The organism is Streptomyces sp. NPDC097595, from assembly GCF_044761525.1.
Classification (GTDB): Bacteria; Actinomycetota; Actinomycetes; order Streptomycetales; family Streptomycetaceae; genus Streptomyces; species Streptomyces drozdowiczii_A.
This window is the reverse complement of the sequence record NZ_JBIWCN010000008.1, coordinates 1-230,686: the sequence shown is the minus strand read 5'-3', so window position 1 is coordinate 230,686 and position 230,686 is coordinate 1. Positions and strand designations below refer to the sequence as shown.

Below are 230,686 nucleotides of genomic sequence, written 5' to 3'. Positions count from 1 at the left end.
GGTCGCCGATGGTGGGGAGCAGCCCTTCGACGTTCGGTGAGTTCTCGCCGGCGACGTAGAGGAAGTGCAGCCCGGCGTGCTGGTTGAGCCAGATCGCGACGAAGACCACGGCGAGCGCGGCGACCGAGGTGGGCACGTTGAACACGGCGATGGAGACGGCCTGCGAGACCCTGTCCGCCCAGCCGTACTGCCGGGACGCCGTGTAGACGCCCAGGGTGACGCCGATGAGGACGGAGAGGAGTGTCGCCATGACGACCAGTTCGGCGCTGACCAGCGAGCGGTAGCCGATCTCGCCGTTGACCGAGACACCGGTGGGCGACATGCCCCAGTCGAAGCGGGTGACGACGCCGCTGAGCCAGTCCCACCACCGCTGCACGACCGGCACCGACGGGTCCAGGTTGTACGGCGCGAGCGCCCGGTCGATCTGGGCCTCGGTGCGGACGGGCCGCAGTTCCTTGAAGTTCGACCTCGGGTCCAGGAACCAACTGGCCAGGAAATAGGTGGCGTTGGTCGCCACCACGATCATCAGGAGCCAGCCCGCCGCCTTGCGCGTCACATGGCGCAGCACGGGTGGCACCTCCTCGCGCACCGGGGGTGCGCCATGGGGGCGCAGGGTCTGGGGGGCGTATGCATGCGCGGTGGTGCTTTCTGGGGGGTCGGGAAAACGTTGCACAGATGTGCGAACGTCAGTCTGGTGCGGGCTCCGGGGCCGGCACCAGAGCAGGAGCCCTCTCGCCACGACCTCGCAATACCGCTGTAGCAAACGGGCCGGACAGATCATGCTTTGTACGTAGGCGGAAGTGGAGGCAGGGCTGTGCACGGTGAGTACAAGATCCCCGGCGGCAAGCTGGTCGTGGTGGACCTGGAGGTCGAGGGCGGCGCCCTGCGCGATGTCCGGGTGGCCGGTGACTTCTTCCTGGAGCCGGACGAGGCGATCCTCGCGATCGACGCGGCCCTGGAGGGCGCCCCGGCGACCACCGACACGGTGGCCCTCGCGGCCCGGATCGACGCGGCGCTGCCGGAGTCGACGGTGATGCTCGGGCTCACCTCGGAGGGCGTCGCCGTCGCCGTACGCCGGGCGCTGGCGCAGGCCACGGAGTGGAGCGACTACGACTGGCAGCTCATCCACGACGCCCCGCAGTCCCCGGCCCTGCACATGGCCCTGGACGAGGTCATCACGGCGGAGGTCGCGGCGGGCAGGCGGCCGCCGACGCTGCGGGTGTGGGAGTGGGACGCCCCGGCGGTGATCATCGGCAGCTTCCAGTCACTGCGCAACGAGGTGGACGCCGAGGGCGTCGAGCGCCACGGCGTCACGGTCGTCCGGCGGATCTCCGGCGGCGGCGCGATGTTCGCGGAGCCGAGCAGCACCATCACGTACTCCCTCGCCGTGCCGCAGTCCCTGGTCTCCGGGCTCTCCTTCGCGGACAGTTACGCGTATCTGGACGACTGGGTGCTCGAAGCGCTCGGGGACATGGGCATCAAGGCGTGGTACCAGCCGCTCAACGACATCGCCACCGAGGTCGGGAAGATCGCCGGTGCCGCGCAGAAGCGCGTGGTCGGGCCGGACGGCGGCCCGGGCGCGGTGCTGCACCACGTGACCATGTCGTACGACATCGACGCCGACAAGATGCTGGAGGTGCTGCGCATCGGCAAGGAGAAGATGTCGGACAAGGGCACGAAGAGCGCCAAGAAGCGCGTGGACCCGCTCCGTCGGCAGACCGGCCTGCCCCGCCAGGCCGTCATCGAGCGCATGATCGAGTCCTTCCGCAACCGGCACGGCCTGACCCGGGGCGAAGTGACCCCGGAGGAGCTGGCCCGGGCGGAGGAACTGGTCCGTACGAAGTTCTCCAACGACGAGTGGACCGCCCGGGTGCCCTGAGGGTGTCCTGCCCTAGAAGACCGGCCGGTGGTCCTGCCAGCGCAGGTCCGCCTCCAGCTGGGCCGCCAGCGAGACGAGCCGTTCCTCGCCGCGCGACGGGCCGAGGAGCTGCGCGCCGACCGGGAGGCCGTCCGGGGTGAAGCCCGCCGGGACGTTGACGCCGGGCCAGCCCAGCACGTTCCACGGCCAGGCGTACGGGCATGCCTCGGTCATCGCCACATCGGTGCGCCAGGCGCTGAGCCCGTCGAACCGGCCGATCCGGGGCGGCGGCATCGCGGTCGTCGGGGTCAGCAGCACATCGAACCCGGCGCCGCCGCGTCCGTGGTGGAACAGCGCCCCGATCCGCCGGTGCTGGTGCACCTCGCGCGCCCGGGCGGCCCGCACCACCCTGCCGCCAAGCCGGGTGCCGGTGCGCAGGGCGGAGCGGGTGCGCGCGTCCAGGAGCGCGGGTTCGGGGTGCAGGGCGGCGAACTCGGCGATGCCCGCGGTGGCGCGGGGCACGAAGCCGAGGCCGATGAGCCCGTAGCGCGGCCGGGCCTCCACCACGTCGTGGCCGAGCCGGGCCAGCGCCTCCGCGAGCGCGGTGACGGCGCGGCGCACGTCGGGGTGGGGTGCCGTGCCGGTGAGGGTGAGCGGGGGCCGCCAGGCGAGGGCGATGCGCAGTCGGCCCGGGTCGCGGCGGGCGGCGGCCGAGGCGTCGACGGGCGGCGGGCGGTACGGGTCCTCGGGATGCGGCCCGGCGACGGCGTCGAGGAGGAGGGCGGCGTCCTCGACGGTCCTGGCCAGCGGTCCGTTGACGGTGAGGCCCTGGAAGGCGTCGCTGTGCGGGTGCACCGAGATCCGGCCGCGCTGCGGTTTGATGCCGACCAGGTGGGTCCAGGCGGCGGGGATGCGGACGGACCCGGCGCCGTCGGAGCCGAGGGCGGCGGGCACGAGACCGGCGGCCACGGCGGCGGCCGAGCCGCCGGACGAGCCGCCCGGGGTGTGGTCGGTGTGCCAGGGGTTGCGGGTGGCGCCGAACGCGGTGCCCTCGGTGAACGGCCACTGGCCGAGCTCGCAGGAGTTGGTCTTGCCGACGATCACGGCCCCGGCCGCGCGCAGCCTGCGGACGGCCTCGCTGTCGGCGGCCGCCGCCGCCCGCTCCCCGGCGCAGCCGAAATAAGTGGGCATCCCGGCGACGTCCGTGTCGTCCTTCACCGCGACGGGCACCCCGAGCAGCGGCAGCCGCTCCCCCGCCGCGAGTCTGCGGTCGGCCTCGGCGGCCTCGGTGAGCGCGGCCTCGGCGCGCAGGTGGCGGAAGGCGTTGAGGGTGCCCTGGCTCGCCCCGATCCGGGCCAGCGCGGCGGTGACGAGTGCGGTGGAGGTGGTACGGCCGTCCGCGAGGGCCCGCACGCTGTCGGCGAGCCCCAGCGGGACGGGGTCCGGGGCGTCCCGGTCCGGTACGGGTTCTTCGGCCATTCGGGTGGCCGGGGCTGAGGACATGGGCGGCTCGCCTCCTCGTACCGTCAGGTGCGTACGTACACCTGTCCGCGCGAACGGACTTACTGGAGGGTAACGAGTGGGCGCGCCGCCCTCAACCGTTCGGCACGAAGGTCCTTACGGCTGCGAAGGTCTTACGGCTGCGAAGGTCCTTACGGCTGCACGCTGATCCCGCCGATGCCCGTGCCGAGGCCGGCGCAGTGCGCGGTGGACTGGCCGGACTGGCCCGGGGCGAGGGTGACGTGCTCGCCGTCCACGTCGGGCGACCAGCCGCAGACCAGGTGGACCCAGAAGGTCTGGGTGGTGGAGCCGTTGTTCCGGCACAGCGCGTAGCCGGTGTAGTCGTCCACGGCGTGCTTGCCGGTGTCGCAGGACAGGCCGGGCGGCGTGGCGGAGGCCGGGGCCGCGACGGCGAGACCGCCCGCCACGGCGAGGGCCGTGGCCAGGCCGGTGACGGCGGCGCGGCGGGACAGGCTCCCCAGGGTCTTCTTCATGGTGCCCTTTCGGTGGTGACCGCCCGTGACCGCCGGGGGCGGCACGCGCACGGTCGCGTTCGGCTCTGGCGCGGACGGGTGCCGGAGCGGGCCGCCCGCGCTCTGCCTAACCCGGTAACGCCGGGAAACGTCACGCTGTGTAGGTGCCGCCGGCGGGCCTTGCGCCGAACGGGCGGCGTTCACTCCCCCGGCGTACGCTCGACTGGTCCGGACCGCAGTCGTCCGGAAGCCCCACGACCCTTCGCACCGAGGAGGCGACGTGACCGGTTCACTACTCGGCACCCGCCCGGCCGCGTGGGCCGCCGCGTTCCTGATCGGCGCCGGCGGGACCGGCGCCCTCGGCGGCGTGGCCCACGCGGAGGACATCGACCATCTCACCGCCCAGCAGATCGCCGACCGCTCCCGGGACGCGCTGCTCGGTGCGGAATCCCTGCATGTGTCCACGCGCGGCGACCTGGGCAAGGGCACCCCGTCCATGTCCCTGGACCTGGCAGTGGACCGGTCCGGCAACTGCAACGGCTCGGTGGACCTGGGCCGGAGCCAGGGCTCGGTGCTGATCGTCAAGCGCGGGGACGACGTGTGGCTGAAGCCGGACGCGGACTTCTGGAAGAACCAGGTGCCGAACGGCGGTTCGGCCTTCGCGGCGATCGTCGGCGACCGCTATCTGAAGGGCCCCGCCGACAGCCCCCGGCTGCGCGCCCTGACCAAGGCGTGCGACCTCAACACCTTCCAGAAGCTCGTCAGCGACAACGCGAACGACGACACGGGCACCCTCAACAAGGGCCCGAAGACCACCGTCAACGACAAGCCCGTGGTGCCGCTGACCCGGATGCGCGGCGACATGACGCTGACGGTGGACGTGGCGGCGACCGGCAAGCCCTATCCGCTGCGGCTCTCGCTGCACGGCGGGGACGGCACGGACGCGGTGGTGGACCTCTCGGACTTCGGCCGACCGGTACCGAAGAACACCCCGTCGCCCGCCGATTCGTACGACGTCAGCGCCCTGCTGGGGCGGACCTCCGCTCCGTCGTGACGCCCGCCATCAGCGCCACGTACACGACGAGCGAGGCGGCGAGGCCCACCGCCCAGCCGTAATCCGCGAGCGGCTTCAGGAACGGGATGACGCCGTCCGAGGGGAAGGGGCCCTCGCCCGGCTTCGAGTGGGAGCCGCCGACCGCGAGGACACCGCCGACCGCGAAGGCGGTGACGGCCCGCCAGTTCCAGCCGCCCGTGTACCAGTAGCGCCCACCGGGCCGGTAGAGGTCCGCGAGGTGGAGCACGGTGCGGCGGACGATCCAGTAGTCGGCGATCAGGATGCCCGCGACCGTACCGAGCAGCCCGCCGACCAGGCCGAGCCAGGTGAAGATGTACAGCTCGGGCGTCTCGGTGAGCTTCCACGGCATGATGACGACGCCGACGACCCCGGTGATCAGCGCCCCCGTACGGAAGTTGATGAACTTCGGCGCGAGGTTCGCCAGGTCGTACGCGGGTGAGACGACGTTCGCCGCGATGTTGACGGAGATCGTCGCGACCAGGACGGTGATCAGGGCGTAGAGGAGTCCGAAGACGTTGTCGGTGTGGGCGACGAGCTCGACCGGGTCCCAGACGGCCTTGCCGTACACGGCCTGCGAGCCGGAGGTGACGAGCACCGAGAGCAGCGCGAACAGGGTCATCGTGGTGGGAAGTCCGAGCGACTGGCCCCGGATCTGGGCCCGTTGGCCCGCGCCGAAGCGGGTGAAGTCGGGGATGTTCAGGGAGAGCGTGGCCCAGAAGGCGATCATGCCCATCAGGGACGGGAAGAAGACGGGCCAGAAGTCCTTGCCCCAGCCCAGCTCCGACGGCTGGTCGAGCAGCGGCCCGAAGCCGCCGGCCTTCACCGCGATCCACACCAGGAGCACCAGCGCGCCGACGATGACGAACGGCGCCGCCCAGTTCTCGAAGCGGCGCAGGGCGTCCATCCCCCGGTAGATGATGGCCAGTTCCAGCGCCCAGAAGAGGACGAAGCACAGCCAGAGCGTCCAGGGCTGCCCGCCGATCTCGGACGCCTCGGCCCAGCCGCCGAAGACCTTGCCCAGCAGCGTGAAGATGCCGACGCCGCCGATCCAGGTCTGGATGCCGAACCAGGCGCAGGCGACCGCCGCCCGGATCAGGGCCGGGAGGTTGGCGCCGCGCAGCCCGAACGACGCCCGCGCCAGCACCGGGAAAGGGATGCCGTACTTGGGCCCGGCATGGCCGGTGAGCAGCATGGGCCCGAGCACGATCAGGTTGGCGAGCGCGATGGTGAAAACGGCCTGCTTCCAGTCCATGCCGAGGGCGACGAGACCGGAGGCGAGCAGCCAGGACGGGATGTTGTGGGCCATGCCGACCCACAGGGCGGTGAAGTTGTACGTGGTCCACACGCGCCGTGCCAGCGGGACGGGCAGCAGGTCCGCGTTGACGAAGCGGTTGTCGTCCGGGACGGCGCCGGGGGCGAGCTCGACGCGGTCGGAGGGGTCGGCCGGTATGGGTTCCGGCGAGGGGGACGGGGACGGAGGTGCGGTCGATGTCATGGCGGCTGGACCCTTCGCTCGGGGCGGTGCCGTGCGGGGCGGGGCGCGGGGGGTTGGGTACGACCGTCGGGGGGTGCGGGCGGTCAGTCGGTGAGGGCGGGAATGACGGCGGAACCGTAGGCGTCGATGGTGGCTTCGCGGGCGTCGTGCATGTTGTACACCGCGAACTGGTCGACGCCCAGACCCTTGAGGTGTCTCAGCTTCTCGACATGGGCGGCGGCCGGTCCGAGCAGGCAGAAGCGGTCCACGATGGTGTCGGGGACGAAGGCGGTGTCGGGGTTCCCGGCGCGTCCGTGGTGGCTGTAGTCGTAGCCCTGCCGGTCCTTGATGTACGCGGTCAGCTCGTCGGGGACGAGGCCCGAGTGCTCGCCGTACCGGGAGACGAGGTCGGCGACGTGGTTGCCGACCATCCCGCCGAACCAGCGGCACTGGTCGCGGGCGTGGGCCAGGGCCTCGGGCGAGTCGTCGTCGGTGACATAGGCGGGGGCGGCGACGCAGATGGTGACGGAGTCCGGGTCGCGTCCGGCCCCGGCCGCCGCGTCCCGTACCGCCTTGATCATCCACTCGGTGAGATACGGGTCCGCGAGCTGGAGGATGAAGCCGTCGGCCTTCTGCCCGGCGAGCGCGAGGGCCTTGGGGCCGTAGGCGGCCATCCAGACGGGGAGCTTTCCGTCCTTGATCCAGGGGATCCTCAGCGTCTGCCCGCCGATGTCCGCCTCGCGGCCCTCGGCCAGGTCGCGGATGACGTCGATGGCCTCGCCGAGCCGGGCCAGGGTGTTGGGGGCGCGCCCGGCGACGCGCATCGCGGAGTCGCCCCGGCCGATCCCGCACACGGTCCGGTTGCCGTACATGTCGTTGAGGGTGGCGAAGGTCGAGGCGGTGACCTCCCAGGTGCGGGTGCCCGGGTTGGTGACCATGGGGCCGACGGTGAGCCGGTCGGTGTGTTCCAGGATGCTGCTGTAGATGACGAAGGGCTCCTGCCAGAGCACCGCCGAGTCGAAGGTCCAGCCGTGCGTGAACCCGTTGCGTTCGGCGCGGCGCATCAGGCTGATCACGGCCGATGCGGGCGGGTCCGTCTGGAGGACGAGTCCGAAGTCCATTCCCGTTGCTCCTAGTTCAGGTACTGACAGGTGGCGCGTGGGGTGTAGCTGCCGTGGCCTGCGCGGCCGGTGTACGTGCGGTTGTCGATGACCACCTCGCCGCGGGAGAGCACCGTCTCGACCCGGCCCGTGAGTTGTTTCCCCTCGTACGCCGAGTAGTCGACGTTCATGTGATGGGTCTCGGCGGACACGGTCTGCCGGGCGGCCGGATCATAGACGACGATGTCCGCGTCCGCGCCGGGCGCGATCGTGCCCTTCTTCGGGTAGAGGCCGAACATCCTCGCCGGGGACGCGCAGGCGATCTCGATCCAGCGGCGGCGCGAGATGTGCCCGTCCACCACTGCCTGGTGCAACAGGTCCATGCGGTTCTCGACGCCCGGCATGCCGTTGGGGATCTTCGAGAAGTCGCCCCGGCCCATTTCCTTCTGCCCGGAGAAGCAGAAGGGGCAGTGGTCGGTGGAGACGACCTGGAGTTCGTTGTTGCGCAGCCCGCGCCACAGGACCTCTTGGTGCTCCCGGGGCCGCAGCGGGGTGGAGCAGACGTATTTGGCGCCCTCGAAGTCCGGTTCGGCGAGATTGTCCGTGGACAGGAAGAGGTACTGCGGGCAGGTCTCGCCGAAGACGGGCTGCCCCTTGTGGCGGGCGGCGGCGATCTCGGCGACGGCCTCGTCGGCGGAGACGTGCACGACGTACAGCGGCGAGCCGGCGACCCGGGCGAGCTGGATCGCCCGGTGCGTGGCTTCCGCCTCCAGCGCCACCTTGCGTACGTCGCCGTGGTAGCGGGGGTCGGTGCGGCCGGCGGCGAGGGCCTGCTCCACCAGGACGTCGATGGCGATGCCGTTCTCCGCGTGCATCATGATCAGGCCGCCGTTGGACTCGGCCCGCTGCATGGCGCGCAGGATCTGCCCGTCGTCGCTGTAGAAGACACCGGGGTAGGCCATGAACAGCTTGAAGGACGTGATGCCCTCGCCGACCAGGAGGTCCATTTCCTTGAGCGAGGACTCGTTGACGTCCGCGAGGATCATGTGGAAGGCGTAGTCGATGGCGCAGTTGCCGTCCGCCTTGGCGTACCAGCTGTCCAGGCCCTCGCGCAGGGAGCGGCCGACGGACTGGATGGCGAAGTCCACGATGGTGGTGGTGCCGCCCCAGGCCGCGGCGCGGGTGCCGGTCTCGAAGGTGTCGGCCGCGTAGGTGCCGCCGAACGGCATCTCCATGTGGGTGTGCGCGTCGACACCGCCCGGGATGACGTATTTGCCGGTCGCGTCGATGGTCCGGGCGGCGGTCCAGCCGGCCGCCTCGTCGCTGTCGTGGGCGGCGAGCGCGACGATCCGGCCGCCGTCGACGAGGACGTCCGCGTGCATCTCGTCCGACGCGGTGACGACCAGGCCGCCGCGGATGACGGTACGGCTCATGGGTACCCCTCCTCGTTGTACTGGTGGAGCGCGGGTGCGGGGTCCTGCCCCGCACCCGCGTGGTCGCCGGCGCTCAGCCCACCGAGCGCAGCGCGTCGGCGAGGATGTCCGCGCCCTCTTCCGCCTCGGGGATCGCGAGCGAGAGCGGCGGGGCGATGCGCAGCACGCTGGTGTTGTGGCCGCCGCCCTTGCCGATGAGCAGGCCGCCCTCGCGCGCCGCCTCCAGGACGGCCGCGGCCGCTTCCGGGTCGGCCTCGTCGGTGCCGGGCTTCACGAGCTCGACGCCGATCATGAGGCCCCGGCCGCGCACCTCGCGTACCCGCTCCGAGGTGGCGCCGATCGCGCGCAGCCGCTCGATGAGCAGGCCGCCGACCCGGCGGGCGTTGCCCTGGAGGTCGTGTTCCAGGAGGTACGCGAGGTTGGCGAGGCCGGCCGCCATGGTGACCGGTGAACCGCCGAACGTCGAGATGGAGTTGGCGTCCAGGCAGTTCATGACCTCGGCGCGGGCGACCACCCCGCCGATGGACATGCCGTTGCCGATGCCCTTGGCGAAGGTGAGGATGTCCGGCGGCCCGTTCTGGGCGTGGGCCTGCCAGCCCCAGAAGTGTTCGCCGGAGCGCCCCCACCCCGTCTGCACCTCGTCGGAGATCCACAGCACACCATGCCGGTCCAGGACCTCGCGGAACGCGCCGTACAGCCCGTCCGGCGGTGAGGTGAAGCCGCCGACGCCCTGGATGGGTTCGGCGATCAGGGCGGCCGGGGTGCGGGTGTGGCCGAGCAGGTCCTCCAGGTCCGCGACGCAGGCGGCGGTGAACTCCTCGTCGCTCAGGTGCGCGTAGGGGCCCCGGGTGCGGACGCCGCCGTGCACGTACAGGGTCTGCAGCGGTGAGAGGCTGGTGGGCGACCAGGCGTTGTTGCCGGTGATGGAGACCGCGGAGAAGGACCGGCCGTGGTAGCTGTTGCGCATCGCCAGGATCTGGTTCGACCTGCGGTACGTGGTGGCCAGGAGCAGCGCGGTGTCGTTGGCCTCGGTGCCGGAGGTGGTGAAGAAGACCCGGGCGTCCGGGATGCCGGAGAGCGAGGCGACGCGTTCGGCCAGCTCGACCATCGGGCGGTTGAGGTAGAGCGTCGAGGAGTGGATGATCCGGCCGGCCTGCTCGCTGACGGCCTTGGTGACCTCGGGCAGGGCGTGGGCGGTCATGGTGGTGAGGATGCCGCCGAAGAAGTCGAGGTAGCGGTTGCCGTCGGCGTCCCAGACGTGGCGGCCCTCGCCGTGCGTGATCTCCAGCGGGTGGCGGTAGTAGAGGGCCAGCCAGTCGGGGCTGACGGCGAGGTGGCGGTTATGGAGGCTGCTCACGGCTCGACCAGCCCCTCGTACGCGTCGGGCCGTCGGTCCCGGTAGAACGCCCACTGCTGCCTGACCTCTTCGATGAGCCCGAAGTCCAGGTCGCGGACGAGGAGTTCCTCCTCCTTGTCGCTGGCGACGTCGCCGACGAACTGGCCGCGCGGGTCCACGAAGTAGCTGGTGCCGTAGAAGTCGTTGTCGCCGTACTCCTCGTGGCCGACGCGGTTGATCGCGGCGATGAAGTACTCGTTGGCGACGGCGGACGCGGGCTGTTCCAGCTGCCACAGGTGGGCGGAGAGGCCGCGCGAGGTGGCGGACGGGTTGTAGACCAACTGGGCTCCGTTGAGCCCCAGTTGGCGCCAGCCCTCGGGGAAGTGCCGGTCGTAGCAGATGTAGACGCCGACCTTGCCCACAGCGGTGTCGAAGACCGGCCAGCCGGCGTTCCCCGGTTTGAAGTAGTACTTCTCCCAGAAGCCCTTGACCTGCGGGATGTGGTGCTTGCGGTATTTGCCGAGGTAGGAGCCGTCGGCGTCGATCACGGCGGCGGTGTTGTAGTAGAAGCCGGACTGCTCCAGCTCGAAGACCGGGACGACGATCACCATGCCGGTCTCGCGGGCCAGGTCCCGCATGCGCCGTACGGTCGGGCCGTCCGGCACCGCCTCGGCCCAGCGATAGTGCTCGGGCTCCTGCACCTGGCAGAAGTAGGGGGCGTTGAACACCTCCTGGAAGCCGATGATCTTCGCCCCCTGCCGGGCGGCCTCGCGAGCGTGCTCCTCGTGCTTGGCGATCATGGATTCGGTGTCGCCGGTCCAGGTCGCCTGGACGAGTGCGGCGCGTACGACGTGGGACATGAGCTGCTCCTTCGACGCGGCGTCAGAGAGCCTCTTCGTGCTTCTTCTACGCCCGTAGACACGTGCGTACGGGAGAACGTAAGCCCCGTCACACCGCGGGGCAAGACCATCGCCGTGAACCAGCTGAGTCGATCATGTTTCACACCCGTGCGGGCCAGTGCCGGGAGGCGTCCCGGCGCTCAGCCGAGGCCCGCCACCCGCAGCGCGTGCTCGACGCCCCGCTCCTGCGCCTCGGACACCGCCCGGGCGGCGGCCAGCAGTTGCGGTACGAGGCGGGGCGGGTCGATCGAAGCGATCGAGGCCGCCTCCTGGGGCGACCGCGCCCGGACGAAGGCGCCGAGCAGCGTCTGGGCCAGCGGCCCCCGGCCCGCCCGGTCGAGGGCGGTCGCGGCCTCGGCGACCTCGGCGGCCGGACGCGCGACGCCCTGCCGCAGCAGCCGCCCGCAGTCCTCGGTGCGCCCCGCCGCCGCCAGCGCGTCCACGGCGGCCGCGAGCCCGTCCGGGGGCAGCGAGGCGACCTCCCAGAGCAGGGTCGCCCAGTCCGCCCCGAGCCCGGCCAGGTGCAGCTCGACGGCGAGGAGCGGCAGCCGGTGCGCGGGGAGGGCCGCCGCCTCGCAGAGCACCGCGTGCGCCTCGCCGCTGCGGCCCTCGGCCCGCAACCGGAGCAGCGCGCCAACGGCCGCCTGCGCGGACCGGAGTGCGGCCGGGTCCGGCGAGGCCGTGGGCGGCTCGGTGCCCGGTGCGGTGGGCGCCCCGCCGAAGCGGGCTCCGCGCGGTGAGGCGGGGGGTGCGGCGGGCAGCACGGGGCCCTTGTCGGCGTCGCCGTCCTCGGTCTCCAGCCCGGCGAACCGGGCGCCGGTCGGCTTCCGCTTCTGCTTCCGGGTGGGCGGGGTATCGCGGGGCGCGGGCTCCCGTTCCGGTTCCGGTTCGGGGGTTTCGCGGGGCGCGGGCTCCCGTTCCCATTCCGGGGCGGCGGGCCGCGCGGGGGCCGCCGCTGCGGCTCCGAACCGGTCCGGGGCGCGGGAGAGGGCCGACAGGCGGCGGCGGAGTTCGGCGCAGCGGGCCGAGGCGCGGGCGTGGTCGTCGCCCGCCCAGGCCAGCACCCCGGCGGCCTCGTCCCCGTCGCCGCTCTCCCGGGCCGCCCGCAGCCGCTCGGCGGCGTACTCCTGCTCGCGGAGCATCAGGCCGAGCCGTTCCACCAGCCGGGCGCGGCCGCCGGGGCGGCGGTCGAGGCTGAGGGCGCAGTCCGCGTGCAGCCGGGCGGCACGCGCCGACGCCTCCTCCGCGTACGCGGTCCCCCGCACCTCGGCCAGGTCCGAGAAGAGCGCCTCCATCACGTCCCAGGGCGGCAGCTCCGACCCGTCCAGGCAGGCGTCCATGCCCGCCGGGTCGCGTCGGCGAAAGACGCCGTACCAGCCGCGTCCGTGATCGAGCAGCGCCACCAGCTCCCGCAGGTGACGCGCGAAGTCCTGTACCGATACCGCCTCTTGATGCACCGTCACCGTCGCCTTAGGCCGCCGTCGGCTGGAACCCTCCAGTCCGAGGCATTCGACCGCAGGCGTGTTACGGGACGGCTACGCGCGCTTTGCGGGTCCGAGGCGGCCGGGGGCGGGGCCCGGGCCCGGGGCGGGGCTCAGAGGGTGATGGCGATCCCGGTGTGCGGGCGCTTGCCGAGGCGGACGATCATCGCCGGGTAGTCGAGCAGCCAGTACTTCCAGGTGTACTTGCGGCCTATGGCGCGGCGCACGGCGGCCGTCTCCCGCTCGTCGAGCAGCCTGGCGGTGCCCTCGGCGGTCGGGGCGCCCTCCTCGGTCCGGCCGCGCACATCGCAGACGGTGACCCGGACCCGGCTGTCGTTGCGCAGCCGCTTGACCTTCCAGGAGTCCGTCTTGGTCCAGACGAGCAGTTCACCGCCCTCGGCCACCGCCCAGACGGGGGTGGCGACGGGCGTGCCGTCCTTGCGGTACGTGGTCAGACTGACGTACTCGCTGCGCGCGAAGTCCTGGAGGCTCATGGCCCTCAGCCTATGCGCGCGGGCGCAAGCGGGGCGCGAGTGCGGGCGCCTCCGGCGCTATCCGGCGAGCGGTACCGCCGCCGGTTCCGGGGCGCAGCGCAGCAGGAGTTCGTCCATGGAGAGGCCGAGCGCGCCGGCCAGGGCGGCGACGGTGAAGAACGCGGGGGTGGGGGCGCGGCCGGTCTCGATCTTCCGCAGGGTCTCGGCGGAGATCCCGGCCCGGGCGGCGATCCCGGTCATGGAGCGGTCGCCGCGCGCCTCGCGCAGCAGCAGACCGAGCCGTTCGCCGCGCAGGCGCTCTTCGGGGGTCAGGGGGGTACGGACCATGCCGTCATTCTAATACCGCTCGGACCCCGACACCGCGCGGACCGGTATAGTAATTGCGGTATTGTAATTGGCATGGTGCAACTCAAGACGGACACATCCATCGAAGCCATGCGTGCGACCGGCCGCGTCGTCGCCCGTATGCTGACCGCCGCCCGGGAGGCCGCCGAGGTCGGCGTCTCACTGCGCGAACTGGACGAGGTGGCGCACGGGGTGCTGCGCGAGGCGGGCGCGGGCTCGCCGTTCCTGGGCTACCGGCCGCACTTCGCCCCGGTCCCCTTCCCCGCGGTCATCTGCGCGTCGGTCAACGACGCGATCGTGCACGGCATCCCCACCGACTACCGGCTGCGCGACGGCGACCTGGTCAGCATCGACGCGGGTGCGAAGCTGGACGGCTGGGCCGGTGACTCCGCGATCAGCTTCACCGTGGGCCGCGCCCGCCCCGCCGACACCCGGCTGGTCGACACCGCGTACAAGGCCCTGGAAGCGGGCATCGCGGCGGCCACCGTCGGAAACCGGATCGGTGACATCGCGCACGCCATCGGCACCGTCTGCCGCACCGCCGGCTACGGCATCCCCGAGGGGTTCGGCGGGCACGGCGTGGGCCGCGAGATGCACGAGGACCCGGGGGTGCCCAACGAGGGCCGTCCGGGGCGCGGGATGCCGCTGCGCCACGGCATGGTCCTGGCCATCGAGCCGATGCTGATCGGGGGCGGTGTGGACACGTACCGCACGGACCGCGACGGCTGGACCCTGCGCACGACGGACGGCAGCCGGGCCGCGCACGCCGAGCACACGGTGGCGATCACGGACGACGGCCCGCGCATCCTGACCGCGCTCTAGTCGGCCCGTACGAACTCCTCCGCCAGGGCCCGCCCCGTACGCACGGCGGCCTCGTGGTCCTCGATCGGGGACACCCGGGAGTCCTTGAACAGGATGTACGTGACCCCGGAGGGCGCGCCGCCGCTGCCCGGGTCCGGGTCGATGCCGAGCGACTTCGCCGTGGCATACGAGGCTTCGCCGATGATGCGCTCCGGGCCGACGTCGCCGACGACCGCGTACTCCACCTTCTCGCCGTGCACGACGGCGACGACCCCGCCGCCCCGGATGCCGGACTTCGTGTAGTCCCAGGTGCCGGAGGGCGCGGGCACGACCACGTACGGCAGCTTCGCCGCGTCCAGCGGCCGGCCGTCCGAGGCGTGGAAGGCGGTGTCGCCGTGGAAGGAGGGATCGGTGGCGGCGTTGCAGGCGGCGGTCGCCCGGCCGTCGCAGTCGACGTCCAGGTCGGCCTTCCAGAACACCGCACCGCCCGCACCGCACACCGGAACGGTCGCCGGAGCCGCTTCGTCCGTCCGGTACTCGCCCTTCGACACCTGCTCACAGGCCGACACCCTGGCCAGCAGATCGGCCGCCCCGACGCCCGCGCCCTCCCGGTCCCGGGCCGGGGCGGGCGCGGGTCTGGACCGGTGCGCCCGGGCCGGTGCCTGGTGGACCCGCGCCACCAGGGCGAGCGGCACAGTCGGCAGGACCGGCCGGGGCACCGGCGCGGGGGCGGCGAGGGCCGGGTCCGGCTCCCCCACCACCGCGAGGGTGACGGGGGCCGGGGTGCCGGCGGTGAGCAGCGCGGCCCCGGAGGCCGTGACAAGGGCAAGCGTTCGCATACGCACTGGGGGGGGCGCCCTTCTGGCGAGGAGATGGTGGTGCCGTGCCCCCCTGTCCGGTGTGCGCGTCAGGGCCGCCCGCTCGGCCTCACCACCATGGCCGAGCCGCCGCCGCGCCGTTCCTTCTCGGCGGCGGCGAGCCACCGCCCGTCGGGCAGCCGCTGCACGCCGGTCGCCGCGCCGATCTCCGGGTTGAGCTTGAAGACGTGGCCGAGCGATTCCAGCTTCGCCCGCAACGGGCTGTTCCAGAGCGCCGGTTCCAGCTCGGTGGCCGGGGCGTTGCGCTGGCTGGCGCGGGGCGCGGCGATGGCGTCGACCAGCGGGAGCCCCCGGTCCAGCTTGCCGGTCAGTGTCTGGAGCACGGTGGTGATGATGGTCGCGCCGCCGGGCGAGCCGAGGGCGAGGACCGGTTCGCCGTGCCGGAGCACGATGGTCGGCGAGATCGAGGACCGCGGGCGCTTGCCGGGGCCGGGCAGGTTCGGGTCGTGGACGGCCGGGTCGGCCGGTGCGAAGGAGAAGTCGGTCAGCTCGTTGTTGAGCAGGAATCCGCGCCCCGGCACGGTGATCCCGCTGCCGCCGGTCTGCTCGATGGTCAGGGTGTACGCGACGACGTTGCCCCACTTGTCGGCGGTCGTCAGGTGCGTGGTGTTCTCGCCCTCGTACGTGGTCGGCGCGGCCTTCCCCGTGGACCGGCAGGCCCCGGGGTGGCGCGGGTCGCCCGGGGCGAGCGGGCTGGTCAGCACGGCGTCGTCCTTGATCAGGCATTCCCGCGCGTCCGCGAACCGCTGGCCGAGCAGCTGCTTCGTCGGCACGTCCTCGAACGCGGGGTCGCCGACCCAGCGCCCCCGGTCGGCGAACGCGATGCGGCTCGCCTCGATATAACGGTGCAGGTACTGGGCCTCGCTCGCCCGCGAGAGGTCCGTGGACTCCAGGATGTTGAGGGCCTCGCCCACCGTCGTACCGCCCGAGGAGGACGGCGCCATGCCGTACACGTCGAGCCCCCGGTAGTTCACCTTCGTGGGGTCCCGCCGCAGCGCGCGGTAGGAGCGCAGGTCCTTCGCGGTCAGGTCGCCGGGGCGCACCACCCGGTCGGACGCCGGGTCGACGGGCGGGTTGCGTACGGTCCGTACGACGTCCTCGGCGAGCTCGCCCCGGTAGAGCTCGTCCACGCCCTTGCGGCCGACCTCCTCGTAGGTACGCGCCAGGTCCGGGTTCCTGAGGACCGAGCCGACCTCGGGGAGCTTCCCGCCGGGCAGGAACAGCTTGCGGGTGGCCGGGAAGTCCCGGAACCGCTCCTCGTTGCCGGCCGTCTGCGAGCGGAACGTTTCGTCCACGACGAAGCCGTCCCGGGCGATCCGCTCGGCGGGCCGGAGGACCTGACGGAGCGACTTGCTGCCCCAGGTGTGCAGGGCGGTGTCCCAGGTGGCGGGGGTGCCGGGGGTGCCGACACTCAGCCCGCTGGTCACGGCGTCGGCGAAGTCGAGCGGCTTGCCGTTCTCCAGGAAGAGGGAGGAGTCTGCGCTGCGCGGTGCGGTCTCGCGGCCGTCGATGGTGCGGACGGTGTGGCTGCGGGCGTCGTAGTAGACGAAGTAGCCCCCGCCGCCGAGCCCCGCCGAGTACGGCTCGGTGACGCCGAGCGCGGCGGCCGTGGCCACGGCGGCGTCGACCGCGTTGCCGCCCTTGCGCAGCACCTCGATACCGGCGGCCGTGGCGTCCGCGTCGACGCTGGAGACCGCTCCGCCGTATCCCACCGCGACGGGCGACTTGGGCGGTGGCGCCGGGGACCGGGCGGGGTGGGCGGACGAGGAGGGGGCGGCGGCCCCGACCGACACGACGGCGGCCAGAATCGCCGCCAACGACACATTTCGCCTGATGGAACGTCGCATGCGCAACCTCCGGTGAAGGATCGTCCGCGCAGGGTAACGCCGCTCCGGCCACCTCGTCAGGACCGCCTCGGACGTGAGGCCGAATGCCCGCTAACATGCCCGCCCATGACTGACGACGTACGCAACATCGTGCTGGGCGTGATAGCCGCCGGCATCAGTGCCGCCCTCGGCTGGCTCGCGCGCACCTATCTGTGGCGCCGCAAGCTCCGCCGCAAGCAGGCGTTCTTCGGGCTGCCGGGCAACTCCGAGTGCCTGCTCGTCGTCAACCGCGACGCGGGCGGCGACGGTTCGGTGCACCGCTACGACGTGTTCGCCCTGCTGGAACTGTCCGCGCTGATCAAGGACTGCGAGGCGCACGCCCAGATCCTGTCCCACGACATCGCGCAGCAGGGCATCGGGGAGCGGACCGAATTCTGCGTCGGCGGGCCGGTGTCGAACCGTCGGATGGCCGCGCACCTGCACTCCCTGCTCCCCGGTGTGCGGATCAACACCGAACCGGAGCCCGGCCCCGACCGGGGCGCCTTCCAGATCGGCTCGGAGCGCTACCGGGTCGAGAAGGGCGTCAGCGAATACGTGCTGCTCGCCCGGCTGACGACCGGTCAGGATGCCCGACCAGTCTTCCTCTTCTGCGGCCAGCAGGCCATCACCAACCAGGCGGCCACCCGCTACCTGGCCCGCAACCACGAGCGCCTCGCCCGCAAGCACGGCAACAGCACCTTCTGCCTGCTCCTGAAGGTGGTCAACTCCCAGGCATACGGCCCCGACGTGGTCGAGCTCGTCGCCGACGTCACCCGCGCGGCACAGGCCCCGATCCCGGCGCCGCGCACCTCGCACCGCGCGGGGGCCTGAGCGGCCCTTCCCGGCGCGAGCGGTCAGGCACGGGACGAAGAGGCGGCGGCCTCGGTGCGCCGGTCGAGGCCGCCGAGGATGAGCGCGAGGCCCGCCTCGAACGCCTCCTCGTGAGGGAGGACGGGGACGTCGTCCGGCAGGTCCTCGGCGGCCGGCGCCCCCAGGTCCGCCTGCTCCTCCAGCACACAGCCGACCGTGAAGCGCCCGGTGGCCAGCATCGCCGTCTGCGCGTCCCGCTCGGGCACACCGGACGCGACCAGGAAGGCCATCTTGCGGCGGATCCGGTCGAGGTCGCCGGTCGGTGTGCTCCCGGCGTGCAGCCGGGCTCCGTCACGGCGCATCAGCAGCGTGTGGCGGAAGCTCCGTGAGTTCTGCAGGAACCAGGTGCGCCAGTCGTCCCCGGACGACGGCAGCGCCTCGTCGGCATGCGGGGCCATGGCCGCCTCCGCCATGGCCGTGAGGAGGTCCTTCTTGGTCTTGAAGTGGTAGTAGAGCGAGGGCTGCTCGACACCGAGGCGCTTGGCCAGCCGCCGGGTGCTCACCGTATCCAGGCCCACCTCGTCCAGCAGATCCAGCGCTTCGGCGACGACGGTCGCACGGTTCATCTTGGTCACATTGACAATCTATCGGTGATAGAAGACTCTGGAAAGGAATCAATCACTGATAGATTTTGGGTGGCCGACATGACGCACACGCGTGCGAATACTTCGCTGCGGATCCTCGTCGCCGGTGGCGGCGTCGCGGGACAGGCACTGGCCTTCTGGCTCACCCGGGGCGGCCACCGGGTGACGGTCGTGGAGCGCTTCCCGGCGCTGCGCGCCTCGGGCGCCCAGGTGGACCTGCGCGGGCAGGGCATCGAGGCCATCAGGCGCATGGGGCTGCTGGAGACGGTGCGCGGCCGGCTGGTGGACGAGGCGGGCGTGGCCTTCGTCGACTCCCACGGGAAGGCCAGGGCGACGATCATGGCGAACACCTCGGGCAAGGGCCGCCAGACCCTCACCTCGGAGTACGAGATCATGCGCGGAGACCTCGTACGCATCCTGCACAGCGCGACCGAGGACGACACCGAGTACGTCTTCGGCAAGAGCGTCGACGGCTTCGACCAGCACGGGGAGCGGGTCACGGCCCACTTCTCGGACGGGACATCGGGCGAGTACGACCTGCTGATCGGCGCCGACGGACAGGGCTCGCGCACCCGCCGGGCGCTGCTGCCGGAAGGCGTCGACCCCTACTGGCGCACGGGCATCCACATGGCCTACTGGTTCGTCCCGCGCAGCGCGTCCGACAGCAACATCCGCGACACGTACATGGTTCCGGGCGGCCGGCAGATCATGCGGCGCAGCCACAACGCGACCGAGACCCAGGTGTACTTCGTGATGCGCGAGGAGTCGGCGGAGGCGTCCGCTATCCACCGCGCGCCCGTCGAGGAGCAGCGGACGTTCTGGGCCGGGCGGTTCCGGGACGCCGGCTGGCAGACCGACCGGTTCATCGAGGGCATGGCGACGAGTCCGTTCTTCTACTCCCAGGAGGTCGTCCAGGTGCGGATCGGCAGCTGGTCCGAGGGGCGGGTGGTGCTGGCCGGGGACGCGGCGCACTGCGCCTCCCCGTACAGCGGCATGGGCATCTCCGGCGGACTCGTCGGGGCGTACGTCCTGGCCGGGGAGATCAACCGGCACGCGGACGACCTGACGACCGCCCTGGCCGACTACGAGCGGGTCCTGCGGCCCTTCACGGATGCGGTCCAGGGGGAGGTCAACCCCCGCATCCTGCGCGTCGGCATGCCCCTGAACAGGCACGCCATCAGCGTGTTCCAGAACACCACCGCGCTGGCGTGCTTCCTGCGCATCCCCGACCTGGTCGCGCGGCTGTCCAAGGAGGAGCGCGGCGGCGACTGGCGGCTGCCCTCCTACACCGACGCCCTCGCCGCCTGAGCGGGAACGCTCACGGGTCGCGGCCATCGGTAAACTGGCACCCGATGCCGACAAACCGCCAACCCTCGCCGCCGCCCGCCGAGGCGGGGGACCCGATTCTTCAGGGCGGGGCCTGGCTGCCGCACGGTTACCGGCTCGACCCGCACAGCCACCACCAGGGCCAGCTGGTCTACGCCGCCGCCGGAGTGCTGGCCACCACGACGGAGCGCGGCACCTGGGTCGCCCCGGCGGACCGGATCACCTGGACACCCCCGCGCTTCGCCCACGCGCACCGCTTCTACGGGCAGACCGACGTGCGGCTGGTGTCCGTGCCGCGCGATCTGTGCGCCGGCCTCATCGACCACCCCAGCGTCTTCGCGGTGAGCCCGCTGCTGCGCGAGGCCCTGTTGGCGCTCACCGATGAGCCGGAGCGGCGGCCCGGCGCCCACCGGCGTCTTCTCGGCGTGATCGTGGACGAGTTGGTGGATGCCGCGGAGACCTCCCTGCACCTTCCCGAAGCCGGTGACGACCGGCTGCGCGCCGCCACGGATCTGCTGCGCGCGGACCCCGCCCGGCCCGACACACTGGCCGAGCTGGGCCGGGCGGTGGGGGCCGGCGAGCGCACGCTCAGCAGGCTGTTCCACAGCGAGCTGAGCATGAGCTTCCACCGCTGGCGGACCACCCTGCGGATCCACCACGCCCTGGCGCACCTGACCGACGGGATGTCGGTGACGGAGACCGCGGTGGCGTGCGGCTGGTCCAATCCCTCCACCTTCATCGACGCCTTCACCGAAGTCGTGGGCCAGACACCCGGCCGCTACCGGGCCGGGCTCCGCATCCACGGGCGGTAGCCGCCGTCGAGGTTGGCGGGTTTCCGGCATCAGAAGTCGGATGACCGGTGGTTCGCGGTCTGCGGGCCTTTCACAGTGGAGTGCATGACTGAGACACACGAGGACACGACCGTCGTCATCATCGGGGCCGGCGTCGCCGGTCTGACGCTCGGCAACTTCCTGCTGCGTAACGGCGTCGACTGCACCGTGCTGGAGAAGCACCCGCGCGCATACGTCGAACAGCGGCAGCGCGCCGGAACCATCGACACCTACGGAGTGCGCCTGTTCCGCGCGTGGGGCCTCGAAGAGGTCCTGGCGGGCGACCCGATTCCGCACAACGAGGGCGGTTTCCACATCGACGGCCACGCGATGCCGATCGACGTGGACGACGACGAGAACGAAAGCATGTACTGCCCGCAGCAGGTCCTGGTGCGCAACCTCACCGAGGTCTTCCTGCGCGAGGGCGGCGACCTCCGCTACGAAGCCGCCGACGTCGCACTCGAAAACCTCACCGGGGAAGGCCCGGTGGTGCGCTGCCGGGACGCCGACGGCATGGCGCGGGTGGTCCGCGGCGACCGCATCGCCGGCTGCGACGGCTTCCACGGCGTCTCCCGCCGCTCTGTCCCCGCCTCCGAACTGACCGAGTACTCCCACGAGTACGGCTACTCCTGGCTCAGCGTCCTGGCCGCCACCGAGACCGAGCCCTCGGGGATGGCGATCCACGAACGGGGCCTGGCCGGGATGATTCCCCGAGGCCCCGGGGCCAGCCGCGTCTACCTGCAGTGCGCGGTCGACGACACCCCCGAGCAGTGGCCGGACGAGCGCGTCTGGAGCGAGCTGGAGGCCCGCTTCGGCACCCCGCCGGCGCGCGGCGAGATCCTGTCCAAGCAGATCGTCCCGCTGCGCAGCGTGGTGTTCGACCCGATGAGCTACGGCAACCTCTACCTCCTGGGCGACGCCGCCCACATCGTGCCGCCGATGAGCGCCAAGGGCATCCACCTGGCGCTGCACGACGCCGAGGTCTTCGCCCGCGCGGTGATCCGCCATGCCGAGGAGGGCGATGCCGGCCTCCTCGACAGCTACTCGCAGACCTGCCTGGACCACATCTGGAACTACCAGGCGTTCGCCACCTGGATCACCGACCTCATGCACAACGCCGGATTCACCGGCTACGAGGGCGAGTTCAAGAAGAGGATCGCCCGGGCGGAGCTCCAGCGCCAGTTCACCTCGGAGGCGGCGAACAAGCTGTTCGGCGAATTGACCGCCGGCACCAACTAGTCCGCCGGCACGATGCTCTCGGGCCCGGTCCGCTCACCGCCGCGCGGCCGCCGGCGCAGCCCGCCGAGCATCGGCATGGTCAGACCGGCGAAGAGGAAGAGGACGGCGAGCCCGCTCAGTGCCGGGCTCACCGCTTCCTCGACGTCGAGGGACCAGGGGCTGCCGAGTGCGTAACAGACGAGGTACGAGCCCTTGGACATGGTGTAGCCGACGCCCAGCACGGCCGCGAGCGCGCACAGGGCGAACCCCGCACCGGTCCAGGGGCGGGTGGTCCGGGACCGGCGGGCGGTCCGGCCGCACATGAAGACGAGTTCGGCGCAGGTGATCAGGACGTAGAAGAGGTAGACGAGCAGATAGGCGGTCACGGAGGAGTGGTCGGCGTACGCCGTGGTGAACTCGACGTCCTGGCCGTTCGTGACGACGAAGAGCGGGACCATGACGGCCAGCACGACGACCGCCAGGCACACGCGCTGGTACAGGGCGGCCCGCAGGTACTCCGGGCGGTAGGCCAGGTCCACCATCGTCATCTGCAGCGCCGCGCACCAGAGGATGGCGCAGATGTGCGCCACCAGCTTCCCCGCGTTGTCCAGGCCGGTGACCTCCTCGGCCGCCCCGGCGACCGCGGGGACCGCGAAGAGGACGCCCACGGTGCACACGCCGAACGCGACGGCGATCAACCAGGTGAACACGCGCGGGTGGTGAAGGGCTCTCCGGGCGCAGAGCACGGTGACGATCACTCCGGCGACCGTGCAGGCGCCGAATATCATGCCGTCCATCAGAGACCTTCCAATGCATCGGCCGCGTACTGGGCGGCTTCGGTTTCGGTCCTTCGCCTCCGGGCCCTCTTCGGCTTCCCGGCGCCCGGCACGGCGGGGAGGCCGAGCGCTTCGCGCCGGTGTTCCAGGTGCGCGACCACCGCACGGACCTCGCTCTCCGGCAGATCGCCCAGCAGGACGAGCAGGCGGCGGGCGAGAGGGTCCTCGAAGGCTTCGAGTGCCGCGAGGTCGTCGTAGCCGGGGTGCGGCAGCAGGTGGGCCGGCGAGAGGAGCGCCATGTGAGGCAGCACGGCTTACCCGTCCCGGTGATCGACACCGGTCGGCCGCACTCCGCAAGGATCTACGACTACCTGCTCGGCGGCAAGGACAACTACCGGGTGGACCAGCAGGCCGGTGACGAACTCGTCGCCGCCGCGACCCAGGAACGAGCCGGTGCCCGGGCCAACCGCGCCTTCCTGGAACGCGCGGTCCGCCATGTCGTCGGCGCGGGCCTGCGGCAGGTCCTCGACATCGGCACCGGGCTGCCCCATTCCCCCAATGTGCACGAGGTCGCCCTCGATGCGGCGCCCGATGTGCGCGTCGCGTACGTCGACAACGACCCGATCGTCATCGCACACGCGGACGCCCTGCTGCGCGGCTCCGGCGTGGTCGGCGTCGCGCTCGCCGACCCCCGCGACCCGCGGGCCGTCGTGGAGCATCCCCAGGTCCGCGAGGTCATCGACTTCGACCGGCCCCTCGCCCTGCTCCTCACCTCGGTGCTGCACTTCCTCACCGACGCGCAGGAACCCCAACAGGTCGTCGCCCACACGGAGATCGAGAAGTTCTTCGAGGGCTTCGAGCTGCTGACGCCGGGCCTCGTTCCCGTTCCGTCCTGGCGCCCGGACGCACCCGTCGCGGCGCGACCGGCCACGGTCGGCGTCTACGGGGCGGTCGCCCGCAAGGCCGGCTGAACGGCCGGGGCGCGGGTCAGACCGCGCAGCGCGTGGGGCCGATGACTCCGTCGGTGCCGGTCACCGTGACCACCTCCGTACGGTCGGCGGTACTGGCCGTGGCCGCGGTGCAGACGATCTGCTGGCGGGCGGCCTGGGAGAGGCCGGTGACCGGGAGGTTGACGGTGGCCTTCACACCGTCGGCGCTCAGCTCGACGGCCGCTTTCACCTGACCGCTGGGCAGCTCCGAGCGCAGTCCGGCCTCGCGCTCCGACCTGGTGGGCCCTTCGAAGAGCAGGTACAGGGGGGCGGACGCCCCGTTGGGCCGGTTGTCCTCATAGGCGCCGCCCTCGACGCCGTCCGGGGGGATGATGGTCCGGATGACCGGCATCAACCGGGACGCCGAGGACGAGGACACGAAGTACACCAGGGCGCCGCGCTGGCCGGCCGGCGCCACCTCCACGGTCGCCGGTTCACCCGCCTCCACGACGTCCGTCGCACGGATCCCGCACCCGGTGGCGAGCAGCAGTACGGGCAGCAGCGCGCCGAGCACGCGCCGGCCCCTCACCGCTTCCCCGTCGGCAGCTCCACGGTGAACACCGCGCCGCCCACGGGACGGTTCGCCGCGCACACCGTCCCCCCGTGCAGCCGTACGTTCTCCTGGGCGATGGCGAGGCCGAGGCCGCTGCCCGCCGACCGGGTCCGGGCCGCGTCGGCCTTGTAGAACCGGTCGAAGATGTGCGGGAGCACCGCCGCGTCGATGCCCGGGCCGCTGTCCTCCACCTCCACGACGAGCCGGTCGCCTCCGCGTACCCGTACGGTGACGGGCTCCGCGCCGTGCCGCAGGGCGTTGCCGACCAGGTTGGCGACGACCACGTCGAAGCGGCGCGGATCGAGCACTGCCCGTACGCCGTTCGGGAGTTCGGTGGTGACCCGGCCCTCCCAGCGGCGGGCCTGGAGCGTCTTGCGGACGGTCTCGGCGACGTCCACCTCGTCCAGGTGCAGCTCGGCGGCGCGGGCGTCGAAGCGGGATATCTCCATCAAGTCCTCGACCAGGGTGGCCAGTTTGCCGGTCTCCGTGCTGATCAGGCGGACGGCGGCGGCGGTGTCGGGGCGCAGTTCACCGGCGTCCTCGTCCAGGACCTCGGTCACGGCGAGCATACCGGCGAGCGGGGTGCGCAGTTCGTGGGAGACGTCGGACGCGAAACGCCTGGCCCGCTCCTCGGCCCGGCGCAACTCCTCGACGGACTCCTGGAGTTTTTTGGACGACTCGTTGAACGTCCAGGCGAGTTCGGCGAGTTCGTCGGCACCGCGCACCGTGATCCGGGTGTCGAGCTCCCCCCTGCCGATGCCCGCCGCCGCCCGGCGCAGATCGCGGACCGGGCGCAGGACGCTGCGGGCGGCGAGCAGCGCGGGCACCAGGGCGACGAGCAGGGCGGGCAGGGCGCCGTCGCGGGCGGCGGTGACCATGGCGGCCACATTGGCGTCCTCGGTGGACAGCGGCATCACGGCGTAGAGGACGAGGCCGGTGGGCTGTCTGCCGTCGCCCCGGTTGAAGAGGGCGGGCATGCCGACGGTCAGCCAGGGTTTGTCGTCCTTGACGACGCGCTGGAACGAGCCGTGCGTGTTGTCGCGGGTGGCCGTGCGCAGCCCGGCGGTGATCACCCCGGAGGAGGACCGGTCCGATGAGGAGGCCCGCAGCTTCCCGTACTCGGCGAACACGGTCCAGCCGCGCCCGCCGCCCGCACGGGCCAGCTCCAGGCAGACGTGGCGCAGCTGCTCGCTGTCGATGGGGAGGCTGACGGACTGGGCGTTGATCCGGTCGCGGAACTGGGCGACGGCGGAGTCCTGCGCCTGCTGGAGGATCGCGGAACGGGCCTCGCGATAGGTGAGGGCGGCGGTGGTGGCCGCGCTGACGGCCGCCACGAACAGGAACGCCGCGATCAGCCGGGTGCGGAGGCCGAGGCGGGCGGCGAACAGTTTCACGTGAGCGGTCCGAAGCGGTAGCCGAAGCCTCTTACCGTCTGGATGTAGCAGGGGCTGCCCGGGACATCCTCGATCTTCTGGCGGAGGCGGCGGACGCAGGCGTCGACCAGGCGGGCGTCGCCGTGGTAGCTGTGCTCCCACACGTGTTCCAGGAGCTGCTGGCGGCTGAAGACCTGTTCGGGCGAGGCCGAGAGGTGGAGCAGCAGCTTCAGTTCGGAGGGGGCGAGGAGCAGCCGTTCGCCGCCCTTGGCGACGGCGAGGCCCGCGCGGTCGACGGCCAGTGCGCCGTGCGACTCGATGCCGCCGCGCCCGGCGGGGACGGCGAGCCGGCGCAGCACGGCCCGGATGCGGGCCTCGATGACCTCGGTACGGGCGGGCTTGACGATGTAGTCGTCGGCGCCGGCCTCCAGGCCCACGACGACATCGAAGTCGTCGCCGCGCGCGGTCAGCATGATCACGGGGAGCTGGCTGGTCTCGCGGATGCGGCGGCAGACCTGGACGCCGTTCATGCCGGGCAGCATCAGGTCGAGGAGGACCAGGTCCGGCCGGAACTCGCCGAGCGCGGCGAGCCCCGCCTCGCCGGTGCCGACGGCCCGCAGTTCGTGGCCGCGCCTGCGCAGGCCCAGCTCGACCCCTTCGCGTACGGAGGGGTCGTCTTCTATCAGGAGCACGCGAGGCATGGCGTCAGTATCCCAGCGATCAAGGAATGAATTCGAACGGGCGGACGAGCACGGGCCGGTTCAGCCGCGCCGCAGCCGGCCCCGTGCGGCGTTCAGCGCACCGCTCACCTCGGTGAGCCGCAGCGGCCGGGCCAGCCCCGCCACGACCAGCGCGAGGACAACCGTCCCGGCGCCCAGCGCGGCGAAGTCCCCGAGTCCCGAGCCCTCCGTGTCGACGGCGCGGGCCGCCCCGTACGCCAGCGCCCCGGCCGGCACACACGCGACCACCAGCCGCACATGCGCCCACACTCCGGGCGAGCGGCCGAGCGAGGGGCGCGGCGCGCCGCGCGGCGAGAGCCTGCGGTGGAGCACGTACGCGGTGACGGCGAAGCCGGTGAGCAGGGCGACGGAGTACGCGCCCGCCATGCCGGTCACCGCCCAACGCGCGGGCAGCGTCAGATAGGCGACGACCGAGAGCCCGGCGTTGAGGGCCGCGATGACCAGGTTCAACAGGAACGGGGTGCGGGTGTCGCTCATCGCGTAGAACCCGCGCGAGAGCACGTACTGCCCGGAGAACGCGATGAGCCCGGGGGCGAACGCGGCCATCATGCCCGCCATCACCGTGATGTCCGCCGGGCCGGTGCGCCCGTAGCCGAAGACCGCGCCCATCACCCAGGGCGCCAGCGCCAGCAGCAGCGCGGCGGCCGGGACCACCACGGCGGCGGAGGTGCGCAGCGCGTACGAGAGGTCCCGCCGCACCCCGGCGAGGTCACCGCCGGCCGCCGCGCGGCTCATGCGCGGCATCAGCGCGGTCACGAGGCTGACGGTCACGATGCCCTGCGGGACGACCCACAGCTGATAGGCGTAGCTGTACGCGGTGTAGCCGGCGCCGCCCGCGAGGTGCTGGTCCACGGCGTGCTGGCCGCTCGCGGTGGAGAGACGGGTGATCACCCAGTACGCGACCTGATTGGTGAGGACGAGCATCACGAGCCAGCCGGCGGCCCGCAGCGGCCGGGTCAGTCCGCTGCCGCGCCAGTCGAACCGGGGCCGCCAGCGGAACTCGGCTGCGCGCAGCGAGGGCACCAGGGCGAGGCTCTGCACGGCGATGCCCGCCGTGGTGCCCCAGCCGAGCCACTGGGCCTGCGCGGAGCTGAGGGTGCCGCCGGAGCCCGCCGCCGTCCAGAGGTAGAGCCCGAACACAGCGATGATCACGAGGTTGTTGAGGACCGGCGTCCACATCATCGCGCCGAACCGGTCGCGGGCGTTGAGGACTTGGCCGAGGAGCGTGAACAGGCCGTAGAAGAGGATCTGCGGCAGGCAGTAGCGGGCCAGGGCGATGGTGAGTTCGGCCTGGTCGCCGTCGTAGGTGGGGGCGTACACATGGATGATCAGCGGTGCGCCGAGGACCGCGAGCGCGGTGAGGGCGAGGAGGCCGACCGTGCACAGGGTGAGCAGGCGGTCGGTGTACGCGGCCCCGCCGTCGCTGTGTTCCCTGGCGGCGCGGACGAGCTCGGGGACGAACACCGCGTTGAGGGCGCCGCCGATGAGCAGGATGTAGAGGATGTTGGGCACGGTGTTGGCGACCGTGTACCCGTCGGCCCGCAGTCCGGTGCCGAGCGCGGCGACGACGACCGCCGAGCGTATGAACCCCGTGGCCCGCGAGACGATGGACCCGGCGGCCATCACGGCGCCGCTGCGCAGCACCGATCCGGAGCCGCGCGCGCCGCTCTCCTCGGGGGCGGCCGCCTCCGGGGCGGTGCCGGCGGCCGTCACCGGCGTGCCAGGTACGCCTGGAACGCCCGGTACAACGTGTTGTTGGCGGCTCCGCCCACCGATGTCTCCCACTCTCCGAGGGTCTCCACGACCTCCCCGCCGGTGCCCAGCTTCCAGCGCAGCAGCCCGAAGGGCCGGTCGTGGGGATCGAGGGTGGAGGATACCCCGCGCATGTCGTACACCTCCGCGCCGCCGGCGAGGGCGTCGCACATCATCTGCCATTGCAGGGCGTTGCTGGGGCGCACCTCGCGGCGGTGGTCGGCGGAGGCGCCCGTCTGGTACCAGACCCGCCTGCCGGTGCTGATCATGGTGTGGGCGGCCAGGATCTCGCCGTCGTGCACGGCGAGGCAGAGCTTCATCCGGCCCGGCTCCTCGGCGTTGAGCGCGGCGTACTGGCGCTGGTAGTAGCCGAGCGAGCGGCCGAGCCGGAAGCCGTCGCGCTCCTCGGTGATCCTCAGCAGCCGGTGGAACTCGGGCAGTTCGGCGGCGCTCCCGGTCACGATCCGCACCCCCGCCTTCTGCGCGCGGCGGACGTTGCGGCGCCACTCCTGGTTGAGCCCGGACCACAGGTCCTCGGTGGTGCGTCCGGCGAGCGGCACCCGGAACACGTACCGGGGCTGGGCGTCCGCGTCGTCGCCGTCCCCGCCGCAGCGCCGCCAGCCGCGGGCCCGCAGCCGGTCGGCCACGGCGGCCCCGAGCGGGTCGACCTCGCTCGCCAGGACGTCGCCGACGGCGCACCCGGGGCCGGCGGCGGCCTTGAGGCGGGCGCCGGTCCAGCGGCGGTAGGCGGGGCTGGGCCCGATGCGGACGGCGAACGCCCCGGCCGCGCGCAGGTGCGCGAGCAGGGGGCGCAGCCAGCGGTCCATTCCGGGGTCGGCCCAGTCGGCGGCCGGGCCCTCCGGGAGATAGGCGAAGTATTTCCGGGTGCCCGGGAATTGCCGGTAGAGGACGAGTGCGCTGCCGCTCAGGGTGCCGTCGTCGTCGTGCCAGCCGAGGCTTTCCGAGGACCAGCCCTCTTTCACCCCGGCCCAGGAGGGGTGCTGCAGGAAGCTGGCGTCGGCCCGCGTGGCCAGGTGGGCGCGGTGCGCGTCCACGGTGAGGCCGTGGACGCGCAGGTCCCGCTCCCTGCTGCGGTCTCCGGTCGCGAGCAGCGCTGACATGTCGGTGGCCCTCCCCCTCGTGGGCCCCGCGGTCTGCTCTGCGGGGCTGCACAGGATGCTCACAGCGGTCCATGACGGGTCCGCGCGCCGAATGTGACCGGACGATGACCGTTGCGCTGCGCTTCCCGTCACACAAGGAATTCCTGCTTTTCCGCAGATTTACGGAACTTAGGCTCCGGTGCGTTCCTCTTCACCGATGACCGAACACGGCTCTGGAGGCTTTCCGTTGATTCCCGCATTCCTGATACCGGCGCGCCCGCAGCGCCCCGCCCGGCTCGCGCTGATGGCCGGCTGCGCGGTGCTCGGAGTCACCCTCACGGCCTGTTCCGGCGGCGCCGCCGCCTCGGACAAGAACGGTGAGCCCGCTCCCTCGAAGGCGGCGCCGGCCTCCATCTCGGTCAACCTGCGCGGCACCGCGGCCGCCGCGGGGAAGCCGGTGACGGTGACCCTGGCGGCCGGGAAGCTGAGTGAGGTGACCGTCTCGGCCGGGAAGGACGGCATGCTCAGCGGCCGGATATCCGCCGACGGGCGGACCTGGACGTCCGACCGGGCGGCGGCGCCCGGCACCGCGTACCGCGTGGAGGCGCGCGACTCCTCGGGCGGCAGCGACACGGCCTCGTTCACGACGAAGGCGGCCGACAAGGTGAACAAGCTGACGCTGGCGCCCGGCAAGAACACGACGGTGGGCATCGCGCAGCCGCTGTCGATCGTGTTCGACAACCCGGTCAAGGACAAGGCGGCCGTGGAGAAGGCCCTCAAGGTGTCCACCTCGAACCACACCGAGGGCTCCTGGGGCTGGCTGCGCGACTACTCGGGCCGCGACCGCGTCGACTGGCGCCCCAAGGAGTACTGGAAGTCCGGGACGCGCATCACGCTGGACGCCGAGCTCAACGGCGTCGACTCGGGCCAGGGCGGCGGCTTCTTCGTACGGGATTACGCGACGACCTTCACGGTGGGCGCGAGCCAGGTGGTGAAGGTGGACCTGGACCGGCACCGGCTGGCGCTGCAGCGGGACGGCCGGACGGTCATGGACGTGCCGGTGTCGGGCGGCACCCCGGGCGGCGACAAGCGGTCGTGGCGGGGGACGGCCGTGCTGATGGCGAAGGAGGGCACGATCAACATGCGCTCCGAGACGGTGGGCCTGGGCCACACGTACGACAAGATGGTCGACTACTCGATGCGGCTGACCTGGTCGGGCATGTACGCCCACGCGGCGCCGTGGAACGCGGCGTACTTCGGGGTGGCGAACCACAGTTCGGGGTGTGTCGGGATGAGCGACGCGAACGCCGCCGCCCTCTACCGGCAGGCCCACGTCGGCGACCCGTTCGAGATCACGGGCGCGGAGACCAAGGGCACGGTCGCGGAGGGCAACGGCTACGGGGCGTGGAACGTCTCGTGGGACGAGTGGCAGACGAGGAGCGCCCTCGGCTGACCGGTCCGCCGGCGCACAGCTGACCTTCTTCCCGCGTGCGAGAAGTGATCACCGGCTGCTGCCGGGCGGACCCCGCTCCCGTCCTTCTACCGCCCTCCCGGCATCAGCGTGCCGGGCTGTGCCGGTCCGACGCCCACCGCCTCCGTCTTCGGGTTGCGTCGTTGCCGCCTCGCCACCCAGGTGGCGAACCAGGAGAGCAGCATGCACATCCCGATGTAGATCGGTGAGATCACCATCACCACAGGGATGAAAGGCAGATCGTAGTCCAAATTGGAGGCGATGAGCTTGCCCGCGTGGAGGAATTCCTCGTACGTGATGAGGTAGCCGAGCGAGGTGTCCTTCAGGGCCACCACCAGCTGGCTGATGATGGTGGGCAGCATCGCGCGGATCGCCTGCGGTGCCAGGACGAAGGTGGTGACCTGCGTCTTCCGCATGCCCAGCGCGTACGCCGCCTCGCGCTGGCCGCGCTCCACGGAGTTGATGCCGGTACGGAACACCTCGGCGAGCACCGAGCCGTTGTAGAGCATCAGTCCGGCGACCAGCGCGGGGAGCGGCTGCACCTTCAGCGCCACGAAGATGAAGAAGATCATCACCAGGACGGGCATGGCGCGGAAGAACTCGACGAGGATCGTCGCCACCCAGCGCACCGGGCGGTGTTCGGACAGCCGCCCGACCGCGAGGACGGCGCCGAGGGCCAGGGAGAGGACGGCGGCGTACGCGAACGCCTTGAGGGTGTTGCCGAGTCCGCGCAGCAGGAGTTCCTGGATGCCCTTGTACTCGAAGGGCGTCCACTTGGCGCTGGTGAACTGGTCGGTGTCGAAGAGGAGATAGATCACCCAGCCGATCAGGGCGAGGATGAGGACCGTGGAGACGATCCCGTAGAGGCGGTGCCGTTTACGGGTGTGCGGTCCCGGGATGTCGTACAGGGCGTTGGCGGTGGGTGCGGTGTGGGCGGTCATCGGGCGACTCCCCAGCGCTTTTCCATGATGTGGAAGAGCGCGCTGATGGCGAGGGTGATGATCAGGTACCCCACGGCGATCCAGACGAAGGTCCAGATGATGCTGTATCCCAGCTCGTTGAGGGTCTTGTAGGTGCCGAGGAGTTCGGTGACGCTGAACGCCCCGGCGATCGCCGAGTTCTTGGCGAGCGCGATGAGCGTCGAGCCGATCGGCGGGATCACCGAGCGGAACGCCTGCGGCAGCACGATGGAGCCCAGGCTCTGCCCGAAGGTCATCCCGAGGCTCCGGGCCGCCTCGCCCTGCCCGGTGGGCACGGTGTTGATGCCGGAGCGCAGCACCTCGCAGATGAACGCGGAGGTGTAGCAGCCCAGCGCCAGGATCGCGAACACGTTGAACGGCAGGACGAGCCCGAAGCGCGGCAGGCCGAGGAGCACGGCGAAGAAGAGCAGGGTCAGCGGGGTGTTGCGCAGGATCGTCACCCACACCGTGCCGAACACCCGGAGCGAGCCGACGGGCGCCACCCGGAAGGAGGCCATGACGAAGCCGAGGACCAGGGCCAGGATCGAGGCGTAGACGGTGAGTTCGAGGGTGCCGAGGAAGCCCTTGCCGTAGAGCGAGAAGTTGTCGGTGAGTACGTCCATGGGTATGGGCCGTCCTCTCAGTTCGCCGGGTAGCGGTCGATGGGCGGCGGCTTGGGCGCGGGCGCGCCGGACAGACCGAGGGTCGCCTCGAACGCCTTCTTCCAGTTGCCGTTCTTCTCGTTCGCCTCCAGCGCGTCGTTGAGCGCGAAGCGCAGCGCGTTGTCGCCGCGCGGGACCCCGATGCCGTACGGCTCCTCGGAGAAGGGCTTGCCGACGACCTTCATCTCGTCGGGCGCCTTGGCGGCGAAGCCCAGCAGGATCGCGTCGTCGGTGGTGACGACGTCGACCTGGAAGGTCAGCAGGTTGTCGACACAGATCGAGTAGGTGTCGTAAGCGACCAGCTTCGCCTTCGGATAGTCGGCGGCGATCCGCTGGTACGGGGTCGAGCCCGCGGCGGAGCAGACCGTCTTGCCGGCCAGGTCCTGCGGTCCGTGGATGTCGTCCTCGTCGCTGCGCACCAGGAGCCCCTGGCCCGCCATGTAATAGGGACCGGCGAAGCCGACGAGCTTCTTGCGCATGTCGTTGATGGTGTAGGTGCCGACGTAGTAGTCGATCTGCCCGTTCTGGAGGGCGGTCTCGCGGTTGGCGGAGGCGATCGTCTTGAAGCGGATCGTCTTCGGATCGAAGCCCAGCGAGGCGGACATCATGCGGGCGATCTCGATGTCGAAGCCGGAGTAGACACCGGTGGCCGGGTCCTTCTCGCCCAGGTAGGGCTGGTCCTCCTTGGCACCCACCCGGAGGTAGCCGCGCTTCTTCGCGTTCCGCCAGGTCCGGGAGTCCGGCAGCCGGAAGTCCTTGTCGACCCGGTAGACGGGCAGTTGGTCGGCCTTCGGACCCTTGACCGGCGGGCTGCCCTCCTTGCCGCAGGCGGCGGCGAAGAGGGCGAGCAGCAGGCCGGCACAGGCGGCCAGCAGTTTCCTCGTACGCAACTCAGGGCCTCCCGTCAGTGCTTGAGGATCTTGGACAGGAAGTCCTTGGCCCGGTCGCTCTCCGGGGAGGTGAAGAAGTCCTCCGGGGTGCGGTCCTCCACGACGCAGCCGTCGGCCATGAAGACGACCCGGTTGGCGGCGGAGCGGGCGAAGCCCATCTCGTGGGTGACGACGACCATGGTCATGCCCTCGCGGGCGAGCTGGCGCATCACTTCGAGGACTTCGTTGATCATCTCCGGGTCGAGCGCCGATGTCGGCTCGTCGAACAGGAGCGCCTTGGGGTCCATGGCGAGGGCGCGTGCGATGGCGACGCGCTGCTGCTGCCCGCCGGAGAGCTGGGCGGGGAACTTGTCGGCGTGCGCGGCGAGCCCCACCCGGTCCAGGAGTTCGCGGGAGCGCTGGTCCGCCTCGTCCTTCTTCCGCTTGCGCACCTTGACCTGGGCCAGGGAGACGTTGGCCAGGACGGTCTTGTGCGCGAAGAGGTTGAACGACTGGAAGACCATGCCGACTTCGGCCCTCAGCTGGGCCAGTCCCCGGCCCTCCTCGGGGAGGGGTTTGCCGTCGATGGCGATGTGGCCCGACTCGATGGTCTCCAGTCGGTTGATCGCCCGGCAGAGCGTCGACTTCCCGGAGCCGGACGGGCCGATGACCACCACCACCTCCCCGCGGCCGACGGTGAGATTGATGTCCTGCAGTACGTGCAACTTTCCGTAGTGCTTGTTGACGTCTCGCAGCTCGATCAACGGATCGACGGCCATACGCTGCCCTACCCACTTGTCGCTCGGTCGAGGTCAGCGCAAACTAACCAGCCCGGCAAGGGACTTCTCGACCGACACGCACCAATGGGGCAAAAGGATTCTTATCGCTTCGCGCGGTTCGCCGCGCGGAACGCTCAGCCCTCGGCGGACTCCGCGTACACCTGGGACAGCTCGGGGCTGCCGGACATCGCCCAGTCGAGGCCCGCCTCCACCACGTCGATCTCGCGGCCCGAGACGAGCCGCACGACCGGCTGACCGCTGGGCCAGATGTGCCAGTGCGCCCCGGCGACATTGCGCACCAGGACCGTGCCCAGGTAGAGCCCGGCGTCGTTGCCCAGCCAGGGCAGCTCCTCCGGGTCGTCGCGCCAGCGCGGCACCAGCTGGTCGAGGGCCGTCAACGAGGCGGGGCTGTCGTCCAGTTCGATGCCGCGCTCCCCCACCCGGACGCGGAGCAGCTCGCATTCGGCGAGCAGTTCGGCCACGCCCTCAGGATCGGCGTCGGCGACCCCCGCGAGCCCCGCCTCCCGCGTCCCGTCGTGACGTTTACGCCAGTTGTCCAAGAAGGGGATCTTCATCCGATCAGAATCGCATCCCGGCGCGCCCGCGCACCACAGGGCGCGCGGCCTGTCGTTCGAGTGCCGAACACCACACGGTCACCGTGCGTTCACGGAGCGCGGGCGCCGGGGGCCGCTCAGAGGTCGAGGTCGACGACCACCGGGGCGTGGTCGGAGGCGCCCTTGCCCTTGCGCTCCTCGCGGTCCACGTAGCTGTCCCGCACGGCTTCGGTGAAGGGGGCGTTGCCGTAGACGAGGTCGATACGCATGCCCTTGTTCTTCGGGAAGCGCAGCTCGCGGTAGTCCCAGAAGGTGTACGGGCGGTCGTACTTCAGGGGGCGGGGCATGACGTCGGACAGGCCCTCGGCGCGCAGGGCGGCCAGGGCCTCGCGCTCGGCGGGCGTGACATGCGTGGCCCCCTCGAAGAGAGCCGGGTCCCAGACGTCCTCGTCGGTCGGCGCCACGTTGAAGTCGCCGAGCACGGCGAAGGGGGCCGCACCTGCGGCGTCGGCGGCCACCGCCTTGCGCAGCGCCTCCAGCCAGCGCAGCTTGTACGCGTAGTGCTCGTGGGAGACCTCGCGGCCGTTGGGCACGTACACCGACCACAGGCGCACCGGGCCGCAGGTCGCGCTGATCGCGCGGGGCTCCTGCGCGTCCTCGTAGGCCGGCCCGTCGGGCAGCCCGAGCACGACGTCGGAGAGGCCGGCGCGGGAGATCAGCGCGACCCCGTTCCACCGCCCGTTGGCGTTGACCGCGGACTCGTAGCCCGCCTCGCGGAGCGCTTCGGCGGGGAACTGCTCGGCGGTGCACTTGGTCTCCTGGAGGCACAGCACGTCGGTGCCGCTGCTCTCCAGCCAGGCCAGCAGCCTCGGCAGGCGGGCGGTGATCGAGTTGACGTTCCAGGTGGCGATGCGCATGTACGCAAACCTAACGCCTGCCACTGACAGCCGCCGGGGCGGCGGCCGTCACAGGGCCGTCGAGTCGCCCGGTGTCATGCGGCCGTGGTCGGAGCCGCCCAGCTCCCCGATCTGCCGGTCGTAGATCGGCCGGGCCAGGTCGGTGAGGAGCGCGTCGTGGATGTCGATCGCACGACGCGGCTTCACCTCGCGCACGTAGTCGATGACCTCGGAGATCTTGTTCCACGGGGCCATCACCGGGAGCAGGAGCGTGTCGACGGCCCGGCCGGGCACCGTCAGCGCGTCGCCGGGGTGGAAGACCTGGCCGTCGGCGAGGAAGCCGATGTTGGTGACGCGCGGGATGTCCGGGTGGATCACCGCGTGCAGCTCGCCGTGCACCTCGATGTCGAACCCGGCGGCCGAGAAGGTGTCGCCGTGGCCGACCGTATGGACGCGGCCGGGGAAGGCCGGGCTCAGCCGCTCCGCGACGCTGCGCAGCGTCCAGACCCTGGCCTCCGGGTCGGCTTCGAGACCGGCCCGGATACGCCCCTCGTCGAAGTGGTCGGGGTGCTCGTGCGTCACGAGGATCGCCTCGGCGCCGATCGCCGCGTCGCCCTCCGAGAAGCCGCCCGGGTCGATGACGAGCGTGCGCCCGTCCTTCTCCAGGCGGATGCAGGAGTGCGACTGCTTGGTCAGGGTCGGCGCGGTGTTCCCGGTATCGCTGCTCATGGCTCCATCCTGCTACGCGGGCGGCGTCGTTTCCGCCCGAATCACCGACTGCGCGATCGTGAAGGCGGCGCTCGCGGCCGGCACCCCGCAGTACACGGCCGTCTGCATCAGCACCTCCCGGATCTCGGTGGGCGTGAGTCCGTTGCGCAGGGCGGCCCTGGTGTGCGCGGCCAGGCTCTCCATCCGCCCGGAGGCGACGAGCGCGGTGAGGGTGACGGTGGAGCGGGTGCGCCGGTCGAGTCCCTCCCGGTTCCACACCTCGCCCCAGGCGTACCGGGTGACGAGCTCCTGGAATTCCTCGGTGAACTCGTCGGCGGCGGCCAGGACCCCGTCGACCCGCGCGTCGCCCAGCACCTCGCGCCGCAGCCGCATGCCCGGCGTGTACGGGTCGGGGCGCCCGCCGGCCGCCGCCTCGGGGGCCGGTCCGGCGGGGGCGATCTCCGCGACGGGCTGGACGGGGGCGGAGAGCCGGGGCACGGAGTCCGGCATCGGGATGGCCGCCTGGGTGTCCTGCCAGGCGGCGGAGAAGTGGGTGAGCAGGAGGTCGGTGACCGCCCCGGGCTGCTCGACGGGCGCCAGGTGCGAGGCCCCGGGCACCAGGGCGAGCCGGGCGTCCGGTATCCCGGCGACCAGGGTGCGTGCGTCACCGGGCCCGGTCACCCGGTCCTCCGCCCCGACCACGACGAGGGTGGGGACGGGGATGCGGCTCAGTTCCGTACGGACGTCGAACGCGGCCAGGGCCTCGCAGGCGGCGATGTAGCACCCCGGGTCGGTGGTCCGCACCATCTGGACGGCCCACTCCACGATGGCGGGCTGCGCGGCGGCGAAGGCGGGCGTGAACCAGCGCTCGGGCGCGGTGCGCGCCATGGGCTCCAGGCCGTTCGTACGGACGATGACGCCGCGCTGCCGGAACTCGTCCGCGCTGCCGAACCGGGCCGAGGACGCCACGAGCGCGAGCGCGGCCACCCGGTGCGGATACCGCAGCGCCAGATCCGCGCCGATCGCCCCGCCGATGGAGCACCCCACGTACCCGAACCGCTGGACCCCGACCCCGTCGAGCGTCGCGAGCAGCCGGTCCCCCAGCTCGGCCACAGCGGTCGCGGGCCGGGCGGGGGCGCCGCCGTGCCCGGGGAGGTCGTACCGGAAGACTCTCCAGTGCCGGATGAGCTCGGGTATCTGCCGGTCCCACATGTGCCATGTAGTACCCAGTGAGGGGCCGATGACCAGGACCGGGGCGTCTTCCGGGCCGTCAAAGCGGTATTGCAGGGTGTTCGGCGGTGTATCACTCACGCCCCGCACCCTCTCACGTCTCACAAAATCTCACACAGCCGGGGAAGCCGACCGGCCCGATGCATCTGGCGGCTCGGCTCGTCGAGCACTGCCGACGCCTAATACTCCAGTGCGACTTCGTGATCTGGTTCGATGATCTTGCAGGGTAGGCAGCCAGGATTGTTGTGGAGGTGGGGCGGGATGGACGGACGCACAGTCATCCTGAACGAGTTGGCGCAAGGCATCCGTCCGCTCGTCCAAGGCGTCGGCTGGTTCGAGGGCCTCGACGACACTGAGCAGTTCGAAGTCCTGAGTGACCTGGCAGGGTTCTGCATCCAGGCCCGCGCAGCCAGCGATGACGGGCCGGAGAGCATCCGGAAAGCCGGCATCCGGCCCACCCACACCCCGGCCGTGCTGGTCACGCGCGGACGCCTCTCCGAGCAACTGACGAAGATCATCAACCTTCCGCAGGACGAGCGTGTGAAGGCATTCCGGCTGCTGGTCGCACTTCTTGGCGTCGCTGATGAACGGCGGCAGCTCCGCTTCTGTGCCGGCGGGTGCGGGCATGCCTGGCACCACCTGAGAACCGGAGCGGGCACCGAAACGGCCACCGCGTGATCATCGGGGGTTGTGTGGACTCCTGAAGATCGTGCGATGGCCGCGGGCCACAGCAAAGACGCGGCCCGGTGGCGGGCGATGTTCGACCAGGCCATGACCCGGATCGCCGGCCGGTTCACGCGGGCTGAGCCTGGCCGTCGCCTGCAGCACCCGGGTGCGGATCAACCAGGGGAGAACCGCTGCCCGGGCGGATGTCGTCGCCGACCGCCTGCCCGCCTCGGCCTGGCACCGGCAGAGCGCAGGAGCCGGAATGGAGGGACCGCGCCACTACGACTGGGCCTGGATCGAGATCGGCGCCGACGGCCACCGGCATCTGCTGATTCGCCGCAACCCAAGCAGCGGCGAACTCGCCTTCTACCTGTGCTGGTCCCCAAGACGGGTGCCACTGGCCGAACTCGTCAGAGTGGCCGGGACGAGGTGGTGCATCGAGGAGTGCTTCCAGGCCGCGAAGGGCCAGGTCGGACTGGATCACTACCAGGTCCGCCACTGGACCGCCTGGCATCGGCACATCACGCTGGCCATGCTCCCCCTGGCATTCCTGGCCGCCCTCGCTGCCGACGCGAGACCGGTCAGGACCGCACAGCCGAACCGGCCCGCCCACAACCCGGACCCCATTGACCTGACCGTTCCCGCAGGTTCTTGATGAGAAGGAGGAGCGCCACGTCACCGCAGAGGAGCATTCCGAGAAGTGCCCATCCGCCAGCTTTTCCTGCAGCGACGGCGAACAAGCGGAAGATGATGCCGATCACGGAGATGATACCGAATACCCAGAGGTAGCGATAGGTGTGCCCTCTCTGCCTAAGACTCCAGCCGATGCGAGGCATTTAATTCCCCTTCACGGGTTCATGTTGTTAGTAGCACCGCCCGCTTCCAGGGCAGCACAGAAGCAGAAGCCGACCATCGACCGCGCTCCCGCACATACAGCATGTGGATTTTCGCCTGTTGCTGACCAGACCGTCCGAGACGTCCCATGATTCAGCGGTCCCCTGCCTTGTCGGGATGAATATAGGAGACGGTGTGGTAACCCACTCACACCTCTCTGTCCGCCACCCCGGTTCCCTACCGTCGCCCCCGCTCCCCGGGCAGGCGCTTGGAAAATTGGTCGCCCATTCACCTCCGAAGCGCCCGGAGTAAGCTCAGGGTCGGCTTCTCATCTTGTTTCGAATAAAAAGAAAACAGGCGCCCCAGATACAAGCGGCCATTACCAGAAGGATCCACCCTCCCGCATTACCGGAAAGAATAAAAATGAATGACAGGACAACTGCGGCAACTGCAAAGACGTTAGTGAATAGCCAGTAGCGCTTAACGGCCGCTTGCTGCTCGACTGTCCATCCGACGTGAGGCATGAGGCTCCTTATGGTCTCAATTTTGGTGGGCCGAGAGCATTAGCTCTCGGCCCACGTGAGGCAGGTGATTAACTGACGACATTGGAAGCTATCGAGCCCACACTCCAGCCGATTGCGTAGCATTCAAGTGACGCACTGAGCGACACTCCAGCCGTTTCGGATGCACTTGCCACTGCAGCAGATTCGCAGGCCATGCCGGCAAGGCCGCCGAACACAACTCCGGCAACGTCGCCCCAAAGGGCACGTGAGTCTCCGTCAACGAGGTGCTGCACACCCGTGATCGCATCGCCGGCCGCGCCCAGCGCGTCCCCGACGCTGAAAAGTCCGCTGGGGTCGGTGTGGTTGATGGGGTCGCCGGTGGCGTAGAGGTAGGGGTTGGTTTCCTGGCCACTGGGGTCGGGCTGGGTGAAGCGGCCGAGGGTGGGGTCGTAGTAGCGGGCGCCCATTTTGCAGAGGCCGGTGGAGTCGTTGTAGGCGCCGGCGAAGCGGTAGGGCTGGGGGACGGTTTCGGTGGGGGTGGTGCGGGTGGTGCCGGTGGGGGTGTAGGCGTAGGTGTGGGTGCGGGTGCCTGCCTGGTCGACGGCGCCGAGGATGTTGCCGGTGGCGTCGGTGAGGTAGTAGCAGCTCTTCCCGCTGCCGGTCATGGAGTTGAGGGTGCCCCCGGGTTCGCGGACGAATCCCGTGTCCGTTGATCCGGTGGTGGTGGAGGCGAGGCCGAGCTGGGTGTGGTGGAACCAGGTGTCGCCGAGCTTGGTGCGCTCGTCGTTCGTGGTTCCGGCGTGCTTGGCCTGGTAGGTGGTCCCGCCTGCGGTGATGCTGGTGAGCTGGTTGTAGTCCGACCAGGACTCCCCTGTGCGGGCAGTGCCCCCGGCCGGGGCAGCGCTGGTTTCGTTGCCGGCCTTGTCGTAGGACCAGCCGGTGGTCGAACCGCTCTTCGATTCCAGTTCGGAGGCGTCGTCGTAGCCGTAGGTCGGGCCGGTGGGGCAGGAGGTGGCGGTGGTGTCCTGGTGGGTGCGGCACGGTGGCCTGCCATTTGAGCAGGCACCCGCGCACTCAACCGCGAAGATCCCCTACACCACACAGCGGGACGCCATCGAGAGCACGGGGTGCGGCTGCGGCCGACGCGGGCGGCCAGCGGCTCACCTCGGCTCGCGCGGAGGCGAGCCGCAGCGCCTGCCTGTTCAGAGAGGCGGGCGGTGGGTCCACCGATTAGCTGACCATGAGAAGCCCCGCACCGCGCTTGATCGATGCCTGAGCCAGCGGATAGGACGCCCCGCTCAACGCTCGGCGGGGCCTCCTCCTCGCACTCACCCCAGCACGGACGCCAAGCGACTGCCCTCGCACATCCCTCGTTCCCACGAGTGACGCAGGAACTGACCGCGTGAGGAGGTGGACGAGTCTTCCGCGTCCATACGTTCGACCTCACGGCGAAGCCGCACCGGAGCACTCCGGTGCGGCTTCGCCGTCTCACGGATCCGTCCAGCGATTTCGCCAGGGCAGACCTGGATGGCGCCTGCTCGTATCACTCGCGTATCACACAGCAGTCACCGACTGGCCAGACCCTCGCTGACCAGAACCCTCTGACCTGCGGTTTCGCGTCTGCCCTGGACTGGCGAAGACGCCTCTGGACGCTGTCTACAACCTGTGCCAGGTGGTGCCGAGTGAGGGGCCGATGACCAGGACTGGGGCGTCCTCGGGGCCGTCGAAGCGGTATTGCAGGGTGTTCGGTGGTGTCTCGCTCACCCGTCCGACCCTCTCACCCGTCACGAGATGTCACAGCGCCGGGGTGGACCTGGCCTGGAGGGTGGTCCACTTCTGGGCATTCGTGCCGTTGCAATCGAAGAGCTGCAGTTGGGTGCCGTCAGCCGTGGAGGAGGCGGGGTCGTCCAGGCATCGGCCGGACTGCGGGTTCCGGTAGCCGCCGTTGTACGGCTGCCAGACCTGCGCGCCGGTCCCGTTGCAGTCGTACAGCTGGATCTTCGTCCCGTTGGCCGTACCTCCGCCCGCGGCGTCCATGCATTTCCCGAGGACCCGCAGGGTGCCGTCGGTGTGCAGCGTCCACCACTGGGCTTCGGATCCGTCGCAGCCCCACAACTGCACGGGGTTCCCGTTCGCGGTGGAGCTGAAGGCGTCGTCCAGGCATTTGCCGGCGATCCCCGAGTGCACGACGCCGCCGGTCGGCACGGGCGGGGTGAGCCAGCCGGCCGCGTCGGCGGCCTGGATGCCCCGGTTGAACGCCGCGGCCATCTTCGCGTAGCCGCCGTCGTTCGGGTGCAGGGCGTCGGAGAGGTCCGCAGTCGTCAGGGCACTCATGTCGACGAACGCCACGTGCTTGCCCGCGTTCTGCTCGGCCTGGACGATTCCGGGGATGGCCTGGTTGAACGCCGGCCGGTTGGGTTCCTCGACGGCGTTGGTGGAGATGATCACCGAGCCCACGAGCACGGTGGCGTCCGGTGCGGCGGCGGTGATCCGGTCGATCAGTGCGTGCAGCCGGTCGGTGGCCGTCGGCACCTGGTAGTTCTGGTTGAGGTCGTTGGTGCCGATCTCCAGGGTCACCACGTTGGGCCGGAACCGGGCCAGTACGCCGTCGGTGATGCCGGTGATCTGATCGATCCGCCACCCGGAGTGGCCCTCGTTGTCGGGGTCGGCCATGGTGCCGTTGCGGCCGCTTCCGACGAAGTCCACCGCGTGCCCCGCGCCGGTCAGTTCGGTGCCGAGCGCTGCCCGGTAGCTGTTGCCGGTGCTGCTCCCCTCACCCCAGGTGATCGAATCACCGAGCGGCAGGACGCGCAGCGACGTGGAGGACGCCGCCGCCGGATGCGCCGTCGCGTTGTCCGCCACCGCAGGGGCGCCGCCGAGGCACAGGACGGCCGCCGACAGGACCGTACACAGGAGGTATCTCTTCACTTTCGTTCCCCATCTCTCGCAAGTCGGTCAGTGGGCACGCGCGCTGTGCGATGTCGCCTGCGCCTCTAGGGCAGGGTCCATTGCTGCGCTTTGGTGGAGTTGCAGTCGAAGATCTGCAGTTGGGTGCCGTCGGCGGTGCTGGAGTCGGGGATGTCGAGGCAGCGGCCGGACTGCGGGTTGACCAGTGCCTTGGTGCCGGAGTCGTACGTCCACCGCTGGCTGCCGGTGCCGTCACAGCCCCACAACTGCACCAGGGTGTTGTTGCCGGTGCCGCCGAAGGTGACGTCCACGCACTTGCCCAGGATCCGCAGGGTGCCGTCGTCGGCCACCGTGACCTGCTGGGCGGCGGAGTTGTTGCAGGTCCAGGACTGGATGTGCGAGCCGTCGTCCGTCGAGGCGGCGTTGTCGTCCAGGCACTTGCCGGCGATGCCGGAGGTGACCGGGCCGGTACGGGTGACCGGCGGGCCCGGCGGTTTGGCGCCGCCGTCGCCGTTGTAGGACGGCGGGGCGGAGGAGGCCGCCGTGGCCCAGTTGGTGTTGGCGGTGGTACCCAGAGTGAGGTTCAGCGTGCCGCCGCCGGTCGCGAAGTCCCGCGGCAGGTAGGCGTTGTTCCAGTTGGCGCCGTTGAGCGTGGCGCTCTGTATGTAGGGGGCGTTGTCGGCGGCCTGGGGCGCATTGACCACCATGTGACGGCCGTTGCCCAGTGTGACGTCGACGGTGGTGAACAGTGGACTGCCCAGCGCCAGGTCGGAGGTGCCTGGGGTCTCGGGATAGAAACCCATCGCGGACCAGACGTACCAGGCGCTCATCGTGCCGAGGTCGTCGTTGCCGACCCCCCAGTTCGCCGGGTCGTTCGGCCACAGTCGGTCCTGGACCTGGCGGACGATCCTCTGCGTCTTCCAGGGCTGCCCCACGTAGTCGTACTGCCAGGGCAGTTCGATGGACGGCTCGTTGCCGAGGTCGGCGTGCGAGCCGCCGGAGCCGTTGAAGGAGGACAGCACGTTGTCCAGGTAGGTCGCGTACGTGGCGTTGCCGCCCATCGCGTCGGCAAGTCCCCGGACGTTGTGCGGCACCGCACCGGTGTACTGCCAGGACGTGCCCTCGACGAACTGGTCGCTGCTGGTCGGGTCGAAGCCCGCTCTCCAGGTACCGTTCGCCAGCTTGGGCTGCATGAATCCGCTATTGCGGTTGAAGACGTTCTTCCAGTCCTGCGCGCGGTTGGCGAACTGGGACTGTGTCGTGGTGTCGCCCAGCGCGCCCGCGAACGCGGAGGTCGCGAAGTCCTGCGCGCTGTACTCCAGCAGGGTGGCGACCGAGCCGTAGAAGTCCTTCGGGTACGTCCCGTCGGACGGCAGGTAGCCGTATGCGGTCTGGAGGTCCAGGCCCATCCGTATCGGGTTCCGGGTGGTGCCCTCCTTGACCATGTCCGCCTTGGCTGTCGCGGTGTCGAAGCCACGGGCGCCGAAGGCGTAGTAGTCCGCGATGATCGCCGGACCCGGGTCGCCGTTCATCACCTGTGTCTCGGCGGAGTTCAGCGACCACTTCGGGAAGAACCCGGCCTGTGCGTAATCGTTGACGAGCGACTGGGCGCTGTCGCCGGCCTGCTGGGGTGCGACCAGCGCTTCCAATTGAGCCTGGGTGCGGTAGATGTCCCAGCCGGAATACGTACCGTACTGGGCCTTCTGACCGCCCGAAACGGTGTGCACCTGGTGGTCGAAGCCCCAGTAGCGTCCGTCGCTGTCGCTGAGCAGGTTCGGGTGGAGCAGCGAGTGGTACAGCGAGGTGTAGAACACCTTCTGCTGGTCCGGGGTGCCGCCGCTGATCGCGATCTTGTTCAGCACGTTGTTCCACGCGTTGTGCGCGGCGGTTCGGGTGCCGTTGAAGTCCCAACCGCCGTTCTCGGAGACCCGGTTGGCGGTGGCGCCGGCGATCGACACGTACGAGAGGCCGACCTTGGCCTGCACCGTGCGGTTGTGCGTGGTGTCGAAGGTGACCGAATTTCCGCCGTTGAAGGAGCCGTTGGACGTCATCGGCTGATCGAAGACCATGTCGAAATACGCGGTGTACGAGGGTGCCGACGCGCAGAACAGACCGGCGTCCACCGAGCCGCTGACCTCGGTGCTGCTGACCTTGTTGAAGTGCAGGTTGGTGGCCTTGTCCGCGCTGAGCTTGAACAGCAGGTTGGCCTGGGTGGTGGCGGGAAAGGTGAAGCGCGCCATGCCGGAACGGGGGGTGGCGGTCAGCTCGGTGTTGACTCCGTTGCTGAGGTTGACCGAGTACGTGCCCGCGCCGGCCGTCTCGTTGGTGTGGCTGAAACCGACGGTCGCGGTGCCGTCGATCCCGCCGGTCGTCGGCAGGACGGGGATGTCGCCCATCGCGCCGCAGCCCGGCCCGGAGATGTGGTTGAGGCTGAAGCCGGTGACAACGTTGTCAGAGTAGGCGTAGTTACCCCCGGGCGGACGCGAAGGAGTGTCGGGGCTCCAGGAGACCATCCCGAACGGGGTGTCGGCACCCGGAAAGGTATTGCCCCCGTTCGAGGTGCCGAGCAATGGATTGACCAGCGACGCGGGGTCGGTCACCGCAGCCGGCGCGGCGGCGTGCGCGGCGGAACCGGGCGCGGCGAGCCCCAGGACTAACAGGCAGGTCGCGAGAGGGGTGCACCATCGTTTCACTTTTGCGGCTCCAAGGACGGGCGGCTCGACTGTCGCCGGACCGGTGACGGTCGATCGCGGGGCGTGGACCGGGAATGGCGGCTAGCAAAGAGGAGTGCGTCGTCATCTGTCAACGCCCAGGCCCGAACTGGCTCACAGACATGTGCAGTTCACGGAACGGCGGACATACGCCAAGGATTGACGCCGCGTCGCCGACTGGCTAACTTCCAGGGAGAGCGCTCTCCGGAGCGCCCGATGACGCGTCCCCACACGTCGGCCGATGCAGGGAGTACTCCATGCTCGTGACGAGATGCCCACGGGCCGCCGCGCCTCGGCCGGATCCGGCGCCGGACGTCCAGGGCCGCCTGTCGCGCACCTCGGGTCACCACCGCCCCGCTCCGCCGTGTACCGGACAGCGGAGAGCCTGAGTACGACCGGAGCCCCACGACGGGCGTCGATCCATCCGGATCGGCCCGCATGACAGAGCCCCGCCGGAGCACGCCGGCGGGGCTTCGTCGTGCCACCCACCAGCCACACAGCAGTCACCGGCGCACCATCGGCGCAGCGCAAAGAAGACGATGCAAAGGATTAGTTGCAAAGAAGTCCTTGCAGCCGGGTCTTTGCATGGCTAGCGTTGAGGCCATGGAAGAACAGCCCGACGGACTGATCCGCAATCTCGACGCCCGCTCGCTGCGGGGGCTCGCCCATCCGCTGCGCATGCAACTGCTGGACACCCTGCGCTTCGACGGGCCGGCCACCGCTTCCCAGCTCGCCGCGAAACTGGGTGAGTCGAGCGGGTCCACCAGCTACCACCTGCGGCAGCTCGCGGCGCACGGCTTCATCCAGGACGCGCCCGAGCACGGCAAGGGGCGGGAGCGCTGGTGGCAGGCGGCGAACCAGGGGCTGCGATTCGACGAGTCGCTGCTCAACCACTCCAGCCCGGAGGTGCGCGGTGCCGCCGAGATGTATCTGCAGGAGGTCGCGCTCACCCAGGCCCGGGACCTGTCGTCCTGGCTCGGCGAACGCACCAACTGGCCCGAGGAGTGGAACCGCACCTGGGACATGAGCAGCGCGACCCTTCGGCTGACGCCCGCGCTCGCCGGAGAGCTCATCGAGAAGATGCACGCGCTCCTGGACGAGTACCGCGACCGGATCACCGACGAGGACGAGGGCGACAGCGCCCGCGTGCGCGTCCACACCCATGCGTTCCCCCTCACCACCGAGTAAAGGAGAACCACCCATGCATGCCCAGGCCCACCTCGCCCTGCACCAGCTCCGCGCCGCCGAACTCCACGCCGAGGCCGCGGAGTACCGCCTCGCCCGTTCCGCCCGGGCCCCCCGGCCCCTGCGCACCGTCCTCGGGTGGACCCTGATCGAGGTCGGCCTCCGCCTGACCGCCGCGCCCCGCCGCACCGTCGCGCTCCCCTAGGACTGCCCGTCGACCGCCGCCGCGACTGCCGCCCGGCGCGCCGTCCGACCCCTAGCGTGCCGCGTGTGCCGCCCATCCGAGCGGCCGGACCGTGTCCGCATCCAAGGGAGTCCCCATGAAGAAGAACTCGTCCCGGACGGCGGCGGCCACCGCCGCCGTGGCCCTCGTCGCCGCTGGTGTCCTGGTGGCGGGATCGGCCACAGCCACCGCCGCCCCCGTCGAGCGCGTCACCTCGCTGGAGCAGCTGAAGGCGGGCATCCAGCAGGCCGCAGAGCAGGAGTCCGGCGCCGCCCTGGACATCAACCCGACCGGCTACATCACCCAGAACGGCGCGGCCGCCCGGGCCGCCTGCTGACGCGAAGGGGCCGAGGACCGTGGACAAGGACAAGTCCCCGACGAGCTGGTGTCCCAGCGGTGACGCGCACGCGCCCGAGGCGGTCGTCCTGGGTGTGCGGTCCGGGCAGGAGGGCCGGGTCGCCTATCTGGCCGACCCGGTGCCCGCCTCCCAGGTGCTGGGCGACGTGCCCGAGGGCATCGATCCCCGGCGCATCCTGCGGTTCGCCTCGCACTGCGTCAGTGGCTGCGCCAACCGCCGGGGTGACGACTGCGCCCTCGTGGAGCGGGTGGTCGCCGCCGCGCCGAGGGTGGTCGAGGCGGCCGTGCCGCGCTGCCACCTGCGGACGAAGTGCCAGTGGTGGACGCAGAGCGGCGTGGAGGCGTGCCGGCGCTGCCCGGCGGTCTCGACCCGCCATCACGCCGACGACGAACTGGCCGGACTGATCGCGGACCCCACCACCACCCGCGAGCAGCTCGACGCCTGGATCGCCGCCGGGACCGGCTGACCCTTAGGGCCTTTCGTTTGGATCATGCCGGGCTCGCGGGGCCTGGCCCGATCCAAACGAAAGGCCCTAGACCGCCGGTCCGGCGGTGGCCGTCTCCGGGCCCTCGGGGGCGACCGGGTAAGGTGCCCGGCGGCATTCCGGCCGTCCGAGGAGGAAACGTGACCAACACCAGCGAGGCCCGGTCCGCGGACGGCGGGGCGGCAACGGCCCCACCGAGCCGGATCCGGCGCCTGATGCGTTACGTCCCCCTGGTCGCCCCGGTCCTGCTGTGGGCCGTGCCCTGCTGGGTGCTGCTGTACACCGGACAGCACTGGCCGCTGCCCGTCACCGTGGGCGGCACCTGTCTCTTCGTGCTCGGCCTCCTCACCATGCCGGTCGCGATGGTGCGGGGCCACGGCAGGCGGCAGCGGGACCGGGCGGCGATCGTCGGGGACAGCCTGCTCGGTTCCATCTGGGTGCTGTTCACCTGGTCCGTGCTGCTCGGCGTCCTGCTGCGGCTCGCCCTGACCCTGGCCGGGACCGGCGACGGGCAGGACCGGGCCAGGATCGTCACCTGGTCGGTGCTCGGGGCCGCAGCCGTCCTGCTCGGGTGGGGGTACGCCGAGGCGCGCCGGGTGCCGAGGGTGCGCCGGGTCGAGGTGCAACTGCCGCGCCTGGGGCGGGGCCTGGACGGGACGCGGGTCGTCCTCATCACCGATACGCACTACGGGCCGCTGGACCGGGCCCGCTGGTCGGAACGGGTGTGCGAGGAGGTCAACGCGCTGGAGGCGGACGTGGTCTGCCACACCGGCGACATCGCGGACGGCACCGCCGACCGCCGCCGCGCCCAGGCCGCGCCGCTCGGCACGGTGCGCGCCGCCCACGCGCGCGTCTACGTCACCGGGAACCACGAGTACTACAGCGAGGCGCAGGGCTGGGTGGACCTGATGGACGAGCTGGGCTGGCAGCCGCTGCGCAACCGCCATGTGCTGCTCGAACGCGGCGGTGACACCCTCGTGGTCGCCGGTGTGGACGACGTCACCGCCGAGTCCTCCGGCCTGGCCGGTCACCGGGCCCACCTCGCCGGGGCGCTGGACGGCGCCGATCCGGAGCTGCCGGTCCTGCTCCTGGCGCATCAGCCGAAGTTCATCGACCGGGCCGCCGAGGGCGGCGTCGACCTCCAGCTGTCGGGCCACACCCACGGCGGCCAGATCTGGCCCTTCCACTACCTGGTCCGCCTCGACCAGCCGGCCGTCGCCGGGCTGAGCCGCCACGGCGACCGCACACAGCTCTACACCAGCCGGGGCACCGGATTCTGGGGCCCGCCGTTCCGGGTCTTCGCGCCCAGCGAGATCACCCTCCTGGTGCTGCGCTCACCGGACGGAGCGGCCGGCAACGCCGCGTCCTGACCTGCGTCCGGCAACGCTGCGGCCGGCCGGAGCGCCGCTTTTCGCGATCTCGGCCGATCCATCAGACTGCACACGGCCGGAGACCGACTTCCTCCGGCGGCCGAGCGGGCGTGATGGGGGTGCCGACGGTGTGGCAGGAGATGGCGGCGGCCGAGATGGCGCCGGACAACCGGTTCGAGTGGTTCGAGCAGGTGGTGTCCGACGTCCTGCTTCCCACGGAGTTCCGCGCCGCGGACCCGGGGAGTTTCGACGCGCAGGGCGGAATGCTGGGTCTCGGGACCGTGCAGCTCGCCCGCTTCAGCTACGGTCCGCTGCGGTCGCGCAGGACCCCGGCGCTGATCCGGAGGGGGGATCCGGAGCAGTACCAGCTGGCGCTGGTGACCCGTGGCTCGGCGTGGTTCGCGCAGCAGGGCGGTGAGGCCGAACTGGGCGTCGGCGGCATGGCGTTGTGGGACACCTCGCGTCCGTACGAGTCCGGCTCGGGGACGGACGGACGGGATGTCGAGGTGATCGTCCTCCAGATACCGAAGGCCCGGATGCCGTTGCCGTCGCAGCGGATGGACCGGATCCTCGCGCGGAGCGTCCCGGGCGACGCGGGGATGGGCGCGATCCTGGCCGGATTCCTGACGAACCTCGCCGCCACGGGGGCCGACTGCTCGCCCCAACAGCTCGGCGTGCTGGGCGAGATGGCTGTGGACATGGCCGCGTCCTGCCTGGCCGACCGGATCGGCTCGTCCCCGGTGCGGGCACCCGCCGAGCTCCGGACGCACGTCCTGCTGCGCCGCATCAGCGCCTTCGTCGACCATCACATCGGTGACCCCGGGCTGTCCCCGGGCCTCATCGCCGCCCGCCACCACCTCTCGCTGCGGAGCCTGCACGCGCTCTTCCGCGACCAGCCGGAGAGCGTCGCCGCGATGATCCGCCGCCGCCGGCTGGACGGCTGCCGCGCGGACCTGGCCCGCCCCGAGCTGCGCCGGCAGCCCATCGGGGCCGTGGCCGCCCGGTGGGGCTTCACCGACGCGACCGTGTTCAGCCGGGCCTTCCGGGCGGCGTACGGGATGGCTCCGCGCGACTACCGTGCGATGGCCCTGCGCCCGGCGGACGGGGCCGGTCAGGGCGCCGCGTGGTAATAGCGGGTGCAGGACTCCACCATGCCGTCCTCGGCGATGCGGAAGAAGTCCGCGAAGCGCACGCACGTGTCATCGGTGCCCGTGCCGAGGCGGCGGCCCGCGACCACCACGTTGCGGGCGTGCGCGACGATGTGGTCGATCTCGTGCCGGGCGGGTGACCCGAGGTGGTCGCGGTGGGCGTGCAGGAACGCGGTCCGGCCGTGGGCCGTCGGGGCTCCGGGCAGGTCCAGGGCGACATGGTCGTGCAGCAGCGAGGCGCACGCGTCGAGGTCGCCGGCGTCGAGGTATTCGTAGACGAGACGGACGTGGTCGGTCCCCGCCGCGGTGACCAGATCGCCCCCGGTGTACGGGTCGCTGCTCGTCCAGGCGTCGGTGTGCATGGACGCCTCCTTTCTCCTTCACCCGGCACTCTTCCGGGCCGCGCCAACCCCCGCCTATCGCGCCGCTATTCGCTGACCGGTCACGCTGGGCATGCAGGATGGACAGATGCGTGAGGATTGTGAAAACTTTGGGGACGTTGATCCCGGAGTATCAACGCGCTTACGAGCTGGGGGTCTCGGTGGCCGAGGGTACGACGCACACGGTCCAGGATGCCCCCGGCGCGGCGAGACCACCCTTCCAATTGCTGGGCCCGCTCCAGGTGCGGGGCAAGGACGGCCCGCTGCGGGTGCCGCCGGGGCGGCAGGAGGTCATCCTCGCCGCGCTGCTGCTCGAAGCGAACCGGGTGGTGAGCACGCACTATCTGGTGGACCTCATCTGGGAGGACAACCCGCCGGAGACCGCCCGCACCCAGGTGCAGATATGCGTGTCCCGGCTGCGGAAGCTCCTGGCCGGCGCGGACAGCACGGTCTCCATATCGACCCGCCCGCCGGGATACGTCCTGCACGTGGACACCGGGGACGTGGACTCGCTGCTCTTCACCGGCCTGGTCGCGATGGCCAGGCGGCAGCGTGACGAGGGTGAGGCCGAGAAGGCGGTGGCGCTCCTGAAGTCCGCGGTGGCGCTGTGGCAGGGAGACTCCCTGACCGGCCTGGACAGCGGCCCGCTGGCCAACAAGGCGCGCCAGCTCGACGAGGAGCGGCTGAGCGCCGTCGAGCTTCGGATGCAGCTGGAACTGGAGCTCGGCCGGCACGACCGGCTGGTCGGTCAGCTCCAACTCCTCACGCATGAGAACCCGTTGCGGGAACGGCTGCGGGGCCAGCTGATGTGCGCCCTGTACTGGTCGGGCCGGCAGGCGGAGGCGCTGGAGGCGTTCCGGGACGGGCGCCGGATCCTCGACCAGGAGCTGGGGCTCGAACCGGGCCGGGAACTGCGGCGGCTGGAGGCGGCGATCCTCGCCGGTGAACTGCCTCCGCCGGTACGGGGGCAGGAGCCCGGGTCCGCGGGCGGGGGTGCTCCCGAGACCCCCGCACCCCGAGGGCCCGCCGACGCGTCCAAGCACGCCGCGCCCCGTTCCGACACGGCAAGCACCGGCACCCGGAGCCCGCGGCCGGCATCCGGGCCCGGCCAGGACTCCCCCACCCCCGCCGAACCGCAGCCCCACGACGCCCGGCCGCAGCAACTGCCGGCCGCGACCTCGGACTTCGTGGCCGACGAGGCCCAGCTCGCCGCTCTGGAGAAGGCGCTGACCGGTGGCCGGGAGCGCAAGGCGGTCGGTCTCGCCGTGATCACCGGGAAGCCCGGCACCGGGAAGTCCACGCTCGCCGTGAATCTCGCGCACCGGCTCGCGGAGACGGGTTTCCCGGACGGTCAGTTGTACTGCGATCTGCGCGGCACCGGCACCCCGGCCACCACCGCGGAGGTGCTGGGCCGCTTCCTGCGGGCCCTGGGCATCCCGGGCCAGCTGATCCCGGACTCGCTGGACGAGCGGGCGGAGATGTACCGCACCCGGCTCGCCTCCCGGCGCCTCCTGGTGGTCCTGGACGACGCCGCTTCGGAGAGCCAGGTGCAGCCGCTGCTGCCGGGCAGCCGGGACTGCGCGGTGCTGGTCACCAGCCGGGCCCGGCTGACCGCGCTGCCGGGGGCGCACCGCGTGGAGCTGGACGTCCTGGACGAGGAGCGGGCGCTGAGGCTGCTGTCCCGGATCATCGGGGAGGAGCGGGTCGAGGGCGAGGCCGCGTCGGCCGAGGCTCTGGTGCGTACGGTGGGACGGCTGCCGCTGGCGCTGCGGATCGTGGCCGCCCGGCTCGCCGCCCGCCCGCACTGGACGCTCGCGTCGATGGTGCACCGGCTGGCCAACGAGCGTCACCGGCTGGACGAGTTGGCGCACGGCGAGATGACGATGCGCGCCAGTCTGTCGCTCTCGTACAACGGTCTGGCGCCCGAGGACCGGGGGCTGCTGCGGCTGCTGTCCATGGCGCGCACCCCGACGCTGCCGGGCTGGCTGGCGGGCGCGCTCCTTGACGACGACCGGCCCGTGCCGTCGGACCTGCTGGAACCGCTGGTCGACATGCAGATGCTGGACGTGGTCGGGGTGGAGCGGACCGGCGGCTACCGATACCAGTTCCACGAGATCATCCGTGTCTACGCGCGCGAGCAGTTGGCCGCGCAGGACGCACCGGAGCTGCGCCGGGACGCGCTCGTCCGGATGGCGGGCGGCTGGATGTATCTCGCGCAGGAGGCCCATCGCAAGGTGTACGGCGGTGACTTCACCGTGTTGCACGGCGACGCGCCGCGCTGGGCGCCGCCCCCGTCGTGCACGAGTGAGCTGCTCGCCGATCCGCTGGCCTGGTTCGACGCGGAGCAGGGCGCCCTGTGCGGGATGGTGGAGCAGGCGGCCGACGAGGGCCTGCACGACGTCAGCTGGAATCTGGCGACGACCCTGGTCACGTTGTTCGAGGTGCGGGGCCATTACGACCTGTGGGAGCAGACCCACGTACGGGCGCTGGCCGCCGTCCGGAAGGCGGGCAATCTACGGGGCACCGCCGCCGTTCGGGCCTCGCTGGGTTCGCTGTACATGAGCCGCAACGAGTTCGACATGGCGCGCCAGGCGCTGAGTTCAGCGCTCGATGTCTTCCAGGCGCTGGACGAGCCGCAGGGCGAGGCGCTGTGCCGGCGTGACATGGCCCTGATCGCGCGGACGAACGGGGAGGACGACACCGCCCTCGATCTGTACGAGCGGTCGTTGGCGGACTTCGACCGGGCCGGTGACGTGGTCGGGCGGGCGATCGTGCTGACGCAGAGCGCGCACATCCGGATGCGCCGCGGTGATGTGGACGTGGCGCAGGCGCAGTTGGACGAGGCGCTGGAGATATACGACGGGGTCGGCTATCTGGGCGGCAGGGCGCGGACCCTGCGCCGGGTGGGCCAACTTCTTCTGGAGCGGGGGGATCTGGACCTCGCGGTGCTGACGTTCACGGAGGTCCTGGAACTGTGCCGGGATTCCGGTGACGTGATCGGCGAGGGGCATCTGCTGCGCGACCTCGGTCAGGCATTCGTGCTGATGGGGCGGCCCGACCGGGCGAGGTACTTCTTCGACCGGGCTGTCGCGGCCCGGGAGCAGATCATGGATTTCGGCGGTGGCGCGCTGGCCCGCCTGGATCTGGCGCGGCTGCTCGGCGAGGAGGAGCCGGGGCGTTCCCGGGAACTGCTGGCCCCTGCGGTGGAGGTCTTCACGAGCCGGGGTATGAAGCGGGAACTGGCGGAGACTCGGCGGCTGTTGGGCGCCGGCTGAGTCCTGCGGGGGTCAGTCCCAGGGGTTGTTGTCGGTGGAGCCGGTGGCGCCCGGGGTGGGGGTGCTGCTGGTGCCGGTCTGCTGGGTGCCGGTGCCGGAGGTGTCGTCGGCCCAGCCGACCTGGACGCCGATGCCGGTGACGATCACGACGGCGACGGTGGCGAAAGCGGCGCGGAGGGCGTTGCGGGTGGTGGTGTTCCGGTTCATCGGACTGTCCCTTCGTCGGTGTTCCGTTTCCTTCTGGACACCAAGTTAGGAAGGGGCGGATTCACCGCACCGCCCCCGCCCCTATCCCCCCGCTATCACGGCCGGGAGCTCCTATCGCCGTCCCCGGCGGCCGCCCCTATCGCCTTATCCCGAGGGGCCGGCCCGGCCCGTGGCGGCGTTGGCCCCGGGATGCCTCCCGGATAGGGCGCGCGCGGAGGATTCCGGCAGCAGCAAGGCACGACAGCCGTCCCCCGGCACCCCGGACCGCAGCCGCTTCCGGGGCGCCCATCCCCCGACGAGCAGGAGTCCTTCCCATGACGCTCAGCCACCCCCCGCAGGACACCCCGGCCACCACCGCCCCGCTCGGTTCCCTGATACGCGGCCATCGGCTCCGTATCGGCCTGACCCAGCGGGAGTTGGCGGACCTGTCCACCATCAGCGTGCGGGCCATCCGGGACCTGGAGAAGGGGAAGGCCCAGCGGCCGAGGACGGACACGGTGCGGCTGATCGCCGACGCGCTCAGACTCGGCCCCCGGGCCCGTGCCACGCTTGAGGCGGCGGCCCGGCGCGGGTCCCGGGCGGACGGTGAGGTCCGGCGCCTGTCCATGGAGCGGGCCGCCCCGCCCGTGCCGCTGTACCCGCTGGTCGGACGTGACGCGGAGACGGGTGTCCTGGTGGAGGAGCTGCGGTCCGGCACCGAACGGCTGGTCACCGTGGTCGGGCTGAGCGGTGTCGGCAAGACCCGGCTCGCGCTGGAGACGGCCGCCCGGCTGCACGATGCCGGGCTGCCGGTGCTGTGGCATCACGGTGACGGCACCACCGCCGACTGCCTGCGCCCCGACGACGACCCGATGTCCCGACTCGCGGACGACTGCGCGCGTTTCCTGCGGGGCGGCGGTGTGGCCGAGGACGGGCTGCCCGAACTGGCGGACGCGTCGGCCGCCCTCGATGACGACGGCAACTCTTCCGTACGCGGCGCCGCCGTGCTCGTCCTCGACGGTGTCGACACCGCCGCCCTGGACTTCGGCCGCCTGAGCCGGCTCCTGCGTACGTTCCCGGGCCTGCGGCTGCTGATCACCGGCGAGCGGCCCTGGAACGTACCCGGTGAACGCCTGTTCCTGCTCTCCCCGTTGGAGGCTCCGGACCCCGTCGCCGGGCATGCGGACGCGCCCGCCGTACGGTTCTTCCTCAGCCAGCTCCGCCGCGTGCGGCCCGACATCGTGCCCGATGAGCAGGCGCTCGCGGATGTGGCCTGGATCTGCCACCGCCTCGACGGCCACCCGGCGGCGCTCGGTGCCGCAGCTTCCTGGCTCACGGTGTGCGACCTGTCCACCCTGCGGAACATCGTGGACTCCGACCCGGCCCCCCTCCTCGACCACCTTGCGGGCGGCCCGGACGGCTCCCGTCTCCAGGTCCGGGTGAGCCGCACCCTGGCCGCGCTGCCCGCCGCGTACCGGACGCTCATCGGCGACCTGTGCGAGGGGGGCGACGGGGAATTCCTGCTCCAGGACGTCGTGCGGCTCACCGGCCGCCCGCTGCCGGAGTGCGGCCGGCTGATCCGCGAACTGCTGGTCGGCGGGGTGATCCGGACCAGCGCGGACGGCGGGCGCTCGGCGTTCCGCGTGCTGTGCGTGGTGCGGGCGGCGGCGGGGGCGACGGCCGGGGTGTGACGGCTGGGTGTTGCAGCGGCCGCGCGCGGTGGACGGTGCGGGCTGGTGCCACCCGGCGGTGGGCGCTTCCGTGCCTGCCGTTCGACTGCCGCCGGACCGCCGAACTGCTGGCCCTACCGCCGGAACAACTGCCGCTCGGCGCCCGGCCCCGGCGGTTGTATGGCACTGCCCCGCCCCCTCCCGCCGCTTCCCACAGGAGACCTCATGCCGTCCGACGCCACCGTCGCACCCGCTCCGGCCGCCTCCCGGTTGCCGCTCTCGGAGGCCCAGCGCGACATCTGGACGGCGCACACCCTGGACCCCACCGGCCTGAAGTACAACGTCGCCGAGTGCCGGGACATCCTGGGCCCGGTCGACCCGGCGCTGATGGGTACGGCCTGGCGCCGCCTCGTGGAGGAGGCGGACGTCATGCGCACCCGCTGCTTCGAGGACGACGGCGAGCAGGTGTGGCAGCTGATCGACGCCGGCCCGGGCGACCGGGCGCTCGTGTACACCGATGTGAGCGGCGAGGCGGATCCGGAGGGGGCGGCGTGGGGCCTGGTGGACGAAGCGGTCGGGGCGCCCTTCGATCTGACCCGCGAGTCCCCGGTCCGCTGCGCGCTGATCAAGCTCGCCGAGGACCGCTTCTTCTACCTCTACACCTTCCACCACCTGCTCGTGGACGGCGCGAGCGTGTCGATGCTGCTGCACCGGCTGGTCGAGCTGTACGGGCGGGCGGTCGCCGGTGAGCCGTGGGGCGACTCCCCGTTCGGCCGACTGGCCGAGTTGCACGCGGAGGACGCTGCCTTCCGGTCCTCCGAGGAGGCGGCCGCCGAACGGACCGCGTGGCGAGCGCACTTGAGCGGTGCGCCGGAGGCGGCGGCCGGTCTCGTCCGGGGCCCGGGCCGGGCGGCCCCGTCCCGGGGTGCGCTGCCCTTCGCGCGGCGCACGGTCCTGGTCCCGGCGGCGGAGGCGGACCGGCTGCGCACTGTCGCCCGGGCCGAGCGGGTCTCCTGGCCCGTCCTGGTGGTCGCGCTGTTCACGGTGTACCTGCACCGGGTCACCGCCCAGGACGAGCTGATGCTCGCGCTGCCGGTGGCGGGCCGCACCACGAAGACCGCGCGCAGCACCCCGGGCATGGCGTCCAACGTCGTGCCGCTGCGGCTCCGGGTGGGCGCGGGCGAGACGCTGAGCGGCCTGGTCCGTGCGGTGTCCGCCGAGGTCAAGCACGGTCTGCGGCACCAGCTGACCCGGTACGAGGACCTGCGCCGGGACGCCGGCGCGCTCACCGGTGGGCGCAGGCTGACGGGGCCGGTGCTCAACATCATGGGCTTCAACGCGGACCTCACGGTGTGCGGCCACCCCACGGTGAACCACAACGTGAGCAACGGCCCGGTGGACGACCTCAGCGTCGCGGTGTACGACCTGGGCGCGGCGGACGGGCTCCGGATCGACTTCGACACGCCGGTGGACGGCGTCGACCCCGAGGCCGTCGCGGCCCACCAGGACCGCTTCGTCGCCTTCCTCACCGCCGCCGTGCAGGCCGTGGAGCCGGGCGCCCGGAGTGTCGCGGAGTTGGAGGTGTTGTCGGCGGGTGAGCGGGAGGTGCTGCTCGGGGCGTGGGCCGGGGCGGTGGCCGACCGTGACGATGCGTCGCTCGTGCAGCGCTTCGAGGAGCAGGTGGCGCGGGTACCGGACGCGGTCGCGCTGATCGACGGTGAGCGCGGCTTCACCTACGCGGAGCTCAACGCCACCGCCAACCGCTGGGCGCGGCACCTGCGTTCGCGCGGCCTCGGCCGGGGCGACCTCGCCGGCATCCTCCTGGAACGCGACGCCACCTTCGCCGCCGCGCTCATCGCCGTACTCAAGACCGGCGCCGGACATGTGCTGCTCGACCCGGACTTCCCCAACGAGCGGCTGCGGTCGGCGGCGGACGAGGCCTCGATCAGCCACCTGGTCACACGTACGGGACTCGCGGACCGCCTTCGGGGCGACTGGGTTACGTGTGTGGACGGCCCGGACGAGGTGACGGGCCACGATGCGGGCAACCTCGGTGTGCCGATCCGGGGTGACGACCTCGCGTGCGTGATGTTCACCTCGGGCTCCACGGGCCGCCCGAAGGGCATCGTCTCCTCGCACCGCAACCTCGTATCGACGCTGGTCGGACAGACCTATCTGCCGACAGGTGGGGACGAGGTGTACCTCCAGTCCTCGCCCATCTCCTGGGACGCCTTCAGCCTCGAATTCTGGGGGCCGCTGCTCCATGGCGCACGCGTCGTCCTGCAACCCGGGCAGAAGCCGGAACCCTCGCTCATCGCGGAGTTGGCCCCCAAGCACCGCGTAACGACGCTGCTGCTGTCGGCCAGCCTCTTCAACTACCTCACCGACGAGCACCCCGAGACGTTCGACTCGGTCACGACCGCGTACACGGTGGGTGAGGCGGCGTCCCCGGTCCACGTGCACAAACTTCAGACCATCCGGCCGGGTATCGAGGTGGTCAACGGGTACGGGCCGGCGGAGGCGATGATCTACGCCACCACCCACACCATCGAGCCCGCCGACGCCCCGCACACCGCGATACCCATCGGCACCCCACTGGTCAACAAGCCGCTCTACGTCCTCGATACCTCGCTGCGGCTGTGCCCGCCGGGTGCCACCGGTGAGCTGTACGTCTCCGGTGACGGCCTCGCCCACGGCTATCTCAACCGCGCGGACCTCACCGCCTCCAGCTTCGTGCCCAACCCGTACGGCGCACCCGGCTCCCGCCTCTACCGCACCGGCGACCTCGCCCACTTCGACCACGACGGACGGCTGCACTACGAGGGCCGGGCCGACCACCAGATCAAGATCCGGGGCTTCCGCATCGAACCCGCCGAGGTCGAAGCCGCACTGCTATCCCACCCTCACGTCACTCAGGCCGTCGTCACCAAGCACCACGACCAGCTCTCGGCCTACGTAGTGACCAGCGGTGACCCGGTGGGGCTCCGGCGCCACCTGGCCGACCGGCTCCCGGAACACCTCGTCCCCGCCTACCTCACCCCACTCGACCGCTTCCCCCTCATGCCGAACGGGAAGATCGACAAGCGCGCACTGCCCGAGCCGGTCGCGGTGTCCTCGGGCGGTCGCGCCCCGCGCACCCTGCTGGAAGAGACCCTGACCGAGCTCTTCACCGGCACGCTCGACGTACCCGGCACACTGACGATCGATGACGACTTCTTCCAACACGGCGGGCACTCGATCCTCGCGGCCCGCCTCACCAATCGGATCGCGCAGGTCCTCGGCGTCCGGCTGACGATCCGGGACGTGTTCGAGAACCCGACCGTGGCACAGCTCGCGGAGCAGGTCGGTGCGGCGAAGGGCCTGCCGGCACCGCCTCCGCCGGTCGCCGGTGAGGGGCCGGGTGAGGGGTCGGCCCCGATGTCGTTCGCCCAGCGCCGGCTGTGGCTGCTGGCGGACCTGGACGGCGGGAGCACCGCGTACAACGTGCCGATGGCCGTACGCCTGGAAGGCACCCTGGACTCGGACGCCCTGGAAGCCGCGCTCAACGACGTCATCGAGCGCCACGCGCCCCTGCGCACCCTGTACGAAACGGTGGACGGCGAACCGCGTCAGCGCATCCTCCCGGCCACCGAGGCGCGGTCGCGCATACAGCGCCGCGAGGTGACCACCGGGGAGCTGGACGGCGCGGTGGCCGAGTCCGGCCGCCATGTCTTCGATCTCCGCACTGAACTCCCGCTCTCCGTCACGCTGTTCCGGCTGGACGACACCACGCACCACCTGGTCGTCGTACTGCACCACATCGCGACGGACGGCCGGTCGAGCGAGGTGTACGTGACGGACCTGGCCCGTGCGTACGAGGCACGGGTCGCCGGGGCCGCGGGGCGGGTGTTCGAGCCGCTGCCGGTGCAGTACGCGGACTACGCGGTGTGGCAGCAGCGGGTGCTGGGCGCGGCCGACGACGCGGACAGCGTGCTCTCCCGCGAACTCGCCTTCTGGCAGGGCGCCTTGGAGGGGCTTCCGGAGGAGCATGGCCTCAACCTGGACCGACCGCGCCCCGCCCGGGCCTCGCACCGGGGCGGTGAGGTGGCCGTCGATCTCGGTGACGACCTGTTCGCCCGCGTGGGTGAGCTGGCCCGCGCCGAGGGGTGCACCCCGTTCATGGTGGTGCACGCGGCCCTGGCCGCAGCGCTCACCCGACTGGGCGCCGGCAGCGACCTGGCCATCGGCTCACCCGTCGCCGGCCGCACCGATGAGGCCCTGCGCGATCTCGTCGGCTTCTTCGTCAACACCCTCGTCCTGCGCACCGATACGACCGGCAATCCCTCCTTTCGGGAGCTGCTGGAACGCGTCCGTGCCACGGACCTCGACGCCTTCGCCCACCAGGACGCGCCCTTCGACCTCGTCCTCGACACCCTCAACCCCACCCGCACACTCGCCCGCCACCCCCTCTTCCAGATCTGCCTCACCCTGGAAACCGGCACACCGGTGCTGGCGCTGCCCGGGGTGCGGCCGGAAGCTGTGCAGACGTTCGCGAACGGCTCGGCCAAGTTCGACCTGGAATTCCTGCTCCGGACGGACGACGGCGAGGGCCTGCGCGGCATGGTCGTCTTCGCGGAGGACCTGTTCGAGCAGTCCACCGTCGAGCGCATGGTGTCCGTGCTCGGAGCGGTACTGCGCCAGGCGCTCGCCGACCCGGAGGCGCGCATCGGGGACGTCGATGTGCTGTCCGCCGGTGAGCGGGAGGTGCTGCTCGGGGCGTGGGCCGGGGCGGTGGCCGACCGGGACGATGTGTCACTCGTCCAGCGCTTCGAGGAGCAGGTGGCGCGGGTCCCGGACGCGGTCGCACTGATCGACGGCGAGCGCGACTTCACCTACGCGGAGCTCAACGCCAGCGCCAACCGCTGGGCGCGGCACCTGCGTTCGCGCGGCCTCGGCCGGGGCGACCTCGCCGGCATCCTCCTGGAACGCGACGCCACCTTCGCCGCCGCACTCATCGCCGTACTCAAGACCGGCGCCGGACACGTACTGCTCGACCCGGACTTCCCCGACGAGCGGCTGCGCTCCGCCGCGACCGAGACCGCCATCAGCCACCTGGTCACACATGCGGGGCTCGCGGGTCGCCTCGAAGGCGAGTGGGTGACGTGTGTGGAGGGCCCGGACGAGGTGGCCCACCACGATGCGGGCAACCTGGGTCTGCCGATCCAGGGTGACGACCTCGCCTGCGTGATGTTCACCTCCGGCTCCACCGGACGGCCCAAGGGCATCGTCTCCTCGCACCGCAACCTCGTATCGACCCTGGTCGGGCAGATGTACCTGCCCACGGGACCGAACGAGGTATACCTCCAGTCCTCCCCCATCTCCTGGGACGCCTTCAGCCTCGAATTCTGGGGCCCGCTCCTGCACGGCGCACGCGTCGTCCTCCAGCCCGGGCAGAAGCCGGAACCCTCGCTCATCGCGGAGTTGGCCCCCAAGCACCGCGTAACGACGCTGCTGCTGTCGGCCAGCCTCTTCAACTACCTCACCGACGAGCACCCCGAGACCTTCGAATCGGTCACCACGGCCTACACCGTCGGGGAGGCGGCCTCGCCCGTCCACGTACACAAGCTGCACAGCGCCAGGCCGGACATCGAGGTGATCAACGGGTACGGGCCGGCGGAGGCGATGATCTACGCCACCACCCACACCATCGAGCCCGCCGACGAGCCCCACACCGCCATCCCCATCGGCACCCCGCTGGTCAACAAGCCGCTCTACGTCCTCGACACCGCGCTCCGGCTCTGCCCTCCCGGGGCCACCGGTGAGCTGTACATCTCCGGCGACGGCCTCGCCCACGGGTACCTCAACCGCCCCGACCTCACCGCCACCGGCTTCGTACCCAACCCGTACGGCGCACCCGGCTCCCGCCTCTACCGCACCGGCGACCTCGCCCACTTCGACCACGAAGGGCGGCTGCACTACGAGGGCCGGGCCGACCACCAGATCAAGATCCGGGGCTTCCGCATCGAACCCGCCGAGGTCGAGGCCGCACTGCTCACCCACCCTCACGTCACTCAGGCCGTCGTCACCAAGCACCACGACCAGCTCTCCGCCTATGTGGTCACCAGCGGTGACCCGGCAGAGCTCCGACGCCACCTGGCCGACCGGCTCCCGGAACACCTCGTCCCCGCCTACCTCACCCCACTCGACCGCTTCCCCCTCATGCCGAACGGGAAGATCGACAAGCGCGCACTGCCCGAGCCGGTCGCGGCGGTGAACAGCGGGCGTGTGCCGCAGACACAGCTCGAAGAGGTGACGGTTGCCCTCTTCAGCCGGGTGCTGCGCACCTCGGAACCGGTGGGTGTGGACGACAGCTTCTTCGCCCACGGCGGGCACTCGCTGCTGGCGGCCCGCCTGACCAACCACATGGCCGAGGTGCTGGGCGTCCGGCTGACCATCCGGGACGTGTTCCAGCACCCCACGCCCGCGCGCCTCGCGCAGTACATCGCCTCGCTGAAGGGGCGGCCCGCGCTGCCGCCCCTGGTCGGGGGCGAGGCGGGCGACGGCCCGGACAGCCCCGTCTCGTTCGCCCAGCGCCGGCTGTGGCTGCTCGCCGAGCTGGACGGCGGGAGCACCGCGTACAACGTGCCGATGGCCGTACGCCTGGAAGGCACCCCGGACGTCGATGCCCTGGAAGCCGCGCTCAACGATGTGGTGGAGCGCCATGCGCCGCTGCGCACCGTGTTCACGACGGGCGACGGCGAGCCCCGGCAGCGCGTCCAGTCGGCCGATGGGGCCCGGGTCGCCATCGAGCGCCGGGCGTCCACGTCGGCCTCGCTGGACGGCGACCTGGACGGGGCCACCCGGCACCGGTTCGACCTCAGGACCGGGAACCCGCTGCGGGCCATCCTCTTCGACGTCGAGGACGGGCACACCGTCCTGTTCCTGCTCTTCCACCACATCGCGACGGACGGACGCTCGGCCGGTGTCTTCTTCGACGACCTTTCCCGGGCCTACGAGGCGCGGAGCGCGGGCGCGACCGCGAGTGTGCTGGAACCGCTGCCGGTGCACTACGCGGACTACGCGGTGTGGCAGCAGCGGGTGCTGGGCGCGGCCGACGACGCGGACAGCGTGCTCTCCCGCGAGCTCGCCTTCTGGCGGGACGCCTTGGACGCGCTGCCGGAGGAGCATGGACTGAGCCTCGACCGCCCGCGTCCGGCGGTGGCCTCGCACCGGGGCGGTCAGGTCGAAGTCGCCCTGGGAGACGACCTGTTCGAGCGCATCGGCGAGCTGGCCCGGGCCGAGGGGTGCACCCCGTTCATGGTGGTGCACGCGGCCCTGGCCGCCGCCCTCACCCGACTGGGCGCCGGCACCGACCTGGCCATCGGCTCACCCGTCGCAGGGCGCACTGACGAAGCACTCCGCGATCTCGTCGGCTTCTTCGTCAACACCCTCGTCCTGCGCACCGATACGACCGGCAACCCCACCTTCCGCGAGCTGCTGGAACGCGTCCGCGCCACCGATCTCGACGCCTTCGCCCACCAGGACGCCCCCTTCGACCTCGTCCTCGACACCCTCAACCCCACCCGCACACTCGCCCGCCACCCCCTCTTCCAGATCTGCCTGACCGTGGAGGCCGGGGAGGCTCCGGCGCTGGGGCTGAGCGGCCACCTGGCCGAGGTGCAGGGGCTGACCAACGGCTCGGCCAAGTTCGACCTGGAATTCCTGCTCCGGTCGGACGACAGCCGAAGCCTGCACGGGGCGGTGGTCTTCGCGGAGGACGTGTTCGACCGGTCCACCGTCGAGCGCATGGTGACCGTGCTCGGAGCGGTGCTGCGCCAGGTCCTGGACGACCCGGAGGCGCGCCTCGGGGACGTGGAGGTGCTGTCGGCCGGTGAGCGGGGGCTGATCCTCGGGCCGTGGGCCGGGACCGGTGCCGACATCGGCGACGCCTCGCTGGTCGAGCGGTTCGAGGGCCAGGTTTCCCGCACACCGGAGGCCGTGGCACTCATCGACGGCGACGAGCGGATCACGTACGCGGAGCTGAACGCCACCGCCAACCGCTGGGCACATGAGCTGCGCGAGCGCGGCCTCGGCCGGGGCGACCTCGCCGGCATCCTCCTGGAACGCGACGCCACCTTCGCCGCCGCCCTCATCGCCGTACTCAAGACCGGTGCCGGTTACACCCTGCTCGACCCCGATTTCCCGGACGAGCGCCTTCGCTCCGCCGCCCACGATGCGGGCATCGCCCTGCTCGTCACGGACGACGTCCTCGGGCAGCGCGTGGAAGGTCCCTGGGGTGTGGTCTCGTGCTCCGGCGAGGCTCCGGCGGAGAAGCCGGACTGCAACCTGGGTGTGCCGGTCACGGGGGCCGACGTGGCGTGCGTGATGTTCACGTCGGGGTCCACCGGGCGGCCCAAGGGCATCCTGTCCTCGCACCGCAACCTCGTCTCCACGGTCACCGCGCAGACGTACGGGAACTTCGGGCCGGCTGAGGTGTTCCTCCAGTGCTCACCGGTCTCCTGGGACGCCTTCAGCCTCGAATTCTGGGGCGCACTCCTCCACGGCGGCACCACCGTCCTCCAGCCCGGGCAGAAGCCCGAACCCGCCCTGATCGCCGAGCTGTCCCGCCGTCACCGCGTGACGATGCTCCAGCTCTCCGCGAGCCTCTTCAACTACCTCACCGACGAACACCCCGAAGCGTTCGAGTCGGTCACCGTCGCCTACACCGGCGGGGAAGCAGCATCGCCCGCCCACGTGCACAAGCTTCAGCAGCTCTCGCCCCACACCACCGTCGTCAACGGATACGGCCCCGCCGAGTCCATGGGCTTCACGACCACCCACACCGTCGTCCCCACCGACGAGCCCCACCCCACCATCCCCATCGGCTCGCCCCTCACCAACAAGTCCGCCTACATCCTCGACGCCACCCTGCAACCCGTCCCGCCCGGTGTCACCGGCCACCTCTACCTCACCGGCCACGGCCTCGCCCACGGCTACCTCAACCGCCCGGACCTCACCGCCACCACCTTCGTACCGAACCCGTACGGCAAGCCCGGCACCCGCCTCTACCGCACCGGAGACCTCGCCCGGTTCGACCGCGAAGGCCACCTGCACTACGAAGGCCGGGCGGACAGCCAGGTCAAGGTGCGCGGCTTCCGCGTCGAGCCCGCCGAGATCGAGGCAGCACTCCTCACCCACCCCCACCTCACCCAGGCCACCGTCACCACCCACCGCGACCAGCTCGCCGCCTACGTCGTCACCGACACCGACACGGCGACCGAGGACATCCGCCGGCACCTCGCCGACCGGTTGCCCGAGCACATGGTCCCCGCCTACGTCACCGTCCTCGACCGCCTCCCCCTCACCCCCAACGGCAAGATCGACCGACGCGCCCTCCCCGAACCGGCCGCCGTCGTCTCCGTGGGCCGCGCCCCTCGGAGCCAGCTCGAAGAGGTCACGGTGGCCCTGTTCAGCAAGGTGCTGGGCACACCGGGGCCCGTGGGCGTCGAGGACAGCTTCTTCGCCCATGGCGGGCACTCGCTGCTGGCGGCCCGTCTCACCAACCACCTCGCCGATGTGCTGGGCGTCCGGCTGACCATCCGGGACGTGTTCCAGCACCCCACGCCCGCACGCCTCGCCCAGCACATCGCCACCCTTGAAGGCCGCCCCGCGCTCCCGCCGCTCACCGCCGGGGCCTGGTCCGGCGACGGAGACGCGCCCGTGTCCTTCGCCCAGCGCCGGCTGTGGCTGATGGCAGAGCTGGACGGCGGCAGCGCCGCGTACAACGTGCCGATGGCGGTCCGGCTGACCGGTCCGCTGGACGCCGGGGCGCTCGACGCGGCGCTGCACGACGTGGTCGTACGCCACACCCCGCTGCGGACCGTGTTCGCGACAGTCGACGGCGAACCGCGCCAGCACGTCGTACCGGCCGCACACGCCCAGGTGCCCGCCGAGCGCCGCCAGGTGAGCGCCGGCGAACTGGACCGCGTCATGGCCGAGGCCGCACGCCATGTCTTCGATCTCCGTACCGAACTCCCCGTCCGGGCCACCCTGTTCGAGGTCGACGGCGATTCCTGGGTGTTCCTGCTCCTGGTCCACCACATCGCGACGGACGGCCGGTCCACCGGTGTGCTGTTCGATGACCTGTCCCGGGCCTACGAGGCGCGGAGCGCGGGTGCGACCGCGAGTGTCCTGGAACCGCTGCCGGTGCAGTACGCGGACTACGCGGTGTGGCAGCACCGGGTGCTGGGCGCGGCCGACGACGCGGACAGCGTGCTCTCCCAGGAGCTGGCGTTCTGGCACAAGACGCTGGAAGGGCTCCCCGAGGAGCACGCCCTGAACCTGGACCGGCCGCGCCCCGCACGGGCCTCGCACCGGGGCGGTCAGGTCGACGTCGCCCTGGGAGACGACCTGTTCGAGCGCATCGGCCAACTGGCCCGCGCCGAGGGGTGCACCCCCTTCATGGTCGTCCACGCCGCGCTCGCCGCAGCGCTCACCCGACTGGGCGCCGGCACCGACCTGGCCATCGGCTCACCCGTCGCAGGGCGCACCGACGAAGCACTCGGCGATCTCGTCGGCTTCTTCATCAACACCCTCGTCCTGCGCACCCACACCGACGGCAACCCCACCTTCCGCGAGCTGCTCGAACGCGTCCGCACCACCGACCTCGACGCCTTCGCCCACCAGGACGCCCCCTTCGACCTCGTCCTCGACGCCCTCAACCCCACCCGCACACTCGCCCGCCACCCCCTCTTCCAAATCTGCCTCACGCTGGAATCCGGAGGTGTTCCGGAGCTCCGGCTCGGGGACACGACGGTCACCGCGATGCCGGACGTGACGAGCGGTGCGGCCAAGTTCGACGTGGAGTTCCTGCTCCGCACGGACGACGGGCAGGGGCTGCGGGGCACGGTGCTCTATGCGGAGGACCTGTTCGACCGGTCCACCGTCGAGCGCATGGTGACCGTGCTCGGTGAGGTGCTGCGCCAGGCGCTGGCCGATCCCGAGCGGCACATCGGTGAGCTGGACGTGGTGTCGGACGCCGAACGGCGACTGATCCTCGGGCCGTGGGCCGGGACCGGTGCCGACATCGGCGACGCCTCGCTGGTCGAGCGGTTCGAGGAGCAGGTCGCGCACACACCGGAGGCCGTCGCGCTCGTCGACGGCGATCGGGCCATCACGTACGCGGAGCTGAACGCCACCGCCAACCGCGGGGCCCACGACCTCCGCGAACGCGGCCTCGGCCGGGGCGACCTCGCCGGCATCCTCCTGGAACGCGACGCCACCTTCGCCGCCGCCCTCATCGCCGTACTCAAGACCGGCGCCGGACATGTGCTGCTCGACCCGGACTTCCCCGACGAGCGACTGCGGTCCGCCGCGACCGAGGCCGCCATCAGCCACCTGGTCACGAGCAGCGAGCTCGCCGGCCGCCTCCCCGGAGCCTGGACCACCTGCACCAACAGCCCGGACGAGGTGGCCCACCACGACGCGGGCAACCTCGGCATACCGGTCCGGGGCCAGGACGTGGCGTGTGTGATGTTCACCTCCGGCTCGACCGGGCGGCCCAAGGGCATCCTGTCCTCGCACCGCAACCTCGTCTCCACGGTGACCGCGCAGACATACGGGAACTTCGGGCCGGCTGAGGTGTTCCTCCAGTGCTCACCGGTCTCCTGGGACGCCTTCAGCCTCGAATTCTGGGGCGCACTCCTCCACGGCGGCACCACCGTCCTGCAACCGGGCCAGAAGCCGGAGCCGGCTCTGATCGCGGAGCTGTCCCGCCGCCACGGCGTGACGATGCTCCAGCTCTCCGCCAGCCTCTTCAACTACCTGACCGACGAACACCCCGAGGCATTCGCCACCGTCACCGTCGCCTACACCGGCGGCGAGGCAGCCTCCCCCGCCCACGTCCACCGACTCCAACAGCTCTCACCCCACACCACCGTCGTCAACGGATACGGCCCCGCCGAGTCCATGGGGTTCACCACCACCCACGTGGTCACACCCTCCACGGAACCTCACACCACCATCCCCATCGGCTCACCCCTCACCAACAAGGCCGCCTACATCCTCGACGCGGCTCTCCAGCCCGTGCCGCCCGGTGTCACCGGCCACCTCCACCTCACCGGCCACGGCCTCGCCCACGGCTACCTCAACCGCCCCGACCTCACCGCCACCACCTTCATCCCCAACCCCTACGGCGCACCCGGCACCCGTCTCTACCGCACCGGCGACCTCGCCCACTTCGACCACGAAGGCCGCCTGCACTACCACGGCCGCGCCGACAACCAGGTGAAGGTCCGGGGCTTCCGCGTCGAGCCCGCCGAGGTGGAGGCCGCGCTCCTCAGCCACCCCCGCGTCACCCAGGCCACCGTCACCACGCACCGGCGCCAACTCGCCGCCTACGTCGTCACCGACACCGACACGACGACCGAGGACATCCGCCGGCACCTCGCCGAGCGCCTGCCCGAGCACATGGTGCCCACCTACTTCACCGTCCTCGACCGGCTCCCCCTCACCCCCAACGGCAAGATCGACCGGCGCGCCCTCCCCGAACCGGCCGCCGTCGTCTCCCAGGGCCGCGCCCCGCGCAACCCGCTGGAAGAGACCCTGACCGGCCTCTTCGCCCGCACGCTGGGCGCGGAGGAAGCGCTGAGCATCGATGACGACTTCTTCCACCACGGCGGCCACTCCCTCCTGGGCGCCCGCCTCACCAACCACATCGCGGTCTCCCTGGACGTCCGGCTCACCGTCCGCGACGTCTTCGAGCACCCGACACCGGCCCGGCTCGCCGAGCACATCACCGCGCTGAAGTCCGCGCCGGCCGCCAAGAAGGCCCGGCCCACCCTCCGCCGTCGTACCGAGACAGATCGGATCAGCTCATGACCTCCGTGTCCCCCGCCCCCGAAGACGTCGTCTGGGACCTTCCCGGTGACGGCCCGCACCGCCTGTCGCTGCTGGTGCTGCCGCACGCCGGGGGCAACGCCCACGCCTACGGCGGCTGGCGCGAGCACCTGCCGGCCGATGTGCGGCTGCTGATCGGCCAGTACCCCGGCCGTGGCGCCCGCTACTGCGAGGACCTGCCGCTGTCCGTGGACGACCTGGCGCAGCCCGTGGTGGACTCGCTGCCCGCCGACACCGGTGAGCTGGTGGTGCTGGGGCACAGCATGGGGTCGCTGGTCGCCTTCGAGGTGGTACGCGCCCTGCGGGCCGCCGGCCGCACTCCGCGGTTGCTGATCGCGTCCGCGTGCCGGGCGCCGGTGCTGCCGAACCAGTGCCCTGTGCACCCGGAGCGGCTGGACGACGACGAGCTGGTCGCGGCCCTCAAGGAGCGCGGCGGCACCGACGACGGCATCCTCGACGACCCGGAGCTGAGGGAGATCGTCCTGCCGTCCATCCGGGCCGACTTCGCGATCGACGACGCGTACCGGTGCACCGCCCCGGACGCCCGACTCGACTGCCCGGTGGCCGTGTTCGGCGGGTCCGAGGACCCGATCGTCCCGGCGGAGCTGCTCGCCGGCTGGTCGCTGGTGACCGGCCACGAGGTCGTACCGCAGCTGCTGCCCGGTGACCACTTCTACTTCCAGCAGGACCTGCCGGGCTTCTTCGCCCGCCTGAACCCGGTGTTGGACGCCCTCCGCGACTCCGCCGCGGCGTCCGCGTAACCACCCACCCGACTTCGCTCAGACCAAGCCCAGGAAGAGGAACCCATCGTGACCGCTCTCGCCCAGCCGCCCGCCGCCGCCATCGCCCCCGTCCGGGAGCCCGGCAAGCCGGTGATCGTCCACGCGCCGGAGTTCGGCACCATGGCGGAGGCCACCGCGTGGCTGTCCGCCCAGCGGCCCGCGATCCAGGCCGAGTTGCACAGGTCCGGCGCGGTCATGCTGCGCGGCCTGCCCGTGCGCGACGCGGCGACGTTCGCCGAGGCGCGGGACGCGCTGGTCGCGGAGCGGGCCGGCTACAAGGAGAAGGCCACCCCGCGCACCGACTTCGGTGAGGGCGTGTTCTCGTCCACGGACCTGCCGGCCGTCCAGCCGATCCGGCTGCACAACGAGAACAGCTACACGCTGGACTTCCCCGGTGTGCTGCTCTTCGGCTGCGTCACCGCCCCCGAGACCGGCGGTGCGACGACGGTCGGTGACATGCGGGCGGCGCTCGCCAAGTTGCCGCCGGAGCTGACCGCGCGGTTCGCGGAGGCCGGCTGGCTGCTCGTACGCAACTACTCGGACCTGGCGGGCATGCCGTGGCGCAAGGCGTTCTCCTCGGAGGACCCGGCCGGTGCCGAGGAGTACTGCGACGCGCACGCCATCGGCTACGACTGGCTGGACGAGGACACCCTGCGTACGCGGCAGAGGCGTTCGGCGATCATCACGCACCCGGTGACCGGTGAGCGGGTCTGGTTCAACCACTTCGCGTTCTGGAACGCCCGCAGCCTGGACGAGGACGTCCGCGACGTGCTGGTCGAGACGTTCGGCGCGGACGGGCTGCCGTTCAACACCTTCCTCGGGGACGGCACCGCCCTCACCGACGCGGAGGTGGACGCGATCAACGACGCGTACCAGGCGGTCACCGTACGGGAGACCTGGCAGGCCGGTGACGTGATGCTCGTGGACAACATCCTCTGCGCGCACGGCCGCGAGGCGTTCACCGGCGACCGGAAGATCCTCGTCGCGATGGGTGAGCCGGTGCCGCTGTCCGACTGCTCCCCCGCCTCCGCCCCCTCGACCGACCTGTACGGAAAGTGAGCCCCGCCATGACCGCCGTACTCCCCGAGCGCGCGACCGCCCCCGCCCTCGCCCACCCGGCCGGCTGCCCCTGCGAGACGTGCACGGCCGCCGGGACCGGCGCGGCCGACCTGATGGCCCGGCTCGCGACCGTGCCCGGCAACCGCACCGCCGTGGTCGCCGGGGACCGAAAGCTGACATTTCATCAACTACGTATGCGCGCAGCCTCGTTCGCGGACGGGATCGCCCGGCTGGGTGCCGGTCCGGAGAGCGTCGTGGCGCTCTGCCTGCCGCGCGGGGCCGACCTGGTCACCGCCATCGTCGGCACCCTCACGGCGGGCGCCGCCTACCTGCCCGTGGACCCGGCGCTCCCCGAGGAGCGGCAGCGGCTGCTCCTCCAGGACTCCGGAGCCGACCTGGTGGTCACCGACGGCACCGGTCCCGCGCTTTCCGGTCCCCGGGCGGTCACGGTCGGCGAGCTGACCGGGCTCCCGGGCGGGGCGTTCGCGCCGGTACCGGTGGGGCCGGGGGCACTCGCGTACGTCATCTACACGTCCGGCTCCACGGGCCGGCCCAAGGGTGTGGAGATCGCGCGCGGTTCGGCCTCGCTGCTGCTGCGGGAGCTGGAGGACGCGGGTGCGGCGAGCGGTGAGGCGCGCCGGGTCGGGTGGAACGCGTCGCCGTCCTTCGACGCGTCGGTGCAGCAGTGGGTGCGGCTGTCGCGCGGGGACACGCTGGTGATGATGGACGAGGAGACCCGCCGCGACCCGGCCCTGCTGGCGGCCTTCGTCGACAAGCAGGGGCTCACGGATCTCGACATCACCCCGTCGCACGCCGAACCGCTCCTGGACCTGCTCACCCCGGACGGCGGCCCGCGCCCGCTGACGCTGCTCGTCGGCGGCGAGGCGATCGGCCCGACGCTCTGGGACCGGCTGGCCTCCGCGCACCGCACCGGCCTGCTGCGCGCGGTGAACGTGTACGGGCCCACCGAGTGCACGGTCGACGCGACGGCCGGCTGGATCGAGGAGCCGGGCGAGCCGCACATCGGTGCCGTGCTCCCGGGGCTGCGGATGCGGCTGCTCGACGCGCACCTGGCGCCGGTCGGGCCGGGTGAGGCCGGGGAGTTGTATCTCGCCGGGCCCCGGATCGCGCGCGGCTACCGGCGCAGCCCGCAGCTGACCGCCCAGCGGTTCGTCGCCGACCCGTTCGGCGCGCCGGGGGGCCGGATGTACCGCACCGGCGACCGCTGCCGGCTGCTGCCGGACGGGCGCCTCGTGCACCTCGGACGGCTCGACGGGCAGGTGAAGCTACGCGGCCACCGCATCGAGGTGCAGGAGATCGAGGCGACGCTGAGCCGGGCGGGCGCCACCGAGGCGGCGGTGGTCCTGGGCGAGGACGCGGGGGGCACCCCGTGCCTGATCGCCTACCACCGGGGCGGGGACGCCGCCGCGCTGCGCGAGGCCGTGGCGCGGGCGCTGCCCTCGTACATGACGCCGTCCGCGTTCGTCGCGGTCGACCGGTTCGCGACGACGCCCAGCGGCAAGCTGGACCGTGCCGCTCTGCCGGCGAGGATCGAGGCGGCAGAGCCGCCGAACGGAGATGCCGGGCTCGACGGGCGGGCGGAGGAGCTGATCGCCCGGGTGTGGGCGCAGGTCCTGGGTGCCGCGTCGATCGGCCCGGACGACAACTTCTTCAAGCTGGGCGGCCACTCGCTGCTCGCCATCAAGCTGGTCTCCCGCGTACGCGCCGAACTCGCCGTCGCGCTGCCGGTGAAGGCGGTCTACGCCCACCCGAGGCTGCGTGATCTCGCCGCCCACATCGAGGAGTTGACGGCCGCCAAGGATGGCTGACCGCCGCCTGTGCCCCGGCCCGCACTCCCGCCCGCCCCCGTCGTCCCCGAGGAGCAGCAACCGTGATCCCCCTCTCGTACGCCCAGCACCGGCTGTGGTTCCTGAACCGTCTCGAAGGGCCGTCGGCCGCGTACAACGCGCCCGTCGTGCTGCGCCTGGAGGCCACGCCCGACCGGCGTGCCCTGGAGGCGGCGGTCCGTGACGTGGTGGACCGCCACGAAGTGCTCCGCACGGTCTACAAGGCCGTGGACGGGGAGCCGTACCAGGAGGTCGTCGGCGATCCCGGCGTGCGCCTGGAGGTACGGGAGTGCGGGCCGGGCGACGACGTGGACGCGCTGGTCACCTCCTTCGTGCGGCTGCCGTTCGACGTCACGCGTGATCTGCCCCTGCGGGCCCGACTGTTCACGGTGCACGGCGGAAGTGCCGTGCTGGTGCTGCTCGTTCACCACATCGCGACCGACGGCTGGTCCGTCGGCTGCCTGCTCAACGACCTCGACCGCGCCTATACGGCCCGGTGCGAGGGCCGCGCGCCCGGGTGGGAACCCCTGCCCGTGCAGTACGCGGACTACACGCTGTGGCAGCGGGACATGCTCGGCGACCCCGCCGATCCCGAGAGCCTGGCCCACGAACAACTCACCTACTGGCGTGCGACCTTGGACGGCGCACCGGCCGCGACCCGGCTGCCCGCCGACCGCCCCCGCCCCTCCGAGCCGAGCCACCGGGGAGCGCTGGTCACCTCCCGCCTCTCCGCCCGCGCCCACAAGGCGCTCGCCGCGACCGCCCGCGCCCACCGCGCGACGTTCTTCATGACCGCTCGGGCCGCCCTCTGCGCCGCGTTGCAGGCGGCGGGGGCGGGGCCCGACGTGGTGGTGGGCACGCCCGTGGCGGGCCGGCCCGAGGAGGATCTGCACGACCTCGTCGGCTTCTTCGTCAACTCGCTCGCCCTGCGCGCCGATCTGTCCGACGACCCGGACCTCGGCACGCTGCTCGACCGGGTCCGCGAACGGGACCTGGCCGCGATGGCCCACGAGGATCTGCCGTTCGACCTGCTCGTCGAGGACCTCAACCCGGAACGGTCCCTCGGCCTGCACCCCGTCTTCCAGGTCATGCTGACCACGCAGACCGCGCAGGACACCACCTGCACCCTGGGGGCCGTATCCGGCACCCTCGACGCCGCGGACCTGGCCACCGCCAAGTTCGACCTGAGCTTCAACTGTGCCGAGACGTACGGCCCCGCCGGCGATCCCGCCGGGGTACTGCTCGGCCTCCAGTACGCGACCGACCTGTACGACGAGGAGACGGCACGCCTGCTCCTCACCCTGTTCCACCGCGCGCTGACCGCGTACGCGGAACAGCCGGCCGGCACACCCCTCAGCCGGACCGGCCTGCTCACCGCCTCGGACCGCGAGGCGATCGACCGCCGTCACGAGGCCCTGACCCGGGCCGAACAGCGGACCGCCGCCACCCCGGGCGACCGCGACGGCGAGAACCGGCGCGCCTCCACCGCCGACCCCCGGGAGGAGATCCTTCGCGGCCTGTTCGCGGAGGTGCTGGGCCGGGACGACGTCGGCCCGGACGACAGCTTCTTCAAGCTGGGCGGCCACTCGCTGCTGGCCGGGAAGCTGACCAACCGCATCCGCAAGGCGCTCGGCGTCCAGGCCGCCATCCGCGACGTGTTCCTGGCGCCCACCCCCGTCCGGCTGCTGCGGCGCCTCGCGGAACAGGGCGACGGACCGGTCCGGCCGCCGCTGCGCCCGGTGCCCGCCGCGCTGCGCCCGAAGCGGCTCCCGCTGTCCGCTGCGCAGCAACGACTTTGGTTCGTCGGCCAGTTGGAGGGACCGAGTGCGACCTACAACATCCCGGTGGTGACCCGGCTGCGCCGCCCGGTCGAGCCTGCCGCCTTCCGCGCCGCGCTCGCCGATGTCGTACGGCGGCACGAGGTGCTGCGCACGGTGCACCGGTCGGCGGACGGGGAGCCGTACCAGGAGGTGCTGACGCACGCCGAGCCCGTGCTCGATGTGGTGCGGACGGACGGGCCGGAGGAGCTGCGGGCGGCCGTGGACGCCGCCGCCGGGTACGTGTTCGACCTCGCCGCGGAGATCCCGTTCCGGGCGTGGCTCCTGGAGGAGGGTGACGGAGGCCAGGTGCTGGTGCTGCTGGTGCACCACATCGCCGGGGACGGCTGGTCCACCGGCTGCCTGCTCACCGACCTGGACCGGGCCTACCGGGCCAGGTGCGAAGGCCGGGCACCCGGGTGGCAGCCGCTTCCCGTCCAGTACGCCGACTACACCTTGTGGCAGCACGAGTTGCTGGACGGTGAGCACGGGGTGGCCGGTGAGCAGCTGGCGTACTGGCGCACCGCGCTCGACGGGATGCCGCCGCTGCTCGCGCTGCCCACCGACCGGCCGCGCAGGCCGGAGCCGGACGGGCGGGGCGCGCTCGCGCAGTTCGAGGTGGGCGCGGAGACCCACCGGGCGCTGCTGCGGTGTGCCCGGGAGAACGGCGTCACCCTGTTCATGGTGGTGCAAGCCGCGCTCGCCGCGCTGCTGACCCGGCACGGGGCCGGTGACGACCTGGCCATCGGCACCACCGTGGCCGGCCGGGGCGACGAGGCGCTGCACCCGCTCGTCGGGTTCTTCGTGAACACGCTGGTGCTGCGTACGGACACCTCGGGCGACCCGGCCTTCACCGAGCTGGTGCGCCGGGTCCGCGACGGGGGCCTCGGCGCGTACAGCAACCAGGACCTGCCGTTCGACCGGCTCGTGGAGCACCTGAGCCCGCACCGCTCGTCCGCGCACGCCCCGCTCGTCCAGGTGATGCTCCAGGTGCACGCGGCGGGCGCGGCCGACGCCTCCGCGGCCCCGTCCGCGCTGGACGGCGAGCCGGTGGCGTTCCGGGGCGCGGGCGCCAAGTCGGACCTGACGTTCGCGCTCACCGAGACGGTGGGCCCGGACGGCGAGCGGACCGGGCTGCGGGGCGTCCTGGAGTACGCCACGGCCCTGTACGACGCGGAGACCGCCCGGCTGCTGGTCCGGCGCCTCGCGGAGACGCTGGACGCGTGCGCGGCGGACCCGGGCGCGCCGCTCTCCGCGCTGGGCGACGGGCGGCCCGCGCCGGGCGGCCCGGAGGTGGTCCTCGACGCGCAGGGCCGCCGGGCCCCGGTCCGCGTACCGGGCGAGGTGCACGAGCCGGGGCCGGACGGTGGGCTGCGTGCCACCGGGCGGCGGGCGTACCGGGGTGCGGACGGGGCGCTGCGGCCCGTGGCCGTCCAGTCCGTGAACGGTTATCCGGTGGAGCCCGGTCAGGTGGAGGGCGTCCTCACCCGTCATCCGGCGGTGACCGGGGCGCGGGTCCTCGTGCGCGACGGGCGGCTGCTGGTCTTCGTGACCTGCGCCCCGGGGACGCCGCCCGCCGAGAGCGCGTTGCGCGCCTGGGCCGCCGAGCGGCTGCCGGAGTATCTGGCGCCGGCCCGGGTGGTGCGGGCGGCCTGGCTGCCCGCACCGGGCGAGGACCCGGCGGACCTGTCCGAGGAGGACACCGCGACCGCCGCCCCGATGGGCGGGGCGGACGCGGACGGGCGGCTTCTCGGGATCTTCCGGGACGTGCTGGGCGGGCGGGATGTCGGGGCGGACGACAACTTCTTCAAGTCCGGCGGGCACTCGCTGCTGGCGGTGCGTCTGCTGAACCGGATTCGCTCGGAGTTCGGCCAGGACCTGACGTTGCGCGATGTGTTCCGCAACCCGACGGCGGCGACGCTCTCCCGGCGGCTCGCCGGGGCCGTGGCGGACGCGATCGAGCCGGAGGACGCCGGCCCGGTGGCCGCCCCGACGCTGCGCCGCCGGACCCGGGCGGGCGCGCGGCGGGGTTGATCCGGCCGGGCGGGCGGGGGTGCGGAGCGGCAGCTCCGTACCCCCGTTTCTGCCGCCCGGAGCTGCCGGGCGGACTGCCGAGAGGGGCGGTCGGGGGCGCCTAGCGTGAAGGGCACGGAGGCGAGAGGAACCGTTCGCCCCGGTCTCTCGGCGCCCCAGACGGAGGAAACCCCAGGATGCCCCCCATCAGAACGGACGACCTGCTCGACGGCGGCCCCTCTCCCTCGCCCGCCCCGCCGGTGCTCGACCTCATCGCCCACCAGGCGCGCATCCGGCCCGACGCGGTCGCCCTGGTCCATGACACCACCCGGCTGACCTACGCGGAACTCGCGGACGCCGTAAGCGGACGGGCCCTGGTCCTCTCCGCCGAGGGCGCCGCCCCCGGCCGCCTCGTCGCCCTCCACCGCCCGCGCGGGATCGACGCGATCGTCGGTCTGCTCGCGGTCCTGAGCACCGGCGCCGCCTACCTCCCGCTCGACATCCAGGCCCCCGACGCCCGGAACGCGGCCATCCTGGAGGACAGTTGCGGCGACCTGGCGCCCACACCCGCCGAGGTGGCCGCCGCCGGTGAACTGGTCCTGCCCGGTCCGGGCGCACCGGCCGGGGCGGCCTACGTGATCTACACCTCCGGGTCCACGGGCACGCCCAACGGCGTTGTCGTCACCCATGATTCGCTCGCGCACTTCATCGCGGGCGCCGTCCCCGCGTACGGCATCGGCCCCGCATCCCGGGTCCTCCAGTTCTCGCCGCTGCACTTCGACGCGAGCGTGCAGGAGGTGTTCGCCACGCTGGGTGCGGGCGGGACACTGGTGCTGCGTACGGACGACATGCTGGACGTACGCGATCTGCTCGCCGGCTGCGCGCGGCACGGGATCACGGTGCTCGACCTGCCGGCCGCGTACTGGCACGAACTGGTCCACGTCCTCAGTACCGGCGCCGTGAACCTGCCCGGCTGCCTGGACACGGTGATCATCTACGGGGAGGCGGCGCTTCCGGAGCGGGTCGCCCAGTGGCGGGAGCCGGCCGGGGATCGGGTGCGGCTGCTGAACGCGTACGGCCCCACGGAGACCACGGTGGTCGCGACGGTCGCCGACCTGACCCGGCACGGGGACGGTCCGGTGCCGATCGGGCGGCCGCTGCCCGGGGTCCGGGCGGCCGTCGTCGGCGGTGAACTGTGGCTGCTCGGCGGTGGGTTGTCGTACGGCTATCTGAGCAACCCGGCGCTGAACGCCCGCCGCTTCACCGAGCTGGACGGGGAGCGCGCCTACCGGACCGGGGACCTCGTCACGATCGGCGAGGACCGGCAGATCCTGTACCACGGGCGGCTGGACGACGAGGTGAAGATCGGCGGACAGCGCATCGACCCCGCCGCGATCGACTCGGTCCTTTCGGCGCATCCGAAGGTCCGCGAAGCCGCCGTCGTCGCCCAGCAGGACGCGGACGGGGTCAAGCGGCTCGTCGCCTTCGTCGTCACCGAGGGCGGGGTGTCGGCCGAAGAGTTGCGCGGCCTGGTGCGCGAGCGCATGCCGGCCGCCGCCGTGCCCGCGGCCGTGGGGATCGTCGCCGCGCTGCCCCGTACCAGCTCCGGGAAGATCAACCGCAAGGCGCTGCGGACCACGGACCCGCGTCTTTCGGTGGTCCACGAGGAGCCGTTGCCCGCCGAGGACCGGGTGCCGCTCTCGCACGCGCAGCGCCGGCTGTGGCTGCTGGACCAGCTGGACGGCCCGTCCTGCGCGTACAACATGCCGATCGTGCTGGAGCTGGACGGGGTGCCCGACCGAGCGGCGCTGGCCGCCGCGGTCACGGATCTCGCCGAGCGGCACGAGGTGCTGCGGACCGTGTTCCTGGCCCCGGAGGACGAGCCGTACCAGCATGTGCTGGCCGCGTCGGTGGTGCGGGCGCGTACGGTCGAGTGCCCGGCCGGTGAGCTACGGGAACGGGTCGCGGACTTCGTATCCGAGACGTTCGACCTGGCGCGGGAACTGCCGTTGCGCGTCGCGCTGTTCGTGCCGGACGGGGGCGAGGGTCCGGCGGCGGTGCTGGCGGTGCTGCTGCACCATGTGGCGGGCGACGGCTGGTCGCTGGCGCCGCTGATGAACGACCTGGCCACCGCGTACGCCGCCCGTATCGAGGGGCGTACGCCGGGGCAGGAGCCGCTTCCCGTCCAGTACGCCGACTACACCCTCTGGCAGCACGACGTCCTCGGAACGCCGGACGACCCGGACTCCGCCGTGGCGCGCGGGCTCGCCCACTGGCGTGCCGCGCTGGACGGGCTGCCGGCCGTCACCGATCTGCCGCTGGACCGGCCGCGCCCGGCCGTGCCGGATCACCGGGGCGGTGTGGTCGCCACGCGCCTCGGCCCGGACGCGCACACCCGGCTCGCCCTGCTGGCCGACGCGCACGGGGCGAGCATGCTGATGGTGGTCCAGGCCGCGCTGGCCCTCGCGCTGCGGGCGGCGGGCTGCGGGGAGCGGGTGGCCGTGGGCACGCCGGTCGCGGGGCGGGACGACGAGGCGCTGGGCGCGCTCGTCGGCTTCTTCGTCAACACGCTGGTCCTGCCGACCGACACATCGGGTGACCCGGCGTTCGCCGAACTGCTGGAGCGGGTACGCGACACGGACCTGGGCGCCTACGAGCACCAAGGCCTCCCCTTCGACCTGCTGGTGGAGCATCTGAACCCGCCGCGCACACCTGGGGTGCACCCGCTCTTCCAGACGATGCTGACCCTGCGCACCGCGGGACCCGACGACGCCCCCTTCGCGTTCGGCGCGCTCACCGGCCGCTTCCGGGCGGAGGGCCCCGCGACCACCAAGTTCGACCTGACCGCCGCGTGCGTGGAGCACCGCACCGCCGACGGCACGCCCGACGGCCTCGAACTCGGCCTGGAGTACGCGCGTGACGTCCTCGACGAGGACACCGCCCGCCTCCTCCTCGGCGCCCTGGAACGCGCCCTGCGTACGGCCGCCGAACGGCCCGGGGCGCCCGTCTCCGACACCGTGCTGCTGGCCGACGAGGAGCGCCTGGCCCTCGCCGGGCGCCGTGAGCGGGTCGCGGCCCTCGCCGCCCGGCAGGCCGCCGACGCCGAGGCGGCACGGGCGGGCGGCGCACCGGACGCGGAGCACGTGGGCACCCTGCGGGAGATGTTCGCGGAGATCCTGGGGCTGGACGAGGTCGGCCCGGACGAGGGGTTCTTCACCATCGGCGGCCACTCGATGAGCGGGGTGCGGCTCGCCAACCGGATCAGGGCCCGCCTGGGCGTCGACGTCCATGTCCGGGACCTGCTGCTCGCCCCGACCCCGGCCGCCCTGGCCCGCCGCATCGCGGAGCACCGGGCCACCGGGGCCGAGGGGCCCGCGCTGGTCCGCCGCACGGAGCGGCCGGAGCGCCTGCCGCTGTCCCGGGCGCAGCGCCGGCTCTGGTTCATCGACGCGCTGGAGGGGCCCGGCGCCTCGTACAACATCCCGCTGGTACTGCGTCCGGACGAGCCGCTGGACGCCGATGTCCTGGGCCGTGCCCTGGCCGACCTGGTCGAGCGCCACGAGGTGCTGCGGACCCGGTGTCCTTCGGTCGACGGGGAGCCGTACCAGGAGATCGTGGCGGACGCGCGGCCGGTGCTCGACGTACGGACGGTCCCGGCCGGGCGGTTCCGGGCGGCGGTCGCCTCGGCCGCCGGGCATGTCTTCGACCTCGCCGGGGAACTCCCGCTGCGGGCCGCGCTGCTCACCCCGGACGACGGCGGCGGCCAGGTCCTCGTCGTGCTCGTCCACCACATCGCCGCCGACGGCTGGTCGACGGGGCCGCTGCTCGCGGACCTGGGCGCCGCCTACGCCGCCCGCGCCGAGGGCCGCGCGCCGGGCTGGGCGCCGCTTCCCGTCCAGTACGCGGACTACACGCTCTGGCAGCAGGAACTTCTCGACGGAGCGGCGGCGCATGACCACCTCGCCTTCTGGGAACGGGCCCTGGCCGACGCGCCGCCCGTCCTCGAACTGCCCGCCGCCCGGCCCCGCCCCGCCGAGGCCACCCACCGGGGCGGCCACGCGCCGCTCACCGTCGACGCGGCCACCCATGAGGCCCTGGAGGAGCTGGCCCGGCGCCACGGCGCGACGCTGTTCATGGTGCTGCAAGCCGCTCTCGCCGCCGTCCTCACCCGGCACGGGGCCGGCACCGATCTGCCGCTGGCCACCATGACGGCCGGGCGCGACGACGAGGCGCTGAGCGATCTGGTCGGCTTCTTCGTCAACACACTGGTCCTGCGCACCGACACATCGGGTGACCCGGAGTTCACCGAGCTGCTGGGGCGGGTACGCGACACGGACCTCGCGGCCTACGCCCATCAGCGGCTCCCCTTCGACCGGATCGTGGAACACCTCAACCCGGCCCGCTCCACCGCCCATCACCCGCTGGCCCAGTTCGTCGTACAGCTCCACCACGACTACACGGCCGACCATGCCGAGGGGCCGCTGCTCCGGGCCGAACCGGCGCCGCTGGAAAAGCTGTCCACCAAGTTCGACCTGACCCTCGCCCTGTGGGAGCGGAAGGACGGAGCGGGGCGGCCGGCCGGTCTGGCGGGCGGCCTCGAATACGCCACCGACCTGTTCGACGCCGCCACCGCCGGCCTGCTCGCCGCCCACGTCGGCCGTCTGCTGCACACCGTCGCCGCCGATCCGGGGGTACGGATCGGGGCGGTGGACCTGCTCACCGACGCCGAGCGGTTCCGGCTGGTCGCGGAGTACAACGACACGGCCACCGTGACCCGCGACCGGGCCCCCGTCCACGAGGCCATCGCCCGCCGGGCCGCGCTCACGCCGGAGGCGCCCGCGCTGATCACCGGTGCGGAGACCCTCGGCTACGGCGAGCTCGACGCCCGCGCCGACGCGCTGGCCGCCCGGCTGTGCGCGGCCGGGGTGCGCAGGGGCGACACCGTCGGGGTGCTGCTGGAACGCGGTGCGCCGCTGGTGGTCACCGCGCTCGCGGTCCTCAAGTGCGGTGCCGCGTATGTGCCGTTGGACCCGGCGCTGCCCGGGGCCCGGATCGCGCTGATGGTCCAGGACGCGGGCGTCCGCCTCGTCGCGACCGACACCGGGCAGGCGGGCGCGGTGCCGGAGCAGGAGGTCTCCGTACCGGTCCTCCTGACCGACGCGCCCGCCGAGGACGCCCCAGAGGCGGACCGCGCGGCCGTGGCGGTCGACGGGGACGACCTGATGTACGTGATGTTCACGTCCGGGTCGACCGGCCGCCCGAAGGGCGTCGGCGTCACCCACCGCAATGTGACCGAGCTCGCCGCCGACCGCGACACCACCGCCGGCGGCCCCCACCGGATGCTGGTCCACTCCGCGACCGGTTTCGACGCCTCGGTGTTCGAGATGTGGGTGCCGCTCCTCAACGGCGGCAGCCTGGTCCTGATGCGCGGCGACGGCACCGACCTGGCGGAGACCGCCCGCGCGGTCCGCGCACACGGCGTCACCGCCGCCTACTTCACCGTCGGCCTGTTCCATGTGATGGCCGACGAGGCGCTGGACACGCTGCGGCTGCTGCGCGAGGTGTGGACGGGCGGCGATGTCCTCTCGCCCACCGCCGTGCAACGGGTCCTGACGGACTGCCCGGACACCGTCCTCGTCCACTCCTACGGCCCCACCGAGACGACGTTCGCCTCGCACAACCAGTGGCTCACCGGCGGCCGGGGCTCGCTCGGCGGGTCCGGGCTGCACCTGGGCCGCCCCATGGACAACACCCGCAGCCACGTCCTGGACGCGGCGCTGCGGCCCGTGCCGCCGGGCGTGCCCGGTGAGTTGTACATCGCCGGTACGCATGTGGCGCGCGGGTACACCGGGCGCCCGGACCTGACGGCCGAGCGGTTCGTGCCCGATCCGTTCGAGGCGGACGGCAGCCGGATGTACCGGACCGGCGACCGGGTCGTGTGGACGCCGGAGGGCGAACTGCGGTTCCTGGGGCGGGCGGACGGCCAGGTCAAGCTGCGCGGGGTGCGGATCGAGCCGGGTGAGGTGGAGCACGCGCTCGCCGCGCACCCCTCGGTCGGGCAGGCGCTCGCCGTCGTACGCGAGGACCGGCCGGGCGAGCGGAGCCTCGTCGGGTACGTGGTGCCGCGCTCCGGGTCCGAGGCGACCGGGGCGTCCGAGGTCACGGGGGCGGACGTCCTCGCCCTGGCCCGTACCGCGCTGCCCGCCCATCTGGTGCCCTCGGCGGTCATCGTCCTGGACGCCGTGCCGCTGACCGTCAACGGGAAGCCCGACCGCCGGGCGCTGCCCGCGCCGGACCGGCCGGCCGCCGAGCACCGGGCGCCGCGCAACGCCCGGGAAGAGGTGCTGTGCGGGCTGTTCGCCGAGATCCTGGGCGCGTCCCGGGTCGGTCTGGACGACAACTTCTTCACGCTGGGCGGGCATTCGCTGCTCGGTGTGCGCCTGGTGAGCCGGGTGCGCTCGGTCCTCGGCATCGACCGGACGGTCCGGGACCTGTTCCGCGCCCCGACCCCGGCCGGGCTGCTCGGCGCGCAGGACCCGGACGGGACGGCCGGCGCGATGGGCGTCCTGCTGCCGCTGAACACCCGGGGCAGCCGCCGCCCGCTGTTCTGCGTGCACCCGGGGACCGGGGTCGGCTGGTCGTACGCCGGCCTGGCCCGGCACCTCGGGGACGACCAGCCGCTGTACGCCCTCCAGGCCCGTGCGCTGAGCGAGCCCGGCCACCTCCCGCGCACCGTCGAGGAGATGGCCGACGACTACCTGGAGCGCATCCGGCAGGTCCAGCCCTGGGGCCCGTACCGGCTGCTCGGCTGGTCCTTCGGCGGGATCGTCGCCCACACCATGGCCGTCCGGCTCCGCGCGGCCGGTCAGCGCGTCGAACTGCTCGCGCTGATGGACGTCCACCAGACCGGGCCGGGCAGCGTGTCCGTGCTCCCGGCGCCGGAGCGGGAGGCGGCGCCCGACGAGGACGCGCCGCCGGAGGCGGTGGACCCGGTGCTCGACGGTTTCAGCGCCGAGGAGATACGGGCGGTGGCGCGGGCCTCCGAGACCCATGCGGCCCTCATGGCGCGGCACACGCCCGAGGTCGCGGACACCGGCGCGGTCTTCTTCACCGCCCGCCGTCCCGGCGAACCGGAAGGTGCGCTGGCCGCCACCTGGAATCCGTATCTGACCGGCCCGGTCGAGAATCACACCGTTGATTCCACGCATCTCCGGATGGCCGAGGAAGAACCTCTCGCACACATCGGAAATGTCATCGCGGAGAAACTCTCCGCACTACAGGAGAAAAGCCTGCGGGAAATCAGCCTGCGGGAAAACGAGACGAGGAGTTATTCATGAGCGACATCGCGAACCCCTTCGACGACGCCGAGGGCTCCTTCCACGTCGTGGTGAACGACGAGGGCCAGCACTCCCTGTGGCCGGCCTTCGCGAACATCCCGGCAGGCTGGGAGGGTGTCTGGGGGCCCGGTAACCGCTCCGAGGCCCTGGAGTACATCACCGCGCACTGGACCGACATCCGCCCCCGGAGCCTGGTCGCCCAGTACGCCTGACCGGCCGCAGCGCCCCTGCCGTGCCCCCGCAGCTCGTGCGGGGGCACGGCATTTCCGTATGCCCGCCGGCCACCTTTCCCGGAAAGCCCGGAAAGGGGAAACTGCCGCCCGTTCCTGCCGCTCGACTTCCGCCTCTACTTCCGCCCGGAAGGGGTCCGGAAAAATAATATCGAGGCATGAAGATACTCCTGAGCGGAACCGCTTCGGACTCCCATACCTGGAACCTCGTGTATCTCGGGCTGTTCCTGGAGGAGCGGGGGCACGACGTCGTCGCGCTGGGCCCCTGCGTGAGTCCCCGTCTGCTCACGGCCGCCTGTCGCCGGCATGCCCCCGACGCGGTCGTGCTCAGCAGCGTCAACGGCCACGGCTACCGGGACGCGCTCGCCGCCGTGCGCGCGCTGCGGGCCGAACCGGAGCTGGCCGCCCTGCCGGTGGCGGTCGGCGGCAAGCTGGGCACGGCCGGCCACTCCCGGGAGGACGAGGCGGCCCGGCTGCGCGCGGCGGGCTGCGACGCCGTCCTCGGCGACGGGGCCGGCGACCTGGACACCCTGTGCGCGTTCCTCGCGGCCCCCGCCCGGGTGGGGGCATGACCGCCGCCGCGCCGCGCCCGTTCGGTGCGTTCGTCGCGGCATCGGCCGCCGCCGGACGGCTGGTGGTCCAGCCCCGTATGGGCTTCGGCGATCCGCACGCCATGCGTACGGGGCTTGAGCGGACCCGGGCCGCCACGGCCACGACCGTCGGCACGCTCACCATCGACAGCTACACCCGTGTCGGCGACCTCGCGGGCGCCCGTGCCGCGCTCACCGAGGGCGCCGGGCTCAACGGCTACCCGATCGCCACGCACCCGCTCGCCGTCACCCGCGCCCTGCTCGACGGGGTGCACGACGACGGCTTCCCGGTCCAGGTCCGCCACGGCTCCGCCCGCCCGCAGGCCATCGTCCGGGCCCTGCTCGCCGCCGGCCTCGACGCGACCGAGGGCGGGCCCGTCTCCTACTGCCTGCCGTACGGCCGCACCCCGCTGCGCGAGTCCGTCGCCGCCTGGGCCGAGGGCTGCGAACTCCTCGCCGGGCACGCCCGCTCCGGTTCCGTGCCGCATCTCGAAAGCTTCGGCGGCTGCCTGCTCGGCCAGCTCTGCCCGCCCGGTCTGCTCGTCGCGATGAGCGTGCTGGAATGCCTGTTCTTCGCCCAGCACGGGGTGCGCAGCATCTCGTTGAGCTACGCGCAGCAGACGGACCCGGGCCAGGACGAGGAGGCGATACGGGCTCTGCGCCGGCTGGCCGGTGAGCTGCTGCCGGCGGGCGTCGACCACCACGTCGTCCTCTACACCTACATGGGCGTCTACCCGCGCACCGAGCGCGGGGCGACCCGGTTGCTCGAAGCGTCGGCGCGGCTCGCGGTACGGGCCGGTGCGGACCGGCTCCTCGTCAAGACGACCGCCGAGTCCCGCCGTATCCCGACCGTCGCGGAGAACGTCCGCGCCCTGGAGACCGCCGCCGCGGCCGCCGCGCTCGCCGGTCCGCCGCTGCCCATGGACCGCGACGACTCCGAGGTGTACGCGGAAGCCCGGGCCCTGGTGGAGGCCGTGCTCGGGCTCCACCCCGACCTGGCCCGCGCGCTGCCCGCCGCCTTCGAACGCGGCCTGCTCGACGTGCCGTTCTGCCTCCACCCCGACAACGCGGGCCGCTCCCGCAGCGTCATCGGCGCGGACGGGCGGCTGCGCTGGTCGGACACCGGCGCGATGCCGGTCCGCCCCGACGCCCCGGCCGATCTGGCGCCGCTCACCGCGCATGGCCTCCTCACCGCCCTGAACCACATGGCCGACCGCTACGACCGGCCGCCGGACGACCTCGTGACCACGTACCGACCACGCACCGCCACCCCTCACCACCGCCACGAACAGGAGCCCGTCATGGACCACGCCCCGCAGCCCGCAGGACCCGCCCTGCCGCCCCCGCTCGGCGAGCACCTGCGCTCCCCGCGGCTGCGCGCCGCCATGCTCGTCCAGCAGGAGGCGCTGTGGGCGGCCCGCGACTTCCTGCGACGGTCGGGCTTCACGGAGCTGCTGCCCCCGCTCGTCGGACCCGTCACCGACCCGGGGGGCCGGGGTGCCAAGGCGCTGGACGTCGACTACTACGGGCGCCCGTACAAGCTGATGACCAGTGCCATCCTGTACAAGCAGGCTTCGCTGCACGGCTTCCCGAAGCTGTTCTACATCGCGCCCAACGTGCGCGTGGAGCCGGAGGAGACCGCCACCACGGGCCGCCATCTGGTCGAGTTCCACCAGATCGACGTCGAGATCGCCGGGGCGAGCCGCGAGGACGCCCAGGAGGTCGCCGCCGGGCTCCTCACCCATGTCGCCGAGCACGTGTGGACCGCCGCGCCCGGTGTCCTCGCCGAACTGGGCCGCCACGAGGCCGACTTCGCGGACGTCCGCAGCGGCAAGTACGACGTGTGCACCCATCAGGAGGCCGTTTCACGGCTCCTGACGGCCGGTCACCCGCAGAGCCCCGACAGCGAGATCGACTGGACCGGGGAACGGCTCCTCTCCCTGGAGAGCGACCGGCCGTTCTTCATCAACGACTACCCGAAGGGCTCGCGCGGCTTCTACGACCGCGAGGACCCCGAACGCCCGGGAGTGCTCCGCAACTTCGATCTGATCGCCCCGCACGGCTACGGCGAGCTGGTCTCGGGCAGCGAGCGCGAGTCGGACTACGCGACCATCGTCACGCGGATGCGCGAGAGCGGCGAGAACCCCGCCAAGTACGCCTGGTATCTGAAGGAGGCCCGCGAGGGCATCCCGGCCAGCGCCGGCTTCGGGATGGGCCTTCAGCGCCTCGTCCGCTTCCTCACCGGACTGGACTCGCTGTGGCAGGTCAGCGCCTACCCGAAGCTCCCCGGGGTGGTGGCCCCGTGAGCGCCCTGACCTCCCCCGGCCTCCCCGAGCGCGCGATCCGCGCCCGCGCCCGGCGCGGCACCGCCGAGGTGTTTCCCGACCCCGGCTCGTACGGGGGAGAGCTCCACGGCCCCGGGTCCGCCGCCGGTACGGACGCGCTCGACCGGGCCAGGATCGTACCGCCCGTCTTCATGCCGGAGCGGCTGGAGAAGCTGATCGCCCTCGCCCGCGAACCGGAGTTCGGCGATGTCGAACTGGGCGTCAGGACCGGCGGGTTCACCGCCGCGCTGCCCCTGTACCTGTCGGCCTTCGGTTCGACCCGGGCGGGCAGCGGCGATCTGGCCGTGCAGGCGTCCCGGCAGGCCGGCCGCCTCGGCATCCCCATGGTCATCGGCGAGAACATGGTGCCCGTGCACGGCTACCGGCGCGGCGGTGACGCCGCCCGCTCCGCGCTCCTCGCGCGCATCGAGGCGTATCTCGACGCGGCGCCCGAGGGGGTCGGCGGGATCGTCGTCCAGCAGTCCACCGAGGACGCCGACTCGGAGGTCTGGAACCTCCTCTACAGCGACCCCGCCACCCGGCCGCTGCTCGAATCCGGGCGCCTGGCCTTCGAGTTGAAAACCGGCCAGGGCGCCAAGCCGGGGCTGGGCGGCATGACCGTCGTCGGGGGCGCGGAGGCGGCCCGGCTGGCGGACCGCTTCACGGTCACCGAGGCGTTCGGCGCGGACGACGAGCGCCGACTGCGCTGCGCCACGCCGGGCACCTTCACCGACGAGATCCTGCGCCAGCAGCTGCGCTTCATGCGGAACAACTTCCCCAAGGCCCGTACGTGGGTGAAGTTCCACCCGGGCCGCGACATCGCGCACGCCGCCCGCACCGCCTGGGCGGCCGGGGCGGACGCCGTCACCGTGGACGGAGCGGAGGGCGGCACCGGCTGGGCGCCCCGGGTCTTCCTGGACCAGGTCGGTCTGCCGCTCGCGGAGTGCCTGCGCCGGATCGGGCGGCCCGGGGGCTGCCTGCTCGCGAGCGGCGGGATGTGGGAGGGCGGCCGCGCCCTGCGCGCCCTCGCCCTGGGCGCCACGGCGGTCGGTCTCGGCCGCGCCGCGCTGGTCGCCGTGGACGAGGACCCGGAACACGGCCTGGTACGGCTCGCCGAGAGCATCGCGCTCGAACTGCGGCTGCTTGTCAGCGCGTTGGGCAAGTACGAGGTGGGCGCGCTGGGCCCCGAGGACCTGTGGTGGCCGGACGGCGGCCCCTTCGACACCGGAGCCCCGCTGCCCGCCGACCCGGCGGCCGCCGGAGCGACGCCGTGAACGGCCGCGCGATGTCCGCGTCACGGCGGGCCTCCCGGAGCCGGCCCGCCCCGCCCCGGCGGCCCCGCCGCGTCACCGGCCGCCACCGCACCGTCCGGGCCCGGTTCGTACTGCGGGAGACCCCCGGCGTCACCGTCGGACCGGCCGGCCACGGCGTACGCGACGCGGACGGCCGGGACCCCGTGACCGACGGCCCGGACCTCGCGACCGACGGCCGGGACCCCGTGGCCGACGCACCGGACCCCATGGCCCACGCGGCCCGGCTCGCCGCCCAGCGGGCCCTGGCCGAGGCGGGCCGGGGCTACCTCGGCGGCCGTCTGGAACTCCGCGCCCCCGGGCGCACCCGCGCCGCACACGAGCGGAGGGCCCTGCGGCGCGCCGCGTGCCGGGCCGCCGCGCTGGCCGTCGCGGCGACGCTGCGCGGCGACGACACCGGCGTCGACGTCCGCGTCACGCGCCGCTGAACCGCATACGCGGCGCGCCGCACCCGTACCGCACAAAGCCACCCCGGAAAGCCGACCCCAGGAAGCCGAACCCATGACAACGAACCCCACCGCCCCGCCGTCCGAGGCGGGCCCCGCTCCCGACTGGCGGCGCATCGGCAGCTTCGTCACCGGCCAAGCGGCAGTGCAGTGCGGCAGCTTCGCGCTGATCATCGCCATGAACTGGACGGCCGTCCAGCTCGGCGGCCGGTCCGCGGTGACGCTCGTCATCCTCGCCTCCACCCTGCCGCGCGCCCTGATGCTGCTGTTCGGCGGCGCCCTCGCCGACGCCCTCGGCCCGCGCGCGGTCCTCCTCCGGGCCACCGCCACCCGGCTCGTCGTGCTGGTGATCGGCGCCCTGGTCACCGCCGGCGCCCACAGCATCTGGCCGCTGATCGCCGTCGCCGTGGTCGAGGGCTCGCTGCTCGGCCTGACCGGCCCGGCGTCGGGCGTCCTGCTCACCCGGCTGGCTCCGCAGGAGCACCTGGGCCGCGCCAACTCCCTGTTCTCCATGGTGATGCGGCTGGCCCCGATCGCCGGATCACCGCTGGGCGCCTGGCTGGTGGTGGCGGGCAGCCTGTCCGGGGTCATGCTCGTCTCGGCCGCCGGGTGCGCCGTCTGGCTGGTCTGCGCGTTCCAGGTGACCCGGGGCATGACCCGGCCGGAGCGCGGCACCGGGCCGCGTCCGTCGTTGTTCCGGCGCTCCGGAGACGGGCTGCTCCTCCTGGGCGCCCACCCCCGGCTGCGCTGGATGTTCATCGCCTGCTTCTGCATGGACTTCGCGTTCCTCTGGCCGGCCGAGGTGGCCCTTCCGCTGCGCGCGTCCGGCGAGGGCTGGGGCATCGGCTCGGTCGCGGCGGCCCTGACCGCGTTCAGCGCGGGCGCCCTGGCGTCGGCGGCGGCCGGTGCCGCGCTCGCCCACCGCATCCCCGTCCCGGTCAAGCTGATCGTCACCGGCACCGGGCTGGCCGTGGGCATGGGCTCCATGGCCCTGGTGCCGTCGCCGGCGGTCCTCGCGGTCACGGCGTGCGCGGTGGGCCTGTTCTCGGGGCTCAACGGACCCGCCCTGGTCACCGCGTACCAACAGGCCGTGCCCGAAGGAAAGCTGGGCGCCGCGATGTCCACGTTCTCGCTGTCGAGCATCGGGGCCGCGCCCCTGTCCCTGGCCGTCTTCAGTTCGCTCTCCGCGCCCTTGGGCGTGACCGGCACGTGGCTGCTGTGCGCATCCGTCGCACTGTTCTCACCGGTCGCCGCCACGCTCGCCCTGCGCGCCCCCCTGACGCGGAAGGCCCCCGCCCCGAAGGTTTCCGCCACCCCCGAGCCCACCGCCACCGCCGTGTGAGGCAGCCATGTCCCTGCTGGATCCCCGCCCGTCACCCGTCCTCGAATCCGCCGTCCTGGAATCCGCCCTCCTGCCCACCGCGCTGCCGCCGCTGCCCGCCGCACTGCCCCCGCCGGCCGGTCCGGGCCCCGGCCGCCCGCAGCTCTGGCTGGTGGCCACCGCCGCGCACGAGGAGACCGCGACCCGGTACGCCCCGCTCGTGCTCGGCCCCGCCGAACTGGCCCGGGCCGAGGAGTTCCGCCGCCCCACCGACCGCGCCACCTATCTGTGCGCCCACGTCGGGCTGCGCCGGGTCCTCGGCAACCACCTGGGCGTCGCCCCGCGCACGGTGTCGGTGGCCCGGGCGCCCTGCCCGGGCTGCGGCGAACCGCACGGGCGGCCCGTGCTCCCGGACGGGCCCCTGCACTTCTCGCTCTCGCACTGCGAGGGCCTGAGCCTGATCGCCGTCGCCGCCACCCCGGTCGGCGTGGACGTCGAGCCCGTACCGGACCCGCGCACCCTCCTGGAGGCGGCCGATGTCGTCCACCCCTGGGAGGCGGCGGAACTCGCCGCGCTGGCACCCGCGTCGCGGCCGGCCGCCTTCGCCCGGGTGTGGACCAGGAAGGAGGCGTATCTGAAGGGCCTCGGCATCGGTCTGGGCGCGGACCCCTCGGCGGAGTACGTGGGTGCCGGACCGGCACCGGCCGCCCCGGGCGGCTGGCTCCTGGCCGACATCGCCGTCCCGTCCGGCCACCGGGCTGCGGTGGCGCTCCGCCGCGACGAGACGGGCGGCACCGGTCCGGACTGACCCGCTCTGCCCCGTAACGCCCCCGGCGGTGACCACCGCCGGGGGCCTCCGCCTGCCGGACGGGCTGGGCCCGGCACTACGTTGTTCCGGAAAAGGCAACCGACTTCCAATATCCGGAACAACGTCGAAGCGAGGCAGCCCCGTGCACACCGTGACCTTCCTGACCATCGGCCAGTCCCCCCGCCCCGATCTCTCCGTGGCCATCGAGGCGGAGCTGCCGCCCAGCGCCCGGATACGGCATGCGGGGGTCCTCGACGGGCTCGGCCGGGCGGAGGTGGAGGCGCGGTTCGGGGCGGTGGCCGGGCGGGCGACGCTGCTGAGCCGGCTGACCGACGGGACCTCCGTGACCCTGGACGCCGACGCTGTCGGGGCCGGGCTCGCCGCCCTCCTGGAGCGGGTGGAGGCGGAAGGGGCGGACGTCGTGGTGCTCCTGTGCACCGGGGAGTTCCCGGGGCTGCGGACCCGGCGGGCGCGACTGGTCGAGCCGGACGCGCTGCTCACGGGGTACGTGGGCGCGGCGCTGCGGGGCGCCCGGGTCGGGGTCGTCGTGCCGCTGCCGGAGCAGGTGGCGGAGGCCCGGACGAAGTGGCGGGCGCTGGACCCGGCCCCGGCGTTCACCACGGCCCCGCCGTACGCCGACGACGACGGCGCCCTGTGCGCGGCGGCCCGCGCCCACCTGGACGCGGGGGCGGAGGCGCTGGTGCTCGACTGCATGGGATACGGGACCCGGCACCGGGAAGCGCTCCGCGCGGCCGGGATCACCGCCCCGGTGCTGACGCCGGGCGCGGTGGTGGGGGCGATGCTGGGGCCGCTGCTCGCCTGAGCGACTGCCCCGGGCCAGGGCCTACTCGGCCACGTACCGCAGCCAGTACGGATCGCCGATCCGCTTGCCCACGCGCCGGGCGGCGTCGCGCACCGCGCGCCCGAAGCGGGCCTCGTTCTCGTGGCGCAGCTCGGGGGCGGGCAGGGCGATCCCTATGCCGAAGACCTGCCCCGTATCGCTGTCCACGACGGCGGCGGAGATGCCCGCGACGTTGGGCACGAACTCGCCGCGTGAGGACTCCCAGCCGTCGGCGCGCACCCGGGCCAGCGAGGAGACCAGCTCACCGGGGGTGCGGGGGGCCGATCCGGTGGCCTGTTCCAGGCGGGCGTCGACCAGCCGCAGCACCTGCGCGTCGTCCAGGCGGGCCAGCAGGGCGCGGCCCATGGAGCTGGCGTAGGCGGGGGCGCGGGTGCCCGCCGGGGTGTACGCCTGGAGGGCGCCGACGGTGCCGATCCGCATGTGCAGCACCAGCGATTCGGCGCCGTCGAGCACATCCACGTAACCGGTGTAGCCGATGTCGGCGACCAGCCCGGCCAGCTCCTCCTCCAGGAGCGAGGCCGTGGAGCGGGAGGCGCGGAAGTGGTACGAGGCTTCCATGACGAGTTCGCCGGGCCGGTAGGCGCGGCTCACCGGGTCGCGGTCCAGGAAGCCGTAGTCGGCCATCATGCTCAGCGTCCGTGACACGGAGCTCTTCGGCAGGTCGAGGGCGCCCGCCACATCCGTCACGGTCAGGTCGCGCTGAAGGCGCGCCAGCAGCCGCAGGACGTCCCGCGCGTTGGCGAGTGTGCTCACCGTTCTCCTGCCTCCCCCGGGCCCCGGGCCCGTGCGTTCCGATCGTAAGGGGCGCCCACATACCGAGACCGCCGCCCACCCCCTTGACGGGCGGGCGTGCCGCGGAGATGATCCAGCACATCCAGATATTCACACATGGTTCCATATTTTGGAACTCCTGGAGCGGCGGAGACGCCGCCCCGCACGGAAGCACCGGAGATCCATGAGCACCGACGCGACGAACCGGGCCGTCACCGACGCCCCGCACCCCGCGCCCGACGGAGCGCGCCACCCCCGCGCCCTCGCGCCCGGCAACCTGATCCTGACCGTGGTGCTCAGCGTGTTCGGCGCGGTCGTCGGTGTGCAGCTGCTCGCCACCCTCGGCGTCACGCCCAGCACCTCGCTGATCGGCGCGCTGGCCGCGATGACGCTGGCCCGCGTGCCGCTCGTCGCGCTGCGCGGCTTCCGCTCGGTGCACGCGCAGAACCTGGCGCAGACGAGCATCTCCTCGGCCACCTTCGGCGCCGCGAACAGCCTGTTCCTGCCGATCGGCATCCCGTACCTGTTCGGGATGGACGACATGATCATCCCGATGCTGATCGGGGTGTCCGCCGCGATGCTGGTCGACGCCTGGCTGCTGTACCGGATGTACGACACCCCGGCTTTCCCGGCGCGAAACCCCTGGCCGCCGGGGCTGGCCGCCGCCGAGGCGATCAAGGCGGGCGACGAGGGCGGCCGACGCGCCAAGGTGCTCGGTCTCGGTCTGCTGACCGGCCTGGTGGGCGCGGTGTTCGCGCTGCCGATGTCGGCGTTCGGTGTGGCCCTGATCGGCGGTTTCGCCGCGATGGCCGCGTTCGGCGTCGGCCTGCTGTTCAGCCAGTACGCGGACCCGCTGTTCGGCCTCGACCTGAACGGGATGTACCTGCCGCACGGCATGATGATCGGCGCCGGTCTCGTCGCCCTCGTCCAGGTCGGGCGAACCGTCCTCGATGCCCGGCGCGCGAACGCGGCACAGGCCCCCGCGACCGCTGCGGCGGAGGACTCCGGCGAGGGCGCCCGACGGCTGGGCCGCTCGATGCGCCTCGGATTCGGCGCCTACCTCGTCATCTCGGTGCTGCTGGCCTTCGGCACCGGCGCGGCCACGCACATGAGCCCCGGCATGCTGGTCGGCTTCCTGCTGTACGCGACCGTCGCGGCGTTCCTGCACGAGCTGCTGGTGGGCATCGCTTCCATGCACTCCGGCTGGTTCCCGGCCTTCGCCATCGCCCTGATCACGCTGCTGCTCGGCATCCTCATCGGCTTCCCGGCCGAGGCGCTGGTCGTGCTGTCCGGCTTCACCGCCGCGACCGGTCCGGCCTTCGCCGACATGGGCTACGACCTCAAGGCCGGCTATCTGCTGCGTGGCGAGAACGTGGACCCGGCGTTCGAACTGGAGGGCCGCCGCCAGCAGCTGATCGCCGCGATGATCGGCTTCGGCGTCGCGATCGTCGTCGTGCTCGTCTCGTACCGGATCTTCTTCGACAACGGACAGACCGCGCCGATCGACGCCGCGTACGTCGCCGCGATCAAGGCGGGCCCGTCCGTCGAGACCGCGAAGCACCTCGCGCTGTGGGCGGTCCCGGGCGCGATCGTGCAGCTCATCGGCGGCTCGAAGCGCCAGCTCGGCATCCTCCTCGCGACCGGGCTCCTCATCACGACCCCGATGGCCGGCTGGATGGTCGCCGCCGGCATCGCCGTTCGCGTCGTCGCCCCGCGCCTCTTCGGCAAGGACGTCAAGAGCGACCTGGAGGTCCTGGCCGGCGGTGCCATCGCCGGTGACGCCCTCTACTCCTTCGGCAACGGCGTGTTCAAGGCCGCCAAGTAGCCGGACCCCACTCCATCCCCTCGTACCACCCGCACAGCACCACCCTGGGAGAACCCGTGAAGCGACAGCTGACCCATGACGACATCCGCGCGGCCGTGTACGGCGGTGCCGTACTCGGCGGAGGCGGCGGCGGCTTCGTGGAGCGGGGCCTGCGCACCGCCGAGCTGGCCCTCCAGGTCGGCACGCCCGAGCTGTGGAGCGCCGACGAGTTCGCGGACGACGACCTGACCGCGACCGTGGCCCTGGTCGGCGCCCCCGCCGCACCCGACCCGCAGGTGCTGCCGACGCACCTGGTGCGCGCGCTGGAACTGCTGCGCCGCGAGCTGCCGTCCGACCTGGTCGCGCTGCACACCAACGAGAACGGCGCCGAGACCACGATCAACGGCTGGTTCCACTCCGCGCTCACCGGCCTGCCCGTCATCGACCTCGCGTGCAACGGCCGCGCCCACCCCTCCAGCCAGATGGGCGCGATGGGCCTGCACCGCCGCGAGGGCTACCGCTCCAGCCAGGGTTACGCGGGCGGCAAGCCGCACGTCTACGTCGAGGGGGCCGTGTCCGGCCGCCTCGACGCGACGTCGAACGTGGTCCGCCGCGCGTCCGTGGAGGCGGGCGGCTGGGTGGGCGTCGCCCGCAACCCGGTCGAGGTCGGTTACGCCGTCCGCAACGGCGCCCCGGGCGCCATCGGCTTCGCGATCGAGCTGGGGCACCGCTTCCTGGCCGAGGGGCCGGCCGGCGCGGCCGCGCAGCTGGGCGGCGAGATCGCCGCGGCGGGGACCGTGCGCGAGTACCGCTGCGAACAGCGCGAGGGCCTGGACGTGGGCGTCGCCGTGCTGGACGACGCCGACGGCACCACGCTGCACTTCGTCAACGAGTACATGGCGCTCGACCTGTCCGGCGGCCGCCGTGCCGCGTTCCCGGACCTGATCACGACGTTCGACGAGGCGGGGCAGCCGCTCGCCTCCGCCGATGTCGCGGTGGGGCAGCGGATCGAGGTCCTGGTCGCCCCGGCGGAGCACCTGCTGCTGTCGCCGACGATGTACATGCCCGAGGTGTACGCCCCCGTCGAGGCGCTGCTCGGCATCGAGTTCGCGCCCGACGTGAAGGCGCTCACCCATGTCTGAGCCGGTGTCCGAGCCGTTCCTCGCCGACCCCGTCCCCGTACGGGAGTTCTGCGACGCGCAGTGGGAGACCGAGGTGCTTCCGCTGGTCCGGGACCACATCCGGGTCCCGGCGGTCAGTCCCGCGTACGACCCCGAGTGGGAGGCCCGCGGGCACCTGGACCGGGCCGTCGACGCGGCGGCGGCCTGGCTGGGCGCGGTGGAGCTGCCGGGCCTGCGCACCGAGGTCCTGCGCGCCCCCGGCCGTACGCCACTGATCTTCTTCGAGGTCCCCGGCGCGGGCACCCGGTCCGAGGAGACCGTCCTCTTCTACGGCCACCTCGACAAGCAGCCCGAGGGCGAGGGCTGGACCGGGGGACGCACCGCGTGGGAGCCGTCCTTCGACGGCACCCGGCTGTACGGGCGCGGCGGCGCCGACGACGGGTACGCGCTGCCCGCGTCGGTGACCGCGATCCGGGCGCTGGCCGGGCAGGGCGCGGCCCGGCCCCGGTGCGTCGGGGTGTTCGAGGCCGGGGAGGAGTCCGGCAGCCCGGACCTGGACCACTGGTTCGGGGTGCTGGCGGACCGGATCGGCGAGGTGGGCCTCGTGGTCTGCCTGGACTCGGGCGCGGGCGACTACGAACGGCTGTGGCTGGTCACGTCGTTGCGCGGGGCCTGCGGCGGGACACTCGACGTGCGGGTCCTCGGCAACGGCGCGCACTCCGGGGACGCCGGGGGCGTGGTGCCGTCATCGTTCCGGGTGCTGCGGCAGCTGCTCGACCGCGTGGAGGACGGGGCGACGGGCATGCTGCGCCCCACCGTCCTGCACGGCGTGATCCCGCCGGAGCGCCTGGAGCAGACCCTTACGGCCGCAAGGCTCCTCGGCGACCGGGTCCAGGAGCGCTTCGACTGGTACGGGGACACCTCGGCCATGGCCGACGACCCCGGGGAGCTGCTGCTCAACCGGGCGTGGCGCCCCAGCCTGGAGGTCACCGGGGCGGACGGGCTGCCCCCGGTCGCCTCGGCCGGCAACGTGCTGCGCCCGCACACCCGGGTGAAGCTGGCACTGCGGCTGCCGCCGACGGTGGACGCTGCGGCGGCCGTCGCGGAGCTGGGCAGACTCCTGGAGGCGGACCCGCCGTACGGCGCGGCGGTCCGCTTCACGCCCGACCGGGTCCTCGCGGACGGCTGGCAGGCGCCCGCCGAGGAGCCGTGGCTGAGCGCCGCGCTCTCCGGGGCGAGCCGGGCCTGCTTCGAGGGGGCGGACGTCGCCCGGATCGGGCAGGGCGGCACGATCCCGCTGATGGGGAAGCTGTCCCGGCGGTTCCCCGGGGCCCAGTTCCTGGCCTGCGGGGTGCTGGGCCCGGGGGCGAACGCCCACGGCCCGAACGAGTCGCTGCACGTCCCGTACGCGCGGCGGCTCACCGCGAGCCTGTCCCTGGCCCTGAACGCCTTCGCCGTACGGGAGCCGGCGGCGGGGTGAGGGCCCGTCAGGCCTTCTGCTTCATGAGTTCAGGCCTTCTGCTTCTTGAGTGACGTGAGGTGGGCGAAGACGACGACGTTGGCCGCGTAGCCGTCCTTCTTGTTGAAGCGTCCGCCGCACGTCATCAGGCGGAGCTCCGCACGGCCGGTGCTGCCGTACACCTTGTCGTCGGGGAACTTGTCCTTCGTGTACGTCTCGACCGCGTCGACCGTGAAGACCGCGGTCTGCTTGTCGGCCCGGGTGACGGTGACCTTGTCGCCCTTGTGCAGGGCGTTGAGGTTGAGGAAGATCGCCGGTCCGGTCTCCGTGTCGCGGTGGCCGACGATCAGCGAGGTGCCCTTCTCGCCGGGCGAGGGCCCGTCGCGGTACCAGCCCACCTCCCGGGGTCTGCTCATGGGCGGGGCCCCGAGGTGCCCCTTCTTGTCGAGCCCGAGGCCGGTGACCGGCGCCTCGATGAAGATGGCGGGCACCGCGACCTTCACCGGGCGCGACGGCGACAGGGGTGCGTGGGTGACCGGCCGGTCACCGCCGCCCGCGGCGTCGTTGCCGTGGGCGGCGGCGACCGGATCGTCGGGCGAGTCGGAACTCGCCCAGACGATGCCGGCCACCAGCGAGGAGGTCACGCTCAATGTCATCGTGAGACGACACGCCCGGCTCGGGCCCCGTCGGCGTCTTCTGCGCGGGTTATGCCTCGTTGCGGGCACGGCGGCGTGCGGCTCGGCGGACCATGATCAGCCCGGCGGCTCCGGCGGCGCCGGCCGCGAGCGCGGCGGTGGTCCCGACGTTCGAGTCGCTCTCGGAGCTGACACCCTCCATGTCCGGGACGCCGCCGCCACCGGCGGGCACACCGCCGGACGGCTGCTCGTAGCCCGACTCGGAGCCCGAAGCGGCGGAGCCGCGCTCGGCGTTGTTGCCGGAGCCGTTGTTACCGGCCGGCTTGGTGCAGTTGACCTTGAACGCCTTGTTCTTCGGGCCGGACGGAACGATCCACACCAGCTGGTACGTGCCCTCGGGGAGCAGGTACTCCTGGCTGCGCGCCGAGCCGTTCACCAGGGGAAGGGTGCTGGCGAGCGTGTCCCCCGGCGGAACGGTCGGGGGCTGCGCGGTGATGGTCCACGGCACGGCCGGCATGTCACCGAAGTTGCTGGCCTGGAGGACGAACTTGCAGACCTCGTTGCCGTCACCGCCGCGCGCCGCCCAGCCGCCGGAGCGGATGTCGATGTCACCGCTGTCGCCGGGGGCGGCGAATGCGGCCGACGCCCCGCCCAGCGTGGCGGCGGCGGCCGCGACCACGGCGGCCGCGACGGTGCCCGCGCGAACGCTGCGGGCACGGACAGAAGCGGAAATACGCATGCTGAACTCCTTCGAGCCGGGATGATTGTCGTACTGATCAATCGATCGACCTAAGAGATGCCATGACGCACGGGATAAATGCCGCGTAACACTCTGAAAAGTGCGACAAGTACCCTGAGTAGCCGATAGCGGTCCGACCCGAAGAGCCCCCGGACACGCGAACGGGGCGCCCGGTGAGCGCCCCGATTCGTCCGTGTCCCCGCAGGTCAGCCCGGTCCCGCCGCGGCCTCGGCTGCCGCGCGCCGCCTGCGCTGCTCGGCCACGTCCGCCACCGGCGAGGCGAGCAGCAGGGTGCGCGTGTAGGCGTGGCGCGGTGCGGAGGTGACCGTCGCGGCGTCGCCCGACTCCACGATCCCGCCCCGGTGGATGACCGACACGCGGTGGCTCATGAAGCGCACGACGGCCAGGTCGTGCGAGACGAAGAGGTACGCGACCCCCGTCTCCTCCTGGATCTCCAGGAGCAGGTCGAGCACCGTGCGCTGGGTCGTCAGGTCCAGCGCGGACACCGGTTCGTCGCAGATGACCAGCCGGGGCCGCAGGGCCAGCGCCCGGGCGATCGCGACCCGCTGCCGCTGGCCCCCGGAGAACTCCCGGGGCAGCCGGTCCGCCGCGTCGGCCGGCAGATGGACCCGCTCCAGCAGCCCGGCGACCCTCCCCCGGGCCTCCCGCGCCCCCGTGCCCTGCCCGATCAGCGGCTCGGCGAGGGTGTCCCCGATGGTGCGGGACGGGTTCAGGGAGGTGTACGGGTCCTGGAAGATCACCTGGAGGTCGCGGCTGAGGGCCCTGCGGCGGCGGGCGGTGGCGTGCTCGATGCGCTCGCCGTCGAAGGTGACCGTGCCGGAGCGCACCGGGACGAGCCCGAGGACCGCGCGCCCGATGGTGGACTTGCCGGAGCCGGACTCGCCGACCAAACCCAGGGTCTCCCCGGGCCTGACGGAGAGGCCGACGCCCTTGAGGACCTCGGTCTCCGGGGCGCGCCGCCCCTTGCCGGGGAAGGAGACCCGCAGGTCCCGCACGGCGAGCAGGGCGTCCGCGTCGGCGGCGGCGTCGGGCGCTGCGGCGTCTGGGGTCTTCATGCGGTGACGGTCCTTGCTTCTCGGGGCTGCCATGGGGCGCGGGCCGGTTCGTCGTCGAGGACGGCCGCGAGCAGGGTGCGGGTGTACGGGTCCTGCGGGGCTCCGAGGATCTGTTCGGTGGTGCCGGTCTCCACGATGCGGCCGGCGTTCATCACGGCGACCCGGTCGCAGAGGTCGGCGACGACCCCGAGGTTGTGGGTCACCAGGAGGACGCCGAGGCCGCGTTCGTCCCGCAGCCGGCGCAGCAGGGCGAGCACTTCGGCCTGGACGCGGACGTCGAGCGCGGTGGTGGGCTCGTCGGCGATGAGGAGGTCGGGGTCGCAGGACATGGCGCCGGCGATCAGGACGCGCTGGGCCATGCCGCCGGAGATCTCGTGCGGGTAGAGGCGCAGGGTGCGGTCCGGGTCGGGGATCTCGACCAGGCGCAACAACTCGCGGGCGCGCTCGGCGGCCTCCTTGCGGCCGAGTCCGAGGTGGTGGCGTACGGGCTCCATGAGCTGGCTGCCGATGGTGAAGGCGGGGTCGAGATTGCTCATGGGTTCCTGCGGTACGTACGCGAGGGTGCGGCCGCGCAGCGCGCGGTGGTCGCGTTCCCGCAGGCCCGCCGTCTCCCGGCCGTTGACCGTGATGCTGCCGTGCGTGACGCGTCCGCCCTCGGGCAGCAGGCCCAGGACGGAGAACGCGGTCTGGGTCTTCCCGGAGCCGGACTCGCCGACCAGGCCGACGATTTCGCCGGGGCGCACATCGAGGTCGATGCCGTGCACGACCTCCTTGTCGCTGCCGTCGGGCCGGGCGTAGGCGACGGTGAGGCCGCGCACGGAGAGCAGTTCGGCACGCGGGGCGGTGGACTCCGCGACCTGGGCCGGGGCCTCGGCGGGCCCGGTGCGCCGGCGGCGGGCGGGCCGGGGCGCCTGTTCCTCCAGGGCATCGCGTACGGCTCCGGCGAGCAGGACGAGCGCGCAGTTGGTGAGGCCGAGGGCGAGTCCGGGCCAGAGGATGAGCCGGGGCGCGCGCTGGATGTTCTGGAACGCCTCGTTGAGCATGGCGCCCCAGGTCGCGGACGATCCGCTGCCGACGCCGAGGAATTCCAGGCCGGCCTGGAGGGCGATCGCGATGCCGGCGACCAGGGCGATCTGGATGATGATGGGTCCGCGTACGACGGTCAGGACGTGCCGGGCGACGATGCGCGTGTCGGAGAGTCCGGAGACCTTCGCGGCGTCCACGTACAGCTCGCCCCGGACGTTGGCGACGATGCCGCGCACCAGGCGGAAGAAGCTGGGCGCCACCAGGACGCCGAGCACGATCATCAGGACGTGGACGTCCGGGCCGAGGATGGCGCGGGAGGCGAGCAGCACGACCATGGCGGGCAGGGCCATGACGAGGTTGACCGTCCAGTTGGCGGCCGAGTCGAACCAGCCGCCCCGGTACCCCGCGAAGAGCCCCGACGGCACACCGAGCACCAGCGCGATGGCGAGCGCGAGCAGCGCGCCGCCCAGCGTGTTGCGACCGCCGTAGAGCACGCGGGCGAGGATGTCGCGCCCCGCCGAGTCCATGCCGAGGGGGTGCCCGCCAGCCGGTCCGGCGAAGGCCTCGCTCAGTGACGAGGCGCCCGGGTCCTGCGAGGCGATCACGGGCGCGAGGAGGACGGCCGCGACGACGATCAGGAGCAGGGCGGCGGAGAGCCCGCCGAGGGGGTTGCGCAGGACCTTGCGCAGGGTGCGGCCGGTCTTCATGCGACCCTCGCCTTGGGGTTGAGCCAGCCGATCAGGATGTCGACCAGGAGGTTGATCAGGACGACGCCGACGACGGTGAGCATGACGAGCGCCATGATCACGGGGATGTCGCCGCGGGTGGTGTAGGTGACGGTCATGGAGCCGATGCCGGGGAGCCCGAAGATCTGCTCCACGAGGACGGCGCCGCCGAGCAGCCCGACAAACTGCATGCCGAGCACGGAGAGCGCGGGCGCCGAGGCGTTGCGCAGGACGTGCTTGAACACGATCCGGGACGCGGGCAGCCCACGAGCGCGCAGGGTGCGTACGTAGTCCTGCCGCAGGGCGTCGATGACGGCGCCGCGCACCTGCTGCGAGACGCCCGCGACGGAGGCCACGGACAGGGAGAGCACCGGCAGGGTGATGGTGGAGAGCCAGCCGCTGGGCGAGTCGGTGAACCCGGTGTAGCCGATGGCCGGGAACCAGCGGAGCCGTACCGCGAAGACCAGCACCAGGACCAGGGTGAGCAGGAATCCCGGCAGGGCGTACCCCACCACGCCCAGCACCTGCACGAAGCGGTCGGCGGCGCCGCGCCGCACCCCGGCCCACACGCCCAGCAGGAAGGCGAGGACCGTGGTGACGGCGGTGACGCCGAGCATCAGGCTGGCCGTGACGGGGAGGCGGTTGCCGACGGCCTGGCCCACGTCCTCACTCGTGAACCAGGAGGTGCCGAGGTCGCCCCGGACGGCGTGGGCGAGCCAGCTCCCGTACTGCTGGAGCACCGGGTCGTCCAGGCCCAGCGACGCGTTCTTGGCGTCGATGGCGCTCTGGGACGCGCTCTCGCCGAGCAGTTGCCGGCCCACGTCGATGTGCGGGACGGACAGCAGCAGGTAGGTGAGGAAGGAGATCACGACCAGGAGCAGGGCTCCGGCGGCGATCCTGCGGGCGATGAAGTTCAGCATGACACTCGGTATCCGTCGGCGCGGGGCGCTACTTGGCGGGCGCGTAGTTGTAGATCGAGGGGACGGCCATACCGGACTGCGGCGCGATCTTCACGGTGCCGTCCGAGACGTGCAGATAGCTCATCCGGTAGAAGGGGACGAACCACGCGTCCTCGACCAGGTGTTGGTTGAGTTCGCGCGCGGCCGACTTCGCCTCGGCCTCGCTGCCGGCCTTGAGGACGGGCAGCAGCTTCCGCGTCACCTTGTCCGTGGTACCGAACATGTTGAACGCGCCCGGGGTGACGAGCTCGTCGGCGGCCGCCCAGTCCGAGGTGGACTGGCCCATGTTCATGACCATGCCGGAGTACTGGCGGTCCTTGAACACCTTCTGGACGGCCGAGGCGCCGTCGAGCGTGTCCCAGACGAGCTTCACGCCGATGGCCTTGAAGTCGGACTGGAGCGAGGCGGCGAGCGCGTCGTTGACGATCGCCGTGATCCTCGGGAGCTTCAGCGTGAAGCCGTTCCCGTAACCGGCCTGCTTGAGCAGGGACTTGGCCTTGGCGGGGTCGTGCGCGTAGTAGGTGTCCAGCTTCTTGTCGTACGCCTGGGTCTCGGGGCCGAAGACCTGCGAGGTGGTCCGGCCGCGGTTCTGGCGGATGCGGTCGAGCATGGTGTCCCGGTCCAGGGCGTAGTTGAGCGCCTGGCGCACGCGCGGGTCGCGCAGGGCGGGGGTGATCTTGCCGTCGCGGTCGAAGAGCAGCAGCCCCTGGAAGTCGAACTCCTGCTTCTCCGTCTTCACCTTCGGGTCGGACTCGATGGCGATCTGCTGGTCGGCTGTCTGGAGGAGCGCCGCGTTGATCTGCCCGGTCTTGAGGCCGTTGGTGATGGCGGTCTCGTTGTCGAAGAAGCTGATGTTGATGTTCTTGTACGGGAGTTCCTTGCCCCAGTAGTCGGCGTTGCGGGTGTAGGACCACTTGGTGCCGACGGTGGTACGCGTCTTGTCGAGGCGGTACGGGCCGGTGCCGTCCGGGGTGGTCTTGAGGCTGTCGGCCTTCGCGAACTGCTGGGGGTTGGCCATCAGTCCGGGGGCGTCGCTGAGGTAGAACTCCATCGCCGGGTTGGGCTGCTTGAGCTTCAGCGTGACGTGGGCGGCGTCGGTGACGTCGACGGCCTCCAGGTCGTTGAGCCACTTCGCGGAGGCGCCGCCGCCCTTCTGGAAGCGCTCCAGGTTCGCCTTGACCGCCGCGCCGTCGAAGGCGGTCCCGTCGGCGAACTTCACGTCCTTGCGCAGGGTCAGCGCGAGCGCGGTGTGCTCCTTGTCGTACGTCCACTCCGTGGCGAGCATCGGGCTGAAGGTGCCGTCGGGTTCGCGCTTGATGAGGGTGTCGTACACCGCCTGGAAGTACGGCAGGGCGCTGCCGGTGGCGACGGCGGGGTCCAGGCTCTGCGGGAGGGTCATCGTCGCGATGTTCAGCGTGGACGATCCGGCGCCCGCGGTGCCGCCGTTGTCGCCGGCGCATCCGGCGAGGGCGAGCGAGGCCGCGACGCAGGCGGCGACCGTCGCGGTTCGGGCAGTTCTGCTCATGTCTTTCGCTCCGTCTGGAGAGCCGGGGGCACCGCCCCGGCGAAGATTGCCGGTGAGCCTACCCACGGAATTAACCAGTTGGTAGGTTTTTGCTCGGTGGAATTAACCAGCCGGTAAGTTCTGCTGGACGAGGACCGATCGCGGCAGGAGACCGAAGTGACCGACCTTGCGCCCGAGGCGCCCCGGCGGCTGTCGAAGGGTGAGCGCACCCGCGCGCGCATCCTGGACTCCGCGACCGAGCTGTTCGCCCGTTCCGGCTTCCTCGCGGTCTCGCTGCGCGACATCGCGGCCCACGCCGGGCTCACCCACGCCGGGGTGCTGCACCACTTCCCGGGCAAGGACGCCCTGCTCCTGGACGTGCTGAGCCTCCGGGACGAGCTGGACGCGCGCCGCCTCTTCCCCGGTGTGCTCGCGCCGGGCGAACCGGAGCCGGAGCCCGCCGAGCGGCTGCGCCTGCTGCTCGGCGTGGTCGACCGCAACGCCCGGACACCGGGCCTGGTCGCGCTGTACGCGAAGCTGTCGGCGGAGGCGTCCGATCCGGACCACCCCGCCCACCTCTACTTCGTACGGCGCTACCAGGTCCTGCGCCGCGAGGTGACCGGCCTGCTGGCGGAGCTGTTCGCGGCGTCCGGCGTCCGGGAGGACCCGGCCGCCGTGGCGCAGCAGTTGCTGGCCCTGATGGACGGGCTCCAGACGCAGTGGCTGCTGGAACCTGAAGCGGTCGACATGGCGGAGCAGGTCCACGCCTTCCTCCGCCGCTACGGCCTCGCGGCGGAGGGGCGTGACTGAGGCGTCAGTGGCCGAGGGCGGCGAGGACGGCATCGGCCGTGCTCCTGTGTCCGGAGGCGTTCGGGTGGAAGCCGGCGCCCTCGGCGGAGTCGCCCGGTTCGATCCAGCGCACCCCCGCGGACTGGCAGGCGTCGTGCCCGACGGACGGGCCGTAGGTGTCGACGTAACCCGCGCCGCGCGTCCCGGCCCGCTGCGCCATCATCGCGTCGAGCTGCTTCTCCTTGTCCCGGACCCAGCCGAAGTCGCCCTCGGCGAGCGGGATCGTGGCGCGGCAGGCGCTGCCGTCGTCGGGGGTCGCGGCGGACGCCACCAGTGCGACGGCCGCCGCCGCCGCGAGGGCCAGGCGCGGGGCGCGGGCCGGGTGGCCCGGCTCTCGGAGCGCGGGGGTGGTCGACCGACCGGATACCGACATGACCGTTCCTCGATTCAGGGGAGAGCGGAGCCGACGGGACGGACGGCAGCAGCAGGGAGCTCATCGGAGCGGACCGCCCGAGCTCGAAAACCGTACGGTGATCGGTTTCTGGCCGTCAAGAGCCGCGTCCGAAATGAAATCCGGCCGATCGAGGAGGTCCCACACGCCGCGCGCGGGGACCCTTGACACCGAAAACCGATCACCATACGTTTTTGGGTCGCATGCCGTCTTGCCCCGATTCGCTCCGCCGGACGGCCACGGCCCGCCGCTCGCGCCCGGCACCCCGCCCCCTTCACGGAAGCCCGACAGGTATTCGTATGACTCAGCGATCCACCCCCCGCCCCTCCCCCGCCACCGCCCTCCCGCTCGCCGAGAAGGCCGCTCTGACCAGCGGTTCCGGGGATTTCGTCAGTGAGGGGTCCGAGGCGGCGGGGCTGCCCGTCGTCCGGATGTCCGACGGCCCGCACGGGCTGCGGCTGCCCCGGGAGACCGGCGACGGCGGCCAGCTCGACCTGCACAGCGCGGCGCCCGCGACCTGCTTCCCGCCCGCCGTCGCCCTCGGCAGCAGCTGGAATCCGGAGCTGGCCGAGGAGGTCGCCGCCGCCATCGCGGCCGAGGCCGTGGCGCACGGCGTGCACGTGGTGCTCGGGCCGGGCATCAACATCAAGCGGTCACCGCTGTGCGGCCGGAACTTCGAGTACTTCTCCGAGGACCCGCTGGTCTCGTCGGAGCTGGGCGGCGCGATGGTGCGCGGGCTCCAGAAGGCCGGGGTCGGGGCGTCGCTCAAGCACTACGCGGCCAACAACCAGGAGACCGACCGGATGCGGGTCAGCGCCGACATCGACGAGCGCCCGCTGCGCGAGATCTATCTGCGCGCCTTCGAACGCGTCGTCCGCCGCGACAACCCCTGGTCCGTCATGGCCTCCTACAACGGCGTCAACGGCGTGCCCGTGGCGCAGCACACCCGCCTGCTGACCGAGATCCTGCGCGACGAGTGGGACTTCGACGGGATCGTCGTCTCCGACTGGGGCGCGGTACGCGACCGGGTCGCCGCCCTCCGCGCCGGCCTGGACCTCCAGATGCCGGGCCCGGGCGGGCACACCGACCGCGAGGTGGCCGCCGCCGTGGAGTCCGGCGCGCTGGACGAGGCGGTGCTCGACCGGACCGTCGAACGCCTCGCCCTCTTCGCCGACCGCGCGACGGGCGGCGCCGGGGCATCCGTGGCGTTCGACGCGGACGCCTCGCACCGCATCGCCGGGCGGGCCGCCGACCAGTGCGTGGTGCTCCTGAAGAACGACGACGCGCTGCTGCCGCTGGACCCGGCGCGCGGCAGTCTGGCGGTCGTCGGGGAGTTCGCCCGTACGCCCCGCTACCAGGGCGCGGGCAGCTCGCAGGTCACCCCCACCCGGCTCGACGTGCCGCTGGACGGCCTGCGCGAGCTGGCGACGGGCGCGGAGGTGCGGTTCGCCGCCGGATACGCGCTGCCGGGCGCCGAGGACGGGCCGTCGGACGCCGAACTCGCGGACGAGGCAGTGCGGTTGGCGGAGTCGTCCGACACGGCGGTGCTGTTCCTCGGTCTGCCGGCGCAGGACGAGTCCGAAGGCTTCGACCGCGACCATCTGGACCTGCCCGCCGCCCAGACCGAGCTGCTGCGGCGGGTCCTGGACGTCAACCCGCGCACGGTCGTGGTGCTGTCCAACGGCGGGGTCGTCCGCACCGCGCCCTGGCACGACCGGGTGCCCGCGCTCGTGGAGGGCTGGCTGCTCGGCCAGGCGGGCGGCGGCGCGCTCGCCCGCGTCCTGTTCGGCGCTGTCAACCCGTCCGGGAAGCTGACGGAGACCGTCCCGCTGCGCCTGGAGGACTCCCCGAGCCACCTCTCGTTCCCCGGCGAGGAGGGCAGGGCCCGGTACGGCGAGGGGATCTTCGTGGGGTACCGGGGGTACGACGCGCAGCGCCGCGAGGTCGCGTTCCCGTTCGGCCACGGCCTGTCGTACACGACGTTCGGCTACGAGGACCTGGCCGTACGGGAGGACGGGGACGGCTTCCACGTCACGCTGACCGTCACCAACACCGGCACGGTCGCCGGGCGCGAGGTCGTGCAGCTGTACGTGGGCGGGCCGGACGGTTCACGCGTCCTGCGGCCGGTGCGCGAACTGCGGGGCTTCGCCTCGGTGTTCCTGGAGCCGGGCGCGAGCGACGAGGTGGCGGTGCATGTGGCGCGGCACGATCTGGCGTACTTCAGCGAGCGCGAGGGTGGCTGGAAGGTGGAGGACGGGCGCTACCGTTTCGAGGCCGGCGCCTCGTCGCGCGACCTCCGCGCCCAGGTGGAGCTCGACGTGGCGGGCGACCCCTCGGGGCTGCGGCTGACCGGCCGGAACACCCTCGCCGAGTGGTTCGAGCACCCGGTGGGCGGCCCGGTGCTGATGGACGCGTTCGCCAAGGCCCGTACGGACGACTCCGCGAGCGCGCTCGCCGATCCCGTGATGCTGCGCTTCCTCGCCGGGGTGCCGCTCGACGTGATCTGCGAGTTCCCGCAGAGCCCGCTGTCCCCCGAGAGCCTGCCCGCCCTGGCGGACGAGGTGGAGGCGCGCACGGCGGCGCTCTGACCGTACGGGACACGCGAGGAGGAGGGACGGCGCCGTGGAGCGCCGTCCCTCCTCCTTCCGCTGTTCAGGCGCCTTCGGGGGCGGGGCGCGGATCCAGAATCGAGAGCAGGTCCTCGATGGGCTGCTCCATGTCCGTGGAGCGGTCGATCAGCCATTGCAGCTGGATGCCGTCGGCCACGGCGACCAGGAGCACGGCCAGCCGCTCCGGTGGGATCGCGGAGCTGATCCGCCCCTCTTCGATCCCGTCCCGGACGAAGTCCGCGACGCGTTCGCGCACCACCGGATAGCGCTCGGCGAAGTGGGCGTGGGCGGGGTGGGCCGGGTCGCTGGCGGCGGCGGCCATCGAGACGAACAGCTCGACCAGGCCGGGCGTCTTGGCGCCCTCCCGGATGATCTCGCGGTAGCCGTACGGATCGGCGCGCTCCACCTGCCGGGCCCGCGCGGTCTCGTCACGCATCCGCAGGACCTGGGTGAGCAGGTCCTCCTTGGAGTCGAAGTAGTGCATGAGTCCGGGCAGGCTGAGGCTGCACTTCGCCGCCACCTTCCGCAGGGAGGTACCCCGGTACCCCTCGGCGGCGAAGATCTCCAGTGCCGCGTGCAGGATCTCGCTGCGCTTGGCCTCGCCCTTCTCGTACGGGCCCCGTTTCGCCATGCCGGTCACCCTAACGCGAGGAGGGCGCGGTCACCGACCCGAGCGGAGCCCCGGCGGGCAGCCGGCGGTCCCGGGACAGGCCGCCCAGCCAGCGCGCCGACTCCTTGGGCGTGCGGGCGAAGGTGTCACGGTCGACCGCGATCAGCCCGAACGTCGGCCGGTAGCTCCCCCACTCGTAGTTGTCGAGGGCGCTCCAGTGCAGATAGCCGCGTACGTCGACGCCCTCGGCCATCACCTCGGCGAGGCTCGCCAGGGCGCGGGCGGTGTAGGCGGTGCGGCGCTCGTCGTCGTCCGTGGCGATGCCGTTCTCGGTGACCAGGACCGGCACGTGCGGGCCGACGACCTCCGCCGTGTGCCGGACCGCCTCACCGAGCGCCTCGGGATAGAACTCCCAGCCGGTGAGCGTCAGTTCGGCGCCCGGGGGCGGGGGCAGGGTGCCGTCGGGGCCGATGCGGTGGCGGGTGTACGCCTGGACGCCGATCCAGTCGTCCTCGCGGGCGGCCTCCAGGAAGACGTCCTCGCGGGGCCACGCGTAGGCGGTCGCGGCGGACTCGCAGCCCGGCTCGGCCTGGTAGACCTGGTTGGCCACGGTCCAGCCGACCAGGACGCCCGGCACAGTGTCCTTCAGCGCGGCGGTGGCGGCCCGGTGGGCGCGGATCAGGGCCCGGATGACCTCGGGGTCCGGGGCGAAGGAGGCCGGGTCGACGGCGGCGGCCCCGGCCTCGCGGGCGGCGTTCGCCCCGTGCGCGACGCTCTCCCAGCCGTGCTCGGCCGCATGCCGCTTGAGGGCGTACATCAGGGCCATGATGTTGGGCTCGTTGATCGTGGCGACATGGCGGACGCCCTCGCGCAGGATGCCGGCGCAGGTGCGCGCGTAGGCCGCGAACAGCTCGTCCGCGCCGGGGGCCGTCCAGCCGCCGAGGTCGCTGAACCACCGGGGCGAGGTGAAGTGGTGGAGGGTCACGACCGGGGTCAGCCCGCGTTCCAGCGCGCCGCGCACCATGGCCCGGTAGTGCGCGACAGCGGCGCGCGAGATCCGGCCGCGCTCCGGCTCGACGCGGGCCCACTCGATGCTGAACCGGTAGGCGTCGAAACCGAGTTCGCGCAGCAGGTCCATGTCCTCGGGCCAGCGGTGGAAGCTGTCGGCCGCGTCCCCGCTGGGCTCCTGGACGAAGCTCCCCGGGTGGTTCTCCAGGGTCCACCAGTCGCTGGAGACGTTGTTGCCCTCGACTTGGTGGGCCGAGGTCGACGCCCCCATGAGGAAGCCTTCCGGCAGGGCGAAACCGGGTCCGGCCTCGTGCACCATCGGGTTCTCCTTTCGCCCGGAGGCGGGCCGTTCGCCCCCTCCGCAAAAAGCGTTCATTGATCGGTTTTCGTGTTAGCGTACAGGTGGCAGCGGTACGGGAGAAGAGGCGGCCGGTTCGGTCTCACCCCGGCGCCCGCGCCGAATGCCCTGGGGGCCGGGCCCGCCGGAACCTGACGCCGCCGGCTCCGGCCCCCACCGCGTACACCTCAGGGAGAAGCCTGTGAACGCCGTCATTCCGCACGCCGGCGCCCGACCGTCATCCCCCGCCGGCGCCCTGCCCGCCGCCGGCCCCTGGCACGTACGGGCGGCCGATCCGGCGCTCGTGGAGGTGGCCGAAACCGTACGGGCGCTGCTCGCCCCGCACCTGCCGGACGCACCCGGCGGAGCGCCCCTGGAACTGGTCCTCGCCCTGGAGGAGTCGGCGTCCGCGCCGCCCCTCGGCGTGTCCCCCGACGGGGCCGCGCAGCCGGTGGACGAGGGCTACCGGCTGCGCGTGGACGCCGACGGCATCACGTGCCACGGCCGCACCCCGGCCGGGGCGTTCCGGGGCGCGACCACGGCCCTCCAGCTCATCGCCACCGGCCAACTCCCCTACCAGGAAGTCACGGACGCCCCGCGCTACGCCTGGCGCGGCCTCATGGTCGACCCGGCCCGCAGCTTCCTCACGCCGGACGAGGTGCGCCGGATCATCGACCTCGCCGCGCTCTACAAGCTCAACGTCCTGCACCTCCACCTCACCGACAACGAGGGCTGGCGCATCGAACTGCCCGGCACCCCCGCGCTGACGGCATCGGGCACGGACTTCTACACGGCCGCCGAGTACCGGGAACTCCAGGAGTACGCGGCCCGCCGGTTCGTCACGGTCGTCCCCGAGATCGACCTGCCGGGCCACTGCGCGACGCTCCGGGCCGCCGTCCCCGGGCTGCCCCCGGCCCCCGCCCCGGCCGGGCTCGCCGACCGCTTCCCGTTCGTGCCCCCGCTCGACCTGACCGACAAGGCGACCCGCGCAGCCGTCGCCCGTATCCTCACCGAGGTCTGCGCGCTGACGACCGGCCCCCACGTGCACATCGGCGCCGACGAGGCGTTCGGCGCGACCCCGGAGAGCTTCGACGCCTCCGTACGCGAACTGCGCGCCCTCGTCCGCGAACTGGGCAAGCGCCCGGTGGCCTGGCAGGAGTCCTCACGCGCCGGGATCGGCCCCGAGGACATCGCGCAGCACTGGGTGGACGTGGCGATGATGGACCTCCCGGACACGGTGGAGGAGCTGGCAGCCCGCCCCGAACTCGTCGCCGCCGGAAGGACCATGGAGATCATCACGGCCCTGAAGAACTTCTTCGCCCCCACCGACGACGACCTCCGCCGCACCGTCGAGGGCGGCGGGCGCGTACTGCTCTCGCCCCAGTCCCACCTGTACCTGGACCGCCCGTACGCAACGGAGTTCGCCCCGCCCGAGCAGTCCGCCGAGGCCGCCCGGCTCGGCTTCGACGGATACCGGCCGCTGGGCGTCCGGCACACGGCGGAGTGGGACCCGGGCGCCTACGCGGTCCCGGACGCGAACATCGCGGGCGTGGAGGCCACGGTCTTCGCCGAGAAGTTCAAGGGCTTCGAGGACGTCTCCGTACTCCTGCTCCCCCGGCTGGCCTCGGTCGCGGAGGCCGCCTGGTGCGGGCGCGCGCCGGAGTGGGCCGAGTACCGCGAGCGCCTGGCCCACCACGGCCGCGTCTGGACCGACCGGGGGCTGCCCTACTTCGCCTCCACGGAGGTGGACTGGCGCTGAGGGCGGCTCACGCGGCCACGGAGAGGGCGGCCCCTCACGCCTCCACCCCCAGCAGTTCCGCGAACGCCGTGGTTCCCTCCGGCGTCACCTTCACCGCGCGCCCCGAGCCGACGCGGCGGACCCAGCCGCGTTCCAGGGCCGCCGTGCACAGCGCCGCGCCCAGGGCGCCGGCGAGGTGGGAGCGGCGCTCGGTCCAGTCCAGGCAGCTCCGGACGAGGGGGCGGCGGGCCCCGGCGGGCTGCCGGTAGTCCAGGGTGTCGGTCAGCCAGGCGTGGCCCGCCGGGGTGACGGCGATCCCGGAGCCGGTGTCGACCAGGCCGCGCGCGGTCATCGCGTCCGCCAGGTCCACGCCGAGCCGGCCCGCCAGATGGTCGTAGCAGGTGCGCGCCCGGGCCTCGGCGTCCTGGCGGACCGAGGCGCGCAGGGTGCGCGGGCGGGGCGTGCCGGGGGCGTACGCGGCAAGCGCCTCGGTGAGCGCGGCCGCCTCCGGGCCCGCCAGCCGGACATAGCGGTGCCGGCCCTGGCGCTCCTCGGCCAGCAGACCGCCGGAGACGAGGCGAGAGATCTGCTCGCTGGCGGTGGACGCGCTCACGCCCGCGTGCCGGGCCAGCTCGCCGGCCGTCCAGGCCCGCCCGTCGAGCAGCGCCTCGCAGAAGGCGGCACGGGTGCGGTCGGCGAAGAGGGCGGCGGTGTCGGCGAGAGAGGACATGCCTCCATGGTGGCGCAGGGACGGTTCGGCGGGGGCCGAAGTGTTCCGGGCCTACGGTCGGAGCCATGAGCCACGCGACGACGACACATGAGTTCAGCCGGTACACGGAGGTCCGGGCGGCGCTGGCCGACCCCGCGCTCGTCCCTCCGGCGCCGGCCCCCGACGCGGGACCGCCCGGCGCGAGCGTCGCCTGGCTGCGGGCCACGGTGGCGAGGTTCGCCTCCGGCGAGCCGCACCGGCGGCGCCGGGCCCTGGTGGAGGCGGAGCTTGCTCGGCCGGCCCCCGCCGACCTCCATCGGGCGGCATCGGCGGCCGCCGGGGGCGGCGACCTGCGGACCCGTGTGGTGTGCGCCCTCGCCACCGCCCTGGACATGCCGAAGCCCGAACTGATCGCCGGGGAAGTGGCGCAGATGGCGGACGCGTACTTCGGTGGGGACGGAGGGCCCGACGCCGATCGCACCGTGGCCCGGCTCGTGGCGATGCTGGCGCCCGGCCCGGTGGACGAAGCAGGCGGGGAGGCCGTCGCGAACCGCATCGGGCTGCTCGCGCAGGCCTGCGCCGCGACCGCCGCGCTGGTGGAGGCCGCCGGGGACAGCGTGCCGACGGCCCGGGTGCTGCGGGACAGTCCGCCGGTGCGGGTCATGCGCCGGACCGCCGCGCGGGCCACCCGGGTAGCCGGGCGGGACATCGCCGAGGGCGACGAGGTGGTCCTCGACCTGGTGGCCGCCCAGCAGGGGAGCCCCGCCCCGCTCACCTTCGGCGCGCCGCCCCGGGTCTGCCCCGGCAGGGCGCACGCCCTCGCGCTGGCCGAGGGGCTGCTCGGGCGGCCGATGACCCCGTTCGCCCGCCTCCACCACCAGGGGAAGGCCCTGCTGCTGCCCAATGCCTGGGACTACGCCTCGGCCGCCGCGCTGGCTGCCGAGGGGTTCGAGGCGGTGGGGACCACCAGCCTCGGCGTGGCGGCGGGGCTCGGGCTGCCGGACGGGGCGGCGGCGACGAAGGAGGCGACCGTGGACCTGGCCCGGCGGCTAGGGCGAGGGCCGTTCCTGTTCAGCGTGGACGCCGAGGGCGGCTTCAGCGACGACCCGGCCGAGGTCGCGGTGTTCGCGCGCCGGCTGTACGAGGCGGGGGCGGCGGGGATCAATCTGGAGGACGGACGGGCCGACGGCACCCTGGCCCCGGTGGCGCTGCACGCCGCGAAGATCGCCGCCGTGAAGGAGGCCGTGCCCGGGCTCTTCGTCAACGCCCGCACGGACACGTACTGGCTGGGGCGCGACCAGGAGCGGACCGCCGGCCGACTCGCGGTGTACGAGCAGGCCGGGGCGGACGGGGTGTTCGTGCCGGGGCTCTCGGACCGGGCGGGGATCGCCGCGCTGACCCCCGCCCTGGTCACCCCGCTGAACGTGCTGTACAGCCCGGCCGGACCCGGCATCGCCGAGCTGGGCGCCCTGGGGGTGCGCCGGGTCAGCCTGGGTTCGCTGCTGTACCGGGAGGCCCTGACCGGGGCCGTGTCCACGGCTGTCGCGATCCGGGACGGCGGGCCGGTTCGGGGCGGGGCACTCCCGTACGCCGATGTGCAGGCGCTGGCTCCGGGCTACGGGTCAGGGGGTCGCGGCGGAGACGACGTACACGACGGGTGACATCGGGTCCGTCATGTCGACGGTGATGTCCTGGGTGGGGCGCGGGTCCTTGTTGGTGTGGGTGGTGCCCGCCCAGGAGACGCCGTCGCCGAAGTACCAGCCGGCGATCTTCGTGTCGCGCTTGCCGATGGTCACCTTGCCGGGTTCCAGGGCGGCGCGACCGGTGCCGATGTCGGTCAGGAAGGCGTCCAGGCCGTTGGACGTCGTGCGGAACTGCACGTACATCCGGCTGGCCTTCCAGTTGTTCGTCTCGTAGTACTGCACGCCGGACGCGTAACCGGGGATCGGGACCTCGAAGATGCGGCGCAGCATCTTCGACGGCCAGCCGGGGCGCAGCCCCTGCGCGGCGGCCTCGGCGGCCTTGTCCTGGCCGGAGCGGCGGCTCTGGCCCGCCGAGATCAGCAGGTAGCCGGCGGGCACGCCGATGAGCAGCACGATGATCGTCGCCGTGATCAGGCGCCGGCGGATCAGATGGCGGCGGGTCTCGGGGGGCCGCCCGTCGCCCTCGTCCGGCGGCGGCGGGGACTGGCGCGGCACGACGGGGTGCTCGGCTGCGGTCATGGGTGTGGGGCCCCTAGGAAGTGCGGGTGTTGCGGTTGCTGCGGAGGGTGCTCGCCGCTTGGTCGTAGATCTGCGCGTACCGCTCGTACCGCTCGACGCGGCGGCGGTTGGTGCGGCGGAAACGCCGCGCGACCAGCCGGGCGAGGTCCGCCGCGCCGACCATACCGGCCTCCGGCCCGAGCTGCGCCTTGGCGATCCGGGCCTCGGGGCGGTAGCCGCGCCCGGTGAGCTGGCGCTTGAAGGCGTCCCGGGCGGGGCCGATGAGCAGGTCGTCGGCGGCGCTGACCCCGCCGCCGATGACGAAGCAGGAGGGGTCGAGCGCGGCGGCCAGATTGGCGATGCCGACGCCGAGCCACTGGCCGATGTCCTGGAGGAGCTCGACGCACATCGCGTCGCCCTCGCGGGCCAGTTCGGTGATGAGCGGTCCGGTGATGTCCGGGACGTTGCCCTTCACGCGCTCGATGATCCCGTGGGCCACCGGCGAGTCGGCGGCGGCCAGCTCGCGGGCCTCGCGGACCAGCGCGTTGCCGGAGCTGTACTGCTCCCAGCAGCCCCGGTTGCCGCAGGGGCAGCGGTGGCCGCCGGGCACGACCTGCATGTGGCCGAACTCACCGGCGACACCGTACTTGCCGCGCTTGACCTGGCCGTCCTCCAGGATCGCGCCGCCGATGCCGGTACCGAGGGTGATCATGACGAGGTGGTCCTCGCCGCGCCCCGCGCCGAAGCGCCACTCGGCCCAGGCGGCGGTGTTGGCGTCGTTGTCCACCATGACGGGGACGACGAGCCGGGAGGCGAGGGCGTCGCGCAGGGGCTCGTCGCGCCAGGCGAGGTGCGGGGCGAAGAGGACCTTGGAGCGGTCCGCGTCGACCCAGCCGGCCGCGCCGATGCCCACCGCGTGCACGTCGTGCCGGTCGGAGAGGTCGAGGACCAGCTCCACGATGGTGTCCTCGACGACCTTCGGACTCTTGGACTTGTCCGGGGTCTCGGTGCGCACCGTCTCCAGGATCGTGCCGTCGGCGTCCACGACACCGGCCATGACCTTGGTGCCGCCGATGTCGATGCCGACGGTGGGGACCCGGGGCGCCGTGAGGTGCGAGCGCCTTTCCCGGGTGCCCACGGTCCGCAGGACGGTCGCGCGGGCGGAGCCGCGGTGTGCGAAGTCGCGGTACGTGCTCATCGTCCCTGAAAGGTGTGGGGTGACCGGGTCAGGAGTGACCCCGGTGGCGGACGGCGCCCGTCCGTCCCGATTCTGCCACCCCGGAGCCGACGGGGTCGCCGGGCGCCTCCGCTACACGCTGTCCTCGGGGCCGGGTCCGGAGGCGCGCTCCAGCTCGTGGCTCAGCTCCTCCAGCTCGCTGCCGCCCGCCATCTGCCGGGTCAGCTCGTCCAGGGTGACGCTGTCCTTGGTGTGGCTGCCGGCCATGGCACCCCGCTTCAGGAGGACGAACCGGTCACCGACGAGGTACGCGTGGTGCGGGTTGTGCGTGATGAGGACCACGCCGAGGCCGGCGTCCCGGGCGGCCGCGATGTACTTCAGGACGACGCCGGACTGCTTGACGCCGAGCGCGGCCGTCGGCTCGTCCAGGACGAGGACCTTCGCGCCGAAGTGGACGGCGCGCGCGATGGCCACGCACTGCCGCTCGCCGCCGGACAGGGTGCCGATGGGCTGGTCCACGTCGCGCAGGTCGATGCCCATGCGGAGCAGCGCCGAGCGGGTCGTCTCACGCATCAGCCTGACGTCGAGGCGCTTGAAGGGGCCGGCGCCGGTGGTCGGCTCGGAGCCCAGGAAGAAGTTGCGCCAGACCGGCATCAGGGGGACGACCGCGAGGTCCTGGTAGACGGTGGCGATGCCCCGGTCCAGGGCGTCGCGCGGGTTGGCGAGGGTGGTCTCCTCGCCGTCGATGAGGAACCGCCCGGCGTCGTGCCGGTGCAGCCCGGCGATGATCTTGATGAGGGTGGACTTGCCGGCGCCGTTGTCCCCGAGCACGCAGGAGATCTCGCCCGCGTGGACTTCGAGCGAGACGCCTTCGAGCGCCTTGATGTTCCCGTAGTACTTGGCCACGTCGTCCAGCTCGACGAGGGCCTGCCGGCCGGTGTCCTGCGGCCCGTCCTGGGCCTTGGGGGCCGTCATTTCGTCGCCTCCGCGCGCTTGCGTACCCATGCGTTGAGCAGGGTGGCCAGGAGCAGCATCGCTCCCAGGAAGAACTTGAACCAGTCCGGGTTCCACTCCGCGTACACGATGCCCTTGCTGGTCATGCCGAAGATGAAGGCACCGACCGCCGAACCGATCGCGGAGCCGTAACCGCCGGTGATCAGGCAGCCGCCGATGACGGCCGCGATGATGTACGTCAGCTCGTTGCCGACGCCCTCGCCGGACTGCACGACGTCGTAGCTGAAGAGCAGGTGCTGGCCGGAGACCCAGGCGGCGAAGGCGACGCCGAGGTAGAGCCCGATCTTGGTACGGATGACCGGGACGCCGACCGCGCGGGCCGCGTCCGCGCCGCCGCCGACGGCGAAGATCCAGTTGCCGAAGCGGGTGCGGATCAGGATCCAGGTGGCGACGGCCACCAGACCGGCCCACCACAGCAGCGTCACCTTGAGCTCGACGCCGCCGACGGTCCAGTACGAGGCGAAGAGCTTACGGGCGGAGGGGAAGCCCTCCATGTTGCCGATGGCCTTCGTGGAGACGGTCCCGCTGATCAGCTTGGTGAAGCCCAGGTTGAGACCGGTCAGCATCAGGAACGTGCCCAGCGTGATGATGAAGCTGGGCAGTTTCGTACGGGTCAGCATGAAGCCGTTGAACGCGCCGATGGCGAGCGTGACCAGCAACGACACGAAGACGCCGACCCAGACGTTGGCGGTCATCTGGTAGCTGAACATCGAGGAGACCAGCGCGGAGCTGGTGACCATCACACCGGCGGAGAGGTCGAACTCGCCGCCGATCATCAGGAGCGCGACCGGCGCCGCCATGATCCCGATGATGGAGGCCGCGTACAGCACGGTCCCGAAGCTGGTGAGGCGCAGGAAGCTGTCGGCGACGACCGCGAAGAAGAGGAAGACGGCGAGCGCGCCGACGACCGAGCCCAGCTCCGGGCGGCCGAGGAGCTTACGCAGCGGTGAGGTGCGCAGCAGCCGTTCGTCGACGACGGCGGACGATCCGGGCCCGGCGGTCATCGGGTGCCCCGGTCGGCGTACTCGGCGAGCTGGTCGGCGTCCTTCGAGGTGATGATCTGCGGGCCGGTGAGGACCGGGCGGCCGCCGCCGAGGACGTTGCGGTTGTAGCGGTAGAGCCAGAGCAGGTCGACGGCCTCGTAGCCCTGGAGGTAGGGCTGCTGGTCGACGGCGAAGCCGAGGGTCTTGGACTTCAGCCCGGCGGCGACGGAGGCGTTCAGGTCGAAGGTGTCGATCTCGGCCTTGCTGCCGGCGGTCTTCTTCGCCTTGACGGCGGCGTCCGCGAAGGGCGCGCCGAGCGTGACGACCGCGTCGATGTCCTTGTCGGACTGGAGCTTCGCCTCGATGGACGCCTGGACGTCGGGCATGTTGGTGCCCTCCACGTACAGGTTCTGCATCTGGCCGTCGAAGGTCTTCTTCGCGCCGGCGCAGCGCTGCTCGTGGCCCACGTTGCCCTGCTCGTGCAGGATGCAGAGGGCCTTCTTGCGGCCGCGCTTGTTCAGCTCGTCGCCGACGGCCTCACCGGCGATGGACTCGTCCTGGCCGATGTGGGTGAGCGCGCCGTACGCCTTGGACTCGGCGGAGCCGGAGTTCACCGTGATCACGGGGATGCCGGCGCGGACGGCCTTGGCGACGACGTCCTTGAGGGCGTCGGGCTTGGCGAGCGTGACGATCAGCCCGTCGACCTTCTTGTCGATGGCCGCCTGCACCAGCTGGGCCTGCTGCTGGCCCTCGTCGCTCTTCGAGTACAGGAAGTTGATGTTGTCCTTCTTGGCCGCCATGTCGGCGCCCTTCTGGACGATGTCCCAGAAGGTGTCGCCGTCGCCCGAGTGGGTGACCATGGCGAAGGTCCAGCGGGGCGTGTTCACCGCGGCCCGGCCTTCGGCCGCGGCCTTGGCCGCACGCTCCTCCGCCCGCTTGCCGCCGGTGCTGCTGCATCCCATGAGGGACACCCCCAGCACCGCCGCAAGCACGGCGCCCATCGCACGTACCCCTGTCCGAACCCTTGCCACGACGCCGTGCCCTTCTTGTGCTGCTCGCTGTGCTGCTGCCGGTGGAGCCGGGGCCCTGTGGTCCCGGCCCGGCTGGGCAAGTATCCCCGAGCGGGCGCCGCCGCGACCCGGAGGGGCACGAAGAGGACGGCGGCGCGTCGCTCACCAGCGCACCGGCAGGCGGCGCACCCCCCGGATCAGCGTGCCGGGCAGCCAGTCGAAGGGGGCGGCCTGCGGGTCGGCCTCCAGGCCGGGGCAGCGCTCCAGGAGCGCCCGGATCGCGATGCGGCCCTCCATCCGGGCCAGCGGGGCGCCCAGGCAGAAGTGGATGCCGTGTCCGAAGGCGAGGTGGCCGCGGTTGTCACGGCGGATGTCGAAGCGGTCGGGCTCGGGGTAGCGGGCCGGGTCGCGGTCGGAGCCGGCGAGGGAGACCAGGACCGCGTCGCCGGTCGCGATGGTCCGGGAGCCGACCTCGACCGGTTCCCGGGCGAACCGGAGGGTGGCCGTCTCGACGGGTCCGTCGTAGCGCAGCATCTCCTCGACGGCGCCGTCGAGGAGCGAGAGGTCGGCGCGGAGCGCGGCGAGCTGGTCCGGGTGGGCGAGCAGGGCGCGTACGCCGTTGGAGATGAGGTTGACCGTGGTCTCGTGGCCGGCGACGAGCAGCAGGAAGGCCATGCCGACCAGCTCGTCGGGCGAGAGCGCGTCGTCGTCCTCGTGGCGGGTGGCGATCAGGGCGCTGAGCAGGTCGTCGCCGGGTGAGCGGCGCTTGTCCTCGATCAGCTCCGCGAGGTAGGCGCCCATGGCACGGACCGCCTCGCCCTCCTCCTCCTCGTTCACGGGGGCGACGATGCCGTTGGACAGCTTGCGGAAGGCGGACCTGTCCAGGTCGGGGACGCCGAGCAGCTCGCAGATCACGGTCATGGGGAGCGGGAAGGCGAGCGCGTCCACGAGGTCGGCGCGGCCCTCGGGGACCATCAGGTCGAGGAGTTCGCCGGTGATCTCCTCGACCCGGGGGCGCAGCGCCTCGATGCGGCGCGGGGTGAACTCGCGGGCGACGAGCTTGCGCAGCCGGGTGTGGTCGGGGGCGTCGGTCTCCAGCATGTTGGCGTTGATCGGGTCGCCGCCGGTCGCGCCGGGCAGCGCCCGCCAGTCCTTGCCGAAGCGCTGGTCGGCCAGGACGGCCCGGCCCTCTTCGTAGCCGACGACGAGCCAGATCCGGTCGAACTCGTCGGTGCGGACGAGGTGCACGGGTCCGGTCGCGCGCATCCGCTCGTAGTAGGGGTACGGATTCGCGGTGAAATCCGCCAACCCGCTGAGATCCACAACGACTTCGGACATGGGCCCGCCCTCCCGGTCGTGTCGTCCCCGCTGCGAGGACCGGCCCGTTCAGCGTATGCCGGGACGCGGCCGGGGGACGAGGGACTTCAGGCCGGATTCGATCGGCTCTCATCTGGGTAACCGTGGCGGCGGCTACTCGTTGTGTCGAGTAACAGGTGGGCACGGGCGGCGGAGCGGGGGCGGGATGCGAGACCTGGCCGCATCCTTCGACACCGCCCCGTGCGCACCGGAGCGATGCGCACGGGCATCGGACCGTCCAGGCCGCACCAGGTGCCCCAGGGCGTGAGGGACCCCGCCCCCGCATCCCCGGACCACGGACACGATCCGTGCCGCCGGACGCGGCGAGAACGCGGGCAACCAGGACACCCAAACCCGTTCGGGACGTCCGCAGTGAGCAGGAATGGGTCCGAGACCCACATCAGCGCACTGGCTAGGAACGGTACTCCGTACGCGTCATGCCCACGGAGGACGTCTGCCGAGGATAGAGACCGCAAACAGGCGAGCCGCCCCAGGCGGACGCGATCAAGGAGTGAGCCCGGTCAGGGCGCGCCCGGGTCCGCGCTCCGCCGTCCCCAGGCGGTCCCGGCCAGCACCAGCACGGCGCCCGCCGCCCCGGCGACGCCCAGCCGTTCGCCGCCGATCGCGATGCCGGCGGCGGCGGCCCACAGCGGCTCCGTACCGAGCAGCAGGCTGACCCGGGACGGCGAGGTGCGGCGTACGGACCACATCTGCACGAAGAACGCGAAGAGCGTGCAGAACACCGAGAGGAAGAGCAGTCCGGCCCACTCCCGGGCCCCGAATCCGGCGGCGACCGTCCAGGGCGTCTCGCCCGTTCCCGGCGCGGCGGCCAGCAGGGCGAAGACGGCGACGGCGCTGCCGAGCTGCACGGTCGTCAGGGACAGCGAGTCCGCGTCCTGGACGGACTTGATGCGGGCCATGAGCAGCACGTGCAGGGTGCGGGCCAGGGCGGCGGCCAGCATGAGCAGGTCACCGGCCGAGGGGCTGGTGAATCCGCCGCCCTGGGTCAGCAGTACCACCCCGGCCACGGAGAGCCCGGCGGCGGCGAGGAAGGCCCCGGTCGGCCGGGTCCGGGTGACGGCGGCCTCGGCGAGCGGGGTGAAGATCATGGTGAGGCTGATGATGAGCCCGGCGTTGGTCGCCGAGGTGTGCACGATGCCGTACGTCTCCACCAGGAAGATCCCGCTGAGCACGAGGCCCAGCAGCCCGGCGCCCCGCCACTGCGCGGCGCTCAGCGCACGCAGCCGGCGCCATCCGGCGACCGCGAGGACGGGCAGCACGACGGCGAACCGCAGCACGAGCACGGCGACGACGGTCGCCGGGGTGGTGATGCCCTTGGCGGCGAGATAGCTGGACCCCCAGACCACCGCGACCAGCAGGACGGGCAGATCGGTGAGCCAGGCCCGGCGCGGCGGGGCGAGGACGGGGGCGGGGGCGGGGACGGCGGCGGAGGACACCTGGACTCCTGCTCTCTCCACGGGGACGACGTGGAGACGGCACCGGCTCGCACTGGGGAGGGATCACGCTACCGGGCACCCTCCTAGAATGACGAGCCCCGGACGCGCTCGACGCGGGCCGACCGCACCTCAGCCCTCACCCAAGCTCGGACCTCATCGGAGTACGGAGTCACCGGATGGCCGGAACACGCCAGGACGGCAGGGTCGAGCGCGGCAACCGCACCCGGCAGCTGGTCCTCGCCCGGGCGGCGGCGGTCGCCTCGGTGGAAGGGCTCGACGGGCTGTCGCTGGGCCGGCTGGCCACGGATCTCCGGCTGAGCAAGAGCGGGGTGTTCGCGCTCTTCGGCTCCAAGGAGGAGCTTCAGCTGGCGACCGTGCGGGCCGCCGCCGCCGTCCACGACGAGCATGTGGTGGTCCCCACGCGTGGGACGCCCGCCGGTCTCGGCCGGGTGCGGCGGATGTGCGAGTCCTGGATCGCCTACTCGCGGGACCGGGTCTTCCCCGGCGGCTGCTTCTTCTACGCGGCGCTCGCGGAGTTCGACGCCAGGGAGGGCGCGGTGCACGACGCGCTGCTGGCGGCGCAGGCGAGCTGGTTCGCGTTCGTGGAGGCGCGGATCGAGGAGGCCCGGACCCTGGGCGAGATCCGGGACGACTGCGACGCGGCCCAGCTCGCCTTCGAGATCATCGCCTTCCTTGAGCTGGCGAACGGCGACTCGGTGCTGCGCGGCAGCGCCGAGAGCTATACGAGGGCGTGGCGCGCGATCCTGGGCCGGCTCCGGGCGGTGGCGGTGGACGTGTAGCGCCTGCGGGAGCCGGTGCGGCTCGTTCCGGATAAACTAATAGCACGATCGTTCGTCTACTTGTATGGTCGTGGGCATCCGGCCGCGAGGACCTGCGGCGGACCATCCCGCGTGCCAGGAGGAGACCGACCGTGCCGCAGATTCTCTGGAGCACCCGCTGGCAACCGGGCTCCGCCGCCCCGGCCGTGGAGCCCGGCGCCGAAGTCGTCGTCGGGGTCACCGAGTTCGTCACGCACCGCCCGTGGCGCACGTTCTCCGTCGGCGCGGCGGGCATGCGGCTGCGCCGCACCTGGCCCCGGACGCCGGGCGCGGTCGGCATGTGGCTCTGGGTGGACGTGGGCCCCCGGATGAACCGGTCCGGTTCGATCACCGTCTGGACGGCCCAGGAGCACCTGATGGGCTTCGTCGCCCGCCCCGACCACCGTGAGATCGTCCGCGCCCACCGGGACGGGGGCGCCCTGCGCTCGGCGACCTGGACGGCCCCCTTCACCAGCCGCTCGGCGGTGTACGACGCCGCGTGGCGGCTGGTGTCCGGGGCGGCACCGTGGCCCGTGGGCACGCCCTGACCGTGGGCACGCCCTGACCCGCCTTCCGCTGACGAGGAGACCCGCCATGGACATCATCGAGCTGGACCGGATCGCCGTGCTGGAATCGGTGCGCCTCGCCGGCCGCGCGGGACCCGGCGACTGGGACCGCCCCACCCCGTGCGACGCCTGGACGCTGCGCCGCCTGGTGGAGCACATGGGCACCCAGCACCTCGGCTTCGCCGCCGCCGCACGGGGCGAGGGGGCGGACGCCGCCGCCTGGGCGCCCCGGCCGGCCGGGGACGATCCGGCGGCCTGGTACCGGGGGACGGCGCGGACCGTGCTCGACGCGTTCGCGCGGCCGGGCGCTTCGGAGCGGTGGTTCGCGCTGCCGGAGATCGGTGCGGCGACGTTCCCGGGGGCGACCGCGATGGGGTTCCACTTCATCGACTACGTCGTGCACTCCTGGGACGTGGCCGCGACGCTCGGCCTGCCCCTCGCGCTGCCGGACGAGGTGGTGGAGGCCGCCCTGCCCCTGGCCCTGCGCGTCCCGGGCGGGGCGGCGCGCGAGCGCCCCGACGCCGCCTTCCGGCCCGCCCTTCCGGTGGCGGACGGCGGCCCGCTCCCCCGCGTACTGGCGGCGCTCGGCCGTTCGCCGGACTGGCGCTGACCGTCTGACCGTCACGGATTCGGCGTCCAATTCCCGCCGGTTTCCGGGGCGCCGAGCGACTTTCCTGGTTCCTGTCAGCACGACCGGCAACGGACAGGAACGACGATGAACAGCACCCTTCCCACCCCCCGCACCGCGCTCGTCACCGGCGGCAGCCGGGGCATCGGTGCCGCGACCGCGCTGCGGCTCGCCCGGGACGGCGCCGACGTGGCGCTGACCTATGTACGCGACGAGGGCGCCGCCAAGGAGGTCGTCGCCGCGATCGAGGCGACCGGGCGCCGCGCGGTCGCGCTGCGCGCCGACTCGGCCGACCCGGAGGCCGCCGGCTCGGTGGTGCACCGGGCGGCGGAGGAGCTCGGACGGCTGGACATCCTGGTGAACAACGCGGGCATCGGCGTCCTCGGCCCCATCTCCACGCTCACGCCCGCCGATGTGGACCGGGTCCTCGCCGTGAACGTCCGTGCGGTGTTCCTGGCCTGCCGGGCGGCGGCCGAGGTGATGGAGCGCGGGGGCAGGATCATCTCCCTCGGTACGGCCCTGAGCCGGCACGCGGGCGGGCCCGGCGCAACGCTGTACGCGATGAGCAAGTCCGCGCTCTCCGGCCTGACCAAGCCGCTGGCCCGCGAGCTGGGTCCGCGCGGCATCACGGTCAACCTGGTGCAGCCCGGCGCCGTGGACACCGACATGAACCCGGCCGACGGCCCGTTCGCCGAGGGCCAGCGCGCGGCCAACGCGCTGGACCGGTTCGGTACGGCGGCCGAGATCGCCGCGCTGATCTCGTACCTCGCGGGCGCGGAGGCAGCGTTCGTCACCGGGGCCGAACTCGTCGTGGACGGCGGCCACGCCGCCTGACGTCGCGCTGCCGGTCCTCCCCGCCCCGCCTACGCTGGGCGGGGAGGCATGCCCGTAACGGCAGAGGACGAGAAGGGACGATCATGTCCGGTATCCCGGCGCACACCCTGAACGACGGCCGTACGATCCCGGCGGTCGGGCTCGGCACCTATCCGCTGGACGACGACGCGGCGGAGAAGGCCGTCTCCGGGGCCCTGGACCTCGGCTACCGGCTCGTGGACACCGCGCTGAACTACGGCAACGAGACCGGCACGGGGCGCGGCGTCGCCCGCAGCGGGGTACCACGCGAGGAGATCGTCGTCACGACCAAGGTGCCCGGCCGGCACCACGGCTACGAGAAGACGCTCGCCTCGTTCGAGGAGTCCCGGAGCAACCTCGGCCTGGACTACGTGGACCTCTGTCTCATCCACTGGCCGCTGCCCAAGGTGGGTCTCTACGTGGACACCTGGCGGGCCCTCATCAAGCTGCGCGAGGACGGCCTCGTCCGGTCGATCGGGGTCTCCAACTTCACCGCCGAGCACCTGAAGCGGCTGGAGGATGAGACGGGTGTGGTGCCCGTCGTCAACCAGATCGAGCTGCACCCCCGGCTGCCCCAGGAGGAGCTGCGCGCGGTGCACGCGGCGCTGGGGATCGTCACGCAGAGCTGGAGCCCGCTGGGGCGCGGCCGGGACCTGCTGGCCGACCCGGACGTGGTGGCGGTCGCCGAGGCCCACGGTGTCACCCCGGGTCAGGCGGTACTGCGCTGGCACACCCAGCTCGGGGCCGTACCGATCCCGAAGTCGGCCGATCCGGGGCGGCAGCGGGAGAACCTGGACCTGTTCGGGTTCGAGCTGACGCCCGAGGAGCTGGGGCGGATCTCCGGCGGACCCAGGGAGCGGTTCGGCGGGGACCCCGAGGAGCACGAGGAGTTCTGACGCTCCCCGGGGCCCCGGGGCCTCAGCCGCCGAGTTCCGCGTGGCGGGCCGCCAGCCGGGCCGCCCCGCGTTCGGTGAGCGAGCCGAAGAGGCGGAGCCGGGAGATCCCGCCGTCCGGGAAGATATCGATCCGCACCTGGTCGGCGCGGATCGCGTCGGGCAGCACGAAGCGGTGGTCGGTGTCGGGCTGGAGCCGGGTCCGGGGCAGGAATTCGGTCCAGGCGCCCGTCTCCGCGTCCCGGGCGGTGAGCCGGGCCCAGCCGGCCGCGTTGCCCTTGAGGTAGGCGGTGTCGATCTCGACGGCGCGGATGTCCGCCTCTTCCACCAGGTGGTAGTGGATCCAGTCGTTGCCCCGGTCGCGGCGGCGCCGGGTCTCCCAGCCGTCGTCCATCTTGTGGGAGCGGCCGGGCTGGATGGTGTTCGTCGCCGGGGAGTAGAAGCGGTCGGAGGCGTCCTCGACCCGGCCGCCGTTCTCCAGGGCGACGACGTCGAACGTACCGAGCGCGGTCAGCCAGGCGGGGTCCGGGGCGACCTCGCCGTAGACCCTCAGGCGGGCGATGCCGCCGTCCGGGTGCTGATTGAGCCGCAGATGCGTGAAGCGGCGCTCCGCGTCGACGGCGAAGCCGTTGGCCGCGTGGCCGCCGACGGCGGTACGGGGGACGAGCGTCGTCCACTTCACGTCCGGGGCGAGCAGCTCCTGTGGCGAGGGCGAGCCGGGCAGCGAGACGGCCTCGACGGAGACGGCCTGCGGGTAGTTGCCCCGGAAGTGGGCGGTGTCCACGACCAGGCCGCGCACGATGCCGGGGGCGCCGAGCCGGATCAGCGCCCAGTCGTGGTCCTCGTCCACCGGGTGCGGCCGCTCGGCGCTCGCACCGCGCCGACGGCGGGTCTCCCAGCCGTCCATGATCTTGCCCTTGTGCCCGAAGCGCTCCGGGTCGAAGTGGGCGGGCTCCGGCTTGAGCAGGTTCTCGCGCTCGGCGAAGAACTCGTCGTTGGCGGCGATCACGCCCGCGCCGAGCCGCCGGTCGGCGAGGTCCACGAGGTGGGTGAAGGGGTGGTCGGCGGTGCGGTAGTCGGCGTACGGGTCGCCGCCGCCGTACGGGTTCGCGTCGCCGGTGAAGTGCGCTGTCGCCGTCATGCCTGGGGGTCCCTTGTCTGGAGGCGGCCGGTGGGTTCGGAGAGCACGCCGTCGGCGGCGATGCGTACACCGCGCAGCCAGGTGGAGCGCACCACGCCGGACAGGGTGCGGCCGGCGTAGGCGGTGACCTGGTTGCGGTGGAACAGCTCGGCCGGGTCGACGGTGAAGGTGGCGTCGGGCGCCAGGACCGCGAAGTCGGCGTCGCGGCCCGCCTCGATGGCGCCCTTGTGGTGCAGCCCGGCCAGGGCGGCGGGGGCGGCGGACATCCAGCGGGCGACGTCGTCCAGGGTGTGGCCGCGCCGGCGGGCCTCGGTCCAGATGGCGGGCAGGCCGAGCTGGAGGGAGGAGATCCCGCCCCAGGCGGAGGCGAAGTCCGGGGTCTTGAGGTCGGTGGTGCACGGTGAGTGGTCGGAGACGATGCAGTCGATGGTGCCGTCGGCCAGCCCCTCCCACAGCGCGTCCTGGTTGGCGGCCTCCCGGATCGGCGGGCAGCACTTGAACTCGGTGGCCCCGTCCGGGACTTCCTCGGCGGTGAGGGTGAGGAAGTGCGGGCAGGTCTCGACGGTGAGCCGGACGCCCTCGCGCCGGGCGGCGGCGATCAGCGGCAGCGCGTCGCTGGACGAGAGGTGCAGGACGTGGACGCGGGCGTTCAGCCGGCGGGCGTGGGCGATCAGGCCCTCGATCGCGGTGTTCTCGGCGTCGCGCGGCCGGGAGGCGAGGAAGTTCGCGTAGGCGGGGCCGCCCTGCTGGGGCGCGGAGGCCAGGTGGTGCGGGTCCTCGGCGTGCACGATGAGCAGCCCGCCGAAGCCGGCGATCTCGGCCATCGACCGGGCCAGCTGCTCCTGGTCCAGCTCGGGAAACTCCTCGACGCCGGACGGCGACAGGAAGCACTTGAAGCCGAACACCCCGGCCTCGTACAGCGGGCGCAGGTCCTTGACGTTGGTGGGGATCGCACCGCCCCAGAAGCCGGTGTCCACGTGCACCTTGGGCTCGGCGACGCCCTGCTTGACCCGCAGGTTCTCCACCGTGGTGGTGGGCGGCAGCGAGTTGAGGGGCATGTCGAGCAGCGTGGTGATGCCGCCGGCCGCCGCCGCGCGGGTGGCGGTCCAGAAGCCCTCCCACTCGGTGCGGCCGGGGTCGTTCACATGGACGTGGGTGTCCACGAGACCGGGCAGCACGACGTCGTCCCCGAAGTCCTCGACGCGGGCACCGGCCGGCGCCTCGGTGTCGTACGGGAGAACGGCGTCGATGGTCCCGCCGGTGACGGCGACCGACGCGGGCCGGGTCCCCTCGGGGGTGACGACGCGCGTCGAGCGCAGTAGCAGCTTCACGTCCGGACCGGACACCGGTGCTCCTCACTTCGCACTTTCAACGAACTGTTGAAGGAGTCTTCACTCGGGAACGCGACCCGTCAAGACCTCACCCCCGTACCCCGGCCGCCCCCGGAGCCGCGCTGGAGGTTTCCACAAAGTAAAAGGTGAATTTCGGAGTGCGGAACGTAGAATGGGCCAGGTGCCGCGCGGCCGGGCTGCCGCACCACCTGCGGACACCCGGACAAACGGGCGCTGACCGGCCACGACGGCCCCCGTCGACTGTGGGCCGATCGGAAAGGGCCCGGTAGGCTGCTGCCTTGCTCCTCCGCTTCGAAAGGACCGTTGACGTGCCGCCGTCCCACGCCAGCACTTCCGACTCCAAGCCCGCCGGATCCAGCGGTGGTGTGCAGTCCCTTGAGCGCGCCTTCGACCTGCTGGAGCGGATGGCCGACGCGGGGGGCGAGGTCGGCCTGAGCGAGCTCTCCGCGAGCAGCGGACTCCCGCTGCCCACGATCCACCGTCTGATGCGCACGCTGGTCCTGTGCGGCTACGTACGTCAGCAGCCCAACCGGCGTTACGCGCTCGGCCCCCGGCTGATCCGCCTCGGCGAGTCCGCCGCACGGCTGCTCGGCACCTGGGCGCGCCCCTATCTGGCCCGGCTGGTCGAGGAGACGGGCGAGACGGCGAACATGGCGCTGCTCGACGGCGACGAGATCGTGTACGTGGCGCAGGTGCCGTCCAAGCACTCGATGCGGATGTTCACGGAGGTGGGCCGCCGGGTGCTGCCGCACTCCACGGGCGTCGGCAAGGCGCTGCTCGCGCACACCCCGCCGGACGAGGTGCGCGCCCTGCTCGCCCGCACCGGGATGCCCGCCGCGACCGAGAAGACGATCACCACCCCGGACGGCTTCCTGGAGGCGCTGGACCAGGTGCGCCGGGTGGGCTACGCGGTGGACGACAACGAGCAGGAGATAGGGGTCCGCTGCCTGGCGGTCTCGGTCCCCAACTCCCCCACCTCCGCCGCGATCTCGATCTCCGGCCCGGCGGGCCGGGTCACCGAGGCGGCCACGGAGCGGATCGTGCCGATCCTCCAGCAGGCGGCCAAGGAGCTGTCGGACGCGCTGGCGAGCAGCGGCGCGACGGGCTGAGAAGCCGTTGGGGCGGGCCCGGACCTCTTCGGGGGTCCGGGCCCGCTCCCGTTTCAGGTGAGCGCCGGGGCCGTGAGGCGCCCGTCCACCATCGTGACCGTCCGGTCCGCGCGGTCCAGGTGGGCGCGGTCGTGCGTGACCAGGACCGTCGCCGTGGACCGCTGCCGGGTCAGGGTCACCAGCAGGTCCAGGACGGCCGCGCCGCGCTCGTGGTCCAGGGCGCTGGTCGGCTCGTCCACGAGGAGCAGGGCCGGGTCGTTCATCAGGGCCCGGGCGATGTTGATCCGCTGGCGCTGTCCGCCGGAGAGCTGGTGGGGCCTGCGGCCGGCCTGCCCGGCGAGTCCGACCGCGTCGAGCAGATCGAGCGCCCGGGCCCTGGCCGCCCCGGCCCGGCCGCCCGAGAGATGCGTCATGACCTGGAGCTGTTCGACGGCGGTCAGGGACGGGAGCAGGTTGGGCTGCTGGAAGACGATGCCGACGCGCTCCCGCCGCAGCGCCGCCTTCTCCGCGCGCCCGAGCCCCGTGGTGTCCGTACCGGCGACGACGACCGCCCCGTCGTCCGGGGCGACCAGGGTCGCGGCCACCGCGAGGAGGCTGGACTTGCCGGAGCCGGACGGGCCGACGACGGCGGTGAGGGTGCCGGCGGGCACGTCGAGCGCGACGCGGTCCAGGGCGGTGAGCCGCCCGTCGCCGTCCGGGTAGGTGAGGGTGACATCGGTGAGCGTGAGGGTCATCGGGCACTCCCGAGCGCGGTGAGCGGGTCGACGGCGGTGATCCGCCGGATGGACAGGGCAGCCCCGGCCGCGCCGAGGGCGATCAGCACGGCGGCCGGGACGAGGACCGTGGCCGCGTCCAGGACGAACGGCACGGAGCCGCCGGAGACCAGGGCGCCGATGCCGGCGGCGAGGGCGGTGCCCAGACCCGTACCGGCGGCGAGCATCACGACGGCCTGGCCGAGCGCGTCCCGGAGCAGATACGGGGTCGAGGCGCCCAGCGCCTTGAGCACGGCGACGTCGCCGCTGCGCTGGATCGTCCAGACGGTGAAGAACGCGCCGATCACCAGGGCGGAGATGGCGAAGAGGAAGCCGCGCATCAGCTGAAGGGAGCCGTTCTCGGCCTGGTAGGAGCCGATGGCGGTCAGCGAGTCGTCCAGCGCGAGCGTGCGGGTGCCGGCCGCCCGGTCGCCGGCGGCGAGATCGGCGGCCCCGGTGGTGGTCAGGGCGATCACGGTGGCAAGCCCGTCCCCGCTCCCGGACCGCCGCCAGTCGGCGAGGTCCGTCCACACGACCGGGGTGTGGCTGTACGAGGCGTCGCCCGCGACGGCGGCCACGGTGGCCTCCCGGCCGCCGAGCGTGAGCCGGTCGCCGGGGCGTGCGCCCAGCTCGTCGGCACCCCCGCGCGAGAGCACCACCTCGCCGGGGCCGACCCGGGCGGGCGCCAGGCCGCTGCCGGGCTCGACACCGAACGCGGAGACGGCGGCGGTGCGCTCCCCCGTACGGGCGGTGGCGTTCAGGGTGCGGATGCCGAGGGGGTGCGCGGACTCCACGCCGGGCCGCCCGGCCCAGGCGCGTACGGCGTCCTCGCCGACGGACGAGTCGGCGAAGGACACCGACCGGCCGTCCGGCGGGGCGGCGAACGCCAGATGGTCGGCGTCCAGGCCGGTGACGGCCGAGGTGTTCTCCCGGGCCAGCCCGGCGGTCAGGCCGGACAGCAGGCCCACGAGCAGGGTGATCAGCACGATCACCGTGCCCATGAGCGCGAACCGGCCCTTGGCGAACCGTAGGTCTCTCCATGCGACGAACATGGGTCCAGCGTCGTTTTCCCCGGCCCCGGAAACATCGCCCCCGGGCTGGTGACGACATCAACCTTTCGATTGACCGGCCCCGGGCGGCCCGCGCCTACGCTGGAACATCATGGAAACGCGTGTCCATCCCCCGGTCGCCGCCGCGCTGCGGCTGTGTCTGCACGGGCTGATGCTCGGCCTGCTGGCGCTCGCCGTCGTCAAGGCGTACGCCGACGGCGGCCCGCACCCCGGCGCGGTGACGGCGGTGTCCGGTGTGCTGGCGGCGGTGTACGGGGCGGGCGCGGCGGCCACGTCCGTGCGGCCGGGGACCCGGGCGGGCGCCGGGTGGCTCGTGGTGCTCGGGGTGCTGTGGGCGGCGCTGCTCGTGCTGTCGCCGGACGCCCTGTGGGTGGCCTTCCCGCTCTACTTCCTCCAGCTGCATCTGCTGCCGACGCGCTGGGGCCTGCCCGCCGTGGCGGTGACTGCGGGCGCCGCCATCGCGAGCTTCCTGCTGCACGGGCAGGCGGTCACACCGGGCACGTTCATCGGTCCGCTGCTCGGCGCGGCCGTCGCCGTCGCCACGGTCCTCGGTTACGAGGCGCTGTTCCGGGAGAGCGAGCGGCGCCGCGAGCTCATCGAGGAGCTGGTCGCGACCCGTGCGGAGCTGGCCGAGGCGGAGCGCACCGCAGGCACGCTGGCCGAGCGCGAGCGGCTGGCCCGGGAGATCCACGACACCCTCGCCCAGGGCCTGTCCTCCATCCAGCTGCTGCTGCGCGCCGCCGAGCGCACCCTGCCCGAGGGCGCCCCGGCCGCCGCCCATGTGCACCGGGCGCGCGAGGCGGCGCAGGACAACCTCGCCGAGGCGCGCCGCTTCGTCCGCGCGCTGACCCCGCCGGACCTGGCGAACGGCTCGCTGACGGCCGCCCTGGAACGGCTGTCGGCCCGCTCCACGACGCCCGCGCTCACCGTGCGCTTCGCGGTCAGCGGCACACCGGTGGAGCTGCCGACGCCGTACGAGGTGGCGGTGCTGCGGACCGCCCAGTCGGCACTGGCCAACACCGTGCGGCACGCCGGGGCGGAACGGGCGGAGATCACGCTGAGCTTCATGGACACCTCGGTGTCGCTGGACGTGGTGGACGACGGACGCGGCTTCGCGCAGGACGTGCCGGAGGCCGGCGCCACGGAGTCCGGCGGCTTCGGGCTGCCCGCGATGCGCTCCCGGGCCCGGTCGCTCGGCGGCACCCTGAGCGTCGAGTCGGCGCCCGGCCAGGGCACCGCCGTCGCGCTGACCCTGCCGCTGCCGGCGGGCCTGACCGGGCGGGAGGCGGCATGAGCGCGGAGCCGGTCCGGCTGCTGCTGGCCGACGACCATCCGGTGGTCCGGGCGGGGCTGCGGGCCGTCCTGGACACCGAGCCGGACTTCCGGGTCGTCGCGGAGGCCGCCACCGCCGAGGAGGCGGTCGCCCGGGCCGCCGCCGGCGGGCTGGACGTCGTGCTGATGGACCTCCAGTTCGGCGCCGGGATGCACGGCTCGCAGGCGACCGCCGCGATCACGGCGGCGCCGGACGCGCCCCGGGTGCTGATCCTGACGACCTACGACAGCGACGCGGACATCCTGGCGGCGGTCGAGGCGGGGGCGGCGGGCTATCTGCTGAAGGACGCGCCGCCCGAGGAACTGGCGGCGGCGGTCCGTACAGCGGCGGCCGGGCGTTCGGCGCTGGCCCCGGCCGTGGCGCACCGGCTGATGGACCGGATGCGCACCCCCGCCCAGGCGCTCACCAAGCGCGAGCTGGAGGTGCTGCGACTGGTCGGCGAGGGGCTGTCGAACGCGGAGATCAGCAAGCGGCTGTTCCTCAGCCAGGCGACCGTGAAGTCCCATCTGGTGCACATCTACGCGAAGCTCGGCGTGGACTCGCGCACGGCGGCCGTGGCGGCGGCGACGGCCCGCAGGCTCATCCGCCGCTGACCGCATCCGGCCCGGCCCGTTCAGCGCTGCGGCGGCTCGCCGAAGAGGTCCACGGCGACCCGGACGTCCCGCAGGGCCGCGGCCAGTGCGCTGACCGAGCCGATCGCCCCCGCGATCAGCAGCAGCGAGCGGCGCAGCCAGGGGATCTCGGGCGCCCCGCTGCGCGCCATCGCGTCCAGCGCCGCGAGCTCGTCCTCGGCGATGGCGCGGTCGGGGAACTGCCCGGGATGGCCGGCCAGGGCCCGCCGGAGCCGGGAGACCGCGGTACGCAGCTCCGCCACCCTGGGGTCCTCACCGCTGCCGGTCACCCGCTCCTGCCCGACGCTCTTCAACAAAGCTCCCCCTCGCACGTCCTTGTGCCAGTGTCGTTCCGACCCGCCCCCCGACCGTGGTCAAGTGTCCGGGGATGCGGGCAAGTTAACGCCATAAAAGGTGCCGGGCGCCACTCCGCGTACGTAACACACGCCGTAGAGGTACGAGGCGGTGGGCGGGAGCGGCCGCCGTGGGGTATTCAGGCGGCATGACACACGCACAGATCGCCGGACTGCTGCTCGCCGCGGGCGGCGGCCGCCGGCTCGGCGGACGCCCGAAAGCCCTGCTGGAACACCGTGGCGGACTGCTCGTCGAGCACGCGGTGCGCACGCTCCGCGAGGGCGGTTGCGGCCCGGTCCATGTGGTGCTCGGCGCCTCGGCCGACGAGGTGCGGGCGCGGGCCGGGCTGGACGGCTGCGGGGTGAGCGTCAACCCGGAGTGGACCGAGGGCATGGGCTCCTCGCTGCGGACGGGGCTGGACGCGCTCGCGGGGACGGGCGCGGACGCGGCGCTCGTCCTCCTGGTCGACCAGCCGGGGATCGGGGCGGAGGCGGTGGCCCGGGTGGCCGCGGCGTACCGGGACCGGACGAGCTTGGTGGCGGCCTCGTACGCGGGGGAACGCGGGCATCCGGTGCTGTTCGGGGCCGACCGGTGGACGGACATCGCGGCGGGGGCGGTGGGCGACCAGGGGGCGCGGGCCTATCTGCGGGCGCACCGGGAGGCGCTGACGCTGGTGGAGTGCGGGGACGTGGCACAGGCGTTCGATATCGACACCCCGGCGGACCTCTCGCACCTGGAGTGAACACCCTGGCACGCTGCGCCAGCGCGCGGGCGGTTCTGTCGACCCGAAGAATCTCGACATCAACAAACCATTGAACTTCCACCATGAGGAAACTACTATCCACTGTTCAGAAGCCCTCTGCACCTCAGACGGCGGCCACAGCCGTATCCCGGAGCCCTGGCACGCCGTGCCGAATCGGGCGGCCCGGCGGCCGTGACGCCGTCCGCACCGCCCGCTGAAGGAGTGACAGCTCATGTCCGCACCAGCGCCGTCCTCGCTGGCCATCGTCGATGCCGAGCCCCTGCCCCGGCAGGACGAGGTCCTCACCCCCGCGGCCCTCGCGTTCGTGGCCGAGCTGCACCGCCGGTTCACGCCCCGGCGGAACGAGCTGCTCGCCCGCCGCGGTGAGCGCCGTGCCGAGATCGCCCGCACCTCCACGCTGGACTTCCTGCCGGAGACCGCGGCGATCCGGGCGGACGACTCCTGGAAGGTCGCGCCGGCCCCGGCCGCGCTGAACGACCGCCGGGTGGAGATCACCGGTCCGACCGACCGCAAGATGACCATCAACGCCCTGAACTCGGGCGCGAAGGTCTGGCTCGCCGACTTCGAGGACGCCTCCGCCCCCACCTGGGAGAACGTGGTCCTCGGCCAGCTCAACCTGATGGACGCGTACAACCGCGCCATCGACTTCACCGACCCGAGGTCCGGCAAGTCGTACGCGCTGAAGCCGGCCGACGAGCTGGCGACCGTCGTCACCCGCCCGCGCGGCTGGCACCTCGACGAGCGCCACCTCCAGCTCGACGGCACCCCCGTGCCCGGCGCGCTGGTCGACTTCGGCCTGTACTTCTTCCACAACGCCCAGCGCCTGATCGACCTCGGCAAGGGCCCGTACTTCTACCTCCCGAAGACGGAGTCGCACCTGGAGGCCCGCCTCTGGAACGACATCTTCGTCTTCGCGCAGGACGAGCTGGGCATCGCGCAGGGCACCGTCCGGGCCACGGTCCTGATCGAGACGATCACCGCCGCGTACGAGATGGAGGAGATCCTGTACGAGCTGCGCGACCACGCCTCCGGGCTGAACGCGGGCCGCTGGGACTACCTCTTCTCGATCGTCAAGAACTTCCGTGACGGCGGCGCCAAGTTCGTCCTGCCGGACCGCAACGCGGTGACGATGACCGCCCCGTTCATGCGGGCGTACACCGAACTCCTCGTGCGCACCTGCCACAAGCGCGGCGCCCACGCGATCGGCGGCATGGCGGCCTTCATCCCGTCCCGCCGCGACGCCGAGGTCAACAAGGTCGCCTTCGAGAAGGTCAAGGCCGACAAGGACCGCGAGGCGAACGACGGCTTCGACGGCTCCTGGGTCGCCCACCCGGACCTCGTCCCGATCGCCATGGCCTCCTTCGACGCGGTCCTCGGCGAGAAGCCGAACCAGAAGGAGCGCCTGCGCGAGGACGTCTCGGTGGCGGCCGGCGACCTGATCGCCATCGACACCCTGCACGCCAAGCCCACGTACGAGGGCCTGCGCAACGCGGTCGCCGTCGGCATCCGCTACATCGAGGCGTGGCTGCGCGGCATGGGCGCGGTCGCCATCTTCAACCTGATGGAGGACGCGGCCACCGCCGAGATCTCCCGCTCGCAGATCTGGCAGTGGATCAACGCGGACGTGGTCTTCGAGAACGGCGAACACGCCACCGCGGACCTGGCCCGCAAGGTCGCCGCCGAGGAACTGGCCGCGATCCGCGAGGAGATCGGCGAGGAGACCTTCGCCGCCGGCCAGTGGCAGGAGGCCCACGACCTCCTCCTCCAGGTCTCCCTGGACCAGGACTACGCGGACTTCCTGACCCTGCCCGCGTACGAGCGGCTGCGCTGATCCCGCTCGGGCCCACAACCGCTCCCGGTGCCGAGGCGCCGGGAGCGGTCGTGCGTCACGGTATGACGTGTCATCCGCAGCGGCAGCCTTGCGCCAGTGTGACCGGGGCGAGTGCCCGCATCGCCTCCTGCTCGGCCTCCGAGATGCACGGCAGCCGGCGTGCGAGTACGTCGAAGTGCTGGTGCCCACGCCACGCGGAGTGGTCCCCCACGACGAACAACCGTCGACGAGCGCGGCTCACCGCGACGTTCAACAGGTTCGGGGCCGAGGCCGCCCAGGCACGCGGCCCCGCCTTGTCCCCGCCCGCACCGAGGACCAGCAGCACCACGTCCGCTTCCTTTCCCTGAGTCGTGTGCACGGTGCCCACCCTGTCGCGCGGGACCACCTGGCAGAGGCTGCGGCGGAGCCCGGCCACCACATCCCGGAACGGGCTGATGACGAAGAGCCCGCGTGCCGGGTCGAGGCCCCGGTCAACCAGCCGGTGCACGATGACGTTCGCGCACTCCCCCTCTTCCGCCGACCACTTGCCCTGCGAGGCGCGTCCGCCGCTCACTGGCCACCAGACCCCGCGCCGGGCCACCGCGTACTCGTCGTCCCGATGCACCCCGTGCACCATGAGCCCGTCGTAGGCGATTGCGTTGCTGATGGTGAACATCGGGTCGTCGCAACGCCGGTGCACGCGCAGGGGTGATCCCACCCACACCTGGTCGTCCTCGGATCCCTGTGGTGCGGGCAGCCAGGTGCCGTAGCTGTTCAACCGGTCCGCGACGCGCTGCGCCGAGGTCCGGGACGGCTCCCACTCCTCAGCCACCCCATAGGTACGGCGAAGTGCTCGCTGTCCCGTGTGCGGCAGCGTCACCACCGGTTCCAGCTGGAGCGGGTCGCCCACGACAACGCCTCTGCGGGCACGCCACAGGGCACCCACCGGCATCTGGGCGGTCGCCTGGCCGGCCTCGTCGATCAGCATCCAGCCGAGCGACCGGGGCCCCAGGCCGGCGAACATCCGGTCCAGTGAAGCGAACGTGGTAGAGACGACCGGCAGAGCGAGGAACAGGCTTTGCCAGGCCGCCAGCACGACCTCCGGCTTCAGGGTCTTCGGGGCGTCGCCGCACAGAACGTCCATCGCCGCGTCGAGGTTCTTCCGCATACGGTCGGCCGCACCTTCGATGAAAGCCCCGTGCAGATCCATCGCGGCGAGGAAGAGCCGGGTGCGGGCCCGGGTGAACTCCGGATCGGACCAGGGCGAGGACAGTTCCCTGGCATCCTCCTCCGTCCGTTCGCCGCGCTCTTCCTGCCCCGGGACGAAGGTGCCCCAACGGTCGAGGGCGGTCCCCACGGTGGCCCGGACGCTTGCATGGCGTCCTTCCACCGCCCGAAGCGCCCGTCCGGCTTCCTCCAGAACTCCCCTGCGGGCTGCTTCGGCCCGGTCGTAAGCGGCGGCCGCCCGGCTCTCCTCCTCGTACACAACCCGGGCTTCCCGTTCGGCCGCGGCCAACAGCCGGTCTTCGGCCTGCCAGTCGCGCTGCGCCGCGCCGAGCGTGAAGATGCCCGCGGCCATGCCCGGTCGGTGGCGCCGGTGCTCCGCCCGCAGGCCCGCTGGACCGGCGAGGTCCTGCTGCGCCCTGCCACGGGCCGCGCGGGCGTCCGCGGCCGGCTGCCGAAGCGCCTCCAGGTCACGACGGGCGTCGCGCTCGGCCTCCTGGGCAGCGGCGACGGCCGCATGTGATCCGTTGAATTGCAGGAGCGCGTCGTACGCCCGCTGCCGCTCGTCCCGCATGTCCCGGACCGCCTGCCGGGCCTCCCGGAAACGGATGACGGCCTCCCGCCACCCCATCAGGTCGAAGCCGCGCGAAGCGGCCGTCCTCAGGCGGTCCCGCATCCCCTCGCCACGCTCTTCCCGCTCCTCGCTCGGCGGACCGAACCAGTACGCGTTGCGGAAGTCCGAGCGGTTCCCCTTGTTGCCGAGCCTTGCGGCGAGGGTTCCCCACGACGGCGCGCCGTCGAGAAGCAGGCGGCCTTGTTCCGGGAAGAAGGACGCTGCCTCCCGCCACTCCTCAGCGACAGATTCGAGCGCCGGGATCTCGTTGGAGACGTTCTCGACCGCACCGTTGTTGGCCGACGCGATCACCATCTCGTACCCCGTCAGTTCCGCTTTGAGCGTGGCGAGGGACCGCTGGTACGTGCCGGTGCTCCAGCGATGCGGCCGACCGGTGAACGCGTCCTCGGGCCGCTGGAGTTCGGACAGCTGTTCCGCGCGGTTGACCAGCACGGCGGCGATAAGGTCGCGCAGCTGGGTGGTCTTGCCCGTGCCGGGCGGACCGTTGACCGCGTACAGGCCCTCGGTAGCGGCGAGTTGCTCCAGAATCCGGTTCACGGCGAACTGCTGGCTCAGCACCAGCGGATGTTCCGTCTTCGCCGGCCATCGCCCGAGCGGGAAGTCGGCCGGCCGCACGCCTGCCAGTACCACTCCGGGTTCGTGCTTGAGATCGATGCGCGTACGGCCGCGCAGCGCGGCCGAGGCGGTCAGGTAGTCCCGGAGTGCGGGCCCCGGCTCGTCCTCGGCGAGCCGGCCCGCCACCAGGTCGAGGTCCGCCGCGATGAAGCTGTTCAGGAAGTCCGACCCTCCGGACCGGCCGGCCTTCCGCCGCGACACGGTTCTGCACTGGACCCGGATCGTCTCCGGACGCAGGTCGTCGGCGACACCGAACCGTTCGGCGACCCAGCGGGTGAGGGCCGACAGGTCCCGCACGGTGAGCGGCTTCTCGCCCAGTCTCGGCGGGGCGTCGTCGCCGTCATCGGTATCGGCCCCGTCGCCCTCGTCCGGTGGGCCCTCGTCCAGCGACACGCCGCCCTCGGCCACGGAATCGGCCGCGCCGGAGAGGGCACCGGCCGCCAGGTCGCCGAGCACCGGCCCCAGTGCGGCGTTCAGAGCGCCGCCGAGAGCGCCGACCGTGATCTCGCACAGCAATCCGGCGAAGGGCCGCCGCCCCTGTCCCGGCCGGGTGTCCGCGATCGTCACCCTGCCGTCACCGACGCCCAGCACGACGCCCTCGCACGCCTCGGCCTCCGCCTCGAAGCCGTCGAGCCAGTCCCGGGTACCCGGGCCGGGCTTGCGGCTGCGTCCCGTCGCCCAGGCGCAGGCGGAGAAGGTGAGGGAGTCCTGAACCAGCAGGCCCTCGTCGGTGACCTCGAAGGCGAGCAGCGCGCTGTCGCCGTCCACCCGGCCGTCGTGGTCCTCGTCGCTGCCGCCGAACACATCGAGCAGGACGTCGCGGACGGCCGCGACCGGGTACACGCCGCAGTACACGGTGTGCTGCCGGACCATGTTCCGCCCGGGGCTCCGCCGTCGTACGGGATGTCCTTCTTCCCACGGCAGGGGGCGTCCGGTCTCGACGGGGTGCATGCCTTTCGCCGGTGAGTTCTTCTCCACCTTCTGCGGGCTGAACATCTCCACCGCGCGCCAGTACCGCACGATGTCCGACCTGCGCCGCCGCTCACTGCTCGCCGCCATCCGACTCACCCCCATCGTTCCGGACCGCTCGGAACGATCAGCCTAACCAGCCGCGCCGACTCCGAGCCGGCCCAGCCGGTGCAGCTCCGAGATGTCCGCCGTCAGGCAGTCCTTGATCTCCTTGCCCGTCCTGCGCCACCCGAAGAATTCGCATGCCTGCTTGACCAGCTCCTCCTGCGTGCTGCCCGGGCACTCCGCCGCCAGCTCGCACAGCGCCAGGTGACGCTCGGCCGGGGAGATGTGTGCGACCTTGCGGGCGGCCTCCCCGTCCCCGGGGCGCCGGGCCTTCAGCCCGGCCCGCCGGGCCACGTCGAAGAACACGCCGTCGCTCGAGAAGCGCCGCGAGCCGACCATGGCCCGCAGCACCTGCCGGATGTTGTCCTGGATGCGGCTGCCCGCCTTGGTCACACCCCAGGCCGTGCGGGCACGCAGCATCAGCAGATCCTCGTGGATGGGCCCCTCGCACTCGATGATCTGCTCCAGGACCCCCTGCAGCTCGGGCCGGGCCTCCACGGTGTGCATCAAATGGGGCGAACCGACCCGCTGCGAACTGGTGCGGTAGGGAGCGCTCCAGTCACGGTCCGCCTCCACTTCCACGGGCACCCGCTCGTACTCCACGGCGGCGGCCTGTGCGGGCACGGACGCGACCGGAACCGTAAGCACATGACTGTCCGAGCGTGCCACGGCGCTGACCGACGGAACCGACCGAGCGGGAGCGGCGGACGGCTCGTGCACCGGCTCCGGGAGCCGCGGCTCTTGGACCGACGCGGTCAGCGGGCCCTGGGCGACGGCCTGCTCGACCGCCTCCCGCAGCCGCAGTTCCGCTGCCGCTCTTCCCCGGTACCAGTCGGTGCCCCAGATCCGGTACAGCCGCCAGCCCAGGCCGTTCAGCACCTGCTCACGCAGCCGGTCCCGGTCCCGGGCCGTCTTCGAGGAGTGGTACATCGCCCCGTCGCACTCGATGCCGAGGGCGTACGCGCCGGGCAGCTGGGGGTGGCGCAGGCCGAGGTCGATGCGGTAGCCGGCGACGCCGACCTGCGGCTGGACCTGGTAACCCCAGTCGCTCAGCACGGACAGGACGGACTCCTCGAAAGGACTGTCGGGTTCCGCGTCGGACTGCACGACATCACGTGCGAGTACGGCGGGGCCGTTCTCCGCGTACTCCAGGTAGCGCTTGAGGTGCTGGACACTCTCGTTCGGACTGTCGGCGAGGCCGGTGCCTCGGAAGGAGGCGACGACCTCCATGCGATAACGGGCACGGGTGACCGCGACGTTCAGGCGCCGCCATCCCCCTGCCTTGTTGATGGGGCCGAAGTTCAGTCCGAGCTTGCCGTGCTCGTCAGGGCCGTAACCGACGGACATGATCATCACATCGCGCTCGTCGCCCTGCACCGACTCGAGGTTCTTGACGAAGAAGCCGTCGAGGCGGCCCTCGGTGAAGCAGTGTTCGAGGTCGGGGCGCAGCAGGCGGGCCTGCTGCACGGCTTGGTCGATGGCCGATGCCTGGGCCTGGGAGAGGGCGACCACCCCGAGTGTCCTGCCGGGGCGGGTGTCGAAGTGATGGATCACCCTCTCGGCCACATAGCTCGCCTCGGCCTGGTTGTCGCGGCGGCCGCCCCGGTCGTAGACGCCTCCGGCCTTGAGGAAGGCGACGCCGACGTCGTTGCCCTCGTCGAGCGCACCGGGGAACGTGACCATCGAATTCCGGTAGAACGAGTGGTTGCTGAAAGTGATCAGGTTCTCGTGGCGGCTGCGGTAGTGCCAGCGCAGGGGGAGTTCCCGCATGGCCCCTGCCTTGCAGGCGTGCAGCAGCGATTCGAAGGAGTCGGGCACATCCTCCTCGTACTCGTCCGACTCGTCCTCGCCCGCGGAGTCGAAGAACGAGGTCGGGGGCAGCTGCTTGTCGTCACCGGCGACGACGAGCGTACGACCGCGGTAGATGCAGTTGATCGCGTCACTGGGCCGGACCTGGGAAGCCTCGTCGAAGACGACCACATCGAATGTGTAGTCGGAGGGCAGAAATTGACTGACCGTCAGCGGACTCATCATGAAGCACGGCTTGATCGACTGCACGACCTCGCGTGTCCGGCCGAGCAGTTCGCGTACGGGCATGTGCCGGGTCTTCTTCTCCGCCTCACGCTTGATGACGGCGCCGCCCCCACTGCCGAAGCGGCGGGGCCGGCGCTTGTTGCAGGCCTCGATCACGGCCCCGCCCGCGGCGGCGATCAGACGGCGGTCGGCTTCCCGGTAGTCCGCCACGCGTGCGTCCAGGTCGTCCGAGCGCGTCGTACGCAGTCGGGCGTCGGTGGCGAGGATGTCGTCGGCCCAGGAGCGGAGCATCGCCTGCTCGACGATGGGCGGCAACTGCTGCGGATCCACGCCCCGTTCGGCCGCGCTCGCCACGAGGTCGTCGGCGCCGCGCCGGGCCAGGACGTCGAGACCGTCCCGGTACGCGCGCCACTCCTCCGGGCCGTGCGGGTCGGCGAGAAGCGCGTCGACCACCTGTTGTGCCCGGTCGAAGGTGCCCGACAGAAGCGGGGAGAGCTGGGCCTGCCGCGCCGGGTCGAAGAGTTCGAGAAGCCCGGCCACGGACGTGTTCCAGCGTTCGGCCCGACGCGTGGAGGCCGCGCACCAGTCGCCCAGAGATCCCCGTACGCTGTCCGCCAGCAACCCCGGAAGACGGTCCGTCTCGACGCCATGGGCCAACTGCTCGGCCAGCAGGTCCCGTCCGACGGCACCACGGCTCAGCTCGGCGACGCGGTCGGCGGTCGCCAGAGCGCTGTCGAGCGGGTCCAAGGCTCCCTGGTCACGCGGGGTGTAGTCGTCCAGCAGGGTGGCGTGCTCGGCCGCGAGGCGTACGACCTCCGTCGCGGCCGTGTACCAGGCCAGAGCGTCGTCCAGACGGCCGACCAGCGACTTGGTCCACGTGCCGGAGTGGGTGAGTGCCGCGACAGCGGCACGGTCGGTCTTGTACTGCGCGGAGAACCGGGCTTTCAGTCCCCGGTGCTGCTCCGCGAATCGGGCGGTGAGGTCCGGCAGGTCCGCCGCATCGACGACCTTCGCGCCGAAGACGTCCTCGGCGGCCGTACGCGCGGCGGTCTCGGCGTCCAGGGCCTGCCGCAGCTCCTGCGCGGCCGAGTGCGCCCGGCGCAGCGTGTGTTCGTCGAACCAGCCACGCGGCGGTCGGTGTTCGGCCGTGGTCAGATCCGCGAGTTCGCACAGCGCGAAGGCCTCGTCCACGTGTTCCGGCTTGGGCAGGCCGAACAGATCGGCGAGCTGCGCGAGCAGGCCGGGCACGTCTTCCGGCAGAGGTGCTTCCGGCGAGCCCAGGCCGTCCGGAAGACCCGCACGTACCGCGCGCACCGCCTGCTGGAGCTCGCGAACCGATCGAGGGCCCTGCTCCGCGGTGAAGGGACGGCGGCCCCCCGCTGCCCGCACGCCGTCCAGGGCGGCGGACGCCTCAGTGGCGACCTGGTGCGCGGACGTGCCGGTCAGACCCCGCCAGGCGAAGGACTCGCCCTCGGCGACCGGGCGCCAGGCCCTGCTGACGGCCTTCGCGGCGGCGGCGAGTTCCTGCAGGGCGCCGGCGCTCAGGTTCCGGACGGTCTTCGTGTGCCGCGCGGACAGGGCCAGCTGCGGTGTACCCGCCTGCTCCAGCTGGACCAGCCGCCCCAGGACATCGTGGAGCGTCCGCCCGAGGGGTTCCCGGCTCTGGTTCATGCCGGCCGCGTACGCGGAGAGCTCCTCGCGCAGACGGCGGGCCCGTTCCAGTTCGTGCTCGGCCGCTCCGGTGACTCGGGCTTCGGTCGTGAGGACCCGGGCGAGTTCGGTGGCGACGGCCTTCTTGCTCGTATCACCGCTGTGGAGGGCCATGACGAAGTCACCGAGGCCCACTCCGCGCAGCCTGTTGCGTACGACGTCGAGGGCGGCGGCCTTCTCACTCACGAACAGCACGCTGCGGCCCGCGTGCATGAGGGCGGCGATCATGTTGGTGATGGTCTGGCTCTTGCCTGTGCCGGGCGGGCCGCTCATCACGAACGAGCGGTTGTCGAGCGCCGCGGCGATGCACTGACGCTGCGAGGCGTCCGCGTCCAGCACCAGAGGGGTCTTCTCGGGCAGTTGGACCTCGTCGATCCGGTCCAGCTCAGGGGGCTCGAATCCGATGAGGTCGTCGGGCAGGCCCGCGTCGGGGCCGAGGGCGACGGCACGGACCAGTGGATGCCCGAGGATCAGGTCCTCGTTCTGCTGCAGATCCTGGTACATCGCTTCGCGGTGCGACGCGAACAGACCGAGCACGGCACGTTCGTCGATCGTCCAGCCCTGCTGGCCGGCGGCCACCGCACGGGCGGCGGAGAGCAGGGCGGGCAGGTCGGTGACGTCGGTGCCCGTGACCGTGGACCAGTCGACGCCCATCCGCTCCAGCTTCACCGCGAGCGCCGGATTGTGGGCCCGGTCCTGCCCGTCCGCCACGTGGAGCCGGTACCGGCGACGACTGTCCCGGCGCAGCTCCACCGGCACCAGCAGCAGGGGCGCCGAGCTGCTCTCGTGGGCGCCGTCCTCGCGCCAGTCCAGCATGCCGATGCCCAGCCACAGGACCCAGAGTCCGTAGTCGTTGAACATCTGGGCGGACTTCTGCCGCAGTTGGTACAAGGCGCTGTCCAGCGCTGCCTGGGTTGTCTTCTGCGTGACCAGCCCGGAGTCGGGCCGCTGTTCGACGCCCACGCCGTTCAGCTCGTCGGCTTCCTCCGCGGCTTCCGTCACTCGTCCGAACTCCAGGCCCCTGACGAGTGCCGGCGGCAGGGAGATCGCGTCGGGCACGGTGATTTCCAGGGTTGACGTCCTGGTGTGCCGGAAGTTCAGCAGCCGGTTGCGCCCTCCCAGGTCCAGGAGGGAGTTGCGCCAACCCTCAAGTACCGCCTTCAGCCGATCGAGATCCGGATCGCTCGTGGTGGCGGAGAAGGCCTGGGGCTTACGGGGCATGTGGTGTGTACCTCCTGGCAGGGCGCACAGGGGTATGCACACGCGCAGGTCCCCCCTGGAGGTATCTCCCTATCAGCCCACATGGCCCGACACGCCGGAGTTGGTGAACACGATATGTATTTGTTGTGAAGGCCGCCATGAACGAGGTGAAAAGGGTCGCCCGTCGGCCTCATGAACGCCTTTCAGCCGACGCGGATCGAGGTGACCTCGTGGACCATGGCCGCGCTCGTCGACGGGCCGTTGCAGGTGAGTTGGTGTGGTGGGGCGCGGTGTGCGGTGACCTCCACGTCGTACGCGGGTGCGTGGGGTGGGGGGCCGGTGAGGCGGATCAGCCAGTGGGGGTCGGCTCGGGTGGTGCCGGCGACCGTGTAGGCGTGGCGGGCGGCCGGGCCGTTGCGGGCGAGCAGTGCCGCGACGGCCGCCTGCTGGGCCGGGAAGAGGTCGGTGTAGCCGCGCAGGTGCGTGGCGTGGACGCGGCCGGCGAGGTGCTGTTCGACCGCGGTGACGGACGAAGCGGCGTCCAGGCCGCCGTAGTAGACGCCGTCGGGGGCGACGAGCACGTTGGCGGCGAAGCGGTCGCCGCCCACGTGGGTGCACTCCCACACCAGGTCGGGCCACCGCTCGCTCAGCGCGCCGGCCACCGGGCGTCCGCGCACGGCGCAGCACGTGTCGTGGCGGCCGTGGGTGCAGACGAGGACGACGGGCGGGAGCCCCGTCTCCCCGTGCTCCCCGGGCGCTTCGAGTACGTCGGCGATGCGGGCCAGGTCCTCGTCGCGTTCCCAGGTCCCCCACTGCTGGCGGTGGGCGCCCGTGGCGTCGTACCGGAGTACGGCCCAGCGGCGGGGGCCCGGCCGCGGGGCGCGGCGGCCGTGGCGTCTGATCAGGAGGATGCGGGCCCGGACCGCCCGGGCGGCCTCGAAGAGGAGGGACTGGGCGACGGGGTCGAGCGGCAGGCCGTCGTAGCCGTTGGCGGGCCAGGGCGCGTGGTACTCGACGAGGACCCAGACCAGGCCGTACGGGGCGGTGCCCGGGAGCGCGTCGCCGCGGGCCCGGGCGGCGTCGGCGCAGAAGAAGCGTTCCGCTGTCACCGGGGGCGTTCCGCGCTCACCGGGCGGACGGGACGAGGACGCCGGCGCGCAGCAGCCTCCCCGCGCAGGCGAGGCCGAGGTCCCCGGCGGTGCGCACCTCGCCGGCGAGCAGGCGGGCGAGGGCCGGCAGGTCCGTAGCCGGGAAGTCCAGCCAGCCGACCCGGGTGACCAGGCGGTGGCCCTCCAGGCGGGCTTCCAGCGCACCCCGGAGGCGGACCGGGGTGCCGGGGGCGAGGCCGTTGACGGCGGCGAGCTGGGCGAGCGGGCCGAGCGGTGCGGGACGGGACTGGGCGCGCCGGGCGCGGTGGAAGTGCGGGGCGGGGTCGGCGCCGGTGAGGGCCGCCGCGAGTCGTTCGCGTACCGCAGCGGCCTCCTCGTCCGGGTCCGCCATGCCCAGCGGCAGCGCGCCGCGCATCCAGGGGTCGTCGCGCAGCTCCGCGAGCGCGGCGCGCATCAGCTGTTCGGCGAGGGCGTACCGGGTCCAGGTGTGGACGCCGAGCGTCAGGTGGACGGAGACCTCGCCCTGCGCCTCGGCGGCGTGCAGCCAGCCGCGCGGCAGGTAGAGGACGTCGCCCGGTCCGAGCACGGTGTCGAGATACGGCTCGCTCCCGGCGGCCTCGGCGACGGCGTCGCGGTGGTCGGTCCAGGGCTGGTCGCGCAGCGGGTCGGGGTGCACGGGGCGGTGGACGATCCAGCGCTTGGTGCCCTCGGTCTGGAGCACGAAGACGTCGTGGACGTCGTAGTGCGCGTCGAAGCCGCGGTTCTGGGGCGGGGTGACGTAGGCGTTGGCCTGCACCGGGTGGCCGAGTTCGGCGGCGAGCGCGGCGGTGAGGTCGCCGACAGGGGCCCAGGTGCGGTGGAGCGCTTGCAGGACGAGCGTGGCGCCGTCGGCGAACTCCCGCCACAGCGCGGTGTCGTCGGCCTGGTCGCCGATGGTGGCGCCGACCCCGGCGGGCGAGGTGAACGAGGCGTCGGGCAGCGTGGCGCCGTTCTTGGCGACGCGGAGGAACGGCGTACGCAGTCCGCGCCGCGAGACGAGTTCGTCCACGGCGGCGGCCGGGAAGAGGTCGGAGAAGTCACCGGCCCGGCGGGTGAGCAGGGCCTCGCGGCCCCAGAAGTCGCGGGCGAACGTGTCCCGGCTCGTGCCGGGTGTCAGGCGCGATTCCAGGACCCCGGGGGCCGCCGTCGCGGCCGGGGGGTCCTGGGTGCCGGTCGGGGTTGTGCTCAAGAACGGTCCGCGCCGCCGTCGGCCCCGCCGTCCTGGACGCCGGGCGTACCCGCGGCGCCACCGTCGGCCGGACCCTCGGCACCACCGTCCGCGCCGCCGTCGTGGACACCCGGCGTACCGGCCGCGCCACCGTCGGCCGGACCCTCGGCACCGCCATCGGCGCCACCGTCGGCCCCGCCGTCCGCGCCGCCGTCGTGCACACCCGGCGTACCGGACGCGCCGCCGTCCGCGGGGCCCTCGGCCCCTCCGTCGGCGCCGCCGTCGTGGACGCCGGGCGTGCCCGCGGCGCCTCCGTCCGCGGGGCCTTCCTGCTGGTTCGGGTCCTGCTCGGGGCTGGTCATGGTTCCTCCCGCGCATCGAACGGCTGAGGCCGGACCCGTAGCGGAGTCCGGTGGTGAGGCACGGCGGTGCCACGGGGGCACCGCCGCGACCAGCCTACCGCTATGGGCGGTAAGTCTCGATTTGAGGGAAATGAACCGGTGAAGGGCTATTTCAGTCCGTTGTCCAGGGCACCCATCAGCGTGCCCTGGGTGGTGTCGCCCGACATCTCCCAGACCATGACGCCGAGCAGCCCCTTGTCCTTCACATAGTCGGTCTTCTTGCCGATGGACCAGGTGTCGTCGAAGGACCACCACTGGCTGCCGGTATAGCCGTACGTCGAGATGGACTGTTCGTCGTGATGGACCGTCATCGTCGGATAGGCGCCGATGAGGTTCGAGTAGCCCCGGGTGCCCGCCTCCTCGGCGAACTGCCCGGGTGCCGCCCCGCCCGCCGGCTGCCACTCGCCCGCGACGCCGCCGTCGGTGACGCCCTGCCAGCCCCGTCCGTAGAAGGGGATGCCGAGGGTCAGCTTGCGGGGTTCGACGCCCGCGTCGGTGTACGCCTCGATGGCGGTGTCGGCGCTGAAGTGGAAGTCGTACGGGTCCTGCGTGTCGTTGTAGAGGTTGGCCTGGTGGCCGGTGCGGTTGGGCTCCCAGGAGTTGTCGCTGCCGGAGCCGTGGAAGTCGTAGCCCTGGACGTTGGCGGCGTCGAGCGAGTCGAAGACCTTGGACAGGTCCCAGCCCTCGTCGATCTTCTGCGGGTCGGCCGGGGTGAAGGCGGTCAGGAGGCGGTGCCCCCCGCCCAGCGCGTCGAGCTGCTTGCGGAACTCGGCGAGCAGCAGGGTGAGGTTGTCCTTGTCGTCGGGCGAGTAGTGGTTGCCGGGGTGTCCGGTGCCGGTGCCCGGCCACTCCCAGTCGATGTCGAAGCCGTCGAAGATGCCGGCCGCGCTGCCCGGGCCGCCCGCGCCGTTGTACTCGGGCAGATTGCCCTTGATGTACATGTCGATGCAGGAGGAGACGAACTTCTTGCGGGCGGCGTCGGTGGCGGCGACGTCGGAGAAGTACTTGGAGTACGTCCAGCCGCCGAGCGAGACCACGATCTTCAGGTCGGGGTGGAGCTTCTTCAGCTTCTTGAGCTGGTTGAAGTTGCCGCGCAGCTTGCCCCAGCCGTCGTCCGCGACCCCGTCCACGGACTGGGCGGCGCTGAACGGGCGGGCGTAGTCGGCGTCCGCGTCACCCGCGCCGGTGCCCTGCTCGGGGTCCTGGGGGTCGGCGGTGGTGCCCTTGGTGACGCCGTTGAGGCACGTGAGGTTGTTGGGGTCGATGTTGGCGAAGGCGTAGTTGACGATGTCGAGCTTGGCGGCGGCGCCGGAGGTCTCCAGGTTCTTGACGAAGTACTGGCGGCCGTAGATGCCCCACTGGACGAAGTAGCCGACCTTCGCGTAGTTGCCGGCGCCGACGATGTCGTCGGTCTTCACGGTCAGGGCGTTGCTCGCCGGCGAGGCGTTGTCGGCGGCGTCGCGGGCCTTCACGGTGAAGGTGTACGAGGTGGAGGGCGACAGGCCCCCGACCGTCGCGGTGGTCGTGGTGCCGGAGACCGTGGTGGCCAGGGCGGACCCCCGGTAGATGTCGTACGCGGCGACGCGCTGGTTGTCCGTGGACGCGGTCCAGGCCAGCGTCACGGAGGAGGAGTCGGCGGCGGTGGCGTGCAGGGCGCCGGGGGCCGTCGGGGGCGAGGTGTCGGTGGCCGGGTCGACGGTCTTCACGGTCAGCGGGGCGCTCTCGGCGGAGACGTTGCCCCGGGTGTCCTTGGCCCGGACGGTGAACGCGTAGGCGGTGGCCGGGGTCAGGCCGGTGACGGTGGCGGAAGTGGCCGCGGTGGCGGAGCCGACGACCCTGCCGCCCGCCAGGATGTCGTACGAGGCCACGGGGAAGTCGCCCGCCGCGGCGGCCGTCCAGGACAGCGACGCGGTACGCGCGGTGACATCGGTCTGCTTCAGCCCGCCGGGCGCGCCCGGGGGCGCGTCGGCCGAGCCGTCGCACTTGTCGCCGTTGATCCTGCACCCGGTCGGCGCGGTGATCGGGCCGGTGGCGACGAACCAGAAGCTGTACGGCTCGGTGCTGCTGTGCGCGGCGACCGTGCCGTTGTAGTGCGCGTTGACGGCGGTGATGTGGCTGCCCCGGGTGGTGGTGGTCCCGTTGTACGAGGACTGGATCGCGACCCCGGAGGGCAGGTCGAACTCCAGGGTCCAGCCGGTGACGGCGGTGTCCGTGTCGTTGCGCAGGACGTAGGTGCCCTTCCACCAGGGGCCGTTGTCGGCGGACGTGAAGGCAGCCGTGAGCTTGCCCGCCGCGTGCGCGGGGACGGCCTGCAAGGACAGCAGCGCGAGGAGGAGGCCGAGAACGGCGAGCAGGGCGGTCGCCGTTCTCCGTCTGAGTGGCATGTGCTCGAACATGGTTTCTCCCTTACGGCAGGGACCGGTGAGGCGGTCCTCGGGGAGGTGCGGATGTCGTGCCATGGAGCACCCGGGAACGTAATTGGTCTGGACCAAGCCGTCAAGAGGTACAGACCACTTGAGATTCGGGCGCGGCGCCGCCGCCGGTGCCCGCGTGACTGCTGGCGCAGGTGTGCGAATTGATCGCCGTCATGGATAGGATCACCGGCGGCAAGGCTGTAGCGCAGAGGTCGTCGCGCCCTAGCTGCAAGCTGGAGGACGTCGGTTCGAATCCGACCGGTCTTGCCGCCTTTTCGCAGACGGGGGTAAGAGATGTCGCAGCCGATGCCGGTGCGCTGTCCGGCCATTGAACATCCGGACCTGCCCCTCGCCGACCCGGCGTCGCTGGGGCCACTGCTCGACCGGCTGGCGGCGGCGCGGCCCGTCGGGGCCGACGAGGCGTTCCCGCTGGGCGCGCTGCGCGCCGACGGGCGCGTCGATCTCTGCAAGCAGGGCCTCGGCGCGGCCGGCGCCGCCCGGGTCATGCCCGCCGTCGCCCGCTCCCCGCACGCCACCCACGTACTGCTCGGCACCAACTCCCTCGGCGACGAGGGCGCGAGGGCCGTGGCGGCGGCGACGGCCGGGCCCGGGCACGGGCTGCACACCCTCTACCTCGGCTGCAACCGCATCGGCGCCGAAGGGGCCGCCGCCCTCGCCGCCGCCCTGGCCGACGACGCCACCGTCCGGGCCCTCTGGCTCAAGCGCAACCCCCTCGGAGACGCGGGCGTCCGCGCCCTGGTCCCGATGCTGCGCCGCAACACCGCGCTGCGCACCCTCGACCTGGTCAACACCGGGGTCACCGCCGACGGACTCGCCGCCCTGCTGGACGTCCTGAGCACCCGTCCGCGCCCCGTCGAACGGCTCTTCCTCGGCGGCAACGGGCTGGGCGCCGACGCCGCGCCCCTGCTGGCCCGGCTGATCCTGGACGCCGGGGTGCGGGAGCTGTACCTGCCGTCCAACCACCTCGGCGACGCGGGCGCCGCCGTCCTCGCGGGCGCCGCCGACCCGTCCCGCCCCATCCGCCTCGGCCTGGGCGGCAACGGCATCGGACCGGAGGGAGCCCGCGCCCTGGCCGGTGCGCTCGACGGGATCGAGGCGCTCGACCTGGGCCGGCCGCCCTCGGAACGCTCCCTGGGCGCCCCGCCCAACGTCACCGGGGACCCCGGGGCGCACGCGCTGGCCGAGGCGCTGCCCGGCAGCCCGCTGCGCCGCCTAGAACTCAGCCACACCGGGCTCACCGGGCGTGGCGCGAAGACCCTGCTCGCCGCCGTCGCCCCCGGGTCCCGGCTGGAGTACGTGGGCCTGGGCCCCGGCCTGCCGCGCCGGGTGAAGCGCTCCTTCGCGACGCTGCTGCGTCCGGACGGCGGCGCCCACGCCGATCTGCGCGCGGTCAGGAGCCTGTACCGGTGAGCCCGCACGACACCGCCCTGTTCCTATCCCCCCAGGAGGCGGCGAGCTGGCGCCAGGTCCGCCGCTACGCCGTGCCGCGCTCCGTGATCGAGGAGTCGGGCGCGCTGCGGGAGGCCGGCGACTGGCGGGGAGCCTGCGCGGCGGCCGGCTTCGAGGTGCGCGTCGACCCGGACAAGGTCGCCGCCCGGTACGGCGCCGAGACTGCTGAAGCCCTCCTCGCCGACCTCCGGGACCTGGCACCGGACCTGCTGCGCTGGCACCTGCCCAGGATCCTCGCGGGCCGCTCCACCCTGGCGACCGACCGGACCGTCCTCCTCGCGGGCTACGGCTCCGCGCCCGGCGCGTATCTCCAGCTGTCCACCCCGGCCATGGTCGACGGCCCCCAGCGCCTCCCGCTCCGGTTCGGCCCGCCCCGGCGCCGGGTCGCGTACGGCCTCGTCGACGACTGGCGGACGCTCGGGCACCTGTGGCGCGCGAGCCGGGCCGGTGAGCTGCGCGCCCGGGCCGGCGGCGCGGACCGGCTGCCGTTCCTCGCGGCCGACGGCACCCCGCTCCCGGCTCACCTGCTGCCGCCGGACGAGGACCCGGGCAGCGGCGACCCGGTGGCCCGCGCCGAGTGGATCAATCTGCTGTACGCGGACGAGCGGATCGCCGACGCGCTGGCGGCGGCCGGGATCGAGTGGGACCCGAAGCCGCCGGAGATGCCCGAGTACTACCGGACCGGCCCCGAGACGATCATGGCGGGCCTGGCGCTGGACGTGCCCCGGCTCGACGCGGAGGTCCGCCGGTTCGCGGAACTCGTGGGGGCGGAACGGTTCCAGATCGGCCAGGACTGGCGGGCGCGCGTCGTGCTCGACCTCGCCGGCTCCGGCGGCCGGCTGCGGATCGGGGTCGTGAAACGCGAGGCGGCCGAGGGCGCGGTCTTCCTGCCGGAGGCCCTGTGGCGCAGGCTGCCCGACCTGGAGCTGCTGGGCGACGGCGTCCTGACGCCCGCGGACCTGCATCCCCTGGTGGGCCGGTCGCTCTTCCCGGACCACGAGGGGCCGTTCGGACCGCCCGGGATCACGCCGCCCGCCCCGGCCCGGGTGCGCTGCCGTGGCGACTGGCACGAGGTCGGCTTCCGGGACGGCACGCTGACCTCCCCGCACACCGCGCAGGAGCGGCAGCGCGAGAGCGCCCTGCGCGCGTTCGGCGGGGCGGTTTCCGGCTGCTTCGCCGCCGAGCACGCCTGCCTCACCGGGACGGGCCGGCTGCCCGCGGCGCTGGCCGCCCAGCGGCGCGACCTCTTCCTGCGCGCCCAGCACGGGGACACGGCGGGGGTCGTGGCGCTGCTGGACGCGGGCGTCGATCCGCGCGTCCGGGACGGCGGCAAGCACACGCTGCTCCACGTCCTGCCCCTGCTCGACCACACCGTGCTGCTCCCCCGGCTGCTGGCGGCCGGCCTCGACCTGGAGGCCAGGGACCACCGCGAGCGCACCCCGCTGAGCGTCGCCGTATCGGGGCGCGGGACGGCGGAGCTCGTCCGGGACCTGCTCGACGCGGGCGCCCGGATCGACGTGAGCGACCAGACGGAACTCTCGCTGGAACAGGTGATCCGCAAGTACCGGCGGACCGATCTGCGGTTCCTCGCGGAACGGGTGCTGAAGGAGCACCCGGACGCCGGCTCGGAGTGGTGGGACGAGTGGGACGACGACGAGGACGGTTACGACGACGAGGAAGGTGACGACGCGTGAGCACCGTGGCCCCCGGTGTCCCCGCACAGGCGCCGCACCCCCTGGACGCCGCCGACGCGCTCAACGGGCGGCTGCGCGCCACCCGGACCGAGACCGTCGCCAGTCCGCAGCTCGAAGCGCTGGCCCTGGCGGTGACCGCCAATCAGCCGGTGCTGCTCTGGGGCGAGCCGGGCATCGGCAAGTCGGCGGGGCTGGAACAGCTCGCGGCGGGCCTCGGCCTGGACCTGGAAACGGTCATCGCCAGCGTCCACGAGCCGTCCGACTTCGCGGGGCTGCCCGTCGTCGGGGACGACCCGGCCACGACCGGGGTCCCGATGGCCCCGCCGGACTGGGCGGTCCGGCTCGCCCGGAAGGGCCAGGGGCTGCTGTTCTTCGACGAGTTGTCCTCCGCTCCCCCGGCCGTGCAGGCCGCCCTGCTGCGCGTCGTCCTGGAACGCCGGGTGGGCAGCCTGAAGCTGCCCGACGCCGTACGCATCGTGGCCGCCGCCAATCCGCCGTCGAGCGCGGCGGACGGCTGGCACCTGAGCCCCCCGCTCGCCAACCGCTTCGTGCACCTGTACTGGACGCACGACCCGCGCACCGTGGCACGCGGCATGGCCGGCACCTGGCCCGAGGCGCCCGTCCCGGTGGTCGATCCCGCCCGGGCCGCCGGTGCGGTGGCCCGGGCCCGGGGCGCGGTCTCCGGATTCCTCACCGCGCGCCCGGGGCTGGTGCACCACCTCCCCGCCGACGCTGAAGGCCGGGGCAGGGCCTGGCCGTCGCCCCGGACCTGGGACATGGCGCTGCGGCTGCTCGCCGCCGGTTACGCGACCGGCACCGGCCGGGACGCCGTCGCCGCCGCTCTGACGGGGGCCGTCGGGGAGGGGGCGGGCATCGAGCTGCTTTCGTACCTGGAGAATCTGGATCTGCCCGACCCGGACCGGGTGCTGGCCGATCCGGACGCCTTCGCGCTGCCCGAGCGCGGCGACCGGCAACTGGCGTTCCTGATCGCGGTGGTGGCCGCCGTCCAGGCCGAGCCGACCCGTCCGCGCTGGGAGGCGGGCTGGGCGGTGCTGGCGAAGGCCGTCGCGGCGGGGGTGCCGGATGTGGCGGCCCGGGCGGCGATGGACCTGGCGGCGATGCGGGACACCGACTGGCCGGTCCCGGAGGGCATCGACGCCTTCCTGGAACTCCTCCAGCTCTCCGGCGCGCTGCCGGGAAGCGCCTGAGGCCGTGTCCGTACCCGCGCGGCTCCCGCTGGACCACACCAAGCTGCTGGCGGCGCGTTACCGGGCGGCGAGCGAACGGCCCTATCTCGCCACGGCGTTGTACGCGCTGTCGGTGGTGGCGAGCGACCGGGTGCCGACCATGGGCGTGGACCGGCACTGGCGCTGCTATGTGTCGCCCGCCTTCGTGGAGCGGACGCCGGTCGCCGAGCTGGCCGGGGTGTGGGTGCACGAGGTCGCGCATCTGCTGCGCGACCACCACGGCCGGGCCGCCCGGCTCCCGGCGGCCGACCAGCGCGACGCGCACCGGGTCAACGTCGCCCAGGACTGCGAGATCAACGACGACCTGATCAGCGACGGGCTGCGGCTGCCGGAGGGGCGGATGGAGCCGGGGCTCTTCGGGCTGCCGTCCGGTCAGCTCTTCGAGACGTACCTCCCCGCACTGCCGCCCGGTCCGCCGCCGCACACCTGCGGTTCGGGCGCGCACGGCCGCCCCGAGCCGTGGGAGCTGCCCGGTTCCGAGGGGCCGTCCCCGCTGGGCGCGACGGAGGCGGAGGCGCTGCGGAGGCGTACGGCCGAGTCGATGCGCGCCCATCAGCGCACCCGGGGCAGCCTTCCGGCGGGCTGGCGGCGGTGGGCCGAGGAGGTCCTGGAGCCGACGGTGGACTGGCGGCAGGCGCTGGCCGGTGCGGTGCGGGAGGCGGCGGCCTGGGCCTCCGGGGCGGTGGACTACACCTACCGCCGCCCGTCCCGGCGCGGCGCGGCCCTGCGCGGCGTCGTCCTGCCGACGCTGCGCCGCCCGCTGCCCCGGGTGGCCGTCGTGGTCGACACCTCGGGCTCGATGGGCGACGACGAACTGGCGGCCGCGCTGGGCGAGGTCACCGGGGTGCTGCGGGAGGTGGGCATCCGGGGCAACCGGGTCTCCGTGCTGGCCTGCGACGCCGATGTGCACGCCGTGTCCCGGGTGACCTCCGCCGACCAGGTCGCGCTGGGCGGGGGCGGCGGCACCGACATGCGGGTGGGCATCGCCCGGGCGCTGGCCGCCCCGGAGCGCCCTGGCATCGTGGTGGTCCTCACCGACGGGTACACCCCGTGGCCCGACGAGTCGCCCTCGTGCCGACTCGTCGCCGCGCTCATCGGGACGGACGCGCCTCAGCCGCCGTCGTGGATCGAGACGGTCCGGGTCCCGGCCTAGTCGCCGAGCACCACCGTGCGGGCGGCCGAGAAGTCGCCCCACTTGCCGTCCGGGAGCTTGGCGCGGAGCTTGATCGAGTAGCGGGTGCCACGGGGGTCGTTGACGGTGAGCTCGTAGTGCGCCCGTCCTGCGGGCGGCTCGCCTCCCCAGACGATCGTGGTGGTCAGCCTGCCGTTCATGTAGAGCTGGTACGCGGGGATCTTGCCGCCCGTCCCGGGCTGCTTCCAGTCCAGCTCGACGATGTGCTCCTTGCCCTCGGCCCGGTTGGTGATCCGCAGGTCCGTCGGGGCGGTGGAGGCGGGCGCGCCGGGGGCCGAGGCGGTGGTGAGGTCGAGGCTCGCGCTGTCCGGCGACGAGGTGTCGGCCGCGTCCCGGGCCCGTACGGTGAACGTGTAGATGGTGCCGGGGCGCAGTCCGGTGAGCCGCGCGGTGGTCTGCGTACCGGGCACGCTGTGGATGCGGGAGCCCTCCTGGTAGATGTCGTACGCGGTGACGCCGACGTCGTCCGTGGAGCCGCCCCAGGACAGGGTGGCGGCGCGGCTGCCGTCCGCCTTGCCGCGCAGTTTCACCGGCCGGGTGGGGGCCTCGTGGTCGGCGGGGGTCGGGGCAGGGGTGGTGACGGACGCGGCGGCGCTCGGCGCGGAGAGGTTCCCGGCCGCGTCGCGGGCCCGGACGGTGAAGGTGTAGGCGGTGGAGGCGGTGAGCCCGTCGATGTCGATCATCACCCGGCTCGCGGAGACCGACTTGACCTTCTTGCCCTGGCGGTAGACGTCGTAGCCGGTGACGGCGGTGTCGTCGGTGGCGGCCTTCCACATGACGTGCGCGGAGGTGGCGCTGCTCGCCTGCGCGGTCACCCCGCGCGGTGCGGTCGGCTCGCTGGTGTCCGCGTGGGCCTCGGAGCCACAGGCGGTCGTGAGTGTGGCGAGGAGCAGGGCGGCGGAGCAGGCCAACGCGGCATGCGTGTGGGGGGATCGCACGGTCGTGCCTTCCATCCGGGAGCAATGGTCCAGACCTGTATCGCATGGGCCGGGGGTCGCAGACAAGAGGGTCGACGGGACGACGGAGCGGAACCTTCCGCAATGTGCCGGTGTGCCCCCGCTCCTTTGCGTGCGGAGCGCCTGACGTACCGTCTGCGGATGCTGTGCGTACGAGGTGTGGTGCTGCCGGTGCGCGAGGAGCGGGCGTTCTGGATCGAGGGCGAGGTGCTGCGCGAGGGCGCCCCGCCGGGCGGGTTCGCGGGGCGGCACGCCGAGACCGCGGTGGACGGCGGCTGGCTGCTGCCTGGGCTCGTCGACGTACACACGCATCCCGGAGCCACCGACACCAGCGAGCCGTTCGACGAGGAGCTGCTGCGCGAACAGCTGCGCGCGCACCGGGACGCCGGGGTCCTCGCCGTCCGCACCCCGGGCACGGCCGCGCGGATGCCGGCCTGGGTGGACGCGGACCGGGAGCTGCCCCGGGTCACATCGGCGGGCCGCTGGCTGGCCACACCCGGCAGGTTCTTCCCCGGCTTCGGCCGGGACGTGACCGAGGCGGAGCTCGTCCGGGCCGCCGTGGAGGAGTCGGCGGCCTCCTCCGGCTGGTGCAAGGTCGTCGGGGACTGGCGGATGGACGAGCCCCCGGTGCCGCTCGCACTGCTCACCGAGGTGGTGACCGCCGTGCACGCGGCGGGCGGCAAGGTGGCGGTGCACTGCCAGACCGCCGAGGGCACCCGCAACGCGGTCCTCGCAGGGGCGGACAGCCTGGAGCACGGCATGCATCTGGATCCCGGGCTGCTGGACCGGATGGCGGCTCAGGGCACGGCGTTCGTGCCGACGCTGGCGGCGTTCGGCAAGGGTGTGGACGCGATGCGGGCGCGGGAGCCGAGTGTGCGCCGCGATCTGTGGCTGGCCGGCTGGGACACCATGTTCGGCAACGTCCGGGCCGCCCACGAGGCGGGCGTCACGGTGCTGGCCGGCACCGATTCGTTCCCCTGCGGGACCGTCGCGAGCGAGGCGTCCTGGCTGCTCCGGGCCGGGCTGCCGGCCGATGCGGCGCTCGGCGCGGCGTCCTGGACGGCGCGGTCCTGGCTCGGCCTGCCGGGCCTGGTGGACGGGGCGCCGGCCGACCTGGTCGCGTACGACACCGACCCGACCGCCGATCCGGCGGTGCTCGACCACCCCAGCCGGATCGTTCTGCGGGGACACGTGGTGCGCTGAGCGATGAGTTGGGGGCGGTCGGGCAGTCTGCACCGGTATGGACACACGACCGCTCGACCTGGAACCGGCCGCGCGCCGGATCACCGCGCAGCTCGACGCCGTGGACGACGGCGCGCTGGGGGCCGTGACACCGTGCCCCGGCGTGACCGTGGGCGCCCTGCTCGCCCATATCGAGGGCCTGGCCGTCGCCTTCCGCGACGCCGCCCGCAAGGAGCCGGGACCGGCCACGGACTCGGCGCCCTCCGTGGAGTCCGGCGTCCTCGAATCCGGCTGGCGGACCACGCTGCCCGCCGCGCTCGACGGGATGGTGGCCGCCTGGCGCTCCCCCGACGCCTGGGAGGGCGTGACCAGGGCGGGCGGCGTGGACCTGCCCGGCCGGGTCGCGGGGATGGTCGCGCTCAACGAGCTGGTCCTGCACGGCTGGGACCTCGCGAAGGCGACCGGGCAGCCCTTCGACGCCGAGGAGGCCCACCTGCGCAGCACGCTCGCGCTGCTGGCGGACCAGGGCGACGACCCCGCCCCCTTCGGGCCGCCGGTGCCGGTCGCCGATGACGCGCCACTGCTGGACCGGGCGGTGGCTCGGGGCGGCCGGCGGCCGGACTGGCGGCCGGGAGACTGAAGAGGTGCGGGGCCAGGGCGTACGCGCCGCGCTGAAGGGCGCAAGAGCGAGCCCACGGCGCACACGCCGGAGCGCGCGCCCCGAAGCGCGCCGACCCGCCCGGCCCCTCAGCTCGTGAAGAACTCCGTGATCCGCTGAGCCGTCTGCTCCGGATCGGCCTCGTGCGGGCGGTGACCGCCGCCCATCGTGACCAGGTGGCAGTCCGGGATCATCGACGCCATGTCCTGGAGCCGCCCCTGCGGCATGGTGCTCGCCGGTCCGCCCGCCAGCATCAGCGTCGGCGCGACGATCTCCTCCAGGCCCCGCGCCCATGCCGGATCGGGGTCGGCCAGCTCGCCGTTCACCGCCGCGAGCACCGCCTCGTCGTAATCGGCGGGCCCGTCCGGCTCGATCGCCGGGCCCGCCGCTCCGGGGAACGGCGGCGGGGTCTCCACCAGCACCAGCCGCTCCACCCGGTCCGGGTGCTCCTGCGCGAGGAGGTGGGCGACGACCCCGCCCATGCCGTGGCCGACCACGCCCGCCCGGTCCAGCTCGCACTCGTCGAGGAACCCGAGCACGTCGTCGCGCATCAGCTCCAGGTCGTACTCGTCGGGCCAGTCGCTCTCCCCGTGGCCGCGCAGGTCGATTCCGTACACCCGCCATTCCCGCCCCAGCAGGCTCCCGGCCGCTTCCCAGCTCGCCGCGCTCGCGCCGAGATCGTGCAGCAGTACGACGGGCGACCCGAACGGGTCCCCCCAGGTCCGGTACGCCAGCCGCACGTCGCCGACATCCACCACAGACTGATCATCCATGCCCCCGACGCTACCGCCGAATGCGCCGGGATCACGCCGCCGGCCTGGCAGGCTGGACCGGTGAAGCTCACCCCGCGCGCCCTGGTCACCCCCTTCGCCGCGCTCCTGATGACCGCCACCACGCTCACCGGCTGCGCCCAGGCCGGGGGTTCCTCCGGCAAGGGCGCGGCGGACGGGCTGGCCGCCCCGGCGAAGAAGGACATCGCCATGCGGCTCGTCTCCAGCGCGGAGAACTCCACGCTGGACTGGCAGGCGCAGTACACGTACATCGAGGACATCGGGGACGGCCGCGGCTACACGGGCGGCATCATCGGCTTCTGCTCCGGCACCGGCGACATGCTCCGGGTCGTGGAGCGCTACGCGAGGTCCCGGCCGGGCAACGCGCTGGAACGGTTCCTGCCGGCGCTGCGGAAGGTGAAGGGCAGCGACGCGCACACGGGGCTCGGCTCCCCGTTCACCCGGGCCTGGGCGGAGGCGGCGGGTGACGCGAGGTTCCGGGAGGCGCAGGACGCCGAGCGGGACGCCTCGTACTTCGATCCGGCGGTGCGCCGGGCGAAGCAGGACGGGCTGGGCACGCTGGGCCAGTTCGTCTACTACGACGCGTATGTGATGCACGGGGAGGCCGACGCGGACGGCACCACCGGCTTCCGTACGATCCGGAGCCAGGCGCTCGACGCGGCCAGGTCCCCCGCGGACGGGGGCGACGAGACCGCGTATCTCGACGCCTTCCTCGACGCCCGCGTCGACGCGATCCGCGAGGAGCCCTCGCACAGCGACACCAGCAGGGTCGAGACCGCGCAACGGGTGTTCCTGGACGAGGGCAATCTGGACCTGGACCCGCCGCTGGCCTGGAAGGTGTACGGCGACAGTTACGAGATCACGCCAGGGCTGTCCGACGATTCCCGTCATCGCCCGAAGGTCGGCAGAACGTCGCGCTGACGCCCCGGGTACGGCGCAGGTCCGCGGCCACGGTCTGCTCGGCGAGCCGGACGTGGACTTTGCCGTCACCACAGCGACGGTCCGCCCGGTTGCCCCGCATCTCGTACGCACGCGCCCGCTGATCCAGCTCATACGGTCGCGACGGTCGGTCCGGGTGTGGCAGGTTCGGGACCTCATCCGGTGTGCGGGAGCCGACCGATTCGAGCGGCCGGCTCCCGCGGCGGGGCCTCAGCTACCGGGTCTCCGCATCACGGAGTTGGCCTTGGGTTCCGTTGACCAGCCGGATGGGGGAGTCGGCTGGTTCAGCAGGCGATGAGGACACTGGTCAGTGCGCTGCAGTGAGCTGTGGCGGAGTCGTTGGTGCTGATCGTGTCGGCGGGGCTGCTCGTGGTGCGGGTCGCAGTCGCGGGAAGGTCGCCGAGCGAGACCAGGTTGAGGCCGGCGGTGAAGGTGCGCGTGGCGGTGGCGCCGTTCGCGAGACCGCTGACGGTGCAGGTGACCGTCTTGGTCGGGCTGCTGTAGGAGCATCCCGTGGGGAGGCCGGTGACGTTGCTGGTCTGCGAGGGCAGGGTGGTGGTGACGGTGCCCTCGGCCAGGCCGGAGGGACCGTTGTTGGTGACGGTCTGGGTGTAGACGATCGCGCTGGAGAGCAGCGGTGCGGGGGTGGCCGTCAGTGCGACCGCGAGGTCCGCTTGGTCGTCACCGACGGTGTGGGTGGCCGATCCCCATGGTGTGGCTCCGGTGCCGGTGGCGGGGCTGACGCTGTAGCTCCCTTCAGGAAGGCCGGGCAGGTAGACGGTGACCGTGGTGTCCGTGATGCTGAGTTCGTATCGCAGGGTGACCGAGGTGGGGCCGACGATGGAGACCTGGCTCACCCGGCCGCAGTTGGCCTCATCGGTGAAGCCATGGCCCGTGATGACCATGTTCACCTCCTGGTTGACCCTGGCACGGTTCGGGGTGATCGAGGTGACGTCACAGGCGGCGGCCGCCGAGGCCGGTGCGGACAGCGGCACGATCCACGTCAGGGCCAGCGCGAAGGCGCCGCCCAGGGTGGCGAGACGACCGCGAGAGAAACGCCGCCGGGCGGGAGCACCGTGGTGTGTGGCCTTTGAGAACAGCATGGAGCATCTCCTTCTCGTACGAGGTGCGATCGCCGCCCGGAAGTCCCGCCGGGCCGACCGGCCGGACTTGTCCGGCCGGTCGGCGAGGGCAACGGCTTATCACCGCGGAGGACGGCACCTGGCGGTGACGGGCATCGGGCGCCCACCTGTACGTGCGGGTTGCGCACGGCAGGTGAGGCATGTCGCTGCTGGTGCCGGCGGTCAGCACTGTGCTCCAGCGGTGAACCCGGCCGAGTACCGATGCGGCCTGTGGCAGTCCGGCACCAGCCGTCGGCGGAGGAACGCCCGGCCCTCTCCAATCCCGTCCCCCTCCAGTGGATTTCATGGTCATTCCGAGAGCGATCTACCCCACACGCACGAATCTCACCGTCAGTATCTAGCCAACGTTCCCCTGTGCTGACTCGCTTCAGTTCGCCCAATCGCCGGCCGCCTGTCCGGAGCAGTGCGCAGGTGCGGGCGGGCGCGTCAGTCGTCGAGCCGCACGGTCCGGGGCATGGGAAGCACTGGCGGGGCAGCGTGGTGTCCGCGAGGGGTCATCCGCGTGAGGCCCTGTCCCTGGCCTGCTGACGCAGAAGCTTCTTGTCGGGCTTTCCCGCGTCCGTGAGGGGCAGGGTCTCAGCGAAGTGGATATGGTCGGGCTCATACAGGGCGCCGCGGCCTTCACGTACCCAGGCACGCAGGTCGTCCGCTGTCACCTCGGATTCAGGGGCGGTGACGGCGGTGCTGTGGATGTGCTCGAATCCGCCGTCACCCTTCACCCCGTAGACCGCGCTCTGCCGCACCGCAGGGTGGGTGTTGAGGAAGTCTTCGAGTTCGGTGGTGTACACGTGGCCGCCGACCACCGCGATCATGTCCTTGATCCGGTCCACGACGGTCAGGTAACCCTCGGCGTCGAGGCTGCCGAGGTCGCCAGTGTGCATCCACCCGTCGCGCATGACCTGGGCCGTGAGTTCGGGGTTCTTCCAGTAGCCCTCCATCATCTGGTCCGCACTGCGCACGCAGATCTCGCCCACCTCCCCCACCGGCAGGCGGGCCCCGGTCTCGTCGCGGATCTCCACCTCGACGCCGGGAACCAGCCGTCCCGCCGTGCGCAGCACCTCGGGGCGGTCTGGATCATGCTCGGCGGCCGGCAGCACACTCACGGCGCCGGCCTCGAACTGCCCGTACCCCTGCTGCAGGACTCGGCCGAATCGGCGTACCGCTTCGGCAATTCGGACCGGGGAGGAGGAGGTGCCGCCGTAGGTGATCTGACGGAGGCTGGAGGTGTCCGCGTGTGCGGCGTCGGGGTGATCGAGCACCTGGTAGAGCAGCGGTGGCAGCAGGTACATGTTCGTGATCCGCTCGCGGGCGATCGTGGCCAGGACGGCGGCTGGATCGAAGGTGTCATGCAGGACGACGGTGCCCCCGGCGGACAGCGTGCCATCCGCGATGAACCCCGCAGCGTGCGAGAGCGGCGTGCACACCAGATCCCTGCGACCTGTCCCGCCGAACAGCGCCCTGGTCCGCGCGATCCCCTCCTGCATCCTCCCGAAGGTGCTCCGTACGCCCTTGGGATGCCCGGTCGTTCCGCCCGAATGACGGATGAAGCACAGATCGTCGGGACGGGCCGCACTGGCAACCGGCGTGTCCGCCTCCTTCGCGGCGAGTGCCAGCAGATCCTCCCCCAGCCTCGCAGCCTCAGGCCCGGCACCGCTGCCGAGCAGCACCACGTGCCGCACGCGCGGGACACGAGGAAGCAAGTCCGCCGCGCGGGAGGCGAGACGGGGGTCGACGACGAGGGCGTACGTCTCCATATCGGCCATCATCAGCGCCTGCACATCCACCGCCAGCCGGTTGTACAGGTGGTTGAAGTGCGCGCCCAGCAGATTGACCGCGTACCGCACCGCGACCGTCTCCGGCAGGTTTCCACACAGCAGCGTGACCGTCTTGCCCGGACCGACTCCACGTTTGTGCAGGACTCGCGCCGTCCGGTACACCAGCGAGCGGAACTCCTGCGCGCTCAGACGGCGTTCACCGCACACCAGCACCGGGCTCCCCGGGCCGTCGTTCAGGCCACCGAGGATGATCTCGACGTAGTTGCGAAATGCGGGCAGCGCAGACAAGACAAGTACCCCTTCCGATGAACGGGACCCAGGGTCCGGCCCGCAGGCAATGCCGGTTCGCCCTGGGCGGCGTTCTTGCCATGATCACCCAAAGGCCGGCTGCGCACCCCTTCCTTCTCCTGATTCCCGGGCGGGCTTTCCCGTGGAACACGCACTACCGGGTTGGAGAAGTCCTGTTGATGCGGCGAGGGTGACGGTCCGGGTTCGCGATTCGTGGAGGATCCGTGAAACGAACGTTGCGCAGACCCTCGAAGGGTGTACGCCCACCGTTCGACCCTGATAGGAAAGCTTCCTAACAGAACAGCGGAACGACGAACTCCTTTGGAGGACAGGTGTACGCTCCCCACAAGCGCGCCGCACGTCGCACCACCCGATCCGTGCGCCTCGCACTCGTCGCGCTCGGACTGACCCTCACGGCGGTACCCGCCACCGCCTTCGCCGGCACCACCCCCGTCCCCACGGCGGCGGCTCACCAGCAGCAGGAGGCGGCCTTGGCCGGTCTCGACGATCCGGCGAAGAAGGACATCGCCATGCAGCTGGTCTCCAGCGCGGAGAACTCCACGCTGGACTGGAAGGCGCAGTACGGCTACATCGAGGACATCGGCGACGGCCGCGGCTACACCGCGGGCATCATCGGCTTCTGCTCCGGTACCGGCGACATGCTCGACCTGGTCGAGCTGTACACGCAGCGCAAGCCGGACAACGTACTGGCCGGGTATCTGCCGGCCCTGCGCGAGGTGGACGGCAGCGACTCGCACGACGGTCTGGACCCGGGCTTCCAGGACGCCTGGGAGACGGCTGCCCAGGATCCGGACTTCCAGCAGGCGCAGAACGACGAGCGCGACCGCGTGTACTTCGACCCGGCGGTCGGCCGGGCCAAGAGCGACGGCCTGGGCACGCTCGGCCAGTTCGCCTACTACGACGCCATCGTGATGCACGGCGACGGCGGCGACAGCACGAGCTTCGGGTCCATCCGGCAGCGGGCCCTGGCACAGGCGAAGCCGCCGGCCCAGGGCGGTGACGAGGTGGCCTACCTCGACGCCTTCCTGGACGCGCGGGTCTGGGCCATGGAGCAGGAAGAGGCCCACTCGGACACCAGCCGGGTGGACACCGCCCAGCGGGTCTTCCTGCGGAACGGCAATCTGGACCTGGACCCGCCGCTCGACTGGAAGGTGTACGGGGACAGCTTCCACATCGACTGAGCACCGGCAGAACCACTCGTGGCGCGTACGGCCAACCCCGTACGCGCCACGCTGTGCTGACTGTACGTCAGTGAGCGGCGACCTCCATCGCCTTGACCGGGTCGTGGCCGCCGGGCGCGGTGCCCGCCTCGTCCGTGTCGGCTTTGCGGCCGAGATGGTTGAAGGCCAGGTTGAGGACGATCGCCACCACGCAGCCCGTCGAGATCCCGGAGTCGAGGACGACCAGGAGGTCCTTCGGGAAGGCGTGGTAGAAGTCCGGCGCCGCGATCGGTATCAGCCCGACCCCGACGGCCGCCGCGACGATCAGCGCGTTCTCGCCCTTCTCCAGCGCGGCGCCGGCCAGGGTCTGGATGCCGCTGGCCGCGACCGAGCCGAACAGGACGATCCCCGCGCCGCCGAGCACCGGCAGCGGCACCAGCGCGATGACGGACGCGGCCACCGGGACCAGACCGAGCAGGATCAGGATGCCGCCGCCGGTCGCGACCACGAAGCGGCTGCGCACCTTGGTCATCGCGACCAGGCCGATGTTCTGGGCGAAGGCGCTGCACATGAAGCCGTTGAACAGCGGGCTGATGGCACTGCCCAGGGTGTCGGCGCGCAGCCCGCCCTCGATGGTCCGTTCGTCGGCGGGGCGGTCCACGATCTTGCCGAGGGCCAGCATGTCCGCCGTGGACTCGGTCATACAGACCAGCATCACGATGCTCATCGAGACGATCGCGGCGATCTCGAACTGCGGGGCCCCGAAGTGGAACGGGGTGGGGAAGCCGATCGCGTCGGCGTCCTTGATGGCGCCGAAGTCGGTGATGCCGACGGGGATCGCGATGAGCGTGCCGATGATCAGGCCGAGCAGGATGGCGATCTGCTGGAGGAAGCCGCGCAGCAGTTTGCGCAGGGCCAGCACGATGACGAGCGTGACCGCCGCCATGGTGATGTTGGTGGTGGAGCCGTAGTCGTGGGCGGTCGCGTTGCCGCCCTGGGACCAGTTGAAGGCGACCGGGAGCAGCGAGACACCGATGAGGGTGATGACCGTGCCGGTGACCACGGGCGGGAAGAAGCGGACCAGTTTGCAGAAGTAGGGCGCGAGGACGAAGCCGAGGAGGCTCGCCACGATGATCGCGCCGAAGATGACGGCGATCCCGTCGTGCCCCCGGTCCTTGCCGATCGCCACCATCGGGGTCACCCCGGCGAACGAGACGCCGTTGACGAACGGCAGCCGGGCGCCTATGCGCCAGAAGCCGAGCGTCTGGAGCAGGGTGGCTATGCCCGCGGTGAACAGGCTCGCCCCCATCAGGAACGCGGTCTCCTTGGGGCTGAGGCCCACGGCGGGTCCCACGATCATGGGCGGGGCCACCACGCCCGCGTACATCGCGGCCACGTGCTGGAGTCCGCTGGTGAACATCTTCAGTGGGGGGAGTGTCTCGTCGACCGGATGCTTCCGGTCGGGCGGGGCCGTCTCCGGCGCACCGTCGTTGTGGGGGGTCGCACTTGCGTCGTCGCGAAACCTGGGCGTAGCTGCCACGGCGGTTCCTCCGGTCGGTTACACGTCGGCGGTGACGTGGGGTTCAGGGAGGTGGTGCCGGGGCCGGTCCGCCGGACCGGGCCCCGTTGCTGCGGTGGTGCGGTGAGGCAGGTCGAACGGCTGGTGCGGGCAGCCGGGATCGCCGGTGCGGGAGGCGCGTGCGCGTGGGCGGCGCGCCTCCCGCACCGGTTGCCGCGGACCCCGCTCGGGTCCGCGGCGGCCTGGACGAGGGCCGTCCCCCTCGTCCGGCCGTTTCGGGGCCGCCGGGCCCGTCAGGCTCCGGCGGCGATCTGGGCGAGGCGGCGGGCCTCGTCGCGGGTGGCGCGGGCGATGGCCTCCTCGTCCGCGGTGACCAGGCGGCCGGACTCCACGACCGGCTTGCCGTCGACCAGCGACAGGGTGACCGGGGCGGCGGCGCCGAAGACGAGCGCGGTGACCGGGTCGGCGATGGAGGCGTGGGCGAGGGTGTCCAGCTTCCAGAGGACCAGGTCGGCCAGCTTGCCGGCCTCCAGCGAGCCGGTCTGCGCGGCGCGGCCGAGGACCTGGGCGCCGCCGTAGGTGCCGAGGCGCAGCGCCTGACGGGCGTTCAGGGCGCGTTCGCGGTGCGGGCCGAGGCGGTTGATGAGGAGGGCGTTACGCAGTTCGGTGTGGAGCTCGCCGGACTCGTTGGACGCGGTCCCGTCGACGCCGAGGCCGACCGGGACGCCTGCGGCGAGCATGTCCGGGACGCGGGCGATGCCTGCGGCGAGGCGGGCGTTGGAGGACGGGCAGTGGGCGACGCCGGTGCCGGTGCGGGCGAAGGCGGCGATGTCGGAGTCGTTCATGTGGACGCAGTGCGCCATCCACACGTCCTCGCCGAGCCAGCCGGTGGACTCGAAGTAGTCGGTGGGGCCCATGCCGAACAGCTCGTGGCAGAACTTCTCCTCCTCCACGGTCTCCGAGCCGTGGGTGTGCAGCCGCACACCCTTGCGCCGGGCCAGTTCGGCTCCCTGGCGCATGAGTTCGGTGGATACGGAGAACGGCGAGCAGGGGGCGACGGCGACCTGGGTCATCGCGTCGAAGGAGGCGTCGTGGTGGGCGTCGACGGTCGCCTCGGTGGCGGCGAGCGCGCCTTCCAGGGTCTCCACGGCGAAGTCCGGGGGCAGCCCGCCGTCCTTCTCGCTGCGGTCCATGGAGCCCCGGGCGAGGGTGAAGCGTACGCCCATGTCGCGGGCGGCCCCGATGATGGCGCCGGACAGGTCGCCGGATCCCTTCGGGAAGACGTAGTGGTGGTCCATCGCGGTGGTGACGCCGCCGAGCGCCATCATGGCGAGCGAGCCCTGCGCGGCGGCGCGGGCCATCGGCTCGTCGATGCGTGCCCACGTCGGGTACAGCGCCACCAGCCAGTTGAAGAGGTTGTGGTCCGTGGCGAGGCCCCGGGTGATCCACTGGTAGAAGTGGTGGTGCGTGTTGATCAGGCCGGGCGTTGCCAGGTGGCCGGTTCCGTCGATCCGGCGTACGACGTTCTCCAGGCCCTCGGGTGCCCGGCCGGCGCCGACGGACTCGATGCGGTTCCCGGCGACGACGACATAGCCCGAGGCGTACTCGGTGTCGGCGGCGTCGACGGTCGCGATCGAGCAGTTCTCGATGACGATGCGCTCCACCCGGTCGGGGGCTGCCGGTGCTGCCATGGTGCTTCCTTCTCTCATGCGGGATGTGGGCACGGCAGGACCCTAGGAGGATTTGAGTGCCACGGCGGTGCGGCCGTGGGTGCCGAGATGGTGGAAGAACAGGTTGAGCAGGACCGCGACGAGCGCTCCCGCACTGATTCCGGAGCCCAGGACGGTCTGGGCCCAGGACGGGAAGTCGGCGTAGAACCCGGGCGCGGCGAGCGGGACGATGCCCGCGCCGAGGGCCACGGCGACCAGGATGATGTTGGAGCTGTCGTCCAGGCCGGCTTCGGAGAGCGTACGGATGCCGCTGACCGCGATCGAGCCGAAGAGGACGATCCCGGCGCCGCCGAGCACGGGCATCGGGACGAGCGAGACGACCGCGCCGAGCACCGGGAAGAGCCCGAGGACCAGCAGGGCGGCCCCGGCCGCGGCGACGACGTAGCGGCTGCGGACCTTGGTGAGCGAGACGACGCCCACGTTCTGCGCGAAGGCGCTGGTGGGGAAGCCGCCGAAGACCGGGCCGATCAGGGTGGCGATGCCGTCGGTGCGCAGGCCCCGGGTGAGGGTGCGTCCGTCGGTGCGGCGGTCGCAGATCTCGCCGATGGCCAGCATCCCGGCGGACGATTCGGTCATCAGGACGAGCATCACGATGCACAGCGAGAGGATCGCGGCCGGCTGGAACTCCGGCGCGCCGAAGGCGAACGGGGTGGGCACGGCGGCGAGAGGGGCGTCGCGCAGCGCGGAGAAGTCGGCGAGCCCGAACGGGACGGCGGCCAGCGTGCCGATCAACAGCCCCATGAGCAGCGCGACTTGGCGCAGGAAGCCACGCCCGAAGCGCTGGATCAGCAGGATCACGACGAGGGTGAACGCGGCGAGCGCGAGGTACTTCATGTCCCCGAAGTCGGTGGCCGTCTTGTCGCCGCCCTGCGCCCAGGAGACCGGTACGGGCATCAGGGTGACCCCGATGAGGGTGATCACGACGCCGGTGACCAGGGGCGGGAAGAAGCGCAGGAGCCTGCCGAAGAACGGCCCGACTGCCAGGCAGAACACCCCGGCGACGAGCACCGCGCCGTAGATCGCGGGCAGTTGGTGCCCGGGCGCGCTGGTCTCGGCGATGGCGAGCATCGGGGCGATCCCGGCGGAGGAGGCGGCGTTGACGAACGGCAGCCGGTTGCCGGCGAGGCCGCCGATGCCGAGGGTCTGGAGCAGGGTGGCGCAGCCGGCGATGAGGAGGCTCGCCGCGATGAGCCGGGTCATGCCCGCCGCGTCGAGGCCGACGGCCTGACCGATGATCAGCGGAGGGGTGACGACGCCGGCGTACATGGCGGCGATGTGCTGGAGCGCGGCCGGCAGGAGCCGCGAGGGGCTGAGTTTCTCGTCCACCGGATGCACCGCACGCTCCGGCGGGGTGGAACAGGGGCCTTCTGCTTCCGCGGGCCCGGATGCTGGCTGTGCCATGAGGGTTCCCTCCGGCCCGGCCGGTGCCCGGCCGCGAGGAGCGGGCGGGCACCGGCGCGGCGCCGCGTCAGAGGTTGGTCATGTCGACCGGGATCTGGGGCTCGACGCCGTCCCGGAGCACGGTGCCCTCGATGAGCCCGTACGGACGGTCGGCCGCGAAGTACACCTCGTTGTCGTTCTTGAGGCCGAACGGCTCCAGATCGACGAGGAAGTGATGGTTGTTCGGCAGCGAGAAGCGGATCTCATCGACCTCGCTGCGGTTGTTGATGATGCGCGAACCCATCTGGTACAGGGTCTGCTGGAGCGAGAGCGAGTAGGTCTCGGCGAAGGCGTGCAGCATGTGCTTGCGCGCCTGCTCGTACGACTTCTCCCAGTTCGGCATGCGCTGCTCGTCGCTGGTCCAGTTGTAGCGCCAGCGGGCGGAGACGTCGGTCGCGAGGATGCGGTCGTACGCCTCCTTGAGCGTCGTGTACTTGTCCTTGACGTAGCCCCAGAACTCGGAGTTGGTCGAGTTCATCACGGTCAGGTCCTTGAGCCCGGAGATGACCTGCCACTTCTCACCGTCGAAGGTGATCTGGGCGGTGCGGATCTCCTGGTTCTTGCGGACGAAGGAGTGCTTGACCTCGTCGGACCCGATGAAGCGGGAGTTGGCGTCGGAGGTGGCGATGCGCTCCCAGGCGTACTCCTCGATGCGGATGCGCGCAGTCTTGATCGGCTCCTGCGAGGTCACGAAGTGACGGGCGAGGTGGATGCCGAACTGCTCGGCGGACTCGATCCCGTGCTCCTTGGCGAACGCGAACACCGTGTTCTTGGTGGTGTCCGTGGGCAGGACGTGCGCGTTGGAGCCGGAGTAGTGGACGTCGTCCATCTCGCCGGAGAGGGCGACCGAGACGTTCAGGTCCTTGATGTGGTGGGTGTCGCCGTCCCGCGTGATCTTGACGACGCGGTTCTCTGCTTTGCCGTACTGGTTCTGGCCGAGAATCGTGGGCATGTGTCTGCTAGCTCCCTCGGTATACGGAGTAGCCGAACGGGTTGAGCAGCAGCGGTACGTGGTAGTGCTCGCCCGGGGTGACGGCGAAAGTGATCGCCACCTCGGGGAAGAACGCGCCGCTGTCCCTTACGCGGGGGGCGTCCTGCTGCGCCTCGGCTTGCTTCTTGGCTGTGAAATACGGCTCGGTCTCGAAGTCGAGCCGTACATGGGTGGTGCCCTCCGGCAGGGCCGGCAGGTCCTTGCAGCGCCCGTCCGCATCGGTCGCGGAGCCCCCGAGCGTCACCCACTCGGCGTCGGCACCCTGGCGGGCGGCGAGCGAGACGGCGACATCGGCGGCGGGGCGGCCGATGCTGGTGTCCAGGATGTGGGTGGACACCGATGCGGTGGCGAAGGTGCTCAAGACTCTCCTTGTGTTACGCGTCTTCCGTGACGAGGCGGGTGAGGCGGATGCGGTTGATCTTGCCCAGTTCGGTGCGCACGATCCCCCGCTCCTGCTCGGGCGAGTTCCCGATGCGGGACTTCACCGCGTCGCGCATCTGCTCACCGGTGGCGCCGGTGGCGCAGATCAGGAAGACATGTCCGAACCGCTCCTGGTAGGCCAGGTTGAGTTCGAGCATCTCGGCCTTGAGCTCCTCGGAGGCCCCGGCCATGCCCCGCTGTTCGCGGGAGGAGGTCGGGTCCCCGGGCTTCGGGCGGCCGATCGGCGGGTGACCGGCCATGGCCTCCGCCAGGTCCTCCGCGTCGAGTGCCGCCGTGGCGGTGTCGCTCGCGGAGAGCAGGGCTTCGATGGTGGCGTACGGGCGGAGGGCGAGGATCGCTCGTCCCCATGCCGCACTGGCACACACCTCGTGCAGTGCGGCGGCCGCCTCGGCGTCCGCCTGGGTGTTGAACCGGGCGAGGCCCGGCGTGGAGCTCGAAGTCACGGGAGCCTCCGTGGCTGTTCTTCGCTGTGCGTTGGTCGGGCTGCGGATAGCTAACGCCCTCCGCAACACGACGTCAACAGTTTGTTGAAATTCCGTATACAGAAAAAGCCGCCGCCCGGTGACCTGGGCGGCGGCTTGATCGATCATGCATCGGCAGCCTGTGCGTGTGTGCTCCAACTACCCGCTCTTGGCGCCGTTCTCGCGGTTTAGGTAGTTGTAAACAGTGAACCGGGAGACGCCCAGCGCCCCCGCCACGGTCTCGACCCCATGGCGTACGGAGAAGGCACCGCGTGCCTCCAGCAGCCGGACCGCCTCCTGCTTGGCCTTACGGTCCAGCTCGGCCAGCGGTATGCCGTGCCGGCGCTCCATCGCGGCCAGGATGTGGTCCAGCGACTCCGAGAGCTGCGGCAGCCGGACCGCCACGACGTCCTCGCCCTCCCAGGCCAGCACCACATCGTCGGGGTGCGCCTCGCCGGGGCCGACGAGCTCGGCCCCCATGGCGTCCGCGAGCGGCTTCACGGCGGTGACGAGGGGGTGGTCCACCGGTCCGGTCACTTCGGGTCCTCTCCGATGACGTTGACCTGGAGCGAGACCCGGGTGGCACCCGATGCCAGCGCTTGCCGGAGCAGGCTGTCCACCGCGGTGAGCACCTCGTCGGCACCGCCCTCCGCCGTGTTGCCGAACGGGCCGACGTCGACGGCGTCCAGCCCGGCCCCCTGGATGACCTCGCGCGCCACGACCGCGTGCGCGGGCGCCTCGTCCAGATCGAAGGGCTCGGTGGTGAACTCCACTCTCAAGCGCATGGTGCCTCCCTGACACATCGCACCGCGTCCGGTGCGACCCGCGGCTCGGGCTCGACCCTAACGCCCTACACCGGCAGCACGCAGACCGCCGCCGGGGCCGCGTAGGGCGTCCCGACCGAGGTCAGGGAGCCGGATTCGGCGTCCACCCGGAAGGCGGTGACCGTGCCCGACTTCTGGTTGGCGGCGAAGAGCAGGGTGCCGTCCGGCGAGAAAGCGGTGTGCCGGGGGAAGTCGCCGCCCACGGGCACGGTGTCGAGCAGGCTCAGCGCGGCCCCGCCGTCCTCGATGGCGTACCGGGTGATGCTGTTGTGCCCCCGGTTCGCGAGGTAGGCGAACCGGCCGTCGTCCGTGACCAGGAACTGCGCGGGGTAACTGGTCCCGGAGCCCGTGCCGGTGGACTGCGGGTCCCCCGGCGTGAGCGTGCCCGTGGCGGGGTCGTAACCGCAGACCACCGCCGTGTTGTCCAGCTCGCAGGCCAGGTACGCGTGGCGCCCGTCGGGGTGGAAGGTGAGGTGGCGGGGCCCCGCGCCCGGCCGCAGCGCGGCGTACGAGACCTGTTCCAGGGTGCCGCTCGTCTCGTCCAGCCGGTACGTGTACACCGTGTCGTTCCCGAGGTCGACGGCGAGCACATGGCCGCCGTCGGGCACGGTGATGATCTGGTGCGCGTGCGGCCCGTCCTGCCCCGGTCCGGGGGCGGGCGAGCTGTGGGCTACCAGGTCGGTGCGCTCCCCCACCGATCCGTCGTCGGCCAGGGGGTGCACGGCGACGCTGCCCGAGGTGTAGTTGGCGCTCAGCAGCCACCGCCCGCCCGGGTGGACCGAGAGGTGACAGGGGCCGGCGCCACCGGTGGACCGGGTGCCGAGCACGCTGAAGGTGCCGTCGTCGGCGAGGGCGACCGCGGTGACGCCCCCGTTCTGCTGCTCGTCCACCGCGTAGAGCGTGGCGCCCGTGGGGTGGAGGGCGAGGTACGAGGGGTTCTCGACGCCCGTGACGACGGTGCGGGCGGTGATGCCCGCCGTCTCCGGGTCGTACGCGGCGACACCGATGCCGGTGCCGCCGGGGCTGGTGGAGGTGTAGGTGCCGAGGTAGAGGGTGCGGGTGCTGAGGGCCGCGGGGTGGGCGGGGCGCGGCGGGCGGTGGGGGTGGTGGGGCGCGGGGCGCGGGGCGGTGCGCGGGAGGCTGGGCGCGGCGGCGAGGGCACCGCCCGCCAGGAGCGCTCCGAGCAGGGTGCGGCGGCTGGTGGGGGACGTCATGCGAGGCACCTCGTGGGGTCGGTTGCGTCGGATGTCGCAGCCACAGTGGCCCTCCCCGGGGCCCGACGCAAGAGGCGCACCGGCCATTGCGCAGGGCGCAACGCGACGGCGCCCCGCGCGGGCGCCAGGACCGGAGCACGGCGGACCCGCCCGACCCGCCGCCTCAGTCGCCCGACTGGATGTCCCCCCGCGTCGAGGACGTGATCGGCTCGCGCTGTGCGAAGTCGCCCGGCGGGATGCCCGGGTGGTGGCCGCCCTCGACCGGCTCGACGGCGGCGGCCGGGCCGAGGGCCAGCCGGGACACGATGCGGTAGCGGTCACCCCGGTAGAGCGAGTGCACGTACTCGACGGGGCGGCCCGTGGTGTCCGAGGTCAGCCGCTCGAAGAGCAGGGCCGGCGAGAGCTCGGGCACGTCCAGGAGGCGGGCCTCGGCGCGGGTCACCACAGTCGGCTCGATCGCCTGGACCGCCTCGTGGACGTGCACGTCGTGGCGCTCGCGCAGGTGCTCGTAGAGGTCGCCGCTCTCCAACTCCTCGGCGGACAGCCCGGGCACGAGTTCCGCCCGGATGTGCAGGTGCTCGATGGCCATGGGCGCGCCGTCGACCAGCCGGAGCCGGGCGACGTACACGATGTCGGCCGCCGGTGACATGCGCAGCTTCCGGCCGACCCGGGCGCCGGCCTGGAGGGTGGTGAACTCCAGGAGCCGGCTCGACCAGGCCCCGGCCGCCTGCGGGACCGACAGGGCCAGGTCCGCCGAGATCAGCTCCTGGGTGATCTTCTCGGGCGCGACGAACATGCCCCGGCCGTGCTCCCGCACGAGGAGCCCCGTCGCGACCAGCTCGTCCACCGCGGCGCGCAGGGTGGGCCGGGAGACGCCGAGCGTGGCGCACAGGGACCGTTCCGAGGGGATCGCGTCGCCCGGGCGCCGGGACTCGATCATTTCCAGGATGGCGTCACGGGCCCGCTCACGTTTGAGCACCGTCCCCGATGCGTCGGCGTCCATGCGCTGCCCCCTTCTGGCGGGTTGGGTACCTGACCACTGGACCACTGGTCAGGTGGATTGTAGCCGCTCCTTCGGGCCATCTCTTCGGGAGATCGCCAAAATCCTTTGAATACAAGGGGCTTGACGGCTCCATTGGTCCATGCCACCTTCATCCACCAACAAGAGGTGAGCTGTCCAGCGGCCTTCACTGGTCAGGTGGTCAGGTCCTGTTCTCCCAGAGGTGAACCGTGAAGTACCGCTTGCTTGCCGGTGGGTCCGCGCTCGTGCTGGCCGCCGTCCTCAGCGCCTGTGGCTCGTCCGACGACTCGTCCGACTCCTCCGGCGACGGCCGGACCAGCATCGACGTCTGGCTGATGCGCGACAGCGTCTCGGCGCAGTTCCAGAAGGAGTTCGTCCAGGGCTTCGAGAAGGCGCACCCCGACATCCGGGCCCGGGTCCAGATCCAGGAGTGGGACGGCATCGGCGAGAAGATCACCGCCGCGCTCGCCAGCAACGACGCCCCGGACGTCATCGAGAGCGGCAACACCCAGGTCGCCCAGTTCGCGCAGAGCGGCGGGCTGCTCGACCTCAGCGACAAGGTCGACGAGCTGAACGGCAAGGACTGGCTCAAGGGCCTCGCCGAGCCGGGGGCGTACGAGGGCAAGCAGTACGGCATCCCGTACTACGCGGCCAACCGGGTGGTCATCTACCGCACCGACCTCTTCGAGAAGGCCGGCATCGACGCGAAGACCATCAAGACCCGCGACCAGTGGATCGCCGCGACCGGGAAGCTCAACAAGGGCGGCAACCAGGGCATCTACCTGCCGGGCCAGACCTGGTACGCCCTGGCCGGCTTCGTCTGGGACGAGGGCGGCGACCTCGCCACCGAGTCCGGGGGGAAGTGGAAGGGCGCCCTGGACACCCCGGAGGCGCTGCGCGGCATGGAGTTCTACGGGAAGCTCCAGGCGCTCGGCAAGGGGCCCAAGGACGCCGACGAGGCCGACCCGCCGCAGGCCGATGTGATGGCGCAGGGCAAGGTCGCCCAGGTCATCTCGACCCCGGGCGGCGCCAACGTCGTCATCGAGAAGAACCCGGACCTGAAGGGGAAGCTGGGCTTCTTCCCGATCCCCGGCAAGACCGCCGACACCCCGGGTGCCGTCTTCACCGGCGGCTCCGACCTGGTGATCCCCACCGCCTCCGGCAAGCAGGAGGCGGCGCTCACCTTCATCAAGGAACTCACCGGTGACGCCTGGCAGAAGAAGCTGGCCGTGGCCATGAGCTACGTGCCGAACCGGACCACGCTCGCCTCCGCCGTGGCCGCCGACCCGGGCGCCGCCGCGATGGCGGTCGGCGCGGCGAACGGCCACGCCACGCCCAACACCCCGAGCTGGGCCGCGGTCGAGGCGGAGAACCCGATCAAGGACTACATGACCGCCGTCCTGACCGGCGGCGACCCGGCGAAGGAGGCCGCCAAGGCGTCCGCCGACATCACCCGGGCCATGAACTCCGGCTCCTGATCCCCCTCCCCCACCCACACCGTCGAGAGGAGGCGTGCCGTGTCGGTCATCCGGGAACGGACCGCACCCCCCAGTCCCAAGCGCCGGGCCGTTCCCGGCACGTCCGGGCCGCCGCCCCGCCGGCGGCGGTCCGGGGAACCGCGCGGCCTGTGGCCGTACGCCCTGATCGCACCGGCCGTCGGCGGCATGCTCTACCTGCTGGTCTATCCGCTGCTGCGGGCGATCCTGATCTCGCTCCAGGACTTCCGGCTGCGGCAGCTGATCACGGGTGACGCGGAGTTCGTCGGGCTGCGCAACTACCGCGCGCTGCTGAGCGATCCGCGGTTCTGGGAGGTGGTCCGGCGCACCTTCCTGTTCATGGCGGTCAACGTGGTCCTGATCATGGTGATCGCCACCCTGGTCGCCCTGATGACCGAACGGCTGGGCAGGATCGCCCGGACGGTGGTGCTCAGTTCGCTGGTGCTGGCCTGGGCCATGCCGGTGATCGCGGCGACCACCGTCTTCCAGTGGCTGTTCCACTCCGAGTTCGGCATCGTCAACCATCTGCTGACCGGTGCGGGCTTCTCCTCGTTCGACCGCTATCCGTGGTTCGCGCACGGCACCGCCGCCTTCGCCATCCTGGTGCTCCTGGTCGTGTGGCAGTCGGTGCCGTTCGCGGCGATCACGATCTACTCCGCGCTGACCACGGTCCCGACCGAGCTGTACGAGTCGGCGCGGCTGGACGGGGCGAGCGGCGCCCGCATCTTCCGCTCGGTCACCCTGCCGGTGCTCCGGCCGATCTTCCTGCTGGTGTTCTCGCTGGAGGTGATCTGGACGTTCAAGGCGTTCGTCCAGATCTGGGTGATGACCCGGGGCGGCCCGGGCGACGCGACGACGATCCTGCCCGTGTACGCGGTCCAGACCGCGCTCGCCGGCCAGCGGTACGACCTGGGCTCGGCCGCCTCGATGGTCACCGTGGTCCTGATGTCCGGGGTGCTCGTCCTCTACTTCCGCCAGATGCTCCGCCAGGAGGACGAGATCCGATGAGCCGTACCCGTAGCGCCCGACTGCGGCGGCTTCCGCTGAACGCCGCCGCCGCGCTGACCGTCCTGGTCTGTCTGTTCCCCGTCTACTGGATGATCTCCACCGCGTTCAAACCGTCCAGGGACATCCAGTCCTCCGACCCGCAGCTCTTCCCGCACACCTGGACGCTCGACCACTTCCGCACCGCCGTGCAGGCCGACGGCTTCGGGATGTTCTGGCGCAACAGCGTGCTGGTGACGGTGAGTTCGATCCTGCTGGCCCTGATCGTCGCCCTGGCCTCGGCGTACGCGGTGGCCAGGCTGCGCTGGAAGGGGCGGCGGCAGTTCATGCTCATGGTGTTCATCGCGCAGATGGCGCCCTGGGAGTCGCTGATCATCCCGATCTACATCATCTCCCGTGACACGGACATGCTGGACCGGCTGCCCACGCTGACCCTCGTCTATTTCATGGTCACGTTGCCGTTCTCGGTGATCGTGCTGCGGGGCTTCATCGGGACGATCCCGCCGGAGCTGGAGGAGGCCGCGCAGGTCGACGGCTGCACCAGGACCGCCGCCTTCCGGAAGGTGGCCCTGCCGCTGCTCGCGCCGGGTCTCATGGCGACCTCGCTGTTCGGCTTCATCACCGCCTGGAACGAGTTCGCGTACGCCAACTTCCTGATCATCAAGCATCAGGACAGCCGGACCCTGCCGGTCTGGCTGTCCTCCTTCCAGAACACCTTCGGCACCGACTGGGGCGCCACCATGGCCGCCTCCACCCTCTTCGCCCTGCCCGCGCTGGTGGTCTTCCTGCTCCTCCAGCGCCATGTCACCTCCGGCTTCGCGGCCGGCGCCGTCAAGGGCTGACCGACGAACCCTCTCCCCTTCCGGAGGCCCCGCATGCCCGCATCCCGCCCCGAACACTCCCTCGTCCCCCGCCCCCGCAAGGTCTCCGCGCGCCCCGGCCGCTTCACCCTGACCCCGGACACCGGCATCCGCGCCTACCCCGGCGCGGAGGGCGCCGCCGACCTGCTGCGCACCCTGCTCCGGCCCGGCACCGGGCTCCCCCTCGCGCCCTCCGCCACCGGCCGCGTCGTGCTCGCCCTGGACCCGCAGCTGAGCGGCCTCGGCGAGGAGGGTTACGGGCTCACCATCGGCCCGGACACGGTGCTGCTGCGGGCCGCCGGGCTGCCCGGCCTGCTGTGCGGGGTCCAGACGCTGCGCCAGCTGCTGCCCTCCGAGGCGCTCTCGGCGGAGGCCCGGCGCGGCGGGGCCTGGACGCTGCCGTGCGTGGAGATCAGCGACGTCCCGGCGCATCCGTGGCGCGGCACGATGCTCGACGTGGCCCGGCACTTCCAGCCGGTCTCCTACCTGCGTCGTTACGTGGACCTGATGGCCCTGCACAAGCTGAACACGCTGCACCTCCACCTCACCGACGACCAGGGCTGGCGGATGCCGATCGCCGCGTACCCGAAGCTGACGGGGATCGGCGGCCACCGCAGCCAGTCGATGGCCGGTCCGCCGGGCGGCCCGGTCGAGAGCTTCGACGGCCTGCCGCACTCGGGGGCGTACACCACGCAGGAGCTGCGCGACCTCGTCCGGTACGCGGAGGCGCGCGGGGTGCGGATCATGCCGGAGATCGAGATGCCCGGGCATGTGCGCGCGGCCCTGGCCGCCCATCCGGAGCTGGGCAACGATCCGTCGCGGCGGCTGGGCGTGTGGACCAAGTGGGGCGTCTGCGACACGGTGTTCGGGGTGCACGAGGAGGTCTTCGACTTCTGCCGGACGGTCCTCGACGAGGTCATGGACGTCTTCCCGTCGCCGTACATCCACGTCGGCGGCGACGAGTGCCCGACCACCGAGTGGGAGAACAGCCCGGCGGCCCGGGAGCGGGCCGCCGCCGAGGGGCTGCCCGACGCACGGGCCCTGCACGGCTGGTTCATGGGCCGCATCGGGGCGTACGTCACCGAGCGGGGCCGAATCCCGGTCGGCTGGGCCGAGACCGGCACCGAACTCCCGCCGGAATTCGCGGTGATGACCTGGCGCGACCCGGCCCACGCCCGCGCCGCCGCCCACCGCGGCCACCAGGTGGTCGCCGCCCACTACCGGGCCACCTACCTCGACTACGCGGAGTCCGACGCCCCCGGCGAACCGCTCACGCAGCCGGGCCCGCCGGTCGAGCTGCGCACGGTGCACGGCGACCGTTCGCTGACCGACGACTGGGAGCCGGGCGACGCGGTCCGACTCCTGGGAACACAGGCCCAGTTGTGGACGGAGTACGCACCCACTCCGGACCGGATCGAGTACCAGACGTATCCGAGGCTGTGCGCCCTCGCGGACCGCGCCTGGTCCGGCGGCGGCGACGGCTGGCCCGGCTTCCTCGCCCGCCTCGGCCACCACACCACCCGCCTGGACGCGCTCGGCGTCCGCTACCGCTCCCTGAACCCCCGGCCGCTCACCGCGGCGTCCCCAGGAACAGCGCCAACCTCGTGAATCCCCGCTCCCCCACGACGTTCCCGGAAGGAACAGACGCATGAAGTCACACGCGAAGAGCCGGCTGCGCGCCGCCGCCGCGGCCGCCGTCACCGTGGCGCTCGGCTGTACGGCCCTGGCCGCCGTCCCCACGACGGCGAGCGCCGCCGGCGAGCCGATCGCCGTGCAGTACCGCACCGGCGCGTCCGGCGCGAGCGCCGACCAGAGCGAGCCCTGGCTGAAGGTGCGCAACACCGGCAGCGGGTCCGTGCAGCTCAGCGACGTGAAGATCCGCTACTACTTCAAGGGCGACGCGGTGGGCGAGGTCTACCGGTTCGCCTGCTCCTGGGCGGTGAAGGGCTGCGGGAACATCACGGGGACGTTCGGCACGCTCGCGAAGCCGACCGCCACCGCCGACCGCTACCTGGAGATCGGCTTCACCTCCGGCGCGGGCTCCCTGGCACCGGGTGCCGACTCCGGCGACATGCAGCTGCGGTTCTACCGGTCCAACTGGCAGCCGCTGGTGCAGAGCGACGACTACTCGTTCGGCGCCGGCTCGACCTCGTACGCCGACTGGTCGAAGGTGACCGCGCAGCTCGGCGGCACCAAGGTCTGGGGCACGGCCCCGGAGGGCAACGACCCGACCGATCCCACCGATCCGACCGACCCCACGGACCCGGGCGACCCGGGCGAGGACGGGCCGACCCTCTTCGACGACTTCAACTACAGCAACCACAGCGACCCGCAGATCGCCGCGCACGGCTGGAGCGTCCGCTCCAACGCGGGCGGGCCCGGTGTGCCCGGTGCCACCTGGGCGCCGGACAAGGTCACGTTCGCCACGCAGAGCGGCAACTCCATCATGAACCTGGAGACGTCGACGGCGGGCAGCGGCGAGTCCACGAAGCAGACCGAGATCCTGACCCAGTCCATGAAGTTCCGCAACGGCACCTACGCGGCGCGGGTCAAGTTCAACGACGCGCCGAAGTCGGGTCCGGACGGCGACCACCTCGTCCAGACGTTCTTCACCATCAACGACCTCAAGGCCCCGATGGCGGACGACTACGCCGAGTACGACTTCGAGTACCTGCCCAACGGCGGCTGGGGCGAGAGCGGCAACATCCTCTACACGACCTCGTGGGAGACCTACCGGCCCGACCCGTGGGAGGCCGTCAACCAGCACACCGAGTCCCGGCAGAGCTACGCCGGCTGGCACGACCTGGTGGTGACCATCGACAACAGCGCGATCACGTACTACATCGACGGCCAGCTCTTCGGCACGCACGGCGCGGCCTACCTGCCGGAGCGCGGGATGTCGATCAACTTCAACCAGTGGCTGATCGACCTCGCCGGGCAGACGAGCACCACGCCCCGCGCGTACGACCAGCAGGTCGACTACGTCCTGCACGTGAAGGACAAGGTCCTCACGCCTTCGCAGGTGAACGCGAAGGTCGCCGCGTACCGCACGGCGGGGACGACGTTCCAGGACACGGTTCCGGCCGGATGATCCGGTAGCGGGACGAACGGGCGGGGCGGAGGCCGACGGGCCACCGCCCCGCCCTTTCGTCTGCCCTCCGTCTGCCCGCTGAGAGGAGCGCGCGCCACCTCCCTGACCGGCACGAATTTCCGGGCACCCCCTTGACAGCCCCGCCACCCTCCGGGCAATCTTCCATTAAGCAGAAACAAACTTCCGCAATACGGAAGGAGCGCCGAAACCCTCATGGGCTACCCGGACCAGCGCTTCGATGTGAACCTCTCGATCCTCTTCACGGAACTCCCGCTCCTGGAGCGACCCGCGGCAGCCGCCGCGGCCGGCTTCACGGCGGTCGAGCTGTGGTGGCCCTGGATCGAGACCCCCACCCCCGAGCAGGCCGAGCTCGACGCCCTCAAGAAGGCGCTCGACGACGCCGGCACCCAGCTGGTGGGCCTGAACTTCTACGCCGGACAGCTCCCCGGCCCCGACCGCGGCGCGCTCTCCGTGCCCGGCACGGAGTCGGAGCGCTTCCGGGCCAACATCGAGGTGGCGGCCGACTTCGCCGCCTCGGTCGGCTGCAAGGCGCTCAACGCGCTGTACGGCAACCGGGTCGACGGCGTCGACCCCGCCGCCCAGGACGAACTCGCCCTGGAGAACCTGGTCCTGGCGGCCCGCGCCGCCGACCGGATCGGCGCGGTGCTGCTGATCGAGACCCTGAACGCGCCGGAGTCCCCGCGCTATCCGCTGGTGAGCGCACCGGCCGGGATCGAGGTCGTGGACCGCGTCAACGCGGCGACCGGCCTCGGCAACGCGAAGTTCCTGCTGGACCTGTACCACCTGTCGATGAACGGCGAGGACCTCAGCCAGGTCATCACCGCGTACGCCGACAGGACCGGGCACGTCCAGATCGCCGACAACCCGGGCCGCGGCGCGCCCGGCACCGGCTCGCTCCCCCTGGAGCAGCTCCTGGACGAGCTGACGAAGGCCGGTTACGAGGGCTGGGTCGGGCTGGAGTACAAGCCCGGCGACCGCCCGAGCGCCGACTCCTTCGACTGGCTCCCGGCCGCCGCGCGGCCCGCCCGCTGAGGCTCCCCAGGAGCCCCTGTACACGCTGATCGGAAGGCACCCTCATGAGCAACAACCTCCCCAAGGTTGCGTGGATCGGTCTCGGCATCATGGGTTCGCCCATGTCGGAGAACCTGATCAAGGCCGGCTACGACGTCACCGGTTACACCCTGGAGCAGGACAAGGTCGACCGCCTGGCGGCGGCCGGCGGCACCGGCGCCTCCTCGATCGCCGAGGCGGTCCGGGACGCGGACGTGGTCATCACGATGGTGCCCGCGTCGCCGCAGGTCGAGGCCATCGCGTACGGCCCCGACGGCATCCTGGAGAACGCGAAGCGCGGGGCGCTGCTGGTCGACATGTCCTCGATCACCCCGCAGACCTCCGTGGACCTCGCGAAGAACGCCGCCGAGAAGGGCATCCGGGTCCTGGACGCTCCCGTCTCCGGCGGTGAGGCCGGTGCGATCGAGGCCGTCCTGTCCATCATGGTCGGCGGCGAGCAGGCGGACTTCGACGCCGCGAAGCCGCTGCTCGAAGCGCTCGGCAAGACCATCGTGCTCTGCGGCCCGCACGGCTCCGGCCAGACGGTGAAGGCCGCGAACCAGCTGATCGTCGCGGTGAACATCCAGGCGTGCGCCGAGGCCGTGGTCTTCCTGGAGAAGTCCGGCGTGGACCTCGCCGCCGCGCTGGACGTGCTGAACGGCGGCCTGGCCGGTTCGACCGTGCTGACCCGCAAGAAGGACAACTTCCTGAACCGGGACTTCGCCCCGGGCTTCCGGATCGACCTGCACCACAAGGACATGGGCATCGTCACGGACGCCGCCCGCAACGTCGGTGCCGCGCTGCCGGTCGGCGGTGTGGTCGCCCAGCTCGTCGCCTCGCTGCGCGCGCAGGGCGACGGCGGCCTGGACCACTCGGCGCTGCTGCGCTCGGTGGAGCGCCTGTCGGGCCTGCCTGTCAAGGACTGACCCCGCCCGCTTCCCCTCCCTCCCCAGACTTCCGGACGGTGCCGTCGCTGACACCTGTCCTGTCGCGCCCAGGCGCCGGCACCGTCCGGAACACCCTCCCACCACGAATTTCAACAAACTGTTGACGCCGCAACCGGGGTCTCTTTACGCTCCGGACACGCCCCCAGGAATCTGCCCCCTGGCCGTCGCAGTTCAGCAGCTCCCGTACGGAAGGTCGCCCCGACACCATGACGCAGCGTGTGCTTACGACCGAGTCCGGCGCCCCGGTCGCCGACAACCAGAACTCCGCCACCGCGGGTGCCGGAGGCCCGATCCTCCTCCAGGACGGCCACCTCCTGGAGAAGCTCGCCCGCTTCAACCGGGAGCGCATCCCGGAGCGCGTGGTGCACGCCCGGGGCTCCGGCGCGTACGGCTACTTCGAGGTGACCGACGACGTCACCGCGTACACCCGCGCCGACTTCCTCTCCGAGGTGGGCCGCCGCACCGAGACGTTCCTCCGCTTCTCGACCGTCGCCGACTCGCTGGGCGGCGCGGACGCGGTGCGCGACCCGCGCGGTTTCGCGCTCAAGTTCTATACGAACGACGGCAATTACGACCTGGTCGGGAACAACACCCCGGTGTTCTTCATCAAGGACCCGATCAAGTTCCCCGACTTCATCCACTCGCAGAAGCGCGACCCGTTCACCGGCCGTCAGGAGCCGGACAACGTCTGGGACTTCTGGGGCAACTCCCCCGAGGCCACGCACCAGATCACCTGGCTGATGGGCGACCGGGGCATCCCCGCCTCGTACCGCCACATGAACGGCTTCGGCTCGCACACCTACCAGTGGACGAACGCCGCGGGTGACGCGTACTTCGTGAAGTACCACTTCAAGACCAACCAGGGTGTGCGCTCCCTCTCCGCCGACCAGGCCGCCGAGCTCGTCGGCAAGGACGGCAACTCGCACCAGACGGACCTGCTCCAGGCCATCGAGCGCGGCATGAACCCGTCCTGGACGCTGTACGTGCAGCTCATGCCGGCCTCGGAGGCGGCGGACTACCGCTTCAACCCGTTCGACGTCACCAAGGTGTGGCCGCACGCGGACTACCCGCTCCAGCGGGTGGGCCGGCTGGTGCTCGACCGCAACCCGGACAACGTCTTCGCCGAGGTCGAGCAGGCCGCGTTCTCGCCGAACAACTTCGTGCCCGGCATCGGCCCGTCCCCGGACAAGATGCTCCAGGGCCGCCTGTTCGCCTACGCGGACGCGCAGCGCTACCGCCTGGGCATCAACCACACCCAGCTCCCGGTGAACGCGCCGCGCGCCGCCACCGCGGACAACTACGGCCGCGACGGCCTCCACGCCACGCGGTACGGCTCGCGCCACGACAAGAACTACGAGCCCAACTCGTACGCGGGCCCCGCCCAGACGGACACGGCGCTCTCCGCCCCGCTCCCCGTCCAGGGCTGGACCGGCACCCACGAGGCGCCCGCCCACACCAAGGACGACGACTTCTTCCAGGCCGGCGAGCTGTACCGCCTGATGTCGGCCGACGAGAAGGACCGCCTGATCGCCAACATCGCGGGCGGCCTGTCCCAGGTCTCCCGGGACGACGTCATCGAGAAGAACCTCGCCCACTTCCACGCGGCCGACCCCGAGTACGGCAAGCGCGTGGAGGAGGCGGTCCGCGCCCTCCGCGAGGACTGACCTCCCCCCGAGCCCTGCCCGCGCCGACGCGTCCACCCGGATGAGGGGTCATCGCACGGCGCAGGCAGGACGAGGCCGCGGCGGTGGCGCGATGCCAGTGCGGTGGTACGCGGGAGGGCGGCCCGGTCACCAGACCTGAAGGCCCGTGCAGCCCCCCTTCGCGTTGTCGCCGCGGCCCCTGTTTTCCCTGAACGAGGGCGTGGAGTACGGATACGGTCCCGTACTCCGCGCCCTTTCACGCGTTCAGAGGATGACGCCTGCGGCTTCCAGCAGGACGGCGGTGCTCGCTTCGGGATCGTGGTTCATGGTGAGCGCTTGGTGAGGCAGCCGTCCGAGGCGCCCCGCGAACTCTGCGGTGGGGGTCTCCACGGGGAGCAGCCCGAACACATCCGGGTACCGGTCTTCGGTGGCGGCCCCGAAGAAGTCGGCGTCGGCCACGCCTCGGGCCACCGTGATCAGCGCGGGGGTGCCGCCCGGAACGATTTCAGGGAAGAGGATCCCGACGACGTGCCCCTCGGTGGCCAGCGTCAGCCCGAGCCAGGTCTCCAGCTGATCGGGAAAGAACTGCGGCTTCATCTCGGCTCCCGACGCCTTCCACAGCGGCGTACGGTCACCGGCGAGGAGCGCGTCGGTCACCTTCTGCTTCTGGGTGGGATGCATCTGCCCACCGGCCCGGACGCGGGCGCGCACCGGCTCGTACCAGCCGAGGGCATCGAGCAGCCCGAAGCCGATGGCGGCGGCGCTGGGCCAGGGCAGGACGCGGATGACTTCGCCGTCGAAGCGGGCGAACACCCGGTCATTGGCCAGGAGTTGAAACCCTCCGGTACGCGCCAGAAGAAACCCGGTGGTCGTCTTCCCGGCCCCCTTGTTGCCGAGGGTGAGGAGCGTCGCCCCGTCGGCGGGACGGGTGACGGCCGACGCATGCAGAATCTGCCAGCCGTCGGCCAGGAGCCGGCCACGAACAACCTCTCTGGCCAGCCGGGCGGTCGCGGTGGCGACGGAGGTCTCATCGGTGCCGACGATGCGCATACGGGTGGCATCCGGGGCCCACTCGTACGACAACCGGTCCTGCGGCTGCGTAGCCGTAACAAGACCGCTCTCACTACGGCTGACCAGCATCGGAGCGGCAGCGTACGCAATCTCCTCCGGCGGCCCGGCCAGCACGCGGCCTCCGAGCGCGGCGTGCTGCTCCTCGTCGACGTCTGCGCGGATGACCGGACCCTTGGCCGTGCCCGGGTCGACGTTCTCAGCCGTCCACCACAAGCCCAGGTATCGGCCTACCCAGTCGGTGACGGCGGAGGTCTCACTGATGACGGTGACCGACGGGCCGCCGGCCGTCGTGATGCGGGTCGCGAAGGTCATGACGCGGACATCTCCTCAAGAGTCGAGCGAAGGCGGTGGTAGGTGGACTGCAATGTGGCTTCTGCGGCTGCGAGATCGCGCATCTCTCCGGCGTCCAGACGCGGGAGACATACCGTGGGCTGCCCCGAGGAGAAGCGCAACGGCACTCCGAGATGGACGCCGTTCCTCGGTGTGGACAGCTCGATGGAGCCGTCCTTGACACCCAGAACAAGGGCAAGGGCGGCCAGGGTGGCAGCGGCAGGACCGGAACGGACCCTGCCGATCCCAGCGGCGATCCGGCCGGGCCGCGCAGCCATTTCGGCCCGGATGGCCTGCACGGGGACGGGGACGGCCCGACCGTTGACGGTGGTGGAGGAGGCGCAGATCACCGCAAGGTCCCCGTGCTCGCCGATGACGTGTCCTCGTACAGCTGCCGTCGGTACCCCCATCCTCCGGGCCAGGATGAGCCGGTACCGGGCCGTATCGGTGCTGGAGCCGATCCCCCACACCCGCGTACTGCCGGACACCTCCGCGTACAGGCGGGTCATCACGTCGACGGGATTGGTCACCACGACGACCGGGCCGGTGAACCCGGCCAGCTTCTGAGCGAGGCTCCGGATCATGAGCCCGTTGGCGATGAGCCCGGCCATGCGGATGTCCGTCGTACGGTCGTTGGTGAAGGCGGCTCGCGGGCAGAGCACGAGGGCATCGCACGACTGCATTCCGGCGAGGTCAGCCCGGCGCGCTCGCGCGGAAGACGCGCTGACGAGGCTCATGTCCTCCAGATCGGTGACGAGCCCGTCGGCGCTGCGTCCGTGGAGCGACGCGACCATCACTGTGTCGCACCAGCCCGCGTGGACCAGAAGCCCACCCACCGCCTGGCCGACGGCCCCGGCGCCGATGATACCGACGGCCGTCACCGGGTCGCCGCCTGCGCGACGTGGGCCAGGCACAGACGCCACAGGTCGCGCCCGGAACGAAGGGGAACGAGTGCGGAGGTGCAGAGGTCGAGCATCCGGCAGACGGCTCCGGCCTCGGAGACCACGGCCGCTCCGATTCGAGGCATGGGCAGACCCGTTGGGTGCGAGAGGTACGTGGTGAGGATGTTCGTGGTGTCCATCAGCCACAGGGCGACAAGCTGCCGCAGTAGCGCGCTCTCCTCCGGGGCGGACAGATGCGCCGCCGCGACATCCGTATGGACTGCGGCCTGCTCCAGAACCACGCGGACGGCGTCCTCTCCAGACCGGCAGGCGACCAGGTCCAGGAAGAGTCGGGACAGAAGCTTGGCGAGGTCGGCACAGGGCGGATTACGCATGAGGCCCGGGTCGATGAACGAGGGCCGCCCACCATCGGACGGGAACAGCACATGCTCCGGTTTGAGATCTCCGAAAACGACCGGTCGCGACGGTGTGAACGCGGCAGAGGCATTGGCCCGACGCAGACGAAGAACAATGTCCCGGAGCAGGTTGCCGTGAGGGAGCCGCCCCAAGTACACCGCGCCGTTGATGCCGCTGAACTTCCGCAGGAAGGTCCCTGGGACCGACCTCTCAACAATCGGCGCTCGGTCGACCAGTGCAACGACGTCAGGTGAGCGCAGTACCGGCGCGATTTCTTGGCGCACGAGGTGCAGGAGGTCGGCCGTACGCCCGGGAGACGCTGCGACCAGTTCGGTGAGGGTCGCTCCGCGCACGTACTCGGTGAACAGCACCCCAGGCCGGGAGCCAAGAACCTTGGGCACCCGTAGCCCGGCGGCGGCGAGCACTCGAAGCTGATCGGCCTCCCTTTCGAGGAGCGTGCCAGGTCTGGCGAGGTAGGCGCGCTGGGCGGCCCTGGCAGTCGGCCAGTCGCCGCCCCGCCCGCGAACGACGGAGACGAGCGACATGCCGAGCAGCTCACTCTTCGCGTACAGGGTGTCGCCGTCAACAGTGAGCTGCTGTACGTGGCTGGTCACGCTCGGGACGACGGGGCCGAGCTGAACAGCGGAGGTCGGCCACAGCTCGTGGGCGGCCGTCGCGATGTGCTCGGCCAAATAGTCGGCCACCAGTGCCGGCGTCGGCACTTCTGCGATGTCGAGACCTGCGGTGGCGTCGGCGGCAGGGCGGAACATGAGGGGCCCCATTTCTTCCGGGTCAACCGGTGCGAGGGTGGCTTGCGCGGTGCGTGCGTCAGCTGCTGGGCCGGACAGAGCCTGCCGATGCGGCGTTCCGGTGCAACGCGTCAGCGAGGAGCAGCGCGTCGTCGGCATCCAGGTAGTCGAGGCGGATGCGGTTGCCGCCGCGCAGGCCGCGACAATGCCCGCAGGTGGGTACCGACTCGACGGGCAGCGCCTGGCCGGTCGCGGCGATCGCCCGCTCCAGTTCCCGGGCGAACCGCTCGTGGTCGTGCCAGTCCCCGAGGTCGAGGGCTCGCAGGACCGACTCGTCGCCACTGAGGCTGCGGAAGAGCAGCGCGGCCGCGTCCGTATCGAGCATGCCGATGTCGATGAGGGCCCGGCTCCCCCAGGTCTGGATGTCCAGATGCCGTTCGACGCCGATGTGGGAAAGCGCGCGATGCAGCTGCAATGCCGCGTTCTGCACCTCGGTGAGGCGTGTCTCCAACAGCCGCCCGAGACCCTGGACTTGCTGCTCCGAAGGCAGGGTGAGAAGCAGCCCCTGGCCAGGGCATGGCGCAGGCGCGAGGTGTTCCACCTCCGCGGTGATGCCTTCGGCGAGCAAGTGAGCCCGCACGTCCCCGTGCGTCCAGGGGTGGGCGGCCGAGGGAGTCAACCGCAGGCGGCACCCACCCGGCACAGGGCCTTCCTCCAGCTCGAAGCCGAGACCGGCGTACTCCAGGACCAGTTGCAGCGAGCGAGCCGTGGCCATCGCAGTCGTCATCGGAATGTCCTCGTAAGTAGGTCGAACACCTGCTGGTGGTTCACAGGGTTTTGGTGTGCATGCCGCTCGGCGCGGTCACCGTTCCTTGATGCCGATGAGAACGCGACCGACCAGGTCCGGGTCGGCTCGTACGTCTCCGAATGCCGGCAGGCCACTGGCCAGGGGCTGACCCGGTGACGACACCAAAGCATCGAGGTCCTCGTTGGGACCCGTGGCATCGAACACAATCTCGGCCCACACCACTTTTCCCGGCGCGCTACGAGCCGGGTAGTACCCCCAAGCCCTGCTCATCGCCGCCACGATGAAGATCCCCCGCCCGCCCATCGCATCGACACCGACCTCCTTCAGAACGGGCGGCCTCGGATCGCGGTCCCAGACGGACAGCCTGACGGCGCCCGAGACGACCTCCAGCAACAGCTCGAAGGTCTCCACGCCGCTCTGCGATGGAGGCAAAGACGTCGTTGCCTCACCGTCCTCCGAGTGCCGCACGGCGTTGGTCGCGAGCTCGGAAACCAGGAGCTTCGCCGTCTCGACCGCGTCGGAGGACACTCCCCAGTCAACGAGAACATCGGCAGTGTGCAGCCGCGCCAGAGCCACGGCACTGGGCGCATCCGCCAACGCGAGCCGGCTCCTCCGGGGCTGTTGGTGGGGCATGGCGAGCCTCCTGCTTCAGAGAGAACAAGTAGTCACCGCTTACTCGCAAAGAGTGACCGGCACCTAGGTAACTCCGCTCTCCCGAAGGCTGGTTAGGGCGCTCAAGCACTCATTGAGCGGCCTCGCCTAGGGCGTTTTGACCTGCCCTTTACGTGGTTGGCCGAGAGCCCGGCCGCTACCGTGCCCGCATGGTGGCAATCCGCAACACCGTCCTTGAGGCGTGGATGACCGAGCATGGGCACAGCTCCAACAGCCTTGCCGATGCCGTGAACAGCGCTGTCGAAGACCTGACGGGACGCATAGGCGGGCTCGACGGGTCATCGATCCGCGCGTGGAAAGCCGGCCGCGTTACCTGGCCGAAGTCAGCGACCCGCACAGCCCTTGAGATGGTGACGGGATTACCCGCCGTCGCCTTAGGGTTCGTGCCACGGGGCCGGTCTTCGCCCACCCCAGCATCATCGCAGCAGGAGGACCCCGAAATGAAGCGCCGAACCCTCGTCGGCGGCATCGCTGCGGCAGCTGCCGCAGCAACAGCCCCAGGGACCGCATCACCCCGACGGATCGGCATGAGCGACGTCAACCGGCTGAACAAGCGCTTCGCCGAGATCATCGCCAACGACCACCGCCACGGCGGGCAACCCCGTATCGAGGAGCAGGCCACCGCGCTCGCCGACGAGGCACACAACCTCCAGAACGCGGGCAGTGCGACCCAGAGAGTACGCAACAGTCTGTACGCCTCAGGAGCCGCTTTCCGTTCGTCCGCGATGTGGGCGGCCATCGACGGCCGGCGTTACGAAGCCGCGAAGGCGCACATGCGCGAGGCTCAGGCCCTCGCGGAGATGTCGGGCGACCAGGCGATCAAGTTCCGCATCTGGAGTCACGCAGGCACCATGTACCGGCACATGGGCCGCCCTGCCGACGCGATCGCCGCCAACGATGTCGCCCGCAACCTGCATCTCACCCGCCGTGACCCACTGTTCGCGTCCCTCGGCCTGGCCCGCCAGGGGGCAATCCACGGCACGGCACAGAACCGGACCGAAACACGTCGCGCGTTCGAGCAGGCACAGGACGCCATGCTGCGTGCCGATCCCTCTGATCACCGGCCCGTCTGGCTGCTCGCCTTCTACGATCAAGCCGAACTGGACTCTCTGGCTCTCTCCGCGTACCTGGCACTCGGCGACTACCCGACCGCCGAGTATCACGCCCACCGTTGCCTGGCATCGCTCCGACCTCACATGGTCAGGTCCCGCGCCATCGCCACGACCCGTCTCGCTCACGCCCTCCTTGCCCAGGGGGCCGCCGACGCCGCAACTGCCACCGCCATAAGGGTTTCTGCAGATGCCGCGACCCGCCATGCCCGCGTGTCGCGCATGCTTCAAGAGTTCGGAGCCGCCCTCCGCGCCACCGCACCACGCAGCACCACCGTCCAGACGTGGACCGAGCACACCATCACTTGGAGGACGACCGCATGACCACCGCACCCACCACGGAGCTGCGCACCTTCACCAGCTTGGACACCATCCGCGGTGACCTCCTCAACGTATATGCCGAGGTACGCGCCCCGCTGCTCCACCTGCCGAATTACGCGGTCACCGCCTTCGGCGAACGTATCGACCGGCACGCCACCGAACCCGGCTTCACAGCCGTGCTCGCGTACGCGGACAACGGGCCGGTCGGCTACGCGTACAGCAACACCATCGAGCACGGCGACCGCTACTGGCAGCGCACCAGCCCGACCCCGGCGGAGAAGTACACCGAGCGCCCGACCATGGCGCTCAAGGAGATCGGCGTCCGCCCGGCCCGGCGCAAGACCGGCACGGCCCGCCGCATCCACGACGCCCTCCTCGCCACCGGCGCCGAGCCGTACATCACGCTCATGGTCAACGGAGCCGCCGGCGACGGAAAGGTCCACGCGCTCTACGAGTCATGGGGCTACGAGGACATCGGCCAGAGCCAACCGTCACCGGCCTCGCCGGTCCTCACCGTGATGATCCGTCCTATCCGGTGAGCCTCTTCCACCTTCACTCCCGTGCGAGGTGAAGGGCCAGGACCTGTGTCGTCTCGCCGACACACCCGCTGCTGCGCGGTAGAGCCAACCTGGCTCCGCGCAGGCGCTGGACGGTGGCAGCTGCTACGCGGAGACCTCCAGGGCAGCCCGTCACATAGGGCTCTCGACGTAGTGGTTGTCGTACCGCTCGGCGGACGCGGCGATCTCCTTCGCGTCCGCCTCGCCGCGCATCACCCTGCCGAGCAGGCGCAGGTAGTCGAACCGCCCCATGCCAGGTGTGAAGACGAACAGCGCATCCGCCTCGCGGCCGGGCGCAGCGGCGAAGGCATGAGGGGTGTGGGGCGGCACGGCCAGGAAGTCTCCCGCCTCGAGGACGGTGATCTCCTCACCCACCAGCACCTGGAGGGCGCCGCTGATCACGAAGAAGAGTTCGCTCGCCCGGGTGTGGAAGTGCGGGGGCGCCCCCACGGCCCCCTCGGTGAACGTGGATCGGTAGCTCGTGAAACCGTCCGAGTCGGCGAGCAGCGTCATGACGCTGCTGGGGTCGGAGCAGGTCTCGGCCTCGGTGTGACGGGTCAGTGTCGGCTGTCGCTCGGCCTTGGCGTTACTCATGTCATGCCCCTTCTGGGCGGGAAGATCACGGATCAACGGTTTGCCCGCTCTGTCGGTCAAGGGGTGTCCTTCCTTGTATGAGTCAGTGGCATTCGGTGGCTGGACAGAGGTTCGTGTCATCGGGTTCTTCGTTGTTCGCATCAGAGGCACCGGCGTTCAGCCCGCGAAGATCGCGGCGGGGTCACCGGTGAACCAGGAGTTGTCGATCCGCATCCGGTGGATCAGCCAGCGGTCGCCGTCGCGGACCAGGTCGACGGCATAGGGGTTCTTCAACAGGGCGAAGACCCCCCGGTCGGCGATGAGCAGATGCTGGGCTTCCACCAGGGCGGTCAGGCGTGCGGTGTCCCCGTCGATGGCGATGCGCGGGTTGGTGACTTGGTGGGTGGTGTCCACCCGTCCGGTGAACAGGCCGAGGATGGTGGTGACGATCGTGTCCCGGCCGACCATCAGAGGCGGCCGGCCACCCCACTTGGCCGCCGCCGGCGTGAAGTCCAGCTCCGCGTCGGCGGCGAAGGCGGAGGCGAACAGCTGCGGATCCTTCAGGTCCTGCCCCAGGCCGAACCGGAACAGTGCGTCAAGGATCTCGGTACGGTCGCGCAGCTCCGCGACGACCTTGGCGGTCTCGGCGGGAGGGTGCGCGAGCGCGCGTCTTTCGGTTACGTACACCAGTGGCTCCACATCTGGTCAGACGGGTTCTACGAGCTGCTTCGAGCTTCGCGGGAGGCACCCGTCCGATCAACGCCGGCCTGTGCAACGATCGTGAAGTCCGGGTTCACGATGCGGGGGCGCGCAATGATGGAGCGACACGAACTGGATGCCTTCCTGACCCTGGCTCAGGAGCTGCACTTCGGCCGGACCGCTGAGCGTCTCCATCTGCCCACCACACGGGTCAGTCAGACCATCGCCAAGCTCGAACGCCGCGTCGGTGTACCGCTGTTCAACCGCACCAGCCGCCACGTGGAGCTGACGGCCGTGGGCAGGCAACTGGAGCAGGACATCCGGCCCGCCTGGGCGTCGATCACCGCCGCGTTCGGGCGAGCGGTCGACACCGGTCGGGGGCTCACCGGAACGCTGCGCGTCGCATTCGTCGGCGCCGCCGGCGGCCAACTCCTGGCCGGGGCGGCGGAATTGTTCCGGGGCCGCGAACCGGGCTGCCAGGTGCAGCTGCGCGAGGCCCAGATCGGCGAGGTGTTCCCGTGGCTGCGCGACCATGAGGTCGACGCGGCACTGGCCCACCGCACCGCCCCCGAACCCGGCCTCGCCTGTAGCCCGACGCTCATACGTGAGGCCCGGATGCTCGCCGTACCCTCGGGACACCCACTCTCCAGGCAGGAGTCGGTGAGCCTCGAAGACCTGGCACGGGTGAAGCTGCTGCGGCTGCCCGAGAGCGTCCCCGACAGCCTGCAGCAGGACCGCACGCCGTCTACGACCCCGCAAGGGCGCCCCATCGAGCACGTGCATGCCTCCGCGACGTTCAACGAGATACTCACGCGCATCGGCTCCGGCGAAGGCTGCTTCGTCGTCGGCGCCCAGGTGCGGCGCTACTACGCCCGCCCTGACGTCGCCTACGTCCTCCTCCGTGACGCACCACCGCTGGAATGGTCCCTGTTCTGGCGCGCCGACTCGGCGACGGCTCGGGTCCGAGCCTTCTGCGATTCGGCGCTCAGGGTGCTCGGCCTCTGAGCGTGCGCGGAGTGGAGCGCAGACACCCGGCGCCGAGGAGCGCGGCGCGACCAACCCTCTTACTTACGAAGCAGGTTGAGAATAATTCACTGACGCCACATGCCTACGATGTTCCGCCAACCCCGCGCGGATGCAGGTACGACGAGTACTGCTCCAGCTGATCCAACTGTGCGACGTAGTACGGTCCGATCCGTGTGCGTCCGTAGCCGAGCACCCAGGGCAGCAACTCCGGCGTGGCGTCGTATTCGTCGTAGAAGCCCAGCTTCAGCTCGGACAGCTCGTCCTCGAAGCACCAATGATCCACAAGCTCTTCCAGATGCCTGCCCGCACTCGGGGTGCGGGCCTGCTCCCACACCTCCAGCCACGGGCTCAGTGCGCCCGTGACGACCGTGACGACGTTCAGGACGTCGTACGCCGCCATCGGGGCCGGGTACCGGTCGAGCGTCACCGCCCACCAGGACGCCCACAGCTCCCGCAGCGCGGCCGTCTCCGCCGGCGGCCACCCCGTCCAGTTCGCCTCAACAAACCGCGTCCCGATCAGCCCTGCGTCGAGGTGCGTCTCACCTCTCACCAGTAGCCGCGCGATCCGAGGCACCATCCGACGCAGCAATTCCTCGGGCTTGTCCCAGTGCGAGAGCACCTCGCTCAGCGGCGTCGTCACGAGATCGTCGGGCACCGCCTCCGGCGGCCCGGCCAGCGCGGCAATGTCGGCCTCGCCATAGCAGTACAGACACCCGTCGAGGGCGAAGTCCTGTGCCGGTACGAACACTTCGTCCAGCGCATCCAACGCCCGCCGCAACCGCTGCTGCGGATCAGCCATGACAGTCTCCTGCCGGTACTCCACCGCCAAGCGGCGAAGAGCGCGACGTTACGCCATGGCCTTCGTCAAGGAAAGCGAATTCCTGCTGCTCATCAGCCTGACCGCCTGGAGAGGAAGGGGGACACGCGGCGCCAGAAGGTTTGGAATGATCACCGAGAGGCCGCACCTGCGGCTACGAACGAAGGGAACGGAACGACACATTCAAGCAGGACGGCTACGACTACCGCGCGGCGAGCATCACCTGAGCAGCACTCAGCGATGCTGTACCTACTAGTATGTACAGTATCGCTGTTCATCACCGTAGACCGGCCTAGGAGACGCCTGCCATGCCCCTCGTCCGCATAGACGCCATGCACTGCGACACGGAGCGCTTGAAGGCCCTTGGACGGGCCGCCCACGAGGCGCTCGGCGAGACCATGGGCTTCCCTGACGAGGACCGTTTCCAGATCCTGACCGGCCATGACGGGCAACACGGGCTACTGCGCCACGGCGCCTATCTCGGTGTACCCCGCGACGACGGCATCGTGTACGTGGCCATCACGTTGCGGGCCGGCCGCCCGGATGCCCAGAAGCAGGCGTTGTATCAACGCATATCCGAACTCGCCGAGGCATACGCGGGCGTCGAACCGCGAAACATGTTCATCGTGCTGACGGAGAACTCGCATGCGGACTGGTCCCTGGGCTATGGCGCTGCCCAGTACCTACAGAGCGAAGGTGAAGGCAACTGAAAGAGCGGGCTCACGCGGTAGTGGACGACGCATCAGAGCGGTTCGCAAGCAGCGGCATTCTTTCGAGATGTTGAGGATGACGCCGGAAGCGCGACCCACCTTTGTGCGGACGGCACAAACGAAGTCTTCTCTTCTGGTCGGCTGCATCCCGCACCCAGAGGGCAGCACAGATCTGGGGGGCGTGGTCTCCGCGTTGATTCCATTCCGTTGGACACGGCCTTCCGCTCACAGCTCCAGGTCTTCGCGGACGAGTCGGAGTGCGGCCACAGGGTCTGCGGCACGGGTGACTGTCCGGCCCACGACAACATGTGTCGCACCAGCAGAAACGGCACCACGCGGCGTGCCGGACCGGGCGTGCTCACCCGCAGACCTACCGGGAAGCGCGACTCCCGGCGTGACGATCAGGGCGCCGGCTCCGAGCACGCCACGCAGCGGGCCGGCTTCCTGTGGCGATGCGATCACGCCGTGGCAACCAGCGCCTTCCGCCAGTCGGGCCAGACGTAGCACCTGCTCCTCGGTCGAGGTCGCGCCGGTGACACCGATGTCAGCAAGATCGGACCTCGTCATGCTGGTGACGACGGTCAGAGCCAGCACGCGAAGGCGTGGAAAATCGCGAGCCGCAGCGACAGCGGCGGACATGATGCCGGCGCCACCCATACTGTGGACGGTGACCATGGAGACACCCAGAGAACCGGCGGCGCGGACCGCGCCGGCCACGGAGTTCGGGATCTCGAAGAGCTTCAGGTCCAGAAAGACCTCCTTGCCCTTGGCTACGAGGTGCTCGATCAGGTCCGGTCCGGCCGCGGTGAGCAGCTCCAATCCGACCTTGTAGAAACGACACTCCGCGCCCAACCGGTCGACGACTTCCTCAGCCGCTCGGCGGTTGTCGAAATCCAAAGCAACGATGATCCGACTGGTTGGCTCCATGGCGTCATTGTTTCCCACGCGGCTACGGAGGCGTCAGTGGGCTGCGCGCCCCCGACCGCCCTCACCGCCATGCCAACCGCCTTCAGAGCGTCGACGTGACCAGGCACGAGCTCCCGTGCATCCCCAACCTGTTCCAAGGAACTTCGGTGACGCCCCTCTGAACCTCGGTCAGTCGAGGCCTTCTACGATGCGGAAGTCGCGCTCGACGCCGTCGGAGAGGGCGGTCAGCGCCTCCTGATAGGCCGCACTCTCGCGCGCCGCGACGGCCTGCTCGAAGCTGTCGAACTCGACCAGGACGGTGCGCTTGGCGATTCCCGTCTCGTATGCCTCGACCCGAGTGCCACGGGAGAGGACCCGACCGCCCCCGGCTTTGACGGCCAAAGGGGCCAGCTTGTTGTAGGCGGCCAGCTTCTCGGGGTCCGAAATGGTGCGGTAGACGCTGACCCAGTAGCCCTTGGGCATGGAACCTCCAGAGTGGGGTGATGAGTGTGTCCGGCTTACGGGGTGACCTCGGGGAAACGAGCACCCCAGGGCTCCTCTTCCAGGAGAAGCCCGTTGGCCAGAAGGCTGATGGTTCGGTACCAGCCGATCAGTACGAGCAGTTCGAGTACCTGGGCTTCTTCGTAGTACGTGCGCAGGGCGTCCCAGGCCGGCTGCGTGAGCTGAGCCGTGTCGTTGAGTTCGTCAGCCGCGAGGAGCAGTGCCGCGTGGCGCGGCGACCAGGGCGCACAGCCCACCGCGTCGGGCTGGGCAGTCGCCCGGAGCAGTCCCGGGCCCAGTCCGGCCTGCGGCGCCAAGGTCGCGGCGTGGACGCCCCATTCGTAGGCGCACGCGGATCGCGCGGTCACGCGGGCGATGACGATCTCGCGGCCCATGGCGGGGAGGAGCCCGTGGCCCAGCAGTCCGGCGCCGAGGGCGAACATGCGTGAGGCCAGCTCCGGATTGCAGTGCAGAACGCGGAACAGCGCGAGCGGCTCGTGCGGCACACCTGGCGGCATCCACCGGCGGAGCGCCCGGTCGATATCGGCGGTGTAGGGCGGGGTGAGCGGTTCGATGCGCGACATCTCGACACCTCCTGCTTCGAATTTCGAACCACTATGATGCTTCGAGAACCGAAGCGCAAGGAGCGACCATGGAAGCCAGAGCACCACGTCCGGGTGAGCCGGTCCGGGGGTCCTCATCGGGACGTCCCGTGATGGCCGCACTCGACCTCCTCGGACGACGATGGACGATGCGGATCCTGTGGGAACTGAGCCAAGCCCCGGTCGGCTTCCGTGAGTTGCAGCGTCGCTGCGAGCGCATGTCGTCCAGCGTGCTCAGCACCCGGATCGAGGAGCTGTCCGCCGCCCGACTGCTCGTCCTGGACTGCGACGGCTACCGCCTGACCCTGCTCGGCCGCGATCTCGTCGATGCGCTGAGCCCGCTGGACGCCTGGAGTCGGCGCTGGGCCGAGGAAATGGGACCCGCGGCGCCAGCAGGTTTGGAATGATCACCGAGCGGCCGCACCTGCGGCTACGAGTGAAGGGAACGGAACGACACATGAGCCGTCGCGGAAGGATTCGCAAGGAGACGGCGGTCGTGACTGCGACCGTGCGTGAGTGGAGGGACGAGGAGGGCTGGGGCGTCCTCGACTCACCCGAGACCCCCGGAGGGTGTTTCGGCCACTACTCCGACATCCAGGCGCCCGGCTTCCGCACGCTGCCACCAGGACAGAAGGTCGATCTCGTCTGGGAAGCCCCCGGCTTCAAGCAGGACGGCTACGACTACCGCGCGGTGAGCATCACCCCCAAACCCGCCTGACACCACCGCACAAGCGGATGCGGTTGCCGTCGGCCGGCCGCGACCATGCCCGCAGGTGGGCACCGACTCCACACCTCCGGCCCTGATCCATGCAACCTCGCAACGGCCGACCACAGGCGGCAGCGGTCTGACGGCGCGCCACAGCGCGCTCCACCCGGTCATCTCCTCGGGAGAACGACGGGTGATCTTCCTGCCCGCTTCGGTCTCCACCAGGGGTCACCGCACCCGTCCAGTCACTGCACCAGGTGTTGGGCGGGTCAGGACGTGGGTGGCGGGGCGTAGTGGTGGGCGAGGGCGGTGGCGAGGTTGCCGAGGTGGGTTCTGGCTTCGGCGGGGCCGTGCACCGTGATGGCGCTACCGAAGGGGAGCAGTGTTCGCACGTCCTCCAGGTGCGGGAAGTGGATCCTCACCCGGTGACCGGTGGTGGATTCCTCCTGGTCGTCCTGGACGAGTCGTTGGCCGAGGATCCGTCGCGCTCGCTCGATCTGGGCCCGGTCGATGGTGGCGCTGACCTCTACTGCAGCGTGGTTGTGTTCCCACTGGTCGATGAGCGCTGCGGCGACGGCGGCCAGCGTCTGGTTGTCGCGGATCCGTCGTGGCTGGTCGACTTCATCCCACGTGGTGATCCGTTCGAGTCGGTACATCCGCGGCTCCCGGGCAAAGTCGGCCACGAGGTACCAGGTGCCCGCCTTGGCGAACAGCCCGTAGGGGTCCACGACCAGGTCGCGTGGACGTGGCTCGCGTGGGCTGTCGTACGTGATTCGCAGCCGACGCCCTCGCCGCACCGGGCCGATCAGCGAAGCCGGAGTCGTGCCGGAGAGTCGCGCCTGGAGCCAGGGACGGCTGTCCACGTGCACTACGTCGGTGAGCGGCAGGAGCTCATCAACTCGACGGAGCTGTGCAGCGGCGATCTTGGCGAGTGCGCGCCGGCTTTCGACCGCCGCGTCGAGCTCCGCACGTTGCTTCTCGTCCAGCCCGGCGAGCGAGAGGTGATCACGCTCGCCCGGGGTGAGTCGTGTGAGGTCGGGCCCGGACCCGGGCAGCATCGTCACGCCTCCTAGGCGGCCCCGTTGCGCGGTCACCGGCAGACCGGCGTCACGAAGCCAGTTCAGATCCCGGGTGACGGTTCGAAGGGACACCCCGAGCGCCGAGGCGAGTTCCTGCGTGGTCACGGCATTTCTCGACGCCAGGAGCAGCATCAGGGAGAAGAAGCGGTCTGGGGTCACGCACCGAGTTTTCCAAGAATTGCGACATGATGCGGCGCATTTCCCGGTGAGGCTGGTGGGTGCGTACCCACGACCTGCGAGAAGGAAGAACCATGACCACATCCGTCGTGTCCATCGTCTACGTCAACGACGCTCCCGCCGCGGCACGCTTCTACGGCGACCTCCTCGGCATGAGTCCCTCGTTCGAGACTCCGGGATACATCACCTTCGACCTCGGGCCGGGCGCTGACCTCGGTTTGTGGTCCGGCCAGTTCGAGGATCTGTCACCGGACGTCCCGCGCACCGGTGAGGTGTGCGTGGCCACCGACAGGGGACCCGAAGACGTCGACGCGATCTTCCAGCGGTGGCAGTCCATGGGCATCACGATCCTGCGCGAGCCTCACGATGCCGGGTTCGGGCTGACCTTCCTCGCCGCCGATCCCGACGGGAACCGTATCCGCGTCGCACTGCGGGGCTGACAGGCCGCGAGGCGGAAGAGCACCTACGCGGATCCGTAGGTGCTCTTCGGGGATGGGCCGCAGCCGCTACCGGGTTACGCCCCCGCGTACGGCCTGATCGCCGTAGGTGCGTGGGACGGGTCCGTCGCCACGTCCTCGAACTCGTTGACCGACGCGATGTCCGTGCCGCTCATCGCGATGTTTGTGACTCGTTCCAGGATCGCTTCGACCACCACCGGGACGCGGTGTTCCGCGGCCAGCTTCTTTGCCTCCTCGAAGGCCGGCAGCAGCTGGTCCGGCTCGGTGACGCGGATGGCCTTGCAGCCGAGGCCCTCGACGACCTTGACGTGGTCCACGCCGTAGACGCCCAGCTCCGGGGAGTTGAGGTTCTCGAACTCCAGGTTGACCTGGAAGTCGATGTCGAAGTTGCGCTGGGCCTGGCGGATCAGGCCGAGGTACGAGTTGTTGACCAGGACGTGCACGTACGGGATGCGGTGCTGGGCGCCCACCGCGAGCTCCTCCAGCATGAACTGGAAGTCGTAGTCGCCGGAGAGCGCGACGACCGAGCCGTCCGGGTCGGCCGTGGCGACGCCCAGCGCGGCCGGGATCGTCCAGCCCAGGGGGCCGGCCTGGCCGCAGTTGATCCAGTGGCGCGGGCGGTACACGTGGAGCATCTGGGCGCCCGCGATCTGGGAGAGGCCGATCGTCGTGACGTACCGGGTCTCCGGGCCGAACGCGCGGTTCATCTCCTCGTACACCCGCTGCGGCTTCAGCGGGACGTTGTCGAAGTGCGTACGGCGTTGCAGGGTCGCACGGCGTTCCTGGGTGGACGCCGCCCATGCCGAGCGGTCCGCCAGCTTGCCCGCCGCCTTCAGCTCGCGGGCGACCTCCACGAACAGTTCCAGCGCCGCCTTCGCGTCGGAGACGATGCCGAGGTCCGGGGCGAAGATCTTGCCGATCTGGGTGGGCGCGATGTCCACGTGGACGAAGGTGCGGCCCTCCGTGTAGACGTCCAGCTTGCCCGTGTGGCGGTTGGCCCAGCGGTTGCCGATGCCGAGGACGAAGTCGGACTCCAGGAAGTTCGCGTTGCCGTAGCGGTGCGAGGTCTGGAGGCCGACCATGCCGGCGTTCAGCTCGTGGTCGTCGGAGATGATGCCCCAGCCCATCAGGGTCGGGACGACCGGGACTCCGGTCAACTCGGCGAACTCGACCAGGAGTTCCGACGCGTCGGCGTTGATGATGCCGCCGCCCGCGACGAGCAGCGGACGCTCGGAGGCGTTCAGCATCTCCAGGGCGCGCTCGATCTGCTTGCGGGTCGCGGCGGGCTTGTGCACCGGCAGCGGCTCGTACAGGTCGGGGTCGAACTCGATCTCGGTGAGCTGCACGTCGATCGGCAGGTCGATGAGGACCGGGCCGGGGCGGCCCGTACGCATCAGATGGAACGCCTGCTGGAAGACGCCCGGGACCTGCGCGGCCTCCAGGACGGTCGTCGCGGCCTTGGTGACCGGGGCGGCGATCGAGGCGATGTCGACGGCCTGGAAGTCCTCCTTGTGGAGGACGGCGGTCGGCGCCTGGCCGGTGATGCACAGGATCGGGATCGAGTCCGCGATCGCGGAGTACAGGCCGGTGATCATGTCGGTGCCGGCGGGCCCCGACGTACCGATGCAGACGCCGATGTTGCCCGGGCGGGCCCGGGTGTACCCCTCCGCCATGTGGGAGGCGCCCTCGACGTGGCGGGCGAGCGTGTGGTGGACGCCGCCGGCCGCCTTGAGGGCCGCGTAGAAGGGGTTGATCGCGGCGCCGGGCACACCGAACGCGTTGCTGACGCCTTCGCGCTTGAGGATCTCGACTGCCGCGCGGGCAGCGGTCATACGAGGCATTGAGTGCTCCTGCTCGTCCCTGGGTGGAGTCGGGGATGGAGTCGGGCTCTGTCGCGCCACCTGAGAGCACCACATCACCGGTTCCGCATTGCGGAAAACTTCTTCTGTTATGTGGAAGCAAATCTAAGCCGCGTCCGGACCGCCGTCAAGGGAGGGGGAAGCGGCGCGGAGAGAGGCGCCCAGTGAAGCGATTCCGCTCCCGGCGGCGGGCTCTTGGGGGAGCATGGAGGGATTACGGAAGTGGTACGGAGGGAGCACGGGGTGGAGTCAGTGCCGGTACGGTGCCCGGCCTGTCGCCGCGACCACGCGTACGTGACCCCCGTCTACCCGTGCCCGTGCGGGGAGCCGACCGCCCCGCCGCTGCTGCGCGGCGCACCCGTCGTCCCGATCACCCATCGCACCTGGAACGACGACTGGGTGACCGTACGGTGCCGGGGCTGCGGACGGCACGACCAGTGGCCGCAGCCCGAGCTGTGCTGCCCGTGCGGCGCGGTGCTGCGGGTGCCGGTGCGGCCGGTGGCGGCCGCCGGGGCGGTCCGGCCCGCACACATACCGCTGCCCCGCACGGCGGCGGCGCCCCGTCCGGCGTTCCGGCCGCTGACCATCCGTACCGCGCGGGACGCGGTCGCGGCGGCGGCGCTCTATCTGTCCTGGCTGGGGTTCCGGGACGTGACGCACCCGGTGAACCGGCCGGCGTCCCGGATCGACCTGCGGGCGGCCGGGCTGATCGCCGAGGTCGACTCCACGACCCGGCCGACCGCGCTCCGCGACGTCGAGTGCCTGTGGCTCAACGCGCTCAACGGCTCGGTGCGCGGGGTGCTTTTCTCGCTCGCGGGCTATACGCCGGAGGCCCGGAAGCGCGCGGACACCTTACGCGTGCCGCTCTTCGTCCTGGACCTCACCGGCACGCCGCAGCCGGTGAACGGCGCGGCGGACGAGCTGGTCAGCACCGGCGCCTGACCGCGCGCACCCATCAGAATCGGACACCCGGGCCGGGCCACGTGTCGTGCCTCACAGAAACCGACCGGCCACCCTGCGTGTGATCCGTCACGTTCTGGCCAACGGCCCCCGATGTGCGGTTCGTTGTCAGTGGCGGGCCCTACAGTGGAGCGCATGGTCTTAACTCCACGGACTTCACCACCCTCGGACACGCCCGCGCACGCCCCCGCGCTCCCCAGGCGCTCCGCCCTGGAGGCCAACGAGGCGATCCGCGCGCTCGTGGACGCCCGCGCGGGCCAGGACTGGTCCCCCGTGGAGTCCGCCGCGTACGAGGTGCTGCTCCTCCAGTGGGCGGCGGCGACGCGCGGCGACGCGGGGGACGTGATCGAGGCGGCCTGAGCCGCTAGCGCCCGTAGGTCTCCCGTAGCTCGATCTTGCGGACCTTGCCGCTCACCGTCATCGGGAAGGTCTCCAGGATCCGGAGCAGGCGCGGAATCTTGTAGTGCGCCAACTGCCCTTCGCAGAAAGCCCGTACGTCGTCCAGAGCGGGCGGGTCGGCCGGGTCGGCGGGGATGACGCAGGCCAGCACCTCTTCCCCGTAACGCTCGTCGGGCACGCCGACCACCTGCACATCGGCGATCTTCGGGTGGCGGTACAGGAACTCCTCGATCTCGCGCGGGTAGACGTTCTCGCCGCCCCGGATGATCACGTCCTTGATGCGGCCGACGATCTGTACGTAGCCGTCCTCGCGCATCACCGCGAGGTCCCCGGTGTGCATCCAGCGCCCCGCGTCGATGGCCTCGGCGGTGCGCTCGGGCTGGTCCCAGTAGCCGAGCATCACGCTGTAGCCCCGGGTGCACAGCTCGCCGGACCGCCCGCGTTCCAGGGTCACCCCGGTCGCGGGGTCGATGACCTTGACCTCGATGTGCGGCATGACGCGGCCGACGGTGCCGGTGCGGCGCTCCAGGTCGTCGTCGCGGCGGGTCTGCGTGGAGACCGGGGAGGTCTCCGTCATGCCGTAGCAGATGGACACCTCGTCCATGTGCATCTCGGCCACCACCCGCTTCATCACCTCGACCGGGCACGGCGACCCCGCCATGATCCCGGTGCGCAGCGAGGACAGGTCGTACGAGGCGAAGTCCGGCAGGTTCAGTTCGGCGATGAACATCGTGGGCACCCCGTACAGGGAGGTGCAGCGCTCCTGCTGCACGGCGCTCAGCACGGCGGCCGGTTCGAACGAGCCACCGGGGATCACGATGCAGGCGCCGTGCGAGGTGATGCCGAGGTTGCCCATCACCATGCCGAAGCAGTGGTAGAAGGGCACCGGCAGACAGACCCGGTCCTGCTCGGTGTAGGCGACCAACTCACCTACGAAGTAACCGTTGTTGAGGATGTTGTGGTGGGAGAGCGTCGCGCCCTTGGGGAAGCCCGTGGTGCCCGAGGTGTACTGGATGTTGATCGGGTCGTCGCAGGACAGCTCGGCCTCGCGGGCACTGAGCTGATCAGCCGTCACTCGATCGGCCACCGACAGAAGTTCGTCCCAGGAGTCGTCGCCGATGTAGTGCACCGCGCGCAGCTCCGGGCAGTTGGCGCGGACCTCCTCGACCAGCGCCCGGTAGTCGCTGGTGCGGTGCGCGAGCGAGGCGGCCAGCAGGGTGATCCCGGCCTGCTTCAGCACGTACTCCAACTCGTGCGCCCGGTAAGCGGGGTTGATGTTCACCATGACGGCGCCGATGCGGGCGGTGGCGTACTGGACGAGCACCCACTCGGGGCAGTTGACCGCCCAGATGCCGACCCGGTCCCCCTTGGCCACGCCCGACGCCATCAGGGCCCGCGCCAGCTCCTCGACGGCCGCGCCGAACTCCGCGTACGTCCAGCGCCGCCCGGACGGCACGTCGACCAGCGCCTCGCGGTCGGGCCAGGCGGCGACGGCCCGGTCCAGGTTGCGCCCGATGGTGTCGCCGAGCAGGGCGGTGGTGCCCGTGCCGTGCGCGTACGAGAGCTCGGTCATGCCAGGTCCCCCTCGGCGTACTCGGTGCCGCCGCCCTGGGCGGTGCGCTCGCGCAGTTCGATCCGGCGGATCTTGCCGGAGACGGTCTTGGGCAGCTCCGCGAACTCCAGCCGCCGCACCCGCTTGTACGGGGCGAGCACGGACCGGGAGTGGGCGAAGAGCACCTTGGCGGTGTCCGGGCCGGGCTCCCAGCCCTCGGCGAGCACCACGTACGCCTTCGGGACGGAGAGGCGGACGTCGTCGGGGGCCGGGACGACGGCGGCCTCGACCACCGCCTCGTGCTCCAGCAGGGCGCTCTCCAGCTCGAACGGGGAGATCTTGTAGTCGGAGGACTTGAAGACGTCGTCGGCGCGCCCCACGTAGGTGATGTAGCCGTCCTCGTCGCGGGAGCCGATGTCACCGGTGCGGTAGTAGCCGCCGGCCATCGCCTCGGCCGTGCGCTCCGGGTCGCCGTGGTAGCCGGTCATCAGGCCCACCGGGTGCGTCGACAGGTCGAGCGAGATCTCGCCCTCGACCGCGCCTGGCTCCCCGCTCACCGGGTCGAGCAGGACCACCCGGAAGCCGGGGCTCGGGCGCCCCATGGAGCCGGGCTTGAGGGCCTGGCCGGGGGTGTTGGCGACCTGGACGGCGGTCTCCGTCTGGCCGAAGCCGTCGCGGATGGTGACGCCCCAGGCGCGCCGGACCGCCTCGATGACCTCGGGGTTCAGCGGTTCACCGGCGGCGACGACCTCGCGCGGCGGGGTCTTCAGCTGGGTCAGGTCGGCCTGGATGAGCATGCGCCACACGGTGGGCGGGGCGCAGAAGCTCGTAATGCCGGAGCGGTCCATCTCGGCCATCAGGCGGCCGGCGTCGAAGCGGGTGTAGTTGAAGATGAAGACGGTCGCCTCGGCGCTCCACGGGGCGAAGAGGTTGGACCAGGCGTGTTTGGCCCAGCCGGGCGAGGAGATGTTGAGGTGGACGTCGCCGGGCTTGAGCCCGATCCAGTACATCGTCGCCAAGTGGCCCACGGGGTACGAGACATGGGTGTGCTCGACCAGCTTGGGGCTGGCGGTCGTGCCGGAGGTGAAGTAGAGCATCAGCGGTTCGTCCGCGTCGGTCTCGCGGTCCGGCGTGAAGGTGCCCGGGGCCCCGGCCGCGTCCGCGTAGTCGAGCCACCCCTCGGTCGGGGCGCCGACGCAGATACGGGTGTAGCGGCCGGGCACCTCGGCGAACTTCGCGGTGTCGGTGTCGCGGACCAGGACGTGCCGGACCCGGCCGCGCTCGACCCGGTCACGCAGGTCGGCCGGTCCCAGAAGCGGGGTCGCGGGGATGACGACCGCGCGGAGCTTCATCGCGGCGAGCGCGGTCTCCCACAGCTCGACCTGGTTGCCGAGCATGACGAGGATGCGGTGCCCCTCGCGTACGCCCTGGGCACGCAGCCAGTTCGCGGCCCGGTCGGAGCGGGCGGACATCTCGGCGAACGACACCTCCGTGCGGGTGCCGTCCTCCTCCACGATGTGCAGGGCGGTGCGGTCGTTGTCGCGGGCGATGACGTCGAACCAGTCGAGCGCCCAGTTGAAGTGGTCGTCGCGGGGCCAGCGGAAGCCCTGGTAGGCGGCGGCGTAGTCCTCGCGGTGCCGGAGCAGGAAGTCCCGGGCCGCCCGGAACGTCTCCGTCGCACTCGTTTCCGGCATGTGCCCTCCTCTTTACCGACCCGGTCGGTCCTATGGCTCCTCACATGATGTAAACAGTGACCCAGGTCTCACCACCCCCGGACGGGGGTGTCGCGGGGCCGCCATTCCATCGGGGCCGGGCAGAGAGGCGGCAGCGTGCCGGAATCCGTCGAGGCGGTCGAGATGCAAGCGGCGCTGCTGCGGCTGCGCCGGACGAGCGGGCTGCCGGTGGCGTTCGGCGGGCTGCTCTCGGACAGCCGCCACGCCAGGATCGCCGAGGTGAACGGTGCGCGGACGGCCGCGCTGCGGGGTCTCGTGATCTCGTCGGGCAGCGGCCTGGGCGGCAAGTCCATGGCCCTGTCGCGGCCGTGCGCGGTGACCGATTACCGCTCCTCGCGCCACATCAGCCACGAGTACGACACGGCCGTCGCGGCGGAGGGGCTGCGCTCGGTGGTCGCCGTCCCCGTCGTGGTGCGGCGCGAGGTGCGGGGTGTGCTGTACGGGGCGCTGCGTGAGCCGCTCACGCTGGGGGACCGCACGTTCGACGCGGCGGTCGCCGCCGCCCGTGACGTGGAGCAGGCGCTGGTGGTCCGGGACGAGGTGCGGCAGCTGCTGGCGGCGGGCCGACCGGAGCCGGACGCCGCTGCCGGGGCGGCGGCGGCCGTGGCGGCCTGGGAGGACGTCCGGGAGGCGCACCGCGAGCTGCGCGCCCTGATGCCGAAGGTGCTCGACCCGGCGCTGCGGGACGAGCTGCTCGCGGTGTGCGGGCGGCTGGCCTCGGCGACGGGCGCCCGGGAGCCCGGGGAGCGGGAGGTCCGGCTCGCTCCGCGCGAGATCGATGTGCTGGCGTGCGTCGCGGCGGGCGCCACGAACGCGGTGGCGGCGGACCGGCTGGGGCTGCGCCCGGAGACGGTGAAGGGCTATCTGCGGTCCGCGATGCGACGGCTGGGGGCGCACACGCGGCTGGAGGCGGTGGTGGCGGCGCGCCGGGCGGGGCTGCTGCCGTAGGCGCGTCCCGCGCTGTGGGGCGTCTCCGACGCGTCGGGCCTCCCCCGACGCGTCGGGCGTCCCGCCGTCGGACGTCCCCCCGCTCCGTCATCCGTCCCTCACCTCCGCCCCGCCGTCAGCGCCCCAGGTCCACGAACGACCGGAACCGGACGTCGCGCTCCGTCGCTGAGGCCATCGTCGCCATCAGGTCCATCGCCTCCTCCGTCAGGGCGTCGCGCTCGGCGGGGGTCAGCGGGCGCACCTCCTGGACGGTGACGACGGCGGGGGCGTCGCGCGGGGTGTCCAGCCGCCAGACCGCCGCGAAGAGCCCGTCCACCAGCACGCTGCCGTAGGTCTGGTTGCCCACCCCGTTGAGGCCCTTGAGGGGCGCCGGGATGACCCGGGTGCGGTCGGCGTGGCCGAGGAGGACGTTGTCGAACTCGGGCAGGAAGCGGGGCGGGGCGGGGGTGTCCTCGGCGGGGCGCGGGGCGTCGGGCAGGTCGAAGAGCTCGGTGCCGTGCTCGTCGCGGAAGGTGACGAGCCGGGGCCGCAGCCGCTCGAAGACCTCCTTCAGGCGGGTCAGCCCGGCCCAGGTCTGCATGTCCTTCACCGATGCGGGGCCGAACGCGCCGAGGTAGCGCAGCACGGCGCGCTCGATGTCGGGGGCCGCGCCGGCCGTGCGGCCGAGCCAGTGCTCGACCGTGGTGAGTGCGACGCCGCCGCTCATGCCCCAGAGGCCGCGCGGGGTGACCTGGACCAGGGGCAGCAGACAGCGAGCGGCGGTGCTCAGGGCCTGCGGGTCCGCTTCGGGCCACTCGGTCAGCAGCCGCTCGCGGATCTCCTTCGGGGTGCGCGGCGCCTCCTCCACGTACGCCCGGCTCAGCTCGCGCAGCCGGTCCAGGTCCACGCCCGTGAGCCCCTTGCGGAAGATCCCGAGCTCCCGGTCGCGGGCCGCCTGCACCAGGGGCCGCAGGGTCAGGGCGTCCTCGGCGGTGTGGGCGTGGATGGTCGAGCGCAGGGAGACGATGCGGACGACCTCGCGCGTCTCCATCAGCAAGGACAGTTCGGCGGGCCGGAAGCCCTGGAGCCGGGCCAGGAGCTGGTAGTACGGCGGCTTGGTGTTCTGGGCCTGGAGGCCGACGAGGTGGGTGACGGCGTCCTTCGCGCTCATCGCGGTCCGGCGCAGCAGGTGCTGGCGGTCCAGGGTCGCCCGGCCGAGGGCCCTGGGCGTGAGCACGGGGGCGGCACCGGCGGGGGTCTGCTTCTTCGCGGCCATGACGGCACGCTACGGCGGAATGAGGCCGGATTCGGTCCTCATGAACCAACCGGGGCGCCACGCCCTCCCCCGGCGAAGCCGGATTCGCGGCCGGGCCGCCCCCATCATGGGTCCCGTGATCGCCGTCCTGTTCGCCGTCCTGACCGCCCTCAGCAACGGCTCCGCGTCCGTGCTCCAGCGCCGGGCCGCCCTCGACGCGCCGCAGACCGAGGCCCTGCGGGTGTCGCTCATCGGCCATCTGCTGCGCCAGAAGGTGTGGCTCGCGGGGATCGCCCTGGTCATCGTCGCCGCCGTCTGCCAAGCCGTCGCGCTGGCCACCGGACCGATCTCCGTGGTGCAGCCGATCTTCGTGATCGAGCTTCCGGCGACCCTGCTCCTGGCCGGTTTCATGATGCGGGCACGGCTGCCCCGGGCGGTCTGGTCGGGGGTCGCCGCCGTGACGGCCGGGCTGGCCCTCGGGATGGCGACGGCCGCGCCGGGTGGCGGCAGCGACACCGTGCACGGGGCGGCGTGGGTGCCGGCGCTGATCCTGACGGGCGTGGCCGAGGCGCTGCTGATCGCGGGTGCGCTGGGCACCCGGGGCGATGTCCGGGCCGCCCTGCTGGCCACGGCCGCCGCCTGCGGTTACGCGCTGACCGCCGCGCTGATGAAGGACGCGATGGCGCGGCTCGACACGGGCGGGGCGGGGGCGCTGTTCAGCTCCTGGCAGCTGTACGCGATGGCGGCGGCGGGGGTCGGGGCGCTGTTCCTCCTCCAGAACGCCCTTCAGGCCGGCACGCTCGTCGCCGTACAGCCGTGTCTGACCCTGGGCGACGCCCTGATCAGCATCCTGTACGGGGTGACGCTGTTCGGCGAGACGGTGCGCACCGGCTGGTGGGTGCTGCCCGAGCTGCTGGCCCTGGGGCTGATCGCGGCGGGGTGCGTGGAGCTGGCGCGCTCGCCGCTGGCCACCGGAAACCCGGCGGCCCCGGCCCGCGCGCGCCGGGTCGACTGACCGGGCGCGCACGGACCGGGGCCGGGCCGTACCCGTACTGCCTACTTGCTGATCGCGAAACGCATCAGGGCGTGCTCGTCGCCCTGCTTGATCTTGCCGGTCTCGTTGATCACCTGGAGCTTCCAGCCGGCGCCGACGCGCATGGCCTTGGCCACGGCGCAGCCGTTGTCGCTGGTGAGCAGGGACGGCCAGATGTCGGCGACCTGCTGGCTGCTGCCGCCTGTCGCGTCGTAGACCTTGATGCTGACGTTGCGCGCGTTCTGGAAGGAGCTGCCCTTCTTGTACGCGGCGGCGACGAAGACGATCGACGTGACGTTCGAGGGGATCCTGGCGAAGTCGACGGTGACCGTCTCGTCGTCGCCGTCACCCTTGCCGGTCTGGTTGTCACCGCTGTGCGCCAGCGAGCCGTTGCCCAGCGGGTCCAGGGAGTCCAGGCCGGCCAGCCGGACCGGGTCCTCGCCCTGCATCGCGATGGCGATCAGGTCGAGGTCGGTGCCCTTCTTCTGCTTCAGCTTCCCCATCAGCCCGCCACTGCTGCCGACGGTGGGGTCCCAGGAGACGCCGATGGAAAGGTGGGTCACCCCGTCCAGGTCCGCCGGGCCGTCTTCCTTCTTCAACGTGATCATTCGTGATCCTCTTCGTGGCGAGATTCCTACAGGGTGAGTCTGCCTGGTGTCCTCCCGCTACCCCTCACCAGGGGCAAAATTTCGACCAAGTGTGGGAGGTGCCCGGCCGGATTGTCCTGCCTGGGCATGATGTACGGGTACGTGTCCCCGTGATACGGGCACGCCGACGACGCCCGGTCCGGGTGGGGGCCGGGCGTCGGTTGTCGGCCGTCTCAGGCGGCGTCCTCGCGCACCACCATCGGCGCTCCCAGGTGCTGGTGGCCGCCGCTGGCGAGCATGCGGACCTCCGCGTGGTCGCTGATCTCGGCGCGGACGATGCCGGTGTCGTCCTCGTAGACGGGATGTCCGCCCGCGCCGCTCTGTGCCGTCCGGTGGACGGTGACGGCGTCGTCCTCCACGGCCGAGGACTGGAAGACGAGCTCGTAGCTCTCCGGATAATCCATGACGGGGCTCTCCAGACGAACTTCTCCGGGCCGGCCCCTCGGGCGCTCCCGGCTTGCACTGTCCATGGTTGCGCAGACCTCGGCCGGATGCAGGGGCGGGCGTGTCCTGCGGGTCCGGGCGGGGGCTGCCTATGCTGAAGGAGAGCCCCGCCGCGGGAAGGGAAGCGCCATGGACGACGCCGGTCTGGGCGACGACGTGTATCAGCCCCAGCAGGAGTCGGAGGCATCCGATCCGGTCGAGCAGCTCGACACGGAGGAGACCTTGGACGACCCGGACGTGGACGATGTCCTGGACCGGGGGTATTCACCGCCCGAGCGCCCCTACGCGGTGGACGACGTGGGCACCACCGCCGCCGAGCAGCACCGGGGCGAGTCCCTGGAGAGCCGGCTCGGCCGCGAGCGCCCCGAGCACGACGGCCCGCCCGGGGACGGGGTGGGCGATGTCGTGGACGGGGACGGCGAACCGTGGGACCGCGAGGTCGGCACCGTACGCGCGGGGCGGCTCACCCGGGACCTGGACATCGACGAGCCGGACAGCACGGCGGGCGAGGACGTCGGGATCGACGGCGCCGCCGCCTCCGCCGAGGAGGCCGCGGTGCACGTCATCGCGGACGGCGGAGACCTGGCGTAGGGCCGTCCGCTCCCCCTTGCCCGGAGGCTTACCCCGGAGGTAATCGACGCCCCGCGCGGCCTCGGACATCGTGTTCCTCACGAGCACAGCGCTCCCGGCCCCCGGCCGGAAGCCTTACCGGAGGGACCCACGATGACCACGTACGACGACGCCGTGCAGCGCTACTTCGCCGCCTGGAACGCCGGTCCGGACGAGCTGGAGAAGGCCGTCGCCTCGGCGTTCACCGACGAGGCCGCGTACACCGACCCGCTGGCCGACGTACGGGGCCACGAGCAGCTGGCGGCCGTCATCGCGGGGGCGCGGCAGCAGTTCCCCGGCTTCACGTTCCGCCCGCTCGGTGCGGTGGACGGGCATCACGCGCTGGTCCGCTTCGGGTGGGAGCTGGTCGCGCCCGACGGCTCGGCGCCCGTCGCCGGCTTCGACGTGGCGACGCTCGCCGAGGACGGCCGGATCGCCTCGGTCAGCGGCTTCCTGGACCGGGTGCCGGCCGCCTGATCACGCGGCGGGGTGCGAACGGCGGCGCAGGGCCGGGTCGGTGAGGTCCGCCGGGTGGTAACCGGCGTCCCGGGACGAGAGGTTGGTGCCGGGCGCGACGATCTTGTCGATCCGGTCCAGCACGTCCGGGCCCAGCCGCACCCGGTCCGCGCCGAGCTGGCCCTCCAGCTGTTGCAGGGTGCGCGGGCCGATGATCGCCGAGGTGACGGCGGGGTGTTCGAGCACGAAGGCCAGGGCGAGCTGGACGAGGGTGAGCCCGGCCTCGTCGGCCAGCTGGGCGAGCGCCTCGGCGGCTTCGAGCTTGGCCGCGTTCTCCGGGGACGCGATGTCGAACCGGCCGGCCTGGCGCGCGGCGCGGCTGGAGTCCGGCTGGCCGGAGCCCTTGCGGTAGCGGCCGGAGAGCCAGCCGCCGGCCAGCGGGCTCCAGGACAGTACGGCGAGGCCGTACCGCCGGGCGGTGGGCAGCACCTCGCGCTCGATGCCCCGGGCGAGGATGGAGTACGGGGGCTGCTCGGCGACGACGCGTTCGCGGCCGCGCCGCTCGGCGGTCCACTGGCCCTCCACGATGGCGGACGGCTCGAACGTCGAGGTGCCGATGTAGCGGATCTTGCCCTGGTGGACCAGGTCGGAGAGGGCGCCCAGGGTCTCGTCGAAGTCGGTGCCGGGCTCCGGGCGGTGCACCTGGTAGAGGTCGATCCAGTCGGTGCCCAGCCGGCGCAGGCTGTTCTCCACCTCGCGGATGATCCAACGGCGGGAGTTCCCCTGCTCGTTGGGGTCGGTGCCGAGGCTGCCGTGGAACTTGGTGGCGAGCACGACGTTGTCGCGGCGGCCGCCTGCGAGAGCCTTGCCGACGATGGTCTCGGACTCACCGGCCGAGTAGACGTCGGCGGTGTCCACGAAGTTGATGCCGGAGTCCAGGGCGTGGTGGATGATCCGGACGCTGTCGTCGTGGTCGGGGTTGCCGCGGGCGCCGAACATCATGGTGCCCAGGCAGAGCGGGCTGACCTTCACGCCCGTGCGGCCGAAATCGCGGTACTGCGTCATCGTGCGTTCTCCTTGACGAGTTGACTGGCATTCAGGTGATCGACGGCCGCGCCGGGGCCGGTCTCCCGGAAGGCGTCCCACAGCCTTCGGTAGGGGCCCCGGGCGGCGAGCAGTTCGGTGTGGGTGCCGGTCTCGACCACGGTTCCCGCGTCGAGCACCACCACCCGGTCCGCGCGGGCTGCCGTGGTCAGCCGGTGGGCGACGACGACGGTCGTACGGCGACGGGCCAGGGACTCGGTGGCCGCGGCGACCCGGCGCTCGGTGGCCAGGTCCAGCGAGGCGGTGGCCTCGTCGAGCAGCAGCACGTCGGGGTCGACCAGTTCGGCCCGGGCCAGGGCGAGGAGCTGGCGCTGTCCGGCGGAGAGGTTGCGGCCCCGCTCCCCCACCGGGGTGAGGTAGCCGAGCCGGAGCCCGGCGACCATCTCGTGCGCGCCGACCGCCCGGGCCGCCCGCTCCACCTCGGCGTCCGTGGCGTCGGGCCGCCCGTAGGCGATGGCGTCGCGGACGGTGCCGCTGAACAGGTGCGCCTCCTGCGGGACCACGCCGAGCCTGCGCCGGAAGCCGGCCAGGTCCAGCTCGCGCAGGTCGTGCCCGTCCACCCGGACCGCGCCCGCCGAGGGGTCGTAGAACCGGGCGAGGAGCTTCACCACCGTGGACTTGCCCGCGCCGGTGGCGCCGACGAGCGCGACGGTCTCGCCCGGTTCGATGCGCAGGTCCACCCCGTGCAGGACCTGGTGGCCGCCGCCCGCGTACGCGAAGGACACCGCGTCGAACTCGACTTCGCCGCGCAGGTCGGGCACCGGGCGGGGGCGCTCGGCGGGCGGGGTGCCGGCGGGGGTGTTCATCAGGGCGCGGAGGCGGCCGAGGCCGACGACCGCCTGCTGGTACCCGTCGAAGACCTGCGAGAGCTGCTGGATCGGCGAGAAGAACAGCTCCACGTACAGCAGGAACGCGATCAGGGTGCCGGCGCTCAGCTCGCCCGAGCGCACCTGGGCCGCGCCCGCGGTGAGCACGGCCGCCGAGCAGAGCGTGCCGAGGAACTCCACGAACGGGAAGAACGTGCCCATGTACCGCTGGGCGCGCAGCCGGGAGTCGCGGAAGGCGCGGGCCAGTACGGCGAAGTCGGCGGCGTTGCGGCGCTCGCGGCGGAACGCCTGGGTGACGCGGATCGCGGTGACGTTCTCCTGGAGGCAGGCGTTGACGGCGCTGATCCGCTCCCGGGCCTCGCGATAGGCGGGGACCGAGTAGTGGCGGAAGACGGCGGTGGCCGCGATCAGCACCGGGAGCGCGGCGAGCAGCACCAGGGCGAGTCGCGCGTCGATCACCAGCAGGGCGACGAGCACCCCGGAGACCGTGAGCAGGCTGACCACGGCGGTGATCAGGCCGGTTTGCAGGAAGTTCGACAGGGCGTCCACGTCGGTGGTCATCCGGGTCATGATCCGGCCGCCGAGTTCGCGTTCGTAGTAGTCGAGGCCGAGGCGCTGGAGCTGGGCGAAGGTCTTCACGCGGAGGGTGTAGAGGAGGCGTTCGCCGGTGCGCCCGGTGGTGCGCACCTGGGCCACGCCGATCAGCCAGTTCGCGGCCACCACGAGCCCGGCGGCCGCCGAGGCGGCGAGCAGGATGTGCCCGGCCTGATGGGCGACGCCCCGGTCCACGCCGTGCCGGACGAGCACCGGCACGGTGATCTGGGCGCCCGCGTCGAGCGCGACGAGCAGCAGGCCGAGGAGCAGCGGCAGCCGGAAGGGCCTGAGCAGGGCGCCGAGCCCGAAGTGCGCGTCGGCGGCGACGGCCTGTTCGGTGGGGACCTCCGGGTCGGCGGCGGGCAGCGGGAGGCGGGCGAGACCGGCGAGGAGTTCGGGGCTGGGCGGGGCCGAGCCGAGCACCCCGCCGCCGGGTCCCGCGCGGCCGGGCCCGGAGGTGGCGGCGGCTTCGGCGAGCGCCTGGGCGGCCCGGACCGCGGTGCCCTCCAGCTGTTCGTCGTCGTCCTCCTCGGGGCGCAGCCACAGGTGCGGGGTGGGGCAGCCGGGGTCGGGTGCGAGGGCGTCGTCCGGTCGGTCGTCGGCGCGGTCGTCGGTGGCGAGGAGGGCGCGGAACAGGGCGGATCTGCCGCGCAGTTCGTCGGGTGTCCCGGTGTCCGTGACGCGGCCGCCGTCGAGGATCGCGACGCGGTCGGCGAGCTCCAGGGTGGAGCGGCGGTGGGCGATGATCAGCGTGGTGCGGCGGCGGTCGTCCGCGCGCAGCCGGTGGTGGATCTCGGCCTCGACGCGGGCGTCGATGGCGGAGGTGGCGTCGTCCAGGACGAGCACGGCCGGGTCGCCGATGAGGGCCCGGGCGAGCGCCATGCGCTGGCGCTGGCCGCCGGAGAGGGTGAGGCCCTGTTCGCCGACGAGGGTGTCGTAGCCCTCGGGGAGCCGTTCGATGAACTCGTCGGCGCGGGCGATGCGGGCCGCCGCGCGCACCTGCTCGTCGGTGGCGTCCGGCATCCCGTACGCGATGTTGGCGCGCACGGTGCCCGAGAGGAGCAGGCTCTCCTCGAAGACGTAGCCGGTCCGGGAGCGCAGCGAGGCGAGGGTGAGGTCGCGGACGTCGGTGCCGCCGACCCGTACCGCGCCGGAGGGCACGTCGTAGAAGCGGGGCAGCAGCGCGGCGGCGGTGGACTTGCCGGAGCCGGCCGGGCCGATCAGGGCCAGGGTCTCGCCGGGGCGGATGTCCAGGGTGAAGCCGTCCAGGAGCGGGGCGCCGTCGCCGTATCCGAAGGTGACGCCGTCCCAGGAGAGGGCCGGGGGTTCGTCGGGCAGTTCGCGGGCCTCCGGCCGGTCGGTGATGACGGGGGCCTCGTCCACGACCTCCAGGACGCGTTCGGCGCCGGCCCGGGCCTGCTGCCAGACCGTGAGCAGGGTGGCGACCTGGCGTACGGGCGTGACGAAGGAACCCAGGTAGGTGGTGAACGCGAGGAACGTGCCGAGCGAGATCCGGCCGTCCAGGGCCATCCAGCCGCCGAGCGCCAGCACGGCGACCTGGCCGAGGGCCGGGACCGCCTGGAGGGCGGGGTTGTAGCGGCTGGTGAAGCGGACGACGCGCAGCCGGGACGCGAACAGGTGGCGGGCGCGCGCTTCGAGGCCGGTCAGCTCGCGCTGCTCCTGGCCGAAGCCCTTCACCACGCGGACGCCGGTGACGGTCGCCTCGACGGTGGAGGCGACCTCGGCGGCCTCCTGCTGGGCGTGCCAGTTGGCGGGGAAGAGGTCGCGGCGGCTGCGCAGCGCGATCAGCCAGAGCAGCGGGCCGACGACGAGCGCCACGACGGTCAGCAGCGGGGACAGGAACGCCATGACGACCAGCGAGAACAGGAACATCAGGGCGTTGCCGGTGAGGTTGGGCAGGAATTGCAGCAGGGTCTGGATGAGGGTGATGTCGGAGATGGACCGGCTCACCACCTGCCCGGTGCGCAGATCGTCCTGCTGGGCGCCGCCGAGCCGGAGCAGCGCGGCGAACGCGTCGTTGCGCAGGTCGTACTGGACCCCCAGGGAGAGCCGCCCCGAGCGGTAGCGGCGGGTGAAGCTCGCGCCGAACCGGAGCGCGCCGAGTGCGGCGAGGAGCCCGGTCCAGGGGACGAGCGAGGCGGTGGTGCCGGCCGCCACCCCGTCCACCACGTGCCGCAGCACGAGGGGCAGGGTGGCGGTGGCGACGGCGGCGGTCACGGCGGCGCCGAAGGCCATGAGGAGATCGGTGCGGTGGCGCAGGCAGTAGCCCAGCAGCCGCCGCGCCCAGCCGGGCTGCGGCTGCGACGGCTGCGACGGCTGCGACGGCTGCCGGACCGTGCCGGTCCCGGTCCCCGGATGCGGACAGTCCGTCACCGGGCCTCCGCCAGACCGATGCCGTAGTCGCCGGCGCCGCGGACGGTGTCGTCGAAGAGGCGGTTGGCGGGGCGCGGCAGCCCGTAGTGGCCGCGCAGGGTGCTCGCGGTGTACTCGGTGCGGAACAGGCCGCGCTCCTGGAGGATCGGCACCACCCGGTCCACGAAGACCTCCAGGCCGGACGGGAGCACGGCGGGCATGATGTTGAAGCCGTCGGCGGCCCCGCTGTCGTACCAGTGCTCGATGGTGTCCGCGACCTGCTCGGCGGTCCCGGCGAAGGTGCGGTGGCCGCGCCCGCCGCCGAGCCGCCCGATGAGCTGACGTACAGTCAACTTTTCGCGCCTGGCCAGCTCCACGATGAGGGTGTAGCGGCTCTTGGCGCCCTCGATGTCGTCCTCGGTGGGGATGTCCTCGGGGAGCTCCGCGTCCAGGTCGAGGTCGTCGGGGGCGATCTTCAGCCGCTTGGCGAGCTGGATCTTGGCGTACTCGGGGACGATGAGGTTCTCCAGCTCGGCGTCGAGCGCCAGCGCCTCGGCCTCGGTGTCGCCGATGACGGGGACGATGCCGGGCAGGATCTTGATGCCGTCCGGGTTACGGCCGAGGGCGGTGGCGCGCTCCTTGACGTCCTTGTAGAAGGCGATGCCCTCCTCCAGGGTCTGCTGGGCGGTGAACACCGCCTCCGCGTACCGGGCCGCGAAGTCCTTGCCGTCCTCGCTGGACCCGGCCTGCACCAGCAACGGGTACCCCTGCGGGGGGCGTTGTACGTTGAGGGGCCCGTCGACCCGGAAGAACTCGCCCCGGTGGTCGATCTGCCGGACCCGCTCGGCCAGGGCGTGCACCCCGCGCTCCTTGTCGGCGATCACCGCGTCGTCGGCCCAGCTGTCCCAGAGCTTGGTGGACACCTCCACGAACTCGCCGGCGCGCCGGTAGCGCTCGCGGTGCAGCGGGGTGTCGTCCAGGCCGAAGTTGCGGGCCGCGTCGGCGCCCGCGGTGGTGACGATGTTCCAGCCCGCCCGGCCGCCGGAGACGTGGTCGAGCGAGGCGAACCTGCGGGCCAGGTTGTACGGCTCGTTGTAGCTGGTGGACGCGGTGGCGATGAGCCCGATGTGATGGGTCGCGCCGGCGAGGGCGGTGAGCAGGACCGTGGGCTCCAGCTTGGCGGCGGGGCGGCGGCCGGGGTCGCCCATCAGGACCGGGCTGTCGGCGAGGAACAGCGAGTCGAGGCGGCCGCGTTCGGCGATCCGGGCGAGGTTCTTGTAGTGCTCGATGTCGGAGTTGGCCTCGGCCGGGCTCTCGGGCAGCCGCCAGGACGCCTCGTGGTGGCCGGTGGACATGAGGAAGGCGTTGAGGTGGAGCTGCTTGCGCTCAGGCGTGCGGGTCATCGGGAGTCCTTCTTCGCTTCGGTGAGGGGCTGGGGCTGGGGCTGGGCGACCCCCGGCAAGGCGACCCCGAGGGCGGTGAGCAGGGTGTCGCGGTACTCCTGGAAGCGCGGGTCGCGGCGGGAGCGCGGGGTCGGCAGGTCGACGGTGAGGTCGACGGAGATCCGGCCGTCCTCCAGGACCAGGACGCGGTCGGCGAGCTCGACGGCCTCGTCCACGTCGTGGGTGACCAGGAGCACCGCGGGGCGGTGGCGTTCGTAGAGTTCGCGGAGCAGGTCGTGCATCTTGATCCGGGTGAGCGCGTCCAGGGCACCGAACGGCTCGTCCGCGAGGAGGAGTCCGGGTTCGCGGACCAGGGCGCGGGCGAGGGCGGCGCGCTGCTGCTCGCCGCCGGACAGCTCGTGCGGCCAGGAGCGGTCGCGGCCCTCCAGGCCGACCTCCGCCAGGGCGGTGAGGCCGCGTTCCTTGGCCCCGGGGCCGCGCAGCCCGAGGGTGACGTTGTCGATGAGCCGGAGCCAGGGCAGCAGCCGGGAGTCCTGGAAGGAGAGCGAGACCCGGTCGGGGACGGTGAGTTCGCCGGAGCCCTCGACGGTGTGGTCGAGCCGGGCGACGGCCCGCAGCAGGGTGGACTTGCCGGAGCCGCTGCGGCCGAGCAGTGCGGTGAACTCGCCGGGCGCGACGGTGAGGTCGAGCTCCTTGAGGATGTCGCGGTCGCCGAAGCGGCGGACCAGTCTCCGGGTGCGGATGGCGGGGCGCGGGGCCAGGGCCGTGGCGCCGGGGGCGGTCAGCCCGCCAGGGTGCGTCGCCATGACAGGACCTTCCTCTCGACGGCGCGTACCGCCGCGTCCGATGCGAAGCCGAAGATCCCGTAGGCCACCAGGCCCACGATGATCACGTCGGACTGGGCGTACTGCTGGGCCTGGAACATCATGTAGCCGATGCCGCTGGTGGCGTTGATCTGCTCGACCACGATCAGGCCGAGCCAGGACGCGGTGACGCCGAGGCGCAGCCCGACGAAGAAGCCGGGCAGCGAGCCGGGGACGACGACCTTGCGGATGAACTGCGCGCGGCTGAGGTCGAGCCCTTCGGCGAGTTCGACGTATCGGCTGTCTATGCCGGTGAGGGAGGCGTACGTGTTGATGTACATGTTCACCGCGACGCCGAGCGCGATGACGGTGACCTTCATCTGCTCGCCGATGCCGAGCCAGAGGATCAGCAGCGGGAGCATGGCCAGGGAGGGGATGGCGCGCTTGATCTGGAGCGGGCCGTCCAGGAGGTATTCGCCGGTGCGGCTCAGTCCGGCGGCGACGGCGAGGAGGACCCCGGCAGTCACCCCGAAGAAGAGGCCGAGCCCGGCGCGCTGGAGCGAGATGAGGACGTTGTCCTGGAGCCGGCCGCTGGAGACGAGGTCCGAGGCGGTGGAGAGGACCGTGCCGGGGCCGGAGAGGATCCGGGGGTCGAGATAGCCGGTGGCGGAGGCGGCCCACCACAGGGCGATGACCAGGACGGGGCCGATGAGCCGCCCGAAGGGGATGGCGCGGCCGGGGCCGAGCCGTCTGCGGGTCTTCGGTGCGGAGGCGGGCGCGGCGGCCTTCAGCGGCGGCGCGACCGGTGGTGCGGCGGGGCGGGTGGTGTGGGTCAGCAGCTCGGTCATGACTTCTCCCGGTACTCGGCGGGTACGGCCTGGGCCGCCAGCGCCTCGAAGCGGCGGTCGAACAGCTCGGCGGCGTCCTGCTCCGGGACGAATCCGCCGGCGGCGAGCAAGTCGGCGGTCTCCTGCTCCCAGGCGATGGCCTCGTCCCAGGAGGCGGGGAACAGCGGCTTGTTGAGCGAGGCGACGATGCGCTTGCTGTCCTCCCGGGAGACGCCCTGGTCCTTGACGTAGTACGTGTCGATCCACTCGTCGGTGTTCTCCCACGCCCAGACCTGGCCCCGGGCCCACAGCGGGATGAAGCTGCGGACGGCGGCCGCCTTGGCCCGGTCGTTCAGCACCTCGTTGGGCGCCCAGAGCACCGAGAGCAGGTCCACGACGTCGGTCTTCACGCCGCGTGCCCCGTCCTTCTCGTACTGGGTGAGGTACTTGGTGAGGGTGGGTTCGCCCAGCGGGGCGACGTCCACCTGCTTGGACTGGAGGGCGGTGAGGAACTGGGTGCTGGGCAGGGCGACCAGTTCCACGTCCTTGTTGGAGATGCCCGCCTGCTTCAGGGCCCGCAGCACGACGACGCCCTGGGCCTGCCCCTGGGAGAACCCGATCTTCTTGCCCCGGAAGTCGTCCACGGTCCGGATGTCGGAGCCGGGTGCGGTGGCGAAGACGTATGACGGGTTGTTCCGCACCTGTACGGCGACGATCTTCGCGCCCACATCGATGGCGTGGGCCTGGATCGGCGGAATTCCGGCGTTGACCGCCAGGTCGATGGAATGGGCCCGGAATCCCTGGATGATATCGGGGCCCGCGCTCAGATTGGGCCATTGCGAAACGGTGAAGGGAAGGTCCTTCTCCAGTCCTGCGGGGCCGAGTTGAAGGCGCGTGGAACGCACGGCGACGGAGAGTTTCGTACCGGGTGGCGGCGCTCCGGACGGCAGTTTTCCGGCCGGTTCGACGCTCGCCGCGGATTTCGTCTGCGGCGAGCAGGCGGCGAGCGTGGAGATGAGGGCGGTGCCGCCGAGGGCGAGGAACGAGCGGCGGCCGAGCGTCGGGGACATGCGGTGGCGTGCCATGGGAGAGGTCCTGATCCGGGTCAGAGGGAGAGGTAGGAGCCGTCGTGGAAGAGCAGCGGGCTGCGGCCCTCGTCGAGCTGGGCGTCCACCACCCGGGCGATGACGATGCGGTGGTCACCCGCCGGCACGATCTGCTCGGTCTCCACCCGCAGATGGCCGGCCACCCCGTCGAGCAGGGGCTCGCCGCCGGGCAGGCGGTGCCAGCGGGTGGGGGCGGCGAAGCGGTCGATGCCGCTGGTGGCGAAGGTCGCGGCCAGGGGCTGCTGTTCGGCGCCGAGGAAGTGCACGACGGCCGTACGGGCGTGCTCGAAGTGCGGCCACGACGAGGTGGTGGTCCCTATGCCGAACGAGATCAGCGGCGGGGTCAGCGAGAGCGAGGTGAGCGAGGTCGCGGTGAAGCCGACCGGTCCGCGGCCGGAGTCGGTGGTGATGACGACGACCCCGGCGGGGTAGCGGCGGAACGCCTGCCGGAAGCGGTCGGGGGCGATCCCCGCCGGAGCGGGGGCGGCGGCCTGGGCCGCGTACGTGGGCACAGTGACGGTCAACGTGTCTCCCGGAGGTGGAAAGCCCGAAAAGGGCAGCACGAAAAAGGCGGCTGGAATCGCGCGAAGGCGTGCAGGCACGGCGAGGCGCGCGCGGACGCGCGGAACATTCGCCGGATATCAGCGGGTGTTTACCGGAGGCCCGGACAGCGGCCGCGACAGGAACGCGGCGCTGCGGGCGCGGACGAGCGGAACCGCGGCGTCATCGAGGACGCTTTCGCTGAATTCCGCTGTCGGCTGGTCATGAATCCATCATCCCGTGGCCGTTCGCGGCCGGTCAACAATGCAACTGACTGAATTAAGTCGGATTACGGAGGAGGGGCGGCGGGTCCGGTGTCAGGACACCGCGGGCAGCGCCGGCCACGGCCCCAGCGGGTCCGTGTACAGCGAGCCGAGGGCCACCGCCCCGCCCGCCACGGCCAGGACCGACCCGGTGAAGCTGCTCGGCACCACGGCCCGCTCGGGGTCGTCGCACACCACCGACCGCTCGGCCACCTCAGCCCGCAGATCGGCCAGGCACTCCGGCATCCGCCCGGCCCCCGGCTCGACCACGACCAGGACCTCCGGGTCGAACATGTCGAGGAGCAGGGCCGCCGCCCGCCCGACCAGCCGGGCCCGCCGGCGGAACAGCGCCACCGCCCGGGCGTCCCCGGCCAGCGCCCGGTCGAGCAGCTCCGGGAAGGACCCGGTCACCAGCCCCTGGGCGGCGGCGCGCCGCACCATCGCCCGCTCCGAGACCTCCGACTGGAGGCACCCGGACCGCCCGCAGGAGCACGGCTCCGCACCGCCCGATCCCCCTGCGCCCAGGGGCAGATGGGCGACGCTTCCCGCCCCTGAGCGCGGTCCCCGGTGCAGGGCGCCCTCGGTGGCGAAGGCGGCGTCCACGACCGCGCCGACGAAGAGCAGGACGGTGCTGGCCCGCGTCGACTCCTGGCCGAACAACTGCTCGGCCCGGGCCAGGGCGCGGGAGTGGCTGTCCACATGGACGGGCAGCCCGGTCGCGGCGGTGAGCAGCTCGCGGGCGGGGACGTCCTCCCAGCCGAGCTGGGGGTGCGCGACGATCACGCCGCTCTCGGGGTCGACGCGGTGGCCGGTGGCCAGGCCGAGGGCGAGGACGGCGCGCCCCTCGGCGTGCGCGTCCACCAACACGGGCAGCCGGGCGGCGAGTTGAGCGAGCAGGCGATGGGGGTCGGTGGAGCCGTGGGGCCGGCGGTCCTGGGCGACGATCCGGCCGCGCAGGTCCATCAGCGAGAGGGTGGAGTGGGCCACGGCGATGTGGGCCCCGGCCACCAGATAGCCGCCGGTGTCGATCTCGACGGGGATGTGCGGCCGGCCCAGCCCCTTGGGCCCGGCGGTCTCGGCGCTCTCCCGGACCAGTCCGCGGGCGAGGAGGCGGCCGACGTGCCCGCTGACAGAGGCGGGCGAGAGGCCGGTGAGACGGGCGACCGTGGACCGGGCGACGGGTCCGTGGTCCAGGATCGCGCCGAGGACGGAGCCGGTGCCGGTCGGGCGGCGGCCCGGCACCGGGGCAGGTATGTCGGCGCGGCGCAGCGGGGTGGTGCGGGTCTCGTGGGGGCGGCGGGCGGGGGCGGAGAGACTCTTCACCGTGTCTTCCAGACCTCGGGGGCGGCGATGGGCGCGGTGTCTGCTCGGCGGAGGCACGGGACCGGGGGCGCGGGAGGGCGCGGGCGTGGTGCCTCAGGCGCGGTGACACACGGCGGAGCACACCCGCTTGAGGTCGATGTGACCCCGCGTCGTGAGGTGTGCGGATCGCTGCATGCCGCGCAACGTAGCCGGACCGGCTCAACCCGGTCAAACCATCGCCGCATCCTGGACAGCTCCGCTCGTCACCGAACGTTTTCCGGAATTCACCCCTGATGCCTTGTCATCGCCTGTTCTACGCGCATAGCTTGTGCTCCCTCACCACACTCTGAGGGGCATTCTCCGTGCGTATATCCACCACACGTTCCGCCCTGCTGGCCGGCGCGGTCGCCGTGACGCTCTCGGCGACCGCGCTGCCCGCCGCCTTCGCGGCCCCGTCCGCGACCGCCGTGATCTCCGAGGTGTACGGGGGCGGCGGGAACTCCGGTGCGACGCTGACCCGCGACTTCATCGAGCTGGCCAACGCCGGCTCGGCCGCGTACGGCCTGGACGGGCTCAGCGTCCAGTACCTGCCGGGCGCCCCGTCGGCGGGCTCGCTGTGGCAGGTGTCCGCGCTGACCGGCTCCGTCGCGCCGGGCGGCCGCTATCTCGTCGCGGAGGCGGCGGGCACCGGCGGCACGGTGGCCCTGCCCGCCCCGGACGCCACGGGCACCGTCGCGATGTCCGCCACGGCCGGCACCGTGGCCCTGGTCTCCGGGACGGCCCCGCTGACCTGCAAGACGGCCGCCGACTGCGCCGCCGACACCCGGATCGTGGACCTGGTCGGCTACGGCACCGCGGTCGTCCGGGAAGGCAGCGGACCGGCCAAGGGCACCTCGGCCACCGCCTCCGTGGCACGGGCGGCCTCGCTCGCGGACACCGACGACAACGCCGCCGACCTGACCGCGGCCACCCCGTCCCCGGTCAACGCGGCCGGCGAGACCTCCGGCGGCGGCGAGGACCCGGGCGACCCGGGGAACCCCACCGAGCCCGGCACCGTGCGGATCCACGACATCCAGGGCACCACCCGGGTCTCCCCGCTGGACGGCAAGGCGGTGACCGGGGTCCCCGGCGTCGTCACGGCGGTCCGCACCTCGGGTTCGCGCGGCTTCTGGATCCAGGACACCGCCCCGGACGCCGACCCGCGCACCGGCGAGGGCGTCTTCGTGTACACCGGCTCCGCCGCCCCGGCCGTCCAGGTGGGCGACTCGGTCCTGGTCAGCGGCACCGTGGACGAGTACTACCCGTCGACCACCACCCAGTCGGTCACCGAGATCACCGCCCCGAAGGTCACGGTCGTCTCCTCCGGCAACGCGCTGCCCGCCCCGGTGGTGCTGGACGCGAAGGCGGTCCCGTCGGCGTACGTGCCCTCGGCCGGGGGCGGCTCGATCGACGCGCTGCCGCTGGAGCCGTCGACGTACGCGCTGGACCTGTACGAGTCCCTGGAGGGCACCCGGGTCCAGATCGCCGACACCCGCGTGACCGGCGCGACCACCGCGTACCACGAGGTCTGGGTGACGGTCGCACCGAAGCAGAACCCGACCCGGCGCGGCGGCACGCTCTACGCCTCGTACACCGACCAGAACACCGGCCGGATCAAGGTCCTGTCGCTGGACCCGGCCGCGCCGGTGCCCACCGCGAACGTGGGCGACGTGCTCGCCGGCACCACCTCGGGCGTCCTGGACTACGACTCGTACGGCGGCTACAACCTCCAGGCCACCGCGCTCGGCAAGGTCACCGACCACCACCTGAAGCGCGAGGTCACGCGCAAGCAGAAGGGCAAGGAGCTCGCGGTCGCCACGTACAACGTGGAGAACCTCGACGCGCTCGACGACCAGGCGAAGTTCGACACGCTGGCGGAGGGCGTCGCGGTCAACCTCTCCTCGCCGGACATCGTGTCGCTGGAGGAGATCCAGGACGACAACGGCGCGGTCAACGACGGCACGGTGGGTTCCGAGGCGACGCTGAAGCGGTTCACGGACGCGATCGTCGCGGCGGGCGGGCCGCGCTACTCCTGGCGTTACGTGGCCCCGCAGGACGGGAAGGACGGCGGCGAGCCCGGCGGCAACATCCGCAACGTGTTCCTCTTCAACCCGAAGCGGGTGGACTTCGTGGACCGTCCGGGCGGCGACGCGACGACCCCGGTCGCGGCCGTGAAGACGAGGAAGGGCGTCACGCTGTCGGTGTCGCCGGGCCGGATCGCGCCCGCGAGCGCGGCCTGGGACGACAGCCGCAAGCCGCTGGTGGGTGAATTCCGCTTCCACGGGAAGTCCGTGTTCGTCGTCGGCAACCACTTCGCGTCCAAGGGCGGGGACCAGCCGCTGCACGGCCGCTACCAGGAGCCGGTGCGCAGCTCGGAGACCAAGCGGGTGCAGCAGGCGAAGGAGGTCAACACCTTCGTCAAGTCGCTGCTCGCGGCCGACAAGTCGGCGCGGGTCGTGGTCCTCGGTGACCTCAACGACTTCGCCTTCTCGCCCACCGTGGGCGCGCTGACCGACGGCAAGGTGCTGAAGCCACTGATCACCACGCTGCCGAAGAACGAGCAGTACAGCTATGTGTACGAGGGCAACTCGCAGACCCTCGACCACATCCTGACCAGCCCGGGCGTGCGCCGCTTCGACTACGACGTGGTGCACATCAACGCGGAGTTCGCCGACCAGGCGAGCGACCACGACCCGCAGATCGTCCGCGTCGACGTGAACGCCCCGGAGCACGGGAACGGCCACGGGCACGACCACGGCCACGGCGGGCACCACGGGCACCACTGACCCACCCCGCGGGCGGGCGGTTCAGCCGCCCACCCGCGGCACCACCGCGTCCGCCGTCGCCTCCGCACGCGGGCGCGGCAGCGGGGCGACCGGCCGCAGCGCGGGGGCGGGTTCCAGCGGCCGGTCGGTCAGGAAGCGGGCCACCAGGTCCGCCACGTCGTCGGGGCGTTCCAGGACGACCCAGTGGTCCGAATCCCCGATGGTCAGGAAGCGGCTGCCCTCGATCGTCGCCGCGAAGGCCCGCTGGTGGTCCGGCGAGGTCACGGTGTCGTGCTCGCCCGCGAAGACGAGCGCGGGCACCCCGGTCAGCCCGCCGGAGAAGTCCGGGCGGTGCTCCAGCGACCGGCGCAGCGAGCGCTCCGCGTGCGGGGAGTGCGTGAGGGCGTGCACGAAGGACCGGCGCACATAGCGCAGGGCCAGCCCCCGCCGGTGGACCGGCCGTTCCGGGTCCAGGCACATCAGCGCCTCGGCGGCCAGGGCGGCGAGCCCTTCCGCGTCCCCGGCCTCCAGCCGGTCGAGCCCACGCGCCCAGTCCTGGCACTGGGCCTCGCCGATGTGCGACGGTACGCCGCCGAGGACCAGGCGGGCGATCCGGCCGGGGTCGCGCCGGGCGCAGCCGAAGGCGATGGACGTGCCGTAGGAGAAGCCGAAGAGGTTGACCCGGTCGGCGCCCAGGTCGTCCATGACGCCGGTGACGGCGGCACACAGGAGGCCGTCGTCGGTGCCGGGCGGCAGCGGGTCGGCGCCGCCCATGCCGGGCAGGTCGAGGGTGATCACGGAGGCGTGCGGGCCGAGGTGCTCGTCCATCTGCGGCCAGCCGTGGATGCCCTGGAGGGCACCGCCGAGGACGACGACCGGTTCGGTGCGGGGTGCGGGCTGCGGCAGGACGCGGTAGCGGTAGCGGAACCCGTCGACGGTGCGGGTGCGGATGATCTCTTCGGTCATGAGGTCTGGTCCTTGGCCCCGGTCACCTGGTGAGGACGAGGGCCGCGTTGTGGCCCCCGAAGCCGAGCGAGGTCTTGACGGCCGCGTCGAACGCGGCGGGCCTGGCCTCCTTGCTCACCACCTCGACCGGGATGTCCGGGTCGGGGGCGTCGAGATTGGCGGTGGGCGGGACCAGCTGGTGCTGGAGGGCGAGGACGGTGAGCGCGGTCTCGATGCCTCCGGCGGCGCCGAGGGTGTGGCCGGTCATCGCCTTGGTGGAGGTGACGAGGGGCTGTTCGCCCAGGACCCGGCGGAGCACGGCCGTCTCGATCAGGTCGTTGGAGACGGTGGAGGTGCCGTGCGCGTTGACATGGCCGATGGCGGCCGGGTCGATCCCGGCGTCCGCCAGGGCGGTGCGCAGAGCGCGTTCGATGCCGAGCCCGTCGGGGTCGGGGGCGACGGCCGAGTAGGCGTCGCTGGAGGAGCCGTAGCCGGTGACGTGGGCGCGGACGGCGGCGCCCCGGGCGCGGGCGTGCTCCGGGCGTTCCAGGACGAGGAGCCCGGCGCCCTCGCCGACGACGAAGCCGTCGCGGTGGGTGTCGAAGGGGCGGCAGGCGGCCTGCGGGTCGTCGATGCGGGTGGAGACGGCCTTGAGGCGGCAGGCGCTGGCGATCAGGAGCCGGGAGCAGACGGACTCGGCGCCCCCGGCGACGACGATGTCGCAGGCGCCGGTGCGCAGCATCTGGTGGGCGGTGCCGATGGCGACGGTGCCGGAGGAGCAGGCGGTGGAGACGGCCTGGCTGGGTCCGTGGGCGCCGAGGTCGGTGGCGACGCTGCTGGCGGCGCCGTTGACGACGGTGAGCGGGGCGAGCTTGGGCGAGACGCGGCGGGCGCCGCGTTCGGTGAGGGCGGTGTGCTGTTCGTCGTAGAAGGGCAGGCCGCCGTGGGCGGAGCCGATGACGACGGCGACCCGGCCGCTGTCCCAGACGGCGGGATCCAGGCCCGCGTCCGCGACGGCCTCGCGGGCGGCGATGACGGCTAGGTGCGAGAAGCGGTCCATCAGCCGGTGCGCGGCGACGCCGAGCACGGCCCGGGTGTCGAGGCCGGTCACGCTGTACATGAAGTCGCAGGGCAGCCCGGCCAGTTCGGGCCGGTGCGGCACGCAGGGCGCGGTCCCGGGGTCGTTGATCGCGCGCCAGGTGGCCTCGGCGCCGACCCCCGCCGAGGTGACGAGGCCGACCCCGGTGACGGCCGCGGCGAACGGCGGCAGGCGGTGGGGGGCCGTCACGCGGCGGCCTTGCGGTGCACGGCGTCGATCAGCTGGCCGACGGTGTCGCGCGAGGTGAGCTGGACGTCGTCCAGATCGACGTCGAGCCGGTCCTCGATGAGGAGCCGCAGCTCCTCCAGTGCCAGCGAGTCCAGCCGGAGCTGCCTGAGCGGCACGTCGGGCCGGATCGCCACGGGGTCGGTTCCGAAGTTCGCCGTCAGCAAGGTGCTGATCTCATCTGCCGTGCTCATGCTCATCGGGCACTTCTCCGCTGTCGTACGCGGTGACGCCTTGCCGCGTGAGATGTGGGTGCCATCGGGGACGCCGGCCGGTCCGGAGTTCTCTGTTATACGCCCTGTCGGCGGCGGGCCCGGCCCGCGTTCCCCCGTGCGGTGGGCTGCCGTCCAGGTGTACGAATCCCACGCGGCGCGCGCGTACTCACGGCCCGTCAACTCCGCCGGAGTGCAAGCGGTTCGACACGCCTGCGGGCTGATTGTCATACCCGTGGTGGCTCTCTATCGTGAGCAGGCTTCGCGGCCGCCCGGCCCCGTCGGCCGGCCCTCCCCCACACAGCAGGAGCAGGTATGCCCACACGCGCCGCCCGGACCCGCGCCTCCCTTCTCGCGGCCCTCACCGCCACCGTCCTCGCCGCGACCGGCGCCCCGGCCCTCGCGGCGGCGGACCCCGGGCACCCGATGGACCGGGCGTTCACGCGGGCCGCCGAGGCGTTCGACGTGCCGCGCGATCTGCTCGCCGCCGTCGGGTACGGCGAGACCCGCCTCGACGGCCACGCCGGACACCCCAGCCAGGCGGGCGGCTTCGGCGTGATGCACCTGGTCAGCAACCCCACGCACCACACCCTGGAACGGGCCGCCGCCCTCACCGGTGAACCGGCCGCCACCCTGCGCACCGACACCGCCGCCAACATCCTGGGCGGCGCGGCGCTGCTGCGCGGGTACGCGGACGGGCTGGGCCTGGACGCCACGGACCGCGACGACCTCGACGCCTGGTACCCGGCCGTCGCCCGCTACAGCGGTACGCGGGGCACGGCCGCCGCGCTCTACGCCGACACGGTCTACACCTTCCTGGCCGCCGGGCTCGACGCGCTCACCCCGGACGGCGAGCGGATCACGGTGACCGGGCGTCCGGTCTCCCCGGAGCGGGACGGGGTCGCGACCACGGACTCGGGTGCCCGGAGCGCCGACTACCCGGACGCGCTCTGGGTCCCGGCCGACCCGAACAACTACACCACCGGCCGGACCGCGAAGATCGACAAGATCGTCATCCACGTCACGCAGGGCTCGTACGCGGGCTCGATCAGCTGGTTCCAGGACCCCGTGTCCGAGGTGAGCGCGCACTACGTGGTGCGGTCGTCGGACGGGCAGATCACCCAGATGGTGCGGGACGCCGACACCGCGTACCACGCGCGCAGCGCCAACGCCTCGGCGCTGGGGATCGAGCACGAGGGCTTCATCGACGACCCGACCTGGTTCACGGACGCGATGTACCGGTCGTCGGCCGCGCTGACCGCCTCGCTGTGCGACAAGTACGGCATCCCGAAGGACCGGGCGCACATCATCGGGCACAGCGAGGCCCCGGGCAACGACCACACGGACCCCGGCCCGTATTGGGACTGGGACCGCTACATGGAGCTGGTGACCGGCACCGGGACGGGCGGCGAGACCCGCGACGGGCTGAGCTTCGCCACCTACACGACCCAGCGCTCCGGCTCCACGGGCCCTCAGGTCACCGCCCTCCAGCGGCTGCTGAACGACCAGGGGTACGCGGCGGGCGAGGCGGACGGCAGCTTCGGGCCCGCCACGGCGGCGGCGGTGACGTCGTTCCAGTCGGCGCACGGCCTCGACGCGGACGGGGTCGTGGGGGCCAGGACCTGGACGGCGCTGCTGTCCGCCGGGACCACGCCGGTGCTCGCCGAGGACGCGACGGGCGAGGACGTGAAGCGGCTCCAGCGCGCCCTGACGGCGGCGCTGGGCTCGACGGTGGACGCGGACGGCAGCTTCGGCCCGGCGACCGCGACGGCCGTGCGCTCCTACCAGACGGGGCGGGGGCTGACGGCCGACGGGATCGTGGGCGCCGCCACCTGGACGGCGCTCCAGGCGGGCCGCTGACGGAGCGGTGGCGTCCCGGGCCGGTCCCGGGGCGTCACCGGTCGGCGCGGTCGTAGCAGAGCTCCACGACCCCGGTGCCGAAGGTGCGGCTGCCCGTGAGGCGGAGGCGCCGCAGGGTGTCCTCGGCCGGGAACATCGGCTTGCCCCGGCCGATGAGGACCGGGTGGATGTAGACGCGGTACTGGTCGATCAGGTCGTGCGCCGCGAAGGACGCGGCGAGATCCGCGCCGCCGAGGGAGAGGTCGCCGCCGGGCTGCTCCTTGAGGGCCCTGACCTCCTCGGGGACCACCTCGCGGACGATGGTGGTGTTCCAGTCGGCGTGCTCCAGCGTCCGTGAGTAGACGTACTTCGGCATGTTCCGCCAGATGACGGCGAAGTCGGCCATCGGCCCCTCGTTGGCGGGGTCCTGGTCGGCGGTGGGCCAGAAGTCGGCCATCAGCTGATGGGTGACGCGGCCGTCCAGCATGCCGCCCATACCGGCCAGTTGCTCGTTGAAGTAGCTGTGGAGCTCCTCGTCCACCGTATGCCAGTCGATGTTCCGGCCCGGCCCCTCGATGAAGCCGTCGAGTGACATCGACATCCAGTAGATGATCTTGCGCATCGGATACCTCACCGGGCGTTCGGGGGACGGAGCGGTGAACGCCGCCGACGTTACCGGCGGCGGGCCGCCCGTGCTTGACGCCGAGCCGGACCGGCGCGTAGGTGTCGGGCATGAGACTCGGAGAGGCGCGCGCCGCCGCCGCGCACTGGGTGACCGCGCACGCCCGCCCCGCGCCGGACTATCTGGGGGCCTACTTCAGCGGGTCCACGGTCGGGCGGCCGGACGACGCGGAGCTGCCGGTCTCCTCGGACGTGGACGTGGTCGTGGTGACGGCGGGGGCCGAGGCACCGGCGAAGCCCGGCAAGCTGTCGCACCGGGGCGCGCTGCTGGAGATCACCTACGAGCCGTGGTCCCTGCTGGCCGACCCGGAAGCGGTGCTGGGCGCGTACCACCTGGCGGGCGGCTTCCGCCGGGACACCGTCATCGACGACCCCACGGGGCGGCTGCGCGCCCTGCACACGTACATCGCACCGCGCTTCGCCCGGCGGGACCACGTGCGGCGGCGGTGTCTGGACGCCCGGCACCGCGTCGAGAGCCGGCTCGCCGCCCTGGACACCACGCAGCCGTTCGCCGCCCGGGTGCTGGGCTGGCTCTTCCCCACCGGGGTCACCACGCACGTCCCGCTGGTGGCCGCCCTGCGCAACCCGACCGTCCGGCTGCGCTACCCCGCCGTACGCGAGGTGCTCACCGCGTACGGGCAGGAGGCGCTGTACCCCGAGCTGCTGGGGCTCCTGGGCTGCGCGGAGGTGTCCGCGCCGCTGGTGCGGCACCATCTCGCCGAGCTGACAGGGACGTTCGACGCCACGGTCCCCGTCGTGCGCACGCCCTTCTTCTTCGGCAGCGACCTCACGGAGCGGGCGCGGCCCATCGCCGTCGACGGCAGCCGCGAGCTCATCGACCGGGGCGACCACCGGGAGGCGGTGTTCTGGATCCTGGCGACCTTCGCCCGCTGCCACACCGTGCTGGCCGTGGACGCGCCCGCGCTGCACACCGCACGGCTGCCGGCCTTCCGGGAGGCGGTCGCGGACCTCACCGGCATCGCGGACACCCGGGACCTGCTCGCGCGGCGCGACGAGGTGCTGCGCTTCGTGCCCCGGCTGTGGACGGTCACGGAGGAGATCCTGGCGGCCGACCCGGGGGTCGTCGGCTAGCGGCGCCCTCTGCTACCTTGCCCGCGTGTCTCTTCTTCCTCGTGCGTAGGACCCCGTCGAGACCGCGCCCGGCACACCGGGTGCGGCACTCCGGTGTCCCCGCATACCTGTGGCGCGGTGCATACGCGCCACCCTCCCGAGGAAGACCATCGTGTCCACTCCTTCATACGTCGCTGTCCTGCGCGTGCCGCACGCCGCGCGCGCCTTCGCCGCCGCGCTGATCGGGCGGCTCTCCTACGGAGTCGCCCCGCTCGCCCTGCTGCTCGCCGTCAAGGACGCCACCGGCTCCTACTCCGCCGCCGGCACCGTCATGGCCCTGTTCGGGGCCGCCAGTGTGTTCCTGTCCCCCGCCCGTGCCGGGCTGATCGACCGGTACGGGGCGCGCCGCGCCCTGCCGCCGATGGCCGGTCTGTACGCGGTGCTGCTCACCGTCCTCGCCCTGGTCACCTGGCGGCCGGGCGCCTCCCCCGTGGTCCTCGGTGTCCTCGCCACGGCGGCGGGGGTCTGCACTCCGCCGCTCGGCCCGGTCATGCGGACGGTGTGGAGCGACCTCGTCCCCGACCGGGAACTGCTGCGCCGCGCGTACAGCCTGGACGGGGTGGCCGAGGAACTGATGTACGTCACCGCCCCGTTGCTGGTGGGCGTCGCGGTGACGGTCACCGGGCCCGCCGCCGCCGTGCTGGCCGGCGCGGTGCTGATCGCGGTGGGGGCGGGGGCGCTGGCGACCTCGCCCGCCGTGCCGCGCGGGAAGCCGGACCACCGCACGGAGGGCGACGGACCGGCCGCGCCCGGCCTGCGGCTGAGCGCCGTGCCCGCGCTGCGGCGGGCCGTGCTGCTGACGGCGGCCGTGGGGCTCTGCCTCGGGGCGCTGGACCTGCTGGCGGTGGCCCTCACCGAGGCGATGCACCGGGCGTCGGCGGTGTCCTGGGTGCTGGCCGCCCTGTCGGCGACGAGCGCGATCGGGGGCCTGGCCTACGGGGCGCTGCGGTGGCGGGCCCCGCTCGGGGTGCGGCTGCCGCTGCTGGCCGCCGGTCTGTCCGGCGCGGTGGCGGCGGCCGGTCTCGCGGGCAACGTGTACGTGCTGATCGCCGTGGTCGGCGCGGCCGGGCTGTTCCTCGCACCGGCGCTCACGACCGCCTACCTGATCGCGGACGAGTCGGCGGACGCGGCCCGGCGCACCCGGGCGGGCGCCTGGGTCAACACCGCGTTCAACGCGGGCTCGTCGGGCGGCACGGCGGCGGTGGGGCTGCTGGTGGACCGGCTGCCGCTCGCCCTGTGCTGCGCGGTGGCGGCGGCCCCGGCGCTGCTGTGCGCGGCGGCCGTCGGGGGCGCCGGTGTCCGGCGGGTCCGGACGGGGCGGAGGCGATGGACGCGGTCTGACGACCGGAGGCGGCCGTTCACCCCCCGGGGGGGTGAACGGCCGCCTTGTACGACTACTACTTCATTGTGCTACCAGGAGACTATGCCAACCTGCGGCCCGTCCGGAGTGACGGTTTCTGCGGGCAGCGAGTTCGCCGCCGAAAGTGAGCCCTTTCCAACCTGACCGCGCGGCCTGGCGGTTGGCGGGCTGTACGAACCGACGAAGCTCCTGGTAGACGGGTTCACGACCAAGATCACCCG

At 72.1% G+C, this 230,686-nt stretch carries 190 protein-coding genes, 1 tRNA gene and 1 pseudogene (1 of these 192 cut by a window edge); 86 read left to right on the top strand and 106 right to left on the bottom strand.

Going from position 1 to position 230,686, the window contains the following annotated elements; all coding sequences use genetic code 11:
* On the bottom strand, positions 1-568 hold the 5' portion of the coding sequence (locus tag ACIQZN_RS15265; protein WP_403992871.1) for an ABC transporter permease. The gene continues 416 nt to the left of window position 1, outside the view; only the first 568 of its 984 coding nucleotides appear in the window; the start codon lies at positions 566-568; its stop codon lies off the left edge, out of view.
* 246 nt (positions 569-814) lie between these two features.
* On the opposite strand from ACIQZN_RS15265, the gene ACIQZN_RS15260 reads away from it, so the two are divergent.
* A complete protein-coding gene (locus ACIQZN_RS15260; protein WP_403992869.1) occupies positions 815-1,879 on the top strand; it encodes a biotin/lipoate A/B protein ligase family protein in 1,065 nt (354 codons plus the stop codon).
* A gap of 12 nt (positions 1,880-1,891) precedes the next feature.
* Here ACIQZN_RS15260 and ACIQZN_RS15255 read toward each other — a convergent pair whose 3' ends face one another.
* Entirely contained in the window at positions 1,892-3,361 is a 1,470-nt protein-coding gene (locus ACIQZN_RS15255; RefSeq protein ID WP_403992867.1) for an amidase, read from the bottom strand.
* Positions 3,362-3,510: 149 nt separating this feature from the next.
* On the bottom strand, positions 3,511-3,852 hold the full coding sequence (locus ACIQZN_RS15250) for a hypothetical protein (protein ID WP_403992865.1): 342 nt from the start codon (positions 3,850-3,852) through the stop codon (positions 3,511-3,513).
* Positions 3,853-4,111: 259 nt separating this feature from the next.
* On the opposite strand from ACIQZN_RS15250, the gene ACIQZN_RS15245 reads away from it, so the two are divergent.
* On the top strand, positions 4,112-4,885 hold the full coding sequence (locus tag ACIQZN_RS15245; RefSeq protein WP_403992863.1) for a hypothetical protein: 774 nt from the start codon (positions 4,112-4,114) through the stop codon (positions 4,883-4,885).
* Here the strand turns inward: ACIQZN_RS15245 and ACIQZN_RS15240 are convergent.
* From ACIQZN_RS15240 to ACIQZN_RS15205, 8 genes are all read right to left on the bottom strand, one after another.
* Positions 4,848-6,401: an NCS1 family nucleobase:cation symporter-1 gene (locus tag ACIQZN_RS15240; RefSeq protein ID WP_403992860.1), complete on the bottom strand. Its 1,554-nt coding sequence runs from the start codon at positions 6,399-6,401 to the stop codon at positions 4,848-4,850. The genes ACIQZN_RS15245 and ACIQZN_RS15240 overlap by 38 nt on opposite strands.
* 83 nt (positions 6,402-6,484) lie before the next feature.
* On the bottom strand, positions 6,485-7,501 hold the full coding sequence (locus ACIQZN_RS15235) for a TIGR03842 family LLM class F420-dependent oxidoreductase (protein ID WP_403992857.1): 1,017 nt from the start codon (positions 7,499-7,501) through the stop codon (positions 6,485-6,487).
* Positions 7,502-7,512: 11 nt separating this feature from the next.
* Positions 7,513-8,913, bottom strand: a complete 1,401-nt coding sequence (hydA, locus tag ACIQZN_RS15230; RefSeq protein WP_403992854.1) for a dihydropyrimidinase — start codon at positions 8,911-8,913, stop codon at positions 7,513-7,515.
* 73 nt (positions 8,914-8,986) lie between these two features.
* Positions 8,987-10,270, bottom strand: a complete 1,284-nt coding sequence (locus ACIQZN_RS15225; protein ID WP_403992851.1) for an aspartate aminotransferase family protein — start codon at positions 10,268-10,270, stop codon at positions 8,987-8,989.
* Complete coding sequence (locus ACIQZN_RS15220; RefSeq protein ID WP_403992848.1) at positions 10,267-11,109, bottom strand: nitrilase-related carbon-nitrogen hydrolase; 843 nt, start codon at positions 11,107-11,109, stop codon at positions 10,267-10,269. Before ACIQZN_RS15220 ends, ACIQZN_RS15225 begins: the two co-directional genes overlap by 4 nt.
* A gap of 179 nt (positions 11,110-11,288) precedes the next feature.
* The gene (locus tag ACIQZN_RS15215) at positions 11,289-12,611 is read right to left on the bottom strand and encodes a hypothetical protein (protein ID WP_403992845.1); all 1,323 of its coding nucleotides are present in this window, start codon (positions 12,609-12,611) and stop codon (positions 11,289-11,291) included.
* A 131-nt stretch (positions 12,612-12,742) separates the two neighbouring features.
* On the bottom strand, positions 12,743-13,123 hold the full coding sequence (locus ACIQZN_RS15210; protein WP_403992842.1) for a PPOX class F420-dependent oxidoreductase: 381 nt from the start codon (positions 13,121-13,123) through the stop codon (positions 12,743-12,745).
* 57 nt (positions 13,124-13,180) lie between these two features.
* Positions 13,181-13,450 (bottom strand): helix-turn-helix domain-containing protein, encoded by a 270-nt coding sequence (locus ACIQZN_RS15205; protein WP_403992839.1) that lies wholly within the window; start codon positions 13,448-13,450, stop codon positions 13,181-13,183.
* 72 nt (positions 13,451-13,522) lie between these two features.
* Here ACIQZN_RS15205 and map point away from each other — a divergent pair, with 72 nt between their 5' ends.
* Complete coding sequence (gene map, locus ACIQZN_RS15200; protein ID WP_403992836.1) at positions 13,523-14,290, top strand: type I methionyl aminopeptidase; 768 nt, start codon at positions 13,523-13,525, stop codon at positions 14,288-14,290.
* Here map and ACIQZN_RS15195 read toward each other — a convergent pair.
* Positions 14,287-15,108, bottom strand: a complete 822-nt coding sequence (locus tag ACIQZN_RS15195; RefSeq protein WP_403992834.1) for a glycoside hydrolase family 75 protein — start codon at positions 15,106-15,108, stop codon at positions 14,287-14,289. The two genes, map and ACIQZN_RS15195, sit on opposite strands and share 4 nt — an antisense overlap.
* A gap of 68 nt (positions 15,109-15,176) precedes the next feature.
* Positions 15,177-16,994, bottom strand: coding sequence for a gamma-glutamyltransferase (gene ggt / locus ACIQZN_RS15190; protein ID WP_403992831.1), 1,818 nt, complete (start codon positions 16,992-16,994; stop codon positions 15,177-15,179).
* Between the two features lie 105 nt (positions 16,995-17,099).
* On the opposite strand from ggt, the gene ACIQZN_RS15185 reads away from it, so the two are divergent.
* Positions 17,100-17,843 (top strand): hypothetical protein, encoded by a 744-nt coding sequence (locus ACIQZN_RS15185; protein WP_403992829.1) that lies wholly within the window; start codon positions 17,100-17,102, stop codon positions 17,841-17,843.
* A gap of 23 nt (positions 17,844-17,866) precedes the next feature.
* Here ACIQZN_RS15185 and ACIQZN_RS15180 read toward each other — a convergent pair whose 3' ends face one another.
* Positions 17,867-18,448 (bottom strand): TetR/AcrR family transcriptional regulator C-terminal domain-containing protein, encoded by a 582-nt coding sequence (locus tag ACIQZN_RS15180; RefSeq protein WP_403993034.1) that lies wholly within the window; start codon positions 18,446-18,448, stop codon positions 17,867-17,869.
* A 78-nt stretch (positions 18,449-18,526) separates the two neighbouring features.
* Between ACIQZN_RS15180 and ACIQZN_RS15175 the strand changes: the two genes are divergently transcribed.
* From ACIQZN_RS15175 to ACIQZN_RS15165, 3 genes are all read left to right on the top strand, one after another.
* Positions 18,527-19,774, top strand: coding sequence for an FAD-dependent monooxygenase (locus tag ACIQZN_RS15175; RefSeq protein ID WP_403992826.1), 1,248 nt, complete (start codon positions 18,527-18,529; stop codon positions 19,772-19,774).
* A 44-nt stretch (positions 19,775-19,818) separates the two neighbouring features.
* Positions 19,819-20,604 (top strand): AraC family transcriptional regulator, encoded by a 786-nt coding sequence (locus tag ACIQZN_RS15170; RefSeq protein ID WP_403992823.1) that lies wholly within the window; start codon positions 19,819-19,821, stop codon positions 20,602-20,604.
* An 84-nt stretch (positions 20,605-20,688) separates the two neighbouring features.
* Positions 20,689-21,861 (top strand): 4-hydroxybenzoate 3-monooxygenase, encoded by a 1,173-nt coding sequence (locus tag ACIQZN_RS15165; protein ID WP_403992820.1) that lies wholly within the window; start codon positions 20,689-20,691, stop codon positions 21,859-21,861.
* Here the strand turns inward: ACIQZN_RS15165 and ACIQZN_RS15160 are convergent.
* Positions 21,858-22,637, bottom strand: a complete 780-nt coding sequence (locus tag ACIQZN_RS15160; protein WP_403992817.1) for a hypothetical protein — start codon at positions 22,635-22,637, stop codon at positions 21,858-21,860. The genes ACIQZN_RS15165 and ACIQZN_RS15160 overlap by 4 nt on opposite strands.
* Complete coding sequence (locus ACIQZN_RS15155) at positions 22,637-22,915, bottom strand: hypothetical protein (RefSeq protein ID WP_403992814.1); 279 nt, start codon at positions 22,913-22,915, stop codon at positions 22,637-22,639. Before ACIQZN_RS15155 ends, ACIQZN_RS15160 begins: the two co-directional genes overlap by 1 nt.
* Here ACIQZN_RS15155 and ACIQZN_RS15150 point away from each other — a divergent pair, their 5' ends adjacent.
* A complete protein-coding gene (locus ACIQZN_RS15150) occupies positions 22,916-23,587 on the top strand; it encodes an SAM-dependent methyltransferase (protein ID WP_403992811.1) in 672 nt (223 codons plus the stop codon).
* A gap of 16 nt (positions 23,588-23,603) precedes the next feature.
* On the opposite strand, the gene ACIQZN_RS15145 is transcribed toward ACIQZN_RS15150, so the two are convergent.
* Genes ACIQZN_RS15145 through ACIQZN_RS15125 form a run of 5 tightly spaced genes read right to left on the bottom strand, consistent with a single transcriptional unit; the run spans position 23,604 to position 29,144 of the window.
* Positions 23,604-24,119: a hypothetical protein gene (locus ACIQZN_RS15145; RefSeq protein WP_403992809.1), complete on the bottom strand. Its 516-nt coding sequence runs from the start codon at positions 24,117-24,119 to the stop codon at positions 23,604-23,606.
* Positions 24,120-24,130: 11 nt separating this feature from the next.
* The gene (locus ACIQZN_RS15140; protein ID WP_403992806.1) at positions 24,131-25,552 is read right to left on the bottom strand and encodes an ATP-binding protein; all 1,422 of its coding nucleotides are present in this window, start codon (positions 25,550-25,552) and stop codon (positions 24,131-24,133) included.
* The gene (locus tag ACIQZN_RS15135; RefSeq protein WP_403992803.1) at positions 25,549-26,232 is read right to left on the bottom strand and encodes a response regulator; all 684 of its coding nucleotides are present in this window, start codon (positions 26,230-26,232) and stop codon (positions 25,549-25,551) included. The genes ACIQZN_RS15140 and ACIQZN_RS15135 overlap by 4 nt, the downstream gene beginning before the upstream one ends.
* Before the next feature lie 60 nt (positions 26,233-26,292).
* Positions 26,293-27,984: a murein biosynthesis integral membrane protein MurJ gene (murJ, locus tag ACIQZN_RS15130; RefSeq protein WP_403992800.1), complete on the bottom strand. Its 1,692-nt coding sequence runs from the start codon at positions 27,982-27,984 to the stop codon at positions 26,293-26,295.
* Positions 27,981-29,144, bottom strand: coding sequence for a lipid II:glycine glycyltransferase FemX (locus ACIQZN_RS15125; RefSeq protein WP_403992797.1), 1,164 nt, complete (start codon positions 29,142-29,144; stop codon positions 27,981-27,983). Before ACIQZN_RS15125 ends, murJ begins: the two co-directional genes overlap by 4 nt.
* Before the next feature lie 283 nt (positions 29,145-29,427).
* Here ACIQZN_RS15125 and ACIQZN_RS15120 point away from each other — a divergent pair, with 283 nt between their 5' ends.
* A complete protein-coding gene (locus ACIQZN_RS15120; RefSeq protein ID WP_403993031.1) occupies positions 29,428-30,576 on the top strand; it encodes an Ig-like domain-containing protein in 1,149 nt (382 codons plus the stop codon).
* A gap of 86 nt (positions 30,577-30,662) precedes the next feature.
* On the opposite strand, the gene ACIQZN_RS15115 is transcribed toward ACIQZN_RS15120, so the two are convergent.
* The 8 genes from ACIQZN_RS15115 to ACIQZN_RS15080 all read right to left on the bottom strand — a co-directional run bounded on the left by ACIQZN_RS15115 (position 30,663) and on the right by ACIQZN_RS15080 (position 37,332).
* Positions 30,663-31,535 (bottom strand): amino acid ABC transporter permease, encoded by an 873-nt coding sequence (locus ACIQZN_RS15115; protein ID WP_403992794.1) that lies wholly within the window; start codon positions 31,533-31,535, stop codon positions 30,663-30,665.
* On the bottom strand, positions 31,532-32,176 hold the full coding sequence (locus ACIQZN_RS15110; protein ID WP_403992791.1) for an amino acid ABC transporter permease: 645 nt from the start codon (positions 32,174-32,176) through the stop codon (positions 31,532-31,534). The genes ACIQZN_RS15115 and ACIQZN_RS15110 overlap by 4 nt, the downstream gene beginning before the upstream one ends.
* A gap of 17 nt (positions 32,177-32,193) precedes the next feature.
* Positions 32,194-33,105, bottom strand: a complete 912-nt coding sequence (locus ACIQZN_RS15105) for a glutamate ABC transporter substrate-binding protein (RefSeq protein WP_403992788.1) — start codon at positions 33,103-33,105, stop codon at positions 32,194-32,196.
* Positions 33,106-33,119: 14 nt separating this feature from the next.
* Positions 33,120-33,863, bottom strand: coding sequence for an amino acid ABC transporter ATP-binding protein (locus ACIQZN_RS15100; protein WP_403992785.1), 744 nt, complete (start codon positions 33,861-33,863; stop codon positions 33,120-33,122).
* 134 nt (positions 33,864-33,997) lie between these two features.
* Entirely contained in the window at positions 33,998-34,438 is a 441-nt protein-coding gene (locus ACIQZN_RS15095; protein WP_403992782.1) for a DUF6278 family protein, read from the bottom strand.
* A gap of 116 nt (positions 34,439-34,554) precedes the next feature.
* A complete protein-coding gene (locus ACIQZN_RS15090; RefSeq protein ID WP_403992780.1) occupies positions 34,555-35,334 on the bottom strand; it encodes an exodeoxyribonuclease III in 780 nt (259 codons plus the stop codon).
* Positions 35,335-35,382: 48 nt separating this feature from the next.
* Complete coding sequence (locus ACIQZN_RS15085; protein ID WP_403992777.1) at positions 35,383-36,042, bottom strand: MBL fold metallo-hydrolase; 660 nt, start codon at positions 36,040-36,042, stop codon at positions 35,383-35,385.
* 12 nt (positions 36,043-36,054) lie between these two features.
* On the bottom strand, positions 36,055-37,332 hold the full coding sequence (locus ACIQZN_RS15080) for an alpha/beta fold hydrolase (RefSeq protein WP_403992774.1): 1,278 nt from the start codon (positions 37,330-37,332) through the stop codon (positions 36,055-36,057).
* 180 nt (positions 37,333-37,512) lie between these two features.
* Between ACIQZN_RS15080 and ACIQZN_RS15075 the strand changes: the two genes are divergently transcribed.
* Both ACIQZN_RS15075 and ACIQZN_RS15070 read left to right on the top strand, forming a co-directional pair.
* Positions 37,513-37,929, top strand: a complete 417-nt coding sequence (locus ACIQZN_RS15075) for a DUF5958 family protein (RefSeq protein WP_403992771.1) — start codon at positions 37,513-37,515, stop codon at positions 37,927-37,929.
* Between the two features lie 250 nt (positions 37,930-38,179).
* Complete coding sequence (locus ACIQZN_RS15070; RefSeq protein ID WP_403992768.1) at positions 38,180-38,572, top strand: hypothetical protein; 393 nt, start codon at positions 38,180-38,182, stop codon at positions 38,570-38,572.
* 771 nt (positions 38,573-39,343) lie between these two features.
* Here the strand turns inward: ACIQZN_RS15070 and ACIQZN_RS15065 are convergent.
* From ACIQZN_RS15065 to ACIQZN_RS15055, 3 genes are all read right to left on the bottom strand, one after another.
* Positions 39,344-39,919: an RHS repeat-associated core domain-containing protein gene (locus ACIQZN_RS15065; RefSeq protein ID WP_403992765.1), complete on the bottom strand. Its 576-nt coding sequence runs from the start codon at positions 39,917-39,919 to the stop codon at positions 39,344-39,346.
* A 1,129-nt stretch (positions 39,920-41,048) separates the two neighbouring features.
* Positions 41,049-42,182, bottom strand: a complete 1,134-nt coding sequence (locus tag ACIQZN_RS15060; protein WP_403992762.1) for a ricin-type beta-trefoil lectin domain protein — start codon at positions 42,180-42,182, stop codon at positions 41,049-41,051.
* A gap of 65 nt (positions 42,183-42,247) precedes the next feature.
* Positions 42,248-44,854 (bottom strand): lectin, encoded by a 2,607-nt coding sequence (locus tag ACIQZN_RS15055; protein ID WP_403992759.1) that lies wholly within the window; start codon positions 44,852-44,854, stop codon positions 42,248-42,250.
* A 621-nt stretch (positions 44,855-45,475) separates the two neighbouring features.
* On the opposite strand from ACIQZN_RS15055, the gene ACIQZN_RS15050 reads away from it, so the two are divergent.
* From ACIQZN_RS15050 to ACIQZN_RS15025, 6 genes are all read left to right on the top strand, one after another.
* Positions 45,476-46,060 carry an ArsR/SmtB family transcription factor gene (locus tag ACIQZN_RS15050; RefSeq protein WP_403992756.1) on the top strand — a complete coding sequence of 195 codons (585 nt, stop codon included), beginning with the start codon at positions 45,476-45,478 and terminating at the stop codon, positions 46,058-46,060.
* Between the two features lie 13 nt (positions 46,061-46,073).
* The gene (locus tag ACIQZN_RS15045; RefSeq protein ID WP_403992753.1) at positions 46,074-46,262 is read left to right on the top strand and encodes a hypothetical protein; all 189 of its coding nucleotides are present in this window, start codon (positions 46,074-46,076) and stop codon (positions 46,260-46,262) included.
* A 115-nt stretch (positions 46,263-46,377) separates the two neighbouring features.
* Positions 46,378-46,617 (top strand): hypothetical protein, encoded by a 240-nt coding sequence (locus tag ACIQZN_RS15040; protein ID WP_403992750.1) that lies wholly within the window; start codon positions 46,378-46,380, stop codon positions 46,615-46,617.
* Positions 46,618-46,636: 19 nt separating this feature from the next.
* Positions 46,637-47,104 (top strand): hypothetical protein, encoded by a 468-nt coding sequence (locus ACIQZN_RS15035; protein ID WP_403992747.1) that lies wholly within the window; start codon positions 46,637-46,639, stop codon positions 47,102-47,104.
* Positions 47,105-47,262: 158 nt separating this feature from the next.
* A complete protein-coding gene (locus ACIQZN_RS15030; RefSeq protein ID WP_403992744.1) occupies positions 47,263-48,492 on the top strand; it encodes a metallophosphoesterase in 1,230 nt (409 codons plus the stop codon).
* A 113-nt stretch (positions 48,493-48,605) separates the two neighbouring features.
* On the top strand, positions 48,606-49,622 hold the full coding sequence (locus ACIQZN_RS15025; RefSeq protein WP_403992741.1) for a helix-turn-helix domain-containing protein: 1,017 nt from the start codon (positions 48,606-48,608) through the stop codon (positions 49,620-49,622).
* On the opposite strand, the gene ACIQZN_RS15020 is transcribed toward ACIQZN_RS15025, so the two are convergent.
* Positions 49,604-50,002, bottom strand: coding sequence for a nuclear transport factor 2 family protein (locus ACIQZN_RS15020; RefSeq protein WP_403992738.1), 399 nt, complete (start codon positions 50,000-50,002; stop codon positions 49,604-49,606). The two genes, ACIQZN_RS15025 and ACIQZN_RS15020, sit on opposite strands and share 19 nt — an antisense overlap.
* Before the next feature lie 242 nt (positions 50,003-50,244).
* Between ACIQZN_RS15020 and ACIQZN_RS15015 the strand changes: the two genes are divergently transcribed.
* Positions 50,245-53,295, top strand: a complete 3,051-nt coding sequence (locus ACIQZN_RS15015; RefSeq protein ID WP_403993028.1) for an AfsR/SARP family transcriptional regulator — start codon at positions 50,245-50,247, stop codon at positions 53,293-53,295.
* A gap of 12 nt (positions 53,296-53,307) precedes the next feature.
* Here ACIQZN_RS15015 and ACIQZN_RS15010 read toward each other — a convergent pair whose 3' ends face one another.
* A complete protein-coding gene (locus ACIQZN_RS15010; RefSeq protein WP_403992736.1) occupies positions 53,308-53,502 on the bottom strand; it encodes a hypothetical protein in 195 nt (64 codons plus the stop codon).
* A 314-nt stretch (positions 53,503-53,816) separates the two neighbouring features.
* On the opposite strand from ACIQZN_RS15010, the gene ACIQZN_RS15005 reads away from it, so the two are divergent.
* From ACIQZN_RS15005 to ACIQZN_RS14935, 15 genes are all read left to right on the top strand, one after another.
* Complete coding sequence (locus ACIQZN_RS15005; RefSeq protein ID WP_403992733.1) at positions 53,817-55,172, top strand: helix-turn-helix domain-containing protein; 1,356 nt, start codon at positions 53,817-53,819, stop codon at positions 55,170-55,172.
* Between the two features lie 204 nt (positions 55,173-55,376).
* Positions 55,377-68,009, top strand: a complete 12,633-nt coding sequence (locus tag ACIQZN_RS15000; RefSeq protein WP_403992730.1) for an amino acid adenylation domain-containing protein — start codon at positions 55,377-55,379, stop codon at positions 68,007-68,009.
* Positions 68,006-68,788 carry a thioesterase II family protein gene (locus tag ACIQZN_RS14995; RefSeq protein ID WP_403992728.1) on the top strand — a complete coding sequence of 261 codons (783 nt, stop codon included), beginning with the start codon at positions 68,006-68,008 and terminating at the stop codon, positions 68,786-68,788. The genes ACIQZN_RS15000 and ACIQZN_RS14995 overlap by 4 nt, the downstream gene beginning before the upstream one ends.
* 48 nt (positions 68,789-68,836) lie before the next feature.
* Positions 68,837-69,868 (top strand): TauD/TfdA family dioxygenase, encoded by a 1,032-nt coding sequence (locus ACIQZN_RS14990; protein ID WP_403992725.1) that lies wholly within the window; start codon positions 68,837-68,839, stop codon positions 69,866-69,868.
* 8 nt (positions 69,869-69,876) lie between these two features.
* The gene (locus ACIQZN_RS14985; protein ID WP_403992722.1) at positions 69,877-71,697 is read left to right on the top strand and encodes an amino acid adenylation domain-containing protein; all 1,821 of its coding nucleotides are present in this window, start codon (positions 69,877-69,879) and stop codon (positions 71,695-71,697) included.
* Between the two features lie 62 nt (positions 71,698-71,759).
* Complete coding sequence (locus ACIQZN_RS14980) at positions 71,760-75,566, top strand: condensation domain-containing protein (protein ID WP_403992719.1); 3,807 nt, start codon at positions 71,760-71,762, stop codon at positions 75,564-75,566.
* A gap of 176 nt (positions 75,567-75,742) precedes the next feature.
* The gene (locus ACIQZN_RS14975; protein ID WP_403992716.1) at positions 75,743-82,882 is read left to right on the top strand and encodes an amino acid adenylation domain-containing protein; all 7,140 of its coding nucleotides are present in this window, start codon (positions 75,743-75,745) and stop codon (positions 82,880-82,882) included.
* Positions 82,879-83,094 carry an MbtH family protein gene (locus tag ACIQZN_RS14970; RefSeq protein WP_403992713.1) on the top strand — a complete coding sequence of 72 codons (216 nt, stop codon included), beginning with the start codon at positions 82,879-82,881 and terminating at the stop codon, positions 83,092-83,094. The genes ACIQZN_RS14975 and ACIQZN_RS14970 overlap by 4 nt, the downstream gene beginning before the upstream one ends.
* A 176-nt stretch (positions 83,095-83,270) precedes the next feature.
* Positions 83,271-83,684: a cobalamin B12-binding domain-containing protein gene (locus ACIQZN_RS14965; RefSeq protein WP_403992710.1), complete on the top strand. Its 414-nt coding sequence runs from the start codon at positions 83,271-83,273 to the stop codon at positions 83,682-83,684.
* Positions 83,681-86,008: an amino acid--tRNA ligase-related protein gene (locus tag ACIQZN_RS14960; protein WP_403992707.1), complete on the top strand. Its 2,328-nt coding sequence runs from the start codon at positions 83,681-83,683 to the stop codon at positions 86,006-86,008. The genes ACIQZN_RS14965 and ACIQZN_RS14960 overlap by 4 nt, the downstream gene beginning before the upstream one ends.
* On the top strand, positions 86,005-87,300 hold the full coding sequence (locus ACIQZN_RS14955) for a glutamate synthase-related protein (protein WP_403992704.1): 1,296 nt from the start codon (positions 86,005-86,007) through the stop codon (positions 87,298-87,300). Before ACIQZN_RS14960 ends, ACIQZN_RS14955 begins: the two co-directional genes overlap by 4 nt.
* A gap of 11 nt (positions 87,301-87,311) precedes the next feature.
* The gene (locus ACIQZN_RS14950; protein WP_403992701.1) at positions 87,312-87,764 is read left to right on the top strand and encodes a hypothetical protein; all 453 of its coding nucleotides are present in this window, start codon (positions 87,312-87,314) and stop codon (positions 87,762-87,764) included.
* Between the two features lie 73 nt (positions 87,765-87,837).
* Positions 87,838-89,124: an MFS transporter gene (locus tag ACIQZN_RS14945; protein ID WP_403992698.1), complete on the top strand. Its 1,287-nt coding sequence runs from the start codon at positions 87,838-87,840 to the stop codon at positions 89,122-89,124.
* Between the two features lie 7 nt (positions 89,125-89,131).
* Positions 89,132-89,911 (top strand): 4'-phosphopantetheinyl transferase family protein, encoded by a 780-nt coding sequence (locus ACIQZN_RS14940; RefSeq protein WP_403992695.1) that lies wholly within the window; start codon positions 89,132-89,134, stop codon positions 89,909-89,911.
* 142 nt (positions 89,912-90,053) lie between these two features.
* Entirely contained in the window at positions 90,054-90,734 is a 681-nt protein-coding gene (locus ACIQZN_RS14935) for an AroM family protein (protein ID WP_403992692.1), read from the top strand.
* Positions 90,735-90,755: 21 nt separating this feature from the next.
* Here the strand turns inward: ACIQZN_RS14935 and ACIQZN_RS14930 are convergent, their stop codons facing one another.
* Positions 90,756-91,526 carry an IclR family transcriptional regulator gene (locus tag ACIQZN_RS14930; RefSeq protein ID WP_403992689.1) on the bottom strand — a complete coding sequence of 257 codons (771 nt, stop codon included), beginning with the start codon at positions 91,524-91,526 and terminating at the stop codon, positions 90,756-90,758.
* Positions 91,527-91,728: 202 nt separating this feature from the next.
* Between ACIQZN_RS14930 and ACIQZN_RS14925 the strand changes: the two genes are divergently transcribed.
* The 3 genes from ACIQZN_RS14925 to ACIQZN_RS14915 are packed head-to-tail and all read left to right on the top strand — an operon-like array spanning position 91,729 to position 95,949.
* On the top strand, positions 91,729-93,369 hold the full coding sequence (locus ACIQZN_RS14925; RefSeq protein ID WP_403992686.1) for an OPT/YSL family transporter: 1,641 nt from the start codon (positions 91,729-91,731) through the stop codon (positions 93,367-93,369).
* A gap of 56 nt (positions 93,370-93,425) precedes the next feature.
* The gene (locus ACIQZN_RS14920; RefSeq protein WP_403992683.1) at positions 93,426-94,490 is read left to right on the top strand and encodes a DUF917 family protein; all 1,065 of its coding nucleotides are present in this window, start codon (positions 93,426-93,428) and stop codon (positions 94,488-94,490) included.
* Positions 94,483-95,949 carry a M20/M25/M40 family metallo-hydrolase gene (locus ACIQZN_RS14915; RefSeq protein WP_403992680.1) on the top strand — a complete coding sequence of 489 codons (1,467 nt, stop codon included), beginning with the start codon at positions 94,483-94,485 and terminating at the stop codon, positions 95,947-95,949. The genes ACIQZN_RS14920 and ACIQZN_RS14915 overlap by 8 nt, the downstream gene beginning before the upstream one ends.
* A 29-nt stretch (positions 95,950-95,978) precedes the next feature.
* Here ACIQZN_RS14915 and ACIQZN_RS14910 read toward each other — a convergent pair whose 3' ends face one another.
* The 6 genes from ACIQZN_RS14910 to ACIQZN_RS14885 all read right to left on the bottom strand — a co-directional run bounded on the left by ACIQZN_RS14910 (position 95,979) and on the right by ACIQZN_RS14885 (position 102,613).
* Positions 95,979-96,584, bottom strand: coding sequence for a class F sortase (locus ACIQZN_RS14910; RefSeq protein ID WP_403992677.1), 606 nt, complete (start codon positions 96,582-96,584; stop codon positions 95,979-95,981).
* Between the two features lie 49 nt (positions 96,585-96,633).
* On the bottom strand, positions 96,634-97,302 hold the full coding sequence (locus ACIQZN_RS14905) for a hypothetical protein (protein WP_403992675.1): 669 nt from the start codon (positions 97,300-97,302) through the stop codon (positions 96,634-96,636).
* Positions 97,303-97,508: 206 nt separating this feature from the next.
* Positions 97,509-98,378: an ABC transporter ATP-binding protein gene (locus ACIQZN_RS14900; RefSeq protein WP_403992672.1), complete on the bottom strand. Its 870-nt coding sequence runs from the start codon at positions 98,376-98,378 to the stop codon at positions 97,509-97,511.
* Positions 98,375-100,111 (bottom strand): dipeptide/oligopeptide/nickel ABC transporter permease/ATP-binding protein, encoded by a 1,737-nt coding sequence (locus ACIQZN_RS14895; protein ID WP_403992669.1) that lies wholly within the window; start codon positions 100,109-100,111, stop codon positions 98,375-98,377. The genes ACIQZN_RS14900 and ACIQZN_RS14895 overlap by 4 nt, the downstream gene beginning before the upstream one ends.
* Complete coding sequence (locus tag ACIQZN_RS14890; RefSeq protein WP_403992666.1) at positions 100,108-101,049, bottom strand: ABC transporter permease; 942 nt, start codon at positions 101,047-101,049, stop codon at positions 100,108-100,110. The genes ACIQZN_RS14895 and ACIQZN_RS14890 overlap by 4 nt, the downstream gene beginning before the upstream one ends.
* 28 nt (positions 101,050-101,077) lie before the next feature.
* Complete coding sequence (locus tag ACIQZN_RS14885; protein WP_403992663.1) at positions 101,078-102,613, bottom strand: ABC transporter substrate-binding protein; 1,536 nt, start codon at positions 102,611-102,613, stop codon at positions 101,078-101,080.
* Between the two features lie 156 nt (positions 102,614-102,769).
* On the opposite strand from ACIQZN_RS14885, the gene ACIQZN_RS14880 reads away from it, so the two are divergent.
* On the top strand, positions 102,770-103,402 hold the full coding sequence (locus ACIQZN_RS14880) for a TetR/AcrR family transcriptional regulator (protein ID WP_403992660.1): 633 nt from the start codon (positions 102,770-102,772) through the stop codon (positions 103,400-103,402).
* Between the two features lie 4 nt (positions 103,403-103,406).
* On the opposite strand, the gene ACIQZN_RS14875 is transcribed toward ACIQZN_RS14880, so the two are convergent.
* On the bottom strand, positions 103,407-103,814 hold the full coding sequence (locus ACIQZN_RS14875; protein WP_403992657.1) for a hypothetical protein: 408 nt from the start codon (positions 103,812-103,814) through the stop codon (positions 103,407-103,409).
* Positions 103,815-104,131: 317 nt separating this feature from the next.
* Between ACIQZN_RS14875 and ACIQZN_RS14870 the strand changes: the two genes are divergently transcribed.
* On the top strand, positions 104,132-106,420 hold the full coding sequence (locus ACIQZN_RS14870; protein WP_403992654.1) for a glycoside hydrolase family 3 C-terminal domain-containing protein: 2,289 nt from the start codon (positions 104,132-104,134) through the stop codon (positions 106,418-106,420).
* Positions 106,421-106,484: 64 nt separating this feature from the next.
* Here ACIQZN_RS14870 and ACIQZN_RS14865 read toward each other — a convergent pair whose 3' ends face one another.
* Entirely contained in the window at positions 106,485-107,072 is a 588-nt protein-coding gene (locus tag ACIQZN_RS14865) for a TetR/AcrR family transcriptional regulator (RefSeq protein WP_403992651.1), read from the bottom strand.
* 10 nt (positions 107,073-107,082) lie between these two features.
* A complete protein-coding gene (locus ACIQZN_RS14860) occupies positions 107,083-108,378 on the bottom strand; it encodes a glycoside hydrolase family 1 protein (protein ID WP_403992648.1) in 1,296 nt (431 codons plus the stop codon).
* A gap of 220 nt (positions 108,379-108,598) precedes the next feature.
* Here ACIQZN_RS14860 and ACIQZN_RS14855 point away from each other — a divergent pair, with 220 nt between their 5' ends.
* Positions 108,599-110,155, top strand: a complete 1,557-nt coding sequence (locus ACIQZN_RS14855) for a family 20 glycosylhydrolase (RefSeq protein WP_403992645.1) — start codon at positions 108,599-108,601, stop codon at positions 110,153-110,155.
* Between the two features lie 34 nt (positions 110,156-110,189).
* Here ACIQZN_RS14855 and ACIQZN_RS14850 read toward each other — a convergent pair whose 3' ends face one another.
* Complete coding sequence (locus ACIQZN_RS14850; protein WP_403992643.1) at positions 110,190-110,864, bottom strand: winged helix-turn-helix domain-containing protein; 675 nt, start codon at positions 110,862-110,864, stop codon at positions 110,190-110,192.
* Positions 110,865-110,929: 65 nt separating this feature from the next.
* On the opposite strand from ACIQZN_RS14850, the gene ACIQZN_RS14845 reads away from it, so the two are divergent.
* Positions 110,930-112,504, top strand: coding sequence for an isocitrate lyase/phosphoenolpyruvate mutase family protein (locus ACIQZN_RS14845; RefSeq protein WP_403992640.1), 1,575 nt, complete (start codon positions 110,930-110,932; stop codon positions 112,502-112,504).
* Here the strand turns inward: ACIQZN_RS14845 and ACIQZN_RS14840 are convergent.
* The 6 genes from ACIQZN_RS14840 to ACIQZN_RS14815 form a co-directional block, all read right to left on the bottom strand.
* Entirely contained in the window at positions 112,466-113,065 is a 600-nt protein-coding gene (locus ACIQZN_RS14840) for a hypothetical protein (protein ID WP_403992637.1), read from the bottom strand. The two genes, ACIQZN_RS14845 and ACIQZN_RS14840, sit on opposite strands and share 39 nt — an antisense overlap.
* Positions 113,066-113,078: 13 nt before the next feature.
* Positions 113,079-114,242: an ROK family glucokinase gene (locus tag ACIQZN_RS14835; protein ID WP_143618366.1), complete on the bottom strand. Its 1,164-nt coding sequence runs from the start codon at positions 114,240-114,242 to the stop codon at positions 113,079-113,081.
* Between the two features lie 111 nt (positions 114,243-114,353).
* Entirely contained in the window at positions 114,354-115,196 is an 843-nt protein-coding gene (locus ACIQZN_RS14830) for an ATP-binding cassette domain-containing protein (protein ID WP_403992633.1), read from the bottom strand.
* Positions 115,193-116,239: an ABC transporter permease gene (locus tag ACIQZN_RS14825; RefSeq protein WP_403992630.1), complete on the bottom strand. Its 1,047-nt coding sequence runs from the start codon at positions 116,237-116,239 to the stop codon at positions 115,193-115,195. Before ACIQZN_RS14825 ends, ACIQZN_RS14830 begins: the two co-directional genes overlap by 4 nt.
* Positions 116,236-117,219 (bottom strand): sugar ABC transporter substrate-binding protein, encoded by a 984-nt coding sequence (locus ACIQZN_RS14820; protein WP_403992627.1) that lies wholly within the window; start codon positions 117,217-117,219, stop codon positions 116,236-116,238. The genes ACIQZN_RS14825 and ACIQZN_RS14820 overlap by 4 nt, the downstream gene beginning before the upstream one ends.
* A gap of 171 nt (positions 117,220-117,390) precedes the next feature.
* Positions 117,391-118,566: a cytochrome P450 gene (locus ACIQZN_RS14815; protein WP_403992624.1), complete on the bottom strand. Its 1,176-nt coding sequence runs from the start codon at positions 118,564-118,566 to the stop codon at positions 117,391-117,393.
* Positions 118,567-118,772: 206 nt separating this feature from the next.
* Here ACIQZN_RS14815 and ACIQZN_RS14810 point away from each other — a divergent pair.
* Positions 118,773-119,000, top strand: a pseudogene (locus tag ACIQZN_RS14810) (IS200/IS605 family accessory protein TnpB-related protein); the annotation flags it as partial.
* A gap of 105 nt (positions 119,001-119,105) precedes the next feature.
* Here ACIQZN_RS14810 and ACIQZN_RS14805 read toward each other — a convergent pair.
* The gene (locus ACIQZN_RS14805; RefSeq protein ID WP_403992621.1) at positions 119,106-120,041 is read right to left on the bottom strand and encodes a DMT family transporter; all 936 of its coding nucleotides are present in this window, start codon (positions 120,039-120,041) and stop codon (positions 119,106-119,108) included.
* 176 nt (positions 120,042-120,217) lie between these two features.
* Between ACIQZN_RS14805 and ACIQZN_RS14800 the strand changes: the two genes are divergently transcribed.
* From ACIQZN_RS14800 to ACIQZN_RS14780, 5 genes are all read left to right on the top strand, one after another.
* Entirely contained in the window at positions 120,218-120,841 is a 624-nt protein-coding gene (locus ACIQZN_RS14800) for a TetR/AcrR family transcriptional regulator (protein ID WP_403992618.1), read from the top strand.
* A gap of 131 nt (positions 120,842-120,972) precedes the next feature.
* Positions 120,973-121,407, top strand: a complete 435-nt coding sequence (locus ACIQZN_RS14795; protein ID WP_403992615.1) for a hypothetical protein — start codon at positions 120,973-120,975, stop codon at positions 121,405-121,407.
* A gap of 46 nt (positions 121,408-121,453) precedes the next feature.
* A complete protein-coding gene (locus tag ACIQZN_RS14790) occupies positions 121,454-122,035 on the top strand; it encodes a TIGR03086 family metal-binding protein (RefSeq protein WP_403992613.1) in 582 nt (193 codons plus the stop codon).
* Positions 122,036-122,140: 105 nt separating this feature from the next.
* Positions 122,141-122,887 (top strand): SDR family oxidoreductase, encoded by a 747-nt coding sequence (locus ACIQZN_RS14785; RefSeq protein WP_403992610.1) that lies wholly within the window; start codon positions 122,141-122,143, stop codon positions 122,885-122,887.
* Positions 122,888-122,970: 83 nt separating this feature from the next.
* Positions 122,971-123,801, top strand: a complete 831-nt coding sequence (locus ACIQZN_RS14780) for an aldo/keto reductase (RefSeq protein WP_403992607.1) — start codon at positions 122,971-122,973, stop codon at positions 123,799-123,801.
* Between the two features lie 22 nt (positions 123,802-123,823).
* On the opposite strand, the gene alc is transcribed toward ACIQZN_RS14780, so the two are convergent.
* Positions 123,824-124,939 carry an allantoicase gene (alc, locus tag ACIQZN_RS14775; RefSeq protein ID WP_403992604.1) on the bottom strand — a complete coding sequence of 372 codons (1,116 nt, stop codon included), beginning with the start codon at positions 124,937-124,939 and terminating at the stop codon, positions 123,824-123,826.
* Positions 124,936-126,285 (bottom strand): allantoinase AllB, encoded by a 1,350-nt coding sequence (gene allB / locus ACIQZN_RS14770; RefSeq protein WP_403992601.1) that lies wholly within the window; start codon positions 126,283-126,285, stop codon positions 124,936-124,938. The genes alc and allB overlap by 4 nt, the downstream gene beginning before the upstream one ends.
* A 314-nt stretch (positions 126,286-126,599) precedes the next feature.
* On the opposite strand from allB, the gene ACIQZN_RS14765 reads away from it, so the two are divergent.
* Complete coding sequence (locus ACIQZN_RS14765; RefSeq protein WP_403992598.1) at positions 126,600-127,400, top strand: IclR family transcriptional regulator; 801 nt, start codon at positions 126,600-126,602, stop codon at positions 127,398-127,400.
* Positions 127,401-127,453: 53 nt separating this feature from the next.
* Here the strand turns inward: ACIQZN_RS14765 and ACIQZN_RS14760 are convergent, their stop codons facing one another.
* Both ACIQZN_RS14760 and ACIQZN_RS14755 read right to left on the bottom strand, forming a co-directional pair.
* Complete coding sequence (locus ACIQZN_RS14760) at positions 127,454-128,134, bottom strand: ABC transporter ATP-binding protein (RefSeq protein WP_403992595.1); 681 nt, start codon at positions 128,132-128,134, stop codon at positions 127,454-127,456.
* On the bottom strand, positions 128,131-129,204 hold the full coding sequence (locus ACIQZN_RS14755; protein WP_403992592.1) for an ABC transporter permease: 1,074 nt from the start codon (positions 129,202-129,204) through the stop codon (positions 128,131-128,133). The genes ACIQZN_RS14760 and ACIQZN_RS14755 overlap by 4 nt, the downstream gene beginning before the upstream one ends.
* A gap of 109 nt (positions 129,205-129,313) precedes the next feature.
* On the opposite strand from ACIQZN_RS14755, the gene ACIQZN_RS14750 reads away from it, so the two are divergent.
* Positions 129,314-130,516: a sensor histidine kinase gene (locus ACIQZN_RS14750; protein ID WP_403992589.1), complete on the top strand. Its 1,203-nt coding sequence runs from the start codon at positions 129,314-129,316 to the stop codon at positions 130,514-130,516.
* Positions 130,513-131,148, top strand: a complete 636-nt coding sequence (locus ACIQZN_RS14745; RefSeq protein WP_403992586.1) for a response regulator — start codon at positions 130,513-130,515, stop codon at positions 131,146-131,148. The genes ACIQZN_RS14750 and ACIQZN_RS14745 overlap by 4 nt, the downstream gene beginning before the upstream one ends.
* A 20-nt stretch (positions 131,149-131,168) precedes the next feature.
* Here the strand turns inward: ACIQZN_RS14745 and ACIQZN_RS14740 are convergent, their stop codons facing one another.
* Positions 131,169-131,483: a DUF5955 family protein gene (locus tag ACIQZN_RS14740; RefSeq protein ID WP_403992583.1), complete on the bottom strand. Its 315-nt coding sequence runs from the start codon at positions 131,481-131,483 to the stop codon at positions 131,169-131,171.
* A 185-nt stretch (positions 131,484-131,668) separates the two neighbouring features.
* On the opposite strand from ACIQZN_RS14740, the gene ACIQZN_RS14735 reads away from it, so the two are divergent.
* Together ACIQZN_RS14735 and aceB are read left to right on the top strand one after the other, a co-directional pair.
* On the top strand, positions 131,669-132,262 hold the full coding sequence (locus tag ACIQZN_RS14735; protein ID WP_403992580.1) for an NTP transferase domain-containing protein: 594 nt from the start codon (positions 131,669-131,671) through the stop codon (positions 132,260-132,262).
* Between the two features lie 232 nt (positions 132,263-132,494).
* Entirely contained in the window at positions 132,495-134,114 is a 1,620-nt protein-coding gene (gene aceB / locus ACIQZN_RS14730) for a malate synthase A (RefSeq protein WP_403992577.1), read from the top strand.
* A 70-nt stretch (positions 134,115-134,184) separates the two neighbouring features.
* Here the strand turns inward: aceB and ACIQZN_RS14725 are convergent, their stop codons facing one another.
* The 4 genes from ACIQZN_RS14725 to ACIQZN_RS14710 form a co-directional block, all read right to left on the bottom strand.
* On the bottom strand, positions 134,185-137,625 hold the full coding sequence (locus ACIQZN_RS14725; protein ID WP_403992574.1) for a DEAD/DEAH box helicase: 3,441 nt from the start codon (positions 137,623-137,625) through the stop codon (positions 134,185-134,187).
* A gap of 42 nt (positions 137,626-137,667) precedes the next feature.
* Positions 137,668-142,605, bottom strand: coding sequence for a DUF3320 domain-containing protein (locus tag ACIQZN_RS14720; protein ID WP_403992571.1), 4,938 nt, complete (start codon positions 142,603-142,605; stop codon positions 137,668-137,670).
* 182 nt (positions 142,606-142,787) lie between these two features.
* Positions 142,788-143,693, bottom strand: coding sequence for a sucrase ferredoxin (locus tag ACIQZN_RS14715; protein WP_403992568.1), 906 nt, complete (start codon positions 143,691-143,693; stop codon positions 142,788-142,790).
* A gap of 16 nt (positions 143,694-143,709) precedes the next feature.
* On the bottom strand, positions 143,710-144,921 hold the full coding sequence (locus ACIQZN_RS14710; protein ID WP_403992565.1) for a cupin domain-containing protein: 1,212 nt from the start codon (positions 144,919-144,921) through the stop codon (positions 143,710-143,712).
* Here ACIQZN_RS14710 and ACIQZN_RS14705 point away from each other — a divergent pair.
* The gene (locus ACIQZN_RS14705; protein WP_403992562.1) at positions 144,912-145,289 is read left to right on the top strand and encodes a hypothetical protein; all 378 of its coding nucleotides are present in this window, start codon (positions 144,912-144,914) and stop codon (positions 145,287-145,289) included. The two genes, ACIQZN_RS14710 and ACIQZN_RS14705, sit on opposite strands and share 10 nt — an antisense overlap.
* Before the next feature lie 119 nt (positions 145,290-145,408).
* Here the strand turns inward: ACIQZN_RS14705 and ACIQZN_RS14700 are convergent, their stop codons facing one another.
* The gene (locus ACIQZN_RS14700) at positions 145,409-147,697 is read right to left on the bottom strand and encodes a glycosyl hydrolase family 18 protein (protein WP_403992559.1); all 2,289 of its coding nucleotides are present in this window, start codon (positions 147,695-147,697) and stop codon (positions 145,409-145,411) included.
* 212 nt (positions 147,698-147,909) lie between these two features.
* Between ACIQZN_RS14700 and ACIQZN_RS14695 the strand changes: the two genes are divergently transcribed.
* The 5 genes from ACIQZN_RS14695 to ACIQZN_RS14675 all read left to right on the top strand — a co-directional run bounded on the left by ACIQZN_RS14695 (position 147,910) and on the right by ACIQZN_RS14675 (position 153,279).
* A tRNA-Cys gene (locus ACIQZN_RS14695) sits at positions 147,910-147,982 on the top strand.
* 27 nt (positions 147,983-148,009) lie between these two features.
* Positions 148,010-149,146, top strand: coding sequence for a gala protein (locus tag ACIQZN_RS14690; protein WP_403992556.1), 1,137 nt, complete (start codon positions 148,010-148,012; stop codon positions 149,144-149,146).
* Positions 149,143-150,879 carry an ankyrin repeat domain-containing protein gene (locus ACIQZN_RS14685; protein WP_403992553.1) on the top strand — a complete coding sequence of 579 codons (1,737 nt, stop codon included), beginning with the start codon at positions 149,143-149,145 and terminating at the stop codon, positions 150,877-150,879. Before ACIQZN_RS14690 ends, ACIQZN_RS14685 begins: the two co-directional genes overlap by 4 nt.
* A complete protein-coding gene (locus ACIQZN_RS14680) occupies positions 150,876-152,087 on the top strand; it encodes an AAA family ATPase (RefSeq protein ID WP_403992550.1) in 1,212 nt (403 codons plus the stop codon). The genes ACIQZN_RS14685 and ACIQZN_RS14680 overlap by 4 nt, the downstream gene beginning before the upstream one ends.
* A gap of 4 nt (positions 152,088-152,091) precedes the next feature.
* Positions 152,092-153,279: a VWA-like domain-containing protein gene (locus ACIQZN_RS14675; protein ID WP_403992547.1), complete on the top strand. Its 1,188-nt coding sequence runs from the start codon at positions 152,092-152,094 to the stop codon at positions 153,277-153,279.
* Here the strand turns inward: ACIQZN_RS14675 and ACIQZN_RS14670 are convergent.
* A complete protein-coding gene (locus tag ACIQZN_RS14670) occupies positions 153,276-154,271 on the bottom strand; it encodes a fibronectin type III domain-containing protein (protein WP_403992544.1) in 996 nt (331 codons plus the stop codon). The two genes, ACIQZN_RS14675 and ACIQZN_RS14670, sit on opposite strands and share 4 nt — an antisense overlap.
* Positions 154,272-154,415: 144 nt before the next feature.
* Between ACIQZN_RS14670 and ACIQZN_RS14665 the strand changes: the two genes are divergently transcribed.
* Together ACIQZN_RS14665 and ACIQZN_RS14660 are read left to right on the top strand one after the other, a co-directional pair.
* Positions 154,416-155,477 carry an amidohydrolase family protein gene (locus ACIQZN_RS14665; protein ID WP_403992541.1) on the top strand — a complete coding sequence of 354 codons (1,062 nt, stop codon included), beginning with the start codon at positions 154,416-154,418 and terminating at the stop codon, positions 155,475-155,477.
* 37 nt (positions 155,478-155,514) lie between these two features.
* Positions 155,515-156,096, top strand: coding sequence for a TIGR03086 family metal-binding protein (locus ACIQZN_RS14660; RefSeq protein WP_403992538.1), 582 nt, complete (start codon positions 155,515-155,517; stop codon positions 156,094-156,096).
* Positions 156,097-156,203: 107 nt separating this feature from the next.
* Here the strand turns inward: ACIQZN_RS14660 and ACIQZN_RS14655 are convergent, their stop codons facing one another.
* Complete coding sequence (locus ACIQZN_RS14655) at positions 156,204-156,887, bottom strand: alpha/beta fold hydrolase (protein ID WP_403992535.1); 684 nt, start codon at positions 156,885-156,887, stop codon at positions 156,204-156,206.
* Positions 156,888-156,947: 60 nt separating this feature from the next.
* On the opposite strand from ACIQZN_RS14655, the gene ACIQZN_RS14650 reads away from it, so the two are divergent.
* A complete protein-coding gene (locus tag ACIQZN_RS14650) occupies positions 156,948-157,826 on the top strand; it encodes a chitosanase (RefSeq protein ID WP_403992532.1) in 879 nt (292 codons plus the stop codon).
* 302 nt (positions 157,827-158,128) lie between these two features.
* On the opposite strand, the gene ACIQZN_RS14645 is transcribed toward ACIQZN_RS14650, so the two are convergent.
* Together ACIQZN_RS14645 and ACIQZN_RS14640 are read right to left on the bottom strand one after the other, a co-directional pair.
* Positions 158,129-158,947, bottom strand: a complete 819-nt coding sequence (locus ACIQZN_RS14645) for a DUF11 domain-containing protein (protein ID WP_403992529.1) — start codon at positions 158,945-158,947, stop codon at positions 158,129-158,131.
* Between the two features lie 533 nt (positions 158,948-159,480).
* The gene (locus tag ACIQZN_RS14640) at positions 159,481-161,049 is read right to left on the bottom strand and encodes an AMP-binding protein (protein ID WP_403992526.1); all 1,569 of its coding nucleotides are present in this window, start codon (positions 161,047-161,049) and stop codon (positions 159,481-159,483) included.
* Positions 161,050-161,381: 332 nt separating this feature from the next.
* On the opposite strand from ACIQZN_RS14640, the gene ACIQZN_RS14635 reads away from it, so the two are divergent.
* Positions 161,382-162,251 (top strand): chitosanase, encoded by an 870-nt coding sequence (locus ACIQZN_RS14635; RefSeq protein ID WP_403992523.1) that lies wholly within the window; start codon positions 161,382-161,384, stop codon positions 162,249-162,251.
* 67 nt (positions 162,252-162,318) lie between these two features.
* On the opposite strand, the gene ACIQZN_RS14630 is transcribed toward ACIQZN_RS14635, so the two are convergent.
* The 10 genes from ACIQZN_RS14630 to ACIQZN_RS14585 form a co-directional block, all read right to left on the bottom strand.
* On the bottom strand, positions 162,319-163,770 hold the full coding sequence (locus tag ACIQZN_RS14630) for a nucleobase:cation symporter-2 family protein (protein ID WP_403992521.1): 1,452 nt from the start codon (positions 163,768-163,770) through the stop codon (positions 162,319-162,321).
* A gap of 272 nt (positions 163,771-164,042) precedes the next feature.
* Entirely contained in the window at positions 164,043-165,440 is a 1,398-nt protein-coding gene (locus tag ACIQZN_RS14625; RefSeq protein ID WP_073861498.1) for an 8-oxoguanine deaminase, read from the bottom strand.
* 42 nt (positions 165,441-165,482) lie between these two features.
* Positions 165,483-166,880, bottom strand: a complete 1,398-nt coding sequence (locus ACIQZN_RS14620) for a nucleobase:cation symporter-2 family protein (RefSeq protein WP_403992518.1) — start codon at positions 166,878-166,880, stop codon at positions 165,483-165,485.
* Positions 166,881-166,947: 67 nt separating this feature from the next.
* On the bottom strand, positions 166,948-167,871 hold the full coding sequence (gene pucL, locus ACIQZN_RS14615; RefSeq protein ID WP_073861496.1) for a factor-independent urate hydroxylase: 924 nt from the start codon (positions 167,869-167,871) through the stop codon (positions 166,948-166,950).
* A 7-nt stretch (positions 167,872-167,878) separates the two neighbouring features.
* A complete protein-coding gene (gene uraH / locus ACIQZN_RS14610) occupies positions 167,879-168,271 on the bottom strand; it encodes a hydroxyisourate hydrolase (RefSeq protein ID WP_265871952.1) in 393 nt (130 codons plus the stop codon).
* A gap of 13 nt (positions 168,272-168,284) precedes the next feature.
* On the bottom strand, positions 168,285-168,794 hold the full coding sequence (uraD, locus tag ACIQZN_RS14605) for a 2-oxo-4-hydroxy-4-carboxy-5-ureidoimidazoline decarboxylase (RefSeq protein WP_403992514.1): 510 nt from the start codon (positions 168,792-168,794) through the stop codon (positions 168,285-168,287).
* A gap of 177 nt (positions 168,795-168,971) precedes the next feature.
* On the bottom strand, positions 168,972-169,349 hold the full coding sequence (locus ACIQZN_RS14600) for a helix-turn-helix domain-containing protein (protein WP_403992511.1): 378 nt from the start codon (positions 169,347-169,349) through the stop codon (positions 168,972-168,974).
* Complete coding sequence (locus ACIQZN_RS14595; RefSeq protein ID WP_161212878.1) at positions 169,346-169,597, bottom strand: hypothetical protein; 252 nt, start codon at positions 169,595-169,597, stop codon at positions 169,346-169,348. The genes ACIQZN_RS14600 and ACIQZN_RS14595 overlap by 4 nt, the downstream gene beginning before the upstream one ends.
* 65 nt (positions 169,598-169,662) lie before the next feature.
* Positions 169,663-170,850, bottom strand: coding sequence for a lactonase family protein (locus ACIQZN_RS14590; RefSeq protein ID WP_403992507.1), 1,188 nt, complete (start codon positions 170,848-170,850; stop codon positions 169,663-169,665).
* Between the two features lie 163 nt (positions 170,851-171,013).
* Positions 171,014-171,853: a GntR family transcriptional regulator gene (locus ACIQZN_RS14585; RefSeq protein WP_361028700.1), complete on the bottom strand. Its 840-nt coding sequence runs from the start codon at positions 171,851-171,853 to the stop codon at positions 171,014-171,016.
* 227 nt (positions 171,854-172,080) lie between these two features.
* Between ACIQZN_RS14585 and ACIQZN_RS14580 the strand changes: the two genes are divergently transcribed.
* The 8 genes from ACIQZN_RS14580 (at position 172,081) to ACIQZN_RS14545 (ending at position 182,005) form a co-directional block, all read left to right on the top strand.
* Positions 172,081-173,349: an extracellular solute-binding protein gene (locus tag ACIQZN_RS14580; protein ID WP_403992504.1), complete on the top strand. Its 1,269-nt coding sequence runs from the start codon at positions 172,081-172,083 to the stop codon at positions 173,347-173,349.
* Between the two features lie 39 nt (positions 173,350-173,388).
* Positions 173,389-174,375, top strand: a complete 987-nt coding sequence (locus ACIQZN_RS14575; protein WP_403992501.1) for a carbohydrate ABC transporter permease — start codon at positions 173,389-173,391, stop codon at positions 174,373-174,375.
* Positions 174,372-175,214, top strand: coding sequence for a carbohydrate ABC transporter permease (locus ACIQZN_RS14570; RefSeq protein ID WP_403992498.1), 843 nt, complete (start codon positions 174,372-174,374; stop codon positions 175,212-175,214). The genes ACIQZN_RS14575 and ACIQZN_RS14570 overlap by 4 nt, the downstream gene beginning before the upstream one ends.
* Positions 175,215-175,247: 33 nt before the next feature.
* Positions 175,248-176,840 (top strand): beta-N-acetylhexosaminidase, encoded by a 1,593-nt coding sequence (locus tag ACIQZN_RS14565; RefSeq protein WP_403992495.1) that lies wholly within the window; start codon positions 175,248-175,250, stop codon positions 176,838-176,840.
* A gap of 40 nt (positions 176,841-176,880) precedes the next feature.
* Positions 176,881-178,323, top strand: coding sequence for a cellulose binding domain-containing protein (locus ACIQZN_RS14560; RefSeq protein WP_403992492.1), 1,443 nt, complete (start codon positions 176,881-176,883; stop codon positions 178,321-178,323).
* A gap of 213 nt (positions 178,324-178,536) precedes the next feature.
* The gene (locus ACIQZN_RS14555; protein ID WP_164624743.1) at positions 178,537-179,376 is read left to right on the top strand and encodes a TIM barrel protein; all 840 of its coding nucleotides are present in this window, start codon (positions 178,537-178,539) and stop codon (positions 179,374-179,376) included.
* 44 nt (positions 179,377-179,420) lie between these two features.
* A complete protein-coding gene (locus tag ACIQZN_RS14550; RefSeq protein ID WP_403992489.1) occupies positions 179,421-180,320 on the top strand; it encodes a 2-hydroxy-3-oxopropionate reductase in 900 nt (299 codons plus the stop codon).
* 227 nt (positions 180,321-180,547) lie between these two features.
* On the top strand, positions 180,548-182,005 hold the full coding sequence (locus ACIQZN_RS14545) for a catalase (RefSeq protein ID WP_403992486.1): 1,458 nt from the start codon (positions 180,548-180,550) through the stop codon (positions 182,003-182,005).
* Positions 182,006-182,248: 243 nt separating this feature from the next.
* Here ACIQZN_RS14545 and ACIQZN_RS14540 read toward each other — a convergent pair whose 3' ends face one another.
* From ACIQZN_RS14540 to ACIQZN_RS14520, 5 genes are all read right to left on the bottom strand, one after another.
* Complete coding sequence (locus ACIQZN_RS14540; protein ID WP_403992483.1) at positions 182,249-183,367, bottom strand: hypothetical protein; 1,119 nt, start codon at positions 183,365-183,367, stop codon at positions 182,249-182,251.
* Positions 183,364-184,266, bottom strand: coding sequence for a lactate dehydrogenase (locus ACIQZN_RS14535; protein ID WP_403992480.1), 903 nt, complete (start codon positions 184,264-184,266; stop codon positions 183,364-183,366). Before ACIQZN_RS14535 ends, ACIQZN_RS14540 begins: the two co-directional genes overlap by 4 nt.
* Positions 184,263-185,453, bottom strand: a complete 1,191-nt coding sequence (locus ACIQZN_RS14530) for a phosphotransferase (protein ID WP_403992478.1) — start codon at positions 185,451-185,453, stop codon at positions 184,263-184,265. The genes ACIQZN_RS14535 and ACIQZN_RS14530 overlap by 4 nt, the downstream gene beginning before the upstream one ends.
* 58 nt (positions 185,454-185,511) lie before the next feature.
* On the bottom strand, positions 185,512-186,219 hold the full coding sequence (locus ACIQZN_RS14525; protein WP_403992475.1) for a hypothetical protein: 708 nt from the start codon (positions 186,217-186,219) through the stop codon (positions 185,512-185,514).
* Positions 186,220-186,294: 75 nt separating this feature from the next.
* Positions 186,295-186,873, bottom strand: coding sequence for an ATP-binding protein (locus tag ACIQZN_RS14520; RefSeq protein ID WP_403992472.1), 579 nt, complete (start codon positions 186,871-186,873; stop codon positions 186,295-186,297).
* Positions 186,874-187,061: 188 nt separating this feature from the next.
* On the opposite strand from ACIQZN_RS14520, the gene ACIQZN_RS14515 reads away from it, so the two are divergent.
* Positions 187,062-188,345: an XRE family transcriptional regulator gene (locus ACIQZN_RS14515; RefSeq protein ID WP_403992469.1), complete on the top strand. Its 1,284-nt coding sequence runs from the start codon at positions 187,062-187,064 to the stop codon at positions 188,343-188,345.
* Positions 188,342-188,881 carry a GNAT family N-acetyltransferase gene (locus ACIQZN_RS14510; RefSeq protein ID WP_403992466.1) on the top strand — a complete coding sequence of 180 codons (540 nt, stop codon included), beginning with the start codon at positions 188,342-188,344 and terminating at the stop codon, positions 188,879-188,881. The genes ACIQZN_RS14515 and ACIQZN_RS14510 overlap by 4 nt, the downstream gene beginning before the upstream one ends.
* 150 nt (positions 188,882-189,031) lie before the next feature.
* Here ACIQZN_RS14510 and ACIQZN_RS14505 read toward each other — a convergent pair whose 3' ends face one another.
* Positions 189,032-189,493 carry a cupin domain-containing protein gene (locus ACIQZN_RS14505; RefSeq protein ID WP_403992463.1) on the bottom strand — a complete coding sequence of 154 codons (462 nt, stop codon included), beginning with the start codon at positions 189,491-189,493 and terminating at the stop codon, positions 189,032-189,034.
* Between the two features lie 156 nt (positions 189,494-189,649).
* Positions 189,650-190,159 (bottom strand): nuclear transport factor 2 family protein, encoded by a 510-nt coding sequence (locus ACIQZN_RS14500; RefSeq protein ID WP_403992460.1) that lies wholly within the window; start codon positions 190,157-190,159, stop codon positions 189,650-189,652.
* A gap of 126 nt (positions 190,160-190,285) precedes the next feature.
* On the opposite strand from ACIQZN_RS14500, the gene ACIQZN_RS14495 reads away from it, so the two are divergent.
* Complete coding sequence (locus tag ACIQZN_RS14495) at positions 190,286-191,176, top strand: LysR substrate-binding domain-containing protein (protein WP_403992457.1); 891 nt, start codon at positions 190,286-190,288, stop codon at positions 191,174-191,176.
* Between the two features lie 103 nt (positions 191,177-191,279).
* Here ACIQZN_RS14495 and ACIQZN_RS14490 read toward each other — a convergent pair whose 3' ends face one another.
* The gene (locus tag ACIQZN_RS14490) at positions 191,280-191,996 is read right to left on the bottom strand and encodes a hypothetical protein (RefSeq protein ID WP_403992454.1); all 717 of its coding nucleotides are present in this window, start codon (positions 191,994-191,996) and stop codon (positions 191,280-191,282) included.
* 326 nt (positions 191,997-192,322) lie between these two features.
* Between ACIQZN_RS14490 and ACIQZN_RS14485 the strand changes: the two genes are divergently transcribed.
* The gene (locus ACIQZN_RS14485; RefSeq protein WP_403992451.1) at positions 192,323-192,724 is read left to right on the top strand and encodes a tautomerase family protein; all 402 of its coding nucleotides are present in this window, start codon (positions 192,323-192,325) and stop codon (positions 192,722-192,724) included.
* Positions 192,725-192,949: 225 nt separating this feature from the next.
* On the opposite strand, the gene pyrF is transcribed toward ACIQZN_RS14485, so the two are convergent.
* The 3 genes from pyrF to ACIQZN_RS14470 all read right to left on the bottom strand — a co-directional run bounded on the left by pyrF (position 192,950) and on the right by ACIQZN_RS14470 (position 194,715).
* Complete coding sequence (gene pyrF, locus ACIQZN_RS14480; RefSeq protein WP_403992448.1) at positions 192,950-193,651, bottom strand: orotidine-5'-phosphate decarboxylase; 702 nt, start codon at positions 193,649-193,651, stop codon at positions 192,950-192,952.
* A gap of 168 nt (positions 193,652-193,819) precedes the next feature.
* Positions 193,820-194,113 (bottom strand): DUF1330 domain-containing protein, encoded by a 294-nt coding sequence (locus ACIQZN_RS14475; protein ID WP_403992445.1) that lies wholly within the window; start codon positions 194,111-194,113, stop codon positions 193,820-193,822.
* A 35-nt stretch (positions 194,114-194,148) separates the two neighbouring features.
* A complete protein-coding gene (locus ACIQZN_RS14470; RefSeq protein ID WP_403992442.1) occupies positions 194,149-194,715 on the bottom strand; it encodes a carboxymuconolactone decarboxylase family protein in 567 nt (188 codons plus the stop codon).
* A 68-nt stretch (positions 194,716-194,783) separates the two neighbouring features.
* Here ACIQZN_RS14470 and ACIQZN_RS14465 point away from each other — a divergent pair, with 68 nt between their 5' ends.
* Complete coding sequence (locus ACIQZN_RS14465; RefSeq protein WP_403992439.1) at positions 194,784-195,140, top strand: winged helix-turn-helix transcriptional regulator; 357 nt, start codon at positions 194,784-194,786, stop codon at positions 195,138-195,140.
* A gap of 50 nt (positions 195,141-195,190) precedes the next feature.
* Positions 195,191-195,451, top strand: coding sequence for a cold-shock protein (locus ACIQZN_RS14460; protein ID WP_403992436.1), 261 nt, complete (start codon positions 195,191-195,193; stop codon positions 195,449-195,451).
* 257 nt (positions 195,452-195,708) lie between these two features.
* Here the strand turns inward: ACIQZN_RS14460 and ACIQZN_RS14455 are convergent, their stop codons facing one another.
* Positions 195,709-196,677 carry a helix-turn-helix transcriptional regulator gene (locus ACIQZN_RS14455; protein WP_403992433.1) on the bottom strand — a complete coding sequence of 323 codons (969 nt, stop codon included), beginning with the start codon at positions 196,675-196,677 and terminating at the stop codon, positions 195,709-195,711.
* Positions 196,678-196,769: 92 nt separating this feature from the next.
* On the opposite strand from ACIQZN_RS14455, the gene ACIQZN_RS14450 reads away from it, so the two are divergent.
* Complete coding sequence (locus tag ACIQZN_RS14450; protein WP_403992430.1) at positions 196,770-197,135, top strand: VOC family protein; 366 nt, start codon at positions 196,770-196,772, stop codon at positions 197,133-197,135.
* A 74-nt stretch (positions 197,136-197,209) separates the two neighbouring features.
* On the opposite strand, the gene gcl is transcribed toward ACIQZN_RS14450, so the two are convergent.
* Positions 197,210-198,985: a glyoxylate carboligase gene (gene gcl, locus ACIQZN_RS14445; RefSeq protein ID WP_403992427.1), complete on the bottom strand. Its 1,776-nt coding sequence runs from the start codon at positions 198,983-198,985 to the stop codon at positions 197,210-197,212.
* A gap of 270 nt (positions 198,986-199,255) precedes the next feature.
* Here gcl and ACIQZN_RS14440 point away from each other — a divergent pair, with 270 nt between their 5' ends.
* Complete coding sequence (locus ACIQZN_RS14440; protein ID WP_403992425.1) at positions 199,256-199,954, top strand: hypothetical protein; 699 nt, start codon at positions 199,256-199,258, stop codon at positions 199,952-199,954.
* A 153-nt stretch (positions 199,955-200,107) separates the two neighbouring features.
* A complete protein-coding gene (locus ACIQZN_RS14435; protein ID WP_018523791.1) occupies positions 200,108-200,332 on the top strand; it encodes a hypothetical protein in 225 nt (74 codons plus the stop codon).
* 4 nt (positions 200,333-200,336) lie between these two features.
* Here ACIQZN_RS14435 and ACIQZN_RS14430 read toward each other — a convergent pair whose 3' ends face one another.
* Complete coding sequence (locus tag ACIQZN_RS14430) at positions 200,337-201,944, bottom strand: AMP-binding protein (protein ID WP_403992422.1); 1,608 nt, start codon at positions 201,942-201,944, stop codon at positions 200,337-200,339.
* Positions 201,941-203,617, bottom strand: a complete 1,677-nt coding sequence (locus ACIQZN_RS14425) for an AMP-binding protein (protein ID WP_403992419.1) — start codon at positions 203,615-203,617, stop codon at positions 201,941-201,943. Before ACIQZN_RS14425 ends, ACIQZN_RS14430 begins: the two co-directional genes overlap by 4 nt.
* A gap of 135 nt (positions 203,618-203,752) precedes the next feature.
* Between ACIQZN_RS14425 and ACIQZN_RS14420 the strand changes: the two genes are divergently transcribed.
* A complete protein-coding gene (locus ACIQZN_RS14420; protein ID WP_403992416.1) occupies positions 203,753-204,604 on the top strand; it encodes a response regulator transcription factor in 852 nt (283 codons plus the stop codon).
* Positions 204,605-204,719: 115 nt separating this feature from the next.
* Here ACIQZN_RS14420 and ACIQZN_RS14415 read toward each other — a convergent pair whose 3' ends face one another.
* On the bottom strand, positions 204,720-205,859 hold the full coding sequence (locus ACIQZN_RS14415) for a winged helix DNA-binding domain-containing protein (protein ID WP_403992413.1): 1,140 nt from the start codon (positions 205,857-205,859) through the stop codon (positions 204,720-204,722).
* A gap of 115 nt (positions 205,860-205,974) precedes the next feature.
* On the opposite strand from ACIQZN_RS14415, the gene ACIQZN_RS14410 reads away from it, so the two are divergent.
* On the top strand, positions 205,975-206,853 hold the full coding sequence (locus ACIQZN_RS14410; RefSeq protein ID WP_403992410.1) for a DMT family transporter: 879 nt from the start codon (positions 205,975-205,977) through the stop codon (positions 206,851-206,853).
* A 41-nt stretch (positions 206,854-206,894) separates the two neighbouring features.
* On the opposite strand, the gene ACIQZN_RS14405 is transcribed toward ACIQZN_RS14410, so the two are convergent.
* Together ACIQZN_RS14405 and ACIQZN_RS14400 are read right to left on the bottom strand one after the other, a co-directional pair.
* Positions 206,895-207,479 (bottom strand): TerD family protein, encoded by a 585-nt coding sequence (locus tag ACIQZN_RS14405; RefSeq protein ID WP_018523785.1) that lies wholly within the window; start codon positions 207,477-207,479, stop codon positions 206,895-206,897.
* Between the two features lie 212 nt (positions 207,480-207,691).
* Complete coding sequence (locus tag ACIQZN_RS14400) at positions 207,692-207,922, bottom strand: DUF6296 family protein (protein WP_018100553.1); 231 nt, start codon at positions 207,920-207,922, stop codon at positions 207,692-207,694.
* 169 nt (positions 207,923-208,091) lie between these two features.
* Between ACIQZN_RS14400 and ACIQZN_RS14395 the strand changes: the two genes are divergently transcribed.
* Positions 208,092-208,553, top strand: coding sequence for a DUF5709 domain-containing protein (locus ACIQZN_RS14395; RefSeq protein ID WP_403992406.1), 462 nt, complete (start codon positions 208,092-208,094; stop codon positions 208,551-208,553).
* 132 nt (positions 208,554-208,685) lie between these two features.
* Positions 208,686-209,048: a nuclear transport factor 2 family protein gene (locus ACIQZN_RS14390; RefSeq protein ID WP_403992403.1), complete on the top strand. Its 363-nt coding sequence runs from the start codon at positions 208,686-208,688 to the stop codon at positions 209,046-209,048.
* Here ACIQZN_RS14390 and ACIQZN_RS14385 read toward each other — a convergent pair whose 3' ends face one another.
* The 8 genes from ACIQZN_RS14385 to ACIQZN_RS14350 all read right to left on the bottom strand — a co-directional run bounded on the left by ACIQZN_RS14385 (position 209,049) and on the right by ACIQZN_RS14350 (position 220,190).
* On the bottom strand, positions 209,049-210,092 hold the full coding sequence (locus ACIQZN_RS14385; protein ID WP_403992400.1) for an aldo/keto reductase: 1,044 nt from the start codon (positions 210,090-210,092) through the stop codon (positions 209,049-209,051).
* Positions 210,089-213,946: an ABC transporter ATP-binding protein gene (locus ACIQZN_RS14380; protein ID WP_403992397.1), complete on the bottom strand. Its 3,858-nt coding sequence runs from the start codon at positions 213,944-213,946 to the stop codon at positions 210,089-210,091. Before ACIQZN_RS14380 ends, ACIQZN_RS14385 begins: the two co-directional genes overlap by 4 nt.
* Positions 213,943-215,328: an LLM class flavin-dependent oxidoreductase gene (locus ACIQZN_RS14375; RefSeq protein WP_403992394.1), complete on the bottom strand. Its 1,386-nt coding sequence runs from the start codon at positions 215,326-215,328 to the stop codon at positions 213,943-213,945. Before ACIQZN_RS14375 ends, ACIQZN_RS14380 begins: the two co-directional genes overlap by 4 nt.
* Entirely contained in the window at positions 215,325-216,134 is an 810-nt protein-coding gene (locus ACIQZN_RS14370) for an ABC transporter ATP-binding protein (RefSeq protein ID WP_403992391.1), read from the bottom strand. The genes ACIQZN_RS14375 and ACIQZN_RS14370 overlap by 4 nt, the downstream gene beginning before the upstream one ends.
* Positions 216,110-216,979, bottom strand: coding sequence for an ABC transporter permease (locus ACIQZN_RS14365; RefSeq protein ID WP_403992388.1), 870 nt, complete (start codon positions 216,977-216,979; stop codon positions 216,110-216,112). The genes ACIQZN_RS14370 and ACIQZN_RS14365 overlap by 25 nt, the downstream gene beginning before the upstream one ends.
* Complete coding sequence (locus tag ACIQZN_RS14360; RefSeq protein ID WP_403992385.1) at positions 216,976-218,043, bottom strand: ABC transporter substrate-binding protein; 1,068 nt, start codon at positions 218,041-218,043, stop codon at positions 216,976-216,978. Before ACIQZN_RS14360 ends, ACIQZN_RS14365 begins: the two co-directional genes overlap by 4 nt.
* Before the next feature lie 20 nt (positions 218,044-218,063).
* Complete coding sequence (locus ACIQZN_RS14355; RefSeq protein WP_403992383.1) at positions 218,064-218,588, bottom strand: flavin reductase family protein; 525 nt, start codon at positions 218,586-218,588, stop codon at positions 218,064-218,066.
* Between the two features lie 333 nt (positions 218,589-218,921).
* Positions 218,922-220,190, bottom strand: coding sequence for an ROK family protein (locus tag ACIQZN_RS14350; protein WP_403992380.1), 1,269 nt, complete (start codon positions 220,188-220,190; stop codon positions 218,922-218,924).
* A 341-nt stretch (positions 220,191-220,531) separates the two neighbouring features.
* On the opposite strand from ACIQZN_RS14350, the gene ACIQZN_RS14345 reads away from it, so the two are divergent.
* The gene (locus ACIQZN_RS14345) at positions 220,532-222,994 is read left to right on the top strand and encodes an endonuclease/exonuclease/phosphatase family protein (RefSeq protein WP_403992377.1); all 2,463 of its coding nucleotides are present in this window, start codon (positions 220,532-220,534) and stop codon (positions 222,992-222,994) included.
* Positions 222,995-223,015: 21 nt separating this feature from the next.
* On the opposite strand, the gene ACIQZN_RS14340 is transcribed toward ACIQZN_RS14345, so the two are convergent.
* From ACIQZN_RS14340 to ACIQZN_RS14330, 3 genes are read right to left on the bottom strand one after another with little or no spacing between them, the layout of a single operon-like run.
* Positions 223,016-223,939 (bottom strand): alpha/beta fold hydrolase, encoded by a 924-nt coding sequence (locus ACIQZN_RS14340; RefSeq protein WP_403992374.1) that lies wholly within the window; start codon positions 223,937-223,939, stop codon positions 223,016-223,018.
* A 22-nt stretch (positions 223,940-223,961) separates the two neighbouring features.
* Positions 223,962-225,206 (bottom strand): beta-ketoacyl-[acyl-carrier-protein] synthase family protein, encoded by a 1,245-nt coding sequence (locus ACIQZN_RS14335; protein WP_403992371.1) that lies wholly within the window; start codon positions 225,204-225,206, stop codon positions 223,962-223,964.
* Positions 225,203-225,436 carry a phosphopantetheine-binding protein gene (locus ACIQZN_RS14330; protein ID WP_403992368.1) on the bottom strand — a complete coding sequence of 78 codons (234 nt, stop codon included), beginning with the start codon at positions 225,434-225,436 and terminating at the stop codon, positions 225,203-225,205. Before ACIQZN_RS14330 ends, ACIQZN_RS14335 begins: the two co-directional genes overlap by 4 nt.
* Before the next feature lie 333 nt (positions 225,437-225,769).
* Between ACIQZN_RS14330 and ACIQZN_RS14325 the strand changes: the two genes are divergently transcribed.
* Entirely contained in the window at positions 225,770-227,314 is a 1,545-nt protein-coding gene (locus ACIQZN_RS14325) for a peptidoglycan-binding protein (protein ID WP_403992365.1), read from the top strand.
* 34 nt (positions 227,315-227,348) lie between these two features.
* On the opposite strand, the gene ACIQZN_RS14320 is transcribed toward ACIQZN_RS14325, so the two are convergent.
* The gene (locus ACIQZN_RS14320) at positions 227,349-227,915 is read right to left on the bottom strand and encodes a dihydrofolate reductase family protein (RefSeq protein WP_403992362.1); all 567 of its coding nucleotides are present in this window, start codon (positions 227,913-227,915) and stop codon (positions 227,349-227,351) included.
* 110 nt (positions 227,916-228,025) lie between these two features.
* Between ACIQZN_RS14320 and ACIQZN_RS14315 the strand changes: the two genes are divergently transcribed.
* Together ACIQZN_RS14315 and ACIQZN_RS14310 are read left to right on the top strand one after the other, a co-directional pair.
* Positions 228,026-229,066, top strand: coding sequence for a hypothetical protein (locus ACIQZN_RS14315; protein WP_403992359.1), 1,041 nt, complete (start codon positions 228,026-228,028; stop codon positions 229,064-229,066).
* A 151-nt stretch (positions 229,067-229,217) separates the two neighbouring features.
* Positions 229,218-230,609 carry an MFS transporter gene (locus ACIQZN_RS14310; RefSeq protein ID WP_403992356.1) on the top strand — a complete coding sequence of 464 codons (1,392 nt, stop codon included), beginning with the start codon at positions 229,218-229,220 and terminating at the stop codon, positions 230,607-230,609.
* Positions 230,610-230,686: the final 77 nt, after the last annotated feature.

Coding starts and splice junctions, on each gene's coding strand:
- ACIQZN_RS15165 (WP_403992820.1), top strand. CDS start 20,689: ATGACTGAGACACACGAGGACACGACCGTCGTCATCATCGGGGCCGGC.
- ACIQZN_RS14895 (WP_403992669.1), bottom strand. CDS start 100,111: ATGAAGACCGGCCGCACCCTGCGCAAGGTCCTGCGCAACCCCCTCGGC.
- ACIQZN_RS14925 (WP_403992686.1), top strand. CDS start 91,729: ATGAGCACCGACGCGACGAACCGGGCCGTCACCGACGCCCCGCACCCC.
- ACIQZN_RS14970 (WP_403992713.1), top strand. CDS start 82,879: ATGAGCGACATCGCGAACCCCTTCGACGACGCCGAGGGCTCCTTCCAC.
- ACIQZN_RS15240 (WP_403992860.1), bottom strand. CDS start 6,401: ATGACATCGACCGCACCTCCGTCCCCGTCCCCCTCGCCGGAACCCATA.
- ACIQZN_RS14620 (WP_403992518.1), bottom strand. CDS start 166,880: ATGGCACAGCCAGCATCCGGGCCCGCGGAAGCAGAAGGCCCCTGTTCC.
- ACIQZN_RS14720 (WP_403992571.1), bottom strand. CDS start 142,605: ATGCCCCGTAAGCCCCAGGCCTTCTCCGCCACCACGAGCGATCCGGAT.
- ACIQZN_RS15095 (WP_403992782.1), bottom strand. CDS start 34,438: ATGAAGATCCCCTTCTTGGACAACTGGCGTAAACGTCACGACGGGACG.
- ACIQZN_RS14995 (WP_403992728.1), top strand. CDS start 68,006: ATGACCTCCGTGTCCCCCGCCCCCGAAGACGTCGTCTGGGACCTTCCC.
- ACIQZN_RS14665 (WP_403992541.1), top strand. CDS start 154,416: ATGCTGTGCGTACGAGGTGTGGTGCTGCCGGTGCGCGAGGAGCGGGCG.
- ACIQZN_RS14755 (WP_403992592.1), bottom strand. CDS start 129,204: ATGTTCGTCGCATGGAGAGACCTACGGTTCGCCAAGGGCCGGTTCGCG.
- ACIQZN_RS14425 (WP_403992419.1), bottom strand. CDS start 203,617: ATGCCGGAAACGAGTGCGACGGAGACGTTCCGGGCGGCCCGGGACTTC.
- ACIQZN_RS15040 (WP_403992750.1), top strand. CDS start 46,378: ATGAAGAAGAACTCGTCCCGGACGGCGGCGGCCACCGCCGCCGTGGCC.
- ACIQZN_RS14780 (WP_403992607.1), top strand. CDS start 122,971: ATGTCCGGTATCCCGGCGCACACCCTGAACGACGGCCGTACGATCCCG.
- ACIQZN_RS14785 (WP_403992610.1), top strand. CDS start 122,141: ATGAACAGCACCCTTCCCACCCCCCGCACCGCGCTCGTCACCGGCGGC.
- ACIQZN_RS15090 (WP_403992780.1), bottom strand. CDS start 35,334: ATGCGCATCGCCACCTGGAACGTCAACTCGATCACCGCCCGCCTGCCG.
- ACIQZN_RS15160 (WP_403992817.1), bottom strand. CDS start 22,637: ATGGACGGCATGATATTCGGCGCCTGCACGGTCGCCGGAGTGATCGTC.
- ACIQZN_RS14515 (WP_403992469.1), top strand. CDS start 187,062: ATGGTGGCAATCCGCAACACCGTCCTTGAGGCGTGGATGACCGAGCAT.
- ACIQZN_RS14520 (WP_403992472.1), bottom strand. CDS start 186,873: ATGCCCCACCAACAGCCCCGGAGGAGCCGGCTCGCGTTGGCGGATGCG.
- ACIQZN_RS14965 (WP_403992710.1), top strand. CDS start 83,271: ATGAAGATACTCCTGAGCGGAACCGCTTCGGACTCCCATACCTGGAAC.
- ACIQZN_RS15070 (WP_403992768.1), top strand. CDS start 38,180: ATGGAGGGACCGCGCCACTACGACTGGGCCTGGATCGAGATCGGCGCC.
- ACIQZN_RS15010 (WP_403992736.1), bottom strand. CDS start 53,502: ATGAACCGGAACACCACCACCCGCAACGCCCTCCGCGCCGCTTTCGCC.
- ACIQZN_RS14700 (WP_403992559.1), bottom strand. CDS start 147,697: ATGTTCGAGCACATGCCACTCAGACGGAGAACGGCGACCGCCCTGCTC.
- ACIQZN_RS14590 (WP_403992507.1), bottom strand. CDS start 170,850: ATGACGTCCCCCACCAGCCGCCGCACCCTGCTCGGAGCGCTCCTGGCG.
- ACIQZN_RS14395 (WP_403992406.1), top strand. CDS start 208,092: ATGGACGACGCCGGTCTGGGCGACGACGTGTATCAGCCCCAGCAGGAG.
- ACIQZN_RS14460 (WP_403992436.1), top strand. CDS start 195,191: ATGAGCCGTCGCGGAAGGATTCGCAAGGAGACGGCGGTCGTGACTGCG.
- ACIQZN_RS14850 (WP_403992643.1), bottom strand. CDS start 110,864: ATGTCCTCTCTCGCCGACACCGCCGCCCTCTTCGCCGACCGCACCCGT.
- ACIQZN_RS15115 (WP_403992794.1), bottom strand. CDS start 31,535: ATGACCGCCCACACCGCACCCACCGCCAACGCCCTGTACGACATCCCG.
- ACIQZN_RS14315 (WP_403992359.1), top strand. CDS start 228,026: ATGAGACTCGGAGAGGCGCGCGCCGCCGCCGCGCACTGGGTGACCGCG.
- pyrF (WP_403992448.1), bottom strand. CDS start 193,651: ATGGAGCCAACCAGTCGGATCATCGTTGCTTTGGATTTCGACAACCGC.
- ACIQZN_RS14845 (WP_403992640.1), top strand. CDS start 110,930: ATGAGCCACGCGACGACGACACATGAGTTCAGCCGGTACACGGAGGTC.
- ACIQZN_RS14570 (WP_403992498.1), top strand. CDS start 174,372: ATGAGCCGTACCCGTAGCGCCCGACTGCGGCGGCTTCCGCTGAACGCC.
- ACIQZN_RS14660 (WP_403992538.1), top strand. CDS start 155,515: ATGGACACACGACCGCTCGACCTGGAACCGGCCGCGCGCCGGATCACC.
- ACIQZN_RS14825 (WP_403992630.1), bottom strand. CDS start 116,239: ATGACCGCCGGGCCCGGATCGTCCGCCGTCGTCGACGAACGGCTGCTG.
- alc (WP_403992604.1), bottom strand. CDS start 124,939: ATGACGGCGACAGCGCACTTCACCGGCGACGCGAACCCGTACGGCGGC.
- ACIQZN_RS15235 (WP_403992857.1), bottom strand. CDS start 7,501: ATGGACTTCGGACTCGTCCTCCAGACGGACCCGCCCGCATCGGCCGTG.
- ACIQZN_RS15045 (WP_403992753.1), top strand. CDS start 46,074: ATGCATGCCCAGGCCCACCTCGCCCTGCACCAGCTCCGCGCCGCCGAA.
- ACIQZN_RS14910 (WP_403992677.1), bottom strand. CDS start 96,584: ATGACATTGAGCGTGACCTCCTCGCTGGTGGCCGGCATCGTCTGGGCG.
- ACIQZN_RS14890 (WP_403992666.1), bottom strand. CDS start 101,049: ATGCTGAACTTCATCGCCCGCAGGATCGCCGCCGGAGCCCTGCTCCTG.
- ACIQZN_RS14550 (WP_403992489.1), top strand. CDS start 179,421: ATGAGCAACAACCTCCCCAAGGTTGCGTGGATCGGTCTCGGCATCATG.
- ACIQZN_RS15220 (WP_403992848.1), bottom strand. CDS start 11,109: ATGTCCCACGTCGTACGCGCCGCACTCGTCCAGGCGACCTGGACCGGC.
- map (WP_403992836.1), top strand. CDS start 13,523: ATGGTGCAACTCAAGACGGACACATCCATCGAAGCCATGCGTGCGACC.
- ACIQZN_RS14595 (WP_161212878.1), bottom strand. CDS start 169,597: ATGCGCTTGAGAGTGGAGTTCACCACCGAGCCCTTCGATCTGGACGAG.
- ACIQZN_RS14540 (WP_403992483.1), bottom strand. CDS start 183,367: ATGACCTTCGCGACCCGCATCACGACGGCCGGCGGCCCGTCGGTCACC.
- ACIQZN_RS14790 (WP_403992613.1), top strand. CDS start 121,454: ATGGACATCATCGAGCTGGACCGGATCGCCGTGCTGGAATCGGTGCGC.
- ACIQZN_RS14860 (WP_403992648.1), bottom strand. CDS start 108,378: ATGGTGCACGAGGCCGGACCCGGTTTCGCCCTGCCGGAAGGCTTCCTC.
- ACIQZN_RS14950 (WP_403992701.1), top strand. CDS start 87,312: ATGTCCGCGTCACGGCGGGCCTCCCGGAGCCGGCCCGCCCCGCCCCGG.
- ACIQZN_RS15135 (WP_403992803.1), bottom strand. CDS start 26,232: ATGCCTCGCGTGCTCCTGATAGAAGACGACCCCTCCGTACGCGAAGGG.
- aceB (WP_403992577.1), top strand. CDS start 132,495: ATGTCCGCACCAGCGCCGTCCTCGCTGGCCATCGTCGATGCCGAGCCC.
- ACIQZN_RS15025 (WP_403992741.1), top strand. CDS start 48,606: ATGGGGGTGCCGACGGTGTGGCAGGAGATGGCGGCGGCCGAGATGGCG.
- ACIQZN_RS14815 (WP_403992624.1), bottom strand. CDS start 118,566: ATGTCCGAAGTCGTTGTGGATCTCAGCGGGTTGGCGGATTTCACCGCG.
- hydA (WP_403992854.1), bottom strand. CDS start 8,913: ATGAGCCGTACCGTCATCCGCGGCGGCCTGGTCGTCACCGCGTCGGAC.
- ACIQZN_RS14485 (WP_403992451.1), top strand. CDS start 192,323: ATGCCCCTCGTCCGCATAGACGCCATGCACTGCGACACGGAGCGCTTG.
- ACIQZN_RS15005 (WP_403992733.1), top strand. CDS start 53,817: ATGACGCTCAGCCACCCCCCGCAGGACACCCCGGCCACCACCGCCCCG.
- ACIQZN_RS14320 (WP_403992362.1), bottom strand. CDS start 227,915: ATGCGCAAGATCATCTACTGGATGTCGATGTCACTCGACGGCTTCATC.
- ACIQZN_RS14835 (WP_143618366.1), bottom strand. CDS start 114,242: ATGAGCACGTACCGCGACTTCGCACACCGCGGCTCCGCCCGCGCGACC.
- ACIQZN_RS14465 (WP_403992439.1), top strand. CDS start 194,784: ATGGAAGCCAGAGCACCACGTCCGGGTGAGCCGGTCCGGGGGTCCTCA.
- ACIQZN_RS14725 (WP_403992574.1), bottom strand. CDS start 137,625: ATGGCGGCGAGCAGTGAGCGGCGGCGCAGGTCGGACATCGTGCGGTAC.
- ACIQZN_RS14915 (WP_403992680.1), top strand. CDS start 94,483: ATGTCTGAGCCGGTGTCCGAGCCGTTCCTCGCCGACCCCGTCCCCGTA.
- ACIQZN_RS15250 (WP_403992865.1), bottom strand. CDS start 3,852: ATGAAGAAGACCCTGGGGAGCCTGTCCCGCCGCGCCGCCGTCACCGGC.
- ACIQZN_RS15020 (WP_403992738.1), bottom strand. CDS start 50,002: ATGCACACCGACGCCTGGACGAGCAGCGACCCGTACACCGGGGGCGAT.
- ACIQZN_RS15180 (WP_403993034.1), bottom strand. CDS start 18,448: ATGAACCGTGCGACCGTCGTCGCCGAAGCGCTGGATCTGCTGGACGAG.
- ACIQZN_RS14875 (WP_403992657.1), bottom strand. CDS start 103,814: ATGTCGGTATCCGGTCGGTCGACCACCCCCGCGCTCCGAGAGCCGGGC.
- ACIQZN_RS15125 (WP_403992797.1), bottom strand. CDS start 29,144: ATGTCAGCGCTGCTCGCGACCGGAGACCGCAGCAGGGAGCGGGACCTG.
- ACIQZN_RS14385 (WP_403992400.1), bottom strand. CDS start 210,092: ATGACGCAGTACCGCGATTTCGGCCGCACGGGCGTGAAGGTCAGCCCG.
- ACIQZN_RS14415 (WP_403992413.1), bottom strand. CDS start 205,859: ATGGCCGCGAAGAAGCAGACCCCCGCCGGTGCCGCCCCCGTGCTCACG.
- ACIQZN_RS14585 (WP_361028700.1), bottom strand. CDS start 171,853: ATGGACGCCGACGCATCGGGGACGGTGCTCAAACGTGAGCGGGCCCGT.
- ACIQZN_RS14745 (WP_403992586.1), top strand. CDS start 130,513: ATGAGCGCGGAGCCGGTCCGGCTGCTGCTGGCCGACGACCATCCGGTG.
- ACIQZN_RS14565 (WP_403992495.1), top strand. CDS start 175,248: ATGCCCGCATCCCGCCCCGAACACTCCCTCGTCCCCCGCCCCCGCAAG.
- ACIQZN_RS15100 (WP_403992785.1), bottom strand. CDS start 33,863: ATGGCCGTCGATCCGTTGATCGAGCTGCGAGACGTCAACAAGCACTAC.
- ACIQZN_RS15120 (WP_403993031.1), top strand. CDS start 29,428: ATGGCCGGCTGCGCGGTGCTCGGAGTCACCCTCACGGCCTGTTCCGGC.
- ACIQZN_RS15065 (WP_403992765.1), bottom strand. CDS start 39,919: ATGACCGGCAGCGGGAAGAGCTGCTACTACCTCACCGACGCCACCGGC.
- ACIQZN_RS14800 (WP_403992618.1), top strand. CDS start 120,218: ATGGCCGGAACACGCCAGGACGGCAGGGTCGAGCGCGGCAACCGCACC.
- ACIQZN_RS14340 (WP_403992374.1), bottom strand. CDS start 223,939: ATGACCGAAGAGATCATCCGCACCCGCACCGTCGACGGGTTCCGCTAC.
- ACIQZN_RS14490 (WP_403992454.1), bottom strand. CDS start 191,996: ATGGCTGATCCGCAGCAGCGGTTGCGGCGGGCGTTGGATGCGCTGGAC.
- ACIQZN_RS14760 (WP_403992595.1), bottom strand. CDS start 128,134: ATGACCCTCACGCTCACCGATGTCACCCTCACCTACCCGGACGGCGAC.
- ACIQZN_RS14560 (WP_403992492.1), top strand. CDS start 176,881: ATGAAGTCACACGCGAAGAGCCGGCTGCGCGCCGCCGCCGCGGCCGCC.
- ggt (WP_403992831.1), bottom strand. CDS start 16,994: ATGCGACGTTCCATCAGGCGAAATGTGTCGTTGGCGGCGATTCTGGCC.
- ACIQZN_RS14450 (WP_403992430.1), top strand. CDS start 196,770: ATGACCACATCCGTCGTGTCCATCGTCTACGTCAACGACGCTCCCGCC.
- ACIQZN_RS14470 (WP_403992442.1), bottom strand. CDS start 194,715: ATGTCGCGCATCGAACCGCTCACCCCGCCCTACACCGCCGATATCGAC.
- ACIQZN_RS15195 (WP_403992834.1), bottom strand. CDS start 15,108: ATGCGAACGCTTGCCCTTGTCACGGCCTCCGGGGCCGCGCTGCTCACC.
- ACIQZN_RS14985 (WP_403992722.1), top strand. CDS start 69,877: ATGACCGCCGTACTCCCCGAGCGCGCGACCGCCCCCGCCCTCGCCCAC.
- ACIQZN_RS14645 (WP_403992529.1), bottom strand. CDS start 158,947: ATGCTGTTCTCAAAGGCCACACACCACGGTGCTCCCGCCCGGCGGCGT.
- ACIQZN_RS14330 (WP_403992368.1), bottom strand. CDS start 225,436: ATGAGCACGGCAGATGAGATCAGCACCTTGCTGACGGCGAACTTCGGA.
- ACIQZN_RS14900 (WP_403992672.1), bottom strand. CDS start 98,378: ATGAAGACCCCAGACGCCGCAGCGCCCGACGCCGCCGCCGACGCGGAC.
- ACIQZN_RS14865 (WP_403992651.1), bottom strand. CDS start 107,072: ATGGCGAAACGGGGCCCGTACGAGAAGGGCGAGGCCAAGCGCAGCGAG.
- ACIQZN_RS14885 (WP_403992663.1), bottom strand. CDS start 102,613: ATGAGCAGAACTGCCCGAACCGCGACGGTCGCCGCCTGCGTCGCGGCC.
- ACIQZN_RS14975 (WP_403992716.1), top strand. CDS start 75,743: ATGCCCCCCATCAGAACGGACGACCTGCTCGACGGCGGCCCCTCTCCC.
- ACIQZN_RS14545 (WP_403992486.1), top strand. CDS start 180,548: ATGACGCAGCGTGTGCTTACGACCGAGTCCGGCGCCCCGGTCGCCGAC.
- ACIQZN_RS14830 (WP_403992633.1), bottom strand. CDS start 115,196: ATGACGGCCCCCAAGGCCCAGGACGGGCCGCAGGACACCGGCCGGCAG.
- ACIQZN_RS14840 (WP_403992637.1), bottom strand. CDS start 113,065: ATGACCGCAGCCGAGCACCCCGTCGTGCCGCGCCAGTCCCCGCCGCCG.
- ACIQZN_RS15175 (WP_403992826.1), top strand. CDS start 18,527: ATGACGCACACGCGTGCGAATACTTCGCTGCGGATCCTCGTCGCCGGT.
- ACIQZN_RS15110 (WP_403992791.1), bottom strand. CDS start 32,176: ATGGACGTACTCACCGACAACTTCTCGCTCTACGGCAAGGGCTTCCTC.
- ACIQZN_RS14655 (WP_403992535.1), bottom strand. CDS start 156,887: ATGGATGATCAGTCTGTGGTGGATGTCGGCGACGTGCGGCTGGCGTAC.
- ACIQZN_RS14945 (WP_403992698.1), top strand. CDS start 87,838: ATGACAACGAACCCCACCGCCCCGCCGTCCGAGGCGGGCCCCGCTCCC.
- ACIQZN_RS14405 (WP_018523785.1), bottom strand. CDS start 207,479: ATGATCACGTTGAAGAAGGAAGACGGCCCGGCGGACCTGGACGGGGTG.
- ACIQZN_RS15255 (WP_403992867.1), bottom strand. CDS start 3,361: ATGTCCTCAGCCCCGGCCACCCGAATGGCCGAAGAACCCGTACCGGAC.
- ACIQZN_RS14370 (WP_403992391.1), bottom strand. CDS start 216,134: ATGGCGACGCACCCTGGCGGGCTGACCGCCCCCGGCGCCACGGCCCTG.
- ACIQZN_RS15050 (WP_403992756.1), top strand. CDS start 45,476: ATGGAAGAACAGCCCGACGGACTGATCCGCAATCTCGACGCCCGCTCG.
- ACIQZN_RS14510 (WP_403992466.1), top strand. CDS start 188,342: ATGACCACCGCACCCACCACGGAGCTGCGCACCTTCACCAGCTTGGAC.
- ACIQZN_RS15170 (WP_403992823.1), top strand. CDS start 19,819: ATGCCGACAAACCGCCAACCCTCGCCGCCGCCCGCCGAGGCGGGGGAC.
- ACIQZN_RS15185 (WP_403992829.1), top strand. CDS start 17,100: ATGACTGACGACGTACGCAACATCGTGCTGGGCGTGATAGCCGCCGGC.
- ACIQZN_RS14555 (WP_164624743.1), top strand. CDS start 178,537: ATGGGCTACCCGGACCAGCGCTTCGATGTGAACCTCTCGATCCTCTTC.
- ACIQZN_RS14505 (WP_403992463.1), bottom strand. CDS start 189,493: ATGAGTAACGCCAAGGCCGAGCGACAGCCGACACTGACCCGTCACACC.
- ACIQZN_RS14960 (WP_403992707.1), top strand. CDS start 83,681: ATGACCGCCGCCGCGCCGCGCCCGTTCGGTGCGTTCGTCGCGGCATCG.
- ACIQZN_RS14530 (WP_403992478.1), bottom strand. CDS start 185,453: ATGTTCCGCCCTGCCGCCGACGCCACCGCAGGTCTCGACATCGCAGAA.
- ACIQZN_RS14375 (WP_403992394.1), bottom strand. CDS start 215,328: ATGACCCGCACGCCTGAGCGCAAGCAGCTCCACCTCAACGCCTTCCTC.
- ACIQZN_RS14940 (WP_403992695.1), top strand. CDS start 89,132: ATGTCCCTGCTGGATCCCCGCCCGTCACCCGTCCTCGAATCCGCCGTC.
- ACIQZN_RS14905 (WP_403992675.1), bottom strand. CDS start 97,302: ATGCGTATTTCCGCTTCTGTCCGTGCCCGCAGCGTTCGCGCGGGCACC.
- ACIQZN_RS14690 (WP_403992556.1), top strand. CDS start 148,010: ATGTCGCAGCCGATGCCGGTGCGCTGTCCGGCCATTGAACATCCGGAC.
- ACIQZN_RS15205 (WP_403992839.1), bottom strand. CDS start 13,450: ATGGTCCGTACCCCCCTGACCCCCGAAGAGCGCCTGCGCGGCGAACGG.
- ACIQZN_RS14750 (WP_403992589.1), top strand. CDS start 129,314: ATGGAAACGCGTGTCCATCCCCCGGTCGCCGCCGCGCTGCGGCTGTGT.
- ACIQZN_RS14325 (WP_403992365.1), top strand. CDS start 225,770: ATGCCCACACGCGCCGCCCGGACCCGCGCCTCCCTTCTCGCGGCCCTC.
- ACIQZN_RS15155 (WP_403992814.1), bottom strand. CDS start 22,915: ATGGCGCTCCTCTCGCCGGCCCACCTGCTGCCGCACCCCGGCTACGAC.
- ACIQZN_RS14475 (WP_403992445.1), bottom strand. CDS start 194,113: ATGCCCAAGGGCTACTGGGTCAGCGTCTACCGCACCATTTCGGACCCC.
- ACIQZN_RS14735 (WP_403992580.1), top strand. CDS start 131,669: ATGACACACGCACAGATCGCCGGACTGCTGCTCGCCGCGGGCGGCGGC.
- ACIQZN_RS14820 (WP_403992627.1), bottom strand. CDS start 117,219: ATGGGCGCCGTGCTTGCGGCGGTGCTGGGGGTGTCCCTCATGGGATGC.
- ACIQZN_RS14390 (WP_403992403.1), top strand. CDS start 208,686: ATGACCACGTACGACGACGCCGTGCAGCGCTACTTCGCCGCCTGGAAC.
- ACIQZN_RS14525 (WP_403992475.1), bottom strand. CDS start 186,219: ATGACGACTGCGATGGCCACGGCTCGCTCGCTGCAACTGGTCCTGGAG.
- ACIQZN_RS14430 (WP_403992422.1), bottom strand. CDS start 201,944: ATGACCGAGCTCTCGTACGCGCACGGCACGGGCACCACCGCCCTGCTC.
- ACIQZN_RS14360 (WP_403992385.1), bottom strand. CDS start 218,043: ATGGCACGCCACCGCATGTCCCCGACGCTCGGCCGCCGCTCGTTCCTC.
- ACIQZN_RS14365 (WP_403992388.1), bottom strand. CDS start 216,979: ATGACCGAGCTGCTGACCCACACCACCCGCCCCGCCGCACCACCGGTC.
- ACIQZN_RS14625 (WP_073861498.1), bottom strand. CDS start 165,440: ATGGCAGCACCGGCAGCCCCCGACCGGGTGGAGCGCATCGTCATCGAG.
- ACIQZN_RS14495 (WP_403992457.1), top strand. CDS start 190,286: ATGATGGAGCGACACGAACTGGATGCCTTCCTGACCCTGGCTCAGGAG.
- ACIQZN_RS14400 (WP_018100553.1), bottom strand. CDS start 207,922: ATGGATTATCCGGAGAGCTACGAGCTCGTCTTCCAGTCCTCGGCCGTG.
- ACIQZN_RS15210 (WP_403992842.1), bottom strand. CDS start 13,123: ATGAGCCTCCAGGACTTCGCGCGCAGCGAGTACGTCAGTCTGACCACG.
- ACIQZN_RS15000 (WP_403992730.1), top strand. CDS start 55,377: ATGCCGTCCGACGCCACCGTCGCACCCGCTCCGGCCGCCTCCCGGTTG.
- gcl (WP_403992427.1), bottom strand. CDS start 198,985: ATGACCGCTGCCCGCGCGGCAGTCGAGATCCTCAAGCGCGAAGGCGTC.
- ACIQZN_RS14870 (WP_403992654.1), top strand. CDS start 104,132: ATGACTCAGCGATCCACCCCCCGCCCCTCCCCCGCCACCGCCCTCCCG.
- ACIQZN_RS15085 (WP_403992777.1), bottom strand. CDS start 36,042: ATGAGCAGCGATACCGGGAACACCGCGCCGACCCTGACCAAGCAGTCG.
- ACIQZN_RS14670 (WP_403992544.1), bottom strand. CDS start 154,271: ATGGAAGGCACGACCGTGCGATCCCCCCACACGCATGCCGCGTTGGCC.
- ACIQZN_RS14435 (WP_018523791.1), top strand. CDS start 200,108: ATGGTCTTAACTCCACGGACTTCACCACCCTCGGACACGCCCGCGCAC.
- ACIQZN_RS15075 (WP_403992771.1), top strand. CDS start 37,513: ATGGACGGACGCACAGTCATCCTGAACGAGTTGGCGCAAGGCATCCGT.
- pucL (WP_073861496.1), bottom strand. CDS start 167,871: ATGCCCACGATTCTCGGCCAGAACCAGTACGGCAAAGCAGAGAACCGC.